At 66.5% G+C, this 193,752-nt stretch carries 177 protein-coding genes, 1 tRNA gene, 1 pseudogene and 1 riboswitch; of the genes and pseudogenes, 78 read left to right on the top strand and 101 right to left on the bottom strand.

Features of this window, described 5'->3' with window-relative positions; genetic code table 11:
* The 6 genes from ACT531_RS19500 to ACT531_RS19475 form a co-directional block, all read left to right on the top strand.
* The coding region (locus ACT531_RS19500; RefSeq protein WP_476018493.1) for a hypothetical protein at positions 1-180 on the top strand (180 nt) is incomplete at its 5' end.
* The gene (locus ACT531_RS19495; RefSeq protein WP_476018492.1) at positions 177-2,690 is read left to right on the top strand and encodes a putative bifunctional diguanylate cyclase/phosphodiesterase; all 2,514 of its coding nucleotides are present in this window, start codon (positions 177-179) and stop codon (positions 2,688-2,690) included. The genes ACT531_RS19500 and ACT531_RS19495, both read left to right, overlap by 4 nt.
* Before the next feature lie 49 nt (positions 2,691-2,739).
* A complete protein-coding gene (locus ACT531_RS19490; protein WP_476018491.1) occupies positions 2,740-3,951 on the top strand; it encodes an FAD-dependent monooxygenase in 1,212 nt (403 codons plus the stop codon).
* 314 nt (positions 3,952-4,265) lie between these two features.
* On the top strand, positions 4,266-6,188 hold the full coding sequence (locus ACT531_RS19485; protein ID WP_060984991.1) for a PrkA family serine protein kinase: 1,923 nt from the start codon (positions 4,266-4,268) through the stop codon (positions 6,186-6,188).
* A gap of 47 nt (positions 6,189-6,235) precedes the next feature.
* Positions 6,236-7,504 carry a YeaH/YhbH family protein gene (locus tag ACT531_RS19480; RefSeq protein ID WP_476018490.1) on the top strand — a complete coding sequence of 423 codons (1,269 nt, stop codon included), beginning with the start codon at positions 6,236-6,238 and terminating at the stop codon, positions 7,502-7,504.
* Positions 7,501-9,132, top strand: coding sequence for a SpoVR family protein (locus ACT531_RS19475; RefSeq protein WP_476018489.1), 1,632 nt, complete (start codon positions 7,501-7,503; stop codon positions 9,130-9,132). The genes ACT531_RS19480 and ACT531_RS19475 overlap by 4 nt, the downstream gene beginning before the upstream one ends.
* A gap of 98 nt (positions 9,133-9,230) precedes the next feature.
* On the opposite strand, the gene ACT531_RS19470 is transcribed toward ACT531_RS19475, so the two are convergent.
* On the bottom strand, positions 9,231-9,617 hold the full coding sequence (locus tag ACT531_RS19470; protein WP_476018488.1) for a MerR family DNA-binding protein: 387 nt from the start codon (positions 9,615-9,617) through the stop codon (positions 9,231-9,233).
* A gap of 93 nt (positions 9,618-9,710) precedes the next feature.
* Here ACT531_RS19470 and ACT531_RS19465 point away from each other — a divergent pair, with 93 nt between their 5' ends.
* Complete coding sequence (locus tag ACT531_RS19465; RefSeq protein ID WP_476018487.1) at positions 9,711-10,193, top strand: hypothetical protein; 483 nt, start codon at positions 9,711-9,713, stop codon at positions 10,191-10,193.
* Here the strand turns inward: ACT531_RS19465 and ACT531_RS19460 are convergent.
* Positions 10,165-11,343: an MFS transporter gene (locus tag ACT531_RS19460; RefSeq protein WP_476018499.1), complete on the bottom strand. Its 1,179-nt coding sequence runs from the start codon at positions 11,341-11,343 to the stop codon at positions 10,165-10,167. The genes ACT531_RS19465 and ACT531_RS19460 overlap by 29 nt on opposite strands.
* A 677-nt stretch (positions 11,344-12,020) precedes the next feature.
* Here ACT531_RS19460 and ACT531_RS19455 point away from each other — a divergent pair.
* Positions 12,021-12,383, top strand: coding sequence for an MliC family protein (locus ACT531_RS19455; protein WP_015015403.1), 363 nt, complete (start codon positions 12,021-12,023; stop codon positions 12,381-12,383).
* Positions 12,384-12,475: 92 nt separating this feature from the next.
* Here the strand turns inward: ACT531_RS19455 and ACT531_RS19450 are convergent, their stop codons facing one another.
* Both ACT531_RS19450 and ACT531_RS19445 read right to left on the bottom strand, forming a co-directional pair.
* Complete coding sequence (locus tag ACT531_RS19450) at positions 12,476-12,997, bottom strand: hypothetical protein (RefSeq protein WP_476018486.1); 522 nt, start codon at positions 12,995-12,997, stop codon at positions 12,476-12,478.
* A complete protein-coding gene (locus tag ACT531_RS19445) occupies positions 12,981-13,808 on the bottom strand; it encodes a DUF6502 family protein (RefSeq protein ID WP_476018485.1) in 828 nt (275 codons plus the stop codon). Before ACT531_RS19445 ends, ACT531_RS19450 begins: the two co-directional genes overlap by 17 nt.
* A gap of 180 nt (positions 13,809-13,988) precedes the next feature.
* On the opposite strand from ACT531_RS19445, the gene ACT531_RS19440 reads away from it, so the two are divergent.
* A complete protein-coding gene (locus ACT531_RS19440) occupies positions 13,989-16,004 on the top strand; it encodes a beta-propeller domain-containing protein (protein ID WP_476018484.1) in 2,016 nt (671 codons plus the stop codon).
* Positions 16,005-16,142: 138 nt separating this feature from the next.
* Here the strand turns inward: ACT531_RS19440 and kynA are convergent, their stop codons facing one another.
* The 6 genes from kynA to ACT531_RS19410 form a co-directional block, all read right to left on the bottom strand.
* The gene (kynA, locus tag ACT531_RS19435) at positions 16,143-17,033 is read right to left on the bottom strand and encodes a tryptophan 2,3-dioxygenase (protein WP_476018483.1); all 891 of its coding nucleotides are present in this window, start codon (positions 17,031-17,033) and stop codon (positions 16,143-16,145) included.
* A gap of 21 nt (positions 17,034-17,054) precedes the next feature.
* On the bottom strand, positions 17,055-18,365 hold the full coding sequence (gene kynU, locus ACT531_RS19430; RefSeq protein WP_476018482.1) for a kynureninase: 1,311 nt from the start codon (positions 18,363-18,365) through the stop codon (positions 17,055-17,057).
* Between the two features lie 97 nt (positions 18,366-18,462).
* Positions 18,463-19,119, bottom strand: a complete 657-nt coding sequence (kynB, locus tag ACT531_RS19425) for an arylformamidase (protein WP_476018481.1) — start codon at positions 19,117-19,119, stop codon at positions 18,463-18,465.
* Positions 19,120-19,244: 125 nt separating this feature from the next.
* Positions 19,245-19,583 carry a YkgJ family cysteine cluster protein gene (locus ACT531_RS19420; protein ID WP_116750131.1) on the bottom strand — a complete coding sequence of 113 codons (339 nt, stop codon included), beginning with the start codon at positions 19,581-19,583 and terminating at the stop codon, positions 19,245-19,247.
* A 53-nt stretch (positions 19,584-19,636) separates the two neighbouring features.
* Entirely contained in the window at positions 19,637-21,088 is a 1,452-nt protein-coding gene (locus ACT531_RS19415) for a sensor histidine kinase (RefSeq protein WP_476018480.1), read from the bottom strand.
* 2 nt (positions 21,089-21,090) lie between these two features.
* The gene (locus ACT531_RS19410) at positions 21,091-21,756 is read right to left on the bottom strand and encodes a response regulator transcription factor (protein WP_476018479.1); all 666 of its coding nucleotides are present in this window, start codon (positions 21,754-21,756) and stop codon (positions 21,091-21,093) included.
* A gap of 188 nt (positions 21,757-21,944) precedes the next feature.
* Between ACT531_RS19410 and ACT531_RS19405 the strand changes: the two genes are divergently transcribed.
* The 5 genes from ACT531_RS19405 (at position 21,945) to feoB (ending at position 27,713) form a co-directional block, all read left to right on the top strand.
* On the top strand, positions 21,945-22,820 hold the full coding sequence (locus ACT531_RS19405) for an NAD(P)-dependent oxidoreductase (protein WP_476018478.1): 876 nt from the start codon (positions 21,945-21,947) through the stop codon (positions 22,818-22,820).
* A gap of 123 nt (positions 22,821-22,943) precedes the next feature.
* On the top strand, positions 22,944-24,905 hold the full coding sequence (locus tag ACT531_RS19400; protein ID WP_476018477.1) for a S9 family peptidase: 1,962 nt from the start codon (positions 22,944-22,946) through the stop codon (positions 24,903-24,905).
* On the top strand, positions 24,893-25,324 hold the full coding sequence (locus tag ACT531_RS19395) for a hypothetical protein (RefSeq protein ID WP_476018476.1): 432 nt from the start codon (positions 24,893-24,895) through the stop codon (positions 25,322-25,324). Before ACT531_RS19400 ends, ACT531_RS19395 begins: the two co-directional genes overlap by 13 nt.
* Before the next feature lie 137 nt (positions 25,325-25,461).
* On the top strand, positions 25,462-25,791 hold the full coding sequence (locus tag ACT531_RS19390; protein ID WP_476018498.1) for a FeoA family protein: 330 nt from the start codon (positions 25,462-25,464) through the stop codon (positions 25,789-25,791).
* The gene (gene feoB, locus ACT531_RS19385; RefSeq protein ID WP_476018475.1) at positions 25,788-27,713 is read left to right on the top strand and encodes a ferrous iron transporter B; all 1,926 of its coding nucleotides are present in this window, start codon (positions 25,788-25,790) and stop codon (positions 27,711-27,713) included. The genes ACT531_RS19390 and feoB overlap by 4 nt, the downstream gene beginning before the upstream one ends.
* A gap of 325 nt (positions 27,714-28,038) precedes the next feature.
* On the opposite strand, the gene ACT531_RS19380 is transcribed toward feoB, so the two are convergent.
* Genes ACT531_RS19380 through ACT531_RS19365 form a run of 4 tightly spaced genes read right to left on the bottom strand, consistent with a single transcriptional unit; the run spans position 28,039 to position 31,032 of the window.
* The gene (locus ACT531_RS19380; RefSeq protein ID WP_476018474.1) at positions 28,039-28,719 is read right to left on the bottom strand and encodes an HD domain-containing protein; all 681 of its coding nucleotides are present in this window, start codon (positions 28,717-28,719) and stop codon (positions 28,039-28,041) included.
* 8 nt (positions 28,720-28,727) lie between these two features.
* Entirely contained in the window at positions 28,728-28,892 is a 165-nt protein-coding gene (locus ACT531_RS19375) for a hypothetical protein (RefSeq protein WP_165836507.1), read from the bottom strand.
* The gene (gene argF, locus ACT531_RS19370) at positions 28,889-29,818 is read right to left on the bottom strand and encodes an ornithine carbamoyltransferase (RefSeq protein ID WP_116747751.1); all 930 of its coding nucleotides are present in this window, start codon (positions 29,816-29,818) and stop codon (positions 28,889-28,891) included. Before argF ends, ACT531_RS19375 begins: the two co-directional genes overlap by 4 nt.
* Positions 29,819-29,835: 17 nt before the next feature.
* Positions 29,836-31,032 carry an acetylornithine/succinylornithine family transaminase gene (locus ACT531_RS19365; RefSeq protein ID WP_476018473.1) on the bottom strand — a complete coding sequence of 399 codons (1,197 nt, stop codon included), beginning with the start codon at positions 31,030-31,032 and terminating at the stop codon, positions 29,836-29,838.
* 241 nt (positions 31,033-31,273) lie between these two features.
* On the opposite strand from ACT531_RS19365, the gene ACT531_RS19360 reads away from it, so the two are divergent.
* On the top strand, positions 31,274-31,600 hold the full coding sequence (locus ACT531_RS19360) for a DUF3579 domain-containing protein (protein ID WP_015015387.1): 327 nt from the start codon (positions 31,274-31,276) through the stop codon (positions 31,598-31,600).
* A 50-nt stretch (positions 31,601-31,650) separates the two neighbouring features.
* Here ACT531_RS19360 and ACT531_RS19355 read toward each other — a convergent pair whose 3' ends face one another.
* Both ACT531_RS19355 and rpsT read right to left on the bottom strand, forming a co-directional pair.
* Positions 31,651-32,187: a hypothetical protein gene (locus tag ACT531_RS19355; RefSeq protein WP_476018472.1), complete on the bottom strand. Its 537-nt coding sequence runs from the start codon at positions 32,185-32,187 to the stop codon at positions 31,651-31,653.
* Between the two features lie 181 nt (positions 32,188-32,368).
* Positions 32,369-32,671 carry a 30S ribosomal protein S20 gene (rpsT, locus tag ACT531_RS19350; RefSeq protein ID WP_015015385.1) on the bottom strand — a complete coding sequence of 101 codons (303 nt, stop codon included), beginning with the start codon at positions 32,669-32,671 and terminating at the stop codon, positions 32,369-32,371.
* Positions 32,672-32,915: 244 nt separating this feature from the next.
* Between rpsT and murJ the strand changes: the two genes are divergently transcribed.
* Positions 32,916-34,481 carry a murein biosynthesis integral membrane protein MurJ gene (gene murJ / locus ACT531_RS19345; protein WP_476018471.1) on the top strand — a complete coding sequence of 522 codons (1,566 nt, stop codon included), beginning with the start codon at positions 32,916-32,918 and terminating at the stop codon, positions 34,479-34,481.
* 91 nt (positions 34,482-34,572) lie between these two features.
* Complete coding sequence (locus ACT531_RS19340; protein ID WP_476018470.1) at positions 34,573-35,424, top strand: SirB1 family protein; 852 nt, start codon at positions 34,573-34,575, stop codon at positions 35,422-35,424.
* A 27-nt stretch (positions 35,425-35,451) separates the two neighbouring features.
* On the opposite strand, the gene ACT531_RS19335 is transcribed toward ACT531_RS19340, so the two are convergent.
* Together ACT531_RS19335 and ACT531_RS19330 are read right to left on the bottom strand one after the other, a co-directional pair.
* Positions 35,452-36,297 carry a ParB N-terminal domain-containing protein gene (locus tag ACT531_RS19335; RefSeq protein WP_476018469.1) on the bottom strand — a complete coding sequence of 282 codons (846 nt, stop codon included), beginning with the start codon at positions 36,295-36,297 and terminating at the stop codon, positions 35,452-35,454.
* 96 nt (positions 36,298-36,393) lie between these two features.
* Positions 36,394-37,434 carry a transporter gene (locus tag ACT531_RS19330; RefSeq protein WP_476018468.1) on the bottom strand — a complete coding sequence of 347 codons (1,041 nt, stop codon included), beginning with the start codon at positions 37,432-37,434 and terminating at the stop codon, positions 36,394-36,396.
* A 149-nt stretch (positions 37,435-37,583) separates the two neighbouring features.
* Between ACT531_RS19330 and ppk2 the strand changes: the two genes are divergently transcribed.
* The gene (ppk2, locus tag ACT531_RS19325; protein WP_060985813.1) at positions 37,584-38,498 is read left to right on the top strand and encodes a polyphosphate kinase 2; all 915 of its coding nucleotides are present in this window, start codon (positions 37,584-37,586) and stop codon (positions 38,496-38,498) included.
* A gap of 35 nt (positions 38,499-38,533) precedes the next feature.
* Here the strand turns inward: ppk2 and ACT531_RS19320 are convergent, their stop codons facing one another.
* From ACT531_RS19320 to ACT531_RS19300, 5 genes are all read right to left on the bottom strand, one after another.
* Positions 38,534-38,923, bottom strand: coding sequence for a histidine kinase (locus tag ACT531_RS19320; RefSeq protein ID WP_476018467.1), 390 nt, complete (start codon positions 38,921-38,923; stop codon positions 38,534-38,536).
* On the bottom strand, positions 38,920-39,426 hold the full coding sequence (locus ACT531_RS19315) for a GAF domain-containing protein (protein ID WP_476018466.1): 507 nt from the start codon (positions 39,424-39,426) through the stop codon (positions 38,920-38,922). The genes ACT531_RS19320 and ACT531_RS19315 overlap by 4 nt, the downstream gene beginning before the upstream one ends.
* Positions 39,427-39,518: 92 nt before the next feature.
* Positions 39,519-40,514 carry a GlxA family transcriptional regulator gene (locus ACT531_RS19310; protein WP_476018465.1) on the bottom strand — a complete coding sequence of 332 codons (996 nt, stop codon included), beginning with the start codon at positions 40,512-40,514 and terminating at the stop codon, positions 39,519-39,521.
* Positions 40,515-40,543: 29 nt separating this feature from the next.
* The gene (locus tag ACT531_RS19305) at positions 40,544-41,158 is read right to left on the bottom strand and encodes a DJ-1/PfpI family protein (protein WP_476018497.1); all 615 of its coding nucleotides are present in this window, start codon (positions 41,156-41,158) and stop codon (positions 40,544-40,546) included.
* Between the two features lie 59 nt (positions 41,159-41,217).
* Entirely contained in the window at positions 41,218-41,778 is a 561-nt protein-coding gene (locus ACT531_RS19300; RefSeq protein WP_476018464.1) for an isochorismatase family protein, read from the bottom strand.
* A 322-nt stretch (positions 41,779-42,100) separates the two neighbouring features.
* Here ACT531_RS19300 and ACT531_RS19295 point away from each other — a divergent pair, with 322 nt between their 5' ends.
* Positions 42,101-43,210, top strand: a complete 1,110-nt coding sequence (locus tag ACT531_RS19295; protein WP_476018463.1) for an extracellular catalytic domain type 1 short-chain-length polyhydroxyalkanoate depolymerase — start codon at positions 42,101-42,103, stop codon at positions 43,208-43,210.
* Between the two features lie 105 nt (positions 43,211-43,315).
* Here ACT531_RS19295 and ACT531_RS19290 read toward each other — a convergent pair whose 3' ends face one another.
* From ACT531_RS19290 to ACT531_RS19280, 3 genes are all read right to left on the bottom strand, one after another.
* Positions 43,316-44,422 (bottom strand): AI-2E family transporter, encoded by a 1,107-nt coding sequence (locus tag ACT531_RS19290; protein WP_476018462.1) that lies wholly within the window; start codon positions 44,420-44,422, stop codon positions 43,316-43,318.
* Positions 44,423-44,455: 33 nt separating this feature from the next.
* Entirely contained in the window at positions 44,456-45,505 is a 1,050-nt protein-coding gene (gene purM, locus ACT531_RS19285) for a phosphoribosylformylglycinamidine cyclo-ligase (RefSeq protein WP_476018461.1), read from the bottom strand.
* A 77-nt stretch (positions 45,506-45,582) separates the two neighbouring features.
* On the bottom strand, positions 45,583-46,800 hold the full coding sequence (locus ACT531_RS19280) for an MFS transporter (protein WP_476018460.1): 1,218 nt from the start codon (positions 46,798-46,800) through the stop codon (positions 45,583-45,585).
* Positions 46,801-47,059: 259 nt separating this feature from the next.
* Here ACT531_RS19280 and hda point away from each other — a divergent pair, with 259 nt between their 5' ends.
* Genes hda through folK form a run of 4 tightly spaced genes read left to right on the top strand, consistent with a single transcriptional unit; the run spans position 47,060 to position 50,687 of the window.
* Complete coding sequence (gene hda, locus ACT531_RS19275; RefSeq protein WP_015015370.1) at positions 47,060-47,758, top strand: DnaA regulatory inactivator Hda; 699 nt, start codon at positions 47,060-47,062, stop codon at positions 47,756-47,758.
* 35 nt (positions 47,759-47,793) lie between these two features.
* Positions 47,794-48,516, top strand: a complete 723-nt coding sequence (locus tag ACT531_RS19270) for a histidinol-phosphatase (protein ID WP_060983925.1) — start codon at positions 47,794-47,796, stop codon at positions 48,514-48,516.
* Between the two features lie 36 nt (positions 48,517-48,552).
* The gene (pcnB, locus tag ACT531_RS19265) at positions 48,553-50,151 is read left to right on the top strand and encodes a polynucleotide adenylyltransferase PcnB (protein WP_295942429.1); all 1,599 of its coding nucleotides are present in this window, start codon (positions 48,553-48,555) and stop codon (positions 50,149-50,151) included.
* 8 nt (positions 50,152-50,159) lie between these two features.
* Positions 50,160-50,687 (top strand): 2-amino-4-hydroxy-6-hydroxymethyldihydropteridine diphosphokinase, encoded by a 528-nt coding sequence (gene folK / locus ACT531_RS19260; RefSeq protein ID WP_295942431.1) that lies wholly within the window; start codon positions 50,160-50,162, stop codon positions 50,685-50,687.
* Between the two features lie 192 nt (positions 50,688-50,879).
* Here the strand turns inward: folK and ACT531_RS19255 are convergent, their stop codons facing one another.
* The 4 genes from ACT531_RS19255 to ACT531_RS19240 all read right to left on the bottom strand — a co-directional run bounded on the left by ACT531_RS19255 (position 50,880) and on the right by ACT531_RS19240 (position 55,941).
* Positions 50,880-51,860: a Bug family tripartite tricarboxylate transporter substrate binding protein gene (locus tag ACT531_RS19255; protein WP_476018459.1), complete on the bottom strand. Its 981-nt coding sequence runs from the start codon at positions 51,858-51,860 to the stop codon at positions 50,880-50,882.
* 86 nt (positions 51,861-51,946) lie between these two features.
* Positions 51,947-52,633 carry a response regulator transcription factor gene (locus ACT531_RS19250; protein ID WP_476018458.1) on the bottom strand — a complete coding sequence of 229 codons (687 nt, stop codon included), beginning with the start codon at positions 52,631-52,633 and terminating at the stop codon, positions 51,947-51,949.
* Positions 52,630-54,852: an ATP-binding protein gene (locus ACT531_RS19245; RefSeq protein WP_476018457.1), complete on the bottom strand. Its 2,223-nt coding sequence runs from the start codon at positions 54,850-54,852 to the stop codon at positions 52,630-52,632. The genes ACT531_RS19250 and ACT531_RS19245 overlap by 4 nt, the downstream gene beginning before the upstream one ends.
* Positions 54,853-54,888: 36 nt before the next feature.
* A complete protein-coding gene (locus ACT531_RS19240; RefSeq protein WP_209818660.1) occupies positions 54,889-55,941 on the bottom strand; it encodes a CDP-6-deoxy-delta-3,4-glucoseen reductase in 1,053 nt (350 codons plus the stop codon).
* 48 nt (positions 55,942-55,989) lie between these two features.
* Between ACT531_RS19240 and ACT531_RS19235 the strand changes: the two genes are divergently transcribed.
* Complete coding sequence (locus tag ACT531_RS19235; protein WP_476018456.1) at positions 55,990-56,934, top strand: NAD-dependent epimerase/dehydratase family protein; 945 nt, start codon at positions 55,990-55,992, stop codon at positions 56,932-56,934.
* 54 nt (positions 56,935-56,988) lie between these two features.
* Here ACT531_RS19235 and ACT531_RS19230 read toward each other — a convergent pair whose 3' ends face one another.
* The 5 genes from ACT531_RS19230 to ACT531_RS19210 form a co-directional block, all read right to left on the bottom strand.
* A complete protein-coding gene (locus ACT531_RS19230) occupies positions 56,989-57,651 on the bottom strand; it encodes a DUF4124 domain-containing protein (protein ID WP_209818664.1) in 663 nt (220 codons plus the stop codon).
* A gap of 44 nt (positions 57,652-57,695) precedes the next feature.
* The gene (locus ACT531_RS19225) at positions 57,696-58,241 is read right to left on the bottom strand and encodes a hypothetical protein (RefSeq protein WP_209818666.1); all 546 of its coding nucleotides are present in this window, start codon (positions 58,239-58,241) and stop codon (positions 57,696-57,698) included.
* A gap of 338 nt (positions 58,242-58,579) precedes the next feature.
* Positions 58,580-59,539, bottom strand: a complete 960-nt coding sequence (locus tag ACT531_RS19220) for a chemotaxis protein (protein ID WP_015015359.1) — start codon at positions 59,537-59,539, stop codon at positions 58,580-58,582.
* 139 nt (positions 59,540-59,678) lie between these two features.
* Positions 59,679-59,981: an antibiotic biosynthesis monooxygenase family protein gene (locus ACT531_RS19215; protein ID WP_015015358.1), complete on the bottom strand. Its 303-nt coding sequence runs from the start codon at positions 59,979-59,981 to the stop codon at positions 59,679-59,681.
* A 125-nt stretch (positions 59,982-60,106) separates the two neighbouring features.
* Positions 60,107-61,009 (bottom strand): LysR family transcriptional regulator, encoded by a 903-nt coding sequence (locus tag ACT531_RS19210; protein ID WP_291446358.1) that lies wholly within the window; start codon positions 61,007-61,009, stop codon positions 60,107-60,109.
* A gap of 142 nt (positions 61,010-61,151) precedes the next feature.
* On the opposite strand from ACT531_RS19210, the gene ACT531_RS19205 reads away from it, so the two are divergent.
* Complete coding sequence (locus ACT531_RS19205) at positions 61,152-61,793, top strand: NAD(P)-dependent oxidoreductase (protein WP_476018455.1); 642 nt, start codon at positions 61,152-61,154, stop codon at positions 61,791-61,793.
* Between the two features lie 92 nt (positions 61,794-61,885).
* Here the strand turns inward: ACT531_RS19205 and ACT531_RS19200 are convergent, their stop codons facing one another.
* The 5 genes from ACT531_RS19200 to ACT531_RS19180 all read right to left on the bottom strand — a co-directional run bounded on the left by ACT531_RS19200 (position 61,886) and on the right by ACT531_RS19180 (position 67,947).
* Positions 61,886-63,166 (bottom strand): TRAP transporter large permease subunit, encoded by a 1,281-nt coding sequence (locus ACT531_RS19200; protein ID WP_015015355.1) that lies wholly within the window; start codon positions 63,164-63,166, stop codon positions 61,886-61,888.
* Positions 63,167-63,199: 33 nt separating this feature from the next.
* Positions 63,200-63,769 (bottom strand): TRAP transporter small permease, encoded by a 570-nt coding sequence (locus ACT531_RS19195; RefSeq protein WP_476018454.1) that lies wholly within the window; start codon positions 63,767-63,769, stop codon positions 63,200-63,202.
* 26 nt (positions 63,770-63,795) lie between these two features.
* Positions 63,796-65,025 (bottom strand): fumarylacetoacetate hydrolase family protein, encoded by a 1,230-nt coding sequence (locus ACT531_RS19190; protein ID WP_476018453.1) that lies wholly within the window; start codon positions 65,023-65,025, stop codon positions 63,796-63,798.
* Between the two features lie 54 nt (positions 65,026-65,079).
* Positions 65,080-66,861, bottom strand: coding sequence for an IlvD/Edd family dehydratase (locus ACT531_RS19185; protein WP_476018452.1), 1,782 nt, complete (start codon positions 66,859-66,861; stop codon positions 65,080-65,082).
* 66 nt (positions 66,862-66,927) lie between these two features.
* Positions 66,928-67,947, bottom strand: a complete 1,020-nt coding sequence (locus ACT531_RS19180; protein WP_015015351.1) for a TRAP transporter substrate-binding protein — start codon at positions 67,945-67,947, stop codon at positions 66,928-66,930.
* A 155-nt stretch (positions 67,948-68,102) separates the two neighbouring features.
* On the opposite strand from ACT531_RS19180, the gene ACT531_RS19175 reads away from it, so the two are divergent.
* From ACT531_RS19175 to ACT531_RS19165, 3 genes are all read left to right on the top strand, one after another.
* Positions 68,103-69,077 (top strand): LysR family transcriptional regulator, encoded by a 975-nt coding sequence (locus ACT531_RS19175; protein ID WP_476018451.1) that lies wholly within the window; start codon positions 68,103-68,105, stop codon positions 69,075-69,077.
* Between the two features lie 115 nt (positions 69,078-69,192).
* Positions 69,193-69,678, top strand: coding sequence for a hypothetical protein (locus ACT531_RS19170; protein ID WP_176888755.1), 486 nt, complete (start codon positions 69,193-69,195; stop codon positions 69,676-69,678).
* A 137-nt stretch (positions 69,679-69,815) separates the two neighbouring features.
* Positions 69,816-69,985: riboswitch (FMN riboswitch) on the top strand.
* A 150-nt stretch (positions 69,986-70,135) separates the two neighbouring features.
* The gene (locus ACT531_RS19165) at positions 70,136-70,684 is read left to right on the top strand and encodes a 6,7-dimethyl-8-ribityllumazine synthase (RefSeq protein ID WP_056066768.1); all 549 of its coding nucleotides are present in this window, start codon (positions 70,136-70,138) and stop codon (positions 70,682-70,684) included.
* 89 nt (positions 70,685-70,773) lie between these two features.
* On the opposite strand, the gene ACT531_RS19160 is transcribed toward ACT531_RS19165, so the two are convergent.
* The 3 genes from ACT531_RS19160 to ACT531_RS19150 form a co-directional block, all read right to left on the bottom strand.
* Entirely contained in the window at positions 70,774-72,375 is a 1,602-nt protein-coding gene (locus ACT531_RS19160) for a methyl-accepting chemotaxis protein (protein WP_476018450.1), read from the bottom strand.
* Between the two features lie 280 nt (positions 72,376-72,655).
* Positions 72,656-73,930: a CaiB/BaiF CoA transferase family protein gene (locus ACT531_RS19155; protein WP_476018449.1), complete on the bottom strand. Its 1,275-nt coding sequence runs from the start codon at positions 73,928-73,930 to the stop codon at positions 72,656-72,658.
* Positions 73,931-74,038: 108 nt separating this feature from the next.
* Positions 74,039-75,235, bottom strand: a complete 1,197-nt coding sequence (locus tag ACT531_RS19150) for an acyl-CoA dehydrogenase (RefSeq protein WP_015015345.1) — start codon at positions 75,233-75,235, stop codon at positions 74,039-74,041.
* A 178-nt stretch (positions 75,236-75,413) separates the two neighbouring features.
* On the opposite strand from ACT531_RS19150, the gene ACT531_RS19145 reads away from it, so the two are divergent.
* From ACT531_RS19145 to ACT531_RS19135, 3 genes are all read left to right on the top strand, one after another.
* Positions 75,414-76,358, top strand: a complete 945-nt coding sequence (locus ACT531_RS19145; RefSeq protein WP_476018496.1) for a LysR family transcriptional regulator — start codon at positions 75,414-75,416, stop codon at positions 76,356-76,358.
* 87 nt (positions 76,359-76,445) lie between these two features.
* Positions 76,446-76,661 carry a hypothetical protein gene (locus tag ACT531_RS19140; RefSeq protein ID WP_015015343.1) on the top strand — a complete coding sequence of 72 codons (216 nt, stop codon included), beginning with the start codon at positions 76,446-76,448 and terminating at the stop codon, positions 76,659-76,661.
* Between the two features lie 182 nt (positions 76,662-76,843).
* A complete protein-coding gene (locus ACT531_RS19135) occupies positions 76,844-77,722 on the top strand; it encodes a DUF6279 family lipoprotein (protein WP_476018448.1) in 879 nt (292 codons plus the stop codon).
* A 280-nt stretch (positions 77,723-78,002) separates the two neighbouring features.
* On the opposite strand, the gene ACT531_RS19130 is transcribed toward ACT531_RS19135, so the two are convergent.
* A tRNA-Leu gene (locus tag ACT531_RS19130) sits at positions 78,003-78,087 on the bottom strand.
* A gap of 39 nt (positions 78,088-78,126) precedes the next feature.
* On the opposite strand from ACT531_RS19130, the gene cysM reads away from it, so the two are divergent.
* From cysM to ACT531_RS19115, 3 genes are all read left to right on the top strand, one after another.
* Positions 78,127-79,029: a cysteine synthase CysM gene (cysM, locus tag ACT531_RS19125; protein ID WP_296336463.1), complete on the top strand. Its 903-nt coding sequence runs from the start codon at positions 78,127-78,129 to the stop codon at positions 79,027-79,029.
* A 124-nt stretch (positions 79,030-79,153) separates the two neighbouring features.
* A complete protein-coding gene (locus ACT531_RS19120) occupies positions 79,154-79,738 on the top strand; it encodes an NUDIX domain-containing protein (protein WP_476018447.1) in 585 nt (194 codons plus the stop codon).
* Between the two features lie 5 nt (positions 79,739-79,743).
* Positions 79,744-79,971, top strand: coding sequence for a sulfurtransferase TusA family protein (locus tag ACT531_RS19115; protein ID WP_056067086.1), 228 nt, complete (start codon positions 79,744-79,746; stop codon positions 79,969-79,971).
* 83 nt (positions 79,972-80,054) lie between these two features.
* On the opposite strand, the gene galU is transcribed toward ACT531_RS19115, so the two are convergent.
* Positions 80,055-80,942 carry a UTP--glucose-1-phosphate uridylyltransferase GalU gene (gene galU, locus ACT531_RS19110; RefSeq protein WP_476018446.1) on the bottom strand — a complete coding sequence of 296 codons (888 nt, stop codon included), beginning with the start codon at positions 80,940-80,942 and terminating at the stop codon, positions 80,055-80,057.
* Between the two features lie 133 nt (positions 80,943-81,075).
* A complete protein-coding gene (locus ACT531_RS19105) occupies positions 81,076-83,973 on the bottom strand; it encodes a valine--tRNA ligase (protein WP_476018445.1) in 2,898 nt (965 codons plus the stop codon).
* A 366-nt stretch (positions 83,974-84,339) separates the two neighbouring features.
* Between ACT531_RS19105 and ACT531_RS19100 the strand changes: the two genes are divergently transcribed.
* Positions 84,340-86,199: a M48 family metallopeptidase gene (locus ACT531_RS19100; RefSeq protein ID WP_476018444.1), complete on the top strand. Its 1,860-nt coding sequence runs from the start codon at positions 84,340-84,342 to the stop codon at positions 86,197-86,199.
* Between the two features lie 434 nt (positions 86,200-86,633).
* On the opposite strand, the gene ACT531_RS19095 is transcribed toward ACT531_RS19100, so the two are convergent.
* Positions 86,634-87,257 carry a VOC family protein gene (locus ACT531_RS19095; protein ID WP_476018443.1) on the bottom strand — a complete coding sequence of 208 codons (624 nt, stop codon included), beginning with the start codon at positions 87,255-87,257 and terminating at the stop codon, positions 86,634-86,636.
* Between the two features lie 309 nt (positions 87,258-87,566).
* Here ACT531_RS19095 and ACT531_RS19090 point away from each other — a divergent pair, with 309 nt between their 5' ends.
* Entirely contained in the window at positions 87,567-89,234 is a 1,668-nt protein-coding gene (locus ACT531_RS19090; protein ID WP_476018442.1) for an ABC-F family ATP-binding cassette domain-containing protein, read from the top strand.
* 93 nt (positions 89,235-89,327) lie between these two features.
* On the opposite strand, the gene ACT531_RS19085 is transcribed toward ACT531_RS19090, so the two are convergent.
* The 7 genes from ACT531_RS19085 to hemC form a co-directional block, all read right to left on the bottom strand.
* The gene (locus ACT531_RS19085; RefSeq protein WP_015015334.1) at positions 89,328-89,903 is read right to left on the bottom strand and encodes a YceI family protein; all 576 of its coding nucleotides are present in this window, start codon (positions 89,901-89,903) and stop codon (positions 89,328-89,330) included.
* Positions 89,904-89,990: 87 nt separating this feature from the next.
* Entirely contained in the window at positions 89,991-90,566 is a 576-nt protein-coding gene (locus ACT531_RS19080; RefSeq protein WP_015015333.1) for a YceI family protein, read from the bottom strand.
* 125 nt (positions 90,567-90,691) lie between these two features.
* Positions 90,692-91,264: a cytochrome b gene (locus ACT531_RS19075; protein WP_110960366.1), complete on the bottom strand. Its 573-nt coding sequence runs from the start codon at positions 91,262-91,264 to the stop codon at positions 90,692-90,694.
* A gap of 403 nt (positions 91,265-91,667) precedes the next feature.
* Positions 91,668-92,945 carry a heme biosynthesis HemY N-terminal domain-containing protein gene (locus ACT531_RS19070; RefSeq protein ID WP_476018441.1) on the bottom strand — a complete coding sequence of 426 codons (1,278 nt, stop codon included), beginning with the start codon at positions 92,943-92,945 and terminating at the stop codon, positions 91,668-91,670.
* 4 nt (positions 92,946-92,949) lie between these two features.
* Positions 92,950-94,077, bottom strand: a complete 1,128-nt coding sequence (locus ACT531_RS19065) for a uroporphyrinogen-III C-methyltransferase (RefSeq protein ID WP_476018440.1) — start codon at positions 94,075-94,077, stop codon at positions 92,950-92,952.
* The gene (locus ACT531_RS19060) at positions 94,074-94,901 is read right to left on the bottom strand and encodes a uroporphyrinogen-III synthase (protein WP_476018439.1); all 828 of its coding nucleotides are present in this window, start codon (positions 94,899-94,901) and stop codon (positions 94,074-94,076) included. The genes ACT531_RS19065 and ACT531_RS19060 overlap by 4 nt, the downstream gene beginning before the upstream one ends.
* A 1-nt stretch (position 94,902) precedes the next feature.
* On the bottom strand, positions 94,903-95,835 hold the full coding sequence (gene hemC / locus ACT531_RS19055; RefSeq protein ID WP_110960003.1) for a hydroxymethylbilane synthase: 933 nt from the start codon (positions 95,833-95,835) through the stop codon (positions 94,903-94,905).
* Between the two features lie 128 nt (positions 95,836-95,963).
* Here hemC and ppc point away from each other — a divergent pair, with 128 nt between their 5' ends.
* Positions 95,964-98,753 carry a phosphoenolpyruvate carboxylase gene (ppc, locus tag ACT531_RS19050; RefSeq protein ID WP_476018438.1) on the top strand — a complete coding sequence of 930 codons (2,790 nt, stop codon included), beginning with the start codon at positions 95,964-95,966 and terminating at the stop codon, positions 98,751-98,753.
* Positions 98,754-98,961: 208 nt separating this feature from the next.
* Here the strand turns inward: ppc and ACT531_RS19045 are convergent, their stop codons facing one another.
* The 3 genes from ACT531_RS19045 to ACT531_RS19035 all read right to left on the bottom strand — a co-directional run bounded on the left by ACT531_RS19045 (position 98,962) and on the right by ACT531_RS19035 (position 102,177).
* Entirely contained in the window at positions 98,962-99,255 is a 294-nt protein-coding gene (locus ACT531_RS19045; RefSeq protein ID WP_108498094.1) for a DUF4148 domain-containing protein, read from the bottom strand.
* Positions 99,256-99,598: 343 nt separating this feature from the next.
* Positions 99,599-100,696 (bottom strand): AI-2E family transporter, encoded by a 1,098-nt coding sequence (locus tag ACT531_RS19040; protein WP_476018437.1) that lies wholly within the window; start codon positions 100,694-100,696, stop codon positions 99,599-99,601.
* A 233-nt stretch (positions 100,697-100,929) separates the two neighbouring features.
* Complete coding sequence (locus ACT531_RS19035; protein WP_343736000.1) at positions 100,930-102,177, bottom strand: spherulation-specific family 4 protein; 1,248 nt, start codon at positions 102,175-102,177, stop codon at positions 100,930-100,932.
* 140 nt (positions 102,178-102,317) lie between these two features.
* Here ACT531_RS19035 and ACT531_RS19030 point away from each other — a divergent pair, with 140 nt between their 5' ends.
* A complete protein-coding gene (locus ACT531_RS19030) occupies positions 102,318-103,052 on the top strand; it encodes a hypothetical protein (protein WP_476018436.1) in 735 nt (244 codons plus the stop codon).
* Positions 103,049-103,630 carry a FlgO family outer membrane protein gene (locus ACT531_RS19025; RefSeq protein ID WP_476018435.1) on the top strand — a complete coding sequence of 194 codons (582 nt, stop codon included), beginning with the start codon at positions 103,049-103,051 and terminating at the stop codon, positions 103,628-103,630. The genes ACT531_RS19030 and ACT531_RS19025 overlap by 4 nt, the downstream gene beginning before the upstream one ends.
* Before the next feature lie 165 nt (positions 103,631-103,795).
* Here ACT531_RS19025 and flhC read toward each other — a convergent pair whose 3' ends face one another.
* The 5 genes from flhC to ACT531_RS19000 all read right to left on the bottom strand — a co-directional run bounded on the left by flhC (position 103,796) and on the right by ACT531_RS19000 (position 108,268).
* Positions 103,796-104,353 carry a flagellar transcriptional regulator FlhC gene (flhC, locus tag ACT531_RS19020; protein ID WP_476018434.1) on the bottom strand — a complete coding sequence of 186 codons (558 nt, stop codon included), beginning with the start codon at positions 104,351-104,353 and terminating at the stop codon, positions 103,796-103,798.
* Positions 104,354-104,400: 47 nt separating this feature from the next.
* A complete protein-coding gene (flhD, locus tag ACT531_RS19015) occupies positions 104,401-104,727 on the bottom strand; it encodes a flagellar transcriptional regulator FlhD (RefSeq protein WP_015015270.1) in 327 nt (108 codons plus the stop codon).
* A 327-nt stretch (positions 104,728-105,054) separates the two neighbouring features.
* Positions 105,055-105,960: a sulfurtransferase gene (locus ACT531_RS19010; protein ID WP_476018433.1), complete on the bottom strand. Its 906-nt coding sequence runs from the start codon at positions 105,958-105,960 to the stop codon at positions 105,055-105,057.
* A 101-nt stretch (positions 105,961-106,061) separates the two neighbouring features.
* A complete protein-coding gene (locus tag ACT531_RS19005) occupies positions 106,062-106,973 on the bottom strand; it encodes a DMT family transporter (RefSeq protein WP_015015268.1) in 912 nt (303 codons plus the stop codon).
* Between the two features lie 140 nt (positions 106,974-107,113).
* Entirely contained in the window at positions 107,114-108,268 is a 1,155-nt protein-coding gene (locus ACT531_RS19000) for an aromatic ring-hydroxylating oxygenase subunit alpha (RefSeq protein WP_295939520.1), read from the bottom strand.
* Positions 108,269-108,544: 276 nt separating this feature from the next.
* Between ACT531_RS19000 and xseB the strand changes: the two genes are divergently transcribed.
* The 4 genes from xseB to ACT531_RS18980 all read left to right on the top strand — a co-directional run bounded on the left by xseB (position 108,545) and on the right by ACT531_RS18980 (position 113,071).
* On the top strand, positions 108,545-108,787 hold the full coding sequence (xseB, locus tag ACT531_RS18995) for an exodeoxyribonuclease VII small subunit (protein ID WP_476018432.1): 243 nt from the start codon (positions 108,545-108,547) through the stop codon (positions 108,785-108,787).
* A complete protein-coding gene (locus tag ACT531_RS18990; RefSeq protein WP_476018431.1) occupies positions 108,784-109,758 on the top strand; it encodes a polyprenyl synthetase family protein in 975 nt (324 codons plus the stop codon). The genes xseB and ACT531_RS18990 overlap by 4 nt, the downstream gene beginning before the upstream one ends.
* 91 nt (positions 109,759-109,849) lie before the next feature.
* Complete coding sequence (gene dxs, locus ACT531_RS18985; protein WP_309822658.1) at positions 109,850-111,745, top strand: 1-deoxy-D-xylulose-5-phosphate synthase; 1,896 nt, start codon at positions 109,850-109,852, stop codon at positions 111,743-111,745.
* A gap of 243 nt (positions 111,746-111,988) precedes the next feature.
* Positions 111,989-113,071 carry a TRAP transporter substrate-binding protein gene (locus ACT531_RS18980; protein ID WP_015015263.1) on the top strand — a complete coding sequence of 361 codons (1,083 nt, stop codon included), beginning with the start codon at positions 111,989-111,991 and terminating at the stop codon, positions 113,069-113,071.
* Between the two features lie 554 nt (positions 113,072-113,625).
* Here ACT531_RS18980 and ACT531_RS18975 read toward each other — a convergent pair.
* The 3 genes from ACT531_RS18975 to ACT531_RS18965 form a co-directional block, all read right to left on the bottom strand.
* Positions 113,626-115,413, bottom strand: coding sequence for a TRAP transporter large permease (locus tag ACT531_RS18975; protein ID WP_476018430.1), 1,788 nt, complete (start codon positions 115,411-115,413; stop codon positions 113,626-113,628).
* A 14-nt stretch (positions 115,414-115,427) separates the two neighbouring features.
* Entirely contained in the window at positions 115,428-116,048 is a 621-nt protein-coding gene (locus tag ACT531_RS18970; RefSeq protein WP_043565607.1) for a TRAP transporter small permease subunit, read from the bottom strand.
* Between the two features lie 182 nt (positions 116,049-116,230).
* Entirely contained in the window at positions 116,231-117,358 is a 1,128-nt protein-coding gene (locus ACT531_RS18965) for a substrate-binding domain-containing protein (protein WP_309822662.1), read from the bottom strand.
* 63 nt (positions 117,359-117,421) lie between these two features.
* Between ACT531_RS18965 and ACT531_RS18960 the strand changes: the two genes are divergently transcribed.
* From ACT531_RS18960 to ACT531_RS18945, 4 genes are read left to right on the top strand one after another with little or no spacing between them, the layout of a single operon-like run.
* Complete coding sequence (locus tag ACT531_RS18960) at positions 117,422-118,159, top strand: ABC transporter permease (protein ID WP_295939538.1); 738 nt, start codon at positions 117,422-117,424, stop codon at positions 118,157-118,159.
* 8 nt (positions 118,160-118,167) lie between these two features.
* Positions 118,168-118,884, top strand: coding sequence for an ABC transporter ATP-binding protein (locus ACT531_RS18955; protein ID WP_476018429.1), 717 nt, complete (start codon positions 118,168-118,170; stop codon positions 118,882-118,884).
* Complete coding sequence (locus ACT531_RS18950; RefSeq protein WP_309822664.1) at positions 118,881-119,717, top strand: ABC transporter substrate-binding protein; 837 nt, start codon at positions 118,881-118,883, stop codon at positions 119,715-119,717. The genes ACT531_RS18955 and ACT531_RS18950 overlap by 4 nt, the downstream gene beginning before the upstream one ends.
* A gap of 9 nt (positions 119,718-119,726) precedes the next feature.
* Positions 119,727-120,551, top strand: coding sequence for a molybdate ABC transporter substrate-binding protein (locus ACT531_RS18945; protein ID WP_476018428.1), 825 nt, complete (start codon positions 119,727-119,729; stop codon positions 120,549-120,551).
* Between the two features lie 100 nt (positions 120,552-120,651).
* On the opposite strand, the gene ACT531_RS18940 is transcribed toward ACT531_RS18945, so the two are convergent.
* From ACT531_RS18940 to ACT531_RS18915, 6 genes are read right to left on the bottom strand one after another with little or no spacing between them, the layout of a single operon-like run.
* Positions 120,652-122,349: an ABC1 kinase family protein gene (locus tag ACT531_RS18940; RefSeq protein WP_476018427.1), complete on the bottom strand. Its 1,698-nt coding sequence runs from the start codon at positions 122,347-122,349 to the stop codon at positions 120,652-120,654.
* A gap of 15 nt (positions 122,350-122,364) precedes the next feature.
* Positions 122,365-122,859, bottom strand: coding sequence for a DUF2269 family protein (locus ACT531_RS18935; RefSeq protein ID WP_476018426.1), 495 nt, complete (start codon positions 122,857-122,859; stop codon positions 122,365-122,367).
* Positions 122,856-123,254 (bottom strand): DoxX-like family protein, encoded by a 399-nt coding sequence (locus ACT531_RS18930; RefSeq protein WP_476018425.1) that lies wholly within the window; start codon positions 123,252-123,254, stop codon positions 122,856-122,858. Before ACT531_RS18930 ends, ACT531_RS18935 begins: the two co-directional genes overlap by 4 nt.
* On the bottom strand, positions 123,251-123,775 hold the full coding sequence (locus ACT531_RS18925; RefSeq protein ID WP_476018424.1) for an SRPBCC family protein: 525 nt from the start codon (positions 123,773-123,775) through the stop codon (positions 123,251-123,253). The genes ACT531_RS18930 and ACT531_RS18925 overlap by 4 nt, the downstream gene beginning before the upstream one ends.
* A gap of 4 nt (positions 123,776-123,779) precedes the next feature.
* Positions 123,780-124,904: a saccharopine dehydrogenase NADP-binding domain-containing protein gene (locus ACT531_RS18920; RefSeq protein ID WP_476018423.1), complete on the bottom strand. Its 1,125-nt coding sequence runs from the start codon at positions 124,902-124,904 to the stop codon at positions 123,780-123,782.
* A gap of 5 nt (positions 124,905-124,909) precedes the next feature.
* A complete protein-coding gene (locus ACT531_RS18915) occupies positions 124,910-126,607 on the bottom strand; it encodes an EAL domain-containing protein (RefSeq protein ID WP_476018422.1) in 1,698 nt (565 codons plus the stop codon).
* A gap of 189 nt (positions 126,608-126,796) precedes the next feature.
* Here ACT531_RS18915 and ACT531_RS18910 point away from each other — a divergent pair, with 189 nt between their 5' ends.
* From ACT531_RS18910 to arsB, 4 genes are read left to right on the top strand one after another with little or no spacing between them, the layout of a single operon-like run.
* Positions 126,797-127,123 (top strand): ArsR/SmtB family transcription factor, encoded by a 327-nt coding sequence (locus tag ACT531_RS18910; protein WP_060985705.1) that lies wholly within the window; start codon positions 126,797-126,799, stop codon positions 127,121-127,123.
* A 32-nt stretch (positions 127,124-127,155) separates the two neighbouring features.
* Positions 127,156-127,659, top strand: coding sequence for an ArsI/CadI family heavy metal resistance metalloenzyme (locus ACT531_RS18905; RefSeq protein WP_146869528.1), 504 nt, complete (start codon positions 127,156-127,158; stop codon positions 127,657-127,659).
* A 9-nt stretch (positions 127,660-127,668) separates the two neighbouring features.
* Positions 127,669-128,175 carry an arsenate reductase ArsC gene (locus ACT531_RS18900; protein WP_476018421.1) on the top strand — a complete coding sequence of 169 codons (507 nt, stop codon included), beginning with the start codon at positions 127,669-127,671 and terminating at the stop codon, positions 128,173-128,175.
* 41 nt (positions 128,176-128,216) lie between these two features.
* Positions 128,217-129,236 (top strand): ACR3 family arsenite efflux transporter, encoded by a 1,020-nt coding sequence (gene arsB, locus ACT531_RS18895; protein ID WP_476018420.1) that lies wholly within the window; start codon positions 128,217-128,219, stop codon positions 129,234-129,236.
* 27 nt (positions 129,237-129,263) lie between these two features.
* Here the strand turns inward: arsB and ACT531_RS18890 are convergent, their stop codons facing one another.
* Genes ACT531_RS18890 through ACT531_RS18880 form a run of 3 tightly spaced genes read right to left on the bottom strand, consistent with a single transcriptional unit; the run spans position 129,264 to position 130,642 of the window.
* Positions 129,264-129,491 carry a DUF2798 domain-containing protein gene (locus ACT531_RS18890; protein WP_476018419.1) on the bottom strand — a complete coding sequence of 76 codons (228 nt, stop codon included), beginning with the start codon at positions 129,489-129,491 and terminating at the stop codon, positions 129,264-129,266.
* Positions 129,488-130,096, bottom strand: coding sequence for a flavodoxin family protein (locus ACT531_RS18885; RefSeq protein WP_476018418.1), 609 nt, complete (start codon positions 130,094-130,096; stop codon positions 129,488-129,490). The genes ACT531_RS18890 and ACT531_RS18885 overlap by 4 nt, the downstream gene beginning before the upstream one ends.
* Before the next feature lie 48 nt (positions 130,097-130,144).
* Positions 130,145-130,642: a DUF2938 domain-containing protein gene (locus ACT531_RS18880; RefSeq protein ID WP_203422244.1), complete on the bottom strand. Its 498-nt coding sequence runs from the start codon at positions 130,640-130,642 to the stop codon at positions 130,145-130,147.
* Positions 130,643-130,725: 83 nt separating this feature from the next.
* Between ACT531_RS18880 and ACT531_RS18875 the strand changes: the two genes are divergently transcribed.
* A complete protein-coding gene (locus ACT531_RS18875) occupies positions 130,726-131,172 on the top strand; it encodes a helix-turn-helix domain-containing protein (protein WP_476018417.1) in 447 nt (148 codons plus the stop codon).
* Positions 131,173-131,322: 150 nt separating this feature from the next.
* On the opposite strand, the gene ACT531_RS18870 is transcribed toward ACT531_RS18875, so the two are convergent.
* Complete coding sequence (locus ACT531_RS18870) at positions 131,323-132,471, bottom strand: helix-turn-helix domain-containing protein (protein WP_476018416.1); 1,149 nt, start codon at positions 132,469-132,471, stop codon at positions 131,323-131,325.
* Positions 132,472-132,693: 222 nt separating this feature from the next.
* Between ACT531_RS18870 and ACT531_RS18865 the strand changes: the two genes are divergently transcribed.
* The 7 genes from ACT531_RS18865 to ACT531_RS18835 all read left to right on the top strand — a co-directional run bounded on the left by ACT531_RS18865 (position 132,694) and on the right by ACT531_RS18835 (position 140,494).
* Positions 132,694-133,164: a (2Fe-2S)-binding protein gene (locus tag ACT531_RS18865; protein ID WP_476018415.1), complete on the top strand. Its 471-nt coding sequence runs from the start codon at positions 132,694-132,696 to the stop codon at positions 133,162-133,164.
* A gap of 46 nt (positions 133,165-133,210) precedes the next feature.
* Positions 133,211-135,598: a xanthine dehydrogenase family protein molybdopterin-binding subunit gene (locus ACT531_RS18860; RefSeq protein ID WP_476018414.1), complete on the top strand. Its 2,388-nt coding sequence runs from the start codon at positions 133,211-133,213 to the stop codon at positions 135,596-135,598.
* 11 nt (positions 135,599-135,609) lie between these two features.
* Positions 135,610-136,401 (top strand): FAD binding domain-containing protein, encoded by a 792-nt coding sequence (locus ACT531_RS18855; RefSeq protein WP_295939593.1) that lies wholly within the window; start codon positions 135,610-135,612, stop codon positions 136,399-136,401.
* Positions 136,402-136,510: 109 nt separating this feature from the next.
* Positions 136,511-137,437: an AAA family ATPase gene (locus ACT531_RS18850; RefSeq protein ID WP_476018413.1), complete on the top strand. Its 927-nt coding sequence runs from the start codon at positions 136,511-136,513 to the stop codon at positions 137,435-137,437.
* 10 nt (positions 137,438-137,447) lie between these two features.
* A complete protein-coding gene (locus ACT531_RS18845) occupies positions 137,448-138,662 on the top strand; it encodes a vWA domain-containing protein (RefSeq protein ID WP_476018495.1) in 1,215 nt (404 codons plus the stop codon).
* A 96-nt stretch (positions 138,663-138,758) separates the two neighbouring features.
* Positions 138,759-139,391 carry a CoxG family protein gene (locus tag ACT531_RS18840; RefSeq protein WP_476018412.1) on the top strand — a complete coding sequence of 211 codons (633 nt, stop codon included), beginning with the start codon at positions 138,759-138,761 and terminating at the stop codon, positions 139,389-139,391.
* Positions 139,392-139,420: 29 nt separating this feature from the next.
* Positions 139,421-140,494, top strand: a complete 1,074-nt coding sequence (locus tag ACT531_RS18835) for an XdhC family protein (RefSeq protein WP_476018411.1) — start codon at positions 139,421-139,423, stop codon at positions 140,492-140,494.
* An 18-nt stretch (positions 140,495-140,512) separates the two neighbouring features.
* On the opposite strand, the pseudogene ACT531_RS18830 reads toward ACT531_RS18835, so the two are convergent.
* From ACT531_RS18830 to ACT531_RS18810, 5 genes and pseudogenes are all read right to left on the bottom strand, one after another.
* A pseudogene (locus tag ACT531_RS18830) lies at positions 140,513-141,016 on the bottom strand (low molecular weight protein-tyrosine-phosphatase).
* An 18-nt stretch (positions 141,017-141,034) separates the two neighbouring features.
* On the bottom strand, positions 141,035-141,724 hold the full coding sequence (locus ACT531_RS18825) for a glutathione S-transferase family protein (RefSeq protein WP_476018410.1): 690 nt from the start codon (positions 141,722-141,724) through the stop codon (positions 141,035-141,037).
* 83 nt (positions 141,725-141,807) lie between these two features.
* Positions 141,808-142,575 carry an MHYT domain-containing protein gene (locus tag ACT531_RS18820; RefSeq protein ID WP_476018409.1) on the bottom strand — a complete coding sequence of 256 codons (768 nt, stop codon included), beginning with the start codon at positions 142,573-142,575 and terminating at the stop codon, positions 141,808-141,810.
* A 240-nt stretch (positions 142,576-142,815) separates the two neighbouring features.
* Positions 142,816-143,550, bottom strand: coding sequence for an Hpt domain-containing response regulator (locus ACT531_RS18815; protein WP_295939611.1), 735 nt, complete (start codon positions 143,548-143,550; stop codon positions 142,816-142,818).
* Positions 143,547-144,221, bottom strand: coding sequence for a helix-turn-helix domain-containing protein (locus ACT531_RS18810; protein WP_476018408.1), 675 nt, complete (start codon positions 144,219-144,221; stop codon positions 143,547-143,549). Before ACT531_RS18810 ends, ACT531_RS18815 begins: the two co-directional genes overlap by 4 nt.
* A 148-nt stretch (positions 144,222-144,369) precedes the next feature.
* On the opposite strand from ACT531_RS18810, the gene ACT531_RS18805 reads away from it, so the two are divergent.
* The 4 genes from ACT531_RS18805 (at position 144,370) to ACT531_RS18790 (ending at position 148,933) form a co-directional block, all read left to right on the top strand.
* The gene (locus ACT531_RS18805) at positions 144,370-144,741 is read left to right on the top strand and encodes a response regulator transcription factor (RefSeq protein WP_015015228.1); all 372 of its coding nucleotides are present in this window, start codon (positions 144,370-144,372) and stop codon (positions 144,739-144,741) included.
* Between the two features lie 77 nt (positions 144,742-144,818).
* Entirely contained in the window at positions 144,819-145,514 is a 696-nt protein-coding gene (locus ACT531_RS18800) for an HD-GYP domain-containing protein (RefSeq protein ID WP_083871677.1), read from the top strand.
* Between the two features lie 67 nt (positions 145,515-145,581).
* Positions 145,582-146,394 carry an ABC transporter substrate-binding protein gene (locus ACT531_RS18795; protein ID WP_015015226.1) on the top strand — a complete coding sequence of 271 codons (813 nt, stop codon included), beginning with the start codon at positions 145,582-145,584 and terminating at the stop codon, positions 146,392-146,394.
* Position 146,395: 1 nt separating this feature from the next.
* A complete protein-coding gene (locus tag ACT531_RS18790) occupies positions 146,396-148,933 on the top strand; it encodes a sensor histidine kinase (protein ID WP_476018407.1) in 2,538 nt (845 codons plus the stop codon).
* A 97-nt stretch (positions 148,934-149,030) separates the two neighbouring features.
* Here ACT531_RS18790 and ACT531_RS18785 read toward each other — a convergent pair whose 3' ends face one another.
* The 5 genes from ACT531_RS18785 to ACT531_RS18765 all read right to left on the bottom strand — a co-directional run bounded on the left by ACT531_RS18785 (position 149,031) and on the right by ACT531_RS18765 (position 152,417).
* The gene (locus tag ACT531_RS18785) at positions 149,031-149,201 is read right to left on the bottom strand and encodes a hypothetical protein (protein WP_015015224.1); all 171 of its coding nucleotides are present in this window, start codon (positions 149,199-149,201) and stop codon (positions 149,031-149,033) included.
* A gap of 105 nt (positions 149,202-149,306) precedes the next feature.
* A complete protein-coding gene (locus ACT531_RS18780) occupies positions 149,307-149,975 on the bottom strand; it encodes a histidine phosphatase family protein (RefSeq protein ID WP_476018494.1) in 669 nt (222 codons plus the stop codon).
* Entirely contained in the window at positions 149,953-150,921 is a 969-nt protein-coding gene (locus ACT531_RS18775) for an MBL fold metallo-hydrolase (RefSeq protein ID WP_060985682.1), read from the bottom strand. Before ACT531_RS18775 ends, ACT531_RS18780 begins: the two co-directional genes overlap by 23 nt.
* 330 nt (positions 150,922-151,251) lie before the next feature.
* Complete coding sequence (locus ACT531_RS18770; protein WP_476018406.1) at positions 151,252-151,620, bottom strand: hypothetical protein; 369 nt, start codon at positions 151,618-151,620, stop codon at positions 151,252-151,254.
* 44 nt (positions 151,621-151,664) lie between these two features.
* On the bottom strand, positions 151,665-152,417 hold the full coding sequence (locus tag ACT531_RS18765) for an IclR family transcriptional regulator (RefSeq protein WP_476018405.1): 753 nt from the start codon (positions 152,415-152,417) through the stop codon (positions 151,665-151,667).
* Positions 152,418-152,506: 89 nt separating this feature from the next.
* Between ACT531_RS18765 and ACT531_RS18760 the strand changes: the two genes are divergently transcribed.
* The 11 genes from ACT531_RS18760 (at position 152,507) to ACT531_RS18710 (ending at position 169,785) form a co-directional block, all read left to right on the top strand.
* Positions 152,507-153,337 carry an SDR family oxidoreductase gene (locus tag ACT531_RS18760; RefSeq protein ID WP_343736031.1) on the top strand — a complete coding sequence of 277 codons (831 nt, stop codon included), beginning with the start codon at positions 152,507-152,509 and terminating at the stop codon, positions 153,335-153,337.
* Between the two features lie 15 nt (positions 153,338-153,352).
* On the top strand, positions 153,353-154,711 hold the full coding sequence (locus ACT531_RS18755; protein WP_476018404.1) for a flavin-containing monooxygenase: 1,359 nt from the start codon (positions 153,353-153,355) through the stop codon (positions 154,709-154,711).
* Positions 154,712-154,892: 181 nt separating this feature from the next.
* On the top strand, positions 154,893-155,828 hold the full coding sequence (locus ACT531_RS18750; RefSeq protein WP_291446596.1) for a bile acid:sodium symporter family protein: 936 nt from the start codon (positions 154,893-154,895) through the stop codon (positions 155,826-155,828).
* Positions 155,825-156,835, top strand: coding sequence for an SDR family oxidoreductase (locus ACT531_RS18745; protein ID WP_476018403.1), 1,011 nt, complete (start codon positions 155,825-155,827; stop codon positions 156,833-156,835). Before ACT531_RS18750 ends, ACT531_RS18745 begins: the two co-directional genes overlap by 4 nt.
* Positions 156,832-157,749: an EamA family transporter gene (locus tag ACT531_RS18740; RefSeq protein WP_476018402.1), complete on the top strand. Its 918-nt coding sequence runs from the start codon at positions 156,832-156,834 to the stop codon at positions 157,747-157,749. The genes ACT531_RS18745 and ACT531_RS18740 overlap by 4 nt, the downstream gene beginning before the upstream one ends.
* A 90-nt stretch (positions 157,750-157,839) precedes the next feature.
* Positions 157,840-158,409, top strand: a complete 570-nt coding sequence (locus ACT531_RS18735) for an ABC transporter ATP-binding protein (RefSeq protein ID WP_476018401.1) — start codon at positions 157,840-157,842, stop codon at positions 158,407-158,409.
* 130 nt (positions 158,410-158,539) lie between these two features.
* The gene (locus tag ACT531_RS18730; protein WP_110959950.1) at positions 158,540-159,181 is read left to right on the top strand and encodes a LysE family translocator; all 642 of its coding nucleotides are present in this window, start codon (positions 158,540-158,542) and stop codon (positions 159,179-159,181) included.
* 150 nt (positions 159,182-159,331) lie between these two features.
* Positions 159,332-161,116: an efflux RND transporter periplasmic adaptor subunit gene (locus ACT531_RS18725; RefSeq protein WP_476018400.1), complete on the top strand. Its 1,785-nt coding sequence runs from the start codon at positions 159,332-159,334 to the stop codon at positions 161,114-161,116.
* Between the two features lie 54 nt (positions 161,117-161,170).
* Positions 161,171-164,284 carry an MdtB/MuxB family multidrug efflux RND transporter permease subunit gene (locus tag ACT531_RS18720; RefSeq protein WP_476018399.1) on the top strand — a complete coding sequence of 1,038 codons (3,114 nt, stop codon included), beginning with the start codon at positions 161,171-161,173 and terminating at the stop codon, positions 164,282-164,284.
* Positions 164,285-165,139: 855 nt separating this feature from the next.
* Positions 165,140-168,295 carry an efflux RND transporter permease subunit gene (locus ACT531_RS18715; RefSeq protein WP_476018398.1) on the top strand — a complete coding sequence of 1,052 codons (3,156 nt, stop codon included), beginning with the start codon at positions 165,140-165,142 and terminating at the stop codon, positions 168,293-168,295.
* Complete coding sequence (locus ACT531_RS18710; RefSeq protein WP_476018397.1) at positions 168,292-169,785, top strand: efflux transporter outer membrane subunit; 1,494 nt, start codon at positions 168,292-168,294, stop codon at positions 169,783-169,785. The genes ACT531_RS18715 and ACT531_RS18710 overlap by 4 nt, the downstream gene beginning before the upstream one ends.
* 47 nt (positions 169,786-169,832) lie before the next feature.
* On the opposite strand, the gene ACT531_RS18705 is transcribed toward ACT531_RS18710, so the two are convergent.
* From ACT531_RS18705 to ACT531_RS18675, 7 genes are read right to left on the bottom strand one after another with little or no spacing between them, the layout of a single operon-like run.
* Complete coding sequence (locus tag ACT531_RS18705; RefSeq protein ID WP_476018396.1) at positions 169,833-170,720, bottom strand: LytR/AlgR family response regulator transcription factor; 888 nt, start codon at positions 170,718-170,720, stop codon at positions 169,833-169,835.
* The gene (locus ACT531_RS18700) at positions 170,717-171,805 is read right to left on the bottom strand and encodes a sensor histidine kinase (RefSeq protein WP_476018395.1); all 1,089 of its coding nucleotides are present in this window, start codon (positions 171,803-171,805) and stop codon (positions 170,717-170,719) included. Before ACT531_RS18700 ends, ACT531_RS18705 begins: the two co-directional genes overlap by 4 nt.
* A complete protein-coding gene (locus ACT531_RS18695) occupies positions 171,802-172,092 on the bottom strand; it encodes a 2TM domain-containing protein (protein WP_082753256.1) in 291 nt (96 codons plus the stop codon). The genes ACT531_RS18700 and ACT531_RS18695 overlap by 4 nt, the downstream gene beginning before the upstream one ends.
* 57 nt (positions 172,093-172,149) lie before the next feature.
* Positions 172,150-173,226 (bottom strand): alpha/beta hydrolase family protein, encoded by a 1,077-nt coding sequence (locus ACT531_RS18690; RefSeq protein WP_476018394.1) that lies wholly within the window; start codon positions 173,224-173,226, stop codon positions 172,150-172,152.
* Between the two features lie 37 nt (positions 173,227-173,263).
* A complete protein-coding gene (locus tag ACT531_RS18685) occupies positions 173,264-173,557 on the bottom strand; it encodes a 2TM domain-containing protein (RefSeq protein ID WP_476018393.1) in 294 nt (97 codons plus the stop codon).
* A 35-nt stretch (positions 173,558-173,592) separates the two neighbouring features.
* Positions 173,593-174,162: a DUF6622 family protein gene (locus ACT531_RS18680; RefSeq protein WP_476018392.1), complete on the bottom strand. Its 570-nt coding sequence runs from the start codon at positions 174,160-174,162 to the stop codon at positions 173,593-173,595.
* Between the two features lie 38 nt (positions 174,163-174,200).
* Positions 174,201-174,611 (bottom strand): DUF2306 domain-containing protein, encoded by a 411-nt coding sequence (locus ACT531_RS18675; protein ID WP_015015202.1) that lies wholly within the window; start codon positions 174,609-174,611, stop codon positions 174,201-174,203.
* Positions 174,612-174,841: 230 nt separating this feature from the next.
* On the opposite strand from ACT531_RS18675, the gene ACT531_RS18670 reads away from it, so the two are divergent.
* The 3 genes from ACT531_RS18670 to ACT531_RS18660 all read left to right on the top strand — a co-directional run bounded on the left by ACT531_RS18670 (position 174,842) and on the right by ACT531_RS18660 (position 178,076).
* Positions 174,842-175,666 (top strand): undecaprenyl-diphosphate phosphatase, encoded by an 825-nt coding sequence (locus tag ACT531_RS18670; RefSeq protein WP_476018391.1) that lies wholly within the window; start codon positions 174,842-174,844, stop codon positions 175,664-175,666.
* 10 nt (positions 175,667-175,676) lie between these two features.
* On the top strand, positions 175,677-176,570 hold the full coding sequence (locus tag ACT531_RS18665; protein WP_476018390.1) for a MipA/OmpV family protein: 894 nt from the start codon (positions 175,677-175,679) through the stop codon (positions 176,568-176,570).
* A 180-nt stretch (positions 176,571-176,750) separates the two neighbouring features.
* The gene (locus tag ACT531_RS18660; RefSeq protein ID WP_422847415.1) at positions 176,751-178,076 is read left to right on the top strand and encodes a diguanylate cyclase domain-containing protein; all 1,326 of its coding nucleotides are present in this window, start codon (positions 176,751-176,753) and stop codon (positions 178,074-178,076) included.
* A gap of 69 nt (positions 178,077-178,145) precedes the next feature.
* Here the strand turns inward: ACT531_RS18660 and ACT531_RS18655 are convergent, their stop codons facing one another.
* The 9 genes from ACT531_RS18655 to mutS form a co-directional block, all read right to left on the bottom strand.
* Entirely contained in the window at positions 178,146-179,633 is a 1,488-nt protein-coding gene (locus tag ACT531_RS18655; protein ID WP_476018389.1) for an FAD-binding oxidoreductase, read from the bottom strand.
* A gap of 120 nt (positions 179,634-179,753) precedes the next feature.
* Complete coding sequence (locus ACT531_RS18650; RefSeq protein WP_476018388.1) at positions 179,754-181,550, bottom strand: diguanylate cyclase domain-containing protein; 1,797 nt, start codon at positions 181,548-181,550, stop codon at positions 179,754-179,756.
* Complete coding sequence (locus tag ACT531_RS18645; RefSeq protein WP_476018387.1) at positions 181,547-183,349, bottom strand: diguanylate cyclase domain-containing protein; 1,803 nt, start codon at positions 183,347-183,349, stop codon at positions 181,547-181,549. The genes ACT531_RS18650 and ACT531_RS18645 overlap by 4 nt, the downstream gene beginning before the upstream one ends.
* Positions 183,346-185,127 (bottom strand): diguanylate cyclase domain-containing protein, encoded by a 1,782-nt coding sequence (locus ACT531_RS18640; RefSeq protein ID WP_476018386.1) that lies wholly within the window; start codon positions 185,125-185,127, stop codon positions 183,346-183,348. The genes ACT531_RS18645 and ACT531_RS18640 overlap by 4 nt, the downstream gene beginning before the upstream one ends.
* Before the next feature lie 11 nt (positions 185,128-185,138).
* Positions 185,139-186,662 (bottom strand): oxygenase MpaB family protein, encoded by a 1,524-nt coding sequence (locus ACT531_RS18635; RefSeq protein ID WP_476018385.1) that lies wholly within the window; start codon positions 186,660-186,662, stop codon positions 185,139-185,141.
* Positions 186,659-187,480, bottom strand: coding sequence for a carotenoid biosynthesis protein (locus tag ACT531_RS18630; protein ID WP_476018384.1), 822 nt, complete (start codon positions 187,478-187,480; stop codon positions 186,659-186,661). Before ACT531_RS18630 ends, ACT531_RS18635 begins: the two co-directional genes overlap by 4 nt.
* Before the next feature lie 184 nt (positions 187,481-187,664).
* Positions 187,665-188,486, bottom strand: a complete 822-nt coding sequence (locus ACT531_RS18625; RefSeq protein ID WP_476018383.1) for an alpha/beta hydrolase — start codon at positions 188,484-188,486, stop codon at positions 187,665-187,667.
* An 85-nt stretch (positions 188,487-188,571) separates the two neighbouring features.
* On the bottom strand, positions 188,572-189,399 hold the full coding sequence (locus ACT531_RS18620; RefSeq protein ID WP_015015191.1) for a proteasome-type protease: 828 nt from the start codon (positions 189,397-189,399) through the stop codon (positions 188,572-188,574).
* 233 nt (positions 189,400-189,632) lie between these two features.
* Complete coding sequence (mutS, locus tag ACT531_RS18615) at positions 189,633-192,251, bottom strand: DNA mismatch repair protein MutS (RefSeq protein ID WP_476018382.1); 2,619 nt, start codon at positions 192,249-192,251, stop codon at positions 189,633-189,635.
* Positions 192,252-192,451: 200 nt separating this feature from the next.
* Here mutS and ACT531_RS18610 point away from each other — a divergent pair.
* Positions 192,452-193,752: PAS domain-containing protein (locus tag ACT531_RS18610; RefSeq protein WP_476018381.1), on the top strand; the 1,301-nt coding region annotated here is incomplete at its 3' end.

Raw genomic sequence — 193,752 nt, 5'->3', positions numbered from 1 at the left:
GAGGGGGTGGAGACGACGGGGCAGCTGTCGTTCCTGAGGCTGCATGGGTGCGAGGGCTTCCAGGGGTATCTGTTTGGAAGGCCCGGGCCCGTCGAGTTGTTCGAGCGTGAGCACTTGCCGGGCCATTCGGCGCCCTCGCTCGCTACCTCGCAGCCCGCACAGCAGGAGCAACGGCCATGAACGGCGTGGGCATCCTGTGGGTGGACATCGATACCCAGCACGCAGCGGCCGCGCGGCGGTTGATCGCGGCGCGTTACCCGGACTGGCGGGTGGTCAACAGCCCTACGCCCGAAACCGCCAAGGCCCCCCTCGCCAGCCAGGCCTGGGACGCCGTGGTGTTGTGCCTCAAACCCAGTGACCAGGAACTGCCAGGCTTGCTGGAGTTGTGCGCAGGCCGCCCGGTGCTGATGTGCATCGATGCAGCGCAAGAGGCCCTGGCCGCACGCGCGTTCCGCTGCGGGCTGGGCGACTATGTGCTGCGCGAGGCCGACGGCGCTGCACACCTGAGCGAGCTGCTCAACCGCCTGGTGGCGCTGGTGCAGGGAGCGCAGGGGCGGGGCCAGCCCGTGCGCATGGTGGACGCCCGCATCTGGCAAGAGGCGTTGACCATGCTGCAGGAGCAGCGCTCGGCCCTGCAGGCCACGCTGGCCAGCATGAGCCAGGGCATCTTCAAGACCGGGCCCGATGGCCGTATCACCGTCTACAACGAGCGCGTGCTGGAGCTGCTGAATTTGCCCGAGTCGCTGATGGCCACTCGCCCTACGCTGGCCGACCTCACGCGTGTGCAGGCCGAGCGCGGCGACTTCGGCGATGGCTATAGCTTGGTGGACCGGCGCGGGCACGACTACGTGGCCCAGGGCGCAGTGGCCCCGGCCCCGGCCTTGTACTGGCGCACCACGCGCGATGGCCGCACGTTCGAGGTGCGCACCACCTCGCTGGCCGATGGCAGCCTGGTGCGCACCTTTGCCGACGTGAGCGACTACGTGCGTGTGGAAAACGAGCTGCGCGAGAGCGAGGCGCGCTTCCGGTCCCTGAGCGATCTGTCGTCCGACTGGTATTGGGAGCACGACGCCGAGGGGCGCTTTGTGCAGCTGGCCGGGGACCTGAGCGTGAACGGCATCCCGTTGTCGGACGTGATGGGGCGCACGCGCTGGGAGATCGGTGCCCTGAACATGACCGATGCCGACTGGGCTGCGCACCGTGCGGTGCTGGCGGCAAACCAGCCGTTCCGCGACCTGGAGCTGCAACGCCGGCGTGCGGATGGCAGCATGCACTGGATCTCGGTCAGCGGGGTCCCCGTGTTCGATGCCAATGGCGCCCTGCGTGGCTACCGGGGCGTGGGCCGCGACATCACGGAGCGCAAGCAGGTCGAAAGCCAGATCGAACGTCTGGCGTTTTATGACTCGCTGACGGGCCTGCCCAACCGCCGCCTGCTGGTGGACCGGCTGCAACATGCCACGGCGGCTGTGGCACGCTCTGGCACCCAGGGTGCACTGCTGTTCATCGACCTCGACAATTTCAAGGACCTCAACGACACGCTGGGCCATGACACCGGCGACCAGCTGCTGCTGCAGGTGGCGCAGCGGCTCAAGGGTTGCGTGCGGGAGTCCGACACCGTGGCCCGCTTTGGGGGCGACGAGTTCGTGGTGCTGGTGGAGGGCCTCAGCGCTGATCCCGCTCACGCCAGCGCCGAGGCCGCGCTGGTGGCCAGCCACATCACCACCACGCTGGGCAAGCCCTACGCTCTGGGCGATGCCAGCCACCACAGCACACCCAGCATCGGCATTGCGCTGTTCGGCCAGCAGACCGTGAGCGTGGACGAGCTGCTCAAACATGCGGATCTGGCCATGTACCAGGCCAAGGCGGCGGGGCGTAACACCCAGCGCTTCTTCGACCCCGACATGCAAGCGGCCGTGAGCAACCGCTCGGCCCTGGAGGCCGACCTGCGCCGGGGCCTGCAAGAAAAGGAGCTGGTGCTGTACTACCAGCCGGTGGTGGATGGCAAAGGCCGCTTGCAGGGTGCCGAGGCCCTGGTGCGCTGGCGCCACCCGCGCCGGGGCATGGTGTCCCCCGCCGAATTCATTCCGCTGGCGGAGCAGACCGGGCTCATCCTGCCCTTGGGCCAATGGGTGCTGGAGGCGGCGTGCGCACAGCTGGTGGCCTGGTCGCGCAGCTCGCTCACCCGGCAGTTCTTCCTGTCGGTGAACGTGAGCGTGCGGCAGTTCCGCCAGCCCGACTTTGTGGAGCAGGTGCTGGGCGTGCTGGACGCCACGGGGGCCAACCCGGAGCGCCTGAAACTCGAACTCACCGAGAGCCTGTTGATGGCCGATGTTGAGGACGTGATTGCGCGCATGGAGCACCTGCGCCGCTACGGTGTGGGCTTCTCGCTGGATGACTTTGGTACGGGCTATTCCAGCCTGAGTTACCTCAAGCGGCTGCCGCTTGACCAGCTCAAGATCGACCAGGGCTTTGTGCGCGACCTGCAGACCGACCCCAACGACGCCGCCATCGTGCGCACCATCCTGGCCTTGGCCGACAGCCTGGACCTGGCGGTGGTGGCCGAGGGCGTAGAGACCACAGGCCAGCTCGAATTTTTGCAGCGCTACGGCTGCAAGGCTTTCCAGGGCTATCTGTTTGGTCGGCCCATGCCCGCCGAGGTGCTGGAGCGTGCGCTGCGGCCTGCGCTATGACCTGCGTTAAGACAAAGGCCCTCCAGCGCGCGCAGTTCACAATCGCGCCATGAAGAAACAGGTGTTGGTCGCCGGTGGCGGCATTGGCGGCTTGGCCGCTGCGTTAGGCGCATCGCGGGCGGGATGGGAGGTGCGGCTGTACGAGCGTGCTGCTGCATTCAGCGAAGTGGGTGCGGGCGTACAGATTGGGCCCAACGTGGTGCGCCGGCTGCAAGCCTGGGGCCTGCAGCAGCCACTGCAAGGGGTGGCGGCCTTCCCCAGCCGGTTACAGGTGCGCAATGCCGTCAGCGGCAAGGAACTGGCCGTGTTGCCCCTGGGGCCCACGGCGGTGGAGCGCTACGGCGCGGCCTACGCCACCATCCACCGTGCGGACCTGCATGGCCTGCTGCTGTCTGCTGTGACCCAATACACCGACACGCAACTGCACCTGGACCATGCGATCGATAGCTTTGCCGATGCCGACGGCGTGGTGACTGTGCGCACCAGCCGGGGCAAGCAGGTCGAGGGCGATGCCCTGATCGGTGCCGATGGCCTGTGGAGCCGCATACGCACCCAGCTTCTGGGCGCGGTACCGCCGCGCGTGACGGGGCATCTGGCCTACCGCGCGCTGGTGCCGCAGCCTGCGCTGCCCGACGCCTTGCGCACGGCACAGGTCACCGCGTGGCTGGGCCCGCGCCTGCACGCGGTGCAATACCCCGTGCGCCGGGGCGAGCTGCAGAACCTGGTGGTCATCGTGCAAGGGCCTGCGCCGCAAGATCTTGAGAACTGGGACCACGCCGCCAACGCCGCAGGCCTGGAGCATGCGCTGCAGGGCACCTGCACTGCGCTGCAGGACGTGGTGCGCAGCGTGAGCGCCGTGGGTGGGGCTGGCTGGCGCCTGTGGCCCTTGTGCGACCGCCCGCCGGTGCGCAGCGCCGACGAGATGGCACAAGGCCTGGTGGGCCTGTTGGGCGATGCCGCGCACCCCATGCGGCCGTATCTGGCGCAGGGGGCTGGCATGGCCATTGAAGACGCGGCCGAGCTGCAGCGGGCGCTGGCCATGCACGACCTCGATGTACCGCTGCGCCTGCGCCGCTATGCGCTAAACCGCTGGCAGCGCAACGCGCGGGTGCAGGCCAGGTCCACGCGCAATGGTCGCATCTTCCACGCCACGGGGCCCGTGCGCTGGGGGCGCGACCTGTCGTTGCGCCTGCTGGGTGAACGCTTGCTGGATGTGCCGTGGCTGTACCGGGGCGATGGTTCCAGCGCCAGCTCGTTGTGATGGGGAGTGTGGGCAGGCCCTGCGAATAAGCCTCAGGCGCAGGGGGCGCGTACGGGGCTTTGGAAGGACCTCCCGGTTGTCAGGACATTCCCTATCCGGGGCAACCCCTGCCAGTGTTTTGCAGGGTGAACTTCGCGCAGTGTGCCACGCTCTATCCCTGTGTGTGCAACGCCACAAAAAGGCCAGTCACATGCCCGCGAATTGGCTGTTCAAGCGCAGTTCGTGGTGCTACAAAGTGCCAAGCCGGTAGCGATTGCCAATGCAACACCGTGGTACCACCTGCGCCCGCCAGGGGTGCCGCCACAGGAGGTCGTATGGATGCCATCAGCAACTTCGCCGCGCGCTACGCCCGTAGCCGCGAAGAGGAAATGTCGATCGACGAGTACCTCGCCGAGTGCAAGCGTGATCCCATGGCCTACGCCACATCGGCCCAGCGCATGCTGGCCGCCATTGGCGAGCCCGAGATGGTGGACACGCGCAACGACCCGCGCCTGTCGCGGCTCTTTGCCAACAAGGTCATCAAGCGCTACCCCGCCTTCACCGAGTTCTACGGCATGGAGGAGTCCATCGAGCAGGTGGTGAGCTTCTTCCGCCATGCCGCGCAGGGGTTGGAGGAGCGCAAGCAGATCCTTTACCTGCTGGGCCCTGTGGGTGGTGGCAAAAGCTCCATTGCAGAGCGCCTCAAGGCGCTGATGCAGAAGGTGCCGTTTTATGCGCTCAAGGGCTCGCCGGTCAACGAATCACCGCTGGGTCTGTTCGACGCCGCAGAAGACGGCCCGGTGCTGGAGGAGCAGTTCGGCATTCCGCGCCGCTACCTGCAGCGTGTGCTGTCGCCCTGGGCGGTGAAGCGGCTCGAAGAATACGGTGGCGACATCCGCCAGTTCCGTGTGGTCAAGCGCTACCCCAGCGTGCTCAAGCAGGTGGGCATTGCCAAGACCGAGCCGGGCGACGAGAACAACCAGGACATCTCCAGCCTGGTGGGCAAGGTGGACATCCGCAAGCTCGAAACTTTTGCACAGGACGACACCGACGCCTACAGCTACAGCGGCGGCCTGTGTTTGGCCAACCAAGGGCTGCTCGAATTCGTGGAAATGTTCAAGGCGCCCATCAAGGTGTTGCACCCGCTGCTCACGGCCACTCAGGAGGGCAACTACAAGGGCACCGAAGGCTTTGGCGCCATTCCGTTTGACGGTGTGGTGCTGGCGCACAGCAACGAAAGCGAATGGAAGGCGTTTCGCAATAACAAGAACAACGAGGCGTTCCTCGACCGCATCTACATCGTCAAGGTGCCGTACTGCCTGCGCGTGAGCGAGGAGATCCGCATCTACGAAAAGCTGATTCGCGAATCGTCGCTGGGCAACGCTGTGTGCGCACCCGGCACGCTCAAGATGATGGCGCAGTTTGCGATCCTCACGCGGCTGAAGGAGCCCGAGAACTCCAGCATCTTCAGCAAGATGCAGGTGTACGACGGTGAGAGCCTGAAGGACACCGACCCGCGCGCCAAGAGCTACCAGGAGTACCGTGACTACGCGGGCGTGGACGAGGGCATGACGGGCATCTCCACGCGTTTTGCGTTCAAGATACTCTCGAAGGTGTTCAACTTCGACAGCGCCGAGGTGGCGGCCAACCCAGTGCACCTGATGTATGTGCTGGAGCAGCAGATCGAGCGCGAGCAGTTCCCTGCCGAGCTGGAGACCAAGTACACCGGCTACATCAAGGAGTTCCTGTCGCCGCGCTACGCCGAGTTCATCGGCAAGGAGATCCAGACGGCGTACCTGGAAAGCTACAGCGAGTACGGCCAGAACATCTTCGACCGCTACGTCACCTACGCCGACTACTGGATCCAGGACAACGAATACCGCGACACCGACACGGGCGAGGTGTTTGACCGCAGCGCGCTCAACGCCGAGCTGGAGAAGATCGAGAAGCCCGCCGGCATCGCCAACCCCAAGGACTTCCGCAACGAGATCGTCAACTTCGTGCTGCGGGCACGCGCCAACAACCAGGGCAAGAACCCCAGCTGGACGAGCTACGAAAAACTGCGGCTGGTGATCGAGAAGAAGATGTTCTCCAACACCGAAGAGCTGCTGCCGGTGATCAGCTTCAACGCCAAGGCCAGTGCCGAAGAGGCCCGCAAGCACGAGGACTTTGTCACCCGCATGGTCAACAAGGGCTACACGCCCAAGCAGGTGCGGCTGCTGTGCGAGTGGTACCTGCGCGTGCGCAAGAGTAGCTAGGGTCGGTGCCTGGGCCACAGGCCCTGCATGGGGAACGGGAGCAACGGATGGCATTGCAAATCATCGACCGCAGGCTCGCTGGCAAGAACAAGTCGGTGGGCAACCGCGAGCGATTTGTTCGCCGCTACAAGGAACAGATCGCGGATGCGGTGCGCCGCGCCGTCTCGCAACGCGGCATCCGCGACATGGAGCAGGCCGAGAGCATCACCATCCCGCGCAAGGACATCAGCGAGCCCGTCTTCCACCACGGTCAGGGCGGCATCCGCGACACCGTGCACCCCGGCAATGCAGAGCATGTGCGTGGCGACCGCATCGAGCGGCCCCAGAGCGGTGCGGGTGGGCGCGGATCGCAGGCCAGCGACAGCGGCGAGGGCGAGGACGACTTCACCTTCACGCTGACCAAAGAAGAGTTCATGCAGCTCTTTTTTGAAGACCTCGCACTGCCGCACCTACTGCACACCCACATTGGCGAGAACCCGCAGTGGAAGTCGCGCCGCGCAGGCTACAGCCAGGACGGCATCCCCAACAACCTGGCCGTGCTGCGCACCATGCGCGGCGCTTTGGGTCGGCGCATTGCACTGGGCAAGTCGGCGCACCGCGAGCTGCTGGCGCTGCAGGCCGAACTGGACGCCCTGCTGGCGCAGGACGACGGCACCAGCGAGGCGGTGGCTGAGTTGCAGCGCCGCATCGATGCGGTCACGGCGCGCATCGGCAAGATTCCGTACCTCGACCCCATCGACCTGCGCTTTCGTGCGCGCACGCCGGTGCCCGTGCCCAGCAGCCAGGCGGTGATGTTCTGCGTGATGGATGTGTCGGGCTCCATGGACGAGACGCGCAAGGAGCTGGCCAAGCGGTTCTTCATCCTGCTGTACCTGTTCCTCACGCGGCACTACGAGACCATCGACATCGTGTTCATCCGCCACCACACCCAGGCGGCCGAGGTGAGTGAGGAGCAGTTTTTCCACTCCACCGAAAGCGGCGGCACGGTGGTGAGCAGCGCGCTGGTGCTGCTGGACCAGATCATCCGCGCGCGCTACCCGCAGGGCGACTGGAACATCTACGTGGCCCAGGCCAGCGACGGCGACAACTTCACCAACGACAGCGGCATCTGCCGCAACCTGTTGGTGGACAAGATCCTGCCGCTGGTGCGCTACTTTGCCTATGTGCAGGTGGCCGAGGAAGAACAGAACCTGTGGGACGAGTACAGCCAGCTCGCGCCGCTGTACTCCCACTTTGCGATGCGCAAGGTCTCCGCACCCGGTGACATCTACCCGGTGTTCCGCGATCTCTTCAAGAAAGAGGGGGTGGCCGCATGAACAACGTGGTGCAGTACCCCGTGCTGGAGCGCCGCCAGAGCGACAACCCCTGGAAGGCCGCTGCCGTGGGCGAGCGCCGCCACCGCGCCGTGCCCGGCCAGCCTCTGCCTGCGGGTGCGCGGCCTGCGGAGCCATTGCCCGACCCGAGCGACTGGACGTTCGAGCTGATCGAGCGCTACCACGCGGCCATCGCCGCCACGGCCGAGCGCTTTGGCCTGGACACCTACCCCAATCAGCTGGAGATCATCACCGCCGAACAGATGATGGACGCCTACTCCAGCGTGGGCATGCCGGTGAATTACCGGCACTGGAGCTACGGCAAGGAGTTTTTGGCCACCGAGCGGCGCTACCGGCGCGGGCACATGGGGCTGGCGTACGAGATCGTCATCAACTCCAACCCCTGCATCAGCTACCTGATGGAGGAGAACACCACCGCCATGCAGGCGCTGGTGATTGCCCACGCCGCCTATGGCCACAACAGCTTCTTCAAGGGCAACTACCTGTTTCGCATGTGGACCGATGCGTCCAGCATCATCGACTACCTGGTGTATGCCAAGGACTATGTGGCCCAGTGCGAGGAGCGCTACGGCGCGGGCGAAGTGGAGCGGCTGCTGGACTCGTGCCATGCCCTGGCCAACTTTGGTGTGGACCGCTACCGCCGCCCCTCCAAGAAGAACCTGGCGCGCGAACGCCTGGAGCGTGCACAGCGCGAAGCTTACGCCCAGCAGCAGGTCAACGAGCTGTGGCGCACGCTACCCACCCGCCCTGGCAAGGAGGATGCGGCGCAAGAGCACAACCGCTTTCCGCAGGAGCCGCAGGAGAACATCCTGTACTTCATCGAAAAGAACGCCCCCCTCCTGGAGCCCTGGCAGCGCGAGATCGTGCGCATCGTGCGCAAGATCGCGCAGTATTTCTACCCGCAGCGCCAGACCCAGGTGATGAACGAAGGCTGGGCCACCTTCTGGCACTACACGCTGCTCAACACGCTGTACGACGAGGGGTATCTGAGTGATGGCGTGATGATCGAATGGCTGGGCTCGCACACCAACGTGGTCTACCAGCCGCCCGTGGGTCACCGGGCCTACAGCGGCATCAACCCCTATGCGCTGGGCTTTGCCATGTACCGCGACATCCAGCGCATCTGCCAGAACCCCACAGCGGAAGACCGGCACTGGTTCCCCGACATTGCAGGCACCCCCTGGCTGCCCGCGCTGGACCATGCCATGCGCAACTTCAAGGACGAGAGCTTCATCGGCCAGTACCTCAGCCCGCACCTGATGCGCGAGATGCGCCTGTTCGCGCTGCATGACGACGCCGCCGAGCGCGACCTGGTGGTCAGCGAGATCCATGACGAGAACGGCTACCGCAGCCTGCGCCAGTTGCTGTCGCAGCAGTACGACCTGGGCACGCGCGAGCCCAACATCCAGGTGTGGAACGTGAACCTGCGCGGCGACCGCAGCCTGACCCTGCGCCACACCCAGTACCAGGGCCGCCCGCTCGCCGACGACACGCACGAGGTGCTCAAGCACGTGGCGCGGCTGTGGGGCTTTGGGGTGCAGATCGAGAGTGCGGACGCCGATGGCAACCACCCGGTGCTGCTGCACCAAGTGCCCGCCTCAGCCACCTGACCGAGCTGCGTTGGCATCTGCACAGCGGATGAAGGAATATTGCTCTGCTTTTGATAGCTGCTAGCGCATGATGCACTAGCGCTACCGCCCGATTTGGCTCAAAAAGCAGGCGAAGAGGCCTTGGCCCGTGGCGGCCGGGCCTGCAGCGGGCAGTCGGTGGCCACGCGCTCCGCCAGGGTCTGGCGCAAGGCCTGCAGCGCGGCAATCCGTTCGTCAATCTCCCGCAGCTTGGCGGCGAGCACCTGCGCCAAGGCGGGGCCGGGCTCGGCGGCGTCCCAGATGGCGGGCAGCCGGTCTCCGATCTCCGCCAGGGTAAAGCCCAGCTGCTGTGCGGTGCGGATGTACTGCACCAGCGTCACCACCTCGGGCGGGTAGTCGCGGTAGCCGTTGTCCAGGCGCCGCGCGCGGATCAGGCCCTGCTGTTCATAAAAACGCAGCGCCTCGCGGCTCAGGCCCGAGGCCGTGGCCAGTTCGCCGATCAGCATGATCCTGTTCCCCTCACAAAGTGCTTGACCCTGAAGCGTACTTCAAGGTGGAAGCTCGGGGCCTCATTGATTCAATCACAGAGGTTTCCTGTCATGCCCATCCCCGCCTTCGCTTCCGACCGTTACCTGCGCATCGTGCGCGCCAGCGGCTGGTACGACCTGCTCGTCACCTGGCCGTTTGCCTTGCCCTGGACCTTTGCCTGGCTCTATGCCCAACTGAATCTGCTGGCCCAGGCGCTCGCTCTGCCCGGTACCTTGCACCCTTTGGACACCACACACATGCTGCTGGCCAACCTGCTGGGCTCGGTGGTGGTGGTGTGGTCGCTGGCGCGCATTGTGGTGCCCACGGTGTTGCTGGGGCGGCTGGACGGCGTGGCGCGGTTTCTGTTTGCGGCCTGGCAGATCTACGCCGTGGCGCACGGCGCCAATGCCATCGTGCTGGGTTTTACCGCGTTCGAGCTGCTGTTTGGCGTGCTGCAGTGGTGGCGCGTGGCGGGCAGCAGCACGGCACTGTGCCCGCCCGGCCCCGCACGGGGGAATGATCGGGTCAATGGGCGGGCGCGGGCAGCAGCCTGAAGGCCAGTGCGCCCACCCCCAGCATGGTGGCAATGGTCAACATCACCGCCACATACGGGTCTGCGCCCTGTGCGGCGGCAATGGAGGCGGCCACGCCCGTCACCCACTGCATCAGCGCTACGCCCAGGAACAGCGCCATGGTGAACACCGCCATGGCACGCCCCGTGACGGCGGGGGCGTAAGCCGAGCGCACATCCGAGTACTGCAGCACCATGTAGCCGGACAGCAGGCCCACGGCCACGGAGCCGCCCACGTCCAGCCATTCGGCATGCAAAAAGCCCATGGCCGCAAACAAGGCCGCCAGCAGGACGGTAAAGCCCAGCAGCCAGCGCCTGCGCCGTGTGGGGCCAGGGTCCAGCCGACCAAAAAAGGCCGGGCTGAACAGCGACACCAGCGATGACAGCATGGCCACATTGCCGCTGGCTACCAGTGAATAGCCGTGCCGCTCGATCAGCAGCGGCCCCAGCCACAGCCCGCGCAGCGTGAGGAACGAGGCGTACGTCATCAGCGCCAGCAGCATGATGCCGGCGGTGTGCGGCAGCAGGAACAGCGCGCCAAAGCCACGCACCGCCTCCAGCACCGATTCGCGCGGAGCGGCATCGTCGAGGGGTTGTGCGGGCTCATGCACCTTCCAGAAGATCAGCAGCCAGGCCAGCGCCGCCAGGCCCGCCAGCACGCCAAACCCCATGCGCCAGGACGACTGCTGCACCAGCCACGCCAGGGGCGTGCCGGTAAATAGCATGCCCAGCCCGCCCACCCCCATGGCCACGCCCGACACCATGGCAAACCGCGACGTGGGAAAGTAGCGCGCGATGAAAACGGTGCACACCAAAAATGCGGGCGCGCAGCCCACGCCGATCAGCACCTGCCCCAGCAGCACCGTGCCATAGCCCGGCGCCAATGCCGACAACACCGCGCCCGCAATGGTGAGCGGAAACGCCACCAGCAGGGTGCGCCGCACGCCGTACAGGTCGATGCCGATGCCCATGAACAGCTGCATGGTGCCGAAGGCAAACGCAAACGCCCCGGCAAACACCCCCAGCGCTTGCGCCGACAGCCCGAACTCGGCCCGCAAGCCCGTCGCCATGATGGCCGTGATGGTGCGAAACGCCTGGCTCAGCGCAAAGCCCACCACCAGCGCCAGCAGCATGGCCCAGGCGGCGCGGGGGGCAAGAAGCGGTGGGGAGGGCGGCGAAGGGGGCACGGGGACGGTCTCCAGGGCAGATGGCGGTGGCGTTTGGGAGCGGCTCTCCCTCGGCCATCAGGCCCGGTGAGGTTACCCGCAGAGCAGAACCGCCGCTGTCGCCGACGGACGGGGCGGCGCCCGCCGAGCAGCGCCCGCAGGTGGGCTGGTTCGCAGGCTCTTAGGGTATGTCCTAGTCTGCCCGCTGCATACCCCACCAAACGCATCGGATGTTGCCCGTTTTGGGGTGCTTGTGCCAGCAATCGGACGTTTACGCGGTGGATTGAGCTTTTGAATGCTCCCAATCGGGCCTTGTCTGCGGGTCGCAGGCGCCGTCATGAGGACGCCACAGGGCGTTGGCAGACTTTAGAGGAGGCTCTCGATGTGGGGATGACCCCAATGACGGTGCCGGGGGCGTGGGGCACTCTTGTGTCCATGCGCTGCACCGGGTGTGTGCCACGGTTCTGGAATCGCAGATTTCGGTCTCTCGCAATCAGGATGGTGCAGGTGGTGGTGAATGGCAAGGTTTGTGCTTAGTGGCAGCCAGGGGCGCTGAAAAGACCCTGTGGGCCGGTGGCCACAAGCCGTTGGATGGAAGTTGTCGGGCGCGCTGCGAGGCTGCGCCGCGATGTCAGGAGTGACCGATGAAGACGATGGTTTTGCTGGGTTCGGGTGCGTTGGCTACCCTGTTGTTGTCGGGCTGCGCAAGCCAGCCCCCCGCCATGCAGGCGTTCAGCGCCCCCGCCGACGGCAGCAGTATGCAATACGCCTGCGGCAATGGCGAAAAGGTCGAGATGCAGTTCTACCCCGAGCAAGGCCGCAGCGTGATGCGCCGCAGCGGCTGGACGGTGGAACTGCCCAAGCAGCCGGCTGACAGCGGCTACGCCTACAGCAACGGCCCCACCACGGTGCTGGGCAAGGGCAACGAACTGACGATCCAGATTGGACACCTGGCACCGATCTGGTGCCGCAGCAATCGCGGCATGATGGTGGCGGGCGTCCAGTAACCTGCTCTCTTTGACCCCAGCCTGTAATGGGCTGGTTGGGTTCTCGTATTTTTCAGGGCCTATGCAGCTGTCTGCACAGGCCCTGTGTCGTTTCAGCGCGCCTCGGGCGAGCAGGCGCCGGGGGCGGCTGCGGCAGACGCAGGGCGCTGCTCCAGCGTGCGGGGGGCGACCAGCAGGTTGCCCTGTGCGTCCCGCACGGTGACGACCACCTCGCGGCTGCTGTCGGCGCGGGTGTCGCTGAAGTGCAGCTGCATCTCGGCGGCCACGGTGCGTGTTTGGGGCTCGCCACCGTTGGCAAATTCCGTGGTTTCCAGCGTGCCCTGCAGCAGCGCCACGCCCTGCGCATCGATCTGCCACGGGCCGGTGAACACAAAGCGCTGGCAGGTAATGTTGAGTTCCACCCGCTCGTTTTCCAGCTGCAGCTCTGCGCCACCGCAATGCAGCGCGCAGGGGGCACCCACCGTGAAACCCGCGCCCGAGAAATAGACCGCGCCGTTGATCGGGCCGGTGCCCGTGCCACCGGTGCCGGGACCGCAGGCAGCCAGCACCAGCACGGCCGTGGCGGTGGCCAGCAGCCGGGCCGCCCGGGCCCAGAGTTCAGGAAGGACGTTCATCTTGGTCTGCGGCATAGAAGTAGCTGCCAAAGCGGGCGCGCCGGTTGCGTTCGCTGAGCGGGGTGTTTTTCTGGTCGTGGTCGTAGCGGGCCTGCGCCTCGGTCATCACGGTCTTGAAGGCCTGGCGCCAGGCCTTGGCGGCCACCACGTGCAGGCGGCGGGCGGATTCTTCGCTGAGCTGGTCCACAAACACGGCCTGCTCCAGGTAGTTGTGCTCGCCCTCCAGGTTGAGGCTGGCGGCGGCCAGGTGGTCGTGCAGGTTGTCCTGCATCAGCTGCGCCATCTCGGCAAAGCCCTGGCGCGGTACAAAACCGGCGACCAGCAGGCGGATCAGTCCATCCTCGCCTTCCTCGGCCATGCCCAGGCGCACCAGCTCGTCAAGCACCGCGCGGGGCCGTACGTCGCTGCTGATGCTGGCCACCAGACCATCAAAGTGTGGGGGCTCGCCGCTGCGGGGCAGGGGGCGAGGCTGGCCCTCGTCGTCCAGGCAATCGGTCTGGCTCAGCCAGCGCGCGGCCACCTGGCTGGCCATGTTCAGCGGGGTTTCGCCCACTTCTTCTTCAGCGGCGGGCTCGGCCAGGCGGCCCAGGTTGCGCACATCGCGCCGGTGCACGCCCGACATGAGGCTCACCGCGCTGTCGGTGGTTTTTTTGCCCGTGCGCTGCAGCTCGTCGTGCGCAGCGTCCAGAAAAACCTTCTTCATCGCCGCCGCAAACGCGGGGTAGGCCACGCCATTGCGCAACAGCAGGCGCGCCAGAGGGCGCAGCACGTGCAGAGCAGAGGCCAGAACGATGGCGGAGCGGGAGGGCATGAAAAAGGGCCGAAACGCGGAGAGTGTTAGGTGCAGGCTGCGATTGTCATCTGGTTGACGGCCGGAAATTATGTGGGATATTATCCCACTTATCTGCGATGCGGTGGGAGCACAAACCGACGCCGCGCCGTGGGTATCCGCATTCACAGGGAGAACAATCACATGAAGAACCGAGGGTTGATGAACACATTGGCGGGCATGTCCCATGCGTCGCCCGCATGGCTGGCCGTCGCCACCGCCGCATTCGTGGCGGGCTGCGGTGGCGGGGAGGGCGGCAACCCGCAGACCCCCAACGAGGCGCGGCTGCAGGTGGCGCGATCCGGCGATCTGGTGGCGTACTTCAAGGCCAAGATTGCGCAGCGGGTGGCGCTGGGCTATCCGGGGACGGCCATCACAGTGCCCACCGTGGGGGGCTTGAGCAGCGCGGGCAGCGTGGTCACCCACACTGGCGCGCCATTGGCGGGCACGGTGGTGGAGGAAGACGGCCTCATCAAGGCCGAGGGCAACATGGTGTACGGCCTGCACCGCGCCTACGCTACCGACACCGGCCGCGAGCCGCCGCGCCTGGCCGCCCTGGCCCGTGCCGCCGATGGCAGCCTGACGGGCGTGGGCCGTGCCACGCTGGACGCCAAGTTCATCCCTCAGGGCTTTTATGTGGCGGGCGGCGGCACGCGCGCCGCCGTGCTGTCGCAACAAGACCCGTATGCCGACCGCCAGCCCGTGGTGGCTGCGGCCGACGCGAGCATCACCGTGTTGCCAGAGTACAGCCGCACGCTGTCGCTGGACCTGTTCGCCATCCACAAGGACATGGCGCCCGCGCAGATCAAGCAGATGCGCATCGATGGCCTGCTGGTGGGCAGCCGCTTGATTGGCAACACGCTGTACCTGGTCTCCACCTGGTCGCCCGACCTCACACGCTTCACTGTACCGGCAGGGGCCACGGCATCGGCGGTGGACGCGGCACTCAAGGACCTGAACACCGCCGCGCTGATCCCTACCCTGCGCGTGGATGGCGGCCAGCCGCAGCCGCTGGTCAACGAGGCCGACTGCCTGGTGCAGACGGGCAACGCGTCGCTGTCGCTGCAGCTCACGTCCATCACGGCCATCGACCTCACCTCGTCCAGCCTGGCGCGCACCAGCCGTTGCTTTGCGGGCGGCAGCGAAGCGGTGCACCTGGGCGCGCGCAGCGTGTATGTGGCCAGCTCGCGGCAGTACCGCTATGGCGGCGATGTGGCCAACGCCGTGTTCCCGGCCAACAGCCGCACGGACATCCACAAGTTCACCTTCCGTGGCGCGCGGGTGGACTACGACGCATCGGGCAGCGTGGACGGCCACCTGGGCTGGGACCTGCGCCGCCTGCCATCGCGCCTGAACGAATACCAGAACGATCTGCGCGTGCTGACCTTCACCGGCAAGACGGGCCAGAGCGGCATGCCGCCGGTGACCATTCAGGCCCAGCAGGCCTCCCCCGCGCTGCTGACCGTGCTGCGCGACAGCGGCCGCGACAGCTATCTGGGCCCACAGGCCAAGCTGCCTATCCGGCTGCGCACGGCGCGGGGCGACCAGCAGATTGACAACCTGTTCTTTGCTGGCACCCGGGCCTATGCCACCCCCTTTGCCACCACCGAGCCTGTGTGGGTGCTGGACCTGGCCAACCCCGCCAACCCCACCGTGGCAGGCGAGCTGGCGGCGGGCGGCCATGCCGACCACCTGGTGCCGCTGCCGAACGGCCTGTTGCTGGGCGTGAGCAAGGACAGCGCCCAGGGCGGTGTGGCCGACGGCATTCAGCTTGCGGTGTTTGACGTGCGCAATGCCGCGCAAGGCAAGCGGTTGACCACGCAGGCGGCGGGCGGCCGGGGCAGCATCACCACACTCGACAGCGCCCGCCCGGTGCTCAACCTGCAAGCCATGGATGGCAAGGTGCGCCTGGCCTTCCCCGCCCGCGTCTACCAGGCACCCACGGGCGTAGGCACGCCACCACCCGTGCGGGGCTACCAGGGCGCTTTGCGGCTGGAGGTGAACACGACCACCGGAGCGCTGGCCCAGCGCTCCATGGTGGTGTCCACCGCCATCCTGAACGGCGACACGCCTGGGCTCTACAGCCGCTTTGACATCGCCAACGAGCGCAGCCTGCAGGTGGACAACGTGGCCTACCAGCTCTCGGGGGGGCAGGTGTTCACCAGGGCCGGAGACTGAAGCGCTGCCGGTTGCGACTCAGGGAGAGAACTATAAAAACGATAGCTGCTTGCGCTTTTCTGTAGGGCGCGGGCAGCAGTTAAAAGGCCTGTTCACCGGGGTGGTGAACAGGCCTATTTTTTCGGCGCGCCGTTGTGCTTACAGATCCGTGCGCAGTTTCCAGATCTCGGGGAACAGCACCACATCCAGCATCTTGCGCAGGTAGCTCACCCCGCCCGTGCCGCCCGTGCCGCGCTTGAAGCCGATCACGCGCTCCACGGTGGTCACGTGGCGGAAGCGCCAGAGGCGGAAGGCGTCTTCCAGGTCGGTCAGTTCTTCACCCAGCTGGTACAGGTCCCAGTGCTTGTCGGGGTTGCGGTACACGGTGAGCCAGGCCTGCTCCACCGCATCGTTTTCCACATAGGGCTGCGTCCAGTCGCGCTCAGTGTGGCTGGCGGGCACGGCCAGGCCACGCCGCGCCATCAGGCGCAGGGCCTCGTCGTACAGCGACGGGGCTTCGTAAGCCGCCTGCACCAGCGCCAGCAGGTCGGCGCGGTGCTCGTGGGGCTTGAGCATGGCGCGGTTCTTGTTGCCCATCGAGAACTCGATGCAGCGGTACTGGTAACTCTGGAAGCCGCTGGACTGGCCCAGGTACGGCCGCATGGCGCTGTACTCGGGCGGCGTCATGGTGGCCAGCACATCCCAGGCGTGCACCAGCTGCTCCATGATCTTGCTGACGCGCGCCAGCATCTTGAAAGCAGGCGGCAGCTCGTCGCGCGCAATGTGGCCGATGGCCGCGCGCAGCTCGTGCAGCATGAGCTTCATCCACAGCTCGCTGGTCTGGTGCTGCACGATGAACAGCATCTCGTCGTGCGCGGGGGACAGCGGCTTTTGTGCGGTGAGGATGGCGTCGAGCTGCAGGTAGTCGCCATAGCTCATGGATTGGCTGAAGTCGAGTTGGGCGCGCTCTTCATGCACGATGGATTCGGGCAGGGCGGCCGATGCCGCGTTGTTGTTGTCACCCGCAGGGGTTTGCGAGAAAGGGCACATGATGGTGGTTTGCCTTTCCGATCAGGTGACGGCGTGCGTCTGGTTGAACTCGGCCTTTTGCCACTCGCCGCTCTTCAGCACCTGGCGCAGGTGCTCCACGGCATTCCACACGTCTTCAAAGCCCAGGTACAGCGGCGTGAAGCCGAAGCGCAGGATGTCCTTGTGGCGGCCCGTGCCGCCGTCGCCCTTGCGGAAGTCGCCGATCACGCCGCGCGCAATCAGCGCCTGCACGATGGCGTAGGCACCGCTGCCCTGGCCGCCCACGCCAGCCCCTTCATCGCGCGTCAGGCACACCTGCGAGCCGCGCTGGGCATGGTCACGCGGGGTGGCCAGGCCCAGACCGTGGCCTGCGCAGCGCTCTTCCACGAGCTGGATGAACAGGTCGGTAAGCGCCAGCGACTTGGCGCGCAGCGCGGCCATGCCGCCCAGGCTTTGTGCGGCGGTGAACACATCCAGCCCGCATTGCAGGGCCGACAGGCTGATGATGGGCTGCGTGCCGCACAGGTAGCGTGTGATGCCCGGGGCGGGCTGGTAGTCGGGCGTGAAGGCAAACGGTGCAGCGTGACCCCACCAGCCGGACAGCGGCTGCCAGAAGCGGTCGGCATGGCGTGGGTGCACCCACACAAAGGCCGGTGCGCCAGGGCCGCCGTTCAAATATTTGTAGCCGCAGCCGATGGAGAAGTCGGCGCCCGCGCCGTTCAGGTCCACAGGCACCGCGCCCGCGCTGTGCGCCAGGTCCCAGACGCACAAAATGCCCTGGGCGTGCGCGGCGGCGGTGATGGCGGCCATGTCGTGCATGGCGCCAGTGCGGTAGTTCACGTGCGTGAGCATCAGCACGGCCACGCCGCTGGTGAGTGCTGTGGTGATTTCTTCGGGCTCCACCAGCACCAGCTCCAGGCCGCGCTCCTTGCACAGGCCTTCGGCAATGTAGAGGTCGGTGGGGAAGTTGCTGCGCTCGCTCACGATGCGCTTGCGGACGGGGCTGTCTTCGCGGGCGATGTTGAGCGCCGCGCTCAGCACCTTGTAGAGGTTGATGGAGGTGCTGTCGGTGCACACCACTTCATCTTTGCCCGCGCCGATCAGCGGGGCGAGCTGGTTGCCCAGGCGCTGGGGCAGGTCAAACCAGCTGGCGGTGTTCCACGATTTGATGAGGTCTGTGCCCCATTCGCGGGTGACCACATCGGCCACGCGCGCGGCTGCGGCCTTGGGGGCCACGCCCAGCGAATTGCCGTCGAGGTAGATCACGCCGGGTGGCAGGGCAAAGTGGTCGCGCAGGGCGCGCAGCGGGTCTTGGGCGTCGCGGGTGCGGCAGTCTTGAAGGGTGATGGACATGGGCGTTGGGGGAGGTGATTGCTATGTTATTGATAGCTACTGGCGCATGTTGTACTGGCGCTTTCAGCCAAAAATGCTTGAAATTCTGTGTATCGCGCTAGTCCAGCGCCCGCAGCACGGCTCGCACGGGCGATGCGTCGGCCGTGGTCAGCTTGAGCGGCAGGGCGATGAGTTCGTAGTCGCCCTCGGGCACGGCGTCGAGCACCAGGTTTTCGAGCACGCGCAGACCCCGGCGGCGGATGACCTGGTGGCTGTCGAGCGTCTTGCTGTCGGCCGGGTCGATGCTAGCGGTGTCGATGCCCACCAGCAGCACGCCCAGGTCAGCCAGGCGCTCGATGGTGTCCGGGGCATAGGCGGCCAGCTGGCCGTCCCAGCGGTCCACCGGCATGTGTTCGTAGGTGCGCACCAGCACGCGCTGCGGCAGGGTGCCGTTCACCGCGTGGGCAATGTGCTCCCAGGTGATCAGCGGGCTGCAGCCGATGGCGTGGATCACGCGGCAAGGGCCCAGGAAGGCTTCGAGCGACACGTCGCCAATGGTGGTACCTTGCGCGTCGTAGTGCAGCGGCGCATCGGCATGCGCGCCCACATGGGGCGACATCGTGATCGCGCTCACATTGACCGGGCAGCCGGGGCCGATGGTGGCGCACCACTGCTGGCTGTAGGCCGTGTCGCCGGGGAACACGGGGCTGCCTGCGTGCACGGGCGGCGAAATATCCCAAAGCCGGCGGGCGGTGGGGGAGGAAGGCGTTGACATGGGACAAAGTTTGCATGTCCCGAAAAACCCGTGGTGTCGGTTATTTCCAACACCACGTCGAATTTTTGTTGAGGCCTAAACTATTTTGATGCGGCAGTAGCCCGGCTGCTGGAAGGGTGCCACCTTCACAGAATCAGGCCTTCCTCCAGCGGCGCCAGCCCGTGCCGCGCCCGCGCCTTGTGGCAGGCGTAATCGCCCGCCGAGAACTCGCGGCAGGGCGCGGGGCGCAGTTCGTAAATGCTGCACGCCACCTGCTGGCCCACCTGGCCAGTCAGCGCGGCGCAGCGGATGGGCACCTGCTCCGTGCCCCGCATGCGGCAGGTGCTGCCGTTCACATCCAGGGCCAGGCCATCGGGCACCGTGCCGCCCATGGCCTGCATCTCGTACACGGCAAAGTCCACCCGAAAGCTGGCGCAGCAGGCGCCGCAGCTGAGGCACGGGTGGGCGGAATCGGCGGTGGTCATGGTGGTCGCGTCGTCGGACATGCAGTGCGTGCGTTCGGCCTGCGGCGGGGCCGTCAGGCGCTGTGGGGGAGCGGAATGCTAACGAAAAAGCCCACGCCTTTGCCATTCACGCCCACGCCGATCTGCACCTGCCCGCCCATGCGCAGCACCGCCTGCCGCACGATGGCCAAGCCCAGGCCCGAGCCATTGGCGGCGTGGCCCGCGCCCCGGTAAAAGCGCTCGAACACCCGCTGGTGTTCGGTGGCCGGGATGCCCGGCCCGTCGTCCTGCACCGACAGCTGCAGCGCCGCGCCCGTGTGCCGCAGCGCCACTGCCACGTTGCCGCCGTGGGGCGTGTAGCGCAGCGCGTTGTCGATGAGGTTGTGGGCGATGGACTCGAACGCGGGTTGGTCGAGGCGGGCGGGCAAGGTGTCGGGCGCGTCCAGCGACAGCTCGATCTGCCGTGCCATCGCCTCGGGCACGGCCTGCGCCAGCGCGCCACGCAGCCATTGCGCCACGTCCAGGTCGCGCGGTGCGGGGCGCTGCGCGTCGTCCAGCGCGGCCAGGTCCAGCAGTTGCTGCGCCAGGTGCGAGGTGCGGGCGATGGCCTGTTCCAGATGGGCCTGGGCTTGCGTGCGTTCCTCTTCGCTGGGCGAGCGGGCCATCACATGGGCCTGGGCCGTGATGACGGCCAGCGGCGTGCGGATCTCGTGTGCGGCGTCCTGCACAAAGGCACGCTCGCGGTCCACCTTCTGGCGCAGCTGGGTCAGAAAGTGGTCGAGCGACTGTTCCAGTGGCTTGAGCTCGCGGTGGCGGGCGTGGAAGCCCACAGGCTGCAGATCGTCCTTGTCCCTGCGGGCGATGATGTTTGCCAACTGCTGCAGCGGGCGCAGGCCGTTGCGCACGGACAGCCACACGGGCAGCAGCACGAAGGGGGCGGCCAGCAGGAGATAGGGCACCAGGTAGCGGCCGTTGTAGGCCAAGTAGTCCGCATCCATCCGCTTGTTATCGACAATGCGCAGTGTCCAGCGGGCGTTGCGGCCGGCGTAGATCCGATAGGGCTTGCCCTGCACGACGGACTCGGAGAGGGCAGAGCCTTCTTGCAGAGCAGGCAGTGGGATGTCCAGCTCTTGAAGACCTGCGGGGGAATAGACCACCTGCCCTGTGGCGCTGTCGCGCAGCTCATGCATCGATGCGCCCGGTAGCAGGCCAATCTGGCGACGGCGGATGTTGGTCCAATGGTTGGTGGCCGCTACGGCCGCAGCGGCCTGCGCCGGGTCCGTGATCGGGGTGAGCGACTCGAGCAGCGCGTCGCCGTACTTCAGCAGCCCCGGGTCGTTGGTGATGGCCTGCTTGTAGTTGAAGAAGTTGTAGCCCAGCAGCACCGCCCACACCAGCACAAACGCCACGGTGACGGACAACACGCTGCGTCGCACCAGCGTGGGCTCGGCCAGCCGACGCCATATCGCGCGCACCTGGCGGGGCATACGGCTGCCGGTGGTCGGAGAGAAGGCGGAGGTGCTCATGCTCATGCCTGCAGCAGATAGCCCACACCCCGCACCGTGCGGATCAGCTCCGCCCCGATCTTGCGGCGCAGGTTGGACACATGCACTTCAATGGCGGCAAAGTCCACCGCCTCGCCCAGCGGGTCCAGCCGCTGCGACAGCACGCTTTTGGACACCACCACGCCGGGCTCGCGGGCCAGCTCCAGCAGCAGCTGGAACTCGCGCGGCGACACGTCCAGCACCGCACCGTTGCGCTGCACCGCATGGCGGCGCGGCTCGATCACCAGCTCGCCCAGCACCCAGCGCTCGCTGGCCTGGCGCGCACTGCGTCGCAGCACGGCGCGGATGCGCGACATCAGCTCGGCCGTGGCAAAGGGCTTGATGACGAAGTCGTCGGCCCCGCCGTCCAGGCCCGCCAGCCGATCCTCCACGGCCGAGCGGGCCGTGATCACGATGATGGGCACCTGCCCGCCCTGGCCCGCCTGGTTGCGCCAGCGCGCCAGCAGGTCAAAGCCGCTGCCGTCGGGCAGCGTCAGGTCCAGCAACACGCAGTCCACCGTGGTGGCATCGACCGTGGCCGGGGCGTCCACCGCGCGGCGCAGCCACTCGCTGGTCAGGCCCTCCACCTTCAGGGCCGACTGCAGCGCGCGGCCCAGGTCCAGGTCGTCTTCGATGAGCAGGATGTGCATGGGGGGATTGTGGCGGGCCGCAGCTTAAGCCATGCCAAATGCAGAGGGCTGGCACAGAAGTCGCTGCCAACGCGGACGCCACTTTCGGTAGAGTGGGCGCAGCGCACGCCCCAGCCGCCCCACCAGGGCGCCCTGGACGGGCGCTGCACTGCAGTCAACCCTCCGCTGACAGAAAGAAAGGTATTCCTATGCAGATTGGCTTTATCGGACTGGGCGTCATGGGCCTTCCCATGGCGCTGAACCTGGCGCGCGCCGGCACCCCGTTGTGGGTGTGGAACCGGTCGCCCGAGAAATGTGAGCTTCTGCGTGCCGCTGGCGCGCAAGTGGGCGCAACGCCCGCCGAGGTCTGCGCGCAGGCGCAGGTCATCATCCTCATGCTGGCCAACGAAACGGCCATGGATGAGGCGCTGCAACGCGGCACGCCGGGTTTTGCCACCCAGGTGCGAGACCGCACCATCGTGCACATGGGCACCACCTCACCCGAATATTCCAAGGCACTGGAGCAGGACATCCTGGCCGCCGGCGGGCGCTACGTGGAGGCGCCTGTCTCGGGATCGCGCAAGCCGGCGGAGGCCGGACAGCTCGTGGGCATGCTGGCGGGCGACCCGGCCAGCGTGCAGGCGGTGCAGCCCTTGCTGGCGCCCATGTGCCGCACTACCTTTGTGTGCGGATCGGTGCCGTCGGCATTGCTGATGAAGCTGTCGGTGAACCTTTTTCTCATCACCATGGTGACTGGCCTGTGCGAAGCCGCGCACTTTGCCGACCGCAATGGCCTGGACATGGAGCTGTTCCGCTCGGTGCTCGATGCAGGGCCCATGGCCAGCAGCGTGTCGCAGGTGAAGCTGGCCAAGCTGGTGGCGCGCGACTTCGAGGTGCAGGCCGCCATCCACGACGTGCTCAAGAACAACCGGCTCGTGGCCCACGCGGCACGCAATGCACGGCTGGCATCGCCGCTGCTGGATGCGTGCCACGCACTGTTCGCGCAGACCGCCGACATGGGCCTGGGGCAGGAGGACATGGTGGCGGTGGTCAGAGCGCTGGAGGCGCGTACCGAGGCGCTGTAGCGGAGCACTTCGCCCGCAGCACGCCGCGATATGCGTGCCGGTATGGCGACCCGGCCCTTTGGCTGGCGCAAAGGTTGGGCGTTCCACAATGCCGCCATGTTGTACGAGATGAGGAGGAGTTCCATGGCGCCAAGATGGATAGGGTGGTGTGCGGTGTTGTCGGGAGTTTTGTTGGCGGGCTGCGCCAGCGGCCCGACGCATCCCACACTGGCAGGAGCCCAACTGCCCGAATTGATCCCCGTGCGCGACTTTGTGGCCAGCCGCCAGTCCACCGGCGGCTACCGCGTATCGCCCGATGGAAAGCGCATCGCCTGGTTCGGCACCGACGGCGTGGTGCCTGCGATCTGGGTGCAGTCCATCGATGGGGGCGACGCCAAGGCGTTTCGCATCCGCGCGCGCGCCATCCGCTTCAGTGCCGATAGCCGCTGGCTCGGCATCACGGCCGACCCCACGGGCGATGAAAACACCCGCATCTATGCGGGCCCGGTTGAGGGCCCAGGCACAGAGTTGCGTGAGCTGATGCCAGCGCCGCGTTCGGTGGCGCATTTCGCGGAGGCGGTGGATGCCTCGTCCGACTTCATCGTCACCTCCAACCAGCGCGACAAGAAGGTGTTTGACCTGTACCGCGTGAACCCTGCGGGCGGCGCGCCGGTGCTGCTGGCCACCAACCCCGGCAACGTGAACTGGTGGGGTGTGGACACCAAGGGTCAGCTGCGCGCCCGGGCACAGATCCAGGGCGAGCAAGTGCTGCTGGAGCGGCCCGGCACCAAGCCAAGCACCTGGGTGACGGTGGCAGAGCGCAGCCGGTGGGACACGCTGAACATCTTTGGCCTGCACGACGAGGGGCGCAAGGCCTGGGCGCTGTCGAACCGCGGGCGCGACAAGCTGGCGCTGGTGCGGCTGGACCTGACCACGGGCGCCGAGGAAGAGTGGTTTGCCTCGCCCGATGTGGACCTGGACATCGTGACCCTCAGCCGCCGCACCCGCGAGCCGCTGCTGGCGCATTTCATGCCCGGCTACCCGGCGCGCAAGGTGTTCGACCCTGCGCTCGATGCCCGGCTGTCTGCGCTGGCCGGCGACAAGCCTGCAGAGGTGCTGGTGACCAGCCTGGACCAGACCGACAAGGTGCTCACGGTGGCGGTGGCCACCGACCGGGGCACGCGCAGCTACCTGCTGCGCGATGGGCAGGAACCCCGCTTTCTGGGCGAGAACCGCCTGAGCCTGATTGCCAAGGACCTGGCCCCCACCGCGCCCATCACCTACACCGCGCGCGATGGTCTCACCATCCACGGCTACCTCACGCTGCCCGTGGGGGCAGCGCCGCAGCGGCTGCCCACTGTGCTGCTGGTGCATGGCGGCCCGTGGGCGCGTGACCGCTGGGGCGATGGCGCCACCAGCCGCGCCATGCAGCAGTTTCTGGCCAACCGGGGCTATGCGGTGCTGCAGGTCAACTACCGGGGCTCCAGCGGCTACGGCCGCAACCACATGGAAAAAGCCCGGGGCGAGTTCGCGGGCCGCATGCACGACGATCTGGTGGACGGCGTGCGCTGGGCGGTGGAACGCGGCGTGGCCGACCCGCAGCGCGTGGCGATCTACGGTGCCAGCTACGGCGGCTATTCGGCCCTGGTGGGCGCCACCTTCACGCCCGAGGTGTTTGCCTGCGCCGTGGACGTGGTGGGCGTGACGGACATCGCGCGCCTGCTGGAGTCCGCCCCGCCGTATTGGGAGCTGGGCCTGCCGTGGTGGCACCGCTATGTGGGCAACCCGGCCGTGCCGGAAGACCGCGCGCGCATGGATGCGAAGTCGCCCCTGTATCGGGCGGAGCATGCGCAAAAGCCCATCCTCATCATGCACGGTGTGAACGACCCGCGCGTGAAGCTGGAGCAGTCCGAATGGATGGTGGCGGCCCTGCGCAAGGCGGGCAAGCCGGTGGACTACGTCACCTTCACCGGGGACGGCCACGGCAACCAGCGCTGGCCCAACAACCTCACCATGTACCGCAAGACCGAGGACTTCCTCGCCCAATGCCTGGGTGGGCGGACCAGCGGTTTTGACTACTACCAGCTGGGCGCGTGGGCGTTCTGATGGGGCAGGCCGTCACTTGGTTGCTTGCCCGCTGGGGGCCGCGCGGCTGCGGGTTTTCCACCGCACTGGCCTTGGCCGCCGCGTGTGGTGCGGCAGGCGCCCAGCCCGTTGCACCAGCGGGCGCCGCCTCGGCTGCTGGAGAGGGTGCTGCCCCTGCGGCTCCGGTCTACACCCGTGCGCGGCTGGTGTCTGTGGAGATGGATGCGAGCGGCAACGCCACGCTTGTGCGGCTCAAGCTGCTGCCCCGCGCCAAGTTGCCATTCACCACACAGACCTTCCGGGTGGTCAACCCCGCGTTGCTGCACGGTATTTCGCAGGGGTCCTGGGTGCAGTTCACTGCCCGGCACATCGACGGCGAAAACACGCTCACGTCCATCCGCGTTACGGCGGAGTGCAAGCGGTTGGAGCCATGTGACTGACTGACTGCCCGGCAGGGCAAGGGCCACTGCAGCTTGCGCTGCATCAAGGAGAGATTGCGACGGCGACCACTGCGATACAGATATTGGTAGAATGAGAATCACTATTATTTGTATCGAGTCCAGTCACCATGAAAACCATGGACGATGGCGCTGCGGCGCGGTTGCATCTTCCTACGCAGCAGAACCTGTCCTCGCGGCTGGACCAGTTGCCGCGCCGCGCCTTGGGCCGGGTCACGGGCTTGTTGCCCGCGCAGGACGCGCAAGAGCACAGCATGCTGCTGCGCTTGCTGGAGATCGGCTTTCTGCCCGGTGAAACCGTACAGGTGGTTGCGCGCGGCGGCTGGGGCGGCGACCCCATCGCGGTGCGGGTCGGGCAGGCCACGTTTGCGCTGCGCCGCCAGGAGGCCTCCATGGTGCAGGTGCAGCCGCTGGATGAAGCCACACTGCCTGCCAAGGAGCTGGCATGAACGCCCAGGCCACTGTGCAGCCCACCCCCGCCGATGCGCCCCTGCGCGTAGCGCTGCTGGGCAACCCCAACTGCGGCAAGACCGCGCTGTTCAACCTGCTCACCGGCGCGCGCCAGAAGGTGGCCAACTACGCGGGCGTGACGGTGGAGCGCAAGGAAGGCCTGCTGCAGACCGCTGCCGGCCGCCGCGTGCGCGTGCTGGACCTGCCGGGTGCCTACAGCCTGCATGCACACAGCGTGGACGAGGCCATTACCCGCGACATCGTGCGCGGGCGCCGCGCGGGCGAGCCCGTGCCTGATGTGCTGGTGTGCGTGACGGATGCCACCCACCTGCGCCTGAACCTGCGCCTGGTGTTAGAGGCGCGCGCCCTGGGCCTGCCCATGGTGCTGGTGCTCAACATGATGGATGTGGCCGAGCGCCAGGGTATTGCCATCGACCGCGAGGCGCTGTCGCGCGAGCTGGGCATGCCCGTGCTGGCCACCGTGGGCGTGCGCGGCAACGGCGCCCAGGAGCTGGTGCAGTGGCTGGACAGTGCCAACCTGCAGCAGCTGCAGCGCCCCGTGGTGGCGCCCGATGCGGCAGCGCGCCTGGATGCGAGCGATCTGGAGGCGCAAAACGACGTCATCCGCACCCACCAGGAGGTGCGGCGCATTCTGGACCAGGCCGTGCGTGTGCCGGTGGTCAGCCTGCGCACGGACGACCGCATCGATGCGGTGGTGTTGCACCCGGTGTGGGGCCTGTTGATCCTGGCGGCCACGCTATTCCTGATGTTCCAGGCGGTGTTCAGCTGGGCCGAGCTGCCCAAGTCGTGGATCGAAGATGGCGTGGGCTGGCTGGCAGCCCTGGTCAACGCCCACATGGCGGACGGCCCCTTGCGCAGCCTGCTGACCGACGGGGTGCTGGCGGGCGCGGGCGGGGTGCTGGTGTTTTTGCCGCAAATCCTGTTCCTGTTCCTGTTCATCCTGGCGCTGGAGGACTCGGGCTATCTGCCGCGTGCGGCGTTCTTGCTGGACCGCGTGATGGGCACGGTGGGTCTGTCGGGCCGCTCGTTCATCCCGCTGCTGTCGAGTTTTGCCTGCGCCGTGCCAGGCGTGATGGCTACGCGCTCCATCACCCACTGGCGCGACCGGCTGGTGACCATCATGATCGCCCCGCTCATGACCTGCTCGGCGCGTCTGCCGGTGTATGCGCTGCTGATTGCGGCCTTCATCCCAGAGCGCACCGTGGCCGGGGTGTTCAACCTGCAGGGCGTGGTGCTGTTTGCGTTGTATGTGGCGGGCATCGTCAGCGCCATGGCCGTGGCGGCGGTGGCCAAGCTGGCCCGCAGCGACACGCGCGCCACGCCGCTCATGATGGAGCTGCCCGCGTACCGCTGGCCCAGCGTGCGGGGCCTGGCCTATGGCCTGTACGAGCGGGCGGTGATTTTCATCAAGCGGGTGGGCGGCATCATCCTGGCCGTCACCGTGTTGTTGTGGTTCTTGTCCACCTACCCCGGCGCGCCGGAAGGCGCCACGCAGCCCGCCATCACCTACAGCCTGGCAGGCCAGCTGGGCCGGCTGCTGGAGGTCATCGTCGCGCCGATTGGCTTCAACTGGCAGATTGCGATTGCCCTGGTGCCCGGCATGGCGGCGCGCGAGGTGGCGGTGAGCGCACTGGGCACGGTGTACGCGCTGTCTGCCACGGGCGACGAGGTAGCCAGCCAGTTGGGGTCGCTGATTGCGGGGTCTTGGTCGCTGGCTACCGCGCTGTCGCTGATGGCCTGGTATGTGTTTGCGCCCCAGTGCATCTCCACCATCGCCGCCGTGCGGCGTGAGACCAACGGCTGGCGCTACCCGCTGCTCATGGTGGGGTACCTGTTTGCCATGGCGTATGCCGCCAGCTTTGTGACCTACCGCGTGGCGCTGGCGCTGGGCGGGGGCTGAGGAGAAACGTCGTGATGGCTCAGCAATTCATCGTTGGTCTGATTGTGCTCGCTGCAGCGCTCTATGTGCTCTGGCGGTACCTGCCTGGGCGCTGGCGCCAGGGGTTGGGCAAGGTCCACCCGGGGCTGGTCCAGTCGCCGGGCTGTGGCGCGAGCGATGGTGGGTGCAGCAGCTGCGGCAGTTGTGCGGCGCCATCCGATGCAGCAGCTGCAAAACCCGTGGCCATGCCTGTTCGTCGCGGGCCTGCTTCTCAGTGATTGCTATATTTTATATAGCTGCTGGCGCATGATTCACTAGCGCTACAGGCCGTTTTGGCTCCAATTAACTACTGGTACAGCTGGCCCTGGCCCAGCGCGCTCAGTGCCTGTTGCAGGTTGGCGCGCGCCTGGGCCTCGTAGCGCTGCGCAAAGTAGTCCGTGCCGTAGATGTGCGGGCGGTCCAGAAAACCCTGCAGCACCGCACTGCGCCCCGCCACATAGCGCGGCCAGCGCACAAAGAAGTATTCACGCCGCACGTTGCGTTCGAACTGGCGGTACACCGCGGCGTTCTGGCCCAGGATGGCAAGGTCGATATCCACCACCCACAGCGCATCGCCGGTGAGCGGGCCCGGGGTGTGGCGGGTGTCCATCACATGCTGGTGCACGGTCTCGGCCAGTGCGGTGGGCTGCCCTTGGCTCAGCAGAAACTGGCGCGCCCAGTCGGCGCTGCGCTCTTCGTTGTGTCCGCTCCACGGCCAGTAGATGGCGTCGTGGTACCACAGGGCGAGGGCCACAGCATGGGGGTCATGGATCGCGCCGGGTTGGTGGCCCTGCAGCGCCTGCAGGTGCCGCAGGCAGGCCCGCAGGTGGGTGGTGTCGTGGTAGGCGCGGGGCCAGCGGGCCCAACTGCGCAGCAGGCGCCGGCCCTCGGCCCGCCAGGCGGGCGTGTCGCGCCCCAGCGATTGGCCCAGTGCGTTCCAGTGGGCCAGCAGTTCGGCGCTGTGCGCGGGCTGGCGGCGCCAGGGCATGGGGTCTGTCAGGCCAGTTTGCCCAGCAGCAGGTACTCCATCAGGGCCTTCTGCAGGTAAATGGTGTTCTGGCTATGGCCCGCAGCCTGCGGCTGCTTCACGTCCGCTGCGCGGACGTGAGCCTGCGCCGAAACAGGTTGCTGGCGCTGGCGCGCCACCGCATTGCATTTCATGCAATACGGCCGAGCAGAAGGTACTCCATGAGTGCCTTCTGCACGTGCATCCTGTTTTCCGCCTCATCCCATACCACCGACTGCGGCCCGTCGATCACGTCGGCCTCGACCTCTTCGCCCCGGTGTGCGGGCAGGCAGTGCATGAAGAGGGCGTCGGGTTGGGCCGCAGCCATCATTTCGGTGTCCACGCACCAGTCGGCAAAGGCCTTCTTGCGCGCTTCGTTCTCGGCTTCGTAGCCCATGCTGGTCCACACATCGGTGGTGACCAGATCGGCACCCCGGCAGGCCTCCATGGGGTTGCTAAAGAATTGATAGCTGTCAGCGCTGATTCCATGGGCGCCAGCGGCCAATTTCTCGTCCACTTCGTAGCCGCGTGGCGTGCTCACATGCACCTTGAAGCCCAGCAGCGACGCGGCCTGCAGCCAGGTGTTGGCCATGTTGTTGCCATCGCCCACCCAGGCCACCGTCTTGCCCTGGATAGAGCCACGGTGCTCGATGTAGGTGAAGATGTCCGCCAGGATCTGGCAGGGGTGGTATTCGTTGGTCAGGCCGTTGATCACGGGCACGCGCGAGTTGGCGGCAAAACGCTCGATCTTGCTTTGCTCGTAGGTGCGGATCATCACCAGGTCGGTCATGCGGCTGATGACCTTAGCGCTGTCCTCGATGGGCTCGGCGCGGCCCAGCTGGCTGTCGCCCGTGGTCAGGTGCACCACACTGCCGCCGAGCTGGTACATGCCCGCCTCAAAGCTCACGCGCGTACGGGTGCTGGCCTTCTCGAAGATCATGGCCAGCGTGCGGTCCACCAGCGGGTGGTGCTTTTCGTAGGCCTTGAACTTCTTCTTGATGAGCGCGGCGCGCTCGAACAGGTAGGCGTACTCGTCGGCGGTGAGGTCGGTGAACTGCAGGTAATGTTTCAGCGTCGTCATGGCAGTGGGACTATTCTTCATTCAGCCAGGATGGCTTTGACCAGCGGGGTCAGCTTGGCGACGATTTCGTCGGCTTCGGTGGCGGTGAGGATCAGCGGGGGCACTAGGCGGATCACGCTGTCGGCTGTCACTGACAGCAGCAGGCCTGCCTCGGCCGCGCGGCCAATCAGCGCGCCGCAGGGCTTGTTCAGCTCGATGCCCAGCATCAGGCCCTGGCCCCGGATCTCCTTCACACCGGGCAGGCTGCCCAGCTCGCGCTGCAGTGCCGCCTTGAGGTGCTCACCCACCGTGGTGGCATTTTGCAGCAGGCCGTCTTCTTCCATGATGCGAATGGTTTCGACCCCGGCGCGCATGGCCAGCGGGTTGCCGCCAAAGGTGGTGCCGTGGTTGCCGGGCTGCAGCACATTGGCGGCCTTGGGGCCCGCCACCACCGCGCCAATCGGCACACCCGACCCCAGGCCCTTGGCCAGCGGCATCACGTCGGGCACGATGCCGGCCCACTGGTGGGCAAACCACTTGCCGGTGCGGCCCATGCCGCACTGCACTTCATCGATCATCATCAGCCAGCCGCGCTCGTCGCACAGCTTGCGCAACTGCTGCAGGTATTCCACGCGCATGGGGTTGATGCCGCCTTCGCCCTGGATGGTCTCGAAGAACACGGCCACCACGTTAGGGTTGCCTTCGGTGGCCTTCTTGATGGCTTCAATGTCGTTGAGCGGCACGCGGATGAAGCCCTCGACCAGCGGGCCGAAGCCGCTGTAGATCTTGGGGTTGCCGGTGGCCGACATAGTGGCAATCGAGCGGCCGTGGAAGGCCTTTTCGTAGACCACGATCTCGGGCTTGGCGATGCCCTTGTCCACGCCGAACTTGCGTGCAATCTTCAGGGCCGCCTCATTGGCCTCCAGGCCCGAGTTGCAGAAGAAGACGTTCTGCATGCCCGACAGCTCCACCAGCTTGGCGGCCAACTGCTCCTGCAGGGGCGAGTGGTAGTAGTTGGAGGTGTGGATCAGCTTGGTGATCTGGTCCTGCAGCGCGGGCACCAGCTTGGCGTGGTTGTGGCCCAGCGTGTTCACGGCAATGCCGCCCAGCCCGTCCAGGTATTCCTTGCCATTCACGTCCCACACGCGGCTGCCTTGTCCACGGGCCAGCGCGATCGGTACGCGGCCATAGGTGTTCATCACGTGGGGCGAAGCTGCCTCAATGAAAGCGGTCATGCGGAAATCTCCAGACGGTGCAGTGGCGAAAAAACGAGTCACGATTCTAGGGGGAGCAGGGCGACGGTCTGTTGACGATTGCGCATCACTGCAATGCACCTTGCTAGCCGACTTTGGCCCGCTTGGTGGAGCCTGGCATAGGGATTAGAGGGGTAGCTCTTATATAAGAGTTAGAATGTCGCGCTGCGGTGCAGCATGCAGTGATCCTGCGTCTGAACCCTCACTACCACTCCAATCCCCGATGGTTTCCCCCTCCTCCAAAGAAGTCTTCATCCAGGGCATCACCCACGACGGGAAAACCTTTCGTCCCAGCGACTGGGCCGAGCGGCTGGCCGGGGTGATGAGCAGCTTTCGACCCGGTGGAGCCCGGCCGGGCAGCCACTTGAGCTACTCGCCCTGGTGCATTCCCACCACGCTCAATGGCGTGAAATGTGTGGTGGTGCACCGCGACCTGCAGGGGCACGAACCCATGGCCTGGGACTTCGTGATCAATTTCGCCCGCGACAACAACCTGCAGGTGGCCGAGGCCTGCCTGCTGCCCGACGTTCCCCCGCTTCCAAAGCCCTGAGCGCGTGTGGACCGGAGCGCCGACGGTAGTTAGCGCGGTCCTGGCACCCCTCAATAGCGCACGTTGAGCGCAACGATGCCAAGGAACGCGGCCACCGCTGGTTCCATGCCGGGCAAGTCGATCACAAGTTCCCGTTTGAAGGTGATGGCCGACCTCTCCCGGATGCACCCCAGCGGTTGTCCGGTGGACGTGCGGGTGACGGGGAAATATTTTGTGAGCCAGCCGGAGGACGTTCCGACCTCGATGTCCGCTGGCTGCGCCGTCACGATGCGCGGCAGTCGCGGACCGGCGCTTTGGCCCAGAACGTCTGCCTGGGCGTGGATGGATTCGTCGGTGGTTTCGAGCGTGTAGCGGATATCGCTGACGTACCCCCACTTCAGGTAGCAATGCCGCATCCTCCAGGCTTGGCCGTGCAAGGTCATCTGAATGTCGCCCTTGGCGGCATCTTCGGCGCTGAAGACGCGCAGCCGGGCATTTTTGGCCTGCGCAAACCACGCGTAGTGGAATCCGCCCACCACCAGGCTTTCGGTGTCATCCAGAAACTCGTAGGCGAAACCATCCAACGCTGATTTCTGACGCAGGATCATGGGGCCTCGTGGAGTGGGGGGTATTGCCGGGCAATGTAGCCGGTTGCTATGTGGACGCCCACAACGAAAAAACCGCCCGAAGGCGGTTTGTTCGTTTTTTTGCTGGCAGCGCACCCGTTACAAACGGCGAACGGCCGGTGCCGTTCGGGCTGTTTGCCTGCCGGGGCAGGCGATGAATTGATTAAGCGGCTGCGGGTGCCAGGGCTTTCACCTTGGCAGACAGACGGCTCTTGTCGCGAGCAGCCTTGTTCTTGTGGAAGATGCCCTTGTCAGCCACGGTGTCCACCACGGCTTGCATCTTGGCGAACAGTTCGGTCGCCTTGGTTTTGTCGCCAGCCAGAACAGCCTTTTCGACGTTCTTGACAGCGGTACGGTATTTGGAACGCAGCGAGGTGTTTGCAGCGTTGATCTTGACGTCCTGACGGACGCGCTTGCGGCCCGACGCCAGGCGCGGGTTCTTCTTCTTGGGTTTTGCGGATGCCATTGTTTAGTTCCTTGGGTCTGTGGATGATGCCAGCAAAGCCTGCGATTATAGCCCAGAGCCTTTCGTTGCGCCACTGCGACAACGCTTCACGCCCACTTCACCCACTTCCTGTTGGCCTCACGCGCACTGTTCACAGTGGGTGATCCACTCCCTCATGAAGGATCATCCCTTGAAGCTTCTGCCGCCTACTGGGTCTGCCCTGCCCGCTGAAAGTGTGCGCCTGCAAGCGCATACACTCCCGCCGGTGTCACTGTTCAAAGCCGCCTCCACCGTTTCCCTGTTGACCCTCGTCTCCCGCATCACGGGGCTGGTGCGCGAGTTGCTCATGGCCTCCGTCTTCGGGGTCAGTGCCATGACGGACGCTTTCAACGTGGCGTTCCGCATTCCCAACCTGTTCCGCCGCGTGCTGGGCGAGGGCGCCTTCAGCCAGGCCTTTGTGCCGGTGCTGGCCGCCACCCGGGCCGAGGAGGGCGACGACGGCGCCAAGGCGCTGATCGACCACGTAGGCACCTTGCTCGCCTGGACGCTGCTGCTGCTGTGCATCGCCGGTGTGCTGGGCGCGCCCTGGATGGTGTGGGCCATGGCCAGCGGCATGAAACAGTCCCCCCAGGGTTTTGATGCCGCCGTCACGATGACGCGCTGGATGTTCCCCTACATCGGCTTCATGTCGCTGGTCGCGCTGGCGGGGGGCATTCTCAATACCTGGAAGAAGTTTGCGGTGCCCGCCGCGTCGCCGGTGCTGCTCAACATGGCCCTCATCCTGTCCATCACGCTGGGCGCTCCCTTGTTTGCACGCCACGGCATCGAGCCCATCTATGCCCAGGCAGCGGGCGTGATGCTGGGCGGTCTGCTGCAACTGGGCATTCAGGTGCCTGCGCTGCTGCGCCTGGGGTTGCTGCCGCGCATTGGCGTGCGCTGGGCGGCCATCCGTGCGGCCTGGGCCGACCCCACCACCCGCAAGGTGGCGCGCCTGATGCTGCCCGCCTTGCTGGGGGTCAGCGTGGCGCAGGTCTCGCTGCTCATCAATACGCAGATTGCCTCGCACCTGGCCACGGGCAGCGTGAGCTGGATCACCTACGCCGACCGCTTGATGGAGCTACCCACCGCGCTGCTGGGTGTGGCGTTGGGCGTGGTGCTGATGCCGCAGCTGGCCAGCGCCCGAGCCAAGCAAGACGACGAACGCTATTCGGCCATGCTCGACTGGGGGCTGCGGCTGGTGGTGGTGCTGTCGGTGCCCTGCATGGTGGCGTTGCTGGTGTTTGCCAAGCCGCTGGTGGCTGTGCTGTACCACTACGGCGCCTTTGCCGACCGGGATGTGCAGCAGACCACGCTTGCGCTGGCGGGCTACGGGGTGGGCATTGTGGGCATCGTGGCCATCAAGGTGCTGGCGCCGGGCTACTTTGCCAAGCACGACATGCGCACCCCCATGCTGATTGCGGTGGCGGTGCTGGTGTTCACGCAGATGATGAACCTGGTGCTGGTGCCCTATTTGCAGCATGCCGCGCTGACGCTGTCCATCGGCGTGGGGGCGGTCATCAATGCCACCTGGCTGCTGGTGGGGCTGCTGCGGCGTGGCAGCTACCGGCCGCTGCCGGGCTGGGGGCGGTTTGCCCTGCAGGTGGTGGCTGCCAGCGCCTTGCTGGCCGTGCTGCTGGCTTGGGGTGCGCAGCATTTCGACTGGGTGGAAATGAAAGCGCAGCGCCTCCAGCGCATCGGCCTGCTGGCCGCGATGATGGTGGCCGCTGCGGTGCTGTACTTTGGCGCCCTGTGGGCCGCCGGCCTGAAGCTGCGCCAGTTGCTGCGCCGCTGAGCGGCAGCGGCCCGCCCGGCGCCCGAAATACCCTGCAAAGCCCGTGCTTCTGTGGCTTGACGCCATGGCAGCGGCCCCTTACAAAGCTGCCATGTCCCTGAGCCTTTCCGTGCCCACCTCGCTGGAGTACTTTGCATCGCTGGTGCAAAGCGACGACCACTTTCCCTTGCTCGAAGCGGCCGCCAGCCTTGCGCAGGATGAGTACCCAGAGTTCGACATGCAGCAACTGCTGGGCGATGTGGATCAGCTGCAGGCCCGCATCAAGCGCCGCCTGCCTGCCGATGCCCCCGCACTGCAAAGGCTGCGCACGCTCAACCAATTCTTTTTTGCCGACCTGGGTTTTGGCGGCAACATCAACAACTACTACGACCCCGAAAACAGCTACCTGAACGCCGTGCTGCGCACGCGCCGGGGCATTCCCATCAGCCTGGCCGTGCTGTGGATGGAGCTGGCGCAGGGGCTGGGCCTGCATGCACGGGGCATTGCGTTCCCGGGGCACTTCATGGTCAAGGTGCTGCTGCCCAAGGGCCAGGTGGTCCTGGACCCGATCTCGGGCCAGTCACTCAGCCGCGAGGAGCTGGCCGAGCGGCTGGAGCCCTACAAGCGCCGCAATGGTCTGGTGGACGACTACGACGTACCGCTCGGCCTTTATCTGCAGGCCGCCACACCGCGCGACATCATTGCGCGCATGCTGCGCAACCTCAAGGAGGTGCACCGCACCCAGCAGGACTGGCAACGGCTGGTCGCCGTGCTGGACCGGTTGATCGTGTTGTTGCCCGAGGCCTGGGGCGAGCGCCGCGACCGGGGGCTGGCGCACGCCGAGCGTGGCAACACAGCCGAGGCCGTGGCCGACCTGGCGGCCTATCTGGCCCACAGCGAAGATGGGCTGGATCTCGACCTCATCGCCGACCGGCTGAGCGCGCTGCGCAACGCCAACGGCTGATGTCCGGCGCCTGACTCAAAAATAGTTCTAGAACGGCGTGCTGTCTGCAGGCAGCGCTGCCTGCAGCTGCGCCACCTGGCGGCGCAGCTCGGTGTTCTCCGCCGTCAGTTCCGCCACACGGATGCGCAGTGTGTGCAACTCGTCGCTGGCTGGAACGGAGTCCGTGGGGGTGTCTGCCGGGCTACCTTCTGCCGGAGCCTCCTCGCGCGGCTTGCGCTTGTTGAGTTCGCGCACGCGTTTGGCCGCCTGCTTGAGTTCGTCCTTGCCGGCCACGGCCGCTGCCACCTGTTCCTCGGCGGGTAGGGTGGCCACAGCGGCTGCTGCGTTGATGGAGATGGTGCCGGACTTCACAGCGGCCACCAGCTCGGGGGCCGCCTGTTTCTGGATCTTTTCGATCATCACCACCTGGCTGCTGCTCAGCCGCGCAGCCTTGGCAATGGCCTCGCGGCTGCTCAAAGGGTCGGGGGCGGGCAGGGTGGCTGCGGCTTCGGGCACGTCAGCCGCGGGGGTGGCTTCGGCGGTCTCTGTGGAGGTGGCTGCGCGGGCCTTGCGCTCGGCCATGATCTCGCGCTTGCGCAGCGCCAGCACGCCGCGCTGGAAATCCGACACGCTACGGCGGCCCAGGTGCTGGTCGATCATCCACAGGTGCACGTCTTCCATCGACTGAAAGCGCGGGTTCTGCACGGTCTGGAAAGGCAGGCCATGTTTCTGGCAGATGCCGTAGCGGTTGTGCCCGTCCACCAGCACATCGCCCCACAGCACCAGGGCGTCGCGGCAGCCTTCGGTGAGGATGCTGCGTTCCAGCGCGTCGTGTTCGTCGGGGGTCAAGGGTTCGATGTAGGCTTTGAGTTCTTCGTTGACGACGATGTTCATGGTGGCAGGGGGTCCGGGGAGCTGGGCAAGGGGCGGCATTGTAGTGGGGCTTGCCACCGGGCCTGTCGGGCGATCACACCTGCCGCACGGTCCCACCTACTGATCGCGCGTGCCCCGAAGGGCCAGCCAGCCCGCAACCGCCGTGAAAGCCGCCACCACGGCCACGATGATCCAGAAGCCGTGGCCGTTGTCGGCCAGCGGCACCCCGCCCACGTTCATCCCAAACAGGCCGGCCAGAATGTTGATGGGCAAGGCCAGCACGGTCACCACTGTCAGCACGAACAGGCTGCGGCTGTTGGCCTCCTGCACGCTGGCGGCGATTTCTTCCTGCAGCAGCTTGATGCGCTCCTGCAGGCCCTGCATGTCGCGCAGCACCACCGAAAACTCCTCGGTCGAATCGCGCAGCTCCTGTGCATCGTCGGCGCCCATCCACGCGGGCGGGTGCTGCAGCAGGCGAAACAGTGCCGCCGGCTCGGGCGCCAGCAGCCGCTGCAGGCGCACCAGCAAGCGTCGCAGCACACCCAGCCGCGCGCGCTTGTGGTCCAGGCGCCCGGCCAGCAGTGCGTCTTCTACATCGTCGATGCGTTGTGTCACGCCCCGCACGATGTCCACCAGGCCCGAGGCTTGGGTGCGCATCAGCTCGGCCAGCAGCGCCACGCTGGAGCAGGGGGCATTGCCGGTGCGCACGGCAGTGCGCAACACGTCCACCGACCGCAGCGGGCGCGTGCGGCCGGTCACCATCAGGTGCGGCGCCACGCTGGTCCACAGGGTCGCAATGTCCGAAGGCTCGACCGCAAAATCAAAGTGTGCGTCGTTGAGCACGGCAATCAGCGTGTCGTCGTCGCGCTCGATGCGGGTCGAGACCGAGCGGTCCTTGAGCGCATCAAAAAAGGCTTCCGGCAGATGGGCGTGCCGCTCCATCCAGCGCACCGCCTGCGCGTGGCTCAGGTTGAAGTGCAGCCACAGAAACTGCCCTGACGGCGCGGCGCCTGCCTGAAGGTCGGCCAGCCATTGCGCGGCCTGGGCCGAATCCACCTCCTGCGGCGGGGTGTCGGTACCCAGCAGGTAGCCGCAGATCAGCCCGGCGGCATCTCCGCCGTAGTTCAGGCTGGCGTTGGGGGCGAGGGAATGGGACAAAGCGGCGGGGTGGTCTGCGGGCGGCACGGCCTCGCATGCTGGCCTCTGGGTATGACAGCGTTGTGACGGATCACGCCAGTGTCACGGCGTTGTCACCGCAGCGGTCCACCATCGCGCATCTGTTTTGCACTACCGCCGGATGGTTGCCCATGTTCCACAACAACGCCCTCGACACACAGGAGCTGATGCAACGCATCGCCAACGACCTCATTGACAGCTACGACGAAGAGATTGAGCTGGAGATCGAAGACCGCGAGGTCGATGACATCGGCGCCCCCAGCCCCGGCGACAAGCTGGCGCGCCAGCAGTACTTCAAGGACCTTTTCCGCCTGCAGGGCGAGTTGGTCAAGCTGCAGGACTGGGTGCAGCACAGCCGCCAGAAGGTGGTGATCCTGTTCGAGGGGCGCGATGCGGCGGGCAAAGGGGGCGTCATCAAGCGCATCACGCAGCGCCTGAACCCCCGTGTGGCCCGGGTGGCGGCACTGCCCGCACCCAACGATCGAGAGCGCACGCAGTGGTACTTCCAGCGCTATGTAGCGCATCTGCCTGCGGCGGGCGAGATGGTGCTGTTTGACCGCAGCTGGTACAACCGCGCGGGCGTCGAGCGGGTGATGGGCTTTTGCACCGACGACGAATACGAAGAGTTCTTCCGTACCGTGCCCGAGTTTGAAAAGATGCTGGTGCGTTCGGGCATCACGCTCGTCAAATACTGGTTCTCCATCACCGATGAAGAGCAGCACCTGCGCTTTCTGGGCCGTATTCACGACCCGCTCAAGCAGTGGAAGCTCAGCCCCATGGATCTGGAAAGCCGCGTGCGCTGGGAGGCCTACACCAAGGCCAAGGAAACGATGCTGGAGCGCACCCACATCCCTGAAGCCCCCTGGTGGGTTGTGCAGGCGGTGGACAAGAAAAAGGCGCGCCTGAACTGCATTGCGCACCTGCTGTCTCAGCTGCCCTACCAGGAGGTGCCACACCCGCCCGTGGTGCTGCCCGACCGCGTGCGCAACCCCGAGTATTTGCGCCAGCCCGTGCCTGCCAGCATGTACGTGCCGGAGATCTACTAAGACATCTGGCGCGCGCCCTGCGGGGCCGAGTGAGGCTACGCGTCCTTCAGCAGTGCAATGGTGGCGATCACATCCCGCACCTTGAAGGGCTTGATCAGCACCCGTCGCACCTGCAGGGCCTTCATTTTCACGGCGGTGGATGCGTCCACCTGTGTGGTGGTCACCGCCACCGGCACATCGGCGCTGACGGCCAGGGCGTCGTTGCGCACCTGCTCCAGCAGGGCGACAGCCTCTTGCTCTTGCTCGTCCAGCGAGACGATCACGCCCGCATAGCTCTCATGGCTCAGCCGTTGCTGGGCCATGCGTACGCTGTTCACCTGCCGCACCACGGGCAGGTTCAACTGGCGGGCCGTGGCCACAATGATGCTGCCGGTCAGCGAGCTGGGTTCGATCAGCAGGATGTCCTGGGGGCTGTGGTCGCTCATGGGGCCGGGGCTCTCTGTTCGCGCCGGACCAGCTCTTCCACTGCCAGGTCGCGCAGCGAGCCCAGGATGGCCAGATCGATGTCGTCCAGGGTGCGTGGTTTGTTATCGATCAGGCACAGCGTGCCCACGTTCTGCCCGCCCGGCAGCTTGAGCGGGGCGCCGGCATAGAACTGGATGTGGGGCTCGCCCGTCACCAGCGGGTTGTCGATGAAGCGCTCGTCCTGGTTCACATCGGGCACCACCATGATGTCGTCCTGCAGGATGGCGTGGCCGCAGAACGAGATGCCCCGCGAGGTCTCGCACTGGTCCATGCCCACGCGGGACTTGAACCACTGGCGGTCGTCGTCGATGAGCGAAAGCAGCGCCGTGGGCACGTCGAACTCCTGCGCCGCAAAGGCCGTCAGGCGGTCAAACCGCTCTTCGGGCGGCGTGTCCAGAATCAGTAGCTGGCGCAGCGCCTGCAGGCGGTCGGGCTCGTTGGCGGGGCGGGGTGGTTCTTGCATGGTGGCGACCCGGCGGGTGGTGCGGCAAAGGGCTTGATTATCGGCGGGTGCTGGGTCGCGTGCGTCGCGCGGCACCACGCCGGGCGGGCCCCTCAGTGGCTGCGCGCACTGCCCTGTGATGGCGTGCCGCCGCGCCCGAACTGGTGCCAGGCCCGGCGCAGCTGCGTGTCGGAGCTGAACCCCGCCATCAGCGCCGCCTGCGTCACGTTCTGGCCGGACCGCAGCGCGGCCTCGGCCGTGGCCAGGCGGATGCGGCGCAGGTATTGCAGCGGGGCGATGCCCGCATGCTCCAGAAACAGCCGTGTGAGGTGCCTTGGCGAGGTGTGTGCCACCTCGGCCATTTGCGGCACGCTCCAGTCGGCCTGGGGCTGCTGGCCCACGGCGTCCTGCACGCGGTGCAGGGCCGGGTGCAGGTGGTTGCGGTGGTGCAGAAAGGGCGAGAACTCGGGGTCGTTGGGACCCCGGCGCAGGGCCACCACCATGGCCTGTGCCACCTGGGCCGCCAGTGCGGGGCCGCAGGTGTCGGAGATGCGGTGCAGCAGCAGGTCGATGCCCGTTGTCACGCCCGCGCTGCTGTACACGGCGCCGTCGGCCACAAACACGCGGTTGGCCACCACGTCGCAGCGCGGGTCCACGGCGGCCAGCTCGTCCAGATGCTGGTGGTGGGTGGTGGCGCGGCGCCCCGTGAGCAGGCCGGCATGGGCGGCCAGCACCGAGCCCGCGCACACGGTGATCAGCTCCAGCTGCCCCGCCACGGGCCGCAGCCCGCGCAGCCAGTGCAGCAGCGCGCGGGCCTCGTCGCCGTCCACCGAGATGTGTTGCCCGGCCAGGCCCACCAGCACCACCCAGGCGGGGCTGGGCAAGTTGGCAGGCAGCGGCTCCAGCTGGGTCAGCACGGCACCTACCGACGAGACGGACTCGGGCGTGGGGCTCACAAAGTGCTGCACAAACCGCTCGGGCTGGCCTTGCTTGGCCAGAGTCTGGTTGGCAATGCGCAGCGCTTCGGCCGGGCCCGCCCAGTCCAGCACCAGGCTGCCCGGCAGCAGGGCGAAATAGACGTGGATGGGGGACGAGGCCGGGTTCTGCATCGATGGCTTTGGGTCAGGCTAAAAGCGTGTCAGGGCTGGGGGTTCCAGGGCGTGTCCATCTGGCGGGCCGTGCGCTCGGACAGCGCCGCGCTCAGCAGCCGGGTGACCAGGTGCAGGCTCATGTCGATGCCGGCGCTGATGCCGGCCGAGGTCACCAGCGCGCCCCGGTCCACCCAGCGCACATTCTCCTGCACGTCGAGCGTGGGGTACTGCGTGCGCAGGTCGGCGGTGTCCTCCCAGTGGGTGGTGGCCGGGCCTTCGGTCAGCACACCGGCTGCGGCCAGGATGAAGGCCCCTGTGCACACCGAGGCCGTGATCTGCGCACGGCCTGCCGCCTGGGCGACCCAGGCGCGGGTGGCAGGGCAGGCCGCAGCGGCATCGACCACGCCGCCGGGCACGATCAGCACATCGGGCACGGTGGCGCTGGCAAAGTCCGCATCGGGCAACACGCGCAAACCCGCCCGGGCGCGCACCGGGTCCAGGCTGCGGGCCACGCACTGCACCACAAACGGTGCAGGCGCGCCGGGATGTTGCCGCTGGTGCATGCGGCTGGCAGTGGTGAAGACCTCATAGGGCCCGCCCAGGTCCAGGGCCTCCACGTCGTCGAACACCAGGATGGCGACCTGCAATGGCTGGGTGCTCACTGTTGTACCTTCGGCTTCGCCTGCGGTGCGAGCTTGCTTGGGGCGGCCCGGCGCGGCGCTCATGCGGCCGCCCGGTCCAGCGCCTGTTGCACGGTGCACAGGGTCGCAAAGCGGCCTTGCAGCACGGTGGCGGTGCGGGTCTTGATGTCGGCCGCCGCCAGCACCTGGCCGTCGGGCTGCAGCATGTCCCAGGTCAGCGTGGCATCGGTCACGTAGTCCACGTCCCAGCCCAGGTCGGACGCGTGGCGGGTGGTGGTTTCGCAGCATTGTTCGGTGCGGATGCCGCTGATGATGAGGCGCTGAATGCCATGGCGCGTGAGCCACACATCCAGCCCCGTGCCCACCAGCGCGCTGTGGCGCGACTTGGTGAAGGTGGCCGCCGCCTCGAAAGGCGCCAGGCCATCGAGCGCACGCACCTGGCCGGAGGCCTGCGAGAACGGGTTCTCGGCCACTTCGGGGCCGTCGCTGTGGAACACGCGCAGCACCGGGATGCCCTGGGCGACGCAACCGGCGATCAGCGCGTTCTGCGCCTGCAGGTAGGCGGGCAGGTCGCGTTCGGTGAAGAAGGGGCGGTGGCGGAAGGATTCCTGGACATCAATCACTATCAGACAGGTTTTCATGGAAGGCTCGCAGAGGCAGTGGTTGGGATGCGCTTATCTTCCGTGCGCAGCGAGCCGACGTCCGAACCGCCGAGGACAGGATTCGATCAATTTCAGCCATCAGCAATTTGCTGGCGAAGTGGCCTGGCTGTCGCCGCTTGCCGGGTGGGGTGGCCTGGGTTGCCGCTGGAGGGTGGTTTAAGAAAAAAACAGCCTCAAGCGCTAGTGAATTATGCCCTGATAGCTATAAAAAAAGTAGCAATTCGCCAGGCATGGCAAGAAGCTGTTAAGGTGCCTAGGGTTTTCCCTGTGTTTTGAACATCGCCCGCACGCCCTCCTGCCTATGCCCCGCCGTTCCCGCCTGTTTTCCCTGTCGTCCCTGGCACGGGCCTACCAGCGCAATCTCAAGGCCTTTGCACGTGCGGCAGGGGCGGCCAGCAAGCCCGTGCGGGTCAAAGCGGTGTCAAAGCTGCGCGCTGCACCGCGCAAAAGTACGGTGGCCCCAGGGCCGTCCACCGCCCGTACGCCGCGCGCGGCCACCAAGCCGGTGTCGCTGCGGGGCGAGTGGATCTCTGGCGTGGCCCCGGGCCCGGCAGGGGCGCGGCGGTTCCATGCCTACGTGCCCACCGGGCTGGCCCTGCACCCGGACGAAAAGCTTCCGCTGCTGGTCATGCTGCACGGCTGCGGCCAGACGGGGCGGGACATTGCCGCCGTCTCGCGCATGAACCGGCTGGCAGCGCGCCATCGGTTTGTGGTGCTGTACCCCGAGCAGGAGCGCGTGGCCAACGCCCAGGGCTGCTGGAACTGGTTTGAGCGCCGCAACGGCCGTGCCGAGGCTGAAGCCGCCACGCTGCTGGCCGCCGTGGACAAGGTGGCGCGCCGCCTGCCGGTGGACCTGGCGCGGGTGGCTGTGGCCGGGTTGTCGGCGGGCGCCAGCATGGCGGTGCTGATGGCGGCGCTGTTCCCCCACCGGTTCTGCGCCGTGGCCATGCATTCCGGCGTGGCGCCCGGTACGGCCGAATCGGCGGCCACCGCCCTAGCGGCCATGCATGGCCGCCGCGAAGCCCATCTGCCCGACCTTCCTGCGTCTACCGCTGCAGCCACCCCGGCGCTGCCGGTCGGCGCCCCTGCGGTCTTGCCTCCGCTGCTGATCGTGCACGGCGACGCTGATGGAGTGGTGTCGGTGCGCAACGCGGCAGCCACCGCGCAGCTGTGGGCCGGTGCGCTGGGTGCGCGGGCGGGGGCTGTGCGTACCTTGCAGCGGGGCCAGCGCTACCCCATGCGGGTGACCGAGTTCAAAGCCCGGGGCCGCACCGTGGTGGCGCTGCGCGAGGTGGTCGGGCTGGCGCATGCCTGGAGTGGAGGCGCTGCCCAGCGGCCCTACAGCGACCCGGCCGGGCCGGATGCGTCAGCGCTCATCTGGGCCTTTGTGGCCCGGCAATTCGGAAAATAAGCAAGAAAATGGCCGCAAGCGCTAGTGCGTATTGCGCTGGCTGCTATCAAAAAATGACTGATACAGCCCAGGGCTGCCTCCTGGGCACGGTGAGCAACCCCGGGGTCACACCAGCCGTGCGGCCACCAGTTCCTTCTTGAGGTAGGCGTAGAACAGCGGCGCCGCCACCAGCCCCGCAGGGCCAAACACGGCCTCCGCCACGAACATCACACTCAGAAGCTCCCACACACCCATCTGGGTGCGGCGGCCCACCACCTTGGCGTTAATCACATATTCGGCCTTGTGGATCAGGATCAAAAAACCCAGGCAGGCGGCGGCTGCGAGCGGTGACACCGACAGCCCCACGATGGTGATCACCACGTTGCACACCAGATTGCCCACGATGGGCACCAGCCCGGCCACGAAGGTGAAGGTGATCAGCACCGGCGTGTAGGGCAGTTGCAGCCCCCAGATGGGCAGCACAAACAGCAGGAACAGGGCGGTGAGCAGGGTGTTGAACGCCGCGATCCAGAACTGGGCGGCCACGATCTGGCGGAATGCCTCGCCGAACAGCGTGATGCGCAGCTTGAGCTGCTGGGCCAGCGGGCCGCGCGCCAGCACCGGCGGGCGCACCGCAGCCAGCGCGCCAATGAGCAGGCCCACGTAGGCAAACAGCACACCGGCCAGCCAAGCCCGCCCCGCCATGGCCAGCGCCCCGGCCTTGGCGCCCAGGTAGCTGGCAATGATACGCTGGATGTCGGCCACACCCTCGGGCAGGTGGGCGGCCATGTCGGCGGGGAGCTTCAGGCGCAGCTCCAGCACCGTGCGGGCCATGTAGGTGAGCAGTTCTTGGTACTGCTGCGGTGCACTGACCAGGTAGCCGCGCGAATGGGTCAGGCCCAGTGCCAGCAGGGCCAGCGGCAGAAGCATCACCAGGCCTGCAGCGGTGACCTGTGCCACGCGCAGGCTGGTGGCGGACGGTGTGGCCTGGCGCTGAACGCGGCCCAGCCCTGCGGCAAACCAGCCCGTGAGCGCGCGGGTGAGCAAAAAGCCCAGGCACACGCACAGCAGCCCGGGCAGCAGGCCACGCCACATCACCAGCAGCAGTACAGCGGCCACCAGCAGGTAGCTGGCCACCACGATGCCCTGGTTCAGGGCGCGCGGGGGCAGGGTGGTGGGCGTGGGCTCAGTCGGCGCTGAGGGGGCGGGGGCTGGAGCGGGGCGCTGCGCCATGCGCGGTGAGGGGGCAGTGTTCCAGGCTGGGTATCAGGCCACCACCACGGCGGCGCCTTCGCCACGTGCTGCAATCGTGCCGATCGCGTAGACCTGCTCGCCGGCCGCACGCAGTGTGGCGGCCGTGGCTTCGGCGTGGGCCGCATCCACCACCACCACCATGCCGATGCCGTTGTTGAAGGTGCGGTTCATCTCGATGTCGTCGATGCCCGCCGTCTTCTGCAGCCATGCGAACAGCTCGGTCTGGGGCCAGCTGCCCTTCTTCAGGTGGGCGGCGGTACCGTCGGGAAGCACGCGGGGAATGTTTTCGAGCAGGCCGCCGCCGGTGATGTGGGCCAGGGCCTTGATGGGGTGGGTGGCCAGCGCGGCCAGCACGTTCTTCACATACAGGCGGGTGGGTTCCATGATGGCCTGCTTGAACGGCTTGCCGTCCAGCGTGGCGGGCACGGTGCCAGCGGCTTCGGCACGGTCAATGCACTTGCGCACCAGCGAAAAACCATTGGAGTGCACGCCAGCCGAGGCCAGGCCCAGCACCACGTCGCCGGGCTTCACGTCCTTGCCGGTCAGGATCTTGGATTTTTCGACCGCGCCTACGGCAAAGCCGGCCAGGTCGTATTCGCCCGCAGGGTACATGCCGGGCATTTCAGCGGTTTCGCCGCCGATCAGCGCGCAACCGGAGAGTTCACAGCCCTTGGCAATGCCGCCGACCACGGCGGCGGCCGTGTCCACGTCCAGCTTGCCGCAGGCAAAGTAGTCCAGGAAGAACAGGGGCTCGGCGCCCTGCACCAGCACGTCATTCACGCTCATGGCCACCAGGTCGATGCCCACGGTGTCGTGCATGTTCCATTCGAACGCCAGCTTGAGCTTGGTGCCCACGCCATCGGTGCCGGAGACCAGCACGGGCTCCTGGTACCGCTTGGGCACCTCAAACAGTGCGCCAAAGCCGCCGATGCCCGCCAGCACGCCTTCGCGCATGGTCTTCTTGGCCAGCGGCTTGATGCGCTCGACCAGGGCGTCGCCCGCGTCGATGTCAACGCCGGCGTCTTTGTAGGAGATGGGGGTGGAGGGGGCAGAAGAGCTCATGGATGGTGTGGTGCTGGTAGGCCCGCCGGGCGGGCTGGAATCCGGGGATTTTAAGGGGCACGCCTCGGCGCTCTCACTCAGCCCTGTGTGGCAGGGGGCTTTGGGGTGCGACCGTGCCAGGTAGATTGCATCAGCACGCCGGCCAGCGCCAGCGTGGCAAACAGCATTCCGGCGCCAAACGTGGCGCTGGCGCCCAGCCGGTCCCACAGCAGGCCTGCCAGGCCGCTGGCCACCAGCAGCGCCACGCCGCTGACCAGGTTGAACATGCCAAACGCCGTGCCCCGCAGGTCGGCGGGCGCGGTGTCGGCCACCATGGTGGCCAGCAGCCCTTGCGTCATGGCCATGTGCAGGCCCCACAGCGCAATGCCCAGCCAGGCGGCGGCGCCCCGGTCGCTGAAGGCCAGCAGCGCATCGGCCGCGATCAGCACCACCAGCCCCCAGGCCAGCAGCGTGGTGTGGCGGGTGCTGTCTGCCAGTTTGCCCAGCGGATAGGCACCCAGCGCAAACACCACGTTCATCAGCACTAGCACCAGGGGCGTCCAAGCCAGCGGCAGGCCGCCCTGCTGCACGCGCAGCACCAGAAACGCCTCGCTGAAGCGGGCCAGTGTGAACACGGCGCCCAGCGCCACCACCCACCAGTAGGAGCCACCCAGGCGGCGCAGGTTCTCGCGGCGGATGGGGTTGTTGCGCATGGTGCTGGCGGCGCGCTCGGGCTCTTGCACGCCCACCAGCAGCAGGGCCACACACAGGGCCGCCGGAATCACCGCCACCCAGAACACGGCGCGGAAGTCATTGGCCCACAGCAGCATCAGCCCCATGGCCAGCAGCGGGCCCAAAAAGGCGCCCGCGGTGTCCAGCGACTGCCGCAGCCCGAACGCCGCGCCCCGCATGCCGGGCGGCGCCAGGTCGGCCACCAGTGCATCGCGCGGCGCGCCGCGGATGCCCTTGCCCACGCGGTCGATGAGGCGCGCGGTGACCACCCAGCCCACGGTGGGCGCGATGGCAAACAGCGGCTTGGACAGCGCCCCGAGTCCATAGCCCAGCACCGCCAGCGGCTTGCGCCGCCCCCACCAGTCGCTCAGTACACCCGAGAAAACTTTCAGAACCAGCGCCGTGGCCTCGGCGGCCCCCTCGATGAGGCCCACGGCCAACATGCTGACCCCCAGCGAGGTGACCAGGAATACGGGCAGCAGGCTGTGGATCATCTCGGACGACACGTCCATCAGCAGACTGACGAAGCCCAGTGCCCAGATGCTCGCGGGCAGGCGCTTGGCGGGGGAGGCGGGAGCTGTCATGGTGCAAGGCAGGCGAGGGTGGGGCCGAGCGGCGGCTGGCAGCAGACTAAAATCGCGGCCATTGTCGCCCAGCCCCTGCCAGGGAGCCGGTCGGTGACCACGCGCCGTACGCCACTTTGTCGCCGCGCCTGGCCGGAGTCATCGACGGCCCGGTGCCTTCCCACCCACTTGTGATGCCGCTGCTGACCCTCTTCCTGACCGCCGTTTCCGCACCTTCTGCCACGGTTCAGCCTGCGCTGTGCGGGTGCCGCGCATGACGATGAAGCAACTGGCGCTGGACATCGGCCTGGCCACCGGGCCGACCCTGGAGCGGTTTTTTGCCGGGCCCAACGAGGCCGCGCTGCAGCACCTGCGCCTGGCCGCCGGGGCGGGCAGCAGCGAAACCACGCGGTCGCCGGTGCCCACCTACCTGTGGGGCGAACCGGGCAGCGGCAAGACCCATTTGCTGCAGGCCGTGCGCCAGGCCCTGCGCGAGCAGGGCTCCAGCGTGGGCTGGCTGGACCCCACGGTGGGCGAGCCGCCAGACTTTGACGAGCGCTGGGCCGCCGTTGTCATGGACGACGTGCATCTGTACGACACCGCCCAGCAGGCCACCGCCTTCAACTGGTTTGTCAACGCCATCAGCCCCGCCAGCGGCAGCCAGCGCTGGGTGCTGGCGGCGGGCGACCTGCCCCCCGCCGATCTGCCGCTGCGCGACGACCTGCGCAGCCGCCTGGGCTGGGGCCATGTGTTCCAGCTGCAACTGCTGGGCGAGGCCGAGCGCCGCGCCGTGCTGCGCCAGGAGGCCGACGCCCGCGGCGTGTTCCTGGGCGACGAAGTCATGGACTACATGCTTAACCGCTTTTCGCGCGACCTGGGCAGCCTGATGCAATTGCTGGACCAGCTCGACGCGTTTGCCCTGCGCACCCAGCGCGCCATCACGATTCCGCTGCTCAAGACGATGCTCGAATCGGAATGAAGCAGCGCACCTCTTTTTGCCCTTTGTGACACTGAATGACTACTGAATCTCGCCGCCTGCGGCTTGCGCTGTTTGACCTGGACCACACGCTGCTGCCGCTCGACTCCGATTACGAGTGGGGCGAGTTCACCATCCGCATCGGCTGGAACGACCCGGTGGAGTTCGCGCGCCGCAACGACGAGTTCTATGCCCACTACCAGGCTGGCACGCTCGACGTGCACGACTACGTGCGCTTTGCCACCGAGGCCGTGCGCCTGCGCGGGCCTGAGGCCGCAGCAGCGGCGCACCAGCAGTTCATGCGCGAGGTCATCACCCCCGCCATCAAGCCCCAGGCGCTCGACCTGATCCGCCAGCACCAGGCGGCGGGTGACGAGGTGCTGATCGTCACCGCCACCAACGAGTTCGTGACCACCCCCATCGCCCAGGCCCTGGGCGTGCCGCAGCTCCTGGCCGTGCAGCTGGTGCGTGATGCCAGCGGCTGGTACACCGGCGAGATCGACGGCATCCCCACCATGCGCGAAGGCAAGGTGCGCCGCATGGAACAATGGCTGGCCGAGCGGCAGCTCAGCTGGGCCGACGTGGAGAGCACGTTCTACAGCGACTCCATGAATGACGTGCCCCTGCTGGAGAAGGTGAACCACCCGGTCGCCACCAACCCCGACCCGCGCCTGCGCGCCCTGGCCCAGCAGCGCGGCTGGCGCATACTGGACCTGTTTTCGGCACCCTCCGGCGAGCCCGCCAGCCAGACGGCCTCCTGACCCCTGCGCGCGCAGCCCCCTGATACCTCCCTACCCATGATCAAGAAGTTCATCGACAAACTGCTGGGCAAATCGACGCCCGGCACCGCGGGCGGCAAGCCCCATTTCGGCAAGCGCGAAGAGGTGCCTGCCAGCGTGCATGGCATCAACCCCGAACTGGTGGACCGCCGCGCGGCCGAGGTGGTGCAGACGCTCAAGGACGCGGGCTTCGAGGCTTACATCGTGGGTGGTGCCGTGCGCGACCTGCTGCTGGGCCTGCGCCCCAAGGACTTCGATGTGGCCACCAATGCCACACCCGAGCAGGTCAAGGGACTGTTCCGCCGCGCCTTCATCATCGGCAAGCGCTTTCGCATCGTGCACGTGGTGCATGGCCGGGGCCGCGAGCACGAGGTGATCGAGGTCTCCACCTTCCGCGCCTACCTCGACAACAGCGCCGCAGGCCAGGTCAGCGGCAACGAAAAGACCTCCAAAGCGCAACTGGCGGGCATGCAGCACGCCGTGGACGCCAGCGGCCGCGTGCTGCGCGACAACGTCTGGGGCCCGCAGGACGAAGACGCCACGCGCCGCGACTTCACCGTCAACGCCATGTACTACGACCCTGTGAGCCAGATCGTGGTGGACTACCACAAGGGCATCCAGGACGCGAAGAAGAAGACGCTGCGCATGATTGGCGACCCCGCCACGCGCTACCGCGAAGACCCGGTGCGCATCATCCGCGCCGTGCGTTTTGCCGCCAAGCTCAGCCCGCTGGGCTTCACCATCGACGCCAAGTCGGCCGCGCCCCTGGTGCAGTCGCAGGCCCTGCTGGCCGAGGTGCCCCAAAGCCGCATGTTTGACGAAATGCTCAAGCTGCTGCAAACCGGCCACGCCATCGCCACCATCGAGCAGCTCAAGAAGCTGGGCATGGCCAAGGGCATCTATCCGCTGCTGGACGTGGCCGTGGAGCGCGCTGACACCCCGTTTGTCAAAGCCGCTTTGGTCGACACCGACCGCCGCGTGAACGAAGGCAAGCCCGTGGCTCCCAGCTTCTTGTTGGCCTGCGTGCTGTGGGAAGACGTGCGCAACGGTTGGCAGGAGCGCCTGAACCAGCGCCAGCACCCGCTGCCCGCTTTGCAAGAGGCCATCGACGAAGTGTTCGACAAGCGCATCGGCGACGTGTCCGGCCGGGGCAAGCTGGCCGCCGACATGCGCGAGATCTGGGTCATGCAGCCGCGCTTTGAAAAGCGCGTGGGCAACACGCCGTTCGGCATGGTCATGCAGCCGCGTTTCCGTGCCGGGTTCGACTTCATGCGCCTGCGTGCCGATGTGGGCGAGGTCGAGGAAGCACTGGCCGAGTGGTGGCAGGACTTCCAGGCGGCCGACGATGAGCGCCGCGACGACCTGATGGACCAGGCCAAGGAAGAACAGCGGGCCCGCCAGAAGGCGCAGCAGCCAGTCGTCAAGCGCGTGCCTCGCAATGCACCCGTGGCGGCCCAGCGTGCTGCGAGCCCTGCAGGGGATGCGGAGGTTTCAGAAGAGGGCACGGAGTTTGCCACCGAAGGCAGCGCCCCCAAAAAGCGCCGCCGCCGTCGCCGCAAACCCGGTGGTGGGGCGGGCGGTGGTGAAGGCGCTGCGCCTGCCGCTGCAGGCGAGTGAGTGATTCAGTGAGTCTGCGGGACGTGGGCGCACAGCCCACCCTGGTCTACGTCGGCCTGGGCGCCAACCTGGGCGAGCGCGAAGCCGCCCTGCGCAAGGCCCTGGCTACCCTGGGCCAATACCCAGGCACCCGCGTGCTGCGGGTGTCGCCGCTCTATGGCAGCGCACCCGTGGATGCCGGTGGGCCTGACTACCTGAACGCCGTGGCCGAAGTGGCCACCACCCTTACCCCCGAGGCCCTGCTGCAGGCGCTGCAGGCCATCGAACAGTCCGCCGGGCGCGAGCGCCCCTACCGCAATGCACCCCGCACGCTGGACCTGGACATCCTGTGGTTTGGCGACCAGGTGATCGACACCCCCACCCTCACCGTGCCCCACCCCCGCATGGCCGAACGCGCGTTTGTGCTGCGCCCCCTGGCTGACTTGGTGCCTGAGCGCGTGGCCGCAGAAGCCCTGCAGGCGGTGATCACGCAGAGCATCTACCCGCTGGCCGACGGGCGCTGGGCCGAGGGTGTGGTGGGTGGTGCTTGCTCCTGAATCAGGAGCTGCTTGCGCTTGATGGACGGGCGCAAGAGGCCAAAAAGCTCAAAAACCTGCTTGCCCTGCGCCGGGTTTACCCATACCGGGTGATGCGGGTGAGATGCCCCACACCAGCGCTACCGTGGAACCGGCTCCGCCGGGCCACGGGTCGCGTCTCCCTGGTTGGAAGACGCGCAGCGGCTCAGGGGGTCAATCCACCTTCGCGCCCGACGCCTTCACCACCTGCTGGTACTTGGCGCGTTCGCTGGCCATGAAGCTGTCGAACTGCTGCGGCGTGGTGGCCACGGGTTCGGCCAGCAGGGCGGCAAAACGGGTCTTGGTCTCGGGCGCATTCAGCGCTGCCACGAAAGCCTTGTTCAGCTTGTCGATGATGGGCTTGGGAGTGGCCGCAGGCGCCACCAGGCCCCACCAGGTGTCGATGGAGAAGCCCTTGAACGTGGCGGACAGGGGCGGCACCCCCGGCAGCGAGGTCGAGGCGTCGAGCGACGTCACGGCCAGGGCCTTCAGCTTGCCCGCGCGGATATTGGGTGCAGCGGCGGCCAGGTTGTCGATGTTGAAGTCCACCTCGCCCGCCAGCAGCGCCAGCTGGGCCGGGTTAGCGCCCCGGTAGGGGATGTGCAGGGCATAGATGCCGGCGCGCTGTTTGAACATTTCGCCTGCCAGGTGCCCCGCGCTGCCGTTGCCGCCGCTGCCGTAGTTGAGCTTGGCGGGGTTGGCCTTGGCGTAGGCAATCAGGTCGGCCACGGTGTGGATCTTGAGCTGCTCGGCCTTGGCAGCGTTCATGACCAGCACGTTGGGCACACGCACCATCTGTGTGATACCGGCAAAGTCCTTGCCCGCGTCATACGGCATGCGCGCATACAGCCAGGGGTTGACTGCATGGGTGGCGGTGGCGGCTATGCCGATGGTCAGGCCATCGGGTGCGGCCTTGGCAATGGCGTCGGCGCCGATGTTGCCGCCTGCGCCGCCCTTGTTGTCGATGATCACCGTGCCCAGCGAATCGCGGACGCGTTCGGCCAGCGCACGGGCCGTCACGTCAATGGGGCCGCCGGGTGCGTAGGGCACGATCAGGCGGATGGGCTGGCCCGTGTCCTGCGCCGAAGCGATGGCGGGAGAAAACACCGTTGCGGCGGCAACGGCGCTGGCGAGGAGGATGTTTCTGCGGTTCATGGGTGCCATTGTGCAAAAAATTCGTAAGAAAACTTATGAAGCCATGAGGTGGTGATGGTTGGGCGGTGATGGTCAGGCGGCGATATTTATGCCAGACGGTTTGTGCCAAGCGCCACCCCCAGGTCTTCCACCAGCATGCCCAGTTCGTGCGATGAGCGGATGTCCAGCTTCAGGAAGATGGCGGACCGGTGCGTGTCCACGGTGCGTGGGTCGATGGGGCGTTCCGGGTCACGCTGCGCCAGTGCGCGGGCCACTTCCTTGCTGCTGAGGCCCGTGCCCAGCAGTTGGGCCACCTCTTGCTGGCGTGGGCTCAGGGCGTTCCAGCGCTCGCGCAGTTGCTGCTGCCGTTGCGTCTGCCGTGCCTGCGCTTGCGACAGCGCGGAGGCTTTCTCCACAGCGGCCAGCAAGGTGGCTTCGTTGCAGGGCTTTTCGAGCCAGTCCACCGCCCCCTGCTTGACGGCCGCCACGGCGGAGGACAGCTCGCCATGGGCCGACAGGAACACGGTCTTGAGCACGCTGTGGCGCTGGCCGAGTTCGTGGAATACCTGCAGCCCGCTCAGGCCCTCCATGCGCAGGTCCAGCAGCACGCAGCCGGGGTGGTCCAGCGCTGCCTCTGCCAGGAAGGACTCGCCGCCTCCAAAAGTGTGCACCGTGTACCCGCGCGCCAACAGCAGGGCCGCCAGCGATTGGCGCACGCCTTCGTCGTCATCCACGATGTGGACCACGGTGTCATCGGGCGGCTCGGCGGCGGTGGGGAGGGTGTCGTGGGTCATGGTGCGTCGGCATTCCCAGGGGTTCTCAGGGGGGACTCAGGTGCGTTGGCGAGCGGCAGGCGGATTTCAAAAATGGCGCCGCCTCCCTCGCGGTTGCGGGCCTGCAGCTGGCCGCCCATGCTCTCAATGATGGAGCGGCAGATGTTGAGGCCCAGGCCCAGCCCGTCGGAACGGGTGGTGAAAAAAGGCTCGAACAGGCGCTCGGCAATGCCGGGCGGCAGGCCCGGGCCCCGGTCGAGCACCTGCACCAGCGCGTGGCCCGGGTCTGCGGCCAAACGCAGCCGCAGTTCGTGCCCCTCGGGTGGGGGCTGGTGCGTCTGCATGGCCTGCAAGGCGTTCAGGCCCAGGTTGATCACCACCTGTTCGAGCAGCACGCGGTCGGCATGCACCTGCAAAGGGGCTGCGGCCGGCTCGACGCGCACCGCAATCCCCTGGCGGCGGGCCTCAGCGCGCAGCAGCAGCTCCAGCGACTGCTCGACGATGGCCGACAGGTCGCAGGGCTCGCGGCTTTCAGGGTGCTGGCGCACCCAGCGGCGAATGCGGCCCACGATGTCGGCAGCCCGCAGTGCCTGGGCCGACAGGGCTTCGAGGCTGTCGTTCAGTGGCCCGGTCTTGCCCTGGGCGGCCAGTGCGCGTGCCGCCGCCGCGTAGTTGACCAGGGCCGCGAGCGGCTGGTTCAGTTCGTGCGCCAGGGTGGAGGCCATCTCGCCCACCGTGATCACGCGCTGCACCCGCTGCAGCTGGGTCTCGCGTTGCTGCTGCTGTTCCTCGGCCCGCTTTTGCGCGGTGATGTTGACCACCGAACTCATCCAGCCGATGTGCTGGCCGCTGCCGTCGATGAGGCGCGTGGTGTAGAACATGGTGTACACGTCCGACCCATCGCGGTGCCGCAGGCGGTTTTCCCGTCCCTGGGGAAACGCGTTGCCAGCCAGTACGGTATCGCTGTCGTTCCAGTGCCGGTCGAGGTCGTCGGGGTGCCAGTAGGGGTAGGGCGGCAGCTGGCCGATGAGTTCGTCGGCCCGGTAGCCCACCATGTCGCACATGGCGGCGTTGACGTAGACGATGCGGCCTTCGAGGTCGCGCGCGCGCATGCCCACCAGCAGCGAGTCTTCCATCGACTGGCGAAACGCCTGGGCTTGCTGTAGTGCGTGGGTGCGTTCCTGCACGCGCTGCTCCAGTTCGATGCGAGCCAGTCGGGTCTCTGCCAGCCGCCGCTCGCGCAGTTGCCAGTAGAGCGCGCCCAGCACCAGCAGGCCCGAAGCCAGCGTGGCCAGCGCCCAGGCTTGCTGCCGTGCCAGGGCCACCACGCGGCTGTCGGCGGTGACGGTGAGGGTCCAACCCAGATCGGGCAGCTTTTCCTCAAAGGCCAGATACCGCTTGCCACTAGGGCCATCCAGGCGCAATTCGGCGCCGGGCGAGTCGTCCTGGGGGCGCAGGGTCCAGGGCACGGCGCGCGGGGCCCAGCCCGTGCCGTACTGTTCGTTGTGCTGCAGCTGCTGTACCAGCGGCGCGGGCAGGGGGCGGCTGGTGCGGTAGAGCCAGCCGGGCACGGAGCCCAGAAACACAATACCCTGCTCGTCCGTCACGAACACCGGGTCACGCAGCTGGGCCCAGGGGTCGGAGATGGGCTCCATGCGCACCTTGACCGCTACCACGCCGATCACCCGGCCCGCTTCGATCACAGGGGCGGAGACAAACAGGCCGGGCTCGCCCGTGGTTTTGCCCACGCCATAAAAGCGGCCCGTCTGGCCTGCCAGGGCATCGCGAAAGTACGGGCGGTTGCCGTAGTTCTGGTGCACAAAGCTGTTGGGGGTGTCCCAGTTGCTGGACGCGAGCGTGAGGCCCTGCGGGTCCATCACGTACAACATGTCAGAGCCCGCGTGCTGGTTCACCGCCTGCAGGTAGGCGTTGGCGGCGTCCCGCACGGCCTGTGATGCGGGACGCTGCAGTAGCTGCCGCACCAGCGGGTGCTGCGCGGCCGTGAAGGGCAGGTAGTTGTACCGCGTGGCCACGCCACGCAGCGCCAGGGCTTGTACCTCGCCCAGGCGGCGCAGGTTGTCCCACTGGGCATCGCGTTCGCTTTGCTCGGCCCATTCGCCTGCGCCCCACACCAGCAGCGCTGCCAGGCACAGCAGCGTGGCAATGAAGCCTGCGCGCCGGGCCTGGGGCCAGCGCTGCGGCGCGCCCTGCGGGGTGGGCTGGGCGGGCGCTGGGCGCACGGTCAGTGGGGTGGCTGGTGCCGTGGGGTGGCCAGGTCAGCCGCCGTGCTTGTCGGCTTCTGAGGTGAAGGCGTCGGCAAAGAATTCCTCGGGCGGCAGGCCGCGTTGGGCACTATAGGCATCGCGGGCGGATTCGACCACGATGGGGGCGCCGCACGCATAGACCTGGTGACCCGAGAGGTCTGCAAAATCATCCAGCACCGCCTGGTGCACAAAGCCTGTGCGGCCCGTCCAGCCGTCCTCGGGCAGCGCGTTGGAAATGACCGGAACGTAGCGCAGCCACGGTAGCTCTGCCACGCGGGCCTGCACCCAGTCGTCCAGATAAAGGTCGCCCGGGCGACGGCCGCCCCAGTACAACACGGTGGGGCGGCTGATGCCCTTGAACTGCAGGTGCTCGATCAGTGCCTTGATGGGGGCAAAGCCGGTGCCGGATGCCAGCAGCACGATGGGCTTGTCTGAGTCTTCGCGCAGGAAGAAGCTGCCGAACGGACCTTCGACGCGCAGGATTTCCTTCTCTTTCATCGCGCCGAACACATGGTCGGTGAACTTGCCGCCCGGCATGTGGCGGATGTGCAGTTCCACGCCCGGCGCCTCGGCCTGGGTGTGCGGCGCGTTGGCCATCGAGTAGGCCCTGCGCGCACCGTCGCGCAGGATGAATTCAATGTACTGGCCCGCGTGGTAGCGGAAGGTGTCTGCCGCAGGCAGCTGCAGGCGCACCTGCATCACGTCGTGCGACTTCTTTTCGAGCGAGGCCACGCGCACGGGCATCTTCTTGATGGGGTAGGCACTTTCGTCGGTGACCTGGCGCGATTCGAGTACCACGTCGGACAGTGGCTGCGCGCAGCAGGTCAGCACCAGGCCTGCGGCTTCTTCGTCGGCCGAGAGGGCCTTCGACTGGTGGGCGCCGTGCTGCACGGTGCCGCTGATTTTTTTGCACTTGCACGAGCCGCAGGCGCCGTCTTTGCAGCCGTAGGGCAGGCCCACGCCGCTGCGGATGGCGGCGGCCAGGATGGCTTCGCCCGCATTGGCACTGAAAGCGCGGCCGCTGGGCTGCACGGTGATCTGGAAAACGGACTCAGCACTGGTCATGGAGTGGGTATCCTCGGGGGCTCTTGTAGTCAACGGACGGTCCCGATTTTGCCTTCAAACCAAAACCCCCTCGGCGCCCTGCCAGCCCGCTTTCGCCGGGAACGCCTGCTGATCGTGGGCTGTGGTGATGTAGGTCAACGGGTGCTGCGCAATGTGCAGACCGGCCCTGGGGCTGGCCGCATGCAGGTGCTGGCGCTGACCTCCAGCGCAGGGCGGGTGGCGGGGCTACGTGCGCAGGGCGCCCGCCCGCTGGTGGGCAACTTAGATGATGCGGGGACGTTGCACAGGCTGTCTGGCCTGGCCACGCGCGTGCTGCATCTGGCGCCACCGCCGGGCGAGGGCGCAGGGGGGGATGCCTGGTGGCGTGACCCGCGCACCGTGGCGCTGACCCGGGCCCTGCGGCTGCGCAGTCTGCCCGTGTCACTGGCGTATGCGTCCACCAGCGGCGTATATGGCGACTGCCAGGGCGCCCTGGTGCCGGAGACGCGGACCGTGGCCCCTGGCACACCGCGCGCCCAGCGCCGTGTGAACGCCGAACGCGCCGTGCGCCACCTGGGCCGTGCCGGCGTGCGGGCCACGGTGCTGCGCATTCCGGGCATCTATGCGCCTGACCGGGAGGGGGGCACCCCGGAGGCGCGTTTGCGTCGGGGCACGCCCGTGCTGGTGGCTGAGGACGATGTGTTCACCAACCACATCCACGCCGACGATTTGGCCCGCGCTTGCATGGCGGCGGTGTGGAAGGGCCGGCCGCAGCGCGCCTATAACGTGAGTGACTCCACCCACATGAAGATGGGCGACTACTTTGACCTGGCAGCGGACCTGTATGGTCTGCCGCGCCCGCCGCGTGTGCCACGCAGCACGGCGCAGGAGCAGCTGTCGCTGATGCTGTTGAGCTTCATGAGCGAATCGCGCCGGCTGGACAACCAGCGCATGCTGCGCGAATTGGGGCTGCGGTTGCGCTACCCCAGCGTGGCCGAAGGGCTGCGGGCCTGAGAAGCCGCGCAAGAGCCTTGAAGGTTGCTCAATCCACCTTCAACGGGCGCCCAATCAGCGGGGGTAGCTGTTGCCCTGAGCGTCGTAGCAGCGGAACACGTTGCACTGCGTGAATTTTTTGGGGGCGGGCGTGGGCGGCGGTGGCTGCACGGGCGTAGGCCGCACCGGGTAGTACGGAGGGGGAACGACCACCACGGGTGCCGTGGTGTTGGACCGGGGCCGGGATTTTTCCACCTCTGCATAGCCCTGGGGGCCCAAGCAGTCCAGGTCGACCTGTCGTTGCGCCGCCTCCACCCGCAGGTTTTGTTCGTAGCCACCACCCGTGGCGCTGCTCAGCACCACATCCAGGTTCCGCCGCGAGCGAGCGCACTCCGGAGAGCGCGCATAGTCGATCGTCTTGGCCGGGGCCACGTTGTCACGCGGTGCGTTGCGCCGGGATTCGGCCTCTGCAGCCGTTGCTTCGGCCTGCAGACGCTGCTGTTTGCGGGCCAGCGCTTCGGCAGCTTCTTCGCGCTCCTGCTGGATCTCTTGTGGGGTCTTGCGGGCCTCTACCTCGCGCTCGGTGGCGCCGCTGGCGCACTTGCCGTCAGTGTAGGTGACCTTGCCCGTGACGGCATCGGTGCAGCGTATCACTTGCGCCTGGGCTCCCAAGGGAGCCCACGCACCCAGGAAGACCACGCACAGACCGGTGATGAGGATGTGTTGACGTGGCTTCATGGTGATGAAAAAGTGACTGGGACAGCGGGTTCAGTAAGAGGCCATCAAGGCTTTTCCTGGCTATTGGATTGCTGGCGCGAGCGCCAGTCGTACGGGCTCGGGGTGTAGCTGTCAGGCGCCAGACGACCGGGGCGGTTCTCGCGGTTACGGCGGTCTTCGGCGGCACGGCGGTCCCGTTCGGCCTGCTCTCGGCGGGCTTGGTCTTGCTCACGGGCGCGGCGGTCGGCTTCGCGGGCTTGCTGGTCGCGCCGCTCACGTTCGCGGGCGGCCCGGTCGCGTTCGGCGCGGTCACGCTCACGTTCCCTTTCACGCCAGTCACCGCGGTTTCGGTCGTTGTCCCAGCGGTTGTCGTCGCGGTCACGTCCGCCGTAGTACACGGCGGGCGGTGGGGCCGAATAGATCACGCCGGGCGCGCGGTACACGGGCGGGGCCTGGTACACCGGCTGCGGCGCGCTGTAGATGTAGCCGGGCTGTTCGTACACGGGGTAGCGTGGAGCGTCGTAGTACGCGTCGCCGGGCACGGTGGCGCACCCTGTCACCAGGGCCCCCAGAACCGTGGCCGAAAGGATGCGTGTGATGGTGTAGGTCATGGTATTCAGACTCCGGCCGGAATGGCGCGTTCCGCCCCGTCCGTAAAGCCCATGAAAAGCGCTCCGGTGGAACGTTACAAATTTCAGGAGCCTGGCACAGGGGTGCCAATCACTTTAGCGCGTGGGGCGGGCGTTTGGTTGACCCGCCGTCAGCACAGGTGCAGAGAAAGGCTGTAACAACCCGTGAAGGCAGGCGCGCCCTGCCGGTAGGTACCAATAAAAATGATAGCTACCGAGGCATATTCAATCGGCGCTACGAGCTATCTGGACGCAGTGTGGCATCCTTCAAAACAGAACGGCCCCGCAGGGCCGTTGTGATGGCGGAATGGGCCGCCGGTTTACTTGGGGAGCACGCGGCGGATGGTTTCCGCCAGGTCTTCCGCCACGAACTTGGCCACGTAACCATCCGCCCCGACGCTGCGCACATGGTCTTCGTTGGCCGAGCCCGACAGCGAGGAGTGGATGACCACCGGCAGGCCATGAAAACGGGCGTCCTGCTTGATGTTGCGCGTCAGCGTGAAGCCGTCCATTTCGGGCATTTCCAGGTCGGTCAGCACCATGGCTACGCGGTCGAGCACGGTTTTGCCTTCGGCCTCGGCGCTCTTGGCGATGGCATTGAGCCGGTCCCAGGCCTCCTTGCCGGACTTGACCATTTCGTACGGTGCGTTGAGCACCTTGAGTTCTTGCTCGATGAGCGAGCGGGCGACAAACGAATCGTCGGCCGCCAGGATGATGCAGCCGGGCTTGAGTTTGAGCTTCGCGCCCACCTTTTCCTCAGTGACCTCATGACCGTCAGAAGGCGAGATCATTTGCAGGATCGCCTCCACGTCCAGCACCTGGGCCAGGCGGGACTCGTCGGTGTTGCCATCCAGGCGGGCAATGCTGGTCACCAGCTTGCCGGCTGCGCCGCTGGTCTCTGCCGACAGCACCTGCTTCCAGTCCAGGCGCACGATGTCTTCCACCGACTCGACCGCAAATGCCTGAGTGGTGCGCGCGTATTCGGTCACCAGCATAATGTTCAGTCCCGTCTGGGGCTTGCAACCCACGATGGAGGGCAGGTCCAGCACCGGAATCACCTGTCCGCGCAGGTTGACCACCCCCAGCGAATGGGCCGTAGTGCCAGCGATCGGCGTGATGCTGGGCATGGCCACGATCTCGCGGATCTTGAAGACGTTGATGCCGAACAGCTCGGACTTGCCCAAGGCGCTGTCGATGCCCAGGCGGAACAGCAACAGCTCGAACTTGTTGGTGCTGGTGAGGTTGGTCCGCTCGTCGATGTCCTGCTGGATGGCTTTCATGTTGGATCCTTCGCGCGGTAATGAAGATACGAAGATACGCGCTTTTACAAATTCTAGGACCCAAACGGCATGCGCAGTGCGCTAAATCTTCAGGCAATACCCGAATAGTGCGCTGCAGCATCCGTGCGTGGCGGCGCCATCACACCCTGTCCGGCGTGACGGGCTCAAAGTGCACAACCGTGGGGAACGGATCGTAAAAATGGTGCAGCAGCCGCTTCCATTCCTGGTACTGGGCGGACTGGCGGAACCCCACCTCGTGGTCGGTCAGGGTGGCCCAGCGCACCAGAAGCACATAGTCCTGCGGTCGCTCCATGCAATGGCCCAGCTCATGGGACAAATAGCCGGGCATGGACGCAATGATGCGCTGCGCCTGGGCAAAAGCCTGCTCAAACGCGCTGTTCTGACCGGTGCGGACAGTGAGGTGGGCAACTTCAAGAATCATGGATGTCTCCGCAACGGTCTGGTCAAGATATCAGCCCCTGTGCAAGGTCTGCCCCGGGGGCGTTGCGTTGCCGTGGGGCTTCCGCGCAGTAGTGGGCCGGCAGGGTTTCACAGTATCGCCGGGCCTCAGTCCGAAATGCCCGGCACCTGCTTCAGGTAGGCGTGCAGCGCTGCAATCGCCTGGCGCACCTTTGCGGGCTGGGCATCGCGCTGGGGCGTGACGGCCCAGATATCCAGCGTGCCAAACGACCACTCCGGCAGCAGCCGCACCAGCCGCCCGGCCTGCAGCGCATCGTGCGAATCCATGCTGCCCACCAGCGCCAACCCCAGCCCGGCTTCGCACATCTGTTGGATCGAGAGCTGGTTGTTGCTGGCAATGCGCGGCTCCACGCGCAGCGCGCGGGGCTCGCCGGTGGGGCTGCGCAGGTCGATGAGCAGCCCACCCCCCTCCCGCGCAAAGCCCAGCCAGCTGTGGGACAGCAGCGCGTCCGGGTGCTGGGGCATGCCATGTGCGGCCACCCATTCGGGCGATGCGCACAGGTACCAACGCATGCCCCCCAGGCGTCGTGCGGCCCAGGTCGAATCCGCCAGACGCCCGTAGCGCACCGCCAGATCGATGCGGGCGTTGATGAGGTCGATGGTGGAGTCGTCCACCAGCAGCCGCAGGCGCAGCGCCGGGTGCGCGGCCAGCAGTTCTCCCAGGGCGGGCGCAATGTGCCGCGCAAAGCCTACGGTGGCCGACATCCGCAATTCGCCACTGGGCGCATCGCGCGAGGCCGCCAGCTCGGCCCGCGCCTGCTCCGCCGCCGCCCACATGGCAGCGCAGCGCGCGTGGTACCGCTGGCCCGCCTCGGTGAGCGCCAGCTTGCGTGTGGAGCGGTGCAGCAGCGTCACGCCGCCATCGCTTTCGAGCTTGCGCACCTGCTGGCTCACCGCCGAGGTGCTCATGCCCAGGGCGCGCGCGGCGCCGCTCATCGAGCCGTGTTGCACCACAGCGGCAAACACGGCCATGCGTTTGAGGTCTTCCATCTGAGGTAGCGCGACGAGGTAAGAAGGTAAGAAGTTGATTGTGAAGCAGTACTTTAAAGAAAAGGCTCTTTTAGCCCTCTACCGCGTGCTTTGACAAGCTCCTATTCTCACTGCATCGCAACTTTGACCCCAAGGACACTGTATGAACATCGCCCTGATTGGCGCCACCGGCTTTGTCGGCTCGGCCGTGCTGAACGAACTGCTGCAACGCGGCCACCGCGTGACCGTGCTGGCCCGCAACCCGGCCAAGCTCACCCCCCGCGAAGGCCTGACCGTGGTCGCCGCCGACGCGCAGGACGCTGCCCAGGTGGCCAAGGCGGTCGCTGGCCACGACGCCGTGGTCAGCGCCTACAACCCTGGCTGGACGGTGCCCGACATCCACGACCAGTTCCTCAAGGGCACGCGCGCCATCATCGACGGCACCAAGGCCGCCGGTGTGCGCCGCTTGCTGGTGGTGGGCGGCGCAGGCAGCCTGTTTGTGGCGCCCGGCGTGCAGCTGGTGGATACCCCCCAGTTCCCCGCCGAATGGAAGCAGGGCGCTCTGGCCGCGCGCGAAGCACTGAACTGGATCCGCACCGAAAACACGCTGGACTGGACCTTCCTCTCGCCCCCCATCCTGCTGCAGCCCGGCGAGCGCACCGGCCAGTACCGACTGGGCGACGAGGCCCCGCTGATGAATGGTGACCAGCCCGGTAGCATCAGCGTGGCCGACCTGGCGGTGGCAATGGCCGACGAGCTGGAAACGCCGCGCCATGTGCAAAAGCGGTTCACAGTGGCGAACTGAACAGCGTTTAGGAGTGATTAACTCCTGATTTGATAGCTGCAAGCGCAATATCCACTGGCGCTTGCGGCATTTTTTGCTTCAAACCTGTAGATTCATCCCGTAAACCACCGCATCGGCACCAGCACGAGCGACGGAAACAGCACCATCAAGAACATCACCGCAAACTGCGCCACCATGAACGGGATCACGCCCCGCGTCACGTCGTCCATGCGCATCTTGCCCACTCCGGCCACCACGTTCAGCACCGTGCCGACCGGTGGGGTGATGAGCCCGATGGCGTTGTTGATGATGAACAGCACGCCGAAGTAGACCGGGTCGATGCCCGCAGCCTTCACCACCGGCATCAGCACGGGCGTCAGGATCAGGATGGTGGGCGTCATGTCCATGGCGGTGCCCACGGCCATCACCAGCACCATGATGGCGATGAGCAGCAGCGTGGGGTGCTCCATCAGCGGCTTGAGCAGGCCCACCAGCTGGCGCGGGATGTCTGCCACGGTGATGAGCCAGGCGCTGACCATGGCGGCCGCCACCAGGAACATGATCACCGCCGTAGTTTTGGCGGCGCTGGTGAACACCTCGGTCAGCTGGCGCCAGTGCAGCTCGCGGTACACCACCGTTGCCACAAACAGGGCGTAAACCGCAGCCACCGCCGCCGCCTCTGTGGGCGTGAACACGCCCATCTTCAAGCCCACAATCACGATGACGGGCAGGAACAACGCCCAGGTCGATTCCTTGAGCGCCTGCAGCTTCTCGGCCGTGGAGGCCTTGGGTGGTGGCGTGACGTTTTCGCGCTGCGACACCCAGTACCAGGTGACCGCAATCGCGAGGCCCATCAGCAGGCCCGGGACGATGCCCGCCAGGAACAGCTTGCTGATCGACACATTGGCTGCCACGCCAAACACCACGAAGCCGATGGAAGGCGGAATGACCGGCGCAATGATGCCGGCCGAGGCAATCAGCCCGCCCGCGCGCGCCTTGTCGTGCCCCGCCTTCACCATCATGGGCAGCAGCAGGGCTGCCAGTGCTGCCGTGTCGGCCACGGCCGAACCCGACAGCGCCGCCAGCATGCAGGCCGCGAGGATAGCCACAAAGCCCAGCCCGCCGCGCTTGTGCCCGACCAGCGTGAGCGCGAGCTTGACGATGCGCTGCGACAGCCCACCCACGTTCATGATTTCGCCCGCCAGCATGAAGAAGGGCACCGCCAGCAGCGGAAAGCTGTCGGCGCCGTTGATCACGTTCTGCGCCAGGATCTGTGCGTCAAACAGGTCCAGGTGCCACATGAGGGCGACGCCGGACACCAGCAGCGCGTAGGCAATCGGCACGCCAATGGCCATGGCGGCCAGCAGGGAGCCGAGGAAGATAAAAACGGTCATGGAAGAGCGCTCCAGGTCATTGCGGTGTGGGGCTCACTGGCGCGAGGCCGTGGGCGCGGGGGCTGCGTGTGGCAGCTGGCTGCCCACGGCGGCCAGTTCTTCGGATTCGGCGATCTGCACCAGCTCGCTGTCCGGCATCTGCCCCGACACAATGCGCCACAGGTCCAGCGCCAGCAGCAGGCCCGCCGCCACGGCAAACACCACGCCGGACGCATAGAAGATGGCCATGGACGCACCCGTGACCGGTGCATCCACATCCCAGTTGATGCGCGCCTGCGCCAGCGCGCCGCTGAACAGCAGCCAGGTGCACCAGATCATCAGCGCGTAGCTGATGGCGAGGCAGATGCGCTGGCCCAGCGGCGGCAGGCGCGCCAGCAGAAAGTCCGTGCCCAGGTGGCCCCGCTCGCGCACCGCCACGATGGCGCCCAGGAAGGTGATCCACACAAACAGCCAGCGCGAAACCTCCTCGCTGATGGCGATGCCGGAGTTGAACGCGTAGCGCAGCACCACGTTGCCAAACACCATCACCACCATCACGGCCAGCGCCAGGGCGATGAGCAGGTTGATCCAGCGGCAGCAGCGGTCGATGAAGGCATTCAGCATGGGTGTCTCCTGTTTTTATTTTTCAGTCAGAGCGCTGTGCCCTGCAGCAGCCCGCGCTGCGCCAGGTTGGCCATGAAGGCGCGCAGGCCAAAGCGCCACGGCGGCGCGGCCTCGCTGTGCGCCACGCGGTTGTGAAGGCCACCCAGCCAGGCACTCTGGATGGAGACCAGGTCGCCCAGGTGGTGGGTGAAGCCGCCACCTGGCTGGTCGCGGTCTTCGATGGGGGCGAACAGCGTGCCCATGAACAGCATGAACCCATCCGGGTACTGGTGCGCGGCCAGGGTCTGCGCCACCAGGTCGGTAGGGTCGCGGCTGATGCTGGCCATGGTGTTGATGCCGCGCAGCTCAAAGCCGTCCGCGCCCGCCACACGCAGGTGCACGGTTTCATTGCGCACCTGCTCCAGCCCGAAGCTGCCGTCAAACAGGCGGATGAACGGGCCTAAAGCGCACGACGCGTTGTTGTCCTTGGCCTTGCCCAGCAGCAGGGCGCTGCGGCCCTCGATGTCGCGCAGGTTCACATCGTTGCCCAGCGTGGCGCCCACGATCTGGCCCCGGCTGTTCACGGCCAGCACCACCTCGGGCTCGGGGTTGTTCCAGGCCGAGTCGGAGCGGATGCCGATGTCGTCCCCGCAGCCGACGGACGCCAGCACCGGCGCCTTGGTGAACACCTCGGCATCGGGGCCGATGCCCACCTCCAGGTACTGCGACCACAGGCCTTTGTCTTGCAGCAGTGCTTTCAGGCGCATGGCCTCGGGCGAGCCCGGGCGAATGTCCGCCAGGTTCTGGCCGATGAGGCCGATGACCTGGCTGCGCAGGCCTTGTGCGCGGGTGGCATCGCCGCGCGCCTGTTCTTCGATCACGCGCTCGATCAGGCTGGCCGCAAAGGTCACGCCCGCCGCCTTGACCACCTGCAGGTCGCACGGCGCCAGCAGCCAGGGGCGGGTGGCCTCGCGCGCGCCGGGTTGGCTGTTCGCCACCAGGTCGTCCACACTGCACAGGTACTGGCCGGTGGCGGTGCGCGCTGCCTCGGCAGGTGCCAGGGTGTCGAGCAGCGTGCTCATGGTGGGGTAGTGCGCGCTGAGGTCAAAAACACCTTCGGGTCGCAGTGCCACCACGGCCGGGCCGGGAACGGCACCACTGGGCGCCCACACACGGCCGACCAGCGTGCCTTGCAGGCCGTCGTCGGGAAGCACTTGCAATGCGGCCTGGGGCGCACGGGCCCGTTCGGCAACTGCTGCTGCCGTCATGTTGTTCATGGAGAGTCCTTTTGAAAAAAACCGGGTGAGCGCGAGTGCCTCACCTGGTCGTTGTCAGTGGTTGTGGCGTGGCGTCTTTTCGGAAATGCGCTGAAATTCCAGCGCAAAGTCCAGCGTCGCGCCATCCGCCAGCTGCCCCGTTTTCTCGCGGTACAGCGCTTCCCAGGGCGACTGGCTCGCGGGCACGGGCGGGGCGGGCAGGTCACGCTTGCGACGCGCGATCTCTTCGGGGGCGACCAGCGCATCGCAGCGGCCGGTGTTCAGGTCGATGCGGATCGTGTCGCCGCTTTGCAGCCAACTCAGCCCCCCGCCCACGGCGCTTTCGGGGGATGCGTTAAGGATGGATGGGCTGTCTGCCGTGCCCGACTGGCGCCCGTCACCCAGCGTGGGCAGCGTGTTGATGCCGCGCTGGATCAGCGCGTCGGGCGGCTGCATGTTGACCACCTCGGCCGAGCCTGGCCATCCGATGGGCCCCGCGCCGCGCATGACCAGGATGCAGCCCTCGTCGATATTGAGCGCCGGGTCGTTGATGCGCGCGTGGTAGTCGTCCGCGCCCTCGAACACCACGGCACGCGCCTCAAAAATGCCCTCCGCGCCCGGCTTGCTCAGGTAGCGCTGCCGGAAGGCTTCGGAGATCACCGAGGTCTTCATGATCCCGAAGTCGAACAGATTGCCGCTGAGCACCATGAACCCCGCCTTGTGCATGAGCGGGTCGCTGAAGGGGCGGATCACCTCGCGGTCGTGGGTCTCGCGGCCTTGCAGGTTTTCGCCCACCGTCTTGCCGGTCACGCTGGCGCAGTCGGCATGCAGTTTGCCTGCCTGCTGCAGCTCCCACATCAGTGCAGGCACGCCGCCTGCGCGGTAGAAGCGCTCGCCCAGAAACTGGCCCGCAGGCTGCATGTTCAGCAGAAGGGGCAGGTCATAGGCGTGGTCGGTCCAGTCTTGCGCATCGAGCTGCACACCCGCGTGGCGCGCCATGGCCATGATGTGCACCTGCGCGTTGCTGCTGCCGCCGGCCACGCTCACCACCGACAACGCGTTCAAGAAACTCTCGCGCGTCAGGATGCGTGAGGGGCGCAGGTCTTCGTACGCCATCTCCACGATGCGCCGCCCCGTCTCGTAGGCCATCTGGCCACGCTCGCGGTACGGCGCCGGGATGGCCGCGCAGCCCGGCAATGACAGGCCCAGCGCCTCCGCCACGGCGTTCATGGTGGAGGCCGTCCCCATGGTGTTGCAGTGCCCGGCGGAGGGCGCGCTGTTGCAGGCGCGCTGCAAGAATTCTTCCTCGTCGATCTCGCCCGCAGCCAGCTGGCGGCGGCTGCGCCAGATCACGGTGCCGGAGCCCACGAGTTGGCCTTCATGCCAGCCGTCCAGCATCGGCCCACCCGAGAGCACGATGGCGGGAATGTCCACCGTGGATGCCGCCATGATGCCCGCCGGCGTGGTTTTGTCGCAGCCCGTGGTCAGCACCACCGCGTCGATGGGGTAGCCGTACAGGATCTCCACCAGGCCCAGGTAGGCCAGGTTGCGGTCCAGCGCGGCCGTGGGGCGGCGGCAGTTCTCAAAGATGGGGTGGACGGGGAACTCCATCGGAATGCCGCCCGCATCACGGATGCCGTCGCGCACGCGGCGCGCCAGATCCAGGTGGATGCGGTTGCAGGGCGACAGGTCGCTGCCCGTCTGCGCAATGCCGATGATGGGCCGGCCCGAGCGCAGTTCTTCGGGCGTGAGCCCGTAGTTCATGAACCGCTCCAGGTACAGCGCGGTCATGTCCGAGCGCTCGGGCGCGGCAAACCATTCGCGGGAGCGGAAGGGGCGGCGGGGTGTTTTTGTCATGGGGTCGGGGCGTCGCAAAAGAGGGGCTGGGCGCAGCCGGACGCTGCGCCCCGGGAAGCGTGCAAGTTACTTGCCGCCCCGCGCCTTGGCCAGTTCGCCCATCAGCTCGCTGGTGGTCTCTTCGCCAAACTCCTTGCCGTACTTGGCCAGCACGGGCTGCAGCTTGGTGCGCAGCTTGGCCTGCTCGGCGGCGGGCAGCTCGGTGATCTGCATGCCGGCCTTCTTCAGCTCGCCCAGGGCGGTTTCGCTGAAGGCGCGGATGGTCTTGCGCTCGAACACCGTGGCTTCGCGCGCGGCTTCCTGCACGATCTTCTTCTCGTCGGCCGAGAGGCCGTCCCAGGTCTTCTTGGAGATGAGCAGTACCCAGGCGCTGTACATGTGGCGCGACAGCACCAGGTGCTTTTGCACTTCATAGAACTTGCTGGCCAGGATGGTGGCGGGCGGGTTCTCCTGGCCGTCCACGGCCTTTTGTTCCATGGCGGTGTACAGCTCGGTGAACGGCATGGGCGTGGCGTTGGTGCCCAGGGCATTGAAGGTGTCGAGGAACAAGGGGCTCTGGATCACGCGCAGCTTCAGGCCTGCCAAGTCGTCGGCCGTATTGATGGCCCGGCGCGAGTTGGTCACGTGGCGAAAGCCGTTCTCCCAGAAGCCCAGGCCGATCAGGCCCTTGTCGGGCAGCATGGCCAGCAGTTTCTGGCCGAAGGGGCCGTCCAGCACCGCATCGGCTTCTGCCTCGTTGTTGAAGGTGAGCGGCAGGTTCAGCACGCCAAAGGGCTTGATCAGCGACATCAGCGTGGACGAATCCGGGATCGTCATCTCCAGCGTGCCGCCGCGCAGGGCCGAGGTCATGCTCACGTCATTGCCCAGCGCGCCGCTGGCAAACAGCTTGGCGTTCATCTTGCCGCCGCTTTTGGCCTGCAGGCGCTCGGCAAAGTGCCGCACGGCCTGGGCCTGCGGGTGGTCGTCGCTCAGGCCGATGCCGACCTTGAAGGTGTGTTCCTTGACTTGCGCGGCGACGGGTGCGGCGAGGGCCGCCAGCAGCGTGGCGCCGAGTGCCAAGGATTTGGCGAGGGAAGTGAATTGCATGGTGTCTTGTCTCCGTTGGAATGGCTGACCCCGTTGGCGAGGCCTTTGGCGCCTGCGGCTTTTTGGGGCCAGCCGTTATCGACGCAGAGACAAGGTTAGGTTTCGCGCCCCGGCCGGTCCACTGAATGTTTTGCGACAATCCATTCCAAACGCTTATGAGTCCAGACGAATTTCCGGGTAAACCCTTGTCTTTGGCGCAGGCCTGCGCGCGGCTGCGCTTTCGGCATTTGCAGTTTCTGGACATCCTGGGCCGCACGCGCAATCTGCGGCTCACGGCCGAGCAGATGCACGTCACGCAGCCTGCGGCCACCAAGATCCTGATGGACATCGAGGAGATCCTGGAGGCGCGCCTTTTCGACCGCCTCTCGCGCGGCATGCGGCCCAACGAGCTGGGGCTTTTCACGCTGCGCTACGCCAGTGCGGCGCTCGATGGGCAGCGCAAGTTTGTCGATGAATTCAATGCGTTGAAGCAGGGCGGCCACGGCCATGTGACGGTGGGCGCCATCACCGGCTCGGCCGCGCATGTGCTGGTGGCGTCGGTGGTGGAGCTCCAGCGCTTGCGGCCCCTTTTGGTCATCAAGATCCTGGAGCAGAGCAGCGACCAGCTCATCGCCTGGCTGGCCGAGCGCAAGATCGACCTGATGATCGGCCGCTTTACCACCGAGGACCAGCGCAGCCAGTTCCACTACGAGCACCTGTCCGCCGAGCCGCTGCATGTGGTGGGTGGGCAGCACCACCCGCTGCGCGGCGCCACCGACCTGTCGCTGACCGAGCTGGCGCATTGGCCGTGGATTCTGTACCCCGCCTCCACGGCCGTGCGCAAGGTGTCAGACGACCTGTTTGGCGGCGCGGGGCTGGCGCTCACCGCAGGGGTGGTGGAGACGCCGTCCTTTTTGTTTGCGCTGGAGCTGATGAACACCACGCACATGATGTCGCTGCAGCCTGCCGCGCTGATCCAGAAATACGTGGACCGGGGGCTGCTCTCGCGCATCCCCGTCGAGCTGCCCGACCGCATGCCGAGCTATGGCCTCATCACCCGCCTGGGTGAGCCGCCCACGCCCTCGGCGCAGGCCTTCATCGACGTGCTGCGTGAGACGGCGGGTGTGGCGCCGGACGTTTTGAGGGAGTAACCAGGCCTGCGCCATGCGTGGCCCTTTTCGATAACCAATGGTTATTGAAAATTGGGGACACAGGGCCCTGCCGTTATGCTCTGCGCCCTTTCCCGCAACCCAGGCCTTTTTCTCCATGACCGACGCACCCGACACGCCCGACACCATCCAGGAACCCCGCTGCTGGAGCGATGGGCGCTGGACGGCGCAGGTCATCAAGAACGAAGACGACGATGGCTGGGCCGTGTCCATGACACTGAAGGGCGAGGCCGAACCCGCGCTGGTGGGCCCCTGGACCATGGGCCGCGACAAGAAGAACCCCAAGCCGCTCGATGTGTCGGCCTTCCACACCCTGGTCAAGACCGCGAGCGAAGTGGTGCGCCGCCATGAGCAGCAACTGCACGCACAGCTGAACAAAAGCGTGCACATCACCACCGCCGACGGCCAGCGCCTGCGCGTGGCGTTGGCCATCGTGCCCGATGAGGAAGGCGCCACGGCCACGCTGAGCGCGCAGGACGAGCTGGGTGAAGAGGTTGCCCGTGCGTCCGCGCCGCCCACCTTCAAGCTCACGCCCGCCAGCGCAGCGGCCTGGGCCGAAGGCGGGTTTCAGCGCGTGCGCTGAGCAGACTTCGGCATTCAATACAGCCCACAGCCGCAGAAACCGGCACTGCCAGTGCAGGCAATCGCCTGCGCGACGGCGTACTGCGTGCCCGCCGCCTAAAATCCCACCCGTCGGCCCCGGATGACCTTCGGGGCCGACAGCGTTCTCAGGGCGGGGCGGAATTCCCCACCGGCGGTATTTGTTGGCTGAAAAGCCCGCAAGAGCCCGCGAGCGCCTGCGGTGCCGTTCTTCGGATCGGCCTGCAGGGTCAGCAGATCTGGTGCGAAACCAGAGCCGACGGTCACAGTCCGGATGAAAGAGATCGCGAAACCCACAGCTCCCGCCATGGGTGGCTGGGCCCTTGGCGTTTGCCTGCGTGCTTTGTTGCGCGCTGGCATGGCGCAGGGCCTGCGCCGCCCTGTGCAGGCGCCGTGTTCGCGCGCGCCCTGATTCTGGTATGACCTGTTTTGAGGAACCCATGAATCAGTCTTCTTCACCTTCCGTTTCCCCCCTGGCTCCCGTCGCCGCCCACCGTGGCGCCCGCGTGGCCATCATCAGTGCCAGCTGGCACCAGGACATCGTGCACCAGGCCCGCGACGCGGCCCTGGCCGAGTTTGACCGCCACGGCCTGCCCCCCGCGCAGGTGGCGCTGTTCGATGTGCCCGGTGCGTTCGAGATTCCGCTTTTGGCCCGCAAGCTCGCGCGCAGCGGGCGCTACGACGCCATCGTGGCCTGTGCGCTGGTGGTGAACGGCGGCATCTACCGCCACGAGTTCGTCACCACCGCCGTCATCGACGGGCTGATGCGCGTGCAGCTCGACACCGAGGTGCCTGTGATGTCGGCCGTGCTCACGCCGCGCGACTTCCACGACCACGAGGACCATGTGCGCTTCTTCCGCGAGCATTTTGTGAAGAAGGGCACTGAGGTGGCCCAGGCCTGCCTGCAGACCATGGCCTACCTGCGCAAGCTGGCCTCGCCCACGCTGGCCACCGTGCAGCAGGCAACCCCTGCGCTGGCTGAAGCCTGAGAAGGCGTCATTTGCTACTATTTATGTAGCTACTGGCGCATGATGCACTGGCGCTTCAGGCCGATTTGGCTTGAAATGGCCGCGCCATGTCAGCTTGCGGCCAACCGGGGCTGGCGTTGGCCCGCAGCGGGCATGCGGGAGGCTGGGGATGGGCTCGTCTGCGCATCTGCCAGCCGGAACACTGCCACCGCCTGCACCAGCTGCTGGGCCTGCACCTTCAGGCTGTCGGCAGCCGCTGCGCTTTGCTCGACCAGCGCCGCGTTTTGCTGCGTGGCCTGGTCCATCTGCATCACGGCCTCGCCCACCTGGGCCACGCCTGCGCTCTGCTCGCTGCTGGCGGCGCTGATCTCGCCCACGATGTCGGTCACGCGGCGGATGGAGGCCACCACCTCGGTCATGGTGGCACCCGCCTTGTCCACCAGCGTGGTGCCCAGCTCCACGCGCTCCACGCTGGCGTGGATCAGGCCCTTGATCTCCTTGGCGGCTTCGGCGCTGCGCTGCGCGAGGTTGCGCACCTCGCTGGCCACCACGGCAAAACCCCGGCCCTGTTCGCCTGCGCGGGCTGCTTCGACCGCAGCGTTCAGCGCCAGGATGTTGGTCTGGAAGGCGATGCCGTCGATCACGCTGATGATGTCGGCGATCTTCTTGCTGCTGTCGTTGATGCCCTTCATGGTGGTCACCACCTCGGCCACCACATCGCCGCCCTGCGCGGCCACGGTGCTGGCGCTCACCGCCAGCTGGTTGGCTTGGCGCGCGTTTTCGGCATTGGCCTGCACGGTGGAACTCAGTTGTTCCATGGATGCCGAGGTTTCTTCCAGAGCGCTGGCCTGCTGCTCGGTGCGCGCGCTCAGGTCGTTGTTGCCCAGCGCGATCTCGGTGCTGGCGGCGGCCACGCTGTCGGCGTTGTTGCGCACGTTGCTCACCACCTGCGACAGGCTGTTCTGCATGTCGTGCAGCGCGTTCAGCAGCAGGGCGATCTCGTCCTTGCCCTGCACATGCCGCGCCACCGTCAGGTCGCCGCTGGCCACGGCCTGCGACACGCGCACCGCGTTGTCCAGCGGGTTCACCACCGTGCGGCTGAAGGCAATGGCGCCGGCAATGCCCAGCGCGCACACCACCAGCATCACCACCAGGCTGATGGTGGTGGCGCGCTGTGCGGTGGCGGCGGCACGTTCGGCCACGGCGCTGCTGGCCTTTGCGATCAGGTCGCCCGCCTGGTCCAGCAGTTGCGAGGGCTCGCGGTCCATGCCGGCCACGGCCTTGTCGCCCGCCTGCGGGTCGTGGTCGGCGGCCTTGAAAGCCTCGAATCCCTTGCGGTATGCGGCGCCCATGCGTTCGTGCGCTTGCGCAAACTGGCTCACGCGCTCTCGGCCTTCGCCGGCGGGCAGGGCTGCGATCAGCTTTTGCGCCTCGTCCTTGATGGCCTGTTCCTGCTTTTCAAACGCGGCCCAGTAGCGCGTGAGCTGGGCCGGGTCCTTGCCGCGCAGCAGCACGTTTTTCCACTCCTGCACCTGCACCTTGAAGTTGTTGAGCATTCCTGCTGCCATGCGCTCGTGCTCAAAGCTCTGGGCCACGGTGGTCTGGTAGGTGTCGAGCGCCTGATTCAGACGGCTGATGCCAAACAGGGCCGCTGCAAACAGCAAGAGCAGCGACACGGTGAAGGCCAGGGGGAGCTTGAGGCTGAGCTTCATGAGGAACTCCTTGAGGGTCCAGAAACGTCGCAGTGGGGCCAGTGGCCCTCCATCCTGGTTCAGCGGCGCGTGGTGGGCAGGGCCGCGGGCAGGGTGTCTCTAGGATTATGGAGACGGATGTAAATTTTTGTACATGTCTTTTTTGCCGTGGGGCAGGCGTGCGCGGAATAGGGCCAGTGACTTATCGAATGCAGCCAGCCCAAACAAAACGGCCTTGCCGGTGAGGGCAAGGCCGTGCAGTGGTCAGGGCATCGCGCAGACCGATGCCGCGATGGGCTGATTACACGACCCCGCTGGCCCGCAGCGCTGCAATGCGCTCCGCATCCAGGCCCATCTCGCTCAGCACTTCGTCGGTGTGCTGCCCCAGTGCCGGTGGCGCATTGCGCAGCACAGGCGGCGTGGCCGACAGGCGCAGCGGGCTGGCCACGCCGGTGATCTGCTGCACCTTGTCGGTGGCGGCCTCGCCGTCCTTCCAGCGCGGCAGCGTCACGGCCAGGCCACGGGCCTGCACCTGCGCGTCGTCAAAGGCCTGGGCAATGGTGTTGATGGGGCCGCAGGGCACGGCCTTGTCTTCCAGCAGCGCGATCCAGTCGGCCGTGGTGCGCGTGCGGGTCACGGCCTCCATGGCGGGGATCAGTGCGGCACGGTTTTGCACGCGCAGCGTGTTGGTGGCAAAGCGAGGGTCCGTGGCCCATTGCGGCTGGTTGGCCGCTGCACAAAAGCGCTGGAACTGCCCGTCGTTGCCAATGGCCAGCAGCATGTTGCCGTCCTGTGTGGGGAAGTCTTGGTACGGCGCCAGGCTGGGGTGGCTGTTGCCCATGCGGCCGGGTGCCTTGCCCGTGGCCAGAAAGCCCGAGGCCTGGTTGGCCAGCACGGCCATACCCACGTCGAGCAGGGCCATGTCGATGTGCTGGCCCTGGCCGGTGCCATTGGTGGCGTTGTCGCGCACATGCAGCGCGGCCAGGATGGCGTTGCTGGCGTACAGGCCGGTGAACAGGTCGATGACGGCCACGCCCACGCGCATCGGGCCACCGCCGGGCTGGTTGTCGGCCTGGCCGGTGATGCTCATCAGACCCGTCATGGCCTGCACCATCAGGTCGTAGCCTGCGCGCTCGGCATACGGGCCGTCTTGCCCAAAGCCGGTGACCGAGCAGTAGATTAGGCGCGGGTTGAGCGCGCGCAGGCTTTCATGGTCCAGGCCGTACTGCTTGAGGCCGCCGACCTTGAAGTTCTCCACCACGATGTCCGCCTCCAGCGCCATCTGCTTGATGAGCGCCTGGCCGTCGGGCGAAGCCATGTCGATGGTGACCGAGCGCTTGTTGCGGTTGCACGCGGTGTAGTAGCTGGCCTGGTTGGTGTCGTTGCCGTCCGCGTCTTTCAAGAAGGGCGGGCCCCACTGGCGCGTGTCGTCACCCACGCCGGGGCGCTCTACCTTGACCACGTCCGCGCCCAGGTCGGCCAGGATCTGCGTGCACCACGGCCCGGCCAGCACGCGGGAGAGGTCGAGCACCTTGATGCCTGTGAGGGCGCCTGGGGCGGTAGAAGAGGTGGTCATGGTGTGCTTACTATGAAATTGATAGCTTTTAGCGCATGATGGACTAGCGCTACAAGGCAAAAACACCGCAAAGGCGGTGTTTTTGCCAGTTCTCGGTGCGCAGGTCGATCAGTTGGCGAACGCGGCGATGCCCGTCTGGGCGCGGCCCAGGATCAGCGCGTGCACATCGTGCGTGCCTTCGTAGGTGTTCACCACTTCCAGGTTCACCAGGTGGCGGGCCACGCCAAACTCGTCGCTGATGCCGTTGCCGCCCATCATGTCGCGCGCCAGGCGGGCAATGTCCAGCGCCTTGCCGCAGCTGTTGCGCTTGATGATGGAGGTGCCTTCCACGCTAGCCGTGCCCGCGTCCTTCATGCGGCCAAACTGCAGGCAGGCCTGCAGGCCGATGGCGATCTCGGTCTGCATGTCGGCCAGCTTTTTCTGGATGAGCTGGTTGGCGGCCAGGGGGCGACCAAACTGCTTGCGGTCCAGCGTGTACTGGCGGGCGGTGTGCCAGCAGAATTCGGCCGCACCCAGCGCGCCCCAGGCGATGCCGTAGCGTGCGCTGTTCAGGCAGGTGAAGGGGCCTTTCAGGCCTTGGACTTCAGGGAAGGCGTTTTCTTCGGGCACGAACACATCGTCCATCACGATCTCGCCGGTGATGGAGGCGCGCAGGCCCACCTTGCCGTGGATGGCGGGGGCCGTCAGGCCCTTCATGCCCTTTTCCAGAACGAAGCCGCGGATGGGGCCCACGGCGCCGCCTTCGGAGACTTCCTTGGCCCAGACCACGAACACGTCGGCCACGGGGCTGTTGGTGATCCACATCTTGCTGCCCTTGAGCTTGTAGCCGCCGTCCACCTTGTAGGCGCGGGTGGCCATGCTGCCGGGGTCAGAGCCGTGGTCGGGTTCGGTCAAGCCAAAGCAGCCAATCCACTCGCCGCTGGCGAGCTTGGGCAGGTACTTCTGGCGCTGGGCTTCGCTGCCGAATTCATAAATAGGCACCATCACCAGCGACGACTGCACGCTGGCCATCGAGCGGTAGCCCGAGTCCACGCGCTCCACCTCGCGGGCAATCAGGCCGTAGGCCACGTACGACAGGCCGGGGCCGCCGTACTGCTCGGGGATGGTGGGGCCCAAGAGGCCCACTTCACCCATCTCGCGGAAGATGCTCACGTCCATCTTTTCGTGGCGAAAGGCGTCCAGCACGCGGGGGGCCAGCTTGTCTTGGCAATAGGCGGCGGCGGCGTCGCGGATGGCGCGCTCGTCGTCGGTCAGTTGCTGGCTCAGAAGGAACGGGTCATCCCATTGAAAAGCGGCGTGGGCCATGTGTGTCTCCAGGTCGAAAAAAGGGTGAACAAAAACGAATCTGGAACGCATCGTAGGCCTGGGGGTAGTAGTCCGCAAGCGAGTTCTTTTCATCCAGACATGCGTTTGTGGAATGTATGGAATACTTGCTGCGGCCAGCCTGAAGGGCTGGATGCCTCTTTACAAGTTCCTCTTCATCATGCGCCGCAACATTCCATCGACCCAGGCCCTGGCCTGTTTTGAAGTGGCCGCCCGCCACGAGAGCTACACCCGCGCCGCGCAGGAGCTGTCGCTCACCCAAAGCGCGGTGTCGCGCCAGATCCAGGCGCTGGAAGAGTTTTTGGGCGTGGCGCTGTTCCGCCGCACGCGCCACGGCGTGGTGCTGACGCCTGCGGGCGCTCACTACGGCCGCCAGGTGGCGCGCTGGCTGCAGGGGCTGGAGCGTGACACGCTGGACGTGATGGCGCACCAGGGCGAGGGCGGCACGCTCACGCTGGCAGCGGTGCCCACCTTTGCCACGCGCTGGCTCATCCCGCGCCTGCCGCAGCTGGCGCAGGCGCACCCCGACATCGTGGTGCACATTGACACGCAGACGCGGCCTTTCTTGTTTGCCGACACGACGTTTGATGCCGCGCTGTACGCGGGCACGCCCGAGCAGGTCGCCAACTGGCCCGGCGTACAGGCCCAGCTGCTGATGCATGAAGACGTGGTGCCCGTGTGCAGCCCGCGCCTGCTCGAATCCGCCGCGCCCCGAGGCCGGGGCCGCGCCCACCAGCCCGTGGCCGCCGAGGCGCTGGCCGAGCTGCCGCTGCTGCAGCAAAGCACGCGCCCGTATGGCTGGCGCCAGTGGTTCGATGCCATGGGGGTGGATGCGCCGCATGCGCTGGATGGCCCGCGCTACGAGCTGTTCTCCATGCTGGCCGTGGCCGCCACGCATGGCATGGGCGTGGCGCTGATCCCGCCGCTGCTCATCGAGGCAGAGCTTGCCAGCGGCGAGCTGGTGGTGGCCTGCAACCGCCCGCTGCGCGGCGAGCGGGCGTACTACCTCATCAGCCCCACGCAGGCACAGCCGCCGGTGCTGGCCACGTTTGCGCGCTGGCTGCAGCAGATGGCCGAGACGGCGGGTGCCCCGGTGGCGGGTTGATGCGCTTGCGTCCACCCGGGCGGTGAACTAATCTGGTTGCGCGGAAGTCTGTCTTTCATTCAGCAACCTTGTTGGAGAGCGACCCCCATGACCACTTACCACGCTCCGCATTTCGATCCCACGGTGGATGAGATCGAAACACTGAAGCAGCTTGAAATGGGCGAAGTCATCACGCTGCCCCATGCGCTCAAAGACCATGTCTCCGGGCGGCTGCTCGAATGGGGCTTCATCACCAAGGGGACGGGTGGCGAGCTGGCCATCACCGCCAGTGGCCGCCAGTTGATCCGGCGACAGGACAACTGACTTCCAGCTCACCCAGTCTTTGGTTCGCAGCCCTCACAGGGCTGTACTGGCTGTACTGGCTGGGTTCGGGCAGGGGCGCATCCGGGTGAAATCCTGGTCTGCGGGCTGGGGTATCCGTGCCCTATGGCCGCCGCAGCGGGCATTGGGCCTATCCTGCGCTGTCCTGATTTTCTGGAGCTGCCGTGCCTGCTGTGTCCCGCCTGCGCACCACCCTGTGCATTGCCGCCCTGGCCCTGGCCGGTGCGTTGCTTGCGGGCTGCAGCACGGTGCGGCTGGCCTACAACCAGGTACCCCACCTGGCGTACTGGCAGCTCAACCGTTACCTTGACCTGTCGGACGCGCAGACAGAGCGCGTGCGGGGCGACCTGGGCGAGCTGCACCGCTGGCACCGCGACACCATGCTGCCCCAGCATGCCGAGCTGCTGCAAAGGGTGCAGCAGCAGTTGCCCGCCACCATCACCGCCGAGCAGGCCTGCCGCATCTACGAAGAAGCCCGCGCCCAGCTGGACAAGGTACTGGCCCAGGCCGAGCCCAAGGTGGTGTGGCTGGCCTCTCAGTTGACCGAGGCACAGATCCGCAACCTGGAGCGCAAGCAGGCCGACAGCAATGCAGACTGGAAATCCGAGTGGCTGGACCTGCAACCGGACAAACTGCGCGAGCGCCGCTTCAAGGACTTCTCATCGCGGCTCGAAACCTTTTATGGCCCGCTGGACGAGCCGCAGAAGGCCGTGCTGCGCGCCTTCGTCGCCCAGTCGGCGTTCGACCCGCAGCGCACCTATGCCGAGCGTGTGCGCCGGCAAAAGGACCTGGTGCAGGTGCTGCGCAGCATCCAGGCCGACCGCAGCAACACCGCCCAGGCCCGCACGCTGATGCTGGGTTTTCTGGACCGCGTGGTGACGTCGCCGGATGGCGCCTACCAGCGCTACGCGCAAGCGCTGGTGGCCGAGGGCTGTGAGGGGTTTGCGCGCCTGCACAACGCCATGACGCCAGCCCACCGGCTGCGCGCGGCGCAATCCCTCAAAGGCTATGAGCAGGACTTCCTGTTGCTGGCTGCGCGCTGAGGTGCCATGCCATCGGTAGTGCGCAAGCGTTGCTGCCGCAGGGGCGTGAAGGTCAGCAGAACATCATCGCCAGCAGGGCCGCATCCTCGGCCATGTTCTGCAGGGCATAACCCGCCAGCCGGTAGGCCAGCACGGTGGCGTGCGCGATCAGATCCTGGGCGGTCATGGCGGTGGCTGGGTGTACGGGGCTGGGTGTGGGCGGAAATCACATGCCGCCGCCACAGCGGCTGGCCCAGCAAAAAGGCCGATAGCTCGTGGAAGCTACCGGCCTTGTTGACTGTGGTGCCCGGGGCCGGAATCGAACCGGCACGCCTTGCGGCGGGGGATTTTGAGTCCCCTGCGTCTACCAATTTCACCACCCGGGCGGAATATGTGAAGCCCTGAATTATGGCACAGTAGGGCGTATGAAATATCCGACGATTGAAGACGCGGTAGGCAACACGCCGCTGGTGGCGCTGCAGCGCATTGGGGCCCAGGACAACGCGGCGCGTGGCAATGTGGTGCTGGGCAAGCTCGAAGGCAACAACCCCGCAGGGTCCGTCAAGGACCGGCCTGCACTGTCGATGATCCGCCGCGCCGAGGAGCGGGGCGACATCCGCCCCGGCGACACGCTGATCGAGGCCACGTCGGGCAATACCGGCATCGCGCTGGCGATGGCCGCAGCCATCAAGGGCTACCGCATGGTGCTGGTGATGCCGGAGGACTTGTCCATCGAACGTGCGCAGACCATGAAGGCCTTTGGCGCCGAGCTGGTGCTGACCCCCAAGAGCGGCGGCATGGAGCACGCCCGCGACCTGGCCGAGGCCATGCAAAAACGGGGCGAAGGCAAGGTGCTGGACCAGTTTGGCAACCCCGACAACCCGCGCATTCACTACGAAACCACGGGCCCCGAGATCTGGGAGCAGACGGGCGGGCGCATCACCCACTTTGTGAGCGCCATGGGCACCACGGGCACCATCACGGGCGTGTCGCGGTTCCTCAAGGAGAAGAACCCGTCCATCCAGATCATCGGCGCACAGCCTGAAGAGGGCTCTCGCATCCCGGGCATCCGCAAGTGGCCGCAGGAGTACCTGCCCAAGATCTACGACGCCAGCACCGTGGACGAGCTGGTGTACGTGAGCCAGGACAACGCCGAAGACATGTGCCGCCGCCTGGCGCGCGAAGAGGGCATCTTTGCGGGCATCTCTGCCGCCGGCGCGTGCTGGGTGGCGCAGCAGATCGCCGCCCGCGACAGCAATGCCACCATCGTCTTCATCGTGTGCGACCGGGGCGACCGGTATTTGTCGACCGGGGTGTTTCCTGCATGACCGGTGGTGCGGGGTGCAGGATGGGCTCCATGGCCACCGCCCGACGCCTCTGCGCAGGGTTTTTAGTCAAAATGGCTGCTAGCGCTATTTGAATATGCCTCAGTAGCTACATAAAAGATAGCATATGCACTACGAAGTCCGTTTTTGCCCCCACTGCGCGACCGAGCTGCAGCCCATCACGCTGGCCGAAGATGGCGGCGACAAGGAGCGGCTGCGCTGCCCCGCCTGCGGCTGGACGCACTGGAACAACCCCACGCCCGTGCTGGCCGCCATTGTGGAGATCGACGGCAAGGTGCTGCTGGCGCGTAACGCGGCGTGGCCGGGCAAGATGTTTGCGCTGATCACCGGCTTCATGGAGGCAGGCGAGTCGCCCCAGGAAGGCATTGCACGCGAGGTCAAGGAAGAGACCAACCTCGATGTGCAGTCCACCACCTTGGTGGGTGCCTACGAGTTCTTGCGCATGAACCAGGTCATCATTGCCTACCACGTGGTGGCCACCGGGCAGGTGCAACTGTCGCCCGAGCTGGTGGACTACCGGCTGTACGATCTGCCAGATCTCAAATGCTGGCCTGCGGGCACGGGCTACGCGCTGGCCGACTGGCTGCGCACGCGCGGCCATGAGCCCGTGTTTTTCACGGCTGAAGAAAATGCAGAGCGCCGCCGGGGGCTGGACGAACAAGCCCCGGCCGCGACGCCGCCTAAGGATTGATGACCATGGACATTCACAAAGAAATCGACACGCGGGGCCTGAACTGCCCCCTGCCCATCCTCAAGGCCAAGAAGGCGCTGTCGGACATGGCGAGCGGCCAGCTACTGAAGGTGGTGGCCACCGACAACGGATCGCTGCGCGACTTTCAGGCGTTTGCCAAGCAGACCGGCAACGAGCTGGTGGAGCAGCAGACCGTGGGCGAGGAGTTCATCCACATCCTGCGCCGCCGTTGAGCGTAAAAATAGCTGCCAGCGCTTATCCAATAAGCACTGGCAGCTATCGATTTTGAAGTTTTAGAGGGCTTGGCCGGCTGCGTTTACAGCGCCAGGTTCTTCAGGTACTCCCGGAAGTGCGCCCCCACCTGCGGGTGTTGCAGGGCCAGTTCCACCGTCGCTTCCAGAAACCCTTCCTTGCTGCCGCAGTCGTAGCGTTTGCCTTCGTACTGGAAGGCGTAGACGGCTTCATTGTTCATCAGGCGCGCAATGCCGTCGGTGAGCTGGATCTCGCCGCCCACGCCCCGTGGCTGGTTGCGGATCTCGTCAAATACGCCGGGCGTGAGGATGTAGCGGCCCGCCACGCCCATGCGCGAGGGGGCCTCGGCGGCCTTGGGCTTTTCGACAATGCGCTGGATGCGGATCAGCGGGCCACCGGCGGGCTCGCCCGCCACGATGCCGTACTTGTGCACCTGGTCCTCAGGCACCTCTTGCACGGCGATCACCGAGCGGCCTTGCTGGCGGAAGGCGGTTGCCATCTGCGCCAGTACCGGCTGACCGCCCTGGGGGCCGACCATCAAATCGTCAGCCAGCAGCACGGCAAACGGCTCCTTGCCCACCAGCGGCTCGGCGCACAGCACGGCGTGGCCCAGGCCCAGCGAGCGGGGTTGGCGTACAAAGGCGCAGTCCATGTCGCTGGGCTGGATGGAGCGCACCAGCTCCAGCAATTCCTTCTTGCCGGCCGCTTCCAGCTCGGCCTCCAGTTCGTAGGCGGTGTCGAAGTGGTCTTCAATGGCGCGCTTGCTGCGGCCTGTCACAAAAATCATGTGGCGGATGCCGGCGGCGTAGGCCTCTTCCACTGCGTACTGGATCAGCGGCTTGTCCACCACGGGCAGCATCTCCTTGGGGCTGGCCTTGGTGGCGGGCAGAAAACGCGTGCCCAGTCCGGCAACGGGGAAAACGGCTTTGCGAACGGTCGTGGCAACAGTCATGGGGCTCCTCTGGACGGATGGGTGGCGGTGTGCCCGGGCTGCGCTGCAGCCCGCAACCCACACCGGCAAAACATGAAAACGAGGCGGGCAGCCCCGACGGGGCGGGCTGCCATGGCGCAGTATGGCCCGGGTTTTAGCCCAGCCGTGTCAGCTGATCGCGCAATCTGCCCAGCGTGGCGCCGAAGTCGGCAATGCGCTTTTTCTCCTGCTCGATCACCGCCGCAGGGGCCTTGGCCACAAAGGCTTCGTTGGACAGCTTGTTGTTCGCCTTGGTGATCTCACCGTCGATGCGGGCGATTTCCTTGGACAGGCGGGCCTTCTCGGCCGCCACGTCGATCTCCATGTACAGGCACATGCGGGCGTCGCCCACCACGGCCACGGGTGCAGCCTGGGCGGCGGCGGCCCAAGCGGCCTCGTCGTCAAACACCTTGACCTCGCTGAGCTTGGCCAGGGCCTGCAGCACCGGGCCCACGCCACGCATGAACTCGGCGTCGCCCACCACGTACAGGGGCAGGCGGGTGGAGGGAGACACGTTCATCTCGCCGCGCAGCGCGCGGCATGCGTCCACCAGGCCCTTCACGCGGCCCATGTGGGCGATAGCAGCTTCGTCGATCTTGGCCGGTTGGGCTTCGGGATAGCGCGCGATGCTGACCGATTCGCCCGGGATGCCCGCCACGGGCGCCACCACCTGCCACAGGGCTTCAGTGATGAACGGGATGATGGGGTGGGCCAGGCGCAGGATGGCTTCCAGCGTGCGGATCAGCGTGCGGCGCGTGGCGCGTTGCTGCGCTTCGGTGCCGTTCTGGATCTGCACCTTGGCGATCTCCAGGTACCAGTCGCAGTACTCGTTCCAGACAAAGTCGTAGATCGTGTTGGCCACGTTGTCCAGGCGGTATTCCTCGAAGCCCTTGGCCACCTCGGCCTCGGTCTTTTGCAGCAGCGAGGTGATCCAGCGGTCGGCCTGGCTGAACTGCATGTACCCGTGGGCGCTGCCGCCGGGCTGGCATTCTTCCTTGGTGTGCTCTTTCAGGCCGCAGTCCTGGCCCTCGCAGTTCATCAGCACGAAGCGGCTGGCGTTCCAGAGCTTGTTGCAGAAGTTGCGGTAGCCCTCGCAGCGCTTGCTGTCGAAGTTGATGCTGCGTCCCAGCGACGCGAGCGCCGCAAAGGTGAAGCGCAGGGCATCGGCACCATAGGCCGGAATGCCCTCGGGGAATTCCTTTTGCGTGTTCTTGCGCACAGTGGGCGCGGTCTCGGGTTTGCGCAGGCCGGTGGTGCGCTTGTCCAGCAGGGGCTCCAGCGCAATGCCGTCGATCAGGTCCACCGGGTCGAGCACGTTGCCTTCGGACTTGGACATCTTCTTGCCCTGCGCGTCGCGCACCAGACCGTGGATGTACACGTGCTTGAACGGCACGCGGCCCGTGAAGTGCGTGGTCATCATGATCATCCGGGCGACCCAGAAGAAGATGATGTCGTAGCCCGTGACCAGCACGGTGCTGGGCAGGTACAGGTTGAAGTCGTCGGTTTCGGTGGTGCCTTGGTTCGGCCAGCCCATGGTGCTGAAGGGCACGAGGGCGGACGAGTACCAGGTGTCCAGCACGTCCTCGTCACGGCGCAGCTTTTTACCTGGGGCCTTGGACTGCGCCTCGGCTTCGGTGCGGGCGACGATCACGTTGCCGTCTTCGTCGTACCAGGCCGGGATCTGGTGGCCCCACCACAGCTGGCGGCTGATGCACCAGTCCTGGATGTTGTTCATCCACTGGTTGTAGGTGTTCACCCAGTTCTCGGGCACGAACTTCACATCACCGCTGGCCACGGCGTCGATGGCCTTTTGCGCAATGCTCTTGCCGGTGGGGTCCTGGTCGCTGACCTTGCTCATGGCGACAAACCACTGGTCTGTCAGCATGGGCTCGATCACCTGGCCGGTGCGGGTGCAGATGGGCACCATGAGCTTGTGCTTCTTCACCTCCACCAGCGCGCCGATGGCTTCGAGGTCCGCCACCACGGCCTTGCGGGCCACGAAACGGTCCATGCCCTGGTACTTGGCGGGCGCGTTCTCGTTGATGGTGGCCTGCAGCGTCAGCACCACGATCATGGGCAGCTTGTGGCGCTGGCCCACGGCGTAGTCGTTCTGGTCGTGCGCGGGGGTGACCTTGACCACGCCCGTGCCGAATTCCTTGTCCACGTACTCGTCGGCGATCACCGGGATCTGACGGTCGCACAGCGGCAGGTTGACCATCTTGCCGATGAGGTGCGTGTAGCGCGCGTCCTCCGGGTGCACCATCAGCGCCACGTCACCCAGCATGGTCTCGGGGCGGGTGGTGGCCACCGTCAGGCTGCCCGATCCATCGGCCAGCGGGTAGGCGATGTGCCACAGCGAGCCGTCTTTTTCTTCGCTCTCGACTTCCAGGTCGGACACGGCGGACTGCAGCTTTGGGTCCCAGTTCACCAGGCGCTTACCGCGGTAGATCAGGCCTTGTTCGTACAGCTTCACGAAGGTGTCGGTCACAACGGCACTGAGCTTGTCGTCCATGGTGAAGTACTCGCGGCTCCAGTCCACGCTGTCGCCCATGCGGCGCATCTGCGTGGTGATGGTGTTGCCGGACTTTTCCTTCCACTCCCACACCTTGCTCACAAAGTTCTTGCGCGCCTCGGGCGGGGTCGGGCCCATGTCGTAGCGGCTGATGCCTTGCTCTTGCAGCTGGCGCTCCACCACGATCTGCGTGGCGATGCCTGCGTGGTCGGTGCCGGGCACCCAGACGGTATTGAAGCCCTTCATGCGGTGGTAGCGCGTGAGGCTGTCCATGATCGTCTGGTTGAACGCATGGCCCATATGCAGCGTGCCCGTCACGTTGGGCGGGGGCAGCTGGATGGAGAAAGCGGGCTCGCCCGCCTGGGGCTGGCCCGTGCCACGGTGGCCTGCGGTGCCATACCCGCGCTTTTCCCATTCGGGGCCCCAGTGGGCTTCCAGTGCAGCGGGTTCAAACGACTTGGACAGGCTTTCGAGGCCGGGTTGTGGTTGGGGCGTGCTCATGGGTCTGGCAGTGGGGTGTGGCAGTGGGGGCCGTGGGGCGGAGCAGCCGCAGGGAGCGCTCCGACGAACAAGAGGGTGAACCGCACATTTTAAGGGACCGCCACCCCGGCGCTGGCCCCGCAGGGCCTTCGCCCGTTCGGGGGCGGCGCACCGTCTGTCGGCCGATTCTTTCCAATGGTTACCTTGTGCCTGGGTGTGCGGGTGAATGCGTCCTGATAATCCCGCCCGGCGGAGTGGGAAGGGCGCGGCAACGTGAACCAGGCTCCGCTTACGGATCACGATCTACAACAAGGTCTGGTGCAGTGGCTTGCGGGGCGTTCAGCCTTCCGGTGCCACGGAGCCAGGCCGTCACAATCATCCGAACCTATGACGTTTCAATCTGCCTGGCGCCTGGGCCTGGTCAAGGTCTTTGCCTATGCGCTGCTGGCGCTGTTTCTGGTGCCCGCGGTGACCTACGTGTTCACCCGCCATGTCCAGACCGACCAGGACACCCGTTTTGTGGCCGGCATCAGCCAGCGCATCGATGCCGAAAAGGGCCTGCCCGCCGACGAGAAGCAGGCGCGCAAGGACTATTACCGCAGCAACCCGCCGTCCACCATCTGCAGCAATGCAGACCCCGAGGCCCGCGAATACCGCGAGGCGCTGTGCGACACCTTCGCCGATGTCTGGCAGTTCCACATGGCGCGCAAGCTGTCGCTGTGGACGCTGGTGGCCAGCGCGGCGCTGCTGCTGGCGGTGCTGGGGCTGGGGGCGCTGGCGTTTGCTGACCGCACGCTGCAGTACGCGAGCTTTGTGGCGGGCTGGCGCCTGACCTCCTGGGCCAGCGCCACGGCGCTGGTGGTGCAAGGGGCGATGGCAGTGTGGCTGTCGTTCTGGGTCACGGCGTTTTTCTTCCACAAGTACTCGCCCAAGCTGGTGCTGTTTGTGGGGTTTGCCGTGGCGGCGGGTGTGCTGGTGGCAGTGGCGGGCATCTTCAAGCGGGTGCAGTCCAGCAACCAGGTGGTGGGCGAGCTGGTGGCCGAGGCCGATGCGCCGCTGCTGTGGCAGCGCATCCGCCACCTGGCGCAGCGCCTGAAGACAGAGCCGCCCCGGCACATCGTGGCTGGCATTGATGCCAACTTCTTTGTCACCGAGGCCCCGATCACCGTGGGCCAACAGACCCTCACGGGCCGCACGCTGTTTGTGAGCCTGCCGCTGCTGCGCATCCTGGACCAGACCGAGGCCGACGCCGTGCTGGGCCATGAACTGGCCCACCTGCGCGGGGGCGACACGCGGCGCAGCGCACAGCTGGGGCCCAAGCTGGTGCAGTTTGACCACTACCGCCACGCCATCCGCACGGGCGGGCTGTCGGCCATGGCGTCGCCGCTGCTGGACCTGTACCGCACCATTTTCGAAATCGCCCTGGCCAGCGACAGCCGCGAGCGTGAGTTCAAGGCCGATCGCCTGGCAGCCAAGCTGGTGAGCCCGGCGGCGATTGCACAGTCGCTGGTCAAGATTGCCGCCTACGCCCAGTACCGCTACCGCATCGAGGACGAACTGTTCGGCCGCAACGAGCGGCACGACAACAGCACGCTGGGCATTGCCAGTTTTGTGGCCCAGGGCCTGGCGCCGTACGCAGCATCGCCCGACTTTGTGGATGCGATGAAGACGGCCAATGTGCCGCACCCCTTCGACTCGCACCCCGCAATGCCCGAGCGCCTGCGCAACGTGGGCATGGCCCTGAAAGAGCGCGACTACGGCGCGATTGCCGTGCGTGCGCCCGCCACCACCTGGGTGCAGGAGATATTGACCGCCGACGCGATTGAGCAGCGGCTGTGGAGCGCTTACGAGCAGCAGTTTGCGCAAGACCACGAGCGCAGCCTGGCCTACCGCTACGAGCCCGCCAACGAGCAGGAGCGGGCCCTGGTGTTGCAGTACTTTCCGCCCGTGGTGTTTGCCCTCAAGGGCGACGCGACGGTGGAGGTGAGCATCGACGGCATCCGCACCTCGGCCGATGAGACCACAGTGTTCTGGGACGCCATCAAGGGGCTGGAATTCAAGGAAAGCAGCTTTGGCAACGCGCTGATCGTGACCCACCCCGAGAAGAACGCCCTGGGCCTGGGCGCCAAGACCAGCAAGATCAAGCTGCCCGGCCTCAAGAAGGACAAGGACCAGTTCAACGCCGTGGTCAGCCACTACTGGCAGCGCCACCAGATCATGCGGGCGCAGCAACAGGCAGCGGGATAGTTGCTATCTTTTGTATAGCTGCTCGGGCAATGGGATGTAGCGCTTCAGCGCTATAAGAACCTGTTCAAGATCTTTTAGGGAATCGCATCGGAGTGCAATCGGGATGAGTGGATGCTTCGGATGCGCCGCATGGGCTCGTGCCCATGCGAGCAGCCGGGGCGTCCAATCGCCCGATTTCACTCCAACCCTTCGGGCAAGTGCCTTGCCGGGCGGTCTGCGGCGTTGCGGCGCTCGCGGATAGCCGGGCTATCCACTGCGCCCCGCGCCTTGCATCCCATCCCGGCAAGGTACTTGTGCGACCCCGAAAAGATCTTGAAAAGGTTCTAAGGCCCAAAATTCCATCGCAAAGCGGTGGGAGGGCCGTTTGACGGGGCTGCGCACCCCCTCCAGCGCAGCCAGCCCCGTGGACCGTGGAGGTCTGGGGGCAGGTTGGCTTACTTGCGCACAAACTCCGGCCGGTCGTTCTGCTGGGGCTTGAGCGGCGCATCCACCTTGCCTTCGGCGCGTTCCTTGCGCCATTGCTCCTTGCGCGCCGTCCACTCGCGCAGGCGGGCGTGGGCCACAGTGCTGTCTTTTTCCATTTGCTCGTCGTTGGCCAGCTGGGCCGACAGCTCCAGGCGGATGCCGTTGGGGTCGAAGAAATAGATGCTCTTGAAGATGTGGTGGTCCGTCACGCCCAACACTTCCACACCATGCGCCTCCAGGCGCTGCTTGGTGTTTTCCAGCTCCTGCACGGTGTTCACGCGGAACGCAATGTGGTTGACCCACAGGGGCGTGTTGGGCGAGGGCTCGGCCTTCACGTCGTCGCCCAGGTCGAAAAAGGCGATGAACGAGCCGTCCCGCAGGCGGAAGAAGAAGTGGGTGTAGGGGCAGTACTCGCCGGTGCTGGGCACATAGTCGCTCTGGATGATGTGGTACAGCGGCAAGCCCAGGATGTCTTCATAGAACTGGCGCGTTTCCTCGGCGTCGCGGGCCTTGTAGGCGTAGTGGTGCAACTGCTGGATAGGGGCGGGTGCCGGCAGGCTGGCCAGGTCGGTCGGGTTCAGAACGGCGTTCATGCAGAGTCTCCTCAAATCGGTGAACGTAATTCTACTATTCGTAATTGATTTACGTTAAGTTAATTTTCGTCTGTCCGCCGGTGGATTACACTGCGCGTCCCTTTGGTTATTTCCGCCGTCGCGGAGGCCCGACTCCCATGCGCCTGTAAGCCCCTTCCAAGCAGTTCCCCCTGATCGCCCGCACCGGGCCGGGGGTTGTGTGTCTTGTACGGAGCGCAGGCTATGCCGACATCCAAGCGAGGGGCTGGAGCCCCTGGCATCCGCCGTGTTGCCAATTCTTTTACTTCTCCATCGATTTCTTCTTCGTCCGTGGCACCTGCGCATACCGATGCGGCAGGCTCCCCCACGGGACCGCTGCATCTGAGGTTTCAGGATGTCCGCTGGCATCTGCCAGATGGGCAGGCGCTGTGGGACCGCCCGCTGAACGTGGCCGTGGGCCCTGGCCTGACCGGTGTGGTGGGCGCCAATGGCAGCGGCAAAAGTGTTTTTCTGCGGTTGGCGATGGGGCTCTGCCAACCCCATGGCGGGAGCGTTTGGCGTTGCGACGCAATCTTTGCCGTGGCGCAGGATGTCCCGGCAGACCCCGGCTCGACCGTGGCCGATCTCGCAGGCCTGGGACCGGTGTTGCAGGCAATGGCGCGGCTGGATACGGGGCAAGGCACTGCGGACGACCTGGTGCTTGCCGAAGGCCGTTGGGACTTGCCGGTGCGCTGGGCGCGGGCGTTGTCGGCCCTGGGCCTGGCGGGCTTGTCGCCAGGGCATGCGGCGCACCAGCTCAGTGGCGGCGAGCGCATGCGCGTGGCGCTGGCCGGGGCCTTTTTGTCCGGCGCCGACTTGCTGCTGCTGGACGAGCCCACCAACCATCTCGATCGCCCGGCCCGGCGATGGCTCCTGGACGCCCTTGCTCAGTGGGGCGGCGGCGCATTGGTGGCCAGCCACGACCGGGAACTGCTGGCCGGCGTGGGCAGCATCCTGGCGCTGTCACCCGCGGGGCTGCATCGCTACGGCGGAAACTGGGCCCTGTACCAGGACCAGCGCGCGGCCGAAGCCGCAGCGGCCCGCGCTGCACTGGAGCACGCCCGCACCGAGCGCAGCCGGGGTTTGCGGTCGCTGCAGCGTGAGCACGACGCCCAGTCGCGCCGCGCGGCCCGGGGGCGCGAGGAGGGGCGCACTGCCAACCAGGCGTCTGTGCTGCTGGACCGAAAGAAGAACAATGCCCAAGCCCATGCGGGCCGCGAACATGAACGCCAGCAACAGGAGCGCCAGCGGTTAAACGACGCGATACGCGAAGCGGCCGCCCGCGTGCCGCCGCAGGACTTGCCCACGCTGGTGTTGCCACAGAGCAGGGTGCCAGCGGGCAAGCTGGTGCTCGCGTTCGAGGACGTGCAGGTGCCCCACGCGCCACCGGGCCAGCCACGGCTGGACGGCACCTGGAGCGGCCCCCTGCGCATTGCCGTCACAGGGCCCAACGGTTGCGGCAAAAGCAGCCTGCTGCGGTTGATCGCTTCGCCCGATGAACCGGCGGCTGGCCGCGTTCGTCGCCCCGTGCGTGCGGCCTGGCTCGACCAGCACCATGCGGCGCTGCGGTCTTCGCAGCACGGGGTGCTGCACCACCTGCAATCGCTCCACACGCCGCTGCCCGAGGCCGTGTTGCGCACGCATCTGGCGCAGCTGGGGCTGGGGGCCGACCGGGTGCTGCGTCCCGCCTGCGCGCTCAGTGGCGGTGAGCGCATGAAGGCTGCGCTGGCCTGCGCGCTGTGGTCGGGCGAGCCCGCGCAGATGCTGCTGCTCGACGAGCCCACCAACCATCTGGATGTGGAGGCCACGCAGGCGTTGCAGTCCGCGTTGTTGGCCTTTACTGGCGCGGTGATTGTGGTGTCACACGACTTGGCGTTCCTGCAGGCCGTGCGCCCTGACAGGGTGTGGGCCTGGCGTCCTACCGGCTGGGATCTGGACGGATCGCTCGGCGATGTCTGAGCGCGCATAAAAAAGCCGCCCGCTGCGCCATGGCAGGGGCGGCTGTGCAGCGCCATGCCGCCGTGGGGCGGCCGCTGTGTTGCTGCGTGTTGTTTACTGCTTCACGGCTTCGATCTGCACCACCAGGCGCACGTTCTTGGGGAAGCCCCATTCCACGCCGTAGTTCATGCCCCACTGGGTGCGGTCGATGGTGGCTTCAAAGTCGCCGCCGCACACTTCGCGCTTGAGCATGGGGCTGTCGTAGCAGTTGAACTGGTTGGCCTTCAGGGTCAGGGGGGCGGTCTTGCCCAGCAGCGTGAGCTGGCCTTCCACGCTGGCGACCTTGTCACCGTTGAAGACGAACTTGCTAGAGACAAACTTCATCGTGGGGTGCTTGGCCGCGTCGAACAGGTCGGCGCTTTGCAGGTGCTTGTCAAACGCAGGGGTGCCCGTGTTCACCGAGGTCACGTCGAACGTGATCTCTGCCTTGCCCGACTTGCCGGCCTTGTCGAACTGGACAGTGCCTTCCTTCTTGTCGAAGCGGCCACGGTTCACGGCAGCGCCAAAGTGGCTGATTTCGAACGAGGCGAAGGTGTGCGTCGGGTCGATGGCGTAGTTGGCCGATTGGGCTTGGGCAGCACCGGCGAACAGGGTGGCAGCGGCGGCCAGGGCGAAGAGGGACTTGCGCATGGAAACTCCTGATGGGTCAAAAAGGAAAGGACAAAGGGAAAGGGGAGGCCGCTAGCAGCGGCGGCCAAATGCAAAGGGGCGCAGCGCTCAGAGCTTGCCGATGCCGGTCAGCGCGAGCTTGAACTTGACCTGTACGTCGTCGGCCACCATGGAGGTGTCGGCCCACTCGTTCTCGCCGATCTTGAAGGCCAGCCGCTTGATGGGCAGCGCGCCTGTGGCGGTGGTGGTGGTGCCGTTCTGGGTCAGCGTCACGGGCACCACCACGTTCTGGCTGTTGCCCTTGATGGTGAGCGCACCCGCCACTTCAAACTTGCCGCCGCCCAAGGCCTTGATGCTGGACGACACGAACTGGGCTTGCGGGAACTTGGGCACGTTGAACCAAGCGGGCTTGGGCAGCTCCGCATCGGTCTCGCGCGAGCCCAGCGTGGCGCTGCCGGTGTCCACTGTGAACGCGATCTTGCTGGTGGCCAGCTTGGCGGGGTCAAACGCGACCTGTGCGCTGAACTTCTTGAACTGGCCTTCGAGCGGCACACCCATCTGGCGGGCGGTGAACTGCACCTCGCTTTGTGCGGGCACCAGTTGTTGCTGGGCCAGGGCGGCCTGCGCGCCAGCGGCGAGCGCAGCGCCGATCACGATGCGGGACAGGGTAGTGGACAGTTGCATGCAGAAACTCCGTTCAAATCTCAAAAAAGGTGAAAGCGGCGGCCGGGGCGCGGATGGGTGCGTGGCCTTTGGGCTGGCCAGGCGCCGGCCTTGCGGGGCGGCGGCGCCTGAAGGGCGGAAGCGGGTTATTTCCCCGGCAGCATGCGGTGCAGCAGGCCGTCCCGGTCTACCAGATGGTGCTTGAGCGCGGCGGCGATGTGCAGCACGGCCAGTGCAGCCAGTGCAAACGCGGTGTACTGGTGCCAGGGCTTGATGGCCTCGGCCAGGTCCTTGCTCACCGGCACAAAGTCGGGCAGCTGCCACAGGCCCAGGAACACGATGGGGAACCCCGCTGCCGAGCTGTAGGCCCAGCCAATCAGGGGCACGGCAAAGAACAGCACGTACAGCAGATGGTGGGTGCCGTGGTGCGCCAGCTTCTGCCAGCCGGGCATGGTCATCTCAACCACCTTGGGCAGCGCCGGGGGGCGGTGCGTGATGCGCCACAGCAGGCGCAGCGCCGACAGCACCAGGATCGTCACGCCGGCCCATTTGTGCCAGTTGTAGAGCTTGAGCCGCTGGGGCGAAAAAGGCAGGTCGGCCATGTAGACGCCGACGCCAAACAGCGCGATCAGCGCCAGGCCCAGCACCCAGTGCAACAGCATGGCCGTGCGCGTGTAGCGGCGGGGGGTGTCGAGGGTCGTGGTGGCAGTGGCTGTCATCAGCGAATCAAAAAAGTGCGTGTGAAAAAGAGAGGGAGCGCGGGCTGCGAAGGCCATCCCGTGGGGTACCGCCATAGTGCGGCGGTGGGGCAGTGTAGGAAGCGCTGGCGACGATCTGCTTCAGGCAGATTGACGCTTTAGTTCAAATTTATTGAACCGATAGGCCTTGAGCGCTCAAAGTTCCCCAATGCTGTGGAAATTTTGTAGCGCAGCCATAGGGCACGTTGGCACTGCACCGGCGTGGAGCCTGCAGCGCACACGCTGGTGCACGCGCGCGGCCAGTGAATGCAAGGGGCGGCGGTTGAAAAAGCACAGCGGTGAAGGCCGCTGTGCAGGTGCGGAAGGCGCTACAGCGCCCCGGCGGTGCCTGCCTGGGTAGTGCCTCGGTAAGGGGCTTGTCGGCTTATCGGGCCAGCGCAGCCTGCTTCCAGGCGCTGGCAGCGGCGGTGTCGTCGCCGCGTTGCTCGGCCAGCTCGGCCAGGTGGCGCCAGGCGCTGGCACGCAACTGAGGATCGCTGAGCTGCTGCGTTGCCTGTGTCAGCAACTGCTGGGCCTTGCCCCACAGCTGCCGCTTGAGGCACGCCATGCCTGCCAAGTACTGCAGGCGCGCGTCGCGCGGGTTGGCCTGCTGGGCCGATTCGATGCGGGCCAGCCAGGGGGCATCAAGCGCATCCAGCCCCGCCTCCAGTGCGCGCACCAACTTGAGGGCGTGTTGCTCGGCCAGGGCATCGGGCAGCTCGACCATGCGGTCCCACACGGGCAGCAGCCAGGCCCGCACCTGCGTGGCATCACCGCCCAGGGCCGCCAGCCGCTGGGCGGCGTGGATGGCCAGTTCGGGCATGTTGCGCTCGCTGGTTTCCAGCGACAGCCAGATCTGCTGCAGCTGGGCGGTGTCGTGGGCGCTGTTGATGAGTTCGGTGGCCAGGCCGCGCACGATGCTCTGCGCCGCATTGGGCGAGAACGCGCGGTGTTTGCCCAGCAGGCGTGCGGTGTCCAGCGCCTCTTGGGTCTGGCGTGCCAGCCGCGTCGCCTTGAGCTTGATGCGCAAGGCCAGGGTGCGGCGGGCAGCCCCCAGGGGCAGGGCTGCCAGGCGGTCGAGCGCTGCAGGGGCATCGCGGTCGTCCAGCGACCAGCGGGCGGCGCGCATCTGGGCGCCTTCGTGCATTTCCTGCTCGTTCACGGAGCCGCGCATGGGGGCTTCCTGCAGTGCGTCCTGCAAGTGGCTTTCGCGCGTGGCGCGGTCTTGCAGGGCGTGGGACGCTTCTGCCGCAATCATGTGGGCCAGCGCGCGCAGCTGCTTGCCGTGGGGCACGGCCTCGCCGCTGGCCTCCAGGGCGTGTTCTTGCGACAGCGCCGCCACAGCGGCCTTGCGCGAGCGGATGAACCGGCCGCCCAGCATGTGGGTCAGCGCATCAAGCAGCGCGCCATGCATGGCACGCTCTTTTTGTTGCACGCGCCAGCGGCGTGCCTGGTGCGGCAGTTCCAGCAGTGCCGCAAGGGCCCGCAGCGCCGCGTACACGGTGACGAAACCGCCGACCAGCAGCAGCACCACCATGTTGAGCGACAGGTCGATGCGGTAGGGCGGCCAATACAGGGTGACCGTACCCTGGTTGTTGCCCGCAAACAGCGCGGCCGCAACCGCCACCCCGAACAAGCCCAGAAGCCAAAGTGCTGCGCGCATGGTGTCAACGTCCGGCAGCGGCGGTGGCCAGGGCCGACAGGGTTTCGTCCAGACGCGGCAGCTCGGCCGCCTTCATGCTGGCCTGGGCCTGCTGCAGGGTCGAAGCCACGTTCTGCGTGCGGCGCGATGCGGGGTCGAAATATTTGTTGAGGGCTGCGGTGGCCGCGGCCAGGTCCGAGCGGGCCGACTCGAACTGCCGGGCCAGGATGCCCAGGCGCGCGTTGAGCAGCTTGAACTTGAGGTTTTCGCGCAGGAAGAAGGTCTGCTCGGGGGCCAGCAAGATGGCCTCGGGCTGGTCGATACGGCTCACGCGCACCAGGCTGCGGGCCTCGTCGCGCACCACCTCCCAGCTGCGCTGCAGGGCCGCCTGCCACCACGCCAGGCCCTCGGTGGGGGCGGGGGTGCTGCCGGGCATTGCGGGGCCGGTGGACAGGCGCTTGGTTGAGGCAGCCTGGGCCACGGCATTGAGCACGGGCAGGTCGTCCACCTGGCGCACCAGTTCGTCCAGGCGGGCGAGCAGGCCGGCGGTGTCGGTCACGGTGGCGCGGGTCAGGCGGTCCAGGTCGCGGCCGATGGCGCGCTGCACAGGGGCGAGGCGGGGCTGGGCAGAGCGCTCGATGCGTTGGTTGGCGCTTTTGAGGGCAGCCACCAGGGGCTCCAGGCTGCCGGTGAGCTGGGCCTGCTGTTGCGCCAGACGGATGGCCGACTCAATGTCCACCACGAGGTTTTCATCGCGCGAGCGCGACAGGCTTTGCATCAGTTCTTCGAGCTGGCTGCGCTGCAGGGCGACTTCGCTCACGCGGGCCTCGGCCACCGACAGGCGTGCGGCCGTGTCGCGCACCAATTCTTCGGCCTGGCGGGCCATGGTGCGGGCCTCGATGGCCAGGGCGCCCGAGTCGGCGGACTGCCGGGCCAGTTGTTCCTGGATGGCGCTGAGCTTTTGCCACAGCAGGCCGCTGCTGACCAGTGCGGCCACCGCCACGGTGCCTAGCAGCAAGGTCATGGCGCCGCTCCGGCCGGCGGCGGGTGCTGCGGCCGAGGGGGCCGGGCTCACTGCCGGCGCGCCCACGGCGGCAGCCACAGGGGCTGGAGGGGGCGTGGAGGGCAGATCGTCAGGGGGCGCAGAACTCATGCGGTCGATTCTATCGAGGCCACCACGTCTTCCAGCGCCGGACGGCATTCCCGCACGGTGCCAAAGCCCGCTGCGCGGGCCGCTTCGGCGATGCGCGGGTGGGTGGCCAGCGCATGGGCAGCGCCCCAGTGCTGGACCGGCAGGGCCTCGGCCAGGTGGGCCACCGCCTCCGAACTGCTCAGCAGCCAGACGGAGCCATCACGCGCCGCCTGTTGCGCCAGCGCCACCTCTTGCGCCGTGAAGCGGGGGGCGCCGCGTTGGTAGGCCACCACAAACTCCACCTGACCACCCCGCGCCTCGATCTGCTGGGCCAGCCACTCGCGGCCGTTGCCTTGGGGCGATTCGTGTGCGCTCTGGGGTGTGGCGGAGCGGCCGCGCACGATCAGCACGCGGTCGCCGGGCTGCACCTGGGGGGCCACCTGCTGCCACAGTGCCTCCGAGTCGAACTGGGGCGCGTCGGGCGCAGGTCCGTCGATGGCGCTGCGCGGCACGCCCGCCTGCTCCAGCGCGCGGGCTGTCCCCGGGCCGGGTGCCCATGCTCTTGTTTTTGTAGCTGCCAGGGCATGAACATCTAGCACTACAGGGCGGTTTTGCTCAAAAAAGTGCACCACGGCATTGCCGCTCACAAACATCAGGGCGCGGTAGGTGTCGACGTTGGCGCGGGCCGTGTCCAGCGCCTGCTGCATGGCGGTGTCCGTGCAGGGACCAATCGCAATCAGGGGCAGCGCCACAGCCTGTATGCCGTGTGCGCCCAGTTGCGTGACCCAGTGCGCCGCTTCGCGGGCGGGGCGTGTGACGATGACCCGGGGCGCTGAGGTGCCCATCTCAGGCCGGGGTGATGCCGCGCGCACCCCCAGCACGCAGGCGTTGCGCAATCGCGTCGCCCAGGGCTTCTGCCTGCGCCAGCGTGGTGACCGCGGCGGAGGCCTGGGCGCGCACCAGCGGGGCTTTGTCCTCGGGGTCGCCCCAGGCGGCGTCCAGCTGCAGCACGCCCTGGGTGAAGGTGCCGTGCGCTGCCAGGGGCATCGAGCAGCTGCCGCCCATGGCGCGGCTGACGGCGCGCTCGGCGGCCACGGTCAGCCAGGTGGTCTGGTGCGCCAGCGGCGCCAGCGCGTCGATCAGGTCTTGCCGGTCGCTGCGCACCTCGATGCCCAGCGCGCCCTGGCCTGCCGCGGGCAGCATCGCATTGGGTTCGAAGGTGGTGCGTATCCGGGCTTCCAGCCCCAGGCGCTTGAGGCCTGCGGCCGCCAGCACGATGGCGTCGTACTGGCCTTCGTCCAGCTTGCGCAGGCGGGTGTCGAGGTTGCCGCGCAGGGGCTCGATCTTCAGGTCAGGCCGCAGGGCCTGCAGCAGCACCTGACGGCGCAGGCTCGATGTGCCCACCACGGCACCCTGCGGCAGCGCGTCCAGGTTCTCGTAGCGGGGGGAGACAAAGGCATCGCGCGGGTCTTCGCGCTCCATCACGCAGGCCAGGGCAAAGCCCTCGGGCAGCTCCATGGGCACGTCCTTGAGCGAGTGCACGGCAATGTGGGCGCGGCCTTCTTCCAGCGCCACTTCTAGCTCTTTCACAAACAGGCCCTTGCCGCCCACCTTGCTGAGGGACTTGTCCAGAATCTGGTCGCCCTTGGTGGTCATGCCCAGCAATTGCACGCTGTGGCCCCGGGCTTCGAGCAGCGCTTTGACATGCTCGGCCTGCCACAGTGCAAGGCGACTTTCGCGCGTGGCGATGACGATGGGGGGCGTTGGCGAGGGGCTCAAGTTCGTAACCTGTTTGTAATTATTCGGCGGCGCAGGATGCTAGCATGCGCCCGCACTGGGGCTGGTGCGGCCTGCGGCCATGCGGGCTCCACGCGCCAGGCCATCCCACCCATCCCGGAGACTCCCGCATGAAACGATCCGACAAGGACCAGCCCCTGATTGACGACATCCGCCTGCTGGGCCGCATTCTGGGCGACGTGATCCGTGAACAGGAGGGGGTGGAGGCCTACGAGCTGGTCGAGCAGGTGCGCAAGCTCTCGGTGGCCTTCCGCCGCGACGCCGACCAGGAGGCCGACCGAGCGCTCAAGAAGCTGCTCAAGTCCCTGTCGGGCGACCAGACGGTGAGCGTGATCCGCGCCTTCACCTACTTCAGCCACCTGGCCAACCTGGCCGAAGACCGCCACCATATCCGCCGCCGCGCCGTGCACGAGCGTGCGGGCGACACGCAGGAGGGCAGCATCGAGGTCGCCCTCTCGCGCCTGCGCTGGGCTGGCATCGCGCCCAAGACCATTTCGCAAACGCTGGCCGGTAGCTACGTGGCGCCCGTGCTGACCGCCCACCCTACCGAAGTGCAGCGCAAGAGCATTCTGGACGCCGAGCGCGACATCGCCCAGTTGCTCGCCACGCGCGACGACATCCAGGTGCGCGCCCAGCTCTACAACAGTGCCAAGGATGCGCTCACCCCGCGCGAGCTGGCCGCCAACGAAGCCCTGCTGCGTGCCCGCGTGGCCCAGCTGTGGCAAACGCGCTTGCTGCGCTACAGCAAGCTCACCGTGGCCGACGAAATCGAAAACGCGCTGTCGTATTACGAAGCCACCTTTCTGCGCGAGATCCCCAAGATCTACGCGGACCTGGAAAACGAGCTGGGCCAGTACCCGGTGCACAGCTTCTTGCGCATGGGCCAGTGGATTGGTGGGGACCGCGACGGCAACCCCAATGTGACGGCGCAAACCCTGCAATACGCCCTGAGCCGCCAGGCCGAAGTGGCCCTGCGCCACTACCTGACCGAGGTGCACTACCTGGGCGGCGAGCTGTCGCTATCGGCCCGCCTGGTGCAGGTGTCGGCCGAGATGGAGGCCCTGGCCCAGCGCTCGCCCGACACCAACGAGCACCGCGTGGACGAGCCCTATCGCCGCGCGCTCACTGGCATCTATGCGCGCCTGGCAGCATCGCTGAAAGACCTGACCGGTGGCGAAGCCGCGCGCCATGCTGTAGCGCCACAAAACGCCTACGCCAGCGCCGAAGAGTTCCTGGCCGACCTGCGCGTGATCGAAGCGTCACTGAAGTCCCACCACGGCGAAGCGCTGGCCGCAGAGCGCCTGCACCCGCTGATCCGCGCCGTGCAGGTGTTTGGCTTTCACCTGGCCACGGTGGACTTGCGCCAGAGCTCCGACAAACACGAAGAAGTGGTGGCCGAGCTGCTGGCCAAGGCGCGCATCGAACCCAACTACGCCAGCCTGCAAGAAGCCGCCAAGCGCGCCCTGTTGATCAAGCTGCTGAACGACGCGCGCCCGCTGCGCGTTGTGGGCGCTGAATACTCGGCCCACGCCCAGGGCGAGCTGGCCATCTTTGAAACCGCCCGCGTGATGCGCGAGCGCTTCGGGCATGAGGCGATTCGCCACTACATCATCAGCCACACCGAAACGGTGAGCGACCTGCTGGAGGTGCTGCTGCTGCAAAAGGAGGTGGGGCTGATGAACGGGACCTTGGACACCGAGTCCAAGAACCACCTCATCGTGGTGCCGCTGTTTGAAACCATCGAAGACCTGCGCAACGCCGCGCCCATCATGCGCGAGTTCTATGCCCTGCCCGGTGTGGCAGCATTGGTGCAGCGCAGCGGCGGCGAGCAGGACATCATGCTCGGCTACAGCGACAGCAACAAGGACGGTGGCATCTTCACCAGCAACTGGGAGCTGTACCGCGCCGAGATTGCCCTCGTCGAACTCTTCGACGAACTTGCCACCACCCATGGCATTCAGTTGCGCATGTTCCATGGCCGGGGCGGCACGGTGGGCCGGGGCGGTGGCCCCAGCTACCAGGCCATTCTGGCGCAGCCGCCCGGTACGGTGCGCGGGCAGATTCGCCTGACGGAGCAGGGCGAGGTCATTGCGTCGAAATACGCCAACCCCGAAATCGGGCGGCGCAACCTCGAAACATTGGTCGCCGCCACGCTCGAAGCCACCCTGCTGCAGCCCACCAAGCCTGCGACCAAGGCCTTCCTGGACGCCGCCGCGCAGCTCTCGCTGGCCAGCATGGGCAGCTACCGCGCGCTGGTGTACGAAACGCCCGGCTTCACCGACTACTTCTTCAACTCCACGCCCATCCGCGAGATCGCAGAACTCAACATCGGCTCGCGCCCCGCATCGCGCAAGGCCAGTCAGAAGATCGAAGACCTGCGCGCCATTCCGTGGGGCTTCAGCTGGGGCCAATGCCGTCTCACGCTGCCCGGCTGGTTCGGCTTTGGCTCGGCGGTAGAGGCTTTCATCAACACCGAAGGCAAGGACCCCAAGGCCCAGCTGGCGCTGCTGCAGAAGATGTACCGCCAGTGGCCGTTCTTCCGCACCCTGCTGTCCAACATGGACATGGTGCTGGCCAAGAGCGACCTGGCCCTGGCCTCGCGCTACAGCGAACTCGTCACCGACGCCCGCTTGCGCAAGAAGGTGTTCACCAGCATTGAGGCCGAGTGGCACCGCACGGCCGACGCGCTCACCCGCATCACGGGCGACAAGCAGCGCCTGACGCACAACGCGGCGCTGGCGCGGTCCATCAAGCACCGTTTCCCCTACATCGATCCGCTGCACCACTTGCAGGTCGAGCTGGTGCGCCGCTGGCGTGCAGGGCAGGGCGACGAGCGGGTGCAGACCGGGATTCACATCTCCATCAACGGTATTGCAGCAGGGCTGCGCAATACGGGCTGATCGGACCGCAGGGCAGTCCCGTCTTCGCCTCTGGACCTGCCGCCTGCGCGGCGCGAACCCATAACAAAAAGGGCTCCTAATGGGAGCCCCGTTTGTTTGGCCAGTGCGGGAGCGTGTGTCTAAAACACCTCCCATGGCAGCAGCACCCGCACCGCGCGAAGTGCCACCACCATGGGAAGTCCCGCAACTGCGTCAATCGGTCATGCGATTACATCGCGCTGAATTCGCCCGAAGGGATCTGGCCGGTGCGCACAGCTTCAGCAGCCTGGGCACGCACAGCAGCGCGGTCAGCGGTGGACTTGTAGGTCACCACACGCGAGCCTGCAGGCTCGATGCTGCGGGTCTGTGCCACGGTAGCGGCTTCGGCAGCCACTTCAGCGCGGGTGCGGTTCGTGTCGAACTTCAGGGCAAATTGCGAGCCATCGGCTTCATCAGCATGGGCGCCAAAGGCGGCGAAAGCGGCAACAGCGGCGACGGAGAGGAAACGGGCGGTCTTGTTCATGATGAAAATCCTTGAAAGTTAAAAAGCGTCTCAAAAAAGCCGGGTCAAAAACCATTCCTGAACCGGGTTCGGTGAGTCGCCTTGCGGGTTCGGCTCATCGATGGGATGAACTGTACGCCGATGGTGTTCAGGGAAAAACCACTCAGTCGCGAACTAACTGTTCCAGTATTGAAAACAATCACCAAGAACGGTGGGCTGGGTTTGGTGTGCCCTGAGGTTCAGCAATGTTTGGAGCTGTACCTCTGGCGCGAAGCCAGAGGCCGTGCGTGGAGCAGGCGCAAAGACACTGGCCGCGCGAGACGCAGAGACGGCATGCGTGGCAGCTGCCGCGTTGCTTGTGGGCTCAGTCGCCCAGCAATTCGCCCACGGCCTTCAGGTCTTCCACCCGGTCGCACACAGCCTTCACGGCCATCATCACCGGGATGCCCAGCAGCAGGCCCCACAGGCCCCACAGCCAGCCCCAGGCCAGCACGCTGATGAACACGGCCACGGGGCTCATGCTGCTGGTGCGGCTGGTCAGCCAAGGCGTGAGCAAGTTGCCGATCAGCGTGTGGATGACCAGCGAGGCACCGCCAATGGCCATGGCCATGTCGAGCGTGCCGAATTGCAAGAACGCCACCAGGGCCGACGCCCCTGTGACCAGGGCCGAGCCGATGTACGGCGCGAGGTTGAGCACCGCGGCCACCACGCCCCACACGGCCGCGTTTTCCAGACCCAGTGCCCAATAGGCCGCGCCGGTGGCCAGCCCGACCAGCACGCTGGTGAACACCTGTAGCAGTAGATAACGCTGTATCTGCTGCGTGATGTCCTGCAGCACATGGATGGTGACCTTGCGCCGCTCCAGGCTGGTGCCCGCAATGCGCAGCAGCTTGTCGCGAAACAGGTTGCCCGAGGCGAGGGCAAAGTAGGTCAGAAACACCACCACCATCAGCTGCCCCAGGGCCGACATCAGGCCCATGGTGCCGCTCCACAGGTAGTCGCGGATGTTGAAAGGTGGGCGCTCCACGATCACCCGCTGCACGCCCCGGCGGGGCGCAGTGGTGGCGGTGCTGTTTTCGTTGGCGGCCTGCTCGATCTGGGTGGCTGCCTTCTGCACGGTGTCCAGCGGGCTGCTGCCACCCGCGCGCGCCTTGAGGTTGTCACGCACCTTTTTGGCGGCGACGGGCACCGAGTCCACCAGTTGCGCCGCCCCGTCACTGAGCGACCAGGCCGTGCTGGCCAGCCCGGCAACGATGGCCACCAGCAACACCCCCGCCCCCAGCGCCCGTGGCACATGCCACTGGGCCATCATCTCCACGGCGGGCCGCAGCGCAATGGTCAGCAGCAGGCTCAGCATGATCGGGATGAACACCGCACTGGCCCAGTGCAGCAGCGCCACGCTGGCAAACAGTGCCAGCAGGGCGAGGGAGAGGTTGCGCACGTCCACGGGCATGTGGAGCATGAGGGGCGCTGCGTGGGGCGCTGGGTCGACTGCCGGGCAGGGGGCTGCAGCAGCAGGGGCGTTGGAGTCCTCAGGGAGAGCAGCGTCCCTCACCTGCGCAGCTGTTGCTTGACCCTCCCCGTGGGGGGATTCCGGGGAGTGCGTGGTGGTGGGCTCAGTCGTCATGCGCCGATTGTGGGGGAGCCTTTAGAAAAAGCATGTAGGCGTTCAGCGCTTGGCATGGCCCCCGGCCTTCAGCACAGTGGCAACGTGCGCTGCTTGTTGAGGGCGTCCACCGTGCCCAGCAACTGTGGCCAATAGGTGGGCAGGGCTGACCAGGGAGCGCCGATGGCGAGATTGGTGGCGTAGACCATGCCTGTGTTCAGGCGTGGGCGGTTCGCATTTTTCACGGCCGCCTGCATTTCCGTGCAGGTGCTGGCCGAGTGCACCAGCATGGCCTGTGCAGTGTTGGCCTTGGCATAGACCCAGGTGCTTGACGGTTGGGGGTCCACGTTCTGGTAGGCGGCTGCATTGCCTGCGTAAGTCACCAGCGTATCGGCGACCGCTGCATAGGCGGGGACAGGGTAGGTGCCGGGGTTGCCGATCAGCAGCGGGGTGCCCGGAGCCGTGGCGCCCGTGCTCATGCCCGAGGTCAATCCCTTGACGTAGTTGTAGATGTCCTGGAAGTAAGCCACCCGCGCGCTGTCGGTGGCCATACCGTCCAGGAAAAAGCCATCGAGCAGACTGGGATACAGCCGGATGTAGTTGTCGATGGTGGCCTTGACATCAGCAACGGAGAGGGCACCGCCGCTGCTGGATGCAGTCGCCACATACCCGATCACGCGGTTGCTGGTGCCCGACACCGCCCGGAAGGCCTTGATGGCGGTGGTGAGGTCAGTATCCTCTTTCGTGGTGGCGGTCAGGATGCCGTTGCTAGTGCTCGCAATGGCGTTGATCTGCACATCGGGGTAGCTGGTTGCGCCACTGGTCAGGGTGGTCCACGGGGATGTGGTACCGGTGGCCGTGAAATAGGCGGGAACCAACACCTGCAGCGGCTTGTGCGCCGGGCGCACATAGTAGGTCAGGCTGTCACTGGCGGAGTTGGCGCTGCTGGTAGCGGTTGCTGTCACCTGAAATGTCGCGGTGGGTGGCAGGCTGCTGACCGTCAACGTCGTGCTGGCGACACCTCCTACTGTTGTGGGGGCCACCGGGGCCAACGTACCTGCGGTGGTGGGGTTGACGGCGAACGTGGCAACTGTGCCGTTTGCGGCGGTGCTTCCGTTCGTGTAGACGTTCACAGAAAGAGGTTCCGAGCTGCTGGGTTCCAGCACGTTGTTGGCGGACTGCACAAAGCTCACGCTGACCGGAGCCGCAGCTGGCGGTGGGGGCGGGGCCGGTGGAGCGGGAGTGGTGGTCTTGTCCGAGGCGCCACCGCAGCCAGCCAGCGCGGCGGTCAAGGCCAGCAGGGACGCGAGGCGGTGGGTCGAGTTCTGGGTGTGCATGGTCTTCCGGGGTTTGTTGTGCGTGCGACTATTGTGAGTGCTTGTAGTGCGGTCACCAAGCGCGGAAATCGTGGCTTAAGGTGGGGAAAGACGGCTTTGTTGTGCCGATCACGGATGGCTGGCGCCACTAACATGGCTCCATGCGATCCTCCTTCCTGCGCATTTCGACCGTTGTGCCGTTGCTGGCCGCAACGTTGCTGGCTGGCTGCGGCACCCTGGACGTGCCGCGTGCCGACAACTATCCCGCCACCGGCCAGAAAAAGGCCCGTGCCGTGCACCATTGGGATGTGCTGGCTGGCGATGTGGCTGCACGCGTTGCCGAGAAGATCGCGTCCTGGCCTGCGGGCGAGTACCCCATTCACGTGACGGTGGCAGACAAATCCAGCTTCAACGCGGGTTTCCTCAAACTGCTGACGGTGCATTTATTGAACCGAGGTGTTGTCCTCTCCACCGTTCCCACGGCGGTGGAGCTGGAGGTGGAGACCCAGGTGGTTCAACACCAGGCTGGCGTACCGCCCAATTTTCCTGTCCCGATCGCGGGGACCCTCATCGGGACCGGCGTGGGAGTGTGGCGGGACTGGAAGGTGCATTATTCGGACCGCACTTTGCTGCCAGGCGTGGCGACAGCCTTGGGGGTCGGGGCCGGTCTCGCATTGGACATGGCCCATCTGTACACGCAGGGTGCTGCAGCGGGCGGACCCACGCGGACGGAAGTTCTGATCACCACCACGCTCAAGACCCGTGACCGGTACTTGGCGGGCTCTGCAGACCTGTATTACATCGAGCGGGAAGATGCTGCGCTGTACCAGCCACAGGTCCCGGTGCCTGCGCCTGCACCCACCCCCGTAAAAACTTGGCAGGTGGTTGCGCCATGACGCGCCGTTTACAACCCGGCAAGCTCAAGTCCATGTGGTGCCTGGGCATGGTCGCTGTGTCGGCCCTGGCGCTGCAGGGCTGCACGACCAACCCGGTCCACAGCTACTACTACGGCAGCAGTGCGGGCGGCATGTCGCGCACCGACCTGATTGAGGTCAACGAGCGGGCGACAGATGCCTTGCTGCTCAGCGTGCCGTTGGATGCGAGCCAGCCGGTGTTGGTGGCCACCTTGGTGAATGTGGACCGGCTCAACGAGTCGTCGCGGCTGGGGCGTATCTTTTCGGAGCAGATCGCGGGGCGCATGGTGCAGCGCGGGCTGCGTGTGACGGAGGTGAAGCTGCGTGACAACCTAGTGCTGCACCGCGAGCAGGGCGAGTTGCTGCTGTCGCGCGAGGTGCGGGAGGTCAGCCAGGCGCAGAACGCGCAGGCCGTGGTGGTGGGCACGTACGCAGTGTCGGCCTCGGTGGTGTACATCAGCCTCAAGCTGGTGAACCCGGTGGGCAACCAGGTGATTGCGGCACACAACTACGCGGTGCCTGCAGACGAGAACGTGCGGACCTTGCTAGCCGGGCGTTGATGGGAAAGGTTTGTGCTCTGCCGTGCACCACATTCCATCGGCAGACAGCAGAAAGCAAAAAAGGCCCCGAACAGGGCCTTTTTGTTTGCTATCTGATTGATAGCTATCACGGCAATATGCACTAGCGCATTGGGCGCTTTGGGCTCAAAAGAAAATGCCAAGGCATCAATGCAGCATCAGTGCGCCGGCGGTCTTGCTCTTGCCTGCACGGGCGGGAGGGTTGCACAGGCCGCAGGTGAAGTGGCGGTTCTCGTACAGCTCGGTCACGAACTGGCCGCTGCACTGGCTGCACTTGGTGCGGGTCAGCATGCCGGCGTCCACAAATTTCACCAGGCGCCAGGCGCGGGTGAAGGACAGCAGGGGCTCGATCTCGGCCGTGGCGACTTGTTCGTTGTACAGGCGGTAAGCCTTGGTCAGCAGCTCCACCGAGTCCAGGTCCACGCCTTTGGACAGATATTCGTAGATGTTCAGGAACAGCGAGCTGTGGATGTTCTCTTGCCACGTCAGGAACCAGTCGGTGGAAAAGGGCAACTGGCCTTTGGAGGGTGACTTGCCAGCGATCTCCTTGTACAGGCGGATCAGGCGTTCATACGACAGCGTGGTCTCGGACTCCAGCACCTGCATGCGGGCGCCCATCTGGATCAGCATGGCGGCGCGTTCGATCTGCTTGGATTCGTTCAGAACGCTCTTGGCAGGGGCTTTGGCGGCGGTGGTGGTGGACATGGCGGGCTTTCGGTGAGAACGGGGCAACTACGCTGCGGGCAACTGCTTCAGAGCACTTCCGACACGCGGCTGGCCATCAGAATGTTGGCGTGCAGGGTGTTGGTGGCGTCGTTGCCCACCTTCTTGGCCGAGTGGTTGGTTAGCAAGCTCCACACCAGGTTGTCGTCCACACGGAAGCTGCAAAGTAGCGTGTTGCGGGAGGCCAGTTTCATCACTTGCGCTGCGGACAGCGAAGCGAGAATATCGGCAGACTCTTCGTTCATGCCCAGACGGAAAACTGCTTCGGCCTTGTCCTGACGGATCAGGGTTTGGGCCAGCATCAGGTAGGTGAGGTTGGCTTCGCGGATTTCAGCGAGGATTTGTTCGTTGGTCATGGCGGCTTCCTTTTTTCCAGTACAGGGTCTTGCGTTGCCTGCTGACTGCAGGTTTTGCGTGATCCGTTGAAATGGATTGTGAAACCGCCCCAATCAGAAATTAAGTCGGGGTTTGGCTGCGCCGCGTGTCTGGTTTCGCGGTGGGCTGTGTAGGAATTTGCCCTACATGCAGATCAGGCGTTGGCTGGCTTTCAAGAGGGGCGCATCTGCTGCGCTGGCAGGTACCGGTCCCCGAATTCTGCTCATGGTTTTGATAGCGCCTGCAAAACCATCTTTTTTGCGCTTTTGCAACCCGCGGCGTCCGTTAGACGCCGCAACTGGGGCGTTTCAACCCTTTTCGACCGGGCGCGTGGGGTCTGAACACCATTCGCTCCAGCTGCCCGCGAACAGGACGGTGTGCCCCAGGCCGGCAATCTCCATGGCCAGCAGATTGGGCACCGCGCTCACGCCGCTGCCGCACTGGTGCACCACGGTTGCAGGATTGCGGCCTGCCAGCAGGGCATCGAACTCTGCGCGCAGTGTGGCTGCGGGTTTGAAGCGGCCGTCGGCGCCGATGTTTTCGGCAAACGGCCGGTTGAGTGCTCCCGGAATGTGGCCGGCCACCGGGTCCAGCGGCTCCATCTCGCCCCGGTAGCGGGCACCGGCGCGGGCGTCGATCACGGTTTGGTCTGCGGGGCTCTGCAGGCGGGCCAGGACATCGCTGGCCGTGGCCAGCTGGCGCAAGGGCTCGTTCAGTGCAAAGTGGGACTGGAAGTGCGAAGGCTCTTCGCCGCTGTTGACTGCGCCCCCTGCGGCCTGCCAGGCCTGTAGCCCGCCGTCGAGCACGGCCACGGCGTCATGGCCCGCCCACTTGAGCATCCACCACAGGCGGCCGCAATAGTTGGCGCCCTGGCGGTCGTAGACCACGGCCTGCATGTTGTTGGCAAAACCCACGCTGGACAGCCACATGGCAAACCGTTCGCGGCTGGGCAGCGGGTGGCGGCCGCCCGATGCGGGCTGGTCGGCCTCCTGCGCCGTCACAGTGCCGGTGGCGCCGGGTGCGCCGTGCTTGGCGCTCAGGTCGTTGTCCAGGTTGGCATACACGGCGCCGGGGATATGGGCCTGCGCATATTGCTGCGCGCCGGCGGTCGGTTGCATGAGTTCGAAGCTGCAGTCAAACACCATCAGCGGCGCACCGCTGGCGATGAGGGCTTGCAGGTCGGGGGCGGAGATGAGCGTGGTGTAGGTGGTCATCGGCAGATCAGGTGCAAAGCAACCGGTAGGACTGGGAGGCCTCCATTGTGGCCATCCCGATCGGCTGTGTCCTCGCCAGCGCGCATGGGTTTTTGTATCGGTCAGTGTTCTTCGGCCGGTGCGCCGGGTGCGGCCCGGGCCCGCAAGATGGTGGCCACAATGCCGCTGCCCACGATGAGGACCATGCCGATCCAGCCGATGGGCGGAATCTTGTCGCCAAAAAGAGCCACGCTGTAGATGCCCGCAAACACGATGCCTGAATACTGCAGGTTGGCCACCACCAGCGTGCCGCGCTGGGTCTTGGCGCTGGCATAGGCGCGCGTCATGCACAGCTGCCCGCCCGCAGCCAGCACGCCGATGGGCAGCAGCCACAGCGCTTGCCAGCCCGGCCAGTCCGACATGCCGGTGAACAACATGGCCACGCCGCCCGCGACTGCAGAGCCCACCGCAAAGTAGAAGACGGTGCGCGATTCAGGTTCGCCGAGGCGCGACAGCGCCACCACTTGCATGTAGGCAAAGGCGGCTGACAGGCCCGACATCAGACCGATCATCCCGGCAAAGGCCTGGTTCTGGTCCAGGCTGGGGCGCAGCATCAGCACCACGCCGACGAACCCGGTGAGCACCGTCAGCACCAGCGGGCCTTGCAGGGCGGGCCGGGGCGTGGCGGCAGAAGGCCGCCAGGCCAGCAGCGTGCCGCCGACCAGGAAGGCCGCGATCCACACGCTGCTCATGTAGTTGAGCGTCATGGCGGTGGCCAGCGGCAGGTGCGCAATGGCGTAGAACCACGCACCCAGCGACGCCACCCCTACGAGGCTACGCCAGGCGTGCATGCCGGGGTACCGTGTGGCGAGCGTCACGTTTTGTGAGCGTGACAGCAGCCACAGGATGAACATGCCGATCAGCCCCCGGTAACACACCAGCTCCGCCGAGTTGAAGAAGTCCGAGGCGATCTTGACGCACACGCCCATGCTGGCAAACAGGAACGCGGCCAACACCATCCAAAGGGCTTGCATCGGGTTGTGATCTCTTGAGGGGCGCCGTGGAGCGCACAAATGAAAATAGCTGCCAGCGCTTATTTTTTAAGCACTGGTAGCTATTGTAATGAGAGCAAGCCCCGGCGGGCCTGCAGATTGGCGGGGTTTTGCCTCTGTATTCAGCGTTTTGCCGCAGCCGGGTCGATGGTGCCGCTCCCCATGGCCTCGCGGTACCACTCGTGGAAGTGCTGCATGCCATCTTCCATGGGGCTCTGGTAAGGGCCCACCTCGTTGTCGCCACGGGCCAGCAAAGCCTTGCGGCCGGCGTCCATGCGCTCGCCAATTTCGTCGTCCTCGATGCAGGTCTCCATGTAGGCAGCCTTCTGCGCCTCGACGAATTCGCGCTCGAAAGCGGCGATTTCCTCGGGGTAGTAGAACTCCACCATGTTCAGCGTTTTGGTCGGGCTGATGGGGTGCAGCGTGGATACGGTGAGCACATGCGGGTACCACTCGATCATGATGTGCGGGTACAGCGTGAGCCAGATGGCGCCGTACTTCGGCGGCTTGCCTTCGCGGTAGTCCAGCAGCGCCTTGTGCCAGCGCTCGTACACCGGGCTGCCCGCCTTGCCCAGGCGGTTGGCAACGCCCACGGTCTGCACCGAATAGTTCTTGCCAAACTCCCAGCGCAGGTCGTCGCAGGTGACGAATTGCCCCAAGCCCGGATGGAACGGGCCGACGTGGTAATCCTCCAGATAGACCTCGATGAAGGTCTTCCAGTTGTAGTTGCACTCGTGCAGCTCCACGTGGTCGAGCACGTAGCCATCAAAGTCCAGGTCGGCGCGGGGTCCCATCTGGGCCAGGTCGGCGGCTACGTCATAGCCGTTGTCTTCAAATAGAAGACCGTTCCATTCGCGCAGCTTGTAATTGTTGAGGTTCAAGCATGGGTCGTGCGCGAAGTGCGGCGCGCCCAGCAACTCGCCTTTGGGGTTGTACGTCCAGCGGTGCAAAGGGCACACGATGTTGCCGCCCGCGCTGCCCTTTTGCTGGGTGTTCAGCGATCCCTTGCCTTTGAGCATGACCGCTTGCCGATGGCGGCACACGTTGGAGATCAGCTCGATGCCTCCATGGGCGTTGCGCACCAGGGCGCGGCCCTCGCCCTCCTGGGGCAGCGCGTAGTAGTCGCCCGTGTGGGGCACAGCCAATTGATGCCCCACGTAGCGGGGCCCGCGCTGGAAGATGGTCTCCAGCTCGCGCTGAAACAGCGCATCGTCAAAGTAGCTCGAAACTGGTAGTTGGCTTGCGGCCTGCTGCAGTTGAAGACTTAAATCAGACATGGGTGACCTGACCTAAAGACTCCCCACAGAGAGAGTGCGGGAGGTGCGCCGGTGAAAGCGCATCTGGAAAAAGAAAACCGGCTAGGGTGGGTAGCCGGCTCGACGGGAATGGGATTATAGGCGGTGGGGTTATTCCCGCACCCCCGCTACGTGAATAGAAAACACCGGTTCCATCAAAAATAGAGGCCTCCCACGGATCGGCCGCTGTCTGACACGGGCGTCACAGCGCTGCGCCTAAAATCACCGATTTTTCACCCGCGCACTGCCGCCCCCTCCATGCCCAAGGCCCCCGCAACCCCTGCTCCTCCCGCCGAACCTGCCAGCTACGAGGCGGCCCTGGAGGAACTGGAGCAACTCGTGGCCCGCATCGAATCGGGCCAACTGCCGCTGGACCAGATGCTGGCGGGCTACCAGCGCGGCGCCACCTTGCTGGCGTTTTGCCGCCACCGGCTTGACGCCGTGCAGGACCAGATCAAGGTGCTGGACGACGGCCAGCTGCAATCATGGAACCAGGAATGAGCGCATTGCCGATGACTTCCTCGACGGTGTTGAACCCGCCCCTGGATACGAATCTCTGGAGCCAGAATCACCTTGCCAGTGTGGAGCAGGCTCTGTCCTTGTGGGTGGGCGAAGGCGCCCCGGCAGGGCTGGGCGACGCCATGCGTTACGCTGTGCTGGATGGCGGCAAGCGCCTGCGGCCCCTGCTGGTTTTGGCCGCGTACGAGGCGGCGCGCAGCGGTTCCTCGGATTCCGCCGCACCTGAGGGCGCGGCGGTGCTAGCAGCTTTGGATGAAGCCGCCTTGCGGGCCGCGTGCGCAGTCGAACTGATCCATGCCTATTCGCTGGTCCACGACGACATGCCCTGCATGGACAACGATGTGCTGCGCCGTGGCAAGCCCACCGTGCATGTGCAGTTTGGCGAAGCCCAGGCCCTGCTGGCGGGCGACGCACTGCAGGCCTTCGCGTTTGAACTGCTGACCCCCGACAACACGTTGATCCCCGCCGCCACGCAGGCGGCCTTGTGCAGGCTGCTCGCGCGGGCTGCGGGCTCGGCCGGCATGGCGGGTGGCCAGGCGATTGACCTGGCCAGCGTGGGCGTGGCGCTGACGGAGGCCCAACTGCGCCAGATGCACCGCCTCAAGACGGGCGCCTTGCTCCAGGGCAGCGTGCTCATGGGCGCCCTGTGTGGCCATGCGGCGCCCGCTGCCTACCAGGCACTGTCCGACTACGGCGCCGCCATGGGGCTGGCGTTTCAGGTGGTGGACGACATCCTGGATGTGGTGGCGGACTCTGCCACCCTGGGGAAAACGGCTGGCAAGGACGCTGCGGCAGACAAACCCACTTACGTCTCGTTGCTCGGTCTGGAGCGTGCGCAGGCTTACGCGCAGGAGCTGCTGGCCGAGGCCCATGCAGCGCTGGGGCGCAGTGGCCTGCCCGACACCCGTGCCCTGGCAGCCCTGGCGGACATGGTCGTGCGCCGCTCGCACTGAGCCCGGCCCTGGTCCTTTGCGACTCCATGAATGTCCAAATGCCTGCTAGTGCTTGAATCTCTTGCGCTGGTAGCTATCAAAAGAATAGTCAATGTCCACGACACCCTTTCCCTTGCTGCAGACCATCAATGACCCGGCAGACCTGCGTCGGCTCTCGCGCGCTGACCTCAAGGTGCTGGCGACCGAGTTGCGCGAGTTCGTGCTGCAGAGCGTATCGCAGACCGGTGGCCACCTCAGCTCCAACCTGGGCACGGTGGAGCTGACCGTGGCCTTGCACCATGTCTTCAACACCCCAGAAGACCGCCTGGTGTGGGACGTGGGCCACCAGACCTACCCGCACAAAATCCTGACCGGCCGCCGCGACCGCATGCATACGCTGCGCCAGCTGGGCGGCATCTCGGGCTTTCCGCAGCGTGCCGAGAGCGTCTACGACACCTTTGGCACCGCGCATTCCAGCACCAGTATCTCGGCAGCCTTGGGCATGGCACTGGCCGCCAAGCGCAAGGGCGACAACCGCCATGCGGTGGCCATCATTGGTGATGGCGCGATGAGTGCCGGCATGGCCTTCGAGGCGCTCAACAACGCGGGCGTGGCCGACTGCAACCTGCTGGTGGTGCTGAACGACAACGACATGAGCATCAGCCCCCCCGTGGGCGCTCTCAACCGCTACCTTGCGCAGCTGATGAGCGGGCAGTTTTATGCCGCCGCCAAGAACGTGGGCAAAACCGTGCTGCGCCCTGTGCCGCCCCTGCTCGAATTTGCTAAGCGCTTCGAGCAGCAGGCCAAGGGCATGGTGGTGCCCGCCACGCTGTTCGAGAAATTCGGCTTCAACTACATCGGCCCCATCGACGGGCACGACCTCGATTCGCTGATCCCTACGCTGGAGAATATCAAGAGCCTGAAGGGTCCGCAGTTCCTGCACGTGGTCACCAAGAAGGGGCAGGGCTACAAGCTGGCCGAGGCCGACCCCGTGGCCTACCACGGCCCCGGCAAGTTCGACCCCAGCGTGGGCCTGACCAAGCCTGCCACGCCCCCCAAGCAGACGTTCACCCAGGTGTTCGGCCAGTGGTTGTGCGACATGGCGGCCCAAGACCCGCGCCTGGTGGGCATCACCCCGGCCATGCGCGAGGGCTCGGGCATGGTCGAGTTTGAAAAGCGCTTTCCCGACCGCTACTACGACGTGGGCATTGCCGAGCAGCATGCCGTCACATTTGCCGCAGGCATGGCCTGCGAGGGCGTGAAGCCTGTGGTGGCCATCTACTCCACCTTCTTGCAACGCGGTTACGACCAGTTGATTCACGACGTGGCCTTGCAGAACCTGCCCGTGGTGTTTGCGCTGGACCGTGCGGGCTTGGTGGGCGCTGACGGTGCCACGCACGCAGGTGCTTACGACATCCCGTTTGTGCGCTGCATTCCGAACATGAGCATGGCTTGTCCCGCCGACGAGCGCGAGTGCCGACAGTTGCTCAGCAGTGCGTTTGAGCAGGACCACCCCGTGGCCGTGCGCTACCCGCGCGGCAGCGGCGCAGGTGTGGCGCCGCTTGCAGCGCTTGACGGCCTGCCGTTCGGCAAGGGCGAGATCCGCCGTGAGCGCAAGGGCGAGGCCGACGGCAAGGCGCCCCGCATTGCCATCCTGGCATTTGGCACCTTGCTGTACCCCGCGCTCGAAGTGGGCGAGGCGATCGATGCCACCGTGGTCAACATGCGCTGGGCCAAGCCCATCGACGAAGCCTTGCTGCGCGAAGTGGCGGAGCGTCATGATGCGCTTGTGACGGTGGAAGAGGGCGCCATCATGGGGGGGGCGGGCAGTGCAGTGACCGAGGCGCTCAACGCCATGGGCATCGTGCGCCCCGTGCTGCAGCTGGGGCTGCCCGATGTCTTCATCGAGCATGGCGACCCGGCCAAGTTGCTGGCTTTGCAGGGGCTGGATGCGGCAGGTATTCGCGCATCGATTGCCGCCCGGTTTTTGCCTGGCAACGCGGGCTGAACGGAGGCGGGCGGCGGGCAGCCGTCGTGCTGGCCGTGGGTGCCGTGAGGTCTTTCGCACTGCTGTCGCGCAGATGCTTGCAGAACCCTGAAGGTGTGTGTTGAGGCCGGAATTTCGCGGGAAAACCCGCAAAAGTCCTGGGGGTCATGTTCCTACAATGGTCCCGGCTGAAACATGTCCTTGGTGGGCCGTGCACAACGCGTGCGCGCCAAGTTTTGCAATCAATATATCGGAGAGAACCTCATGGATCGTCGTTCAATCATCAAGCACGCTGGCATCGCCGGTGTGCTGGCTGCAGGCGCTGCGCCCGCCGTCCACGCCCAGGCTGCCATTCGCTGGCGTCTGGCCTCCAGCTTCCCCAAGTCGCTGGACACCATCTATGGCGGCGCTGATGTGTTCTCCAAGGCCGTCAAGGCCATGTCGGGTGGCAAGTTTGAAATCTCCGTGCACGCTGGTGGCGAGCTGATGCCTCCCTTCGGCGTGGTGGACGGCGTGCAGCAAGGCACCGTGGAAATGGCACACACCGTGCCTTACTACTTCTACGGCAAGAACCCCGCTTTCGCGCTGGGCTCTGCAGTGCCTTTCGGCTTCAATGCCCGCCAGATGAACGCCTGGATGCTGCATGGCAATGGCCGCAAGCTCATGAACGAGTTCTACGGCGGCTTCAATATGATCAGCTTTGCAGGTGGTAACACCGGCACGCAGATGGGTGGCTGGTTCCGCAAGGAAATCAAGTCGCCTGCCGACTTCAAGGGCATGAAGATGCGCCTGGGCGGCGGTCTGATCGGTGAAGTGATGCAGAAGCTGGGTGCAGTGCCCCAGAGCATCCCTGGCGGCGAAATTTACCAAGCCCTCGAAAAGGGCACGCTGGACGCTGCCGAGTGGGTGGGTCCTTACGACGACCAGAAGCTGGGCTTCAACAAGGTCGCTCCGTTCTACTACTACCCCGGCTGGTGGGAAGGTGGTCCTGAAGTGGACTTCTTCGTCAACCAGAAGGCTTTTGACGGCCTGTCGGCTGAGAACAAGGCCATCATCGAAGCTGCTACCAACGTGGCCCACGTGGACATGCTGGCCAAGTACGACGCGCTGAACCCCACGGCCCTGAAGCAGCTCGTGGCTGCCAAGACCAAGGTGCTGCCTTTCTCGCAAGCCGTGATGGACGCTTCGTTCAAGGCATCGATGGAAGTGTTCGCCGAGAACGACGCCAAGAGCCCCGAGTGGAAGAAGATCTACGCCGACATGCGTGCCTTCCAGCGCGACCAGATCCTCTGGTTCCGCTTTGCCGAAGCCCGCTACGACACCTTCATGTCCGCACAGAAGATCTGATGGCCCTGCTGCGGCGCAAGCCGCAGGGCATTTCGATCAGAAAACCCGCCTGGTTCGCTTGGCGGGTTTTTTTGCGCCTGGTGGTATGGGGTGGGTGCTCGGTCCCGAGGTGCTTTGGTGCAGAAGATGCTGCTGGGCTGCAGGACGATGTTCGGTTGGCTGGAGCTCAAGGTATCGCGCGTGTTGCTGTGATCGGCATGTTTGCGCGATCCCGCGGTGTACACGCTTTGATGTGACGCCATGGGTGGTGGTTTAGGACATCCGCTTCCCGTTGTGTGCGGGTCGGTCTGGCGCCCTCGGTAGACGCTTGCCAGCGGGTTCAGTGGTCCGCAGAAGGAAACACCTCAAGACGCCGCGGCCTGTGGGCTGTGGGACCAGGTCGAGCATGGTGTTTGCGTACCTTGGTTGGGTTGGGTGCCGAGCCGTCCGGTCGTGGCCCTGTTTTGGGCCACGCGTTGCGCGGGACAAGCCCATGAAAAAAGCCCCGGCAGACGCTATCTGCCGGGGCTTCTTTTGTCTCCAGGGCTGGTCAACAGCCCTGGGGGTTCATCCGATCACTTCTTCTCGTTGGCCATCGAGTCTTGCAGGGCCTTGAGCGGGTCGTCTGCAGCAGGGGCTGCAGCGTCGCCAGGGGCCGCGCTGGCACCTTCCATGCCTGCGGTGGGGTCGGTGGCCTCGGGGGCTCCGGCCGCGTCGGGCATGGTGGCTTCCATTTCCATGCGGACCTTGTCCAGGTCGTAGACCTCGGCCTTGTCCAGGCCGCTGGAGACGATGCCAGGGAAGGCGATGATCAGGCCCACCATCATCAGCTGGATGACCAGGAACGGAATCGCACCCCAGTAGATCTGCGGTGTCGTCACCGGCGCAATCATCTTCTTGGTGACCTTGTCGAGGTACTCCTTCGCCGGGGCTACGCTGCGCAGGTAGAACAGCGCGAAGCCGAACGGTGGGTGCATGAACGAGGTCTGCATGTTCACGGCCAGCAGCACACCGAACCAGATCAGGTCGATGCCCAGCTTGTTGGCCACCGGGGCCAGCAGGGGCACCACGATGAAGGACAGCTCAAAGAAGTCCAGGAAGAACGCCAGGAAGAACACCATGATGTTCACAACGATCAGGAAGCCCAACTGGCCACCGGGCAGGCCGGTCAGCAGGTGTTCCACCCACAGCGGGCCGTCCACGCCCTGGAAGGTCAGGCCGAACATGGTCGCGCCCACCAGAATAAATACCACAAAACACGACAGCTTGGTGGTGGTGGTGACTGCCTGCTTGAGCAGCGAGATGCTCAGGCGACCACGGATGATGGCCATGATGCCTGCGCCCAGCGCGCCCATGGCGCCGCCTTCGGTGGGAGTTGCAACGCCCAGGAAGATGGTGCCCAGCACCAGGAAAATCAGCAGCAGCGGGGGGATCAGCACGAACGTCACGCGTTCCGCCGCCTTGGAGAGCAGGCCCAGGCGGGTGATCTTGTTGACGCTGGCGACCACGAAGGCCAGGGCCACGCCAAAGCACATGGCCACGACGATGGTTTCGTCCAGCGCCACGCGTTCCACCGTCTCGCCCGACCACCAGGTGTGCAGGGCGGCCATGTTCTTAGCCACATACATCGAGGCGGCCACGCAGATGCCGGTCAGCACCAGCAGGGAGGTCACACCGCTCTTGCCGTTTTCGTCGCGCAGCGTACGGGCTTCGGGTGGGATGGCAGGCACCCACTGGGGCTTGAAGATTGCCAGCAGAATGACGTAGCCTGCATAGAAACCGGTGAGCATCAGGCCGGGCAGGAAGGCGCCCTTGTACATGTCGCCCACGCTGCGACCCATCTGGTCGGCAATGATGATCAGCACCAGCGACGGCGGAATGATCTGTGCCAGCGTTCCGGACGCAGCAATCACGCCCGCAGCCAGCCGGCGGTCATAGCCATAGCGCAGCATGATGGGCAGCGAGATCAGGCCCATCGAGATCACCGATGCGGCCACCACGCCCGTGGTGGCTGCCAGCAGCGCGCCCACGAAGATCACGGCCAGAGCCAGGCCACCGCGGATGGGGCCGAACAGCTGACCAATGGTGTCCAGCAGGTCTTCCGCCATCCCGCTTCGCTCCAATATGAGCCCCATCAGCGTGAAGAACGGAATGGCCAGCAGGGTGTCGTTCTGCATGATGCCGAAGATGCGCAGCGGCACGGCTTGCAGCAGGGCTTCGGGCAGCACGTTGAGTTCGATGCCGATGAAGGCGAAGAACAGTCCGCAGGCGCCCAGGCTGAATGCGACGGGGAAGCCGACCAGCAAGAAGCAGATGAGCCCCGCGAACATGATCGGGGCGAGGTTGTGGGCAATAAATTCCATGGTGTGTGCTCCGCTCAGTGGGCCTCGGCCTTGTTCTTGCCATTGCCCTTGGCCGCTTCGGCCAGGTTGCGGATGGATTCAGCCAGTTCTTCCTCGGCCGTCTTTTCGACCTTCTTGACCGTCGGATCTTCGATCAGGCCTTGCAGGAAGCCCAGGCGCTTGATGAGTTCAGAGATGCCTTGCAGCCACAGCAGCGTGAAGCCCAGGGGCATCATCAGGTACACGGGCCAGCGGATCAGGCCGCCTGCGTTGTTGGACATTTCGCCCGACGCCAGGGCGCGCGTGAAGAACGGAACCCCGTACCAGAGCACGGCCAGGCACATGGGCGTGAGGAAGACGATGTAGCCGAACACGTCGATCCAGATCTGCGTGCGCTTGGAAAAGCGGCTCGAGATCACGTCCACCTTCACATGCTCGCCCTGCAGCAGCGTGTAGCCAGCTGCCAGCAGGAACGATGCAGCGAACAGGTACCACTGCACTTCCAGAAAGGCGTTGGAACTGATGTTGAACGCCTTGCGCACCACGGCGTTCACACCGCTGATGACCGTGGAGGCCAGGATCAGCCAGACCACGTACTTGCCGACCTGGGTGTTAAGCCAGTCGATCCCTCTTGATAACTTCAATAGAGCCTGCATGGTGTCTCCAATAAAAAGGCTGTGTGTGCGAGATGCCCGGCCCCCGCGCGGGTGGGCGCTGGGGCTGGGCATGCTGTGACGACGGCGCGATTCTACGGAGCACTGTAGGCGGAGTCTGACAGCAGCGTGACGGTGTTATCCCGCAGCGGCTGCTTATTCTTTAGCTATCAAAACTGCAGCAATTAGGGTTTCTTCTTAGGCGCTGAGGCGCGCTTTTTCCGCGCAAATTGCCACCACGGCAGCACGGTGCTCATGGCCAGCACCTCGCCGCAGTGCCAGGCGCTGTAGCCCGGCAGCGTGGCCATGTGCGCCAGCCACTCGGGGGTTTGCAGCAGGTTGCGCAGTGCCAGCGTGGCAGGCTGGTCCAGGCTGTCTTTCAGGCACGCCAGGTGGTAGCGCTCGTGCACCAGGGGGACAAAGTCCAGCCCGCGCGCACGGGCCGCCAGCTCGATGCCCATGCCCACATCGGCCGCCCCTGCGGCCACGGCTTGGGCAATGGCGGTGTGGGAGGGTTCGTTGAGGGCGTAGCCCACGATGCTTTCTGGGTCCATGCCGGCCTGGGCCAGCAGGTCATCCAGCAGCACCCGCGTGCCCGAGCCCAGCGGGCGGTTGATGAAGCGGGCACCGGTGCGGGCCACATCGGCCAGGCTGTGCAGGCCCAGCGGGTTGCCGGGCGCCACCATGAGCCCCTGGGTGCGCTGCGCAAAGCCAATGATCTTGTGCAGCCCGGGCTGCAGCAGCGGCTGGTAGGTGCGCGCCGTGAGCGACTGCGCAGCCGCATCGGCCACGGTGTGAAAACCCGCCAGGGTGCAGCGCCCCTCGTTCAGCGCACGGATGGCGTCCACGCTGCCAGTGAACCGGATGTCGAGGTGCAGTGCGCCCACATCGGTCTGCGTAGCGGCATGGGCGCGCAGCGCCGCCAGCGCATCGTCATGGCTGGCATAGAGAGTGAGCACGTGGGCATTGGGGTCGAAGGCCACGGCAAATGCGCGCTCCAGGTCGGCGTGCAGCGCGGCAATCTGCGGCGCCAGGCGCGCCTGGGCCTGGCGTTCGGCCCACAGCAGCTTGCTACCGAACTCGCTGAGCTGCGCCGACTGGCCCTTGCCCCAAATGATCAATTCGCCGCCCAGCTGGTCTTCCCAGCGCTTGAGAGCACCCCAGACATGGCGGTAGGACAGGTCCAGTGCGCGCGCGGCGCCTGAGATGGAGCCGCGCTCGGCCACGGCCTGCAGCAGCTCGGGCAGCGGGTTGCGGATGAGCGCAGTGCCCGCGTCCCGGCTGAGTGTGTAATGAAGTTGGACCCTATGCACGGGAGTTCATATCGCTGGATATTGGATGGGTGCCTACGATAGCCCAAACCGATCCCCTGGCCCATGTCCACCCTTACCGAAAGCGCGACCACAGCGCTTGAACTCACCCTCTCGTCCGACCCCGTCCTCTGGACCATCGTGGGCCGCTCCTTGTCCGTCAGCGCCACCGCCTGTGTGATGGCCTGCGGGGTGGGCCTGGTGCTGGGCGCGTGGTTGGGCGTCGCGCGCTTCGCGGGCCGTGGCGCCGTGCTGGCCGTGCTCAACACCTTGCTGGCTGTGCCGTCGGTGGTGGTGGGGCTGGTGGTGTACCTGGTGCTGTCGCGCAGCGGGCCGCTGGGCTCGCTGGGCTGGCTGTTCAGCTTCAAGGCCATGGTGCTGGCGCAGGCCATTCTTGTGCTGCCGGTGGTCACCGCGCTCACGCGCCAGACGGTGGAAGACGCCGAGCGCGCCCATGGCGAGCAGTTGCGCTCCATGGGCGCGGGCCCGCTGCTGCGCAGCCTGCTGCTGGCCTGGGACGAGCGCTATGCGCTGCTCACGGTGCTGCTGGCATCGTTTGGCAGGGCGATCTCCGAGGTGGGCGCGGTGATGATCGTGGGCGGCAACATCGACGGCTTCACGCGGGTGATGACCACCGCCATCGCGCTGGAGACCAGCAAGGGCGATTTGCCGCTGGCGCTGGCGCTGGGCATGATCCTGCTGGCTGTGGTGCTGGCGCTGAATGTGCTGATTGCGTTGCTGCGGCGCTGGCGCGAGCGGGTGGATGGCTCGGCCTCCAGTACGCCGGTGGGAGTAGCCGCATGAGCGGGCCCGTGCCAAACCCCTGGGTGGATCTGCGCCAGGTGACTGTGCGTTACGGCCGTGTGCAGGCGCTCGACCAAGTCACGCTGCGCATTGCGCCTGGCGAGCGCGTGGCGCTGGTGGGCGCCAACGGCAGTGGCAAGAGCACCCTGTTGCGCGTGCTGCACGGTCTGGCCGACACGCATGGGGGCGGTCTGCAGTGCGATGCATCGCTGCGCCAGGCCATGCTGTTCCAGCGCCCGCACATGCTGCGCACCAGCGCCCAGAACAACGTGGCGCTGGCCCTGTGGCTGCGTGGTACCCGCTGGCGCGATGCGCGCCCACTGGCCCTGACGGCCTTGCAGCGGGTGGGCCTGCAGGGTATCGCGGCGCAGAACGCACGCACCCTGTCGGGCGGCCAGCAGCAGCGGGTGGCGCTGGCCCGCGCGTGGGCCCTTCGGCCCGACGTGCTGCTGCTGGACGAGCCCACCGCCAGCCTCGACCCCCATGCCAAGCGCGAGGTCGAGGCCCTGATGGCCGACTTTGCGGCCAGCCATGGCGCTGCCGGTCCGGCGCACCCCGTGACCATGGTGTTCAGCAGCCACAACCTGGGGCAGGTCAAGCGCCTGGCCAGCCGCGTCATCTACATGGAGCACGGCCGCCTGGTGGCGGACTTGCCGGTGCACGATTTTTTCAACGGCCCCTTGCCGGAGGCCGCCCGTTTGTTTGTCAAAGGAGAGCTGGTATGACGAGTTTTAGGTCTTTTCGCGCGGTAGCGCTAGTGTCCAAAGCGGTGACAGCTATCGTTTTGGTAGCGTCTGGTTCCGCGTTCGCGCAGAGCATCACCATGGCGTCCACCACCTCCACCGAGCAGTCGGGCCTGTTTGGCTACCTGCTGCCCGAGTTCAAGAAGGCCAGCGGCCTCGACATCAAGGTGGTGGCGCTGGGCACCGGCCAGGCGCTCGACATGGCACGCCGGGGTGACGCCGACGTGCTGTTTGTGCACGACCAGGTGGCCGAAGAAAAGTTTGTGGCCGATGGCTGGGGCGTGAAGCGCTACCCCGTGATGTACAACGACTTCATCCTCATCGGCCCCAAGAACGACCCGGCGGGCACCAAAGGCAAGGACATCGTGCAGGCGCTGCAGAAGCTGGCCGCCACCAACGGCAACTTCATCTCTCGCGGTGACAAGAGCGGCACCCACGCGGCCGAACTGCGCTACTGGAAGCTGGCCGGTGCCGAGGCCGCAAATACATCAAAAGGCAGCGGCTACAAGGAATGCGGCTGCGGCATGGGGCCCGCGCTGAATATTGCGGCATCGAGCGGCGCCTACGTGCTGGCCGACAGGGGCACCTGGCTCAACTTCAAGAACCGCGCGGACCTGGCCATCCTGGTCGAGGGCGACACCAAGCTCTTCAACCAGTACGGCGTGATGGTCGTGAACCCCGCCAAGCACCCGCATGTGAAGTCGCAGGACGCGCAGAAGTTTGTGGACTGGGTGGTGTCGCCCGTTGGCCAGCAAGCCATTGCGGGCTACAAGATCGGCGGCGAACAACTGTTCTTCCCCAACGCCACGCAGTGAGCGGACGCGATGACACACCGTTCCGTGTTGGCGGTGGCTGCAACCGCCGTGTGGGCCCTGGCCGGTTGTTCTGCGGGCCCTGCCAAGGTACCCATGGCTGATACAGCCCCCGTGCAGGTGTATGCCGCTGGCAGCCTGCGCGAGGCGTTCACCGAGATCGCGCGCGACCACGAGGCCCGCACAGGCCAGAAAGTGGCGCTGACCTTCGGCGCCTCGGGCCTGCTGCGCGAGCGCATCGAAAAGGGTGAGCCCGCACAGGTCTTTGCCTCGGCCGACACCGACCACCCGCAGCGCCTGGTGGCCCGGGGTGGCTGGCAGGCGCCCGTGGTGTTCACGCGCAATGCGCTGTGTGCGCTGACCAGCGAGCAGATCAGTGCCACCCCCGACACCTTGCTGGCCACCTTGCTGCGCAGCGATGTGCGCGTGGGCACGTCCACGCCCAAGGCCGACCCGTCGGGCGACTACGCCTGGGCGCTGTTCCGCCGAGCCGACAAGGTTCAGCCGGGTGCCTACGCCCAGCTGGACGCCAAGGCCATGAAGCTTACGGGCGGCGCGGACTCGCCCAAGCCGCCTGCGGGTCGGGGCACCTACGCCTGGGTGATGGACCAGCGCCAGGCCGATGTGTTTCTGACCTACTGCACCAACGCCGTGGCCGCCCAGGCCGAGTTGCCGCGCCTGCGCGTGGTCCAGCTACCGGCCGCGCTGCAAGTAGGCGCGGCCTACGGCCTGACCGTGCGTGCCGACGCGCCTGCTGCAGCGCAGGCGTTTGCCAGTGCACTGAGCCAACCGCCTGCCCAGGCGGTGTTGCAACGCCTGGGGTTTGGGCAGCCCTGAGCACGGACTGCGGTCTGGCTGTGAGTGTGTGCGCACGCCGCGTCTGCCTGCCTAGTGGGGCGGCGCGGCGTGTGTCGTTTAGAACTGCTGCCTGCTGCGCTCAGTCGTCATCACGGTGATGGCTGCTGCGCCAGATGGCGCGTACCAGCCACAGGCCACACACCACCGCGCCGAAGAACCCCAGGAAGCCAAACGCGGGCAGGCCGAACAGCGTAGGCCCGCCCTTCACGGTCATCACGATGGACGAGCCGATGATCAGCGCCGCAATCACCAGCGCCATCGCCAGCCGGTTGGCAGACCGGTCGATCTGGTCGCCCACACGCTTGAGGTGCGCCAGCTCGATGCCCACCTGCAAGTGCCCGCGCCGCGCGTTGCGCAGCAGCCGTCCGATGTCGTCCGGCAACTGCTCCACGGTGGCCAGCGCGCGCCGCAAGGTGCTCCAGGCGCGCCCGGCCAACACCTTGGGCTCGTAGCGCGCGCGCACCACCTGCTTGAGCAATGGCAGGGCTTCGGTCGCCATGTGAAAGTCTGGGTCCAGGTTGCGGCCCATGCCTTCGAGCGAGATGAAGGCCTTGATCAGCAGCGCGAGGTCGGACGGCAGCCCCAGGTGGTGTTCACGCAGGATGGCCGTCACGTCGGCCAGCATCTGCCCCAGGCTCAGCTGCGCCAGGGGAACGCCGTGATACTGGTCCACAAAGGCCTCGATCTCGGTCTCCAGCTGGCCCAGGTTCAGGCCCTGCGCGTCGCCCGTCCAGTCCAGCAGCACGTCGGCCACGGCCTGGGGCTGGTGCTCGACCAGGCCCAACAGCAGCTGCAGCAGCTCGTCGCGCCGGCGCTGCGACAGGCGGCCCACCATGCCGAAGTCAATGAAAGCAATGCGGTTGCCCGGCAGGTAAAACACATTGCCTGGGTGCGGATCGGCGTGAAAGACGCCGTCCTTCACGATCATCTGCAGCACCGCCTGCGCGCCCCGCTGCGCCAGCACCGTGCGGTCAAAGCCGGCCTCGGGTGTCAGCGCGGCCAGGGCGCCACCGGGCGTGCCGTCGATGAAGTCCTGCACATTGATGCGTTCGCGGGTGTAGGCCCAGTGCACGCGTGGGATCACGATGTGGGGCAGCACGGCCATGTTGGTGGCAATGCGCTCGGCCTGGCGGCATTCGCCCGCCAGGTCCAGCTCGCGGCGCAGCGAGCGGGCGAACTCGCGCACCAGTTGCTGGGGCCGGTAGGGCTTGAGCGCGGGCAGCTCGGCCTCGGCCAGCGCAGCCAGGCGCTGCAGCAGGCGCAGGTCGGCCTGGATGGTGTCGGCAATGCCGGGGCGGCGGATCTTGACGATGACCTCGCTGCCGTCCTGCAGACGGGCGTGGTGCACCTGAGCAATCGATGCGGCGGCCAGCGGCGTGGTGTCGAACCAGGCAAAAACGGCTTCGGGCTCGGCACCCAGGTCTTCGCGCAGTTGCGGGCGCAAGGCGTCGATGGGCAAAGCGGGCACGTTGCTGTGCAGCTTCTCGAACTCGGCAATCCATTCAGGGCCAAACAGGTCGGCCCGCCCCGCGAGGATCTGGCCAAACTTGACGAACGCGGGGCCCAGCTCTTCGAGGGCCAGCCGCACCTGCACCGGCGGCTCCACGCGGGCCAGGTCGGCTGCGTGGGTCCAGTTCAGCGCCTGGCCGGCGCGCTCCAAGCGGTCGGTCAGGCCCAGGCGGCGTACTGTGTCGCCAAACCCGTGGCGCACCATCACGCCCAGGATTTCCTTCAGGCGCCCCAGGTCGCGGGCAGTGTCGAGGGTCTCGATCAGCATGGGGCGATGATAGGTTCAGAAGGTCAGGGCGGGTTTGTTCACCATCAGGTAGAACACCACGGCCATGGCCACAAAGGCCGGGTAGCCCAGCGCCTCCCACCAGCGGGCGTAGCGCCAGTACAGGGGCGGCAGCATGCCGTCGCCTTGAGCGGCCTGCGCTGCCTCTGCAGTCTCGATTGCCATGTCCCGCATGCGTAGCTGCAGCCACACCACGGGCAGCCAGCAGGCACCGGCCACCAGGTACAGCGCCATCGACACCGCGAGCCACGGCGTGCTCCAGGGCAGGCCCGCCATGGCTGCCATGGCCAGCCCCGTGGCGGGCTGGAGGAACACCGTGGGTGTGGTGAACCACCAGTCCGCCCGTACCACCAGGCGCGTGACCACCGCCTGCGCCTGCACATTGCCGCTGCGGTTGGTAAAGAACATGTAGAACGCCGATCCCAGCCCGGTGCCCACCAGCAGCACGCTGGAGATGATGTGCAGCCATTTGAGGGTGAGGTACAGGCTCATGGCTTTTGCTGTGAGGTGGCCTCGTCTTGCAGTAGCACCCATAGGATGGCGGCAATCGGCAGGTTTTTGGTCAACGGCCCGAAGGGGTGCAGCCACCAGGCGGGTTGTATGGCCGTGGCCAGCAGTGTCATGGCCAGCATCATCAGCAAAGCAGCGCCATACGCTTTGCGGCCCGGGCGGAGCGCTAGCCACAGCCCCAGCACCGCGTCGGCCGCCGCCCCGGCCAGGATGATGGCAGTGGGCAGCCATGGGGCATGGCCCTCGGCCCACGCGGTGGGCAGGCCCGCCAGCAACTCGCGGCTTTGGCCGTGCAGCTCCCACACGCTGACCACGGCGGTGGCCAGCCAGACTACCACGAGGCTGGCACGCAGCAGGCGAGCTGACGCGTGGTTCATGGGCGGGCCTTCTGCGCTGCGGATTTCGCGACGCTCTGCGTCTGTTGCCAGTCTGCAATGTCCGCAGCACGGACCGCCAGGAACTGCGCCAGGCGCTGGAACCGCTGGCGCGTCTTGCGGACAAAGACCCAGTCCACCACAGGCTCCATGACCGCCCGCAAGGCTGCTGGGCCGACTTGAAAGGTGTAGGTGTAGATCAGCAGGGATTGGTGGGGGCCCTGCTCCTGGTGGCGCATGGAGGCGGCCCACTGGGTGAAGGGAAACGACTGGCCCACCATGGCCGCAGCCGCGACCACAGGGCGGTCATAGCTGACGAACTGCGTGCGCATGGACAGCGCCCGCAATGCACCGGCGCCCAGGTTCTCGGTGGTGGCGCCCACACTGGGGCAGGGCGCACCGCTTTCCACGCTGGTGCGGCGCACCAGCGAATCCCACTGGCACCGCCACTCGTGGTAGTGGAAGGCATCGAACACAACGTCGGCCCGCGCTGGCATGGGGAAGGTCAATTTCCGGTGGGTCATGGGCTCATTCCTCCACCACATCCGTCACCATGCCCCACTTCGCAAACTCGGGGGCAAAGGCCTCTAGGGGCAGCAGGCCGGTGCTGGTGTGCGCCCCGGTGGGCAGCGGCTGCCCGGCTGCGAGCTGGCGGGCCAGCAGGATGGCGGCCATGCAGGGGATTTCGGGGCCGTGGTCGTTATCGGCCGCAATGTGCCATGCGCGGCGCCGGGGCTGGCCTTGTGCTTCGGCACCCGCCACACGCACCACCATGCCGCCCAGCGGCGTGCCCAGAAAGTCCAGCGCGCCGCCCGCGTGGTGCATCAGCCAGGCCAGCTTTTCGGGGTGGGGCAGTACGCCCCAGCGGCGCAGCGTTGCCAGGGTGGCGAAGGCTCTTTGCGCCAGGCCGACCTCCAGGGCCGCGCGGAAGGTGACGCGGTCGCGGGCCCGATAGTGGGCGGGGAAGATTTCCAGGTCCGGGATGTCGCAGACCGCCCCCAGGCGAGGGCGCAGTCGCTGAAACTGGACGGGGCGGGGCCGCGCCCAGCCGCTGTGCGGCTGCCAACGGCCACCGTCCCACACGTCAATGGGCAGACCGCAGTAGCTCAGCACCGCCGCCAGCGTGGCCTGGCCCCGGGGTGCCCGTTGCGCAGGGGCAATGCAGATGTCGATGCTGTCAATGCGCTGCCAGCCTGCGCACAGGTGGTCGATGACGGCGGAGGACAGCGCGGGCACCGTGCTGGCACCCGCGATGGCTGTGCGCCCGGCGGCCGTGAATGCAGCCTGCATGGCGGCGGGAAAGTCGCACACAAACCGGCGGCCGTCGGCCAGGTCGATGTAGTGCGCGCCCGCCTCGGCCGCCGCCTGGGCCACGTTGTAGGCCTGTGCCTGAAAAGGGCCTGCCGTATGGATGACCAGACCCACACCCCACTCGCGCAAGGTGGCGACCAGGCCGGGCGCCTGGTGGTCCAGCGCCACGCCCTGGGCACCGTGGCCCAACGTCGTGGCCAGGGCCTTCGCTTGCAATGCATCCCGGCCCGCCACCAGCAGGGCCATGTGGTGGCGTGTGGCCTCATCGCTCACCAGCGCGCGGCAGATGCGCGCCCCAAAGTTGCCGTAGCCGCCCAGGACCAGGGTTTTGAATGCAGCCATGGCGGTCATGCGCCCGAGGCCCAGTGCATGCTGGGCTGCGTGGGCACAAAGGAGGTATCGCTGCCCCTGCCACTGCCCGGCGTGTGCAGCAGGGCCTGAAGGGCGGCACGCTGCGACTGCAGTTGCGTGCGGTGCCAGGTGGGTACGTCAGGCGCTGCAATGGGGCGGCTGAACAGGTAGCCCTGGATGTGGTGCAGTCCGGCGGCGGCCAGGGCCCGCAGCTCCTCCGGCGTCTCTACCCCCTCGACCACCACCGACAGGCCCAGGTCCCGCGCCAGTGCGCTGATGTGCCGCAGCAGCTTCTGGCGGCGGCGGTCCTGCGGCAACTGGCGCACGAACAGGCGGTCACACTTGATGCCCGCAATGGGGAGCTCCGCCAGCATGCCCAGCGACGAATAACCGGCGCCAAAGTCGTCCATCAGCACGGCCACGCCCAGGGCGCTCAGCGTGCTGATGGCCGCCACCATCTGGGGGCCCAGCGCAATGACGGCATGCTCGGTCATTTCGAGCTTCAGGGTGCGCGGGGGCAGGCCGCGCTGGGCCAGCTGCAGGCCCAGCCAGGGCGCAAAGCTTTCGTGCATCAGCGTGACCGGTGCCACATTGACGCTGATGGCCACTGCATCCAGCCCCTGCGCCCGCCAGTTGCACAGATGGTCGAGCGCATTGCACACAATCATGCGGTCCACCTCCGCCGTCTTGCCCTGCAGCTCGCACACCAGCAAGAAGGTTTCGGGGTTGATGCGGCCCAGTGTGGTGTCGGTCAGGCGCAGCAGTGCCTCCAGCTGCACCCCGCTGCGCTGGGTGTGGATGATGGGCTGGAAATGCAGGGCCAGGTTGTCGGGGTGCAGCAGCCGGTCCAGGTGGTCGGCAATCAGCGACTGCTGAATGTCGCTGTGGGCGTTGTGGGCCAGTGCCGAGGTGCGCATCATCGACAGCCCGCGCCGCAGCAGCTGCTGGCGCCCCGCGTCCGAACGCAGGTTGCTCAGATGCTCCATGGCCACCGCCAGCGCAAACACCAGCATCACAACCAGCAAGGCAGCTCCATCGGACGCCGCATCGTGGTTGCCCTGGTGCATGGGAAAGGTATTGACCAACAGCCAGTGCAGTACCAGGATCGCGCCGCCGCACAGCAGCTTGTCTGCCCAGTTCTGGGCGCGGTAGCGAGGGCTGAGCACACTGAGCTTGGCGGCGCGATGGCGGATGGCGCAATAGCACGAAATGCCGGTGGCAATGCCCAGCGACAGCACGGTGGCCAGCAGGTTGATCTGCCCAAAACTCTGCACATGGCTGCTGGTGATGGTGAAGTGCCCGGCCAGCGTGCCCACCGCCAGCCACAGGCTGGCCAGTGCAATGCGGCGTTTGCTGGCACCGGTGCTGAGGGTGGGGATGGTGAGCCGCGCACTTACCACCATGATGACCAGGCCGCTGAGCGCGGGCACCAGCTCCAGCACGTGGTGCGACAGCTCGTTGTAGAGGAACAGGCCCACCACATCCAGCGCCCACACGATGGAGCCAATGCACAGCGATGCGTGGGATGCGCTGATGCGGCGGCTGGACGGGTCCACCGAATACGCGGTGTGCTCCACCAACTGCTGGCACACGTGCACGACCAGTGCTGCAAACACCCAGAACAGCAGGCTCTGCAGCAGTGGCGGAAACCCCACCACAAACACCTGCATGGCGCCCTGCCAGATTGAAACCATATCGTCCACGTGCTCCCGCCCTTTTTTGTACGCGGGTCATCATACGACCGTGGAGCGGAGCCAAAACGTAACGGCCTGTGGCGGGTACGCGCTCTTGGGCACTTGGCGACCATCTGTGGCAAGAGTGGTTTTCCAATACGTGTTTGGAAGCCTCTTTTAATAATTCAACAATCGTTGTATTATCGATCAATGCAAGAAACCGATGTTGTCCGAGCCCTCGCAGCCTTGGCCCAGGAGGTCCGCCTGCGGGTCTTTCGTGCGCTGGTGGTGGCGGGCCCTGCGGGGTTGACCCCCGGCGACTTGGCCGCCCAGCTGGAGGTGGCGCCCAACACCCTGTCCTTTCACCTCAAGGAGCTGTCGCACGCAGGGCTCATCAGCCAGGAGCGACAGGGCCGCAACCTCATCTACCGCGCCGCGTTCGACACCATGAATGCGCTGCTGGCCTACCTCACCGAAAACTGCTGCGAAGGCCAGGCCTGTACCCCTGACGGCGCAGCTGCTTCCTGCCATTGCTGACCGTTCCTCACCGTTGCCCCAAGGAGAACCCCATGAAACGCTTCCACGCCCATGTGCATGTCGATGATCTGGCCCAAAGCATCGCCTTCTATTCCAAGCTGTTTGCTGCCGCCCCCGCGCGGGTGGAGGCGGACTATGCCAAGTGGATGCTGGAGGACCCGCGCGTCAACTTCGCGATCTCCACGCGCGGCGCCAAGCCAGGCCTGGACCACTTTGGCATGCAGACCGACGACGCTCAGGAGCTGGCCGAACTGAAGGCGCGTGCCGAGGCCGCCGACATGGCCTTGCTCGACGAGGGCAACACCACCTGCTGCTACGCCCGCAGCGAAAAGCACTGGGTGACCGACCCGCAGGGCATTGCCTGGGAGCACTTTCACACCCTGGGCGACATCCCCGTCTTCAACGAAGCCACACCGTCTTCATCTGCGGGCGCCTGCTGCGCGCCAGCGGCGGTGGCAGCCCCTGCACCTGCGGCCCCTCGGGCGGCGTGCTGCGGCCCGGCCACTGCCACAACCGCCAAAACCAGCTGCTGCTGAGAGCGCCGCATGACCGCTTTGAACGTTCTTTTTCTTTGCACCCACAACTCGGCCCGCAGCATCCTGGCCGAGGCCTTGCTCAACGACATGACACCGGGCCGGTTTAACGCGTACTCGGCGGGCAGCAGCCCGCGCGACAACCAGCAACCCAACCCGCTGGGCCTGGAAGTGCTGCGCGGCGCTGGCATCTCGACCGAAGGCCTGCGCAGCAAAAGCTGGGACGAGTTTGCCGCCCCGGGCGCACCCGTGATGGACCTCATCATCACCGTCTGCGACGACGCGGCGGGCGAGGTCTGCCCCATCTGGCCCGGCCACCCGGCCACGGCCCACTGGGGTTACGCCGACCCGTCCGCAGGGGAGGGCTCGGACGATGAAAAGCGCGAGGCTTTCCGCAAGACCTTGCACGCTATCCACCAGCGGCTGGAGCTGCTCATCAACCTGCCTGCCGACAAGCTCGAAAAGACCCTGTTGCAGCACACCGCGCGCGAGCTGTCGCGTGCCGCAGCCACGCCATGACGGCGCGGTGCGGACCGGCCGGCGCGCCAGTGCCGGCCCCCATGAGCGTGTTCGAGCGCTACCTCACCGTGTGGGTGTTGCTGTGCATCGTGGTGGGCATTGCGCTGGGGCAGTTCTTGCCGTCGGTGTTCCAGGCCGTCGGCCGCATGGAGATCGCCCAGGTCAACCTGCCCGTGGGCCTGCTGATCTGGGTGATGGTGATCCCCATGCTGGTGAAGGTGGACTTCAGCGCGTTGGGCGAAGTGCGCAAGCATGCCCGGGGCATTGGCGTGACGCTGGTGGTGAACTGGCTGGTCAAGCCGTTTTCGATGGCGCTGCTGGGCTGGCTATTCATCCGCCACTGGTTCGCGCCCTACCTGCCAGCCGACCAACTGGACAGCTACATCGCAGGCCTCATCCTGCTGGCAGCGGCCCCCTGCACGGCCATGGTGTTCGTGTGGAGCCGCCTCACCGGCGGCGACCCGCTGTTCACGCTGTCGCAGGTGGCACTGAACGACAGCATCATGGTGGTCGCGTTTGCGCCGCTGGTGGCGTTCTTGCTGGGCATCTCGGCCATCACCGTGCCGTGGGACACCTTGCTGACTTCGGTGGTGCTCTACATCGTGATCCCGGTCGTGCTGGCCCAGTGGCTGCGCCGGTCGTTGCTGGCCCAGGGGCAGGCGGTGTTCGATGCCGTCATGGCGCGCATGGGGCCCTGGTCCATCGCCGCATTGCTGGCCACGCTGGTGCTGCTGTTTGCGTTCCAGGGCCAGGCCATCCTGCAGCAGCCGCTGGTGATTGCGCTGCTGGCCGTACCCATCCTGATCCAGGTGTTTTTCAACGCGGGGCTGGCCTACTGGCTCAACCGCGCAGTGGGGGAAAAGCACAGCGTGGCCTGTCCATCGGCACTGATCGGCGCCTCCAACTTTTTCGAGCTGGCGGTGGCCGCCGCCATCAGCCTGTTCGGCTTTCACTCGGGCGCCGCGCTGGCCACCGTGGTGGGCGTGTTGATCGAGGTGCCGGTGATGCTGCTGGTGGTGTACATCGTCAACCGCAGCAAGGGGTGGTACGAGCGGGCGTGAGTAGCGCGGCGCAGCCCGCCCGCACGCTCAGCCCCTGGCCGTGAGCAGCGCCACCGCCTTGCGGGCCAGCGGCGCTGCCAGCATCACCGCCGGAAAGGCAAACAGCCACCCAGTCAGCCACGCGCCCGCCCAAAGGCTCACAAAGTCCTGCTGCGACTGCAGCGCGCGAAAGGTGGAGATGCCCGACACCAGCAGCGACATCACCCCTGACAAGATCAGGCTGAACAGCACCGGGCCATAGCGGGCGGGGATCATGCGGCCACCTCTTCGCCAGGCTGGCGTGCGGCTGCACCGCCCACACTGCCCAGGCGTTGCAGCGTCTCTGCGAAATGCTGGCCGAACATGCGGGCGGTCTTGGTGTCGCCGGGCACAAACGCATCGGCGGCCGCCCCATGGCCTGCCTGCGCCATCAGGCCCGACCAGGAGCCGAGGCGGTTGGCCGCCTCGTCGTACGGCACCCCGGCATGCTGCTCTGGCAGGATGGGGTTGCCCACCCACACCATGCCGTGCTGCATGGCGAATACCCACATCGACATCAGCGTGGACTGCTTGTCGCCTGCGGGCAGTGACGACACGGTAAAGCCCGTCGCCAGCTTGTTCTTGAGCTGTTGCGTCTTCCACAGGCGGCCTGTGGAATCCATGAAGGTCTTGAACGGCCCGGAGACCCCGCCCAGGTAGGTGGGCGAGCCCAGGATGACGCCGTCGTAGCGCAGCAGGCGGTCGGGCGCCTGCGCCAGGTCTTCGGCCCGGACCAGTTCGGCGAGCACGCCCGGCACGGTGCGGGCGCCGTCCAGCACGTGGTGGGCAATGTGCGCGGTGTGACCGTGGGCGCTGTGATAGACGATGGCAATGTGTTGCATGGTGTGGTTTCCTTGAGAGCGATTTCGGGGGAGAAGGCGCGGGACAGGTCAGCGTGAAATCAGTGCGATGACCAGCGCGGAGAGATACAGGCCCAGGCCAAACACGGTGTGGTTGGCGAGGCTGCGCAGGCAGTTCTTGAGCGGGGTGGGCGTGCGCGATGCCGCAAAGCCCGAGCCCATGGCAGGCTGCATGACCAAGAGCGGCGCCGCCACGGTGCCCATGCCCACGGCCAGCGCGGGCAGCAGGGTGGGGCTGTGAACCCACGCGGCGCCCTGCAGGGACAGCAGCACCCCGGCAAAGGCCACGCCCACGGCGTAGTGCGTGAGCCAGCCCCAGGCCAGCTCGCCGCGCACCGGAGCCGCCTTGGCGATGGCCGCGTGGGCCACCTGCCCGCGCAGCAGGTGGCCCACCCAGCGGCCGATAAAAGCGAAGTTGAGCGTGGGCACGCCCAGCCTTTTGAGCAGCAACAGCCACGCATCCATGACGGCTGTGGCGCCGATGCCCAGGAGCACGGCGAGGGGAATGTCTTGCAGTGAGAGAGTCATGAAAACACCTCGAAAAGTTGACGGAAGAAGGTTTTGAACGGAATATAGAAGTTCAAGTCAACTTGAGGTCAAGAGGTTTTTTCATGGACATTGCCGAAGTCGCCAAACGCTCCGGTCTGAGGGCGTCCACGCTGCGGTATTACGAGGAGAAGGGGCTGATCCAGTCGGTGGGGCAACCCGGCGAGCGCCGCCGGTTTGCGCCCGGCGTGATGGACCAGCTGGCGCTGATTGCGCTGGGGCAGTCGGCCGGGTTCTCGCTGGACGACATCCGGTCCATGTTCTTGCCCAGTGGCGAGCCCAACATCGACCGGCAGCTACTGTCAAGCAAGGCCGACGAGCTCGACACCATGGTCAAGCGCCTCAAGGCCATGAGCAACGGCCTGCGGCACGCGGCCGCCTGCCCGGCCGAGAGCCACGCCCAGTGCCCGTCCTTCCAGCGGCTGCTGAAAGCCGCCGCTGACGGAGCGCTGGACCGTCAGCAGCGGCGCAGCGCGCAGCCCGTGGTGGGCCTGCGCCGGCCGCGTGCCTGAGCGGCCGGAGGCGCCTCGGTTGATGGGGTGATTGAGTTGCTACTTATTTGATAGCTGCTCGGGCATATTGCACTGGCGCTATCGGCCAAAAAGGCTTGAAATGCAGCCGCCGGACGCCTGTACGGCGGTGTGGGCCGCGGCGCGGGCCTGTCACCCGCCTTTGGGGGCGCCCAGCTTGCGGTACACCGTGGCGCGGCTGATGCCCAGCGCACGCGCCGCCTCGGCCACGTTGCCGCGCGCTTCCTGCACCGCGCGGCGGATCATGGCCACTTCGGCCTCGCGCAGCGGGGCGGGCGCGGATGCAATGCCTGGCAACGCCGCCGTGTGGGTGTCGCCCACGGTGCGGGCGTGCGCAGGCAGCTGCGCCAGCGCGTGCAGCCGCAGGCCCGACCACAGCGGCAAATCCAGCGGCTCCCTGCGCTGCTGGCGGGCCGCGTCGAACAGCATGGTCCAGGGCATGGCCAGCAGGTCGCTGCAATGGGTGCGGGCGCCGGGCAGGCCGGGCGCGCGCAGGGGCTGCGGCACCAGCTGGCGGGCCATGCTGTTGGCACCCACCACGCAGCCGTCGGCGTCCAGCGTCAGCATGCCGTCGCCTTCGCCGCCCAGCGGGCAGCCCGGCCAGTTCACGCGCAGCAGCAGGGCGTGGGGCAGCTGCAGCAGCAGTGCGTCTTCCATGGCGCGGGCCGACCGGGCCACCAGGTGGCGCAGCTCGGGCCGTTCGGGCACATCCACACCCGTCAGGTCCAGCATGCCCATGCAGCGGCCCTGGGGGTCGAACAGCGGCGCCCCGGCGCAGCTGTAGCTGGCGTTGTCGTCAAAAAAATGCTCGCCCCGATGCAGCCACACGGGCTGCAGCTCCTCCAGCGCGGCGCCGATGGCGGTGGTGCCCACGGCGGCTTCGGACAGGTCAATGCCCACACGGCCGATGGCGCTGGCGCGCGGGTCGCTCCGGTCGCAATGGCCCTGCACATCGACCACGATGCCGCGTGCGTCGGTCAGCATGGCGAAGTAGCGCATGCCCGCAATGGCCCTGGTCAGCTGCTCCAACACCGGCCGGGCCGCGCGCAGCAGGTGATGGTGCTGCTCCTGGCTGTGGCGCAGCGCCGTGGCGCTGACGGCGTCAAACGCCACGCGCCGCGTGGGCTCCAGGCCCCGCGCCAGGCAGCGCTGCCAGGACCGCGCAATCCACGGTTCCACCTCGGCGCGCACGGGCGCTGCACCGTCGGACAGCAGGCTCTGGCGCGCCCGCGCAATCAGCGCGTGGCGGTCAGCAGCGGGGTGGGGCGCGGAGATCAGCATGGTGAACAGGCTCCTGGAGGTCCGCATGATGCGCCGGTGTGCAGTGCAGCATGTTTCATTTTGAGAATATCCAGCCAGGGGCCCCGGAAATCTAGGGTTGTCCCTAGGGATGGGGCGTGGGGCGCGGCAGAAGATGCGCGAGCGATGAGCGTGATCCTGATCCCCTCCGCGAGGTCGTGAGCGCGCTCCTATCCAGCCAGAACCACTCCAGGAGACAGCCAGATGCAAGTCCAGTTCACGGTCAACGGGCGCGCCGCCAGTGTTGACGTCCCTCCCAATACCCTGCTTGTCCATGCGCTGCGAGAGCACCTGATGCTCACCGGCACCCATGTGGGTTGCGACACCAGCCAGTGCGGGGCGTGTACGGTGCATGTGAACGGCCGGGCCGTCAAATCCTGCGCCATGCTGGCGGTGCAGGCGCAGGGGACCGAGGTGACGACCATCGAAGGCATGGCGTCGGCAGACGGCACCATGCACCCCATGCAGGCGGCGTTCAAGGAGTGCCATGGCCTGCAGTGCGGCTTCTGCACGCCCGGCATGGTGATGAGTGCGGTGGACCTGTGCAAGAACCATCCCAACGCCAGCGAAGGCGAGATCCGCGAGCTGCTCGAAGGCAACATCTGCCGCTGCACCGGCTACCAGAACATCGTGCGCGCAGTGCAGGTCGGCCAGAAGGCCATGGCTGGCGCCTGAGCGCGCCCGCCGTTCCCACGCCAGAACAATCCAAGGAGACAAGACCATGGGTGCATCCGACTTTTCCAAGCTACCGCACATCGGCGAATCGCTCAAGCGCAAGGAAGACTACCGCTTCCTGACCGGCGCGGGCCAGTACACCGACGACGTGGTGCTGGCTGCGCAGAGCCATGCGGTGTTCGTGCGCTCGCCGCACGCCCACGCCAAGATCAACAGCATCAACATCGACGCCGCCAAAGCCGCGCCCGGTGTGCTGGGCGTGTTCACCGGCGCCGATGTGGCCGCCGACAACATCAACGGCCTGCCCTGCGGCTGGCTCATCACCAGCACCAACGGCGAGCCCATGAAGGAGCCGCCGCACCCCATCCTGGCCCAGGGCAAGGTGCGCTATGTGGGCGACCACGTGGCCATGGTGGTGGCGCTGACCCAGCAGCAGGCGCGCGATGCGGCCGAGCTGGTGGAGGTGGACTACGACGTGCTGCCTGCAGTGGTGAACGTGGCCGACGCCGCATCGGGCGCCGTGGCCGGTGCGGCGCTGCACGACATTGCGCCCGACAACCACTGCTTCAAGTGGGCCATCGGCGACAAGGGCGCCGTGGACGCCGCATTTGCCAACGCTGCGCACATCACCAAGCTCGACCTTATCAACAACCGCCTGATCCCCAACGCCATGGAGCCGCGTGCGGCCATCGGCAGCTACAACCGCGCGAGCGACGAATACACGCTGTACGTCAGCAACCAGAACCCGCACGTCGAGCGTCTGCTGATGACGGCCTTTGTGATGGGCCTGCCCGAGCACAAGGTGCGTGTGATTGCGCCCGACGTAGGCGGTGGCTTCGGCTCCAAGATCTATCTGTACGCTGAAGACGTGTGCCTGACCTGGGCGGCCAAAAAGCTCAACCGCAACATCAAGTGGGTGGCGGACCGCAGCGAGGCGTTCCTCTCCGACGCACATGGCCGCGACCACGTGAGCCATGCCGAAATGGCGATGGACAAGGACGGCAAGTTCCTGGCCATGCGGGTGCACACCCACGCCAACCTGGGCGCTTATCTGAGCACCTTTGCCAGCGCCGTGCCCACCATCCTGTACGCCACGCTGCTCGCCGGCCAGTACACCACGCCACAGGTGTATGTGGAGGTGGATTCGTGGTTCACCAACACCGCGCCCGTCGATGCCTACCGGGGCGCGGGCCGGCCCGAGGCCACCTACCTGCTGGAGCGGCTGGTGACCCGCTGCGGCTGGGAAATGGGCCTGGGCCAGGACGAGATCCGCAAGCGCAACTTCATCACCAGCTGGCCGTACCAGACGCCGGTGGCACTGCAGTACGACGTGGGGGACTACCACGCGTGCATGACGCAGGCGCAGCAGCTGGCAGACGTGGCGGGCTTTGCCGCGCGCAAGGCCGCCAGCGAGGCCAAGGGTCTCAAGCGCGGCATTGGCTACAGCAGCTACATCGAAGCCTGCGGCATTGCGCCGTCCAACATCGCAGGTGCTTTGGGCGCACGCGCAGGCCTTTTTGAATGCGGCGAGGTCCGCGTGCACCCCACGGGCAGCGTGACGGTGTTCACCGGCTCGCACAGCCACGGCCAGGGGCATGAGACCACCTTTGCGCAGGTGGTGGCCGCGCGCCTGGGCATTCCGGTGGAGAACGTGGACATCGTGCACGGCGACACGGGCCGTGTGCCGTTCGGCATGGGCACCTATGGTTCGCGTTCCATCAGCGTGGGCGGGGCGGCCATCATGAAGGCGCTGGACAAGATCGAGGCCAAGGCCAAGAAGATTGCCGCGCATTTGATGGAGGCCAGCGACGCCGACATCGACTTCAGCGGCGGCGAATTCACCGTGCGGGGCACGGACAAGAAGATCCCGTTCGGTCAGGTGGCACTCACGGCCTATGTGCCGCACAACTACCCGCTGGACAAGCTGGAGCCGGGCCTGAACGAAACCGCGTTCTACGACCCCACCAACTTCACCTTCCCGGCAGGTACCTACATCTGCGAGGTGGAAATCGACCCGCAGACCGGCGTGACCCGCGTGGACAAGTTCACCGCCGTGGACGACTTTGGCACCATCATCAACCCCATGATCGTGGAAGGCCAGGTGCACGGCGGTCTGGTGCAGGGCATTGGTCAGGCGCTGCTGGAGAGCTGCGTGTACGACCGCGAAACCGGCCAGCTGCTCACCGGCAGCTTCATGGACTACGCCATGCCGCGCGCTGACGACTTCCCCGAGTTCAAGCTGGGCCATGTATGCACGCCCTGCACCCACAACCCGCTGGGCACCAAGGGCTGCGGCGAGGCCGGGGCGATCGGCTCGCCACCGGCGGTGATCAATGCTGTGCTGGACGCGCTGCGGCCCCTGGGCGTGAAGGACTTCGACATGCCCGCGTCGCCGCATCGCGTGTGGGAAGCCATTCAGTCCGCCAAGGCATAAGGAGACCAACCATGTACGCATTCACCTTTGAGGCTCCTTCCTCCACCGCGGCGGCCGCGCAGCTCATCGCCCAGGGCGGCAAGCTGCTTGCGGGTGGGCAAAGCCTGCTGCCGTCCATGCGGCTGCGCCTGGCCAACCCCGAAAAAATCGTGGACCTGAACGGCATTGCCGAGCTGGCGGGTATCCGCCGCGAAGGCAACGCGCTGGTCATCGGTGCCATGACGCGCCACATGGACGTGGCGGCCAGCAGCGAGGTCAAGTCGGCCATCCCGGCACTGGCCGACCTGGCCGCCCACATCGGCGACCGCCAGGTGCGCGCACGTGGCACGCTGGGCGGCTCGGTGGCCAACAACGACCCCGCCGCCTGCTACCCCAGCGCGGTGCTGGGCCTGGGCGCCACGGTCATCACCAACCGCCGCGAGATCCAAGCCGACGACTTCTTCGTGGGCATGTACACCACGGCGCTGGAGGAGGGCGAGATCATTACTGCCATCCGCTTCCCCATCCCTAAGCGTGCCGCGTACATGAAGTTCAAGCAGGCGGCATCGCGCTTCTCGCTGGTGGGGGTGTTTGTGGCGCAGACCGACAGCGGTGTGCGCGTGGCCGTCACCGGTGCGGCCAGCAGCGTGTTCCGCCATGCGGGGCTGGAGGCGGCGCTCAACCAGAGCTTCACGCCGCAGTCGGCGGCCAGCGTCAAGATCGACGCGAGCGATTTGAACGCCGACATCCACGCCAGCGCTGCCTACCGCGCTAACCTCATCAGCGTGCAAACGCAGCGCGCTGTGCAGCAGATGCTGGGATGACATGAGGGCAACCCCGCTACCGTGGTGCGGCACCCGGTGGCGGGTTTTTGAGTGAAATTGGCCGCTAGCGATAGAAGCATATGCGCTAGCAGCTATGAATTGGATAGCAATGAACTCGTTGAACGCCGCGCCGGTTCCGGCTTCCATCGACGCCCTGGTGCAGGCCCTGCAGAGCGTGGGCTATTTTGCCGACCGTCGCCTGGCCACGGCGGTGTTTCTGGCGCTCCAGCTGCAGCGGCCTTTGCTGCTGGAGGGTGAGCCCGGCGTGGGCAAGACGGCGCTCGCCAAAGCTCTCTCAGAAGTGCTGTCGCGCAGCCTGATCCGCCTGCAGTGCTACGACGGCCTGGAGCAGCGCGAGGCGCTGTACGAGTGGAACTACGCCGCTCAGTTGCTGCACATGCGGGCTGCGGAAGGGCAGGGCGGTGCCGACATGGCGCAGGTGGAGCGCGAGGTGTACCAAGACCGCTACCTCATCCGCCGCCCGTTGCTGCAGGCGCTGCAGGCGCCAGCACCGGGCGCCGTGCTGCTGATCGACGAAGTGGACCGCGCCGACGAACCGTTCGAGGCCTTTTTGCTCGAGTACCTGGGCGAGTACCAGGTGAGCATTCCCGAGATCGGCACCGTGCGTGCAACGGCCACGCCGGTCACCATCCTCACCAGCAACCGCACGCGCGATCTGCACGACGCCGTCAAGCGCCGCTGCCTGTACCACTGGCTGGACTACCCCGAGCGCGAGCGTGAGCTGGCCATCGTGCGCGCCCAGGTGCCGGGTGCGAGCGAGGCACTGGCCGTGCAGGTGGCAGAGTTTGTGGGCCGGCTGCGCAGCCAGCCTTTTGCCAACGCGTTCCAGCGCGCACCGGGCATTGCCGAGAGCGTGGAATGGGCCAAGGCGCTGGTGGCGCTGGACACCCTCGTGGTGGACCCCGAGGTGGTGTCCGATACCGCAGGCATCCTGTTCAAGCAGCGCGAGGATGTCGCGGCGCTCACCCGCGACATGGCGGTGCAGTTGCTGCAACCCGCCGATGTCGATGCATGAGAGCCGTCCCATGGCCGAGGGTGCGATGTTCTCTCAACTCGGCGATGCCCGCACCGGCAAGCTGGCCGACAACCTGAGCGGCTTTGGCCGCACGCTGCGCCGCGCGGGTGTGCGGGTGGACGCTGCCCGCATGGCGCTGGCCCAGCAGGCGGTGATGCTTGTGGGCCTGCAGCGCGAGGATTTCAGCGCTGCACTGGAGGCCGTGCTGGTCAGCCGGGAGCAAGACCGCATGGTGTTCCGCGAGCTGTTTGACGCCTACTTTCGCAACCCCAACGTCGCGCAGAAGCTGCTGGCACAGATGCTGCCCAGCGCCGAGTCCAAGGCCGAGCCCGTCAAACGCCGCCCGCGTGTGAGCGAGGCGCTGGCGCCGGTACGCGCGGCACGCAACGCGCCGCCCGCGCGTGAAGAAGACAAGATCGAATTCGATGCCGCCATGACGGCCAGTGACCTGCAGCGCCTGCGGCAGGCTGACTTCAACCAGCTCTCGGCCAGCGAATACATCCTGGTGGAGCGCTTGGCGCGTGATGTGCCTTTGCCCTTGCCGCACTACGCCGCCCGCCGCACCCGGCCGGGCGCACGCGGTAGCCGCCCGCACTGGCCCGGCGCCATGCACCATGCGGCGCGCAGTGGGGGCGAGGTGCTGCACATCCCCTTGCTGCAGCGGCGCCAGCAACCGCTGCCACTGCTGGTGCTGGTGGATGTGTCGGGCTCCATGGAGCGCTACGCGCGCTTGCTGCTGGCCTTTTTGCACGCGGCCACCGCACCGCGCCACACCGGCGCCGCCGTGCGCCGTGACGTGTTTGCGTTTGGCACCGGCTTGACCGACCTCACGCCCGCCTTCCGCCTGGCCGACACCGATGCGACGCTGGAGATGGCCAGCCACGCCATCACCGACTTTGCCGGGGGCACCCGCATGGGCGACAGCCTGGGCCAGCTGCGCCTGCAGCATGCACGGCGCCTGGTGGGGCGGCGGACGCTGGTGCTGTTGATCAGCGACGGGCTGGACACGGGCACGCCCGAGGTGCTGGAGCGCGAGCTGGCCTGGCTGCGGCGCCACTGCGGTCGCCTGCTGTGGCTTAACCCCCTGCTGCGCTACGAGGGCTATGCCCCCACGGCGCGCGGTGCGTCGGCCTTGCACCGCCAGGCCCACGGCATGGTTGCCGTGCACAACCTGAGCCATCTGAAGGACCTGGCCGCCAGCCTGGCGAGCGTGCTGCGGCAATGACGGCGCCGTGCCCCACGCCGCACCGAGTCCAGCCACGCAGCGGACCGATTGAATTCCCACAACATCCACACCATTTGAAAATCGAGAGGACCCACCATGGAAATGCAAGCCAGCCGAACCCTTGCCGTCAGCCAGCAACAGGCCTGGGAGGCGCTCAACGACCCCGAAGTGCTCAAGCTGTGCATTCCTGGCTGCGATAAGGTCGAGCCCACGGGCGAGAACCAGTACTCGGTGGCCATGGCGCTCAAGATCGGGCCCGTGTCGGCCAAGTTCGCGGGCAAGATCACGCTGTCCGACATCGTGCCGCCCGAGAGCTACAACATCGCCTTTGACGGCTCCGGCGGCGTGGCGGGCTTTGGCAAGGGCAACGCCCAAGTCAAGCTGGTGCCGCTCCCCGCCGATGCGGCCGGGCAGGCCAGCTGCGAGCTGCACTACACCGTGCACGCCTCGGTGGGCGGCAAGATTGCGCAGCTGGGCCAGCGCCTCATCGACGGCGCCGCCAAGAGCATGGCCGAAGACTTCTTCAAGCGGTTTGACGACGAGATGCAGCGCCGCTTTCCGCGCGCTGAAGCCCCTCCAGCAGACGCATCGGCCAGTGCCGATGCCATCACCCAGCCAGGCACCGTGGAAGAGGGCAGCGCCACCCAGGGTGGCGGTATCCCTGCGTGGGTGTGGGGTGTTGGCGTGACGGCCCTCGTATTGCTGGCCTGGTGGTTCAATCGGGGCTGATTGCTCGGGGCAGCGGAAGGAAGTGAGTCATGGAAAATTTGGACGTCGTCGTGCTGCGCACGCTGCAGGGCTGGCGGGCCACGGGGCGCCGTGCGCTGCTGGCCACGGTGGTGCGCACGTGGGGCTCGTCGCCCCGGCCGGTGGGCTCGATCATGGCACTGTGCGAGGACGGCGCGGTGGTGGGGTCGGTGTCGGGCGGGTGCATTGAAGACGATTTGATCGACCGCCACACACGCGCCTATGCACAGGCGGGTGCGGCGGCAGACGGTACCGACCACCGCATCCCCAGCGGCCCGCCATCGTTTGTCAAATACGGCGTCAGCGCCGACGAGGCCCACCGCTTTGGCCTGCCCTGCGGCGGCACGCTGGAGCTGCTGCTTGAGTACGACCCTGATCCCAACCTGCTGGCGGACCTCATTGCCCAGCTGGCCGCCGGGCGCCTGGTGCAGCGCACCGTGCGCCTGTCTGACGGCGCCGTGACCCTGGCACCCACCCAGGCCCCCGAGGATCTCAAGGTGGATGCACAGCAGCTCACCAACACCTTCGGCCCCGAGTACCGCATGCTGCTCATCGGTGCGGGGCAGCTCACCGAATACCTGGCCACCATGGCCTTGTTCAACGGCTTTGCCGTGACGGTGTGCGACCCGCGCGAGGAATACCGGGGCAGTTGGAGCGTGCCCGGCGCCACGGTGGTGAGCGACATGCCAGACGATGTGGTGCTGGCCTTCAAGCCCGACCGCCGCACCTGCGTGGTGGCCCTCACGCACGACCCCAAGCTGGACGACCTGGCGCTGCTGGAGGCGCTGAACACCGAGGCGTTCTACGTGGGCGGCATTGGCTCGCGCCGCAACAACGAGGCGCGGCGGGCCCGCATGATCGAGCACTTCGACCAGACCGAAGCCAGCCTGCAGCGCCTGCGCGGGCCCATTGGCATCTACATCGGCAGCAAGACACCACCCGAGATTGCAGTGAGCGTGATGGCCGAGATTTTGGCCGTGAAGAACGGCGTGACCTTGCCGCGCGATATGGAAGTGGCCCAGGCCAAGAACGACCGGGAGCTGGCCCACAACGACCCGGGCGCCCTGGTGTGCGGCGTGCGGTAGCTCGGGCCGTCCCGGTGGTCAGTGCTGCACTGGTGGCACCTGGGCCTGCAGCTGCCGCTGTACGTGCCTGAGCAGCCCTTCGCAGGCGTCTTCTACCAGATCCAGCACCTCTTCAAACCCCTGGCTGCCGCCGTAGTACGGGTCGGGCACCACCGGGCTGTCGAACTGCAGGCAGAACTCCGTCATGCGCCGCAGCTTGTGCGCGTGTGCGGGTGGGCACAGGTCTTGTGCCAATGTGAGGTTGTCCTAGTCCATGGCCAGGATCAGGTCGTAACGCGCAAAGTCCGCATCCGTGATCTGTCGGGCCCGCAGGTCCGACAGGTCATAACCGCGCTGCGCCGCGTGGCGCTGGGTGCGGGTGTCGGGCGGCTCGCCGGGGTGGTAGTTGTGCGTGCCGGCTGAGTCCACCACCACGCTGTGCGCCAGGCCGCTGTGGGCGATCTTGTGGCGGAACACGCCGTGGGCTGTGGGGCTGCGGCAGATGTTGCCCATGCACACAAACAGGATGGCGTAGCGCGACATGGTGATGGCCGTGTGCGTTCAGGCCTCGATCACCACCGGGCCGCCCTTGGCAATGCCGCGCTGGTAGGCCGGGCGGGCATGCATGCGTTCCAGGTAGGCCTGCAGGTGCGGGGAGCGGCTTGCGTCGTTGGCGCGGGACATCAGCGCCTCCACCGCAAAGCTCATCTGAAAATCCGCCATGGTCAGGTGCTCCCCGGCAAACCAGCGGTGGGTGCCCAGGTGCTCTTCAATGAATGCCAGCGCCGTGTCCACGTTGGGGTCGATGAGCTTTTGCTGCACCGTGCCGCACAGGGCGCGCGCAATGGGCTTCACGAAGAAGGGCATGGGCTGGGTGGGGATGGTCTTGAACACCAGCTTCATCACCAGCCAGTTCATCAGCGAGCCCTCGGCATAGTGCATCCAGAAGCGGCACTGGCGGTGTTCGGTTGTGCGTGGCTGGGGCTGCAGGTGGGCCAGGTCGCCCCGGGCCTGCTCGCCGTAGGTTTCTACCAGGTACTCGATGATGGCGCCTGATTCGGCAATCACCTCGTCGCCATCCGTGATGACCGGTGACTTGCCCAGGGGGTGAATGGCCTTGAGCGCCGGTGGGGCCAGCTTGGTGGCCTTGTCGCGCGCGTAGATCTTGAGCTCGTAGGGCACGCCCAGCTCTTCCAACAGCCAGAGAATGCGCTGCGAGCGCGAGGTTTCGAGGTGGTGCAGGGTGATCATGGCCGCCATCTTATTGAAGAGTGGACCCAATCCACCCTGCCTCGGTCCTTGTTTTTTTGCGAGCTTTGGCTGATCTGGTGGGTTCAGGCGGTGCGGCGCCGCTGCTGCCCGATGGAGCGCTGCATCCACTGCACGTACAGGTCTACAGAAATAAGCACAGCCATTGCAAAGGCGCAGGCGGCCACGGTGGGACCCAGGCCCAGCGAGCTGACCAGCCCGGGGCCCTGCACGGTGGCAAAGCGGTTGGGGGTGGTGCAGATGAACTCGGCCGCGCCCATGCCGGTGTAGTGCATGGCGCACACGGCAGCGGCCATGAGCAGGGCGGCCCCTGCGCGGCTGGGCATGCTGCGGGTGTTGAAGGCCAGCCACAGGGCGGCCGTGCCTGCTGCCACCGCGATGAGCACTGAAAGCGCCACGGTCCGCAGGTCCCAATTGATGTAGCCGCCAATCTTCATGCCGTACATGCCCAGGTAGTGCATGCCCGCCACACCCAGGCCCAGCAACAACCCTGCGCCCAGAATGCGTTCCAGGTCCCGAGGCGCCTTGGACACGACGATGAGTGCGGCCGAGGTGCAGACCACGGCAGCCACCAGGGACACCGCGCTTTCGACGATGCCGTAGCTGCTGGCCACATCCAGCCGCAGCGCCACCATGCCCACAAAGTGCATGGACCACACGCCGATCCCACCCAGGGCCACACCCGCCGTGACTGCGGCTGCGCGGTTCAGCGAGCCGTCCTTGTGGCGGATGCGGCGCGTGACCATCAGCGCGATCAGTGAACCGATGAACGCCAGTGCGAACGAGGCGGCGACGAGGTGGGGGCGGTATTCGGAGACAACGGTGGAGTCCATGGAGATCTGCCTGTGAGGGGTGAAAGGGGCGTTTCACACCGCTCAGGGAGCAGTTGAAACCAATTGTTTTCATATTAGACCAATTGGTTATTTTTTGCTCTGAATGGTTATTTTGGAGAAAAGTGGTGCCGTCCCCCGATAGGGTGGGTGTTTTCAGGTGGGGGTGGCTGGGTGAGAGATCGCCCGCTGTCGGACCTCTGCAAGGCCACGCGGTGGGCCCGCAGCGCCGCTGGCGCCGGGTCAGAGCTGCAGGAGAAACGCCCGCAGCAGGCGCCAATGTTCCAGGCACGCCTCGGGGGCAGGCTGGGCGGCCGCGTTTTCCAGCTGGCGCGCGCGCACGCTCTGGGCTGGGTGGCCGAGGGTAAGCAGCACGGTGGCCAGGCTGTGTGCCAGGCGCCGCAGCGCGGGCCAGTCTTGCGCCGTGCAGGCGGCGTCGCCTTGCCGTATGTCGGCCGGGAACTGCTGCAGGCAGCTGGCGCGGTAGGCCTTGAACAAAAACTCGTCGCCCGCAAAGTGGGTGGCAATGGCCTGCGCCTCATCGTCGGCCGCTTCATCGGCCAGCGTGGTGCTTGTGGCCGGCGCGTTGGCAGGGGGCTCGGCCACCAGCGCCAGCGCATCGGTCACGCAGGCCTCCAGCTCTGCCACCGACGCGGGTTTGGACACCATGCGCCACACCTTCATGGCCTGCAGTTGTTCGCGCACGGGGGGTGTCAGGCCTGCGCTGAACACCGCGACTGGAATCCGGCGGCCGTGCACGGGCTCTTGCAGTAGCCGCTGTACGAGGTCAATGCCGGACTCGCCGGGCAGCATGAGGTCGGTGATGATGAGTTCCACCCCCCCGGCGTGCAGCGCCTGCATGGCGTCCGGCACATTGGCGCAGGTCACCAGCTCAATGGGAAGCTCCTCCAGCGCCATCTGCACAAAGCGTGCGATGGAGCTGTCGTCTTCCACCAGCAGGACCTTGGGCGTGCTCATGCGGGCACCTGGGCCTGTGGAATACACGCAGCCAGTGCGCTCGGCAGCTCGGCCACTAGTCGGGGTTTGTGAATGACCTTCACGCCCTGCAGGGCGAAGGCGTAGGGCTCGCGCTGCTGCTCGTCGAGTGAGGTGACCACGATAAGGTGGCTGCGCGCAAACTGAGGGTGCGAACGCAGCGTGGTGATCAGGGTGGCGCCGTCAATGCCCGGCAGCAGGATGTCCACGATCAGCACCTCGGGCTGTATCTGCCCATACAGCGCCAGACCGGTGATGCCATCGTTGGCCACCTGCAACTGCACACCCGGAAAGTGTTGCTGCACGATGAGGCCGACCAGATTCTGGAAATGGATCGAGTCTTCAATCAGCAGGATCTGCGGCGCGCGCCCTTTGGCGGGGGCCACGGGTGGTGCCAGAGGGGGGCGGCTGGCCACCGGCGTGCCGGCTGCGGGTGCCGGGGCCGCGCCCCCGGCGCCGTGGGCGGTCATCCAGCGTTCCACCGATGCGCGGGAGATACGGCGATGTCCGCCCGGCGTCTTCCAGGCCTCCAGCTCCTTGCGGTCCACCATCAGCTGGACGGACCGTACGGCCATCCCCAGCATCTTGGCGACTTCGAGCGTTGTGTAGTGGTCGGCCATGGCGCGCTCCGCGAGGGAATGGTCAGATTGCATAGATCGCGCATTTTCTCCTAATTTTTTCAAACACGTGTCTTGTATTTGATAAAAATGATTGATATGATTCTATCAATGGCAAAAAAACACCCTGATCTGTGCTTTTTTGTATTTCCAAGCCGACCTCTGCCCCACAAGGGTTCCCGCCATGAAAAAGATTCTCATCGTCGAAGACCACATCGATATCCGCAAGCTGCTCAAGATGACGCTGGAGTTTGATGACTTCGAGATCCACGAAGCCGCCACGGGCGACGCGGGCTGGGTGCTGGCCCAGGAGCTGCAGCCGGACATCGTGCTGCTCGACGTGATGATGCCGGGCACCCTGAACGGCCTGGATGTGTGCCGCCGCATCAAATCGGCCCCGGGCATGCGCCACACCAAGGTGATCATGCTGACGGCCCGGGTGCAGTCGGATGACCGGGCGGCAGGTTTCGCGGCAGGAGCCGACGACTACCTGATGAAGCCCTTCAGCACGCTGCAGGTGCTGGAGACCATCTACCGCATGGAGGCAGCGCAGTGACTTCGCTCCCAGTGCTGGAGCCTGCGCCCCAGGCGCCGCCAGACACGCGGTGCTTTGACGAGGCCGCAGCGGCGCAGATGGAGCGTTTTGTGCGTGACTTCGGCCGCATGTACCGGGAGCGCAACGAAGCGCTGCGCGAGGTCACCCGCGCACACCACGCGGCACTGCTGCACCTGTCGGCCGCCGCAGACCTCAAAGACGATGACACCGGCGTGCACATCGTGCGCATCGGCTATCTGGCCGAGGCCTTGGCCCTCGCGCTGGGGCAGACGGTGGGCTACGCCCGCATGCTGCGCAAGGCGGCGCCCATGCATGACATCGGCAAGATCGGCACCCCGGACAGTGTGCTCAAGAAGCCCGGCAAGCTCACCCCGGAAGAGCGCCAGACCATGAACTGCCATGCCGCCATGGGTGCCGAGATCCTCGGGCGTTCGCAGATTCCCGTCTTTCGCATGGCGGCCGAGGTGGCGCTCACGCACCACGAACGCTACGACGGCCAGGGCTACCCTGCAGGCCTTGCGGGCGATGCCATTCCGCTGTCGGGCCGCATCACGGCCGTGGTGGACTTTTTTGACGCACTGACGATGGACCGGGTGTATCGCCCCGCCTTCACCGTGCCGGTGGCGCTGGAGATGCTGGCAGCCGAGCGTGGGCGCGCGTTTGACCCGGTGATCGTGGACACGTTTTTGGCGCATGCTGCGGCCATTGACGCACTGCGGTGCAAGATCACGCAGGAATGCCCGTCGTTTGATGCACTGATCGATGCGCCCTGACCCTTTTTTGGCCGCTCTGCGGCAGGCCACTGTGGGTACGGTGGTTGGATTGATTCAAGGATTCCCCATGATGATGACGATGATGCAGTGGCTGAAACCGGGGGCACGTGCCATCACCCGCCTGCTGCTGGCGGCGTGCGCCACCAGCGCGCTGGCAGGGCCTGTGGCCGACCGGGTCCAGAGCCAGTCGGTGCTGCGCGTGTGTGTGTGGCCGGACTACTACGGCGTGACCTTTCGCCACCCGCGCACGCAGCAGCTGGGCGGCATCGACATTGACCTGTCGGGCGAGCTGGCGCGCGATCTCAAGGCCCGGGTCGAATACGTGGACTCTTCCTTTCCCACCCTCATTGATGACCTGAACCAGGACCGTTGTGACGTGGCCATGTTCGCCATTGGCATGCTGCCCCAGCGCATGGAGAAGCTGGCTTTCACCCAGCCCTATATGCGCAGCGACATCTATGGCATCACAACCAAAACCAACACGGTCATCAAGCAGTGGGCCGACATCGACAAGCCAGGCGTGCTGGTGGGGGTGCAGGCGGGCACGTTCATGGAGCCCATCATGGCCCAGCGCCTCAAGCAAGCCACGCTGGTGCGCATCCAGTTGCCCGCAACCCGGGAGCGCGAGCTGACGGCCGGGCGCATTGACGTGTTCATGACCGACTACCCCTACAGCCGGCGCCTGATGGACAACGCCGACTGGGCCCGGCTCATCGAGTCTCCCGAACCGTTCTCGGTGCTGCCCTACGGCTATGCAGTCAAGCGCGGCGACGCGGCGTGGCTGGCCACGGTCGAGGCCTTTGTAGCCCGCATCAAAGCGGATGGCCGCCTGCAGCGTGCGGCCTCCCAGAATGGCCTGAGCGCCATCGTGGTGCGCTGACATGGCAGCTCTTCAGCCTCTCTACCGGCGCTGGGCTCGACTGCGCGCGTGGGTGTTGCAGACCAGCCACCTGGTCCTGGTCATCGGGGGGCTGTCGGCATTGGCGGCGTTGGTGGGGGTGGGTGCGTTGGCCGTGAACGACTTTCGCACGGTGCGCATCAGCCACCAGAACCATGCAGCCATGCTGGCCCGGGTGCTGGAGGACCAGGCCACGCGCACCATGCAGACGGCCGAGCTGGCATTGGAGTCACTGGCTACATCGCCCGCCCTCACGGCTGTGGCCTCCGAGCCCCGGCGCATGCAGGACGCCCTGGGACAGGCACTGGCTGCGCTTTCGTTTCTCCGGGGGCTGACCGTGGTGGACGCAGGGGGGCGAGTGATCGCAAGCACATTGCCGGGCGATGCCGAGAGTTTTGTGGATCTGGCCCAGTTGGGCCCGCCGGTGGCGGTGGGGCGGACGGTGCAGGGCGGCCTCACGCCGGGCCGTAGCCTGCAAAGCGTGCGCCTGGGGGGCAAAGCGGTGGCAGCGCCTGCCGGGGTGGCTTTCATCCCTGTGATGCATGGCTACAAGACGGAAGCCGGGCAAGTGCTGGTGCTGGTGGCCTTGGTCAACCCTGATTCGCTGTCCAACTTTCAGCACCTCACGCTGGAGTCCGAGATTTTTGATTCGGTGGTGACGGCGTACAACGGCCAGGTGCTGGCGACCTCGGGCACAGCGGCGGCGCTCGCAGGCGCGCGGGTGAATCACATCCCCGTGTTCAGCCAGTTCTTGCCCCGGCAGGAGCATGCCACCTACCTGGGCGCGGGCGTGCTGGGCGAGCGGCAGATCGTCAGCTTTCGAGCCTCGGCCGCCTTGCCGCTCGTGGTGGTGGTAGAGACTTCGTACCAGGCCGTTGTGAAGAGCTGGCTGGCGGACGCCAGAGCGTTGCTCGGCATTGGCCTGGCCCTGGTGGCGCTGGTGCTGGTGTTGACCGTTGCGATATGGCGGGGCATCCGCACCCGTGAGCGGGCGCGGCTGGCCATTGATGCGGCGCAGGCCCGCATTGCCCGTAACGAGCGGGACCTGTCGGTGCTCATGCGCAGCGTGCAGGAGCTGATCTTTCGCACCGATGCCCAGGGCGTGATCACCTATGTGAACGCCCACTGGACCGTCATGACGGGCACTTCCCCCGACCGCGCCATTGGCAAGCGCCTGCACGATCTGGTGGAGCCGCAAAGCCGCAACGAGGTGGTGCGGGCCATCGACCCGCGATCGCCCGATGGCGTGCGGGTGTGCCAGGTGCTGTCCCGCTCTGCGGCGGGCAAAGAGATGACGTTCAAGGTGGCAGTGGTGCCCTTGGTGGCGGCCGGGCGCGTGATCGGTTTCGCAGGCAGTGCGGTGGATGAAACCGAACGCTGGATGGCCCAGCAGCAGCTGCAGGCGCAGATTGCTTTCCAGGATCTGCTGCTGGAGACCAATCCGCTGCCCATCTCTGTGACCGATGCGCAGGACCGCTTTGTGCGCGTGAACAAGGCGTGGGAGGAATACAAGGGCCGCGAGCGCGTCACCGTGCTGGGCAAGGCTGTGGCCGAATGCCTGCCCCCTGACGAAGTCAAGGTGCACCAGTCGGCCAACAAGCAGTTGCTGCGCTGGGGTGGACGGACGCTGGTGGAAACACAGGTGCGCCATGGCGATGGATCGCGCCGCGATACGCGCCTGGCCAAGGCGGCCATTGCAGATGAACATGGCCAGGTCACCGGCGTGCTCACTATCTTGATGGATGTGAGCGAGTTCCGCGAGGCCGAGCGCGCTACCCAGGAGGCCCGCGATGCGGCCGAAGAGGCGTCACGTGCCAAGTCGGAGTTCGTGGCCAACATGAGCCACGAGCTGCGCACCCCACTGCAGTCCATTCTGGGCTTTGCCGAGCTGGGTATGTTGCGTGGCCGCACGCAGCCCAAGCTGGCGGGCATGTTTGAAGACATCCATTCCGCAGGCCAGCGCATGCTCACGTTGGTGAACGACCTGCTGGAGGTCTCCAAGCTGGAGAGCACGGTGGGGACCTTCCACATGGAGCGCATCGACCTGCGCGGTGTGGTACGCCCCGTGATCCGCGAACTGGAGCCCTTGCTGGAGCGCAGCCATCTGATGATGGATTTGCGTATGCCCGACCTTCCGTTGGTGGCCAAGGCCGACCCGCTGCGCTTTCAGCAGGTGATCCGCAATGTGGTGGCCAACGCCATCAAGTTTTCCCCGCCCGGTAGCACCATCACGCTGGAGGGCTACGCAGACCCGCAGGGTCAGACGCACCTGGTGGTGCGCGATGAGGGCCCGGGCATTCCCCCATCAGAGCTGCACAGTATTTTTGAGGCCTTCGTGCAGTCCAGCAAAACCAAGGATGGCTCGGGCGGCACGGGCCTGGGCCTGGCGATTTGCCGCAAGATCGTCGAGGCCATGGGTGGGCGAATCTTCGCCGAGAACGTGCCCGCCAGCGGCGCCGCGTTCCACATCATTCTCCCCGCCAGAGGCCAGGCGGAAACCATGCCCGCGCCGCTGGAGTAGGCAGTGGCAATAGGCAGTGCAACGCCAACAAAAAAGCCCTCGGATGAGGGCTTTTTTGTAGATGCTGGCGGGACGCCATAGCGCCCCGGGTGGCCGATCAGCCGCCCTTGCGCGAACGCTTGCCAGGGTTCTTCTTGCTGCGCGTGGCGACACCACGCTCCAGGCTCACGCGCTGGCCGCGGCCGGGGGTGTTCAGCGTCACGCCGGGCAGTGGCTTGGGTTGGGGGGTGCGCTTGCGGTCTGCTTCGGTGACGATCTTGTTGCCCATGATTGGTCTCTGAGAAAGTGGAGAAAAGGGTCATATTAGGCCACAGGTGCAGCGCGGGCCCCAAAAGGGGTAGCACCACGCCCTGCAAGGAAAGGGGCTGAAGCTTCAGTCAGGCAGGGTCCAGCGCGCCAGAACCTGCGGGGCAGCGCCGCCCTGGTGGCGCAATATGAGTGCCTCGCCCGAGCGCGTGCTGTCCTGCGCCAGGTCGGCCTGCACAAACATGTGGCTCACCCACACTTCAAACCGGCCGCTGCGTGCGGAGACGGCGGTCAGCGCGTCGCGCAGAGCGCGCAGATGGGCCGCTCCGGTCGTCTCGGGATAGCCCCGGGGCGAGCCCAGCGGCGCCCAGACCTGGGGTGCGCCGAAGGCCAGCGTGGCGGTGTCGATGCACCGGCACCACGGGCTGGACAACACCTTGCCGGGTTGCAACTGCCGCGCCTGAAACCATTCGCCAATGCGGCGCGCCTGGGCCCGGCCTTCGTCGCTCAGGTTGCGCTGGGTGCCGCAGTCGCCCAGACGGAAGCCCGGCGGATCGAACGTGCCAGGGGCCAGCGCATGGCGGAATAGCGCCACCACGCCCCCCTGGCGCAGCAAGGCTTCTGCTCCCGCCTCCTGGGCGGCCCAGCTCTGCAAGGCTGCGACACCCAGGGCTCCACCCACGGCGCCCGCCGCGCCCCTGCCCAGCAGGGTGCGCCGCGTGAGGCGTGCGCCGTCCGCACCCGCCGTACCGCCGGCAGCGTCGATGTCTGTATCAGGCCGCAGGCTGGAAGGCATAGCCATTGCCCGATGCCGCCATGCGGCCAAACGCGGGGAACGGGAAGTGGAAGCCACCCAGCATGGCGTTGCTGGCGGTGATGCGGGCAAACACTTCGCGCCGTACCTTGCGGGCTGCCTCGGCATCCATGTCAAAGGTCACGGCCCAGTCGGGGTTGCGCGCGAACAGCGCGGGCACGTTGGTCAGGTCTGCCACATAAAAGAAGTTCTGGCCTGCCGACTTCAGCTCAAACAGCGTGTGGCCCGGCGTGTGGCCATAGGCGGCCACGGACTGGATGCCCGGCGCCACTTCGTTGCCCGCTTCAAACCGCACCAGCGTGTCGGCTGGCATGGTGGCGAAGGTGCGGCGCGCGTTCTCGAACGCGCCCTTCATGCCGGCCGGAGCCGCCGCCATGCGCGCATCGTCCATCCAGAAGGCGTGTTCCGCCGCTGGCACCATCACCTTGGCCTTGGGGAAGGTCCATTCGCCTGCCTTGTTGCGCAGCCCGTTGATGTGGTCGCCATGGAAGTGGCTGATGAGCACGGTGTCGATGTCCGAGGCCTGCATGCCAGCGGCACGCAGGCTGTCGAGCAGCTTGCCGGTGGTGGGGCCGCCAAACTCGCCCAGCCCGGTATCGATGAGGATCTTGCGCGCCCCTGCCACCACCAGAAACGGGGTGTAGGGCACGTCGATGTAGTCGGTGGGCAGATTCTGCGATGCGAGCAGCGCACGCACCTCGGCCAGCGGCGCGTTCTTCACGAACTCTTCGCCCAGGGGGCGGCGCGTGATGCCGTCGTTCAGTGCAATCACTTCCACATCGCCCACCTTCATGCGCCTGAAGCCTGGGCTGGGCAGGGTGGGCGTACCAAAGTTGGGGGCGTTCTGAGCCCAGACGGGCACGAACGAGCCTGCAGCGTAAACGGTGGTGGCCAGGCTTGCGCCCAGGAAGTGACGGCGTGACAGCATGAAACTCTCCAGTCTCGGGTTGAACTAATGAGTCGCAACTGTAACGCCGGACCTCATAAAGGCGTGGCCTGGAGCACTAACCTGTTTGCAACGTGGGGCTTTTTGTCGCTAATTGGGGATAAGCATGTCCTGCATCACTCCCTGCGGTCTGTGATAGCGCGGCCTCGGGCCATCCGCTGCGTTGCTTTTCTTGCCAATAGCCGGGCTATTGGCTGCAAAAAGACGCCTTGCGGACTGTCCCGATCCGCACTATCACCGACTCGCGAGGGTGATGCAGGACATCCTTGACCCTTTGGTCTGGCTTGGGGAGACGGGTCGTGAAGAGGGGGCTCATTCCATCTCGAAGGCTTCGCGCAACGCGGTGCAGAAGTCGCTGCTGCCGCTGAGGGTCAGGGTCAGCGTGGTGCGTGGTGGCGCGGCACCGCCTGTGGTCGTGTGCAGTTGCCCAGTTGCTTCGTCAAAGGACAAAGTCAGCGGGCTCTGCACCTCTTGCACACCATGCAGGTCGTAGTGCCAAGTGCCGCCGTCTTCCAGCGGTGCGCAGGCACCAGGCCAGTGCGCATGCGCCCAGGCCAGCACGGCGGAGATCTCGCTCTGCAAAGCGGTCAGTTGTGCGGGCAAGACGCTGGCCATGGCATCCAGGGTGCCGTTGCCATCAGCGTCTTCGCTGTAGTCAAAGTCGAGGTAGTTCAGTGGCATGGTGAGAGCCGGTGTGAATGCGTCAGGAGTTGCTGTGTGATTGCTCAAGCCCAGGTCCTGCCCAGGGCCTGTGCGGCCTCTCCCAGCCGGGGCACCAGTTGCAGCGCGCGCGTCAGCGGCATGCGGGCCGCAGGTGCCTGCAGTGCCACGGCGCTGCGCACCTGGCGCCGCACGCCGGCCATCACGGGCACGGCCACACAGACGAGGCCGTCCACAAACTCCTCGGCGTCGGTGGCATAGCCTTGCCGCAGGATCTGCTCCAGCTCGGACTCCAGCGCGGCGCGGTCGGTGAGGGTGGTGGCGGTGTGGCGGGTGAGGGGCAGGCCGTCGAGGATGGCGGCCCGGCGTGCGGGCGACAGGTGGGCCAGAAACAGCTTGCCGCTGGCTGAGCAGTGGATGGGCACGCGGGTGCCGGGCCGCAATTCCATGCGCAGCGGAAAGGCTGACTCCACCCGGTCCAGGTAGATCACTTCAGCGCCGCTCAACGCCGTGAGGTTGCAGCTTTCTCCAATATCGGCCACCAGTTGCCGCAGCACGGCGTGGCGCACCCCATGCTGGGTGCCCGCGCTCAGCGTGCTTTCAGCCAGGCGCAGCAGACGTGGCGCGGGCGTGTAGCGCCGCCCGTCGGGCTCGCGTGCCAGCAGGCCGCCAGATTCCAGTTGGTCCAGCATGCGATGCACGCTGGGCTTGGGCCAGCCGGTGGCCTCGATGGCATCGCCCAGGCTGAAGGGCCGACCGTGCGCGCACATCGTTTCCAGCAGTTCAAACAGGCGCAGGCTGGGCGGCGTGTTGGTCATAAATCTCGGAATTCGAGACGAATTCATAAAACATTTCGGGATTATTCAGCATTGTGGCTAAGCTGCAAACCCAATTCACCGGGAGCTTCATGACCGCCTCTTTCCAGAACGTAGTGCTCACCGGCGCCTGTGGCGGGCTGGGCCAGGCGCTGGCGCGCGAGCTGATCGGCCAGGGCGCTGCCCTGGCGCTGGTGGGCCTGAACCGGCCCGTGCTGGAGACCCTGGCCGCGCTGGCGCCAGAGCGCTGCACCGTCTATACGCCCGATGTGGCCGACACCACCGCGATGCAGGCCATGGCCGCCGACTGGATGGGCCGGCGTGGGACGCCGGACCTCGTCATCGCCAATGCCGGGGTGGCCGGTGGCTTTGACACCGCCCATGCCGACGACCTGGCCGTGATGCGGCGCATGCTGGAGATCAACCTGCTGGGCGCTGCCACCACTTTCCAGCCGTTTGTGGCAGCGATGCGGGCGCAGCGGCGCGGCGCGCTGGTGGGCGTGGCCAGCATTGCGGGCTGGCGGGGCATGCCGGGCAACGGCGCGTACTGCGCCAGCAAGGGCGGGCTGATCCGTTACCTGGAGAGTCTGCGTGCCGAGCTGCGCAGCGATTCCATCGTGGTGAGCACGGTCAGCCCCGGCTATCTGCGCACCGCGCTCACCGCAGGCAACCGTTTTGCCATGCCTGGCCTGTTGGAGCCCGAGGACGCGGCGCGTGCCCTGCTGGCCGCTGTGGCCCGGGGGCGCACCCACATCGTGTTGCCCGCGCGCATCGGTTGGCTGGCGCGCCTGTTGAACCTGTTGCCCGACGCCCTGCACGACCGGCTGCTGCTGGGCCAGCCACGCAAGCCGCGCGTGGGCGAGGCGGGGGCCACCGCCATTCCGGGGCTGCCCATGCGCGCCGACAAGAACATCGACACCTGAGAGAGAAAACAGCGAATGACAACAACAACAACGATGCCGGAGACAAGCCCTGCAACGCCCGCCGCGCAGGACCTGCGCGGCCACATCGCCGTCATCGGCGCCGGCCCCAGCGGGCTGGCCGCGGCGCGCAACCTGCAGAAGCTGGGTGTGCCTTTTCAGGGCTTTGAAGCACACACCGATGTGGGCGGGCTGTGGAACATCGACAACCCGCGCAGCACCGTCTATGAATCGGCGCACCTGATTTCGAGCAAGCACACCACGGAGTTCACCGAGTTTCCCATGCGCCCCGAGGTGGCCGACTACCCAAGCCACCGGGACATGCGCCAGTATTTCTTCGACTTTGCAGAGCACTTTGGCCTGCGCCAGCACTACTGGTTTGGCACGCGCGTGCTCCGGGTCGAGCCGGTGGGCGAGGACGCTGCGCCGCTATGGCGCGTGACGTGGACGCAGCACGGTGGCCCCGCGCAAACCGCAGAGTTCAAGGGCGTGGTCATTGCCAACGGCACGCTGGCCGAACCCAGCATGCCGCGCTTTGAGGGGCACTTTGACGGGGAGCTGCTGCACACCAGCGCCTACAAGAGTGCCGAGCTGTTCAAGGGCAAGCGTGTGCTGGTGGTGGGTGCGGGCAACTCGGGTTGCGATATTGCGGTGGATGCGGTGCACTACGCGCGCAGCGTGGACATCTCGGTGCGGCGCGGCTATTACTTTGTGCCCAAGTATGTGTTCGGCAAGCCTGCAGACACGCTGGGCGGCAAGTTCAAGATGCCGCCCTGGCTCAAGCAGAAGGTGGACAGCGTGGTGCTGCAATGGTTCACCGGCGACCCTGCGCGCTTTGGCCTGCCCAAGCCCGACTACAAGATGTACGAGTCGCACCCGGTGGTCAACTCGCTGGTGCTTCACCACCTGGGCCATGGCGACATCCACGTCAAACCCGACATCGCGCGCCTTGAAGGCCACACGGTACACTTCAAGGACGGCAGCGCCCAGGACTATGACCTGGTGCTCTGCGCCACCGGGTACAAGCTGCATTACCCCTTCATCGACCACAGCCTGCTCAACTGGCAGGGCATGGCGCCGCAGCTGTACCTCAACATCCTGTCGCCCCGGTTCGACAATCTGGCCGTGATGGGCATGATCGAGGCCAGCGGCATCGGCTGGCAGGGCCGCTATGAGCAGGCCGAGCTGGTGGCGCGCTTCTTCAAGGCACAGGCCGAGGGCTCGCCGCGCGCCGAGGCCCTGCGCCAGGCCAAGGCCGGGCCGCCGCCCGATCTGTCGGGCGGCTTCAAGTATCTCCAGCTCGAACGCATGGCGTACTACGTGCACAAGGACACCTACCGCAACGCGGTGCGCGCGGCCGCCGCAGCCCTGGAATGAAAGCCCCCCTGAGGCGCTGCGCGCCTTCCCCCCGCTCTCGCAGCGCTGCGCACTGCGAGCAAGGGGACGACGCCCTCGCTGCGGGGCGGCCCTTGCTCGGCGTCCCGCGCTGTCGCTGCGACAGTTTCGTGCGTTGCGCGTTTCGCAATACGCGGTGAAGAACTGAACTCAAAGGTTATCTATGCTGCCTGTGGACGAAATACGCCTCAACTTCAACCCCGCGTCGCTGGTGGTGCTCAATGGGGTGCTGGGTTTTCTCATGTTCGGCATTGCGCTGGATACACGCGTGGCGGACTTCAAGCGCGTGCTGCGTATGCCGGGGGCCATGGCAGTGGGCATTGCCGCGCAGTTCATCGTGCTGCCTGCGGTGACCTTTGTGCTCACGCTGTTGCTCAAGCCCGGGCCCAGCATTGCGCTGGGCATGATCCTGGTCGCCTGCTGTCCGCCCGGCAATGTGAGCAACATCCTCACGCACCGCGCGGGGGGCAATGTGGCGCTGTCGGTGTCGATGACGGCCATCTCCAACGCGCTGGCCATCGTGCTCATGCCGCTCAACTTTGCCTTCTGGGGCGGCATGCACCCCACGGCGGCGCCGCTGCTGCGCAGCATTGCGCTCGACCCGCTGGAAATGGCAGGGCACATCGTGGTGATCATTGGGCTGCCCTTTGTGCTGGGCATCCTGTGTGCCGAAAAGTTGCCGCGCCTCACACAGCGCGTGAACAAGCCCGTGCGCATCTTCAGCTTTTTGTGCCTCATCGGCTTCATCGTGGGCGCGGTGGCGGGCAACTGGCGTTACTTTCTGGACTACGTGGGCCTGGTGCTGCTGGCTGTGGCACTGCACGATGCGCTGGCCTTCGGCACCGGCTACGCCAGCGCGCGACTCAGCGGCTTGCCAGACTACGACCGGCGTGCCGTGAGCATCGAGGTGGGCATTCGCAATGCGGGCCTGGGCCTGGTGCTGATCTTCAGCTTCTTCGGCGGGCTGGGCGGTATGGCCGTGGTGGCGGGCGTGTGGGGCTTTTGGGACATCATCGCGGGCCTTGCGCTGGCTGGCTGGTGGGGGCGCAGGCCTGCGCAGCTACCGCCGGTCGACGCGCTTGGGGAGCAGCGCACATGACCGGCCTGGGGTGGGAAAGCCGCCGCATTCTGGTCACCGGCGCAGACGGCTTTCTGGGCCGCAGCGTGGTAGCTGCACTGGCGCGTGAAGGGGGAGGGACCATCGTGGCGGCCGATGTGCGTGAGGTGCCCGCCGAGCGCCACCTGCCCGGTGTGACCTACCGGGTGCAGGACGTGCGCGACCCTGCATTGGCGCAGACGCTGGCGGACCATGCCATCGACAGCGTGGTGCACCTGGCGTCCATCGTCACGCCCGGCAAGGGCTCCAGCCGCGAGTTTGAATATTCGGTGGACGTGCTGGGCAGCCAGAACGTGCTGGATGCCTGTGTGGCCAATGGCGTGAAGCAACTGGTCGTCAGCTCCAGCGGCGCGGCGTACGGTTACCACGCTGACAACCCCGCATGGTTGCGCGAGACCGACGCGCTGCGGGGCAACGAGGTGTTTGCCTATTCACACCACAAGCGGCTGGTGGAAGAGATGCTGGCGCAATACCGCACGCAGCACCCGGGGCTGGCGCAGACGGTGCTGCGCATCGGCACCATCCTGGGTGAGCGGGTGGACAACCAGATCACCGCCTTGTTTGAAAAGCCGCGCCTGCTCGCCATCCAGGGCAGCGAGAGCCCGTTTGTCTTCATCTGGGACGAAGACGTGACTGGTGCCATCCTGCATGCGCTGCGCACGCAGCGGGCAGGCTGCTTCAACCTGGCGGGCGACGGTGCCTTGCCTCTGCGCGAGATCGCCCGGCGCCTGGGCAAACCCATGCTGGAACTGCCCGCCGGGCTGCTGCGCACGGCGCTGGCCGTGGGCTCCGCGCTCGGTGTCAGCCGCTACGGCCCCGAGCAGCTCGACTTTTTGCGCTACCGGCCCGTGCTGCTGAACACAGCACTCAAGGAGGTGCTGGGCTATGTGCCGGGCAAAACCAGCGCCCAGGCGTTCGACGCCTTTGTCGCTGCCCGGGCGCGGCAGGGCCGTCCGGTGGCTGCGGGCGCTGCGGTGGCGGCAGCATGAGTGCGCCAGCGGCCTTGAGCCATGGCGACCTGTTGCGCGCCCTGGCGGTGGTGGTCATCTGGGGGCTGAACTTTGTGGTGATGAAGCTCGGCCTGCAAGGCCTGAGCCCCATGCTGCTGGGCGCGCTGCGCTTCACAGCGGCATCGTTGCCCTTTTTGCTCTTCGTGCCGCGCCCGGCTTTGCCCTGGCGCTTTGTGGTGGGCTACGGGCTGGCGCAGGGGCTGGGGCAGTTCGGCTTTCTGTTTCTGGGCCTGCAGCTGGGCATGACGGCGGGCATGGCGTCGGTGGTGATGCAGACCCAGGCGTTCTTCACCTTGTTGCTGGCTGCGCCGTTGCTGGGGGAGCGCGCCAAGCCCTGGCAGTGGGGCGGCTTGTTGCTGGCGTTCGGCGGCTTGATGACCATCGGCCTCGCGCATGGCGAGGGGCCGGGCCAGATGACGCTGGCGGGGTTTGTACTCACCCTCGGCGCCGCATTTATGTGGGCGGTGTCCAATCTGGTGGCACGCCGCGCGGCGCAGGCTGGGGCGTATGCGCCGTTTCCGTTCATCGTATGGAGCAGCGTGGTGCCCATTGGGCCGTTTTTTGCGCTTGCTTGGTGGAGCGATGGCTCCGCCGCCGTGTGGGCACAGCTGCAGTCTTTGAATGGCACGGGGTTGCTGGCCGTGGCCTACCTGGCTTTTTTGGCCACCTTGCTGGCCTACACGCTGTGGACGCAGCTGTTGCAACGCCATGCGGCGGGACGGGTCACGCCGTTTTCGCTGCTGGTGCCGGTGGTGGGGCTGTGGGCGGCCTATGCCTTTCTGGGTGAAACGCCTGCGCCTGTGCAGTGGGCGGGTGCGGCTGCGGTGCTCTGTGGGCTGGTGGTGAACCAGGTGGGGGGCTTGTGGTGGGCCCGCCGTGCCGCAGCTTCCTAGAATGGCCGCTTTCCGCGTCGAGGAGGCATGGTGGCTGAGAGCGCGTTTTTGTGGGTAAAAGGGTTGCGGTTTGCATACCCGGAGTGTGCGGTGCTGGACAACCTGTCGCTGGCCTGGCCCCCGGGTCTGGCTTTGGTGCGCGGTGATGAAAGCACCGGCAAAACCACGCTGCTGCGAGTGCTGGCTGGTGAACTGATAGCGCAGGCCGGCAGCATCACGCTGCAAGGGGTGGACCTGAACCCAGCCGCCAAGGCCTCGGCACCACTCGTCTTCTGGGCGGACCCGCGATCCAGCGAGTGGGACCCGTTCACGGCTCGGGGTTGGCTCGACAGCCTGCCCGCGCGCTATCCCCTGTGGGATGCGGCAGCCCTGATGGAGCACATCGACGGGTTCAGCCTGCACGAGCATCTGGACAAGCCTTTTTATGCCCTGTCTACCGGCAGCAAGCGCAAAGTGCTAATGGCCGGGGCCTTGGCGTCGAATGCGCCACTGACCTTGATCGACGAGCCGGTGGGTGGGCTGGACAAACCTTCCGTCCGTTACCTCGCGCAGGCACTGGCGTCGCAGGCGGCCCGATCAGACCGCCTGACCGTGGTGGCGCACTACGAAGCCCTGCCCGATGTGCCCTGGGGCTCGGTGCTGGACCTGGAGCGGTTGTAAGGCGCTCTAAGGTGGTCGATGGCGCCTTGGGGGCATGTGCCCTCGGGGCGGTTGTGTCGGCAAGGTCTGCCGTAGACTGCAGAGCTGATTGTTTTCTCTCACTTACGCCTCACCCTGCAAGGACCGCACCATGGATGCGCTGCTATTTGTTCCAGTTGCCATCGCCATTTCGCTCACCCCCGGGCCCAACAACTTTTGTGGCCTCAACAACGGCATCCGTGCAGGCGTGGGCCCTGCGCTGATCGCCACGGTGGGCCGCGCAGCGGCGTTTGCCATTTTTCTGACGGTGTCTGCGGTGGGGCTGGGCGCGATGCTGCTGGCGTCCGAGGCGGCATTCACGGCGGTGAAGTGGGTGGGCGCCGCCTACCTGTTCTGGCTGGGCTGGAAGGCCTGGCACAGCCGCGAGTTCAGCGGCCTGGCACTGGATGATGCGCCCGGCGGTGCCCTGGCATCGGGCCAGCCAGCGCAGTTCTCTCTGCGTGCGCTCATCACCCAGGAGTTTCTGCTGGGCATCACCAACCCCAAAGCCATCATCCTGTTCGCAGCGATCTTTCCGCAGTTCATCGACCCCGCGCAGCCTGCAGCGCGCCAGTTTCTGGTGCTTGGCTCCATCTATCTGGGCAGCGAATTCGTGTCGACTGCTGTGTATGCCAGCTTCGGGCGCCAGATCCGCCGCTTCATCCGCACTTCGCGCGGCGTGGCCCGACTGAACAAGGCCACGGGCGGTTTCTTCATGGGGGCTGGCGGCCTTCTGCTTGCCACCAACCGCTGATTTCGACCCCCGGGCGGGGCTGAGCCGATACATCGGTAAACCCCGCCCAAAGCGCGCGTAAATCCCCGGTAAAGGGGGCCTGCCGGACGGCAGCCCCGGGGGATGCGCTGGCTACCATACCCCTTCGCTCATTCCTGGTTGCGCCCCACCATGCCCCTGAACCGTTCGTTTGCCCGTCCACAGAGGCCCGCAAGATTGCAGTCCGGCAAGCTGCGTTGGACCTCCGCGTTGTTGATGGCCGCCATTGCGCTGGCGGCGGTGGGAGGTGGTGCCTGGTGGTGGAAGCAGCGCCAGGATGCAGCGGCTGCGGCCACCGCTGGTGGTGCCGCCACGGGCCCGAACGCGGCGCGCAGGCCGGGCGGCGGCCCCGGGCGCTTTGGCGGCGGCAACGTGCAGCCCGTGTCGGTGGGCACCGTGCAGCGGGGCGATGTGCGGGTGGTGGTGAGCGCCATCGGCACCATGAGCGCCCGCGCCACCGCCGTGGTGCGCGCCAAGGTGAGCGGTGAGCTGACGTCGGTGCGCTTCAAGGAAGGCGACGAGGTGCGTGCAGGCCAGGTGCTGGCCGAGATCGATGCGCGCAGCTACCAGGCTGCGCTGTCGCAGGCACAGGGCACGCTGCAGCGTGACCAGGCGCTGCTCAAGAATGCGCAGCTCGACCTCAAGCGTTATCAAGACCTGCTGGCACGCGACTCCATCGCCAGCCAGCAGGTGGACACCCAGGCCGCACTGGTGCGGCAGCTGGAAGGCACCGTGGCCTCGGACCAGGCGCAGGTTGACGCCGCGCGCCTGCAACTGAGCTACACCCAGGTCACCGCACCATTTGCCGGCCGGCTGGGTTTGCGCCAGGCGGACCGGGGCAACGTGGTGGGGCCGAGCGACGCGAACGGCATCGTCACCATCAACCAGGTGCGGCCCATCGACGCAGCGTTCTCCGTGCCCGAGGCGCACCTGCCCCAGATGCGTCGCCGCATGGCCGCAGGCGAAGAGCTGAGCGTGGAGCTGTGGGACCGCGACAGCCGCCGCCACCTGGCCAAGGGCCGCGTGGTGGCGCTGGACAACGCCATCGACAGCGCCACCGGCACCATCAAGGTGAAGGCCGCTTTTGCGAATGAAGACGGCGCCCTGTACCCCAACCAGTTCGTCAACGTGCGCCTGCAGGTCAACCTGCTCCAGGGCGTGCTGACCGTACCGGCCACGGCCGTGCAGAACAACTATGTCTACCTGGTGCAGGAAGACAGTACCGTGACCCAGCGCCGCATCCGCGTGGGCGTCACCGATGGCGACCGTGTGAGCGTCGAAGGCGAGCTGCGCGAGGGCGAGCAGGTGGTCACGGACGGCATCGACCGCCTGCGTGAAGGCGCCAAGGTCGCCGTCATCGATGCCGGTGCCGTCACCCGCGCCGACCAGGCAGCCCAGGACCAGGCCGCGCAGCGCCGCGCCTTCATGGCATCCCTGCCCCCCGATGTACGTGAAAAGCTGCAGAAGATGAGCCCCGAAGAGCGTCGCGCCTTCTTGCGCGAGCGGCGAGCGCAGATGGGCGCGAGCGGCGCAGCGGCTCCAGCGTCGGCGGCGTCTGCTGCTGCCTCTTCCGCGTCGGGTGTGGGTGCTCCCGCCGCTGCCCCGGCGTCTGCCCCGCAGGCCTCTGCTGCGCCACAACAGCAGCGCAGCGAAGCACCACCCAGAGCAGCTGCACCGCAAGCATCCCCAGGCGCTGCAGCGCCTGCACCGCATGCAGCCCCCGCAGCGCCTGCAGACCGTAGCCCTGAACCCCCACGGGGCATCCCTCCGCAGGTGAAGGCACTGCTGGACCAGATGCCCGCCGACGAGCGCGCCCGCGTGATGGCAATGCCGCAGGAGGAGCGCCGTGCCTACATCCGCGAGCGGCTGCAACAGCAGCCGCCGTCCCAGGGTGGCGCAGCCAGCCCGGCGCGCTGAGCGCAGCGGCACCCCGGTTTCTCCCCTGCCTGTCTTGCCAGCGCACTCGCCGCCATGAATCTGTCGCGCCTTTTCATCCTGCGCCCCATCGCCACTGCGCTGCTGATGGTGGCGATCCTGATCGCGGGGCTGATGGCCTACCGGCTGCTGCCCACCTCGGCCCTGCCCGAGGTGGACTACCCCACCATCCAGGTCACCACGCTGTACCCGGGCGCGAGCCCGGACGTGATGACCTCCAACGTCACGGCCCCGCTGGAGCGGCAGTTCGGCCAGATGCCGGGGCTGTCGCAAATGTCGTCCACCAGCTCGGGCGGGGCTTCGGTGATCACGCTGCGTTTTGCGCTCGACATGGCGCTGGACGTGGCCGAGCAGCAGGTGCAGGCGGCCATTAACGCGGGCAGCAACCTGCTGCCCAGCGACCTGCCCATGCCGCCGCTGTACAGCAAGGTCAACCCGGCCGATGCGCCCATCCTCACACTGGCCATCACCTCGCCCTCGCTGCCCGTGATCCGCGTGAACGACCTGGTGGAAAACCGCCTGGCACCCAAGCTGTCGCAGGTGCAGGGCGTGGGTCTGGTGGCGATTGCGGGCGGGCGCCGTCCGGCCGTGCGCATCCAGGCCAACCCCACGGCACTGGCGCAGCTGGGACTCACGCTGGAAGACGTGCGCACCTCCATCGCCGCCGCCAACGTCAAGCAGGCCAAGGGCGGCTTTGACGGCCCGGCCCGTGCATCCACCATCGATGCCAACGACCAGCTGCAGTCGGCGGCTGAATACCGCGACCTCATCATCGCCTTCAAGAATGGCGCCCCCGTGCGCCTGAAGGACGTGGCCGAAACGGTGGACGACGCCGAGAACACCCGCCTCGCCGCCTGGGCGGGCACGGCTGACACGGGCGCCAAGCCCGGCGTGATCCTCAACATCCGCCGCCAGCCCGGCGCCAACGTGATCGACACGGTGGATCGCATCAAGGCCCTGTTGCCGCAGCTGCAAAGCACCTTGCCCGCGTCGTTGGATGTGCAGGTGCTGACCGACCGCACGGTGACGGTGCGCGCCTCGGTGCGCGATATGCAGGTGGAGCTGGGCCTGGCCGTGCTGCTGGTGGTGGCAGTGATCTTTGTGTTCCTGCGCAGCCCCTCGGCCACGCTGATCCCGAGCGTGGCCGTGCCGCTGTCGCTCATCGGCACCTGCGGCGTGATGTACCTCGCGGGCTTCTCCATCAACAACCTCACGCTGATGGCGTTGACCATCTCCACAGGTTTTGTGGTGGACGATGCCATCGTGATGATCGAAAACATTGCCCGCTATGTGGAAGAGGGCGAGGCACCGCTCGCGGCCGCGCTCAAGGGCTCGCAGCAGATCGGCTTCACCATCATCTCGCTCACCATCTCGCTGATCGCGGTGCTGATCCCGTTGCTGTTCATGGGCGATGTGGTGGGGCGGCTGTTCCACGAGTTCGCCATCACGCTGGCCGTGTCCATCCTGATCTCGGCCGTGGTGTCGCTCACGCTCACCCCCATGCTGTGCGCGCGCCTGCTGCGCCACACGCCCGAGGAGAGCCACGGCCGCCTGTACCGCGCCACAGGCCATTTCTTTGACCGCACCATCGCGGGCTATGGCCGCATGCTGGGCTGGGTGCTGAACCACCGGGGCACCACCTGGCTGGTGTTTGCGGCCACGCTGGCGCTCACCGTGGTGCTGTACCTGTTCATCCCCAAGGGCTTCTTTCCGGTGCAGGACACCGGCACGCTGCAGGCCACCACCGAGGCCGACCAGTCGATCTCGTTTGCCGGCATGGCAGAGCGCCAGCAGGCTGTGGCCGAGCGGCTGCTGCAAGACCCCGCCGTGCGCAGCGTGTCGTCGTTCATTGGTGTCGATGGCGCCAACACCACGCTCAATACCGGTCGCCTGTTGATCGACCTGCAACCCCATGCAGACCGCGACAAGGCCGATGTGGTGCAGCAGCGCCTGGCCGAGTGCGTGCAGAACCTACCGGGCATCCGCCTGTTCATTCAGCCCGTGCAGGACCTGACCATTGAAGACCGGGTGGCACGCACGCAATACCAGTGGCTGCTGTCGTCGCCCGACATGCAGCAGCTGACTACCAGCACCACCGAGCTGCTGCGCCGCCTGCGCGCCCTGCCCGAGCTGACCGACGTGGCCAGCGACCTGCAGGACCAGGGCCGCCAGGCCTATGTGCAGATCGACCGCGCCCAGGCCAGCCGGCTGGGGGTGACGGTGGCGGGCATCGATGCCGCGCTGTACAACGCCTTTGGCCAGCGGCTGATCTCGACCATCTTCACGCAGTCCAACCAGTACCGCGTGGTGCTGGAGGTGGCGCCACAGTTCAAGGTGGGGCCCGAGGCGTTGCAGAGCATCTATGTGCCCTCCAGCGTGGGGGCGCCGGTGCCGCTGTCGTCGGTGGCGCGCATCGAGGAGCGCAACATGCCGCTGGTGGTCAACCACGTGGGCCAGTTGCCCGCCGCCACGATTTCCTTCAACACCGCGCCGGGCGTGTCGCTGGGCAACGCCGTGGCCGCCATTGAGCGCGAGAAGGCGGCCGTGCAGGCTGAGGGGCAGTTGCCGCTGTCGGTGGAGACGAGCTTTCAGGGCGCGGCGTTGGCGTTCCAGGCGTCTTTGTCGAACACGCTGCTGCTTATTTTGGCCGCGGTGGTCACCATGTACATCGTGCTGGGCGTGCTGTACGAAAGCACGGTGCACCCTGTCACGATCTTGTCCACGCTGCCCTCGGCTGGGGTGGGGGCGTTGCTGGCGCTGATGGCGGCACGGCTGGACCTGGACATCATTGCCATCATCGGCATCGTGCTGCTGATCGGCATCGTGAAGAAGAACGCGATCATGATGATCGACTTTGCGCTGGAGGCGCAGCGGGATGAAGGCCTGAGTGCGCGCGATGCGATCTATCAGGCGTGTCTGTTGCGGTTCCGGCCCATCCTGATGACGACGTTGGCGGCTTTGCTGGGGGCCTTGCCGATGATGTTGGGCACGGGGGTGGGCAGCGAGTTGCGGCACCCGTTGGGGGTGACGATGGTGGGGGGGCTGATTCTGAGCCAGTTGCTTACGCTGTTTACGACGCCGGTGATTTACCTCACGTTTGAGGGGTGGGCGCAGAGGTGGCGTGGGCGTTCCGAGGTCGTGAATGCCTGAAGCGTTGGCCCTTATGAATAGCGTGCCTGGTTTGAGCGCGGGAGCCGGGTTTTCGCCCCGGCGGGCGAGGTACTTTTCTTTGCTTCGCCAAAGAAAAGTACCCAAAAGAAAGGCGACCCCCAGTCTGCGACCCCTTCGCTGTGCGAAGGGGCAAACCTGCGGCGTGTCGGTTGCGGGGTGCGCCGTGGAACTCGCTTTGCGCTGCGCGCGCCGCTCGGACAGCCACGGCGAGTCAGTTCACGAAGCATGGGCGCTCCGACGCCCATGCTCACCCCGCAACCGCCCCGCCGCAGGCGCAGCCAGCAGGGGTGGGGAGCCAAACATCCAAACAGCCGGACATCCATTCGGGCCATCGCTGCGCTCGGCTTGGCCTGCGCAGCGCGTGGCGCTTGCGCCCGCGGGACGGGGCCGAGCGCAGCGCAGCGAAGCAAAGGCCCGTGTGGATGTTCTGTCCCCTTTGCCCCTCTGGATGCGCCGAGGAGCGCAGCGGGCGGGGTGGCGCGTGTGCCGCAGGACACACGCGCTTCGTGGACTGACTCGCTGCGGCTGTTTGAGCGGAGCGCGCCAGCGCGCAGCGAGTTCCGCAGCGCACACCGCCCGCGAGCACCGCAGGTTGCCCCGTAGCGAAGCGCAGGGGACGCAGACAGCGGGGTCGCCTTTCTTTTGGGTACTTTTCTTTGGCGAAGCAAAGAAAAGTACCTCGCCTGCCGGGCGACTCCCGGCCTTCGCCCTCAACAAAGGCATGCGGCCCAATCAGCGCCCAAAAGAAAACACTACAAAAACAATAGCTACCAGCGCATATCCCACTAGCGCACCCAGCCAAAAACACCCAAAAACCACCCGGAGAGCCCACCCATGAGCCTCTCCACCCCCTTCATCCACCGCCCCATCGGCACCATGCTCCTCACCCTGGGCCTGGCCCTGGCGGGTGCCGTGTCGTTCTTCCTGCTGCCCGTGGCCCCGCTGCCGCAGGTGGACTACCCCACCATCTCGGTCAGCGCCAGCCTGCCCGGGGCCAGCCCCGACACCATGGCCGCCACCGTCGCCACGCCGCTGGAGCGGTCACTGGGCGCGATTGCGGGCGTGACCGAGATCACCTCGCGCTCCATTCTGGGCAGCACTTCCATCACGCTGCAGTTCGACCTGGACCGCAACGTGGACAGCGCCGCGCGCGATGTGCAGGCCGCCATCAACGCCGCACGCACGCTACTGCCCACCGGCATGCCCAGCAACCCGACCTACCGCAAGGTCAACCCGGCTGACTCGCCCATCATGATCCTGGCGCTCACGTCGGACCTGCTCACGCGCGGGCAGATGTACGACGCGGCCTCTACCGTGCTGGCGCAAAAGCTCTCGCAGGTCGAGGGCGTGGGCCAGGCCACGGTGAGCGGCGGCGCGCTGCCTGCCGTGCGCGTGGAGCTGGACCCGGTGCGGCTCGCGTCCAACGGCATCTCGCTGGAGCAGGTGCGCAGCGCCATCGTCAGCACCAACGCCAACCGGCCCCTGGGCGCGGTGGAGCGGGAGGACCACTACTGGCAGGTGGCCACCAACGACCAGGCCCGCGTGGCAGCCGACTACGCGCCCCTGGTGTTGCGCTGGAAGAACGGGCAGGCCGTGCGCCTGCAAGACGTGGCCGAGGTGGTCGACTCAGTGCAGGATGTGCGCAACTTTGGCGTGGCCAATGGCAAGCCCGCGGTGCTGCTGCAGGTGTACAAGCAGCCCGGCGCCAACATCCTCGAAGCCGTGGAGCGCGTGCGCTCGCTGCTGCCCGCGCTGCAGGCGTCCATTCCGGCGGCCATCGACATCGAGGTGGTGTCTGACCGCACACCCACGCTGCGCGCTTCGGTCAAAGAGGTGGAACGCGCGCTGCTGATTGCGGTGGCGCTGGTGGTGCTGGTGGTGTTCCTGTTCTTGCGCAACGGGCGTGCCACGCTCATCCCCAGCGTGGCGGTGCCGGTGTCGCTGGCCGGCACGTTTGGTGTGATGTATTTGGCGGGTTACACGCTCGACAACCTCTCGCTGATGGCGCTCACGGTGGCCACGGGCTTTGTGGTGGACGATGCCGTCGTGGTGCTGGAGAACATCATGCGCCACATGGAGCGTGGCAAGACCGCGCTGCGGGCGTCGCTGGACGGCGCGCGCGAGATCGGCTTCACCGTGGTGTCGATGAGCATCTCGCTGATTGCGGTGTTCGTGCCCATCTTGTTCATGGGCGGCATCGTGGGGCGGTTTTTCCGCGAGTTCGCCATCGTCATGTCCTCGGCCATCCTGGTGTCGATGGTGGTGTCGCTCACCACCACGCCCATGATGTGTGCAGCGCTGCTCAAGCCCCACAGCCCGGCCCCGGCGCGGCGCTTCAGCTATCGGATCGGTCGCTGGGTGGACCGTATCCAGGTGCGGGGCATGCGCCTGTACCGCCGCAGCCTGGCCTGGTGCCTGCGCCACCAGCCTGTGGCCTTGCTGGCGCTGGCGTGTGTGGTGGGGCTCAACGTGTACCTCTACACCGCCATCGACAAGGGCTTCATGCCCGAGCAGGACACCGGGCGCATCTCGGGCTTCATCCGCGCCGACCAGGCCACGTCCTACCAGGCCATGGAGCAGCGGCTGCAGCGTTTCCTGTCCATCGTGCAGGCCGACCCGGCCGTGGAGCATGTGACCGGCTTCACGGGCGGCTGGCAGCGCAATGCGGCGCAGATGTTCATGACCCTCAAGCGCGGACCGGGGCAGGAGAGCTCGGAGACCGTGATAACGCGGCTGCGCGAGCAGCTCAAGAACGAGCCGGGCGCGCGCCTGTTCCTGGTGCCGCAGCGCGACATCCGCATTGGTGGGCGGCAGAGCGGTGCATCCTTCGACTACACCCTGCAGGCCGACGACATTGGCGACCTGCGCACCTGGGAGCCGCGCATCCGCCAGGTGCTGAGCCAGTTGCCCGAATTGGAAGACGTGAACAGTGACGTGCAGGACTTTGGCCTGCAGACCTCGCTGGTCATCGACCGCGATGCGGTCACGCGCCTGGGCCTGACCATGGCACAGATCGACGCCACGCTGAACAACGCCTTCGGCCAGCGCCAGGTGGGCGTGATCTACAACCCGCTCAACCAGTACCGCGTGGTGATGGAGGCCGCGCCGCGCTACCTGCAGAACCCCGAGACGCTGCGCGGCTTCTTCTTCGTCAACAGCCAGGGGCAGCAGATTCCGCTCACGGCGTTTGCGCGCATCACCACCACCAACACGCCGCTATCAGTCAACCACGACCGGGGCACACCCGCCAGCAGCATCAGCTTCAGCCTGGCGCCGGGGGTGTCGCTGTCGCAGGCTACTGAGGCGGTGAACAACGCGGTGGCCGAGCTGGGCGTGCCGGTGTCGGTGCGCGGTTCGTTCAGCGGCACGGCGGGGGCGTTTCAGGATGCACTGGCGGGCCAGCCGCTGCTGATCCTGGCGGCCATCATCACCATCTATCTGGTGCTGGGCATGTTGTACGAGAGCCTGGTGCATCCCATCACCATCCTGTCCACGCTGCCGTCTGCGGGCGTGGGCGCGTTGCTGGCACTCATGCTGTTCAAGACGGAGTTCTCGCTCATCGCACTCATTGGCGTGATCCTGCTGATCGGCATCGTGAAGAAGAACGCGATCATGATGATCGACTTTGCCCTCACGCGGCAACGCCAGCAGGGCGAGCCGGGCCGGGCGCCCGTCACCGCAGCGCAGGCCATCTACCGCGCATGCAACCTGCGGCTGCGCCCCATTCTGATGACCACCGTGGCCGCCATCTTTGGGGCCCTGCCACTGGCCCTGGGGCGGGGCGATGGTGCCGAGCTGCGCCAGCCGCTGGGCATTGCGATTGTGGGCGGCCTGCTGGTAAGCCAGTGGCTCACGCTCTACACCACGCCGGTGGTGTATGTGGCGCTCGACCGGCTGCGTGCGCGCGTGCTGCGCGCGGTGGGGCGGCGACGCAAGCCAGCGGGCGCCGCGCCTGCGGCCCCGGTGGTATTGCAAGGAAACGACGGATGACCTCTTTCACTTTTTCACGCCAGGTCACCTGGCCTGCGGCGCAGGTCAGGCGGGCTGCCATGCCTGCGTTGCTGGCCAGTGGCCTGTGGCTGGCGGGCTGCGCGCAGACGCCGCCGTACGAGCGGCCCGCCATGGACATTCCGGCCGCCTACAAAGAGCAGGCCGCCGCCCAGGCCCAGGGCATCTGGAAGCCCGCGCAGCCGCAGGCCTCCACGGCTCTGCCGGAGACCTGGTGGACCGTGTACGGCGACGCCGTGCTGGACCGCCTGCAGCAGCAGGCCGAGGCCAACAGCCCCACCCTGGCGCAAAGCGCCGCCCGCCTGCGCGCGGCCCAGGCGGCCGTGACGAGCAGTGGCGCAGCGGCCTTGCCCACCGTGGGGGCCAATGCCAGCAGCAGCCGTGCGCGCAGCGGCACACAGCTGTCCAGCCAGGGCGACGGTAGCAGCACCGCACGCATCAGCACCAGCCATTCGCTGGGCCTGTCTGCCAGCTGGGAGCTGGACCTGTGGGGCCGCGTCTCCGCCGGGGTGAGTGCGGCCCAGGCCAGCGCCCAGGCCAGTGCCGACGATCTGGCCGCTGCGCGCCTGTCGCTGCAGGCGGCCGTGGCGCAGACGTATTTTTCATTGCGCGCGGCCGAGGCCCAGGCGGCGCTGCTGGGCGAGACGCTCAAAGCCTACGACCGCAGCTGGGAGCTGACGCGCAACCGCCAGGCGGCGGGTGTGGCCTCCAGCGCCGATGTGGCCCAGGCCGAGGCGCAGTACAAGTCCACCCAGGTGCAACTGCTGGAGGCCCAAACCACGCGCAGCCAGCTGGAGCACGCGCTGGCCGCGCTGCTGGGGCAGGCGCCTGCCGCCTTTGCGCTGGAGCCCACCGCCACGTTGCCCGCACCGGCCGATGTGCCCCAGGCCCTGCCGTCCGACCTGCTGCAGCGCCGTCCGGACATTGCTGCTGCAGAACGCCGCGTGGCGGCGGCCAACGCTCAGATTGGCGTGGCGCGCGCGGCGTATTTCCCCACGCTCACGCTGTCGGCCGCGGGCGGATACCGGGGGGCGCCGCTGGCGGATCTGTTCAGTGCACCCAACCTGTTCTGGTCGCTGGGGCCGGCGCTGGCGGCGTCGATTTTTGATGGCGGTGCGCGCAGTGCGGCGGTGGAGTCCGCCCGTGCCAACCACGCGCAGGTCACAGCCGCCTACCGCCAGACGGTGCTGACCGCGCTGCAGGAGGTGGAGGACAACCTCACGGCCGCTGCTGCGTTGGCCCAGGAGGAACAACTGCAGCGCGAGGCCACCGCCGCCGCCCAGCGTGCGCTGGACGTGGTGGAGAACCAGTACCGTGCGGGCACCGTGGGCTACCTGAACGTGCTGGCGGCCCAGACCACCGTGCTGTCATCGCAGCGCAGCCTGATCGACGTGAAAAGCCGCCGCCTGACGGCCGTGAATGCGCTGCTGAAGAACGTGGCCGGGCGCTGGGAGGCGCTGCCGCCCGCTTGAAGCCCGCGTCAAGTCCACGTCGGGCCCGATTGAACTGCGGGGCGCAGCTACATCGCCTTGAACAGGTGCGCGTAGAGGCGGCTCACCGGCAGCCGCTCGGGCCGCCCGCGCAGGCTGATGTGCTGCTTGCCCGCCTCGTCGCGCGTGACGGTGGCAATGGCCGTGGCGCGCACGAGGGTGCTGCGGTGCACCTGCCAGAACTCCTGCGGGTCGAGCTGCTCGATCAGCTCCTTGAGCGCGGTGCGGATCAGGTATTCACGCTCGGCCGTGAGCACGCGCACGTACTTGTCGGCCGCCTCGAAGTACACAACGTCCGCCACCGGCACCATGTGGATCTGCGTGCCGTGGCTGGCCTGGATCACATTCAGCCGCGTTGCGGCGGTGGCAGGCGCGGCGGCGGGTGCAGTGCCCACGCCGGGCGCGCCCAGCAGCGCGCGCAGCTGGGCCATGGTGGCTTCGAGTTCGGGTGAGGACAACGCCGCCGAAGGTGCAGCGGGTGGCACAGCGGGGGGGGCGCCGGTAGCTGCAACGGCTAAAGCGCGCTGCGCCAGCAGGCCCTGCACCTTGGCCACGGTGCGGGCCAGCCGGTCGGCCTGAATGGGCTTGAGCAGGTAGTCCACCGCTTGGGCTTCAAACGCCTGCACGGCGTACTGGTCGTAGGCCGTGGCAAACACCAGCGCCGGAAAGGGCTGGTCATCCGGCCATGCGTCGGCCAGTTCTGCAGCCGCCTCGATGCCGCTCTGGCCGGGCATGCGGATGTCGAAGAACAGCACGTCCGGCCGCAAGGCCAGCGCCTGCTGCGCGGCCGAGCGGCCATCACCCACCACGGCCACCACTTGCAGCTCCGGCCACGCGCGGGCCAGGTCCTGCTGCAGGGCGGCGGCCAGCAGCGGTTCATCTTCGGCAATCAGGGCGCGTGGGACGGGCTCTGTCATGGTGTGACGGCAGATTTCAAGGGAAAAGTGACGGTAGCGCTGGTACCGTTTGGCTGAATAGCTATCAATTCAAGAGCGCCTGCGGCGCCGTGCAGCGTGGCCAGGCGTTCGCGCACCTGGGCCAGGCCAAAGCTCTGGCCGGGGCCTGGGGTGGGCAGGGTGGCGGGCAGGCCCGCCCCGGTGTCTTGCACTTCGATGACCAGCAACGGGCCGTGGGGACTGTCCTGGGTGGTGGCGCGCACGGCGATGTGGCCGCCTTCCACCTGTGGCTCCAGTCCGTGGCGGATGGCGTTCTCCACCAGCGGCTGCAGCAGCAGGGGCGGCACCGGCACATCGCGCAGGGCATCGGGCAGGTCAAGGGTGTAGGCCATGCGTGGGCCCATGCGCACGGCCATCAGCTCCAGGTAGTCGCGCAGGCGCTCAAACTCTAGCGCCAGCGGGTGCTGGGTGCTGCGCGATGCGCTGAGCGTGGCGCGCAGGTAGGCAATCATGCGGTCCAGCATGTGCTGCGCCCGGGCCGGGTCGGTGCCGATGAGCACGCGCAGGTTGGCCAGGGTGTTGAACAGCATGTGGGGTTCCAGCTGTGTCTCCAGCAGCTTCAGGCGCGACTCGCTGGCGTGCATGCGCGCCTCGGCCATCTTGCCTTCCAGGTACGCCGACTTGTTGACCGCGTAGAAGTAGAACGTGCCCACCAGCCCCGCAATGGCCGTGATCAGAATGGACGTGCGCTGGTCAGCGCCCGAGATCAAGGAGCCCGCCGGGTAGAAGTGAAAGTAGTGCACGCACAGCGTGTCCGCCAGCAAGGTGCCGGCCAGGTAGCCCACGACGATGCCTACCATGACCAGCGCAATGCCCTGCCAGCCGTGCGGCCAGCCGGTTTCGGCGGCGGACGGTATCAACTCCCGCCCCAAGTCGATGATGGCCCAGGTGAAGGTGCCGATCAGCACCGAATACACCACCGGTGGCCCGTAGGGCTTGTCGGGCATGAAGGTGCACTGGATGGTGGCCACCACCAGTGTGAAGGCGACCACCTGCAGGTAGTGCCGCAGCTTGCTGACCCCGTTGAACTCGCGGTGCAGCTTCATGGCCGGTCTTGGCGGCGCTGCAGGGCCTCGCGCTCGCGCTGCACCATGCGTTCGCGCAGGCCGCTGCCAGTGCCCAGCAAAAACACCGACACCCCATGCAGCACCAGCCCCAGCCCCCAGCCCAGCAGCGGGTACACCGACCACGGGCGCGTGCCAAACGCATAGCGCGACATGGCAAAGATGAGGGCGTTGACCAGCACGAAGGCCAGTGCATGCACGTACCAGCCCAGCTTGGCGTTGGCGCGGCGGCGGGCGAGTCGGTCGAGGTCTTCGGGTGTCATGGGCATGGAGCTTGGCATTCTAGGCGGCGCAACGGACGCGACAACGCGCCAGCATGGGCACTGTCATGGGCGTTGCGAGGCCGTCGCCGGTTTCAGCGGCTGCAGATGCTTGGCAAAGAACGCCACGGTGCTTGCATCCACCTGCGGCAGCACGCTGCGGTCAAAGCCGGGCGGGTCGCCCAGCAGCTCGCGGGTCAGGTCGTTCATGCGGTCCAGTGGCGGCATGGGCGACAGCATGATGCCGTGGCTGCCGTCTGGCAGGTCGGCAAGGTGGGTGCAGCGGTCCTCGCACGCGGCCAGCACGGCGCTGCTGTGAAAGCGGGGGATCTGGTTCACGTCCTTGCCTGCGGTGATGAGCCCTAGCGCGATGCGTGGGGTGGCCAGACTGCCCATGTCGAAGTCGGCTGCAAACGGCACTACGGCAATCGTGGCCGCCACGCGCGGGTCGGTGTGTGCATACAGCGTCTCGTCGCCAAACCGGTGGCGGATGATGGTGATGGCCACGGCCTTCTTGATGCCGTCCAGCCAGTTGCCGTGCAGGCGGGTGGTGAAGCCGACGCAGGATGAAAAATCCTCCGCCAGATGGGCCTCGCAGTGCTGCTTGAAGCGGGCGGGCGACCATTGCCCCCCGGCAAAAACCAGGGCGGTGTGGCCCCCGGCCGAGCCTCCGAAAACGCCCACCTTGTCCAGCGCCAGCAGCGGTGCCAAGCGTGCATCCTGCGCCACGGCGTCCACGGCGCGGGAGACTTCGGCGGGGCGGCGCTTCCAGCTCTCCGGGCCCGGGGTAGAGTGGTCTTTGTAGTTGTCGCCCGCATGCTCTGGCAGGGCCACCACAAACCCGGCCCGCACCAGCGCACGCGCCAGGTCGGTGTGTACCCAGGGGCTGCCGCCCGAGCCGTGCGACACCACCACCAGTCGGCCGTTGCCAGGCACGGGAGTGCCCTGCCAGGCCAGCTGAAGCGCAAAGGGGCCGCGCTGCACGGGCTGGTCGGCCTCTTGTGCGGGGTAGAACACCGTGACGGGGCCGTCGCCCTGCTGCCCGGGCAACTCTGCGAGGCCCACGCCCGCATGGGCAGGGCTCGCCGTGATGACTGCTGCGGCCAGCAAGGCAAGGCACCAGGCCATCCAGGTTTTCGTCATGGCCGTGTTTGGGCTGGAAGGAGTCATTATTGGCCGATCAGCGGGTGTTTTGTGCAGCGGCCAGGCGGTCACGTTCTGCCTGCACCATGCGCTCGTGCAGGTTGCTGCCGCCCGCCAGAAAGAACACCACCACGCCGTGGATGGCCAGGCCAATGCCCCAGCCCAGCGCAGGGAACACCGCCCAGTACCGCCCGCTGCCCACCGACAAGGCAACCAGCAGCAGGTTGACGAGCAGGTACACGCTGGCATGGATGTACCAGCCCATTTTGGCCCCAGCGCGGCGGCGGGCCAGGCGTTCGATGGGGTCGGTCGTGAGAGTGTGGTTGCGCATGGGATGCTCCTGTGCAGAGGGATGTTTGTGAGAGATCAGGCGGTGGCGGGTGACGTGGCCAGGGGGGCGCTGCGTTGCACCAGCTTCCACAGCCGCAGCGCGCGGGCCGCAAACAGGCCGTTGAACACGCCATACAGCGCGGCGATCTGCAGCGCAAAGCCGCTGTCACGGGCCAGCGCGGGTTGCAGTGCCAGTTCCACCCCCACGAGATATTTGGTGAGGAAGATGCCCAGGATCAGGGCCAGCGGCATGGCACTGCCGGGAATGTAGAAGCAGCGCGACTTGCTTTCGTACAGCGTGCCCTGGGGCGCCGCTGGTTGCAGCCACAGCGCCACGCCGGCAATCAGCACGCCGGCGGCCAGCCAGGCGCCCACCGGCAGCAGGGCCTGGCCTGCGGCGCCAAAGGCCGAGGCGATGCCGTACACCGACAGGCCGGTCATCGCCACTGGCATGACCATGGCCCGCACCAGGCTCACGTTGCGGGCCAGCAGCTGGCTGCCGCCCAGCCAGAGCAGCCCGGCCAGCAGGGCCCAGACCCAGTAAGGCGTGTTTTCGATAATGCGACCCAGCATCTGGGGTTGTTGGACAAGGAGGTTGAGCAGCATGGTGGTCGTCCTGTAAACAATGAAGGGAGGGGAGGGGGTCAGATCAGTCCGAGTGCGGACCAGACCGTGTGGCCCAGAAAACGCCCCGGCAGCAACGTGAACACCCCGGCGACCACGCAGGCGCCGATGTAGGTGCGCTGCATCATCTTGCGGTGACCCACGACGTTGCGGCGGGCCAGATAGACAAAGGCCATGACCAGCATCCCCAGCGTTACCGGGATCAGCAGGTGAATGAGCCCAAAGCTGCCCAGGCGCGGCCCGCCGCCGCCGGAAATGAAGAGGGCCGATACGGCAGTGGCGACCATCAGGGTCACCCAGGCGTAGCCGGCCGCGCGGTGAATACGGGGGCGCTGCGTGGCACCTTGGCGGGCCCAGAGGGCAATGGGGCCGATGGCAACGGCCGCCAGGGCGGCGGCCATGTGGATGGCGATGACGGGCGTGATTTGCATGGTGGGGGCTCCTGGCGGGTTCGATGGGGTGGACTGTGCCGGGAGCCCCCAGAGGCAGCCAGTGCCTTGCGACGAAATGCAGCCTTCGGGCCGTGAAATGCATGGGCGTGGCGTGAGTTGCGGGCCGTTTTTGCGCTGAAAGCGGCCCGCACAGGTGACAGAGGGGCCCCGCCGCCCGTTGCGCCAGCACGCCCGGCGGATAATCCCGCACCTATTTGCAAGGAGTGCGCGTGGACGTTGTATTGCTGGTCAAGGCCGCCATCATGGGGGTGGTCGAGGGGTTGACGGAGTTTTTGCCCATCTCTTCCACCGGTCACCTGATCCTGGCCGGGTCGCTGCTGGGGTTTGACGATGCCAAGGCCAAGGTGTTCGACATTGCCATCCAGACGGGTGCCATTTTTGCGGTGATCCTGGTGTACTGGGCCAAGATCCGCTCCACGCTGGTGGCCTTGCCCACCGAGCGCCAGGCGCAGCGGTTTGCGCTCAACGTGTTCATCGCGTTCGTGCCCGCCGTGGTGCTGGGGCTGCTGTTTGGCAAGGCCATCAAGGCGCACCTGTTCACGCCCGTGGTGGTGGCCAGCACTTTCATCATTGGCGGCTTCATCATCCTGTGGGCCGAACGGCGACCGCCCTCGGCCACCCGCATCCATAGCGTGGACGCGATGACGCCGCTGGATGCCATCAAGGTCGGCCTGGTGCAGTGCCTGGCGATGATTCCGGGCACCAGCCGCAGCGGGGCCACCATCATCGGGGGCATGCTGCTGGGCCTGTCGCGCCAGGCGGCCACCGATTTTTCGTTCTTTCTGGCCATTCCTACCCTGATCGGCGCCGGGGTGTACAGCCTGTACAAGGAGCGCGCGCTGCTGTCGGCGGCCGACATTCCGCTGTTTGCCACGGGGCTGGTGTTCTCCTTCCTCAGCGCCTGGCTGTGTGTGCGCTGGTTGTTGCGCTACATCAGCAGCCACAGTTTTGTGCCGTTTGCCTATTACCGCATCGTGTTCGGCGTCATCGTTTTGGTGACTGCGTGGACGGGCTGGGTGCAGTGGGCCGAATGATAATCAGGCCATGCGTTTCACTACCGGTCGGGTTTCCTTTCCCTTGATTTCCTTGCGGGCGCTGGCGCTCGCCGGCTTGTCGGTCAGCCCCTGGGTGGGCGCCCAGGGCTTGCCAGAGGCGGCCAGCACCGAAACCACGGTGTCTGACAAGGCAGAGAGCCAGCAGGCTGCGGCTCCCAAATTCAACTACGCGATTGGTGCCATCGTGGGCAGCAGCCCCGACTACGCCGGGGGCGATGGCCGCAAGAACAGCCTGCGGCCCGCCTGGGCCATCGAGTACCGCCGGTTTCGCCTGAGCACTTCGCGCGGCAGCGCCTTCATGGGCCACGGCCTGGGGCCCCGCGAGTCCGGCGCCAGCGCCACGCTGGCGCAAAGCGACCGCTTCAGCCTGAGTGCAGCCTTGCGCATTGACAAGGGCCGTGACGGCTCGGATGCCCCCATCCTGGTGGGGTTGCCGTCAGTGCGGTCCACCCTGCGGGCACGGATCAGCGCGGGCTATGCCATCACGGACCGCTGGGCCGTGGGGGCCGGGGTTTCGCAAGACATCCTGGGCCGCGACGGTGGCGCGCAATGGTCTACCAGCATTGGCTACACCTGGCCCGTGACGGAGCAGACCAAGGTCAGCTTCGGGGCGGGCGCGAGCTTTGGGGACCGCACCTACGTGCGGGGGCATTTTGGGGTGCCGGCCGGTGGCAGCAGCCCCTTGCCAGCGTTCGAGCCACGCGGGGGGCTCTACAGCGTCGACGCCGGGGTGGAGGTGATGACGGCGCTCAACCGGCACTGGGTGGTGCTGGGCGCGGCCCGCGTGTCGCAGCTGCAGGGCGATGCGCGCCGCAGCCCGTTGACCGTGCAGCCGGTGGGTTACTCGGTCTCGGTGGGCTTGGCTTATCGCTGCTGCCGCTAGGCCGTCCCCGGCGGCAAGGGTTGGCTGGGAGAGGGAGCGGCTGGCGAAAGTGCTAAGCTGCCGCTCACAGACAGTTACGCCCAGGCGGCCGCACCCTGTGCCATCACCCTCTCAGGGTATCTCTCAGGGTATGTGAGGCCGCCTCTTCGCTGATCCTCTCCCCCATTGGGGTATTGCCGCATGACGCCAGAAGCGCCTGAGTTGTCCACGCACCCGGAGACCGCCCGCCAGAAGGTGTGGTCCAAGGCAGACCTGCTGGATGTGATCACCCGCAGCGCGGGCGCCACCATGGCTGTGATCGACCGCAGCCTGTCGATGATCTATGTGAACGACGAATACGCGCGCTGGTTCGGCACCGTGCCGGAGGAACTGGTCGGCAAGACGCTGGTGGAGGTCTATGGCGAGCAGGATTGCGCCCGTTTCATGCCGTTTGTGAACCGCGTGCTCAGCGGCGAGCGGGTGCAGTATCAGCGCATGCTGCGCACGCCCTATGGCTTTGACGAGTGGCGCACCATCTGCCTGACGCCCTGGCACAACCCGCAAGGCGCGATCGACGGTTTCATCACCACGGCGCTGGACGTGCACGAGCTGCAGGTCACCATGAATGCGCTGCGCGCTGCCAACCAGCGCCTGTCGTCCCACATGGAGAACAGCCCCCTGGCCGTGGTGGAGATGGACCACCAGCTGCAGCTGCTGCATTGCTCGCAGCGTGCGGTGCAACTGCTGGGCTGGCTGCATGTGGCGGGGCTGGAGGGGCGGCTGCTGACGGACCTGCTGGCCCCCGCATCGATGGACGACAGCCTGCAGCAGGCGCTGCAGCGGCTGCAGTCCGGCCAGGAGTCGCAGAACAGAGCAGAGACCTGTTTTGTTCGCAGCGATGGCACCGAGGTGCACTGTGAGTGGTTCAACTCTGCCCTGACCGACGCGGACGGCCAGGTGACCTCGATCATGGCGCTGGTGCAGGATGTGTCCGCCAAGATCCAGATCGCGCGGCAGCAGCACTACCTGGCCAACCACGACTCGCTGACCGGGTTGCTCAACCGCGCTGCTTTCCAGGGGCGGCTGGAGCAGTCGCTGCTGCATGCGCGGCACACCGACGGGTCGGTGGCGCTGTTGTTCATTGACCTCGACGGGTTCAAGCACGTGAACGACGCCGAAGGCCACCGCGCGGGCGATGAGGTGCTGCGCATCGTGGCCCAGCGCATTGCCAGCACGGTGCGTGCAGGCGACACGATGGCGCGGCTCGGGGGCGACGAGTTTCTGGTGATGCTGGACCGCGAGGTGACGCGTGAGGTCACAGATACCATCGGCCACCGCATCATCGACGCCCTGCAGCAGGGCATGAAGGTGGACGGACGCGAGCTGCGCATTGGCGCCAGCATTGGTGTGGCGGTGTACCCCCCGCTGGAGGGAGACATCGACGCGCTGATGAACCGCGCCGACCAGGCCATGTACGCAGCCAAGCGGGCAGGCAAGGGCCGCCTGCATTACGCGCAGACGTCCTGATCTACCGGGCCTCTTAGCGTGCCCCCTCGGGGCAGGTGCATCAACTCACCGCATCACCGCATTGGCGCGTTACGGCAGCCGAATGCTTTGCTGGAAGTGGAAGAAGTTGCCAGGGTCGTAGGCCGCCTTGATCCGCTGAAGCTGCGGGTAGGCGGGGCCCCAATAGGCCGAGGCAAAGTCGGTCAGCCGCGCATCCGGATAGTTCTGGTACACGTGGCCGTTCAGGAATGGCCGCACCAGCTGCATGAAGCCGTCGAGCCAGGCTTCCATCTGGGCGCGCTCCGCCGGGTTGCGCCAGAACACATCCACCACCAGGTCAGCGTCCACATTGCGATGCACAAAGGCGCTGTCGCCCACCGGGTAGCGGTTGATGGCGCCGCCGTAGGGCTCCAGGTAAGCCAGCGACCAGGGGTTGGGCGAGGTCTTGAAGTAGTCGATGATGCGCTGCCAGTCGGCGGGCGAGAGCCGGGTATTGATGTAGCCGCTGGCCTTGGTCTCGGCGATGCCGTCCGGCAGGTTGTCGGGCAGGGTGTAGGGGTGGTCTTCCAGCCACACGTTCATGTCGGGGTAGGTGCCGGTCTTGTCCACCAGCAGCTGCGCGCTGGGGATGGCCATCAGCGGTGCAATGGCTGCCAGCCCGTCCTCGCGGCTGCCGCAGAACATGCCCTGCACCATGTACACGGGCACACCGTTCTGGAAGCCCAGGTTCATCATGTAGCCCAGGGCTTCGGGCGCACCGGTCTTCATGTAGCCGGCCTGCATCAGCGTGAGCACCTGGGCTGCGTGGGCGGCATCCCAGCTGATGGCCCAGGCCCACACCTGGTCCAGCCGCTGCATGCGGTAGGTCACCTGCAGCACCACGCCAAAGTTGCCGCCCGTGCCGCCGCGCAGGGCCCAGTAAAGGTCGGGGTGCTCCTGCGCGCTGGCAGTGACGATGGTGCCGTTGGCCAGCGCCACACGGAAGGAGTCCACCAGATCGCTCTGGATTCCGAACGCGCGCGATGTGTAGCCGTAGCCGCCGCCTTGCACAAAGCCCCCCACGCACACACTGCCACAGGCGCCCGTGGGCACATGCCAGCCCGTGTGGTTCATGGCGCCGTTGAAGTGGTCAAAGTCGGTGCCGGGCAGCACATGCACGCGTTCGCGCGCAGGGTCCAGCACCACGCCTTGCAAGTCGCTCAGGTCCACCACCATGCCGCTGTTGACCGAGTAGCCGGCCGTGCTGTGACCGCCGCAGCGCACAGCCACCCACACGCCATAGGTGCGGGCCACGGCCAGGCACTCCAGCACATCGTTTTCGCAGGCGCAAAAGACGATGATCTCCGGGTACGACTGGAAGGCCGGGTTCGACTCCTGCCGCGCAGCGTTGTAGTCGGGGCTAGAGGGCAGCACGATGCGCCCTACGATCCGTGCCTCCAGCGCAGCCACCGCCTCCCAGGTGAGTACGGGTGCGCTGGCCTGCGCAGCGCTCAATGCCGGCTGTTTTGCCGCCAAAGATAAAAAGTGTGCAACGCGTGCGTCTTTGGCGAGGCGGGCCGAACTTTTGCGATGGGCCATGGCGAGCGATCCTTCAGGAAGTTGCGAAGCCCCGGGTGTACCGGAGCCGGATCGCTTTGACCAGAGGGAAATGGCAGCCGCATGTTGTCTGCCTGCATCCGTGCCTGCGGGGCTGGGCCGTCAGGTAGAGGACAGTGCGAGGTCGCCCGTGTTGCGCCGCAGGCAGAACTTGCCGCCCTGTTTGCCGCTGTACATGGCGGCGTCGGCCAGTTTGAGCAGGCCAATCGCGTCAGTGCTGTCGTGTGGTGCGATGGCGTACCCAATGGTCAGACCAATCTCCACCTGCACGTTGTTCAGCGAAAACGGCGACCGGAACGCGTCCAGCAGCTTGTGCCCCAGCTCCTGTGCCTGTTGCAGGCTCTGCAACTGTCCGGCCATCACCACGAACTCGTCCCCGCCCAGGCGCGCCACCAGGTCGCTCTGGCGCACATGGCCCTGCAGGCGCCGTGTCACGGCCACGAGCAGTTCGTCGCCCACGTCGTGGCCATGCTGGTCGTTGACGGGTTTGAATCCGTCCAGGTCCATCACGTACACCGCGAGCATTTTTTCGGCACTGCAACGCGAAAGCGCGGACGCGAGCGAAATGTTGAGCCCGCGCCGGTTGGGCAGGCCGGTGAGCGGGTCGGTGTGGGCCAGCGAGCGCATCACGTCGCGCTCGCGGTTGGCGTCCAGCGCCTCCAGGCGAAGGGCCTTGGTGCGCAGGCCCAGCACACGCATGAACAGCAGCATGTCCAGCGTGGCGCCAAACTGGAAGGAGTGCAGCGTCCAGAAATTCACAGGTACCCATCCCTGGATCACGCCGATGACCGTGGCAGTCGCCAGAAAGTACACCAGCCAGGCGAGCAGCAGGGTAGAGCCAACTGGGTCTCCCAGCCGTGCGCGGCGCACCGCCCCCGGGATGCCCATGAGCGCAGGCACCAGCCCCAGGATGCTGACGATGCCCGTCACTGCGCGGGTGCTGAGCAGGTCGAGGGCATAGAGCGCGGCCAGCACCACGCACAGCACGGCGCCGCCCCGCATGCTGCGCAGCAGCCAGCTGCGGGGGCGGTCACCGGCCAGGGCCTGGCTGATGAAGAGAAAGGAGCCGCAGGTGGCCGTGAGCGCGGCTAGGCTGGCGGCATGCAGCTCCACCCAGGGCATATCGCGCCACAGGTATTGGGTGCCCAGGCCAAACAGGTGCAGCGAAAACAACAGGCTGCCCGTAATGAGCAGTGCGTACTGGATGAACAGCACGTCCCGCAGGTTGAGCCACTGCGCCAGGCTGTAGATCAGCAGGCACAGCGCCAGCCCCGTGAGAATGCCCTGCAGCATCTGCTCGTTCAAGGCCTTGCTGTGCCAGGTGGTGGGTTTGTTCAGGGTGATGGGCAACACCATCGCGCCCCGGGTTTCCACACGCAGCAGCAGCTCGTAGGCGTGCCCTGGCAGCATGGTCAATGGCAGGGCGTGCGTGCGGCTGCGCAGCGGGCGCTGGGTATAGGGCTGCAGACTGCCCAGCGTGGCCTGCTGGGTGACGTGACCGTCTGTAGCCAGGTACACCTCGATGCGCTGCAGCACGGGGTAGTCGATATCCAGCACCCACAGGCCATTGGATGCCACCGGCACGGTGACCGGGATGCGCACCCACACCGGTTCCGCCCGCACGCCCAGGGTGCCGCTGGTGCCGGGTGGGGTTTGAAAGCGGGCCAATTCCGCAAGAACATCATTCACGAGCAAGGTGCCGGTGGGGTCTGGCAGCACGGTGACTGCGGACCAGGCCTCGATGGAGAGCAGGTCATCCCGCAGTTCGAGGGGCGCAGCCCGGGCGCTGGTCGGGAATGCTCCCTGTAGCAGACACAGTACCACCAGCAGGCAGGCCACCCGCCACCAGCCGGTAAGAGCCTGGCGGTGACCAAAGCCGATGAGGCGCGTGTACGTCATGAGGTCAGCGCCAGTTCGCCCGGATTGCGGCGGATGCAGTGTTTGCCGCTCTCCTTGCCTGCATACATGGCGGCATCCGCCAGCCGGACCAGATGCTGCGCATCGTCGCTGTCCAGCGGTGCCAGTGCGTAGCCGATGGTGAGACCCACCTGAATGGACAGGTGGCTCAGCCGGAATGGCTGTTCAAATGCATGCAGCAAGGATTGCCCCAATTCCTGGGCCTGCTGGGGGGTGGCCAGTTCGCGCGCCATGACGATGAACTCGTCGCCGCCTAGGCGGGCTACCAGGTCGGTGTGCTGTCGCACGTTGGCCTGCAGCCGATGGCCCACGGCCACCAGCAGGTCATCGCCCACATCGTGGCCATAGGTGTCGTTGACCGGCTTGAAACCGTCCAGGTCCATGAGGTAAACGGCCACCAGGCGCTGGGGGCTGGCCTGTGCCAGCGCCGACTGCAGCGCCATTTGCATGCCGCGCCGGTTGCTGAGCCCGGTGAGCGAGTCGGTGTAGGCGAGTGAGCGCATGGTGTCGCGCTCGCGCAGCGCCTCGGAGGCCGCTTGGCGCAAGGCGGCAGAGCGCTGGCCGAGTACCCGCAGGAACAGCAGCATGTCGGCAGCCGCCCCGAGCTGGAAGGAGTGCAGCGTCCAGAAGTTGACCGGCAGCAGGCCTTGCACCAGACACACCATGGTCACGGCTGCCGTGAAGTATGCGACCCAGGCCGCGAGCAACGTGGTGCTGACGGAGTCCCCCCGGCGTGCACGTGCTACGGCAATAGGCAGGCTGATGAGCGAGGGCAGGGGGCCCAGCACGCTGATGATGGCGGTGGTGGTCCGGGTGTTGATCAGATCGACCAGGAAGGCCGCGAGCAGCACGAGGCTCAGCACTGCGCCCGCCTGCATCACCCGCAGGAACCGGCTGTGGGGCTTGTGGCCCATGAGCGCATGGCCCATGAAGAGGAACGATCCCGCAATGGCCAGCAGCCCTGCCGCCCCTGCGGCGTGGACCTCGATCCATAGCTGGTCGCTCCACAGGAATTGGGTCCCCACACCGAAGAACTGCAGCGAGAACCCGGTACTGCCCACCACCAGCATGCAGTAGTAGAGGAACAGCTTTTCGCGCTGGCTGGCCCATTGGGTAAAGCTGTAGACCACCAGGCACAGGGCCAGCCCGGCCAGCACGCCCTGGAACATCTGCTCGCGTAGAGACCGGTGCACCAGATAAGGTGCCTTGCTCAGGGTGATGGGCAGGATCATTGCGCCCGACGTCTGTACGCGGATCAGCAGCTCATAGGGCGTGTCCGCCGCCAGGTCCAGCGTCATCGCCGGGGTGCGGCCGCGCAGCGGGCGCTCGGAGTAAGGCCGCAAATTGCCCAGCGCCGCGTGCTGAATCAGCTGGCCTTGCTTGGTGAGGTAGATATCAACTTCATTGAGCACCGCAAAGTCGATGTTCACGATCCATTCATTGCCCGACGCCACGCGCGACATCAGCGGCACCCGAAGCCAAATGGCCTCCTTGCGCACACCCAGGCTGCCGCCACGGCTCGGGGGCTCTACAAACTCGGGCAAACGTGCCAGCGCGTCCTGCACGCCCCATTGCTGTGAAGGGTCGGCCAGTAGGGTGGCTACTGACCAGACGTTGACCGGGCGGGAGTCGGCGGGCAGCACAAGCGGGCCGGGGGCTGCGGCCCGCGCGGTGGTGGGCAGGGCCAGCACGTGCCAGATTGCCAGTAACAGCAGCCACAGCAGAGGGCGTGGGAGTGTGGGCCGACCAGGGGGCAGGGCGCTGCAATGCATCGTCGTCATGCCAGTGCTGCCGTGGCGGGGATGCGCTGCACCGAGTGCTTGCCGCGTTGTTTGCCTGCGTACATCGCGGCATCTGCATACCGCAGAAGGCCCTGCGGATCGTCGCTGTCCAGTGGCGCGAGCGCGTATCCGATGGTCAGGCCCACTTGAATGCGCAAATGGCTCAGCGTGAGCGGATGCTCAAAGGCCCGCAGCAGCGAACGGCCCAAGTCCTCGGCCTGCTCGGGCGTGGCCAGGTCGCGGGCCATGATGATGAATTCGTCGCCGCCCAGCCGTGCGACCAGGTCTGTCTGGTGCCGTACATTGGCCAGGAGTCGGTGGCCCACTGCCACCAGCAGGTCGTCCCCCACATCATGGCCGTGCACGTCGTTGATCGGCTTGAACCCATCCAGGTCCATCAGGTAGACCGCAACCAGCCGCTGGGGTGAAGAGTGGGCTAGCGCGGCGTGCAACGCGTGCTGGAGACCGCGCCGGTTGCTCAGACCGGTGAGCGGATCGGTGTTGGCCAGCGACTGCATCAGATCGCGCTCGCGCATGGCCTCCTGGGCCTGAACCTGGGCCGCCCGGGCTCGCAGGCCCAGCACGCGGAAGAACAGCAGCATGTCCAGGGTGGCGCCGATCTGGAACGAGTGCAGTGTCCAGAAGTTGGCAGATACCCAGCCCTGCACCAGGCACACCATCACACCGGCAGCGATGCCAAAGGCGATCCATGCCACCAGCAAGGTGGCGCCAATGGGGTCTTTCTGCCGCACGCGCGCCAGAGCTGCTGGAAGGCTGATGAACGAGGGCAGTGCGCCCGCCAGACTCATGAACGCAATCGCAAACGGCACAGTCAACCAGCCCAGCACCAAGGCAATGCAGACCGCTGCCGTGATGCCTGCACCCACCCGCATGGTGCGCGCATACCGGCCGTTGGGGTTGTCTCCAGCCAGTGTGTGGCCGAGAAAAAGGAACGACCCGGTCAGCGCCATCAGCCCGGCTGCTGGGCCGGAGTACCGGTCCATCCACGGGTTGTTGGGCCACAGATACTGCGGGCCAATACCAAAGAACTGCAGCGAAAAGCCCGCACTGCCCAGCACGACCAGTGCATAAAAGCCGAACATGCGGTCCCGCTGCGTGACCCACTGGATCAGGCTGTACGCAAGCAGGCAAAAAGCCAGTCCGTTGAGGAGCCCTTGAAGGATCTGCTCACCCAAGGCGTGGCGCAGGTGAATGGGCATTTCGCTGACCGTGATGGGCAGAATCAGCGGGCCTGTGGCCTGCACGCGTACCAGCAGGTCGTACGGTTGTCCGGGCTGCAGGTCGAAGGCCATGGCGGGCGTGCGGCCTGCCAGTTGCGCTGGATCGGATTGGCGTGCGCGGGCCTGCTGCAGCACCTTGCCTGCCTGGGCCAGATACAGGTCGGCCCTCAGCGAGCTGTAGCCGAGGTTGACAACCCAGGACGTGCGCTGCGCCTCGCGCGCAACGATGGGGATATGCAGCCACATGGCCGCCTTGTGCACGCCCAGCGAGTTGCCAGGGCGCGCCGGCGGTTTGAAGTCGCCCAGGCGGTTCAACATGTTCTCGACCGAGAGCTGGTAGGTGGGGTCGGCCTGGAGTGTGATGGCTTCCCAGGCGTCCACCTCCGGCCTGTCGTGTGTGAGCACCAAAGGCTCGCCTGCCTGCACTTGCCCGGGCAATGAGGTGAGCACCAGCAGGCACAGCACCACGCTCGCCACGCCGCAACCCGCACGCCACAGGCGGGCCAGTATCGGGGGGGTGCGCAGCGCGGGAAGCATGGGCGATGGGGCTATGGCGTGGTGGCTTGAGGTGCCTGGCCTGCTGCACCTGCTTGTGTGGACTGGGCCTTGCTGGCGAGGCCGCGACTCCAGCTGCCGGAGGTGGTCAGCCGGTCCTCGATGCGGTTGAGCCATCCGGGTGCGTTGGGGTCGTCGCTCCAGCTGTGCACCACGGTGTCCACCTGGTTGAGCAGCTCCGTGGGCAACTGCAATGGGCGCGTCTGGCTCATCAGCACCCGACTCATGAAGTGGTAACCCAGGGCCCGGGTCAGCATGCGCACGATCGAAAAACGCGGCATCAGCATGCCGACCACGGTATCGATCAAACGTGCCAGCAGGAGCACACCCCAGAACAGCAGGGCCGACAGCCATGGCACAGGCTGGTTCAGCCCCAGGTCCTCGGCGGTCTCGCGCCCGCACAGGTAGCGGGTCATGAGCTGCGGGAAGGGTTTGACGATGCGCCAGGGCAGCGCGTTGGCCATGGTCTGCATCAGTGCCTGGCCCAACGCCGGGCGCGGGTCGGGTGTGACCGGCTCGGCGCGGCCGCGCGCCTGCATCACCGCCATCAGCGCGTCGCCCTGGGCCATGGTCTCCACCATCAGGGAGCGGTCAATGCCAAGCACGTGGCCCACCACGTTCCAGGCATGCAGGTAGGCCTCCTCGTCGTGGGCGGGCAGTCCGAGACCCAGCCGGCGCAGGCTGCGCAGGAACACATAGCCGAAGGTCAGCAGCGTGTAGGCCAGCTCTTCCTGGTTGCAAGGGAGGCCTTTGGCGGCGAGGTTCCAGCCGCGTGCATAAAGCGTCTGGTACATCATGGACCGACCGCCGCCTGCGGGGGCGACGCCAGGCACGACCAGGCCGTCTCCACCCGCCTGCCATTGCGTCATGGCGTGTTCGGGGCTGCCGTGCAGGATGAGATTGCGCACCGTCGCGTGGATCAGCCGCACCTTGAGCACCTGCGCCACGCCGGCGCCACGTTGGCTGAGGCCGCCATGCAGCATCACCGGGAAGATCATGGCGGCGGTGGAGCGGATGCGGTATTCGGTGTTCTGCTCCAGCTGGCCGGTGGTGTGCAGCACGCTCGACAGGTCCGGCACCACATAACACTCGGGCAGGCTGGCGCAGAACAGCAGGATGCACGATAGCGCACCGTGGTCCATGAACAGTTTTTCAGCGCGCTCGATCTTGCGGGCATCGGCCCAGGGCGGCAGCACCTGCGCCGCCTGCACATAGTCGTTGAGCGCCTTGGCCATCTCGGCGGTCACATAGCCTTTGGCGGCCTTGTCACCTTCTCCCACCTGCACCGGGCCTTCTGTTGCTTGCCAATGGGTCAAGGTGGCGTTGTCGGCCCACTGGCCGAACAGCAGGTTGACCGTGTTGATGTGCGCCCACTGCGGGGCGTCAGCGGCCACGTCGCCGGGGGGCCACGGCCCCAGGATCTTGGCGATGGTTTGGTCGGCGAGCGGATCGGCGTGGTGCTGCATGGTGGCCAGGTCAGCGGCTGGCAAGTGGGGGCTGGGGTGGGTTCCGGTCATGGGGCGACCTTACCCGGAGCGCGCCAGCGTTGGAAGCCCGCCAGCGCGCACAGCAGCGGAATTCCCATGGCGAAAGCGGCGATGGTCCGGATCTCCACCGGGTTGCCCAGAATCATCTGGAACACCATGCCCGCCGCGTAGATAGATAGCGGCACCATCGCATGGCGCCGCAGGAAGGGGCTGGCGGGCTGCAGCGGGCGCTGGCGCACCGACATGCGAAAGCCGAAGACGATCACAAAAGCCACAAACACCCAGCCGAAAAAGCCCTGCACGGTTTCTCCAAACCAGGCGCCATCGGTCTTGGCCATGATCCACGCCTTGAGGGTGTACACAAAGTAGGGGTCTGCGCCCAGGTCGAACGCAGTCACGATCATGGCCGCCAGAAATGACAGCATGGCGGCATTGCCCAGGCCGGGTGCCCCGTCCACCGCCGATTGCCAGACGATGAGGTTGCTGATCACATAGCCCGCATACGTCAGCGCAAACCACATCATCGGGATCACCAGTGGCACATCCAGCAAGCGGGGGCCCAGCACGTCGGTGTAGGTGTAGTGTCCGAAAAACCAGCCCCTGCTAGAGCCCATCTGTTCCGCAAACCAGCCCAGCGTGACCGCAATCAACACAAATTGCAGCGCTGCGCGGGTGCCTAGCAGATGCGCGGCGCTGGCCCAGCAGCAGGCAAACATCAGCACCGAGGCGATGACGATGGCGATGGTGGTGTCGTTGTGGGTACGAACGGCTGTGGCGATGACAAAAGCGGCAAGAAGCGCAAAGCTGAGCGCGGGCAAGCGCCCGGCCGTCGAGGGCGGTGCAGACATGTCGGGTGTATCACGCTGTAACAATTGCACCAGTGTAGGGGATTGGTGCGCAGCGTGTGTCCCCGTTTCCCCTGATCCAGGGGCTATGGCGACTGCTTATTCGCCCCCCACCGTCTGATTTTGGTGGTAAGCAGCATCCGGCGACCCTGGCCGGGGCCTCTTTGAAGAGTTCCTTGACGACGGCTCAGCGCTGCTGGGGCGTGAGCGCGGCCAGGTTGAGCAGGGCCGCCTCGATGGCGGCCGCCGTGGCCACGGGCTGCTCCATGGGGAACAGGTGGCTGCCGTCCAGCATCATGGTGCGGCCCTCGGTCACACGCAGCGTCATGGCCATCCCGACCTGCTTCATCTCGTCCGAGTCGCGCCCGCCTATGAAGGCGGCCGGGCACTGCAGCGGGTGCTTGCTCAGCAGCCGGCCCAGGTTGTGGGGCAGCGTGTTGTAGATAGCCGTTTCCACCGCGCGGTCGAAGCCCAGCACGCGTTTGCCGTCCTGGTCCTGCAGGCCATGGGTGATGTAATCGTGCAACACCTCGGGGTGCCAGCGGGCAAACGCCTTTTTCTTTCGGAAGTGCTCCAGCGCTTCTTCATTGCTGGCCCAGCTGAAGCGGCGCTGGCGGCTGACGCGGCCTGGCGATATCGAGCCCACCACCTGGGTCCGTTTGGCCACGCCCACCACGTTGGCCTTCCAGCCGCCAATGAGCGGTGAGTCGATCAGCAGCACGCCGCGCACCAGCTCGGGGTGGCGCGCTGCCGCCATCACGCTGAGGAATCCGCCCAGCGAATGGCCCACCAGGAACACCCGCTGGCCGAGGCGCTGCACCTCGGGGCCTGCAAAGTCGGCCAGTTGCTGCACCAGGTGGGGCCAGTTGCTGGTTACCGGGTACCTGGGGTCGTGGCCATAGCGCTCGACCGCGCTGACTTCAAACCCCCGGGTCTTGAGGTGCTGGAACAGCACGCGGTAGGTGCTGGCCGGAAAACTGTTGGCGTGCGAGAAAACGATGGGCAGCATGGGAGGTGGTGGCAGGGCGGCAGGGCCGACCGGCAAAGGCGTGTGCGGCCGGGAGGCAGCGGGCGCGCAGGCCCGCAGCAGGGCGTCAGATCAGCCGGTCGGTGTGGTTGGTGATCTTCTTGAGCGGCTTGCTGCGCGAGGGGGTGACCATGATCGGCACCTCGGTGGCGCCCCCGCTCCAGGCCGGGTCTTCGATGCTGTCGAACACTTGGCGCAGCTTCTGGCCCCAGCTGTCGTGCAGCATGCGGAAGTAGGGGTTGTTCTCGTCGATGCAGATCACCTTGTCGGTGGCAAAGCGGTCGGCCTCGTACACCACCAAGTCCAGGGGCAGGCCCACCGACAGGTTGGATTTGAGCGTGCTGTCCATCGACACCAGGGCGCACTTGGCGGCCTCGTCCAGCGGGGTTTCAGGCGTGAGCACGCGGTCGAGCACGGGCTTGCCGTATTTGGATTCGCCCACCTGGAAGTACGGGGTCTCGGATGTGGCCTCGATGAAGTTGCCCGCCGAGTAGACCTGGAACAGGCGCATGCCCTCGCCCTTGATCTGGCCGCCAAATACCAGGGACACGTTGAAGTCCACGCCCGAACGCTTGAGGGCGGCGCCGTCGCGCTCGTGCACGTGGCGCACAGCAGCGCCCAGCACACGGGCGGCGTCAAACATGCTCTTGGCGTTCCAGATGGTGATGGCCTCGCCCGATTCGCTGTCCTTGATCTGCTCGGTCTGCAGGATCTCGCGCACCGACTGCGAGATGGACAGGTTGCCCGCTGACAGCAGCACCATGAAGCGGTCGCCCGTCTTCTCATAGACCATCATCTTGCGGAACGAGCTGATCTGGTCCAGCCCGGCATTGGTGCGGGAATCGGACAGGAAAACCAGCCCGGCGTTGAGTTTGATGGCGACGCAGTACGTCATGGAGCAATGGGGTTCGTTGGAGAGAGAGAACCCGCGAGTTTAGTCGCCCGCGAATCCGAGGCCTTGCGCCCCTGCCGGGTCACCCGGAACTACCAAGGTTGCTGTTGATGCAAAAATGATAGCAATTGAGGCATATAGCACTAGCGCTTGGGGCGAATTAGGCCTAAAAGGGCTAGTGAGTCATTGCCAAAGGACCCCTTGGCAGCGTTCTGCTGGGCAGGCTGTGCGCCGTGTCAGCCCAGCATCTTCTTGAGCTGGTACAGCGCATCCAGCGCTTCGCGGGGGCTCATCGCGTCGGGGTTGATGCCGGCCAGCGCGGCTTCCACCGGGCTGGCGCCCGCGCTTTCGGGCACCTCGGGCGCGGCAAACAGGTCCACCTGCAACTCGTCCTCACCCGCGCGCTCTTCCAGCGCCGCCAGCGCATGGCGGGCGTGGTGCAGCACGGGCGAGGGCATGCCCGCCAGCTTGGCCACCTGAATCCCGTAGCTGCGGCTGGCTGGGCCGGGCTGAATCTCGTGCAGGAACACGATGTCCGCGCCGCTCTCGGTGGCACTCACATGCATGTTGATCGCGTGGCGCGCCTTGGTAGGCAGCTCGGTCAGTTCGAAGTAGTGCGTGGCAAACAGCGTGAAGGCACGGGTCTTGTCGTGCAGGTGCGTGGCAATGCCGCTGGCCAGCGCCAGCCCGTCGAAGGTGCTGGTGCCTCGGCCGATCTCGTCCATCAACACCAGGCTGTGGGGCGTGGCAGCGTGCAATATTTGCGCGGCCTCGGTCATCTCCAGCATGAAGGTGGACTGCGCGTTGGCCAGGTCGTCCGCCGCGCCGATGCGGGTGTGGATGGCGTCGATGGGGCCCAGGCGGCAACTAGCCGCGGGCACATGGCTGCCCATGCTGGCCAGCAGCACGATCAGCGCCACCTGCCGCATGTAGGTCGATTTACCGCCCATGTTGGGGCCGGTGATGACCTGCATGCGCGTGTTGGCGTTGAGCCGCGTGTGGTTGGCAATGAAGCTGCCGCTCGATGTTTCGGCCAAGCGCGCCTCCACGACGGGGTGGCGGCCGCCTTCGATCTCGATGCAGGGCTCGGGCACGAACTGGGGCGCGCACCAGTTCAGGGTGAGCGAGCGCTCGGCCAGCGTGCACAGCACATCGAGCGTGGCCAGCGCCTGCGCCAGACGGGTCAGCTGCGGAATGTGGGGCTGCAACTGGTCGAGGATCTGCTCGTACAGCCACTTCTCGCGCGCCAGTGCACGCTCGCTGGCCGACAGGGCCTTGTCTTCAAACGCCTTGAGTTCGGGCGTGATGAAGCGCTCGGCATTTTTCAGCGTCTGGCGGCGGCGGTAGTCGTCGGGCACCTTCTCGACATGACTGCTGGTCACCTCGATGTAGAAGCCGTGCACCTTGTTGAACTGCACGCGCAGGTTGGGGATGCCGGTGCGGGCTTTCTCGCGGACTTCCAGGTCGAGCAAAAAGGCGTCGCAGTTGGTCTGGATGGCGCGCAGCTCGTCCAGCTCGGTGTCGAAGCCGCTGGCGATCACGCCGCCGTCGCGCACTAGGGCAGCGGGCTCTTCGGCAATTGCGGCCTGCAGCAGGACCATGCAACCCTCGGGCGGCTGCAGATGGCTGAAAATTTGCATCAAAAAGGGCTCTGGCGCCCGTCCATTGAGTGCAAGGAGCTCTGCTTTTTGTAGCGTCTTGCCCAGCGCAACCAGCTCGCGCGGGCGCACCTGGCGCAGCGCAATGCGGGCGGTGATGCGTTCCACATCGCTCACACCCTTGAGTTCGCCGCGCAGTGTGGACCAGGGGCCCGCACCGCCACCAGCGCCGCCCGCGCCCCGCAAGGCCGTGGTGGCCGACAGGCGCTGGCGTGCCTCGGCACGGTCGCGGCGGGGCTCCAGCAGCCAGGTCTTGAGCAGGCGACTGCCCATGCCGGTCATGCAGGTGTCGAGCAGCGAAAACAGCGTGGGTGCATCGTCGCCGCGCAGGGTCTTCACCAGCTCCAGGTTGCGGCGCGTGGTGGCGGGCAGGTCGATGAGGTCGTCGTTGCGCTGCACCTGCACACTGTGCACGTGGGTCAGCGTGCGGCCCTGCGTGTGTTCAGCATAGGTCAGCAGCCCGGCGGCGGCGGCGTGGGCCTCGCCCAGGTCTTGCGCACCCCAGGCCTGCAGGCTGGCCGCGCCCAGGTTTTCGAGCAGCTTGCGCTCGCCCAGGGCGCTGTCAAACTGCCAGTCGGGCCGCAGGCTCATGGGGCAGGTGAAGGCGCCGCCCTGGCGCAGCACCTGCAGTTGTTGTTCAAAGCGTTCGGTCACGCCTGCGCTGTAGATCAGTTCGCTGGGCGCCACGCGCGCCAGCCAGGCGCCCAGTTCGTCGTGCGCGCATTCGGCCAGGAACACGCGGCCTTGCGTCACACTCAGCCAGGCCAGGCCACAGCGCGCACGGGGCGCCTGGTGCACGGCCATCAGCAGCGATTCAGATTTGTCGGACAGCAGCTCGGTGTCGGTCAGCGTGCCGGGCGTGACCACGCGCACCACCTTGCGCTCTACCGGCCCCTTGCTCGCGCCCACCTCTCCTACCTGCTCGGCAATCGCCACCGACTCGCCCATCTTGATCAGGCGCGCCAGGTAGTTCTCCAGCGCGTGGAAGGGCACACCGGCCATCACCACCGGCTGCCCGCCCGACTGGCCGCGCTGCGTGAGCGTGATGTCGAGCAGGCGCGCAGCCTTTTCGGCGTCTTGCCAGAAGACTTCGTAGAAGTCGCCCATGCGGTAGAACAGAAGCGTCTCGGGGTACCCGGCCTTGAGGGCCAGGTACTGCTGCATCATGGGGGTGTGGTGTTCGAGCGTGTCGGACATGCAGGGGGTGGCAGGAATGAGGCGTGGACTGTAGCAGTTCGGTCATCGGGTTTCCCCTTGGTGAATTCCACTGCGTTCTGCCAAGATGTTACGTTTTGACATACTCTTGGCTGTATGCTGGCAGCTTGACCCCAAACGGAGCCATCTTCCGTTTGCGCATTGGTGTTTCAACCCCAGGATTCAGAGGCTTCAGAGCGACCGTGATCTCGTCCGAACTGCTGACCGACCTCCTCGCCCCGACCGGGGACGGCCTCATCGAGCCCATGGCGCAGGCGCGCCTGCAAGCGCTGGTGGATGCAGTGCCGGTGGCGCTCATGGAGTTCCGTCTGCAAGACGGCCGACTGCTGCTGCTGGCCGCCAATGCCGCGGCCCGGCGCATGCCGGGGCTGGGCGCGGTGCGTCACCCGGGCGTGGATGCATCCGAGGTGTTTGACCTGCTGGCCAACACACCCCTGATGGACCAGTTGCTGGGCGTCGTGCGCGTGGGTGCACCGCTGGAGTGCCGCCAGGTGGTGCGCGAGCCCGGCAGGCTGTTGCTGGCCTGGGACCTGTCGGCCCGCCGGGTGACGAATGACTGCATCGTGGTCACGGTGCGCGATGCATCGGAGGCTGAGAATCTGCGGGTGTCACTGGCCGCGTCCGAGCGCGCGCTGGAAGAAGTGCGGCGCGAGCTGCGCGAACAGACCGATGTGTTCAACACCATGGAGAGTCTGGCGCGCACCGGCCACTGGCGGCGCATTGAAGACCCGGGCGAAACCGTGCTGCTCTGGTCGCCCGGCCTGTGCGACATCGCAGGGTTTGAGCAACAGGAATGGGTGGACCCCGAGCGCGCGGTGAGCGGCATCCTGCCGGAAGATCGGCACGTGTTCGACAAGATCCGCGAGCGTGGGTCCGGGCTGGACGTGGAGTACCGCTGGCGTCGGCCGGACGGCGAAGTGCGCTGGATGCGCTCGCGCGTGCAGCGCACGCTGCCGCGTGACGGCGTGCAGGTGGTCATGGGCGTGGTGCAGGACGTGACAGACGAGCACCGCGCTGCAGAGCAGTTGCGTGAGCAGCTGTTGTTCATCCAGCGCATTGCCAGCCGCATTCCCGGCTTCATCTACGAATACCGGCTGCATTCCGACGGCGGCACCAGCGTGCAGTACATCAGCGATGCCGTGCGCGAATTCATGGGGGTGGAGCCGCACGAGGTCACGGCCAACCATGGAGTGCTCATGCACCGCGTGGTGCCCGAAGACCTGCCGTTGGTTCAGCGCTCGGCCATGATGTCGGTGCGCAAGCTGGTGCCCTGGCAGTGTGAGTACCGCGTGCGCATGCCGGACGGCAGCGTGCGTTGGCACATGACCAATGCCATTCCGCACCGCGAATCCGATGGCTCGGTGGTGTCTCATGGGTTCACCATGGACATCACCGACCGCAAGCTGGCCGAGCAAGAAATCGAACGCCTGGCCTTCTACGACGCGCTCACGGGCCTGCCCAACCGCCGCCTGCTCCTGGACCG

This window comes from Acidovorax sp. DMC1, from assembly GCF_056314325.1.
Note: the sequence above shows the minus strand (reverse complement) of the source record. Positions and strands in the feature narration are given on the sequence as shown.

Excerpts from the sequence above, each read along its gene's own strand:
- ACT531_RS19495 (WP_476018492.1), top strand. The coding sequence starts at position 177 with ATGAACGGCGTGGGCATCCTGTGGGTGGACATCGATACCCAGCACGCA.
- ACT531_RS19490 (WP_476018491.1), top strand. The coding sequence starts at position 2,740 with ATGAAGAAACAGGTGTTGGTCGCCGGTGGCGGCATTGGCGGCTTGGCC.
- ACT531_RS19485 (WP_060984991.1), top strand. The coding sequence starts at position 4,266 with ATGGATGCCATCAGCAACTTCGCCGCGCGCTACGCCCGTAGCCGCGAA.
- ACT531_RS19480 (WP_476018490.1), top strand. The coding sequence starts at position 6,236 with ATGGCATTGCAAATCATCGACCGCAGGCTCGCTGGCAAGAACAAGTCG.
- ACT531_RS19475 (WP_476018489.1), top strand. The coding sequence starts at position 7,501 with ATGAACAACGTGGTGCAGTACCCCGTGCTGGAGCGCCGCCAGAGCGAC.
- ACT531_RS19470 (WP_476018488.1), bottom strand. The coding sequence starts at position 9,617 with ATGCTGATCGGCGAACTGGCCACGGCCTCGGGCCTGAGCCGCGAGGCG.
- ACT531_RS19465 (WP_476018487.1), top strand. The coding sequence starts at position 9,711 with ATGCCCATCCCCGCCTTCGCTTCCGACCGTTACCTGCGCATCGTGCGC.
- ACT531_RS19460 (WP_476018499.1), bottom strand. The coding sequence starts at position 11,343 with ATGCTGCTGGCGCTGGTGGTGGGCTTTGCGCTGAGCCAGGCGTTTCGC.
- ACT531_RS19455 (WP_015015403.1), top strand. The coding sequence starts at position 12,021 with ATGAAGACGATGGTTTTGCTGGGTTCGGGTGCGTTGGCTACCCTGTTG.
- ACT531_RS19450 (WP_476018486.1), bottom strand. The coding sequence starts at position 12,997 with ATGAACGTCCTTCCTGAACTCTGGGCCCGGGCGGCCCGGCTGCTGGCC.
- ACT531_RS19445 (WP_476018485.1), bottom strand. The coding sequence starts at position 13,808 with ATGCCCTCCCGCTCCGCCATCGTTCTGGCCTCTGCTCTGCACGTGCTG.
- ACT531_RS19440 (WP_476018484.1), top strand. The coding sequence starts at position 13,989 with ATGAACACATTGGCGGGCATGTCCCATGCGTCGCCCGCATGGCTGGCC.
- kynA (WP_476018483.1), bottom strand. The coding sequence starts at position 17,033 with ATGTGCCCTTTCTCGCAAACCCCTGCGGGTGACAACAACAACGCGGCA.
- kynU (WP_476018482.1), bottom strand. The coding sequence starts at position 18,365 with ATGTCCATCACCCTTCAAGACTGCCGCACCCGCGACGCCCAAGACCCG.
- kynB (WP_476018481.1), bottom strand. The coding sequence starts at position 19,119 with ATGTCAACGCCTTCCTCCCCCACCGCCCGCCGGCTTTGGGATATTTCG.
- ACT531_RS19420 (WP_116750131.1), bottom strand. The coding sequence starts at position 19,583 with ATGACCACCGCCGATTCCGCCCACCCGTGCCTCAGCTGCGGCGCCTGC.
- ACT531_RS19415 (WP_476018480.1), bottom strand. The coding sequence starts at position 21,088 with ATGAGCACCTCCGCCTTCTCTCCGACCACCGGCAGCCGTATGCCCCGC.
- ACT531_RS19410 (WP_476018479.1), bottom strand. The coding sequence starts at position 21,756 with ATGCACATCCTGCTCATCGAAGACGACCTGGACCTGGGCCGCGCGCTG.
- ACT531_RS19405 (WP_476018478.1), top strand. The coding sequence starts at position 21,945 with ATGCAGATTGGCTTTATCGGACTGGGCGTCATGGGCCTTCCCATGGCG.
- ACT531_RS19400 (WP_476018477.1), top strand. The coding sequence starts at position 22,944 with ATGGCGCCAAGATGGATAGGGTGGTGTGCGGTGTTGTCGGGAGTTTTG.
- ACT531_RS19390 (WP_476018498.1), top strand. The coding sequence starts at position 25,462 with ATGGACGATGGCGCTGCGGCGCGGTTGCATCTTCCTACGCAGCAGAAC.
- feoB (WP_476018475.1), top strand. The coding sequence starts at position 25,788 with ATGAACGCCCAGGCCACTGTGCAGCCCACCCCCGCCGATGCGCCCCTG.
- ACT531_RS19380 (WP_476018474.1), bottom strand. The coding sequence starts at position 28,719 with ATGCCCTGGCGCCGCCAGCCCGCGCACAGCGCCGAACTGCTGGCCCAC.
- ACT531_RS19375 (WP_165836507.1), bottom strand. The coding sequence starts at position 28,892 with ATGAAATGCAATGCGGTGGCGCGCCAGCGCCAGCAACCTGTTTCGGCG.
- argF (WP_116747751.1), bottom strand. The coding sequence starts at position 29,818 with ATGACGACGCTGAAACATTACCTGCAGTTCACCGACCTCACCGCCGAC.
- ACT531_RS19365 (WP_476018473.1), bottom strand. The coding sequence starts at position 31,032 with ATGACCGCTTTCATTGAGGCAGCTTCGCCCCACGTGATGAACACCTAT.
- ACT531_RS19360 (WP_015015387.1), top strand. The coding sequence starts at position 31,274 with ATGGTTTCCCCCTCCTCCAAAGAAGTCTTCATCCAGGGCATCACCCAC.
- ACT531_RS19355 (WP_476018472.1), bottom strand. The coding sequence starts at position 32,187 with ATGATCCTGCGTCAGAAATCAGCGTTGGATGGTTTCGCCTACGAGTTT.
- rpsT (WP_015015385.1), bottom strand. The coding sequence starts at position 32,671 with ATGGCATCCGCAAAACCCAAGAAGAAGAACCCGCGCCTGGCGTCGGGC.
- ACT531_RS19340 (WP_476018470.1), top strand. The coding sequence starts at position 34,573 with ATGTCCCTGAGCCTTTCCGTGCCCACCTCGCTGGAGTACTTTGCATCG.
- ACT531_RS19335 (WP_476018469.1), bottom strand. The coding sequence starts at position 36,297 with ATGAACATCGTCGTCAACGAAGAACTCAAAGCCTACATCGAACCCTTG.
- ppk2 (WP_060985813.1), top strand. The coding sequence starts at position 37,584 with ATGTTCCACAACAACGCCCTCGACACACAGGAGCTGATGCAACGCATC.
- ACT531_RS19320 (WP_476018467.1), bottom strand. The coding sequence starts at position 38,923 with ATGAGCGACCACAGCCCCCAGGACATCCTGCTGATCGAACCCAGCTCG.
- ACT531_RS19315 (WP_476018466.1), bottom strand. The coding sequence starts at position 39,426 with ATGCAAGAACCACCCCGCCCCGCCAACGAGCCCGACCGCCTGCAGGCG.
- ACT531_RS19310 (WP_476018465.1), bottom strand. The coding sequence starts at position 40,514 with ATGCAGAACCCGGCCTCGTCCCCCATCCACGTCTATTTCGCCCTGCTG.
- ACT531_RS19300 (WP_476018464.1), bottom strand. The coding sequence starts at position 41,778 with ATGAAAACCTGTCTGATAGTGATTGATGTCCAGGAATCCTTCCGCCAC.
- ACT531_RS19295 (WP_476018463.1), top strand. The coding sequence starts at position 42,101 with ATGCCCCGCCGTTCCCGCCTGTTTTCCCTGTCGTCCCTGGCACGGGCC.
- ACT531_RS19290 (WP_476018462.1), bottom strand. The coding sequence starts at position 44,422 with ATGGCGCAGCGCCCCGCTCCAGCCCCCGCCCCCTCAGCGCCGACTGAG.
- purM (WP_476018461.1), bottom strand. The coding sequence starts at position 45,505 with ATGAGCTCTTCTGCCCCCTCCACCCCCATCTCCTACAAAGACGCCGGC.
- ACT531_RS19280 (WP_476018460.1), bottom strand. The coding sequence starts at position 46,800 with ATGACAGCTCCCGCCTCCCCCGCCAAGCGCCTGCCCGCGAGCATCTGG.
- hda (WP_015015370.1), top strand. The coding sequence starts at position 47,060 with ATGAAGCAACTGGCGCTGGACATCGGCCTGGCCACCGGGCCGACCCTG.
- ACT531_RS19270 (WP_060983925.1), top strand. The coding sequence starts at position 47,794 with ATGACTACTGAATCTCGCCGCCTGCGGCTTGCGCTGTTTGACCTGGAC.
- pcnB (WP_295942429.1), top strand. The coding sequence starts at position 48,553 with ATGATCAAGAAGTTCATCGACAAACTGCTGGGCAAATCGACGCCCGGC.
- ACT531_RS19255 (WP_476018459.1), bottom strand. The coding sequence starts at position 51,860 with ATGAACCGCAGAAACATCCTCCTCGCCAGCGCCGTTGCCGCCGCAACG.
- ACT531_RS19250 (WP_476018458.1), bottom strand. The coding sequence starts at position 52,633 with ATGACCCACGACACCCTCCCCACCGCCGCCGAGCCGCCCGATGACACC.
- ACT531_RS19240 (WP_209818660.1), bottom strand. The coding sequence starts at position 55,941 with ATGACCAGTGCTGAGTCCGTTTTCCAGATCACCGTGCAGCCCAGCGGC.
- ACT531_RS19230 (WP_209818664.1), bottom strand. The coding sequence starts at position 57,651 with ATGAAGCCACGTCAACACATCCTCATCACCGGTCTGTGCGTGGTCTTC.
- ACT531_RS19225 (WP_209818666.1), bottom strand. The coding sequence starts at position 58,241 with ATGACCTACACCATCACACGCATCCTTTCGGCCACGGTTCTGGGGGCC.
- ACT531_RS19220 (WP_015015359.1), bottom strand. The coding sequence starts at position 59,539 with ATGAAAGCCATCCAGCAGGACATCGACGAGCGGACCAACCTCACCAGC.
- ACT531_RS19215 (WP_015015358.1), bottom strand. The coding sequence starts at position 59,981 with ATGATTCTTGAAGTTGCCCACCTCACTGTCCGCACCGGTCAGAACAGC.
- ACT531_RS19210 (WP_291446358.1), bottom strand. The coding sequence starts at position 61,009 with ATGGAAGACCTCAAACGCATGGCCGTGTTTGCCGCTGTGGTGCAACAC.
- ACT531_RS19205 (WP_476018455.1), top strand. The coding sequence starts at position 61,152 with ATGAACATCGCCCTGATTGGCGCCACCGGCTTTGTCGGCTCGGCCGTG.
- ACT531_RS19200 (WP_015015355.1), bottom strand. The coding sequence starts at position 63,166 with ATGACCGTTTTTATCTTCCTCGGCTCCCTGCTGGCCGCCATGGCCATT.
- ACT531_RS19195 (WP_476018454.1), bottom strand. The coding sequence starts at position 63,769 with ATGCTGAATGCCTTCATCGACCGCTGCTGCCGCTGGATCAACCTGCTC.
- ACT531_RS19190 (WP_476018453.1), bottom strand. The coding sequence starts at position 65,025 with ATGAACAACATGACGGCAGCAGCAGTTGCCGAACGGGCCCGTGCGCCC.
- ACT531_RS19185 (WP_476018452.1), bottom strand. The coding sequence starts at position 66,861 with ATGACAAAAACACCCCGCCGCCCCTTCCGCTCCCGCGAATGGTTTGCC.
- ACT531_RS19180 (WP_015015351.1), bottom strand. The coding sequence starts at position 67,947 with ATGCAATTCACTTCCCTCGCCAAATCCTTGGCACTCGGCGCCACGCTG.
- ACT531_RS19175 (WP_476018451.1), top strand. The coding sequence starts at position 68,103 with ATGAGTCCAGACGAATTTCCGGGTAAACCCTTGTCTTTGGCGCAGGCC.
- ACT531_RS19170 (WP_176888755.1), top strand. The coding sequence starts at position 69,193 with ATGACCGACGCACCCGACACGCCCGACACCATCCAGGAACCCCGCTGC.
- ACT531_RS19165 (WP_056066768.1), top strand. The coding sequence starts at position 70,136 with ATGAATCAGTCTTCTTCACCTTCCGTTTCCCCCCTGGCTCCCGTCGCC.
- ACT531_RS19160 (WP_476018450.1), bottom strand. The coding sequence starts at position 72,375 with ATGAAGCTCAGCCTCAAGCTCCCCCTGGCCTTCACCGTGTCGCTGCTC.
- ACT531_RS19155 (WP_476018449.1), bottom strand. The coding sequence starts at position 73,930 with ATGACCACCTCTTCTACCGCCCCAGGCGCCCTCACAGGCATCAAGGTG.
- ACT531_RS19150 (WP_015015345.1), bottom strand. The coding sequence starts at position 75,235 with ATGGCCCACGCCGCTTTTCAATGGGATGACCCGTTCCTTCTGAGCCAG.
- ACT531_RS19145 (WP_476018496.1), top strand. The coding sequence starts at position 75,414 with ATGCGCCGCAACATTCCATCGACCCAGGCCCTGGCCTGTTTTGAAGTG.
- ACT531_RS19140 (WP_015015343.1), top strand. The coding sequence starts at position 76,446 with ATGACCACTTACCACGCTCCGCATTTCGATCCCACGGTGGATGAGATC.
- cysM (WP_296336463.1), top strand. The coding sequence starts at position 78,127 with ATGAAATATCCGACGATTGAAGACGCGGTAGGCAACACGCCGCTGGTG.
- ACT531_RS19120 (WP_476018447.1), top strand. The coding sequence starts at position 79,154 with ATGCACTACGAAGTCCGTTTTTGCCCCCACTGCGCGACCGAGCTGCAG.
- ACT531_RS19115 (WP_056067086.1), top strand. The coding sequence starts at position 79,744 with ATGGACATTCACAAAGAAATCGACACGCGGGGCCTGAACTGCCCCCTG.
- galU (WP_476018446.1), bottom strand. The coding sequence starts at position 80,942 with ATGACTGTTGCCACGACCGTTCGCAAAGCCGTTTTCCCCGTTGCCGGA.
- ACT531_RS19105 (WP_476018445.1), bottom strand. The coding sequence starts at position 83,973 with ATGAGCACGCCCCAACCACAACCCGGCCTCGAAAGCCTGTCCAAGTCG.
- ACT531_RS19100 (WP_476018444.1), top strand. The coding sequence starts at position 84,340 with ATGACGTTTCAATCTGCCTGGCGCCTGGGCCTGGTCAAGGTCTTTGCC.
- ACT531_RS19095 (WP_476018443.1), bottom strand. The coding sequence starts at position 87,257 with ATGAACGCCGTTCTGAACCCGACCGACCTGGCCAGCCTGCCGGCACCC.
- ACT531_RS19085 (WP_015015334.1), bottom strand. The coding sequence starts at position 89,903 with ATGCGCAAGTCCCTCTTCGCCCTGGCCGCCGCTGCCACCCTGTTCGCC.
- ACT531_RS19080 (WP_015015333.1), bottom strand. The coding sequence starts at position 90,566 with ATGCAACTGTCCACTACCCTGTCCCGCATCGTGATCGGCGCTGCGCTC.
- ACT531_RS19075 (WP_110960366.1), bottom strand. The coding sequence starts at position 91,264 with ATGACAGCCACTGCCACCACGACCCTCGACACCCCCCGCCGCTACACG.
- ACT531_RS19070 (WP_476018441.1), bottom strand. The coding sequence starts at position 92,945 with ATGCGCGCAGCACTTTGGCTTCTGGGCTTGTTCGGGGTGGCGGTTGCG.
- ACT531_RS19065 (WP_476018440.1), bottom strand. The coding sequence starts at position 94,077 with ATGAGTTCTGCGCCCCCTGACGATCTGCCCTCCACGCCCCCTCCAGCC.
- ACT531_RS19060 (WP_476018439.1), bottom strand. The coding sequence starts at position 94,901 with ATGGGCACCTCAGCGCCCCGGGTCATCGTCACACGCCCCGCCCGCGAA.
- ppc (WP_476018438.1), top strand. The coding sequence starts at position 95,964 with ATGAAACGATCCGACAAGGACCAGCCCCTGATTGACGACATCCGCCTG.
- ACT531_RS19045 (WP_108498094.1), bottom strand. The coding sequence starts at position 99,255 with ATGAACAAGACCGCCCGTTTCCTCTCCGTCGCCGCTGTTGCCGCTTTC.
- ACT531_RS19040 (WP_476018437.1), bottom strand. The coding sequence starts at position 100,696 with ATGCTCCACATGCCCGTGGACGTGCGCAACCTCTCCCTCGCCCTGCTG.
- ACT531_RS19035 (WP_343736000.1), bottom strand. The coding sequence starts at position 102,177 with ATGCACACCCAGAACTCGACCCACCGCCTCGCGTCCCTGCTGGCCTTG.
- ACT531_RS19030 (WP_476018436.1), top strand. The coding sequence starts at position 102,318 with ATGCGATCCTCCTTCCTGCGCATTTCGACCGTTGTGCCGTTGCTGGCC.
- ACT531_RS19025 (WP_476018435.1), top strand. The coding sequence starts at position 103,049 with ATGACGCGCCGTTTACAACCCGGCAAGCTCAAGTCCATGTGGTGCCTG.
- flhC (WP_476018434.1), bottom strand. The coding sequence starts at position 104,353 with ATGTCCACCACCACCGCCGCCAAAGCCCCTGCCAAGAGCGTTCTGAAC.
- flhD (WP_015015270.1), bottom strand. The coding sequence starts at position 104,727 with ATGACCAACGAACAAATCCTCGCTGAAATCCGCGAAGCCAACCTCACC.
- ACT531_RS19010 (WP_476018433.1), bottom strand. The coding sequence starts at position 105,960 with ATGACCACCTACACCACGCTCATCTCCGCCCCCGACCTGCAAGCCCTC.
- ACT531_RS19005 (WP_015015268.1), bottom strand. The coding sequence starts at position 106,973 with ATGCAAGCCCTTTGGATGGTGTTGGCCGCGTTCCTGTTTGCCAGCATG.
- ACT531_RS19000 (WP_295939520.1), bottom strand. The coding sequence starts at position 108,268 with ATGTCTGATTTAAGTCTTCAACTGCAGCAGGCCGCAAGCCAACTACCA.
- xseB (WP_476018432.1), top strand. The coding sequence starts at position 108,545 with ATGCCCAAGGCCCCCGCAACCCCTGCTCCTCCCGCCGAACCTGCCAGC.
- ACT531_RS18990 (WP_476018431.1), top strand. The coding sequence starts at position 108,784 with ATGAGCGCATTGCCGATGACTTCCTCGACGGTGTTGAACCCGCCCCTG.
- dxs (WP_309822658.1), top strand. The coding sequence starts at position 109,850 with ATGTCCACGACACCCTTTCCCTTGCTGCAGACCATCAATGACCCGGCA.
- ACT531_RS18980 (WP_015015263.1), top strand. The coding sequence starts at position 111,989 with ATGGATCGTCGTTCAATCATCAAGCACGCTGGCATCGCCGGTGTGCTG.
- ACT531_RS18975 (WP_476018430.1), bottom strand. The coding sequence starts at position 115,413 with ATGGAATTTATTGCCCACAACCTCGCCCCGATCATGTTCGCGGGGCTC.
- ACT531_RS18970 (WP_043565607.1), bottom strand. The coding sequence starts at position 116,048 with ATGCAGGCTCTATTGAAGTTATCAAGAGGGATCGACTGGCTTAACACC.
- ACT531_RS18960 (WP_295939538.1), top strand. The coding sequence starts at position 117,422 with ATGTCCACCCTTACCGAAAGCGCGACCACAGCGCTTGAACTCACCCTC.
- ACT531_RS18950 (WP_309822664.1), top strand. The coding sequence starts at position 118,881 with ATGACGAGTTTTAGGTCTTTTCGCGCGGTAGCGCTAGTGTCCAAAGCG.
- ACT531_RS18945 (WP_476018428.1), top strand. The coding sequence starts at position 119,727 with ATGACACACCGTTCCGTGTTGGCGGTGGCTGCAACCGCCGTGTGGGCC.
- ACT531_RS18940 (WP_476018427.1), bottom strand. The coding sequence starts at position 122,349 with ATGCTGATCGAGACCCTCGACACTGCCCGCGACCTGGGGCGCCTGAAG.
- ACT531_RS18935 (WP_476018426.1), bottom strand. The coding sequence starts at position 122,859 with ATGAGCCTGTACCTCACCCTCAAATGGCTGCACATCATCTCCAGCGTG.
- ACT531_RS18930 (WP_476018425.1), bottom strand. The coding sequence starts at position 123,254 with ATGAACCACGCGTCAGCTCGCCTGCTGCGTGCCAGCCTCGTGGTAGTC.
- ACT531_RS18925 (WP_476018424.1), bottom strand. The coding sequence starts at position 123,775 with ATGACCCACCGGAAATTGACCTTCCCCATGCCAGCGCGGGCCGACGTT.
- ACT531_RS18920 (WP_476018423.1), bottom strand. The coding sequence starts at position 124,904 with ATGGCTGCATTCAAAACCCTGGTCCTGGGCGGCTACGGCAACTTTGGG.
- ACT531_RS18915 (WP_476018422.1), bottom strand. The coding sequence starts at position 126,607 with ATGGTTTCAATCTGGCAGGGCGCCATGCAGGTGTTTGTGGTGGGGTTT.
- ACT531_RS18910 (WP_060985705.1), top strand. The coding sequence starts at position 126,797 with ATGCAAGAAACCGATGTTGTCCGAGCCCTCGCAGCCTTGGCCCAGGAG.
- ACT531_RS18905 (WP_146869528.1), top strand. The coding sequence starts at position 127,156 with ATGAAACGCTTCCACGCCCATGTGCATGTCGATGATCTGGCCCAAAGC.
- ACT531_RS18900 (WP_476018421.1), top strand. The coding sequence starts at position 127,669 with ATGACCGCTTTGAACGTTCTTTTTCTTTGCACCCACAACTCGGCCCGC.
- arsB (WP_476018420.1), top strand. The coding sequence starts at position 128,217 with ATGAGCGTGTTCGAGCGCTACCTCACCGTGTGGGTGTTGCTGTGCATC.
- ACT531_RS18890 (WP_476018419.1), bottom strand. The coding sequence starts at position 129,491 with ATGATCCCCGCCCGCTATGGCCCGGTGCTGTTCAGCCTGATCTTGTCA.
- ACT531_RS18885 (WP_476018418.1), bottom strand. The coding sequence starts at position 130,096 with ATGCAACACATTGCCATCGTCTATCACAGCGCCCACGGTCACACCGCG.
- ACT531_RS18880 (WP_203422244.1), bottom strand. The coding sequence starts at position 130,642 with ATGACTCTCTCACTGCAAGACATTCCCCTCGCCGTGCTCCTGGGCATC.
- ACT531_RS18875 (WP_476018417.1), top strand. The coding sequence starts at position 130,726 with ATGGACATTGCCGAAGTCGCCAAACGCTCCGGTCTGAGGGCGTCCACG.
- ACT531_RS18870 (WP_476018416.1), bottom strand. The coding sequence starts at position 132,471 with ATGCTGATCTCCGCGCCCCACCCCGCTGCTGACCGCCACGCGCTGATT.
- ACT531_RS18865 (WP_476018415.1), top strand. The coding sequence starts at position 132,694 with ATGCAAGTCCAGTTCACGGTCAACGGGCGCGCCGCCAGTGTTGACGTC.
- ACT531_RS18860 (WP_476018414.1), top strand. The coding sequence starts at position 133,211 with ATGGGTGCATCCGACTTTTCCAAGCTACCGCACATCGGCGAATCGCTC.
- ACT531_RS18855 (WP_295939593.1), top strand. The coding sequence starts at position 135,610 with ATGTACGCATTCACCTTTGAGGCTCCTTCCTCCACCGCGGCGGCCGCG.
- ACT531_RS18850 (WP_476018413.1), top strand. The coding sequence starts at position 136,511 with ATGAACTCGTTGAACGCCGCGCCGGTTCCGGCTTCCATCGACGCCCTG.
- ACT531_RS18845 (WP_476018495.1), top strand. The coding sequence starts at position 137,448 with ATGGCCGAGGGTGCGATGTTCTCTCAACTCGGCGATGCCCGCACCGGC.
- ACT531_RS18840 (WP_476018412.1), top strand. The coding sequence starts at position 138,759 with ATGGAAATGCAAGCCAGCCGAACCCTTGCCGTCAGCCAGCAACAGGCC.
- ACT531_RS18835 (WP_476018411.1), top strand. The coding sequence starts at position 139,421 with ATGGAAAATTTGGACGTCGTCGTGCTGCGCACGCTGCAGGGCTGGCGG.
- ACT531_RS18825 (WP_476018410.1), bottom strand. The coding sequence starts at position 141,724 with ATGATCACCCTGCACCACCTCGAAACCTCGCGCTCGCAGCGCATTCTC.
- ACT531_RS18820 (WP_476018409.1), bottom strand. The coding sequence starts at position 142,575 with ATGGACTCCACCGTTGTCTCCGAATACCGCCCCCACCTCGTCGCCGCC.
- ACT531_RS18815 (WP_295939611.1), bottom strand. The coding sequence starts at position 143,550 with ATGAGCACGCCCAAGGTCCTGCTGGTGGAAGACGACAGCTCCATCGCA.
- ACT531_RS18810 (WP_476018408.1), bottom strand. The coding sequence starts at position 144,221 with ATGCAATCTGACCATTCCCTCGCGGAGCGCGCCATGGCCGACCACTAC.
- ACT531_RS18805 (WP_015015228.1), top strand. The coding sequence starts at position 144,370 with ATGAAAAAGATTCTCATCGTCGAAGACCACATCGATATCCGCAAGCTG.
- ACT531_RS18800 (WP_083871677.1), top strand. The coding sequence starts at position 144,819 with ATGGAGCGTTTTGTGCGTGACTTCGGCCGCATGTACCGGGAGCGCAAC.
- ACT531_RS18795 (WP_015015226.1), top strand. The coding sequence starts at position 145,582 with ATGATGATGACGATGATGCAGTGGCTGAAACCGGGGGCACGTGCCATC.
- ACT531_RS18790 (WP_476018407.1), top strand. The coding sequence starts at position 146,396 with ATGGCAGCTCTTCAGCCTCTCTACCGGCGCTGGGCTCGACTGCGCGCG.
- ACT531_RS18785 (WP_015015224.1), bottom strand. The coding sequence starts at position 149,201 with ATGGGCAACAAGATCGTCACCGAAGCAGACCGCAAGCGCACCCCCCAA.
- ACT531_RS18780 (WP_476018494.1), bottom strand. The coding sequence starts at position 149,975 with ATGCCTTCCAGCCTGCGGCCTGATACAGACATCGACGCTGCCGGCGGT.
- ACT531_RS18775 (WP_060985682.1), bottom strand. The coding sequence starts at position 150,921 with ATGCTGTCACGCCGTCACTTCCTGGGCGCAAGCCTGGCCACCACCGTT.
- ACT531_RS18770 (WP_476018406.1), bottom strand. The coding sequence starts at position 151,620 with ATGCCACTGAACTACCTCGACTTTGACTACAGCGAAGACGCTGATGGC.
- ACT531_RS18765 (WP_476018405.1), bottom strand. The coding sequence starts at position 152,417 with ATGACCAACACGCCGCCCAGCCTGCGCCTGTTTGAACTGCTGGAAACG.
- ACT531_RS18760 (WP_343736031.1), top strand. The coding sequence starts at position 152,507 with ATGACCGCCTCTTTCCAGAACGTAGTGCTCACCGGCGCCTGTGGCGGG.
- ACT531_RS18755 (WP_476018404.1), top strand. The coding sequence starts at position 153,353 with ATGACAACAACAACAACGATGCCGGAGACAAGCCCTGCAACGCCCGCC.
- ACT531_RS18750 (WP_291446596.1), top strand. The coding sequence starts at position 154,893 with ATGCTGCCTGTGGACGAAATACGCCTCAACTTCAACCCCGCGTCGCTG.
- ACT531_RS18745 (WP_476018403.1), top strand. The coding sequence starts at position 155,825 with ATGACCGGCCTGGGGTGGGAAAGCCGCCGCATTCTGGTCACCGGCGCA.
- ACT531_RS18740 (WP_476018402.1), top strand. The coding sequence starts at position 156,832 with ATGAGTGCGCCAGCGGCCTTGAGCCATGGCGACCTGTTGCGCGCCCTG.
- ACT531_RS18730 (WP_110959950.1), top strand. The coding sequence starts at position 158,540 with ATGGATGCGCTGCTATTTGTTCCAGTTGCCATCGCCATTTCGCTCACC.
- ACT531_RS18725 (WP_476018400.1), top strand. The coding sequence starts at position 159,332 with ATGCCCCTGAACCGTTCGTTTGCCCGTCCACAGAGGCCCGCAAGATTG.
- ACT531_RS18720 (WP_476018399.1), top strand. The coding sequence starts at position 161,171 with ATGAATCTGTCGCGCCTTTTCATCCTGCGCCCCATCGCCACTGCGCTG.
- ACT531_RS18715 (WP_476018398.1), top strand. The coding sequence starts at position 165,140 with ATGAGCCTCTCCACCCCCTTCATCCACCGCCCCATCGGCACCATGCTC.
- ACT531_RS18710 (WP_476018397.1), top strand. The coding sequence starts at position 168,292 with ATGACCTCTTTCACTTTTTCACGCCAGGTCACCTGGCCTGCGGCGCAG.
- ACT531_RS18705 (WP_476018396.1), bottom strand. The coding sequence starts at position 170,720 with ATGACAGAGCCCGTCCCACGCGCCCTGATTGCCGAAGATGAACCGCTG.
- ACT531_RS18700 (WP_476018395.1), bottom strand. The coding sequence starts at position 171,805 with ATGAAGCTGCACCGCGAGTTCAACGGGGTCAGCAAGCTGCGGCACTAC.
- ACT531_RS18695 (WP_082753256.1), bottom strand. The coding sequence starts at position 172,092 with ATGCCCATGACACCCGAAGACCTCGACCGACTCGCCCGCCGCCGCGCC.
- ACT531_RS18690 (WP_476018394.1), bottom strand. The coding sequence starts at position 173,226 with ATGACGAAAACCTGGATGGCCTGGTGCCTTGCCTTGCTGGCCGCAGCA.
- ACT531_RS18685 (WP_476018393.1), bottom strand. The coding sequence starts at position 173,557 with ATGCGCAACCACACTCTCACGACCGACCCCATCGAACGCCTGGCCCGC.
- ACT531_RS18680 (WP_476018392.1), bottom strand. The coding sequence starts at position 174,162 with ATGCTGCTCAACCTCCTTGTCCAACAACCCCAGATGCTGGGTCGCATT.
- ACT531_RS18675 (WP_015015202.1), bottom strand. The coding sequence starts at position 174,611 with ATGCAAATCACGCCCGTCATCGCCATCCACATGGCCGCCGCCCTGGCG.
- ACT531_RS18665 (WP_476018390.1), top strand. The coding sequence starts at position 175,677 with ATGCGTTTCACTACCGGTCGGGTTTCCTTTCCCTTGATTTCCTTGCGG.
- ACT531_RS18660 (WP_422847415.1), top strand. The coding sequence starts at position 176,751 with ATGACGCCAGAAGCGCCTGAGTTGTCCACGCACCCGGAGACCGCCCGC.
- ACT531_RS18655 (WP_476018389.1), bottom strand. The coding sequence starts at position 179,633 with ATGGCCCATCGCAAAAGTTCGGCCCGCCTCGCCAAAGACGCACGCGTT.
- ACT531_RS18650 (WP_476018388.1), bottom strand. The coding sequence starts at position 181,550 with ATGACGTACACGCGCCTCATCGGCTTTGGTCACCGCCAGGCTCTTACC.
- ACT531_RS18645 (WP_476018387.1), bottom strand. The coding sequence starts at position 183,349 with ATGACGACGATGCATTGCAGCGCCCTGCCCCCTGGTCGGCCCACACTC.
- ACT531_RS18640 (WP_476018386.1), bottom strand. The coding sequence starts at position 185,127 with ATGCTTCCCGCGCTGCGCACCCCCCCGATACTGGCCCGCCTGTGGCGT.
- ACT531_RS18635 (WP_476018385.1), bottom strand. The coding sequence starts at position 186,662 with ATGACCGGAACCCACCCCAGCCCCCACTTGCCAGCCGCTGACCTGGCC.
- ACT531_RS18630 (WP_476018384.1), bottom strand. The coding sequence starts at position 187,480 with ATGTCTGCACCGCCCTCGACGGCCGGGCGCTTGCCCGCGCTCAGCTTT.
- ACT531_RS18625 (WP_476018383.1), bottom strand. The coding sequence starts at position 188,486 with ATGCTGCCCATCGTTTTCTCGCACGCCAACAGTTTTCCGGCCAGCACC.
- ACT531_RS18620 (WP_015015191.1), bottom strand. The coding sequence starts at position 189,399 with ATGACGTACTGCGTCGCCATCAAACTCAACGCCGGGCTGGTTTTCCTG.
- mutS (WP_476018382.1), bottom strand. The coding sequence starts at position 192,251 with ATGTCCGACACGCTCGAACACCACACCCCCATGATGCAGCAGTACCTG.